The 177503-nt window shown below is 59.3% G+C and carries 153 protein-coding genes, 1 tRNA gene, 1 rRNA gene and 5 pseudogenes (1 of these 160 cut by a window edge); 103 read left to right on the top strand and 57 right to left on the bottom strand.

Annotated elements, in window-relative coordinates; translation table 11 throughout:
* Positions 1-78 precede the first annotated feature (78 nt).
* The 7 genes from rrf to TX23_RS21980 all read left to right on the top strand — a co-directional run bounded on the left by rrf (position 79) and on the right by TX23_RS21980 (position 12007).
* Positions 79-194, top strand: a 5S ribosomal RNA gene (rrf, locus tag TX23_RS22010).
* A gap of 161 nt (positions 195-355) precedes the next feature.
* On the top strand, positions 356-3808 hold the full coding sequence (gene recC, locus TX23_RS22005; protein ID WP_057704002.1) for an exodeoxyribonuclease V subunit gamma: 3453 nt from the start codon (positions 356-358) through the stop codon (positions 3806-3808).
* Positions 3805-7476, top strand: coding sequence for an exodeoxyribonuclease V subunit beta (gene recB, locus TX23_RS22000; RefSeq protein ID WP_057704001.1), 3672 nt, complete (start codon positions 3805-3807; stop codon positions 7474-7476). Before recC ends, recB begins: the two co-directional genes overlap by 4 nt.
* Entirely contained in the window at positions 7473-9542 is a 2070-nt protein-coding gene (gene recD, locus TX23_RS21995) for an exodeoxyribonuclease V subunit alpha (RefSeq protein WP_057704000.1), read from the top strand. Before recB ends, recD begins: the two co-directional genes overlap by 4 nt.
* 142 nt (positions 9543-9684) lie before the next feature.
* Complete coding sequence (locus tag TX23_RS21990) at positions 9685-10251, top strand: YfiR family protein (protein WP_057703999.1); 567 nt, start codon at positions 9685-9687, stop codon at positions 10249-10251.
* Positions 10248-11510 carry a diguanylate cyclase domain-containing protein gene (locus tag TX23_RS21985; protein ID WP_057703998.1) on the top strand — a complete coding sequence of 421 codons (1263 nt, stop codon included), beginning with the start codon at positions 10248-10250 and terminating at the stop codon, positions 11508-11510. The genes TX23_RS21990 and TX23_RS21985 overlap by 4 nt, the downstream gene beginning before the upstream one ends.
* A gap of 5 nt (positions 11511-11515) precedes the next feature.
* Complete coding sequence (locus tag TX23_RS21980) at positions 11516-12007, top strand: OmpA family protein (protein WP_057703997.1); 492 nt, start codon at positions 11516-11518, stop codon at positions 12005-12007.
* Between the two features lie 127 nt (positions 12008-12134).
* Here TX23_RS21980 and TX23_RS21975 read toward each other — a convergent pair whose 3' ends face one another.
* The gene (locus TX23_RS21975; RefSeq protein WP_057703996.1) at positions 12135-13082 is read right to left on the bottom strand and encodes a LysR family transcriptional regulator; all 948 of its coding nucleotides are present in this window, start codon (positions 13080-13082) and stop codon (positions 12135-12137) included.
* A gap of 133 nt (positions 13083-13215) precedes the next feature.
* Here TX23_RS21975 and TX23_RS21970 point away from each other — a divergent pair, with 133 nt between their 5' ends.
* The gene (locus tag TX23_RS21970) at positions 13216-14733 is read left to right on the top strand and encodes a CoA-acylating methylmalonate-semialdehyde dehydrogenase (RefSeq protein WP_057703995.1); all 1518 of its coding nucleotides are present in this window, start codon (positions 13216-13218) and stop codon (positions 14731-14733) included.
* Between the two features lie 15 nt (positions 14734-14748).
* Complete coding sequence (mmsB, locus tag TX23_RS21965; RefSeq protein WP_057703994.1) at positions 14749-15633, top strand: 3-hydroxyisobutyrate dehydrogenase; 885 nt, start codon at positions 14749-14751, stop codon at positions 15631-15633.
* Positions 15634-15742: 109 nt separating this feature from the next.
* Here mmsB and TX23_RS21960 read toward each other — a convergent pair whose 3' ends face one another.
* On the bottom strand, positions 15743-16087 hold the full coding sequence (locus TX23_RS21960; RefSeq protein ID WP_003230905.1) for a cupin domain-containing protein: 345 nt from the start codon (positions 16085-16087) through the stop codon (positions 15743-15745).
* A 365-nt stretch (positions 16088-16452) separates the two neighbouring features.
* Between TX23_RS21960 and kynB the strand changes: the two genes are divergently transcribed.
* Both kynB and kynA read left to right on the top strand, forming a co-directional pair.
* Positions 16453-17103: an arylformamidase gene (kynB, locus tag TX23_RS21955; RefSeq protein ID WP_057703993.1), complete on the top strand. Its 651-nt coding sequence runs from the start codon at positions 16453-16455 to the stop codon at positions 17101-17103.
* Entirely contained in the window at positions 17100-17957 is an 858-nt protein-coding gene (kynA, locus tag TX23_RS21950) for a tryptophan 2,3-dioxygenase (RefSeq protein WP_054896994.1), read from the top strand. The genes kynB and kynA overlap by 4 nt, the downstream gene beginning before the upstream one ends.
* Positions 17958-18104: 147 nt before the next feature.
* On the opposite strand, the gene TX23_RS21945 is transcribed toward kynA, so the two are convergent.
* The 4 genes from TX23_RS21945 to antA all read right to left on the bottom strand — a co-directional run bounded on the left by TX23_RS21945 (position 18105) and on the right by antA (position 22616).
* A complete protein-coding gene (locus TX23_RS21945; protein ID WP_005791366.1) occupies positions 18105-19505 on the bottom strand; it encodes an amino acid permease in 1401 nt (466 codons plus the stop codon).
* A 71-nt stretch (positions 19506-19576) separates the two neighbouring features.
* Entirely contained in the window at positions 19577-20584 is a 1008-nt protein-coding gene (gene antC / locus TX23_RS21940; RefSeq protein ID WP_057703992.1) for an anthranilate 1,2-dioxygenase electron transfer component AntC, read from the bottom strand.
* Between the two features lie 149 nt (positions 20585-20733).
* On the bottom strand, positions 20734-21225 hold the full coding sequence (gene antB / locus TX23_RS21935; protein WP_057703991.1) for an anthranilate 1,2-dioxygenase small subunit: 492 nt from the start codon (positions 21223-21225) through the stop codon (positions 20734-20736).
* Positions 21225-22616, bottom strand: coding sequence for an anthranilate 1,2-dioxygenase large subunit (gene antA, locus TX23_RS21930; RefSeq protein ID WP_057703990.1), 1392 nt, complete (start codon positions 22614-22616; stop codon positions 21225-21227). The genes antB and antA overlap by 1 nt, the downstream gene beginning before the upstream one ends.
* A 312-nt stretch (positions 22617-22928) precedes the next feature.
* On the opposite strand from antA, the gene TX23_RS21925 reads away from it, so the two are divergent.
* Entirely contained in the window at positions 22929-23921 is a 993-nt protein-coding gene (locus TX23_RS21925; protein WP_057703989.1) for an AraC family transcriptional regulator, read from the top strand.
* 133 nt (positions 23922-24054) lie between these two features.
* On the opposite strand, the gene TX23_RS21920 is transcribed toward TX23_RS21925, so the two are convergent.
* Positions 24055-24930 carry a LysR family transcriptional regulator gene (locus TX23_RS21920; protein ID WP_057703988.1) on the bottom strand — a complete coding sequence of 292 codons (876 nt, stop codon included), beginning with the start codon at positions 24928-24930 and terminating at the stop codon, positions 24055-24057.
* A 114-nt stretch (positions 24931-25044) separates the two neighbouring features.
* Between TX23_RS21920 and TX23_RS21915 the strand changes: the two genes are divergently transcribed.
* From TX23_RS21915 to catA, 3 genes are read left to right on the top strand one after another with little or no spacing between them, the layout of a single operon-like run.
* Positions 25045-26172 carry a muconate cycloisomerase family protein gene (locus TX23_RS21915; protein WP_057703987.1) on the top strand — a complete coding sequence of 376 codons (1128 nt, stop codon included), beginning with the start codon at positions 25045-25047 and terminating at the stop codon, positions 26170-26172.
* Between the two features lie 12 nt (positions 26173-26184).
* Positions 26185-26475: a muconolactone Delta-isomerase gene (gene catC / locus TX23_RS21910; protein WP_014719906.1), complete on the top strand. Its 291-nt coding sequence runs from the start codon at positions 26185-26187 to the stop codon at positions 26473-26475.
* Positions 26476-26515: 40 nt separating this feature from the next.
* The gene (gene catA / locus TX23_RS21905) at positions 26516-27445 is read left to right on the top strand and encodes a catechol 1,2-dioxygenase (RefSeq protein ID WP_057703986.1); all 930 of its coding nucleotides are present in this window, start codon (positions 26516-26518) and stop codon (positions 27443-27445) included.
* Positions 27446-27551: 106 nt separating this feature from the next.
* Here the strand turns inward: catA and TX23_RS21900 are convergent, their stop codons facing one another.
* On the bottom strand, positions 27552-28025 hold the full coding sequence (locus tag TX23_RS21900) for an Lrp/AsnC family transcriptional regulator (RefSeq protein WP_005791350.1): 474 nt from the start codon (positions 28023-28025) through the stop codon (positions 27552-27554).
* Between the two features lie 144 nt (positions 28026-28169).
* Between TX23_RS21900 and kynU the strand changes: the two genes are divergently transcribed.
* The gene (gene kynU / locus TX23_RS21895; protein ID WP_057703985.1) at positions 28170-29420 is read left to right on the top strand and encodes a kynureninase; all 1251 of its coding nucleotides are present in this window, start codon (positions 28170-28172) and stop codon (positions 29418-29420) included.
* A gap of 132 nt (positions 29421-29552) precedes the next feature.
* Positions 29553-30980 carry an amino acid permease gene (locus TX23_RS21890; protein ID WP_057703984.1) on the top strand — a complete coding sequence of 476 codons (1428 nt, stop codon included), beginning with the start codon at positions 29553-29555 and terminating at the stop codon, positions 30978-30980.
* A gap of 15 nt (positions 30981-30995) precedes the next feature.
* Here TX23_RS21890 and TX23_RS21885 read toward each other — a convergent pair whose 3' ends face one another.
* On the bottom strand, positions 30996-31907 hold the full coding sequence (locus TX23_RS21885; RefSeq protein ID WP_057703983.1) for a LysR substrate-binding domain-containing protein: 912 nt from the start codon (positions 31905-31907) through the stop codon (positions 30996-30998).
* A gap of 185 nt (positions 31908-32092) precedes the next feature.
* On the opposite strand from TX23_RS21885, the gene TX23_RS21880 reads away from it, so the two are divergent.
* The 4 genes from TX23_RS21880 (at position 32093) to TX23_RS21865 (ending at position 36438) form a co-directional block, all read left to right on the top strand.
* A complete protein-coding gene (locus TX23_RS21880; protein WP_057703982.1) occupies positions 32093-32857 on the top strand; it encodes a sulfite exporter TauE/SafE family protein in 765 nt (254 codons plus the stop codon).
* 42 nt (positions 32858-32899) lie between these two features.
* Positions 32900-33796: a LysR family transcriptional regulator gene (locus TX23_RS21875; protein ID WP_057703981.1), complete on the top strand. Its 897-nt coding sequence runs from the start codon at positions 32900-32902 to the stop codon at positions 33794-33796.
* A gap of 103 nt (positions 33797-33899) precedes the next feature.
* On the top strand, positions 33900-34793 hold the full coding sequence (locus TX23_RS21870; RefSeq protein ID WP_057703980.1) for an NAD-dependent epimerase/dehydratase family protein: 894 nt from the start codon (positions 33900-33902) through the stop codon (positions 34791-34793).
* A 199-nt stretch (positions 34794-34992) separates the two neighbouring features.
* On the top strand, positions 34993-36438 hold the full coding sequence (locus TX23_RS21865) for a SulP family inorganic anion transporter (RefSeq protein ID WP_057703979.1): 1446 nt from the start codon (positions 34993-34995) through the stop codon (positions 36436-36438).
* Between the two features lie 113 nt (positions 36439-36551).
* On the opposite strand, the gene TX23_RS21860 is transcribed toward TX23_RS21865, so the two are convergent.
* Entirely contained in the window at positions 36552-36932 is a 381-nt protein-coding gene (locus tag TX23_RS21860; RefSeq protein ID WP_057703978.1) for a lysozyme inhibitor LprI family protein, read from the bottom strand.
* Positions 36933-37179: 247 nt separating this feature from the next.
* Between TX23_RS21860 and TX23_RS21855 the strand changes: the two genes are divergently transcribed.
* The 4 genes from TX23_RS21855 to TX23_RS21840 are packed head-to-tail and all read left to right on the top strand — an operon-like array spanning position 37180 to position 41278.
* A complete protein-coding gene (locus tag TX23_RS21855; RefSeq protein ID WP_167346947.1) occupies positions 37180-38529 on the top strand; it encodes a GntT/GntP/DsdX family permease in 1350 nt (449 codons plus the stop codon).
* Positions 38530-38554: 25 nt separating this feature from the next.
* The gene (locus TX23_RS21850; RefSeq protein WP_057703976.1) at positions 38555-39415 is read left to right on the top strand and encodes a MurR/RpiR family transcriptional regulator; all 861 of its coding nucleotides are present in this window, start codon (positions 38555-38557) and stop codon (positions 39413-39415) included.
* 1 nt (position 39416) lies between these two features.
* The gene (locus TX23_RS21845; protein ID WP_057703975.1) at positions 39417-40880 is read left to right on the top strand and encodes an N-acyl-D-amino-acid deacylase family protein; all 1464 of its coding nucleotides are present in this window, start codon (positions 39417-39419) and stop codon (positions 40878-40880) included.
* Positions 40881-40909: 29 nt separating this feature from the next.
* Entirely contained in the window at positions 40910-41278 is a 369-nt protein-coding gene (locus tag TX23_RS21840) for a glyoxalase superfamily protein (RefSeq protein ID WP_057703974.1), read from the top strand.
* A gap of 291 nt (positions 41279-41569) precedes the next feature.
* Here the strand turns inward: TX23_RS21840 and TX23_RS28840 are convergent.
* A pseudogene (locus TX23_RS28840) lies at positions 41570-42166 on the bottom strand (methyl-accepting chemotaxis protein); the annotation flags it as partial.
* Between the two features lie 258 nt (positions 42167-42424).
* Positions 42425-43489, bottom strand: a pseudogene (locus tag TX23_RS28835) (methyl-accepting chemotaxis protein); the annotation flags it as partial.
* 255 nt (positions 43490-43744) lie between these two features.
* On the opposite strand from TX23_RS28835, the gene TX23_RS21830 reads away from it, so the two are divergent.
* Positions 43745-44362, top strand: a complete 618-nt coding sequence (locus TX23_RS21830) for an FKBP-type peptidyl-prolyl cis-trans isomerase (RefSeq protein WP_014719893.1) — start codon at positions 43745-43747, stop codon at positions 44360-44362.
* 60 nt (positions 44363-44422) lie between these two features.
* Here TX23_RS21830 and TX23_RS21825 read toward each other — a convergent pair whose 3' ends face one another.
* From TX23_RS21825 to TX23_RS21815, 3 genes are all read right to left on the bottom strand, one after another.
* Positions 44423-44680 (bottom strand): PA4570 family protein, encoded by a 258-nt coding sequence (locus tag TX23_RS21825; RefSeq protein ID WP_005791321.1) that lies wholly within the window; start codon positions 44678-44680, stop codon positions 44423-44425.
* Positions 44681-44840: 160 nt separating this feature from the next.
* A complete protein-coding gene (locus TX23_RS21820; RefSeq protein WP_057703972.1) occupies positions 44841-45182 on the bottom strand; it encodes a zinc ribbon domain-containing protein YjdM in 342 nt (113 codons plus the stop codon).
* Positions 45183-45352: 170 nt separating this feature from the next.
* Entirely contained in the window at positions 45353-46321 is a 969-nt protein-coding gene (locus TX23_RS21815; RefSeq protein ID WP_057703971.1) for a polyprenyl synthetase family protein, read from the bottom strand.
* 239 nt (positions 46322-46560) lie between these two features.
* Here TX23_RS21815 and rplU point away from each other — a divergent pair, with 239 nt between their 5' ends.
* The 7 genes from rplU to TX23_RS21780 all read left to right on the top strand — a co-directional run bounded on the left by rplU (position 46561) and on the right by TX23_RS21780 (position 52199).
* Positions 46561-46875: a 50S ribosomal protein L21 gene (gene rplU, locus TX23_RS21810; protein WP_003176051.1), complete on the top strand. Its 315-nt coding sequence runs from the start codon at positions 46561-46563 to the stop codon at positions 46873-46875.
* A gap of 34 nt (positions 46876-46909) precedes the next feature.
* Positions 46910-47167: a 50S ribosomal protein L27 gene (rpmA, locus tag TX23_RS21805; protein WP_003176049.1), complete on the top strand. Its 258-nt coding sequence runs from the start codon at positions 46910-46912 to the stop codon at positions 47165-47167.
* A 192-nt stretch (positions 47168-47359) separates the two neighbouring features.
* Positions 47360-48583, top strand: coding sequence for an Obg family GTPase CgtA (gene cgtA / locus TX23_RS21800; RefSeq protein ID WP_005791308.1), 1224 nt, complete (start codon positions 47360-47362; stop codon positions 48581-48583).
* Positions 48584-48692: 109 nt separating this feature from the next.
* The gene (gene proB / locus TX23_RS21795; protein WP_057013120.1) at positions 48693-49811 is read left to right on the top strand and encodes a glutamate 5-kinase; all 1119 of its coding nucleotides are present in this window, start codon (positions 48693-48695) and stop codon (positions 49809-49811) included.
* A gap of 16 nt (positions 49812-49827) precedes the next feature.
* A complete protein-coding gene (locus tag TX23_RS21790; RefSeq protein WP_003194082.1) occupies positions 49828-50292 on the top strand; it encodes a CreA family protein in 465 nt (154 codons plus the stop codon).
* A gap of 101 nt (positions 50293-50393) precedes the next feature.
* Positions 50394-50876: a glutathione peroxidase gene (locus TX23_RS21785; protein WP_057703970.1), complete on the top strand. Its 483-nt coding sequence runs from the start codon at positions 50394-50396 to the stop codon at positions 50874-50876.
* Between the two features lie 219 nt (positions 50877-51095).
* On the top strand, positions 51096-52199 hold the full coding sequence (locus tag TX23_RS21780) for an NADH:flavin oxidoreductase (RefSeq protein WP_057703969.1): 1104 nt from the start codon (positions 51096-51098) through the stop codon (positions 52197-52199).
* Here TX23_RS21780 and TX23_RS21775 read toward each other — a convergent pair.
* Entirely contained in the window at positions 52168-53370 is a 1203-nt protein-coding gene (locus TX23_RS21775; protein WP_057703968.1) for a glycosyltransferase family 4 protein, read from the bottom strand. The two genes, TX23_RS21780 and TX23_RS21775, sit on opposite strands and share 32 nt — an antisense overlap.
* A gap of 54 nt (positions 53371-53424) precedes the next feature.
* Positions 53425-54189 (bottom strand): sulfate transporter CysZ, encoded by a 765-nt coding sequence (cysZ, locus tag TX23_RS21770; RefSeq protein WP_057703967.1) that lies wholly within the window; start codon positions 54187-54189, stop codon positions 53425-53427.
* A gap of 294 nt (positions 54190-54483) precedes the next feature.
* On the opposite strand from cysZ, the gene trxB reads away from it, so the two are divergent.
* Positions 54484-55446, top strand: a complete 963-nt coding sequence (gene trxB / locus TX23_RS21765; protein ID WP_003194076.1) for a thioredoxin-disulfide reductase — start codon at positions 54484-54486, stop codon at positions 55444-55446.
* A gap of 170 nt (positions 55447-55616) precedes the next feature.
* Here the strand turns inward: trxB and TX23_RS21760 are convergent, their stop codons facing one another.
* From TX23_RS21760 to TX23_RS21735, 6 genes are read right to left on the bottom strand one after another with little or no spacing between them, the layout of a single operon-like run.
* The gene (locus TX23_RS21760) at positions 55617-55955 is read right to left on the bottom strand and encodes a HopJ type III effector protein (RefSeq protein WP_057703966.1); all 339 of its coding nucleotides are present in this window, start codon (positions 55953-55955) and stop codon (positions 55617-55619) included.
* On the bottom strand, positions 55948-56244 hold the full coding sequence (locus TX23_RS21755; protein WP_057703965.1) for a DUF1244 domain-containing protein: 297 nt from the start codon (positions 56242-56244) through the stop codon (positions 55948-55950). The genes TX23_RS21760 and TX23_RS21755 overlap by 8 nt, the downstream gene beginning before the upstream one ends.
* 15 nt (positions 56245-56259) lie before the next feature.
* Positions 56260-56631: a dihydroneopterin triphosphate 2'-epimerase gene (gene folX, locus TX23_RS21750; RefSeq protein ID WP_057703964.1), complete on the bottom strand. Its 372-nt coding sequence runs from the start codon at positions 56629-56631 to the stop codon at positions 56260-56262.
* A gap of 2 nt (positions 56632-56633) precedes the next feature.
* Complete coding sequence (gene folE, locus TX23_RS21745) at positions 56634-57194, bottom strand: GTP cyclohydrolase I FolE (RefSeq protein ID WP_057703963.1); 561 nt, start codon at positions 57192-57194, stop codon at positions 56634-56636.
* Positions 57195-57214: 20 nt separating this feature from the next.
* The gene (folM, locus tag TX23_RS21740) at positions 57215-57925 is read right to left on the bottom strand and encodes a dihydromonapterin reductase (RefSeq protein WP_057703962.1); all 711 of its coding nucleotides are present in this window, start codon (positions 57923-57925) and stop codon (positions 57215-57217) included.
* A gap of 55 nt (positions 57926-57980) precedes the next feature.
* Positions 57981-58538 carry a hypothetical protein gene (locus TX23_RS21735; RefSeq protein WP_057703961.1) on the bottom strand — a complete coding sequence of 186 codons (558 nt, stop codon included), beginning with the start codon at positions 58536-58538 and terminating at the stop codon, positions 57981-57983.
* Positions 58539-58751: 213 nt separating this feature from the next.
* Between TX23_RS21735 and TX23_RS21730 the strand changes: the two genes are divergently transcribed.
* The gene (locus TX23_RS21730; protein WP_057703960.1) at positions 58752-59708 is read left to right on the top strand and encodes a MerR family transcriptional regulator; all 957 of its coding nucleotides are present in this window, start codon (positions 58752-58754) and stop codon (positions 59706-59708) included.
* A 2-nt stretch (positions 59709-59710) separates the two neighbouring features.
* On the opposite strand, the gene TX23_RS21725 is transcribed toward TX23_RS21730, so the two are convergent.
* Positions 59711-60316, bottom strand: a complete 606-nt coding sequence (locus tag TX23_RS21725) for a hypothetical protein (protein WP_057703959.1) — start codon at positions 60314-60316, stop codon at positions 59711-59713.
* A gap of 58 nt (positions 60317-60374) precedes the next feature.
* Positions 60375-60842, bottom strand: coding sequence for a PAS domain-containing protein (locus tag TX23_RS21720; RefSeq protein WP_057703958.1), 468 nt, complete (start codon positions 60840-60842; stop codon positions 60375-60377).
* A 129-nt stretch (positions 60843-60971) separates the two neighbouring features.
* On the opposite strand from TX23_RS21720, the gene TX23_RS21715 reads away from it, so the two are divergent.
* From TX23_RS21715 to TX23_RS21685, 7 genes are all read left to right on the top strand, one after another.
* On the top strand, positions 60972-61427 hold the full coding sequence (locus TX23_RS21715) for a flavodoxin (protein WP_057703957.1): 456 nt from the start codon (positions 60972-60974) through the stop codon (positions 61425-61427).
* Between the two features lie 163 nt (positions 61428-61590).
* Positions 61591-62373, top strand: a complete 783-nt coding sequence (locus TX23_RS21710) for a class II aldolase/adducin family protein (protein WP_057703956.1) — start codon at positions 61591-61593, stop codon at positions 62371-62373.
* Positions 62373-63275: an alpha/beta fold hydrolase gene (locus TX23_RS21705; protein WP_057703955.1), complete on the top strand. Its 903-nt coding sequence runs from the start codon at positions 62373-62375 to the stop codon at positions 63273-63275. Before TX23_RS21710 ends, TX23_RS21705 begins: the two co-directional genes overlap by 1 nt.
* Positions 63276-63404: 129 nt before the next feature.
* Positions 63405-64316: an SDR family oxidoreductase gene (locus tag TX23_RS21700; RefSeq protein ID WP_057703954.1), complete on the top strand. Its 912-nt coding sequence runs from the start codon at positions 63405-63407 to the stop codon at positions 64314-64316.
* Between the two features lie 480 nt (positions 64317-64796).
* Entirely contained in the window at positions 64797-66587 is a 1791-nt protein-coding gene (locus TX23_RS21695) for a DUF1302 domain-containing protein (protein WP_057703953.1), read from the top strand.
* A gap of 25 nt (positions 66588-66612) precedes the next feature.
* Positions 66613-67971, top strand: a complete 1359-nt coding sequence (locus tag TX23_RS21690; RefSeq protein WP_057703952.1) for a DUF1329 domain-containing protein — start codon at positions 66613-66615, stop codon at positions 67969-67971.
* A gap of 711 nt (positions 67972-68682) precedes the next feature.
* Positions 68683-71178 carry a helix-turn-helix transcriptional regulator gene (locus TX23_RS21685; RefSeq protein WP_057703951.1) on the top strand — a complete coding sequence of 832 codons (2496 nt, stop codon included), beginning with the start codon at positions 68683-68685 and terminating at the stop codon, positions 71176-71178.
* Here TX23_RS21685 and TX23_RS21680 read toward each other — a convergent pair.
* The gene (locus TX23_RS21680) at positions 71175-72050 is read right to left on the bottom strand and encodes a helix-turn-helix domain-containing protein (protein WP_057703950.1); all 876 of its coding nucleotides are present in this window, start codon (positions 72048-72050) and stop codon (positions 71175-71177) included. The genes TX23_RS21685 and TX23_RS21680 overlap by 4 nt on opposite strands.
* 136 nt (positions 72051-72186) lie before the next feature.
* On the opposite strand from TX23_RS21680, the gene TX23_RS21675 reads away from it, so the two are divergent.
* Positions 72187-73089, top strand: coding sequence for a DMT family transporter (locus TX23_RS21675; RefSeq protein ID WP_057703949.1), 903 nt, complete (start codon positions 72187-72189; stop codon positions 73087-73089).
* A 156-nt stretch (positions 73090-73245) separates the two neighbouring features.
* On the opposite strand, the gene norR is transcribed toward TX23_RS21675, so the two are convergent.
* Entirely contained in the window at positions 73246-74790 is a 1545-nt protein-coding gene (gene norR / locus TX23_RS21670; RefSeq protein WP_057703948.1) for a nitric oxide reductase transcriptional regulator NorR, read from the bottom strand.
* 147 nt (positions 74791-74937) lie between these two features.
* Here norR and hmpA point away from each other — a divergent pair, with 147 nt between their 5' ends.
* The 8 genes from hmpA (at position 74938) to queC (ending at position 83313) form a co-directional block, all read left to right on the top strand.
* Positions 74938-76119 carry an NO-inducible flavohemoprotein gene (gene hmpA / locus TX23_RS21665; RefSeq protein WP_057703947.1) on the top strand — a complete coding sequence of 394 codons (1182 nt, stop codon included), beginning with the start codon at positions 74938-74940 and terminating at the stop codon, positions 76117-76119.
* Positions 76120-76339: 220 nt separating this feature from the next.
* Positions 76340-76846 carry a disulfide bond formation protein B gene (locus tag TX23_RS21660; RefSeq protein ID WP_057703946.1) on the top strand — a complete coding sequence of 169 codons (507 nt, stop codon included), beginning with the start codon at positions 76340-76342 and terminating at the stop codon, positions 76844-76846.
* A 792-nt stretch (positions 76847-77638) separates the two neighbouring features.
* Positions 77639-78580 (top strand): ubiquinol oxidase subunit II, encoded by a 942-nt coding sequence (cyoA, locus tag TX23_RS21655; RefSeq protein ID WP_005791256.1) that lies wholly within the window; start codon positions 77639-77641, stop codon positions 78578-78580.
* A 3-nt stretch (positions 78581-78583) separates the two neighbouring features.
* Positions 78584-80602, top strand: a complete 2019-nt coding sequence (gene cyoB, locus TX23_RS21650) for a cytochrome o ubiquinol oxidase subunit I (protein WP_003194053.1) — start codon at positions 78584-78586, stop codon at positions 80600-80602.
* A gap of 3 nt (positions 80603-80605) precedes the next feature.
* The gene (locus TX23_RS21645) at positions 80606-81232 is read left to right on the top strand and encodes a cytochrome o ubiquinol oxidase subunit III (RefSeq protein ID WP_034133624.1); all 627 of its coding nucleotides are present in this window, start codon (positions 80606-80608) and stop codon (positions 81230-81232) included.
* Positions 81232-81567 (top strand): cytochrome o ubiquinol oxidase subunit IV, encoded by a 336-nt coding sequence (gene cyoD / locus TX23_RS21640; RefSeq protein ID WP_003194051.1) that lies wholly within the window; start codon positions 81232-81234, stop codon positions 81565-81567. The genes TX23_RS21645 and cyoD overlap by 1 nt, the downstream gene beginning before the upstream one ends.
* 11 nt (positions 81568-81578) lie before the next feature.
* A complete protein-coding gene (cyoE, locus tag TX23_RS21635; protein WP_005791249.1) occupies positions 81579-82466 on the top strand; it encodes a heme o synthase in 888 nt (295 codons plus the stop codon).
* Positions 82467-82614: 148 nt separating this feature from the next.
* Positions 82615-83313 carry a 7-cyano-7-deazaguanine synthase QueC gene (gene queC, locus TX23_RS21630; RefSeq protein WP_057703945.1) on the top strand — a complete coding sequence of 233 codons (699 nt, stop codon included), beginning with the start codon at positions 82615-82617 and terminating at the stop codon, positions 83311-83313.
* 141 nt (positions 83314-83454) lie between these two features.
* Here the strand turns inward: queC and TX23_RS21625 are convergent, their stop codons facing one another.
* Positions 83455-84333 (bottom strand): queuosine precursor transporter, encoded by an 879-nt coding sequence (locus TX23_RS21625; protein ID WP_057703944.1) that lies wholly within the window; start codon positions 84331-84333, stop codon positions 83455-83457.
* Complete coding sequence (locus TX23_RS21620) at positions 84320-84925, bottom strand: helix-turn-helix transcriptional regulator (protein ID WP_082629676.1); 606 nt, start codon at positions 84923-84925, stop codon at positions 84320-84322. The genes TX23_RS21625 and TX23_RS21620 overlap by 14 nt, the downstream gene beginning before the upstream one ends.
* 211 nt (positions 84926-85136) lie before the next feature.
* On the opposite strand from TX23_RS21620, the gene ptaA reads away from it, so the two are divergent.
* A complete protein-coding gene (gene ptaA, locus TX23_RS21615; RefSeq protein ID WP_057703943.1) occupies positions 85137-86231 on the top strand; it encodes a pyoverdine biosynthesis transaminase PtaA in 1095 nt (364 codons plus the stop codon).
* A gap of 87 nt (positions 86232-86318) precedes the next feature.
* On the opposite strand, the gene TX23_RS21610 is transcribed toward ptaA, so the two are convergent.
* The 7 genes from TX23_RS21610 to TX23_RS21580 form a co-directional block, all read right to left on the bottom strand.
* A complete protein-coding gene (locus tag TX23_RS21610) occupies positions 86319-87035 on the bottom strand; it encodes a hypothetical protein (RefSeq protein ID WP_057703942.1) in 717 nt (238 codons plus the stop codon).
* A 97-nt stretch (positions 87036-87132) separates the two neighbouring features.
* Positions 87133-88383, bottom strand: coding sequence for a 2-aminoadipate transaminase (locus TX23_RS21605; RefSeq protein WP_057703941.1), 1251 nt, complete (start codon positions 88381-88383; stop codon positions 87133-87135).
* Positions 88384-88497: 114 nt separating this feature from the next.
* Positions 88498-89511 (bottom strand): diguanylate cyclase domain-containing protein, encoded by a 1014-nt coding sequence (locus TX23_RS21600; protein ID WP_057703940.1) that lies wholly within the window; start codon positions 89509-89511, stop codon positions 88498-88500.
* 137 nt (positions 89512-89648) lie between these two features.
* A complete protein-coding gene (locus TX23_RS21595) occupies positions 89649-91553 on the bottom strand; it encodes an alkaline phosphatase D family protein (RefSeq protein ID WP_057703939.1) in 1905 nt (634 codons plus the stop codon).
* 429 nt (positions 91554-91982) lie between these two features.
* Positions 91983-94211: an ATP-binding protein gene (locus TX23_RS21590; protein ID WP_057703938.1), complete on the bottom strand. Its 2229-nt coding sequence runs from the start codon at positions 94209-94211 to the stop codon at positions 91983-91985.
* Positions 94208-94822, bottom strand: a complete 615-nt coding sequence (locus tag TX23_RS21585; RefSeq protein ID WP_057703937.1) for a biliverdin-producing heme oxygenase — start codon at positions 94820-94822, stop codon at positions 94208-94210. The genes TX23_RS21590 and TX23_RS21585 overlap by 4 nt, the downstream gene beginning before the upstream one ends.
* Positions 94823-95016: 194 nt before the next feature.
* Positions 95017-95397: a response regulator gene (locus TX23_RS21580; protein ID WP_057703936.1), complete on the bottom strand. Its 381-nt coding sequence runs from the start codon at positions 95395-95397 to the stop codon at positions 95017-95019.
* Between the two features lie 180 nt (positions 95398-95577).
* Between TX23_RS21580 and TX23_RS21575 the strand changes: the two genes are divergently transcribed.
* Entirely contained in the window at positions 95578-96009 is a 432-nt protein-coding gene (locus TX23_RS21575) for a bleomycin resistance protein (protein ID WP_057703935.1), read from the top strand.
* A 29-nt stretch (positions 96010-96038) separates the two neighbouring features.
* A complete protein-coding gene (locus tag TX23_RS21570) occupies positions 96039-96413 on the top strand; it encodes a c-type cytochrome (protein WP_057703934.1) in 375 nt (124 codons plus the stop codon).
* 52 nt (positions 96414-96465) lie between these two features.
* Here the strand turns inward: TX23_RS21570 and TX23_RS21565 are convergent, their stop codons facing one another.
* Positions 96466-96837 (bottom strand): PH domain-containing protein, encoded by a 372-nt coding sequence (locus TX23_RS21565; RefSeq protein ID WP_057703933.1) that lies wholly within the window; start codon positions 96835-96837, stop codon positions 96466-96468.
* Positions 96838-96993: 156 nt separating this feature from the next.
* Between TX23_RS21565 and TX23_RS21560 the strand changes: the two genes are divergently transcribed.
* Positions 96994-97629 carry a LysE family translocator gene (locus TX23_RS21560; RefSeq protein WP_057703932.1) on the top strand — a complete coding sequence of 212 codons (636 nt, stop codon included), beginning with the start codon at positions 96994-96996 and terminating at the stop codon, positions 97627-97629.
* Between the two features lie 7 nt (positions 97630-97636).
* On the opposite strand, the gene TX23_RS21555 is transcribed toward TX23_RS21560, so the two are convergent.
* Positions 97637-97966, bottom strand: coding sequence for a hypothetical protein (locus TX23_RS21555; protein ID WP_057703931.1), 330 nt, complete (start codon positions 97964-97966; stop codon positions 97637-97639).
* A gap of 214 nt (positions 97967-98180) precedes the next feature.
* Entirely contained in the window at positions 98181-99188 is a 1008-nt protein-coding gene (locus tag TX23_RS21550) for a PIN domain-containing protein (protein ID WP_057703930.1), read from the bottom strand.
* Between the two features lie 1088 nt (positions 99189-100276).
* Between TX23_RS21550 and TX23_RS21545 the strand changes: the two are divergent.
* The 6 genes and pseudogenes from TX23_RS21545 to TX23_RS27470 all read left to right on the top strand — a co-directional run.
* Positions 100277-101040, top strand: a pseudogene (locus TX23_RS21545) (transposase); the annotation flags it as partial.
* A 353-nt stretch (positions 101041-101393) separates the two neighbouring features.
* Positions 101394-101573 (top strand): hypothetical protein, encoded by a 180-nt coding sequence (locus tag TX23_RS21540; protein WP_057703929.1) that lies wholly within the window; start codon positions 101394-101396, stop codon positions 101571-101573.
* 59 nt (positions 101574-101632) lie between these two features.
* Positions 101633-102508, top strand: coding sequence for a hypothetical protein (locus TX23_RS21535; RefSeq protein ID WP_157243932.1), 876 nt, complete (start codon positions 101633-101635; stop codon positions 102506-102508).
* Positions 102509-102510: 2 nt separating this feature from the next.
* Positions 102511-103230, top strand: coding sequence for a JmjC domain-containing protein (locus TX23_RS21530; protein WP_057703927.1), 720 nt, complete (start codon positions 102511-102513; stop codon positions 103228-103230).
* Positions 103220-104578, top strand: a complete 1359-nt coding sequence (locus TX23_RS21525) for an MATE family efflux transporter (protein WP_057703926.1) — start codon at positions 103220-103222, stop codon at positions 104576-104578. The genes TX23_RS21530 and TX23_RS21525 overlap by 11 nt, the downstream gene beginning before the upstream one ends.
* Before the next feature lie 3 nt (positions 104579-104581).
* Complete coding sequence (locus TX23_RS27470; protein ID WP_082629673.1) at positions 104582-105400, top strand: sulfotransferase family protein; 819 nt, start codon at positions 104582-104584, stop codon at positions 105398-105400.
* Positions 105401-105458: 58 nt separating this feature from the next.
* Here TX23_RS27470 and cysC read toward each other — a convergent pair whose 3' ends face one another.
* The gene (cysC, locus tag TX23_RS28830) at positions 105459-106013 is read right to left on the bottom strand and encodes an adenylyl-sulfate kinase (protein WP_157243931.1); all 555 of its coding nucleotides are present in this window, start codon (positions 106011-106013) and stop codon (positions 105459-105461) included.
* 139 nt (positions 106014-106152) lie between these two features.
* On the opposite strand from cysC, the pseudogene TX23_RS21520 reads away from it, so the two are divergent.
* Positions 106153-106652 (top strand): annotated as a pseudogene (locus TX23_RS21520) (IS3 family transposase); the annotation flags it as partial.
* A 6-nt stretch (positions 106653-106658) separates the two neighbouring features.
* Here the strand turns inward: TX23_RS21520 and TX23_RS21515 are convergent.
* Both TX23_RS21515 and TX23_RS21510 read right to left on the bottom strand, forming a co-directional pair.
* A pseudogene (locus tag TX23_RS21515) lies at positions 106659-107714 on the bottom strand (tyrosine-type recombinase/integrase); the annotation flags it as partial.
* 205 nt (positions 107715-107919) lie between these two features.
* Positions 107920-108004 (bottom strand) — tRNA-Leu (locus TX23_RS21510).
* Positions 108005-108112: 108 nt separating this feature from the next.
* Here TX23_RS21510 and queA point away from each other — a divergent pair.
* From queA to TX23_RS21480, 6 genes are all read left to right on the top strand, one after another.
* The gene (gene queA, locus TX23_RS21505; RefSeq protein WP_057703925.1) at positions 108113-109162 is read left to right on the top strand and encodes a tRNA preQ1(34) S-adenosylmethionine ribosyltransferase-isomerase QueA; all 1050 of its coding nucleotides are present in this window, start codon (positions 108113-108115) and stop codon (positions 109160-109162) included.
* A gap of 5 nt (positions 109163-109167) precedes the next feature.
* A complete protein-coding gene (gene tgt / locus TX23_RS21500) occupies positions 109168-110283 on the top strand; it encodes a tRNA guanosine(34) transglycosylase Tgt (RefSeq protein ID WP_032803964.1) in 1116 nt (371 codons plus the stop codon).
* 43 nt (positions 110284-110326) lie between these two features.
* On the top strand, positions 110327-110665 hold the full coding sequence (gene yajC / locus TX23_RS21495) for a preprotein translocase subunit YajC (RefSeq protein ID WP_003175975.1): 339 nt from the start codon (positions 110327-110329) through the stop codon (positions 110663-110665).
* Positions 110666-110727: 62 nt separating this feature from the next.
* On the top strand, positions 110728-112596 hold the full coding sequence (secD, locus tag TX23_RS21490) for a protein translocase subunit SecD (protein ID WP_057703924.1): 1869 nt from the start codon (positions 110728-110730) through the stop codon (positions 112594-112596).
* Positions 112597-112605: 9 nt separating this feature from the next.
* A complete protein-coding gene (secF, locus tag TX23_RS21485) occupies positions 112606-113520 on the top strand; it encodes a protein translocase subunit SecF (RefSeq protein WP_057703923.1) in 915 nt (304 codons plus the stop codon).
* Between the two features lie 124 nt (positions 113521-113644).
* Positions 113645-114187 (top strand): glycine zipper 2TM domain-containing protein, encoded by a 543-nt coding sequence (locus TX23_RS21480; protein ID WP_003194023.1) that lies wholly within the window; start codon positions 113645-113647, stop codon positions 114185-114187.
* 207 nt (positions 114188-114394) lie between these two features.
* Here TX23_RS21480 and suhB read toward each other — a convergent pair whose 3' ends face one another.
* Positions 114395-115210, bottom strand: a complete 816-nt coding sequence (gene suhB / locus TX23_RS21475) for a type III secretion system regulator SuhB (protein ID WP_005791195.1) — start codon at positions 115208-115210, stop codon at positions 114395-114397.
* Between the two features lie 145 nt (positions 115211-115355).
* Between suhB and trmJ the strand changes: the two genes are divergently transcribed.
* The 21 genes from trmJ (at position 115356) to TX23_RS21370 (ending at position 134303) form a co-directional block, all read left to right on the top strand.
* Positions 115356-116126, top strand: a complete 771-nt coding sequence (trmJ, locus tag TX23_RS21470) for a tRNA (cytosine(32)/uridine(32)-2'-O)-methyltransferase TrmJ (RefSeq protein WP_057703922.1) — start codon at positions 115356-115358, stop codon at positions 116124-116126.
* 2 nt (positions 116127-116128) lie between these two features.
* A complete protein-coding gene (cysE, locus tag TX23_RS21465; protein ID WP_057703921.1) occupies positions 116129-116914 on the top strand; it encodes a serine O-acetyltransferase in 786 nt (261 codons plus the stop codon).
* Positions 116915-117201: 287 nt separating this feature from the next.
* Positions 117202-117693 (top strand): Fe-S cluster assembly transcriptional regulator IscR, encoded by a 492-nt coding sequence (gene iscR / locus TX23_RS21460; RefSeq protein WP_003194020.1) that lies wholly within the window; start codon positions 117202-117204, stop codon positions 117691-117693.
* Between the two features lie 50 nt (positions 117694-117743).
* Positions 117744-118958: an IscS subfamily cysteine desulfurase gene (locus TX23_RS21455; RefSeq protein WP_003194019.1), complete on the top strand. Its 1215-nt coding sequence runs from the start codon at positions 117744-117746 to the stop codon at positions 118956-118958.
* 99 nt (positions 118959-119057) lie between these two features.
* Positions 119058-119444 carry a Fe-S cluster assembly scaffold IscU gene (iscU, locus tag TX23_RS21450; protein WP_003175965.1) on the top strand — a complete coding sequence of 129 codons (387 nt, stop codon included), beginning with the start codon at positions 119058-119060 and terminating at the stop codon, positions 119442-119444.
* Positions 119445-119472: 28 nt separating this feature from the next.
* The gene (gene iscA, locus TX23_RS21445; protein WP_003209680.1) at positions 119473-119796 is read left to right on the top strand and encodes an iron-sulfur cluster assembly protein IscA; all 324 of its coding nucleotides are present in this window, start codon (positions 119473-119475) and stop codon (positions 119794-119796) included.
* A gap of 8 nt (positions 119797-119804) precedes the next feature.
* A complete protein-coding gene (hscB, locus tag TX23_RS21440) occupies positions 119805-120326 on the top strand; it encodes a co-chaperone HscB (RefSeq protein WP_034128027.1) in 522 nt (173 codons plus the stop codon).
* Positions 120327-120377: 51 nt separating this feature from the next.
* Entirely contained in the window at positions 120378-122240 is a 1863-nt protein-coding gene (hscA, locus tag TX23_RS21435; RefSeq protein ID WP_057703920.1) for a Fe-S protein assembly chaperone HscA, read from the top strand.
* 3 nt (positions 122241-122243) lie between these two features.
* Positions 122244-122585 carry an ISC system 2Fe-2S type ferredoxin gene (gene fdx / locus TX23_RS21430; RefSeq protein ID WP_032895388.1) on the top strand — a complete coding sequence of 114 codons (342 nt, stop codon included), beginning with the start codon at positions 122244-122246 and terminating at the stop codon, positions 122583-122585.
* Positions 122586-122599: 14 nt separating this feature from the next.
* Positions 122600-122800 carry a Fe-S cluster assembly protein IscX gene (iscX, locus tag TX23_RS21425; RefSeq protein WP_003194015.1) on the top strand — a complete coding sequence of 67 codons (201 nt, stop codon included), beginning with the start codon at positions 122600-122602 and terminating at the stop codon, positions 122798-122800.
* Between the two features lie 91 nt (positions 122801-122891).
* Positions 122892-123317, top strand: a complete 426-nt coding sequence (ndk, locus tag TX23_RS21420; protein WP_003175956.1) for a nucleoside-diphosphate kinase — start codon at positions 122892-122894, stop codon at positions 123315-123317.
* 29 nt (positions 123318-123346) lie between these two features.
* On the top strand, positions 123347-124495 hold the full coding sequence (gene rlmN, locus TX23_RS21415) for a 23S rRNA (adenine(2503)-C(2))-methyltransferase RlmN (RefSeq protein ID WP_005791178.1): 1149 nt from the start codon (positions 123347-123349) through the stop codon (positions 124493-124495).
* A 12-nt stretch (positions 124496-124507) separates the two neighbouring features.
* On the top strand, positions 124508-125266 hold the full coding sequence (gene pilW, locus TX23_RS21410) for a type IV pilus biogenesis/stability protein PilW (RefSeq protein WP_057703919.1): 759 nt from the start codon (positions 124508-124510) through the stop codon (positions 125264-125266).
* Complete coding sequence (locus TX23_RS21405) at positions 125266-126255, top strand: RodZ domain-containing protein (RefSeq protein WP_057703918.1); 990 nt, start codon at positions 125266-125268, stop codon at positions 126253-126255. Before pilW ends, TX23_RS21405 begins: the two co-directional genes overlap by 1 nt.
* Before the next feature lie 2 nt (positions 126256-126257).
* Positions 126258-127367, top strand: coding sequence for a flavodoxin-dependent (E)-4-hydroxy-3-methylbut-2-enyl-diphosphate synthase (gene ispG, locus TX23_RS21400; RefSeq protein ID WP_003175952.1), 1110 nt, complete (start codon positions 126258-126260; stop codon positions 127365-127367).
* A 23-nt stretch (positions 127368-127390) separates the two neighbouring features.
* On the top strand, positions 127391-128680 hold the full coding sequence (gene hisS, locus TX23_RS21395; protein ID WP_057703917.1) for a histidine--tRNA ligase: 1290 nt from the start codon (positions 127391-127393) through the stop codon (positions 128678-128680).
* A gap of 41 nt (positions 128681-128721) precedes the next feature.
* Positions 128722-129363 carry a YfgM family protein gene (locus TX23_RS21390; RefSeq protein ID WP_003194010.1) on the top strand — a complete coding sequence of 214 codons (642 nt, stop codon included), beginning with the start codon at positions 128722-128724 and terminating at the stop codon, positions 129361-129363.
* Positions 129356-130507, top strand: coding sequence for an outer membrane protein assembly factor BamB (gene bamB / locus TX23_RS21385; protein ID WP_057703916.1), 1152 nt, complete (start codon positions 129356-129358; stop codon positions 130505-130507). Before TX23_RS21390 ends, bamB begins: the two co-directional genes overlap by 8 nt.
* 264 nt (positions 130508-130771) lie before the next feature.
* Positions 130772-132241, top strand: coding sequence for a ribosome biogenesis GTPase Der (gene der / locus TX23_RS21380; protein WP_057703915.1), 1470 nt, complete (start codon positions 130772-130774; stop codon positions 132239-132241).
* Between the two features lie 134 nt (positions 132242-132375).
* The gene (locus tag TX23_RS21375) at positions 132376-133524 is read left to right on the top strand and encodes a pyridoxal phosphate-dependent aminotransferase (RefSeq protein ID WP_057703914.1); all 1149 of its coding nucleotides are present in this window, start codon (positions 132376-132378) and stop codon (positions 133522-133524) included.
* The gene (locus TX23_RS21370; protein WP_057703913.1) at positions 133512-134303 is read left to right on the top strand and encodes an amidohydrolase; all 792 of its coding nucleotides are present in this window, start codon (positions 133512-133514) and stop codon (positions 134301-134303) included. Before TX23_RS21375 ends, TX23_RS21370 begins: the two co-directional genes overlap by 13 nt.
* A gap of 198 nt (positions 134304-134501) precedes the next feature.
* Here TX23_RS21370 and leuA read toward each other — a convergent pair whose 3' ends face one another.
* From leuA to TX23_RS21340, 6 genes are all read right to left on the bottom strand, one after another.
* Complete coding sequence (gene leuA / locus TX23_RS21365; RefSeq protein ID WP_057703912.1) at positions 134502-136181, bottom strand: 2-isopropylmalate synthase; 1680 nt, start codon at positions 136179-136181, stop codon at positions 134502-134504.
* A gap of 364 nt (positions 136182-136545) precedes the next feature.
* Positions 136546-140514 (bottom strand): membrane-targeted effector domain-containing toxin, encoded by a 3969-nt coding sequence (locus tag TX23_RS21360; protein ID WP_244885973.1) that lies wholly within the window; start codon positions 140512-140514, stop codon positions 136546-136548.
* 375 nt (positions 140515-140889) lie between these two features.
* The gene (locus tag TX23_RS21355) at positions 140890-144978 is read right to left on the bottom strand and encodes a membrane-targeted effector domain-containing toxin (RefSeq protein ID WP_057703910.1); all 4089 of its coding nucleotides are present in this window, start codon (positions 144976-144978) and stop codon (positions 140890-140892) included.
* 135 nt (positions 144979-145113) lie between these two features.
* On the bottom strand, positions 145114-145932 hold the full coding sequence (locus TX23_RS21350) for a M23 family metallopeptidase (RefSeq protein ID WP_057703909.1): 819 nt from the start codon (positions 145930-145932) through the stop codon (positions 145114-145116).
* A gap of 3 nt (positions 145933-145935) precedes the next feature.
* Positions 145936-147315, bottom strand: coding sequence for an exodeoxyribonuclease VII large subunit (xseA, locus tag TX23_RS21345; protein WP_057703908.1), 1380 nt, complete (start codon positions 147313-147315; stop codon positions 145936-145938).
* Between the two features lie 9 nt (positions 147316-147324).
* Positions 147325-148215 (bottom strand): LysR family transcriptional regulator, encoded by an 891-nt coding sequence (locus tag TX23_RS21340; RefSeq protein ID WP_057703907.1) that lies wholly within the window; start codon positions 148213-148215, stop codon positions 147325-147327.
* Positions 148216-148314: 99 nt separating this feature from the next.
* Between TX23_RS21340 and TX23_RS21335 the strand changes: the two genes are divergently transcribed.
* From TX23_RS21335 to guaA, 4 genes are all read left to right on the top strand, one after another.
* Entirely contained in the window at positions 148315-149082 is a 768-nt protein-coding gene (locus TX23_RS21335) for a sulfite exporter TauE/SafE family protein (RefSeq protein WP_057703906.1), read from the top strand.
* A gap of 137 nt (positions 149083-149219) precedes the next feature.
* A complete protein-coding gene (locus TX23_RS21330; RefSeq protein WP_057703905.1) occupies positions 149220-149768 on the top strand; it encodes a hypothetical protein in 549 nt (182 codons plus the stop codon).
* A gap of 118 nt (positions 149769-149886) precedes the next feature.
* Positions 149887-151356: an IMP dehydrogenase gene (guaB, locus tag TX23_RS21325; RefSeq protein ID WP_034128014.1), complete on the top strand. Its 1470-nt coding sequence runs from the start codon at positions 149887-149889 to the stop codon at positions 151354-151356.
* An 81-nt stretch (positions 151357-151437) separates the two neighbouring features.
* Positions 151438-153015 carry a glutamine-hydrolyzing GMP synthase gene (gene guaA / locus TX23_RS21320; RefSeq protein WP_005791155.1) on the top strand — a complete coding sequence of 526 codons (1578 nt, stop codon included), beginning with the start codon at positions 151438-151440 and terminating at the stop codon, positions 153013-153015.
* Between the two features lie 154 nt (positions 153016-153169).
* Here the strand turns inward: guaA and treR are convergent, their stop codons facing one another.
* Complete coding sequence (treR, locus tag TX23_RS21315) at positions 153170-153874, bottom strand: trehalose operon repressor (RefSeq protein ID WP_057703904.1); 705 nt, start codon at positions 153872-153874, stop codon at positions 153170-153172.
* A gap of 256 nt (positions 153875-154130) precedes the next feature.
* Between treR and treP the strand changes: the two genes are divergently transcribed.
* The 5 genes from treP (at position 154131) to TX23_RS21290 (ending at position 161630) form a co-directional block, all read left to right on the top strand.
* The gene (treP, locus tag TX23_RS21310) at positions 154131-155573 is read left to right on the top strand and encodes a PTS system trehalose-specific EIIBC component (RefSeq protein WP_057703903.1); all 1443 of its coding nucleotides are present in this window, start codon (positions 154131-154133) and stop codon (positions 155571-155573) included.
* Between the two features lie 122 nt (positions 155574-155695).
* Entirely contained in the window at positions 155696-157342 is a 1647-nt protein-coding gene (treC, locus tag TX23_RS21305) for an alpha,alpha-phosphotrehalase (protein ID WP_057703902.1), read from the top strand.
* A 166-nt stretch (positions 157343-157508) separates the two neighbouring features.
* Positions 157509-158729 carry a maltoporin gene (locus tag TX23_RS21300; RefSeq protein ID WP_057703901.1) on the top strand — a complete coding sequence of 407 codons (1221 nt, stop codon included), beginning with the start codon at positions 157509-157511 and terminating at the stop codon, positions 158727-158729.
* An 85-nt stretch (positions 158730-158814) separates the two neighbouring features.
* A complete protein-coding gene (gene ptsP, locus TX23_RS21295) occupies positions 158815-161349 on the top strand; it encodes a phosphoenolpyruvate--protein phosphotransferase (RefSeq protein ID WP_057703900.1) in 2535 nt (844 codons plus the stop codon).
* 2 nt (positions 161350-161351) lie between these two features.
* A complete protein-coding gene (locus TX23_RS21290) occupies positions 161352-161630 on the top strand; it encodes a PTS transporter subunit EIIB (protein ID WP_057703899.1) in 279 nt (92 codons plus the stop codon).
* Between the two features lie 136 nt (positions 161631-161766).
* On the opposite strand, the gene mltF is transcribed toward TX23_RS21290, so the two are convergent.
* On the bottom strand, positions 161767-163227 hold the full coding sequence (gene mltF / locus TX23_RS21285; protein ID WP_057703898.1) for a membrane-bound lytic murein transglycosylase MltF: 1461 nt from the start codon (positions 163225-163227) through the stop codon (positions 161767-161769).
* Between the two features lie 286 nt (positions 163228-163513).
* Between mltF and purL the strand changes: the two genes are divergently transcribed.
* The 5 genes from purL (at position 163514) to TX23_RS21260 (ending at position 169909) form a co-directional block, all read left to right on the top strand.
* Complete coding sequence (purL, locus tag TX23_RS21280) at positions 163514-167410, top strand: phosphoribosylformylglycinamidine synthase (protein ID WP_057703897.1); 3897 nt, start codon at positions 163514-163516, stop codon at positions 167408-167410.
* Between the two features lie 4 nt (positions 167411-167414).
* A complete protein-coding gene (locus TX23_RS21275; protein ID WP_003193986.1) occupies positions 167415-167726 on the top strand; it encodes an NIF3 1 in 312 nt (103 codons plus the stop codon).
* A gap of 313 nt (positions 167727-168039) precedes the next feature.
* Positions 168040-168678 (top strand): DUF6036 family nucleotidyltransferase, encoded by a 639-nt coding sequence (locus tag TX23_RS21270; protein WP_005791146.1) that lies wholly within the window; start codon positions 168040-168042, stop codon positions 168676-168678.
* Positions 168662-169108 carry a hypothetical protein gene (locus tag TX23_RS21265; protein ID WP_032900861.1) on the top strand — a complete coding sequence of 149 codons (447 nt, stop codon included), beginning with the start codon at positions 168662-168664 and terminating at the stop codon, positions 169106-169108. Before TX23_RS21270 ends, TX23_RS21265 begins: the two co-directional genes overlap by 17 nt.
* Positions 169109-169639: 531 nt before the next feature.
* Complete coding sequence (locus TX23_RS21260) at positions 169640-169909, top strand: DUF6124 family protein (protein WP_020301367.1); 270 nt, start codon at positions 169640-169642, stop codon at positions 169907-169909.
* Between the two features lie 115 nt (positions 169910-170024).
* Here TX23_RS21260 and nagE read toward each other — a convergent pair whose 3' ends face one another.
* From nagE to TX23_RS21230, 6 genes are all read right to left on the bottom strand, one after another.
* Complete coding sequence (nagE, locus tag TX23_RS21255; RefSeq protein WP_057703896.1) at positions 170025-171722, bottom strand: N-acetylglucosamine-specific PTS transporter subunit IIBC; 1698 nt, start codon at positions 171720-171722, stop codon at positions 170025-170027.
* Between the two features lie 26 nt (positions 171723-171748).
* Positions 171749-174259: a phosphoenolpyruvate--protein phosphotransferase gene (gene ptsP / locus TX23_RS21250; RefSeq protein WP_057703895.1), complete on the bottom strand. Its 2511-nt coding sequence runs from the start codon at positions 174257-174259 to the stop codon at positions 171749-171751.
* Between the two features lie 30 nt (positions 174260-174289).
* Positions 174290-175312, bottom strand: coding sequence for an SIS domain-containing protein (locus tag TX23_RS21245; RefSeq protein ID WP_087149512.1), 1023 nt, complete (start codon positions 175310-175312; stop codon positions 174290-174292).
* A complete protein-coding gene (nagA, locus tag TX23_RS21240) occupies positions 175293-176399 on the bottom strand; it encodes an N-acetylglucosamine-6-phosphate deacetylase (protein WP_057703893.1) in 1107 nt (368 codons plus the stop codon). The genes TX23_RS21245 and nagA overlap by 20 nt, the downstream gene beginning before the upstream one ends.
* A gap of 22 nt (positions 176400-176421) precedes the next feature.
* Positions 176422-177168, bottom strand: a complete 747-nt coding sequence (locus TX23_RS21235) for a GntR family transcriptional regulator (protein ID WP_032895423.1) — start codon at positions 177166-177168, stop codon at positions 176422-176424.
* A gap of 262 nt (positions 177169-177430) precedes the next feature.
* Positions 177431-177503: the end of a L,D-transpeptidase family protein gene (locus tag TX23_RS21230; RefSeq protein WP_057703892.1), read on the bottom strand. It continues 431 nt past the right edge of the window; 73 of the gene's 504 nt are visible here — the last part of the coding sequence; the start codon falls outside the window, past its right edge; it ends in the stop codon at positions 177431-177433.

Below are 177503 nucleotides of genomic sequence, written 5' to 3'. Positions count from 1 at the left end.
CTCACAAAACACCGAAAGCTATCACATACCCAATTTGCTGAAGCGAGGCCATCTGGTCACGACTCAGTACCCGAATTTCTTGACGACCATAGAGCATTGGAACCACCTGATCCCATCCCGAACTCAGTAGTGAAACGATGCATCGCCGATGGTAGTGTGGGGTTTCCCCATGTGAGAGTAGGTCATCGTCAAGATTAAATTCCGAAACCCCTGTTTGCTAACGCAAACAGGGGTTTTGTTTTGGGCGGTCGAAAAGCGTCCACCTTGTCCCCGCACGCCTGTCAGGCTGTGCCCGCCCCGTGCGCCACAGTGCTAAAGTCCACCCCTCGATTTTGCTTTTCCCAAGGAAGCCGTTATGCCGGACGCGACGTCCCTTAGCCCAGGATTCATGGTGGTTCACGGCAACCGCCTGGACGAACTGCGCAGCCTGGTGGTCAGCTGGATGCGCCGTTATCCACTGGCGCCTTTGGAAAATGAGATCGCCCTGGTACAAAGCAACGGCATCGCCCAGTGGCTCAAGCTGGCCTTGGCTGAAGATCCGCAAGAAGATGATATGGGCGGCTGTGGCATTGCCGCAGCCATCGACGTACAACTGCCTGGCAGCTTTATGTGGCAGCTCTATCGCATCGTCCTGGGCCGCGACGAAATTCCACCCAAGTCCCTGCTCGATAAAGCCCCGCTGACCTGGCGCCTTATGCGTCTGTTGCCCGAACTCATCGACCAGCCGCATTTCGAGCCCCTACAGCGCTTCCTGACTCAAGACACCGACCTGCGCAAACGCTACCAACTTGCCGAGCGCCTGGCTGACTTGTTCGACCAGTACCAGGTCTACCGAGCCGATTGGCTGGAAGACTGGGCCGCAGGCCGGCATCAACTGCGCAATGGTCGAGGCGAATCCAAGCCCCTCAATCCCGCCAACTGCTGGCAAGCTGAGCTATGGCGTGCGCTGCTGCTGGATGTCGGAGAGGAGGGCATGGCTGAAAGCCGCGCCGGCGTTCACCAGCGCTTCATCGAACGCATCAACACCCTTGAGCAAGCACCTCCCGGCTTGCCTTCGCGAGTGATTGTCTTCGGCATTTCATCGCTGCCGGCCCAAGCACTGGAAGCCCTGGCGGGCCTGGCCCGTTTCAGCCAGGTTTTGCTCTGTGTGCATAACCCTTGCCGCCATCATTGGTCCGACATCGTCGCCGACAAGGATTTACTGCGTAACGAATATAAGCGCCAGGCGCGCAAAGCTGGTATGCCGGTCACTATCGACCCACAGACGTTGCACCAGCACGCCCACCCGCTGCTCGCAGCCTGGGGCAAGCAGGGCCGTGATTACATCAGTCTGTTGGACAGCTACGATGATCCCAACAGCTACCGCGCCGCATTTCGTGATGGGCGCATCGACCTGTTCAGCGACAGCGAACCCACCACCCTGCTCAATCAACTCCAGGACGATATCCTCGAACTGCGCCCGCTGAATGAAACCCGTGAATTCTGGCCCGCAGTCGACCTGGAGCACGATACGTCCATCCGTTTCCACATTGCCCACAGCGCCCAGCGCGAAGTGGAAATCCTCCATGACCAATTGCTCCAACGCTTCAGCGCCGATCCAGCGTTGCGCCCTCGGGACATCATCGTCATGGTCCCCGATGTCGACAGCTACGCACCGCACATCCGTGCGGTCTTCGGTCAGCTTGAGCGAAATGACCCACGCTTCATTCCATTTACTCTGACAGACCAAGGCCAGCGCGGCCGCGATCCCCTACTGATCGCCGTCGAACATCTGCTTAAGCTTCCCGACAGTCGTTTCCCCGTCAGTGAGATCCTCGACCTGCTTGACGTTCCCGCTTTGCGCGAGCGTTTTGCCATCAAAGAGCGCGACCTGCCCACCCTGCATCGCTGGATCGAAGGCGCCGGTATTCGCTGGGGGCTGAACGCCGAGCAACGCGCCGGTTTGGGCCTACCCGAAGAGCTGGAACAAAACAGCTGGCGATTCGGTCTGCGCCGCATGTTGTTGGGCTATGCCGTGGGCACGGGGACGGCCTGTGAAGGTATCGAGCCCTACGACGAAATCGGCGGCCTCGATGCGGCATTGATCGGCCCGCTGGTCGCCCTGCTTGACGCTTTGAGTGATGCCCATCAAGCGTTATCACAGCCTGCCTCACCCCAGGTGTGGGGCGAGCGACTGCAGCGCTTGATGCAGCTGTTCTTCCTGCCCAGCAGCGAACACGACGACTACCTCTTGGGCCAGCTTGAGCACCTGAGAGAGACCTGGCTGGAAACCTGCGAGTCTGTCGGCTTGCAGGACGAGTTACCCCTTACGGTCGTCCGTGAGGCATGGCTGGCCGGATTGGATCAGGGGCGTCTGTCCCAACGCTTCCTCGCCGGAGCTGTCAATTTTTGTACCCTGATGCCCATGCGCGCGATCCCGTTCAAGCTGGTTTGCCTGCTCGGCATGAACGACGGTGACTACCCACGCGCACAGCCGCCGCTGGACTTCGACCTGATGGGCAGCGACTACCGCCCCGGTGACCGTTCGCGCCGTGAAGACGACCGTTACTTACTACTCGAAGCGCTGCTCTCGGCACGCGACCAGCTCTATATCAGCTGGGTAGGCCGCAGCATCCGCGACAACAGCGATCGTCCGGCCTCGGTACTGATCGGCCAATTGCGCGACCACCTCGCCAGCGGCTGGCAGCACGCCAGCAGCGATAAGCCGCTGATTGACGCAATGACCCAGGAACACCCGCTCCAACCGTTCAGTGCGCGCTACTTTCACGAGGGCGATGCGCTGTTCAGCTACGCCCGCGAATGGCAATTGCTGCATGAAGCCCAGGAGGCCATACCCCCAGCGACTCTACTGGTGCCACACCAACAGGAAGAGCCCTTGAGTCTCGGCCAGTTGCAGGACTTCCTGCGTAACCCGGTCAAACATTTCTTCAGCCAGCGTCTGAAAGTATTCTTCGAAGCCGCAGAGGTGCCGCTGGCGGATGAAGAACCCTTCGTCCTCGACGCGCTGCAACGCTATAGCCTCAGCGACAGCCTGCTAACTGCTGCACTGACCCACCCCGATCACCTCGATCAGGCCCTCAATGCCCAAGCCCAGCGTTTGCAAGGCAGCGGGCTCTTGCCGATGGTCGGTTTCGGTGAGTGCCTGCGTAACGAGTTGATCGAGCCGTTGCCAGACCTGGTGCAGCGCTATCAACAGCTCCTGGCGCTGTGGCCGACCCCACATATCGGCGCTGAACCGGTCAGTTTTGAGTATCAGGGCATTCAGTTGGAAGGCTGGATCAGCGGCTTGCACCGACGCAGCGACGGCGGCTTGTTAAGCGTTACCACCATCCCCAACAGCATTGGCTCGATCAAAACACGCAAGTGGCATCGCCTGATTCGTCCGTGGGTCAACCATGTGGTGGCCTGCGCCTGCGGCCTGCCCTTGAGTACCGGCCTGGTAGCAAGTGACGACACCTTACTGCTCGCGCCGCTGGATAAACCTGTTGCCCAGGAAACCCTCGGTAACCTGCTGCTGGCCTGGCATACCGGCATGAGCGCTCCGTTACCCGTGGCAGTAAAAACCGCTTTCGCCTGGCTCGGCCAAACCGATCCTGCCAAGGCCCAGGCTGCAGCGAGCAAAGCCTATGAAGGTGACGGTATAACCACCGACGGCGAACGCCGCGAATCCCCCGCACTGACACGGCAATTCCCGGACTACGCCGCCTTGGTCGCCAGTGAAGAGTTCGAAGGCTGGTGCGAAACCCTGTATCGCCCGCTCATCAACGCACCCTGGCGATCACTTTCCAGCACGGAGGCCAGCGCATGATCGGCAAACCCCTGGCCCTGGCGTTCCCGCTTAAAGGCAGTCAGTTGATTGAAGCCAGTGCCGGCACTGGCAAGACCTTCACCATCTCCGCGTTATACCTGCGCCTGGTGCTCGGCCATGGCGGTGATGAATCCGGCTTCGGCCGTGAACTGCTGCCGCCACAGATTCTCGTCGTCACCTTCACCGACGCGGCCACCAAGGAACTGCGTGAGCGCATCCGCATCCGCCTGGCCGAAGCCGCACGCTTCTTTCGCGACGAAATCGAGCAGCCCGATGGGTTGATCGCCGATCTGCGTGCTCAGTACGCACCGCAGCAATGGCCCGCCTGCGCCAACCGCCTGGACATCGCCGCCCAATGGATGGATGAAGCCGCCGTCTCGACGATCCACAGTTGGTGCCAGCGCATGCTGCGCGAACATGCGTTCGACAGCGGCAGCCTGTTCACCCAGACCCTGGAAACTGACCATAGCGACCTGCTGGGCGAAGTGCTGCGCGACTACTGGCGATTGTTCTGCTACCCAATGCACGACGATGCCCTCAACTGGGTGCGCAACCATTGGGGCGGCCCCGCGGCGCTGATGCCACGGGTGCGTGCGTTGTTCGGCAGCGAGCGGCCCACCGACGAAACCCGCGAGCCAGCCGAACTGATCACCGCCTGCCTGCAAGAACGTCGTGCCGCGCTGGTTGCTCTCAAGGCACCGTGGCAACAATGGGCCGCCGAGCTGCGGGATATCTGCCTGCAAGCCGTCGCCGCCAAAGCCGTCGATGGGCGCAAGATGCAAGCGCGCTACTTCGAGCCCTGGTTCGAAAAGATCAGCGCCTGGGCCGCTGACGAAACCCTGGAACAACTGGACATCGGCACCGGCTTCACCCGCCTGACGCCTGACGGCATGGCCGAAGCGTGGAAAGGCGAGCCGCCGCAGCACCCTGGCATCGAGGCCATGGCCAGCCTCAAAGCCAGCCTCGACGCCTTGCCAACGCCCGACGCGGCGGTGCTGCAACACGCTGCCGGCTGGGTCGGCAAACGCTTCGAGGAAGAGAAACGTCGCCGCGCCGAGATGGGTTTTGACGACATGCTGATCCGCCTCAACGCCGCCCTTCAGGCCGACGGTGGCGAGCGTCTGGCCAGTGTGATCCGTGAGCAGTTCCCGGTGGCGCTGATTGATGAGTTTCAAGACACCGACCCGGTGCAATACAGCATCTTCGACAGCATCTACCGCATCGATGAAAACCACGTGGATAGTGGCCTGTTCCTGATCGGCGATCCCAAACAAGCGATCTACGCCTTTCGCGGCGCCGATATCTATACCTACTTGCGCGCTCGGCAGTCCACCACCGGCCGTCATCACACCCTGGGCACCAACTTCCGCTCCAGCCATGCGATGGTCGAGGCGGTGAACCACGTGTTCCAGCGTGCGGAAACCGGTCGTGGTGCGTTCCTGTTCCGTGAGCCCAATGGGGATAACCCGGTGCCGTTTCACCCGGTGCTGTCCCAGGGCCGCAGCGAACACCTGCACGTCGACGGCCAACCAATGCCGGCCATGAACCTGTGGCACCTGCCGACCGACCAGCCGATTTCCACTGCGGTTTACCGTCAGCACCTTGCCGCAGCCTGCGCCACGCAGATCGTTGCGTTGCTCAATAGTGGGCAACAAGGCACAGCCAGTTTTGTAAAAGAGGGCAACCTCAAGGGTGTATTGCCGTCAGACATCGCCATCCTTGTGCGCGACGGCAAGGAAGCCCAGGCCGTGCGCGCCGAGTTGGCCAGCCGTGGCGTGCGCAGTGTGTACCTGTCGGATAAAGACTCGGTGTTCGCCGCCCAGGAAGCTCACGACCTGCTGGCCTGGCTCAAGGCCTGCGCCGAGCCGGATGTCGAACGCCCGCTGCGCGCCGCGCTGGCCTGCGTCACCCTGAACCTGTCCCTGACGGAACTGGAGCGTCTGAACCAGGACGAATTGGCGTGGGAATCGCGCGTGATGCAGTTCCGTGGCTACCGCGCAATCTGGCGCACCCAGGGCGTGTTGCCGATGCTGCGTCGCCTGCTCCACGACTTCAAGCTGCCGCAAACCCTTATCGCCCGCAGTGACGGTGAGCGGGTGCTGACCAACCTGTTGCACCTTAGTGAGTTGCTGCAACAAGCCGCGTCGGAACTCGATGGTGAACAGGCATTGATCCGCCACCTGGCCGAACACTTGGCGCTGTCGGGCCAGGCCGGTGAAGAACAGATCCTGCGTCTGGAAAGCGATGAGCAATTGGTCAAGGTGGTGACCATTCACAAATCCAAGGGCCTGGAATACGACCTGGTGTTCCTGCCCTTCATCTGTTCGGCCAAACCGGTGGATGGCAGTCGCTTGCCGCTGCATTACCACGATGAACACGGCAAGTCCCAAGTGAGCCTGCGGCCGACGGCCGAACTGATTGCCCTGGCCGATGACGAGCGCCTGGCCGAAGACCTGCGTTTGTTCTACGTGGCCTTGACCCGCGCCAAACACGCCTGCTGGCTGGGCATTGCCGACCTAAAGCGCGGCAATAACAGCAGCTCGGTCTTGCATCTGTCGGCATTCGGCTATTTGCTGGGAGGCGGCACGTCGTTGGGCGAGTCCACCGGGCTGGCGCGCTGGTTGTTGGATTTACAGGAAGGGTGCCCGGCTATCCGTTATGGCCTTGTGCCGGATATCCAGGACATCCTGTTCCAGCCACCGCGCAATGAAGCGACCTTGCTCGCGCCGCTGCTGCCCAAACGCAAGGCTGCGGAAAACTGGTGGATTGCCTCCTACAGTGCCTTGCGCATTGGCGACAGCATGAGCGCCGCCAGCCTCGAAGCACCGGAAAGCCCCCAGGCCCAGAAACTGTTCGATGACGAACGCCTAGACCCCGATGCGCCACGGGAAGTGGTGGCGCCTGGCGGCGATATTCATCGTTTCCCACGCGGTCCTAATCCAGGCACCTTCCTCCACGGCTTGTTGGAATGGGCCGGTGAAGAGGGGTTCAACGTGACACCCGAGGCCATCGAAAAAGCCGTGGGCGCACGCTGTAACCGCCGCAACTGGGAAGGCTGGATCGTCACCCTCAGCGGTTGGTTGGGTCATCTGTTGCAAACGCCGTTGCCGCTGTACAACGACCACGTGACCTTAAGCGGCCTTCAGCAGTACCAGATCGAAATGGAGTTCTGGTTCGCCAGTCACAAAGTCGATGTGCTGGCCCTCGACAAACTGGTGTGCCAGCACACCCACGGCGGTGTTTCCCGTGTGGCCGCTGAGCCGGTGCTGCTCAACGGCATGTTCAAGGGTTTTATCGACCTGACGTTCGAACACGATGGCCGCTACTACGTGGCGGACTACAAATCCAACTGGCTCGGCCCCGACGATTCGGCCTACACCCAGCAAGCCATGGAGCACTCGATTCTTGAGCATCGGTACGACCTGCAATACGTACTCTACCTGCTGGCCCTGCACCGCCAGCTCAAGGCGCGCCTGCCGGATTATGACTACGACCAGCACGTCGGCGGCGCTCTGTACCTGTTTCTGCGTGGCACCCAGTCGGTGAGCCAGGGGGCGTATTTTACCCGGCCGCCCCGCGAACTGATCGAAAGTCTGGATCTGCTGTTCCAGGGCAAGCCTATCCCGCCCAAGGTCGAGCCCGTCTGGGAACAAGGAGTGTTGCTATGAGCCTGTCGCCGTTACCGCTGGAGGAGCTGGCACCGCTGAGTCGCGCCATCGACCTGGTGCAGTTGCTTGAGCGTTGGGTCGAGCGTGGCTGGTTGCGGGCCTTGGACAAAGCCTTCGTCGGCTTCCTGCATGAGCTTGACGCCCAGGCCGATCCCTTGGTTTTGTTGGCGGCCGCCTTGACCAGCCATCAACTGGGCCATGGTCACGTCTGCCTTGACCTGTTCGAAACCCTCAAGGCGCCTGACTTCGCCCTGTCATTGCCGCCCGAAGGCGACCTGCACACGGGCGCCATGCTGCTGCCGTCGCAATTGCTGCACGGCCTGGACGGTGCCCATTGGTGCCATGCCCTGGCGAGCAGCCCATTGGTAGCGCTGGCGGTCGATGGCAGCGACGCGGCCCAGAGTCGTCCGTTGGTGTTGTCTGGCAAGCGCCTGTACCTGCGCCGCTACTGGACCTACGAGCGCCGTATCGATCGCGCCCTGCGCCTGCGCCTTGCGAACGTGGAGCCCGCAGCTGCCGATTTGCCACAACGCCTCAACCGCCTGTTCGACCAACCGGCGCCCGACGGTGTAATTGACTGGCAAAAACTTGCCTGTGCCCTGGCAACCCGCGGCGCCTTCAGTATCGTCACCGGCGGCCCCGGCACCGGCAAGACCACCACCGTGGTGCGCCTGCTCGCGCTGCTGCAGGCACCCGCTGTGGAGTCCGGCAGCCCGCTGCGCATTCGCCTGGCTGCCCCGACCGGTAAAGCGGCTGCGCGACTGACCGAATCCATCAGCCAGCAAGTGCTGTCGCTGACCGTGCCCGACAGCGTGCGGGAAAAAATCCCGACCCAGGTCACCACGGTTCACCGCCTGTTGGGCAGCCGTCCGGGCACCCGCCACTTCCGGCATCACCTGGGTAATCCATTGCCGCTGGACGTGCTGGTGGTGGATGAAGCCTCGATGATTGACCTGGAAATGATGGCCAACCTGCTCGACGCCTTGCCGCCCCATGCGCGTCTGGTATTGCTGGGCGACAAGGACCAGTTGGCGTCGGTGGAGGCCGGTGCGGTGCTCGGCGATTTGTGCCGTGACGCCGAAGCTGGCTGGTACAGCCCGCAGACTCGGCAATGGCTGCAAGCGGTCAGCGGCGAAGACCTCAGTGCCAGCGGCCTGCACGAAGACCTCGACGCCAGTCATCCCCTGGCCCAGCAGGTGGTGATGCTGCGCTATTCGCGTCGTTTCGGCGAAGGCAGCGGCATCGGCCAGTTAGCGCGCTGGGTCAACCAGCAAAATGCCGAAGAGGCACGTCAACTGCTGGCCGCGCGCCGTCATGACGATCTGTTTTGCCTAAGCCTCAAGGGCGAGCATGACCACGCCCTTGAGCGCTTGGTGCTGGACGGGCAGGGCGACGGCGCCCAGGGTTATCGCTACTACCTGAACCTGCTGCAATCGGCACGCCCACCTCTGGATACGCCGCGCGATGACCCGGCCTGGACCCATTGGGCGCAACAGTTGTTGCAAGCCTTTGATGCGTTCCAATTGCTCTGTGCCGTGCGCAAAGGGCCCTGGGGGGTTGAAGGGCTGAACCAGCGCATCACCGCGGCCCTGCGCAAAGTCCGCCTGATCGAAGGCGACGAGCAGTGGTACGAGGGCCGTCCGGTCTTGATGACCCGTAACGATTATGGCTTGGGCCTGATGAACGGAGACATCGGCATCGCGCTGAAACTGCCCGAAAGCGATGGCGGCCCCCACGTCCTACGCGTGGCCTTCCCACGTAACGATGGCCAGGGTGGCGTACGTTTCGTGCTGCCCAGCCGCTTGAATGATGTAGAAACCGTGTATGCGATGACCGTGCACAAATCCCAGGGCTCGGAGTTCACCCATACGGCGCTGATCCTGCCGGATGCTTTGAACCCGGTGCTGACTAAAGAATTGATCTATACCGGTATTACCCGCGCCAAGCGCTGGTTCAGCTTGATCGAGCCCCGGGGTGGTGTGTTTGAAGAGGCGGTACGGCGCAAGGTCAAGCGTTTGAGCGGGTTGATGCTGGAGTTGGACGCCGCACCGGAAAAAACTGACTGACAGGTCATGAAATATTTCTGATTCAGATGTCTGATTTTTCTGAAAAAATAGTAGGCCCCGTGCCAGCCGTGCTGCGCGGGGGTTCCCGCCGCTGTGCTATCGTTGCGGCATCACCCTGGAAAATACCTGAGAGAAGTGCTGCATGAACGTGGCTGTCTCGCCCACAGAGCGCAGTTTGAGCTGGAGACGCATGTTGCGGGTGGCGGTTCTGTGCCTGCTCGCGCCGCAGGTATGGGCGCAGACGCCCAGCCTCGCCGAGCAGCGCGCCCAGGCGGTCACCCAGGTCGTGCTGGGTATTCTCAGCTACGCGCGGTGGCCGGTGGAGCCTGCGCAATTGCGGCTGTGCATTGTCGGGCCGACTCAGTACACCGATGACCTGGTCAAAGGCACTACCCAGGCCACCGGTCGTCCGGTGCGGGTGCGGCGCCTGCTGGTCGATCATCCGGATATCGTCAATGCCTGCGACGCGATCTACATCGGCAAAATCACGCCTGAGGAACGCAGCCGCCTGTTTACTTCATTGATTGGCCACCCTGTGCTCAGCATCAGCGAAGGGGGCGACCAATGCACGGTGGGCAGCCTGTTCTGCCTGCGTGTCAGCGATGAGCAGGTGTCGTTCGAGGTCAACCTGGATTCCGTCGCCCGCAGCGGCGTGCGTATCCATCCCAGTGTGTTGCAGTTGTCTCGCCGTCGAGCGCCTGGCTCATGAGCCGCGATAAAGTGCGGCCGACCCTGCGTTCGGTGATTGCTCGCGGGCATATGATCCTGGCGCTGGTGGCGGTCACCCTGGCCAGTGTGTCCCTGACCCTGCTCGGCGTGCTTGCCCTGCGGGTTTACGCCGAGCACAACCTGCACCTGATCGCCCGCTCCATCAACTACACCGTGGAAGCGGCCGTGGTGTTCAACGACAGCGCGGCGGCCACCGAAGCCCTGAGCCTGATTGCCTCCACCGAAGAAGTGGCCCAGGCAGAAGTATTTGATATCAACGGCAAGCTGCTGGCGCGCTGGGTTCGCCCGGAAACCGGCATGTTGTCACGGGTCGAGCTGCAAATAGCGCACGCCCTGCTCGAACAGCCCATCAGCCAGCCGATTCTGCGCCAGGGGCAAACTGTGGGCAGCATCCATCTGGTCGGCCACGGTGGCAGCCTGTTGCGCTTTTTGCTCAGCGGCCTGGTCGGGATTCTGATCTGCACAGCGCTCAGCGCCTGGGTGGCATTGCACCTGTCGCGGCGTCTATTGAATGGTATCACCGTGCCATTGCAACGCCTGGCTGCCGTCGCCCACGCCGCCCGCAGCGAGCGAGACTTCGACCGCCGCGTACCCTCGGCGCAGATCGCCGAACTCGACAGCCTGGGCAGCGACTTCAACGCCCTGCTCGGTGAGATGGAGGCATGGCAAAGCCATCTGCAGAGTGAAAACGAAACCCTGGCCCACCAGGCCAGCCACGACAGCCTCACCGGCCTGCCCAACCGCGCGTTCTTCGAAGGCCGCCTGATCCGCGCCTTGCGCAGCGCCGCCAAGGTCAACGAGCGAGTGGCGGTGTTGTTCCTCGACAGCGACCGTTTCAAAGACATCAACGACAGCTTCGGTCACGCTGCCGGCGACGCCGTGCTGGTGGCCGTTGCCGACCGCGTGCGTGCGCAACTGCGCGAGGATGATCTGGTGGCGCGGTTGGGCGGGGATGAATTTGCGGTATTGCTGGCGCCGCTGCACAAGGCCGAAGACGCCCATCGCATCGCCGACAAAATCATTGCCAGCATGGACATGCCGATCCCCCTGCCAGGCGATACCCAAGTGTTGACCTCCCTCAGCATCGGTATTGCCATTTATCCCGATCATGGCGCCACTCCCGGCACCTTGCTCAACGCCGCCGATGCGGCGATGTACCAGGCCAAACGCCTGTCTTCAGGCGGCCAGCAAACGGCGGAGTCGGAGCATCCCGTCGTCAACGTTCAACACAGGAGTTGATTCCCTTGTTCGCTAACACACGCGTTTTATTTATTTCCTTACTCTTTGCCTTCCTGGCCCTCAGCGGCTGCCAGACGCCACCACCCAAGGGCCTCACCCCGGCGCAAGTCGCCGTGCTCAAGCAGCAAGGCTTCGAGCTGACCGACGAGGGCTGGGCCTTCGGCCTGTCCGGTAAAGTCTTGTTTGGCAGCGACGTCGAAACCCTCAATAAACCCAGTACCGACATCGTCGAACGCATCGGCCAGGCCCTGGTAGGTGCGGGTATCGAGCGTGTGCGTGTCGACGGCCACACCGACGCCTCCGGCAAAGAACCCTACAACGTGGCACTGTCCCTGCGCCGCGCCAAAAGCGTGGGCAAGGTGCTGACCCGCGTGGGGATGAAAGAAGAAAACATCCAACTGCGCGGCCTGGGCAGCAGCGAGCCGGTGGCGCCGAATACGACGACAGCGGGCCGCACCGAGAATCGCCGGGTGTCGATCGTAGTGATCGCAGACTAAGCGGGTTCTCCTTCCCCCAGCTGAAATGCATTCAATATGTGGGAGCTGGCTTGCCTGCGATGGCGGTTGATCGGGAGATATAGCTTTTGCTGATGCACCGCTATCGCAGGCAAGCCAGCTCCCACATTCAGTCCGCAAACCGCATCTCCCGCGTCTGCCCCATCAACAACCCCTGATTCTGTTCAGTCACTTCGCGGATGTAATCCCACAACAACGTAATCCGCTTCAACTTCCTCAAATCCTCCCGGCAATACATCCAGAACTGCCGCGTAATCGCAATCTGCTCTCCCAGCACCGGCAACAAGCGCGGGTCCTGCGCGGCCAGAAAGCACGGCAATATCGCCATCGACCGGCCTTGCTGCGCCGCCACGTACTGGGCGATCACGCTGGTACTGCGCAAACTCGCGCTGGCGCCGGGTACGACGTTGGCCAGGTACAGCAGCTCCGAGCTGAACGCCAGGTCATCCACGTAGCTGATAAACGGATGCTCAGCCAAATCCGCAGGCTTGCGGATCGGTGGGTGTTGGTCGAGGTAGTCCTGGGTGGCGTACAGCTGCAGTTTGTAGTCGCACAGTTTGCAGCACACATACGGCCCGTGTTCCGGGCGCTCCAGGGCGATGACGATGTCGGCTTCGCGCTTGGACAGGCTGATGAAGTGGGGCAGGGGCAGGATGTCCACCGAGATCGCGGGATAGGTGTCGACGAAATGGCTCAGTTGTGGGGTGATAAAGAAGCTGCCGAAACCTTCGGTACAGCCCATGCGCACATGCCCGGACAGTGCCACGCCCGAGCCGGAGACTTGCTCGCAGGCCATGTGCAGCGTGCTTTCGATGGATTCGGCGTAGCCGAGCAAACGCTGGCCTTCGGTAGTGAGCACGAAGCCGTTGGTCCGGGATTTTTCGAACAGCAGCGTACCAAGGGACACTTCCAGTGAACTGATGCGCCGCGACACGGTGGTGTAGTCCACCGCCAGGCGCTTGGCGGCCACGCTGGCCTTGCGGGTGCGGGCTACTTCGAGGAAAAACTTCAGGTCATCCCAGTTCAGGGCGCCCAGGGAGGTGATGTTTTTTTGCATATTGGACCGGCTTTTATGTGCGTTCTTATTAGAGATTTGCACATCTATACTCCAAAAACAGTCCGAACGCCTCATTCTTCAAGGCGATTCAACGCCTTGGTTCTCTGCATAACTACAAGATTCTGGAGACCACATGAACGCATCTGCCGATATTTCCGTGCAACAGGTCAAGTTGCTGATCAACGGCGAGTGGGTCGAGTCCAAAACCACCGAGTGGCAAGACATCGTCAACCCGGCCACCCAGCAAGTGCTGGCCAAAGTCCCGTTCGCCACTGCCGATGAAGTCAACGCTGCCATTGACGCTGCCCATCGCGCCTTCCAGACCTGGAAGCTGACGCCGATCGGTGCGCGGATGCGCATCATGCTCAAGCTGCAAGCCCTGATCCGTGAACATTCCAAGCGTATCGCCGTGGTCCTCAGCGCCGAGCAGGGCAAGACCATTGCCGATGCCGAGGGCGATATTTTCCGTGGCCTGGAAGTGGTCGAACACGCCTGTTCCATCGGCACCCTGCAAATGGGCGAATTCGCCGAAAACGTTGCCGGTGGCGTGGACACCTACACCCTGCGCCAGCCTATCGGCGTGTGCGCCGGCATCACCCCGTTCAACTTCCCGGCGATGATTCCGCTGTGGATGTTCCCGATGGCGATTGCCTGCGGTAATACCTTCGTACTCAAGCCTTCCGAGCAAGACCCGTTGTCGACCATGCTGCTGGTGGAACTGGCGCTGGAAGCCGGCGTACCGGCGGGCGTGCTCAACGTGGTGCACGGCGGCAAGAGCGTGGTGGATGCACTGTGCACCCACAAAGACATCAAGGCGGTGTCCTTCGTCGGCTCGACGGCTGTGGGCACCCATGTCTACGACCTGGCCGGCAAGCACGGCAAACGCGTGCAATCGATGATGGGCGCCAAGAACCACGCGGTGGTGCTGCCGGATGCCAATCGCGAGCACACCCTCAATGCCCTGGTCGGTGCCGGGTTCGGCGCGGCGGGCCAGCGTTGCATGGCCACTTCGGTGGTGGTGCTGGTGGGTGCGTCCAAGCAATGGCTGCCGGACCTCAAGGCCCTGGCGCAAAAACTTAAAGTCAATGCCGGCAGCGAAGCCGGCACGGACGTTGGCCCGGTGATTTCCAAGCGCGCCAAGGCACGTATCCTTGAGCTGATCGAAAGCGGCGTCAAAGAAGGCGCCAAGCTGGAGCTGGACGGCCGCGACATCAAGGTGCCGGGTTTTGAGCAAGGCAACTTTGTCGGCCCGACGCTGTTCTCGGGCGTAACCACTGACATGCGCATCTACACCGAAGAAATCTTCGGCCCGGTGCTGGTGGTGCTGGAAGTCGATACCCTCGATGAAGCCATCGCGCTGGTCAACGCCAACCCGTTCGGCAACGGCACGGGCCTGTTCACCCAGAGCGGTGCGGCGGCGCGTAAATTCCAGAGCGAAATCGATGTGGGCCAGGTCGGCATCAACATCCCGATTCCGGTGCCAGTGCCGTTCTTCAGTTTCACCGGCTCCCGTGGTTCCAAGCTCGGCGACCTCGGCCCGTACGGCAAGCAAGTGGTGCAGTTCTACACCCAGACCAAAACCGTCACCAGCCGCTGGTTTGATGACGACACGGTCAACGATGGCGTCAACACCACCATCAACCTGCGCTGAACCCGGGAGACGACCATGAAAATTGCATTTATCGGCCTGGGCAACATGGGCGCGCCCATGGCCCGCAACCTGATCAAGGCTGGGCACACGCTTAACCTGTTCGACCTGAACCAGGCGGTACTCAAGGAACTCGCCGGACTGGGCGGCACCATCAGCAGCTCGCCGCGTGATGCGGCCCAGGGCGCCGAACTGGTGATTACCATGCTGCCGGCCGCCGCCCACGTGCGCAGCGTGTGGCTCAATGACGACGGCGTGCTCGCGGGCATCGGCAAAGGCATCCCAGCGGTGGATTGCAGCACCATCGATCCGCAAACCATCCGTGATGTCGCGGCAGCGGCGGCGAAACAAGGTGTGGCCGTGGCCGATGCACCGGTCTCCGGTGGCACCGGCGGTGCCCAGGCCGGGACGCTGACCTTTATGGTCGGCGCCAACCCGGAACTGTTCGCCACCCTGCAACCGGTGCTGGCGCAGATGGGCCGCAACATCGTGCACTGCGGCGATGTCGGCACCGGCCAAATCGCCAAGATCTGCAACAACCTGCTGCTGGGTATCAGCATGGTCGGTGTCAGCGAAGCCATGGCCCTGGGCGATGCGCTCGGCATTGATACGCAAGTGCTGGCCGGGATCATCAACAGCTCCACCGGGCGCTGCTGGAGTTCCGATACCTACAACCCTTGGCCGGGTGTGATCGAAACCGCGCCATCATCGCGTGGCTATACCGGTGGTTTTGGTGCCGACCTGATGCTCAAGGATTTGGGCCTGGCCACCGAAGCCGCACGCCAGGTGCACCAGCCGGTGATCCTCGGCGCAGTGGCCCAGCAGCTGTATCAATCGATGAGCCAGCGTGGGGAAGGGGGCAAGGACTTCTCGGCGATCATCAACAGCTATCGCAAGCTGTAGGAGCGAGCTTGCTCGCGAAAAATGTGAGAGCAACGCGTTCATCCTGGATGAGCGCGTTTTCGTTGGCGATCTTCGCGAGCAAGCTCGCTCCTACAGGGACGGGGATGGGTCAGGCAAACACAAAATACTTACGCACTGTCTCGACCACTTCCCACGTCCCCTTCATCCCCGGCTCCACCACAAAGATATCCCCAGCGCGCAGATGGATCGGCTCCATACCTTCAGGCGTGATCACGCAGTAGCCTTCCTGGAAATGGCAGTATTCCCACTTCACGTATTCCACGTACCACTTGCCCGGCGTGCAGATCCAGGTGCCCATGATTTTGCTGCCGTCTTCGCTGGTGTAGGCGTTGAGGTTGACGGTGTGCGGGTCGCCTTCAAGCTTTTCCCATTTGCAGGCATCCAGGACCGGCAGTGGGTGGGTGTCGCGCAGTACGGTGATGGGCTTGGACATGATGACTCCGAGGCAAGGGAAGGGAAAGCTCAACCCTAAGGCCTCGGGCGTTGCGCCAGTGGTCTGAACTCGACATTGGGATGCCCAGAAGCGCAGTCACCTGAACACCGCAGTCCCCTGTGGGAGCCGGGCTTGCCCGCGATGACGCTGGCACAACAAGCATCTCCATTGCCTGACACTCCGCTATCGCGGGCAAGCCCGGCTCCCACAGGAGGTCTTGGTGTATCTGAGCGACAGATCTGTGCATCAAACCGCTGTTTCCTCGCAGTAACTGCGAAAGAATTCGCGCTTGGCGCCAGAATTCGCAAGAAAATTCAGAGCTGGCCCTCGTATCATTCACCCCAGTACCCAGTGAGAGCCTCGCAATGAACCCAATAAAAACGTGGTGGGATATCAGCCCGCCCTTGAGCACGGCGACCCCGACCTGGCCGGGCGATACGCCGTTTCAGGAGGAGCGCGTGTGGCAGTTCGGCCCGGAGTGCCCGGTGAATGTGGGGCGCGTCACCCTGTCGCCGCACACCGGTGCCCATGTGGATGCGCCGCTGCACTACAGCGCCGATGGCGCACCCATTGGCGAAGTTTCCCTGGATGTGTACATGGGCCCGTGCCGGGTATTGCATTGCCTGGGCAGCGGCGCATTGGTGCAGCCCCATCAGTTGCAAGGACGTGTGGATAACCTGCCGGAGCGCGTGCTGCTGCGCACTTATCCACAAGCGCCACTCACTCAATGGGATTCGAACTTCACCGCCATCGCCCCGCAAACCATTGAGCTGCTCGCCGGTCTCGGTGTGCGTCTGATCGGTATCGATACGCCGTCCCTGGACCCGCAACAATCCAAGACCATGGATTCCCACAACGCCGTGGCGCGCCATGGCATGGCGATCCTCGAAGGCATCGTGCTCGATGACGTGCCGGAGGGCGACTACGAACTGATCGCACTGCCGCTGCGTTTTGCCAACCTGGACGCGAGCCCGGTGCGCGCCATTCTCCGCCCGCTCAAGGAGCCCACGCGATGAGCCAATGTCCTTTCTCAGCTGATTACCAACCGCCGGAAGAATGGCATAACGCCGAGCTGAATTTTTCCGAGTCCATGAGCTATGGCGATTATCTGGACCTGGGCAAAGTCCTCAGCGCCCAGCACCCGCTGTCGCCGGACCACAACGAAATGCTCTTCATCATCCAGCACCAGACCTCTGAGCTGTGGATGAAACTGATGCTGCACGAACTCAAGGCCGCCCGCGAACATGTGCGCCTGGGTGAGCTGCCGCCGGCGTTCAAGATGCTGGCGCGGGTGTCGCGGATCTTCGATCAACTGGTGCACGCCTGGGCCGTGCTGGCGACCATGACGCCGTCGGAGTACAAGGCGATTCGCCCGTTCCTGGGGCAGTCGTCGGGGTTTCAGTCGTTCCAGTACCGCGAGATCGAATTCATCCTCGGCAACAAAAGCCCGGCGCTGCTGCGGCCCCATGCCCATCGCCCGGAGTTGCTGCAGCAATTGCAGGTAGCGATTGCCACGCCGTCGCTGTATGACGAGGCGGTGAACCTGATGATCAAGGCAGGGCTGGCGATTGACCCTCAGCGCGCCGAACGCGACCCGACGGCGGCCACGGTGCACGATGAATCGGTGGAAGCGGCGTGGCGCGAGGTGTATCGCGACCCGAATCGCTACTGGGACTTGTATCAATTGGCCGAGAAGTTTATCGACCTGGAAGATTCGTTCCGCCAGTGGCGCTTCCGGCATGTCACCACGGTGGAGCGCATCATCGGCTTCCAGCCGGGTACTGGCGGCACCGAGGGCGTGGGCTATTTGCGCAAGATGCTCGATACGGTGTTGTTCCCTGAACTCTGGCGAGTACGTTCCACCCTCTAAACAAAAAAGCCCCGGATCTCCGGGGCTTTTTTCTAGGTGAAATACAGTCAATTGTGGGAGCTGGCTTGCCTGCGATTACGGTGTATCAGTCGGCTCATCCATTGGCTGACACGCCGCAATCGCGGGCAAGCCCGGCTCCCACAGGGGTTACTGGGTTACGGCAACCTTCCCGTTTCTGATCCGAAACCGATAGGCGATGTAGATAATTCCCACCCACACCGGCATCGCATACACCGACTCGCGAATCCCCGGAATCGCCAGCATCACCCCGATGATCATCACCATGAACGCCAGGCACAGGTAGTTGCTGAACGGGAACCAGAAGGTCTTGAACGACGGCGTCACGCCTTGCTCGCCCATGGCCTTGCGGAACTTGATGTGGGTCAGGCTGATCAGCGCCCAGTTGATCATCAGCGACGCGACCACCAGGGCAAACAGCAACTCCAGTGCACTGTGCGGCGCGACGTAGTTGACCACCACGCACAGCATCGTCACCAACGCCGAAATCGCCAACGCCCGCAGCGGCACGCCTTGCTTGTTGAGCTTCATCAGTGCCTTGGGCGCGTCACCTTGCTCGGCCAGGCCGAACAACATGCGGCTGTTGCAGTACACCCCGCTGTTGTACACCGACAACGCCGCGGTCAGCACCACGAAGTTGAGAATGTGGGCGGCGGTGTCGTTGCCGATCAACGAGAAGATCTGCACAAACGGGCTGCCGCTGTAGGCATCGCCCGACGCGCCGAGGGTTTGCAGCAGTTGATCCCACGGGTACAGCGACAACAGCACGGTCAGCGCACCGACATAGAAAATCAGAATGCGGTACACCACCTGGTTGATCGCTTTGGGGATCACCTTGCGCGGTTCGCTGGCCTCGGCGGCGGTGATGCCGACCAGTTCCAGGCCGCCGAACGAGAACATGATGAAGGCCATCGACATCAACAGCCCCATGCCGCCATTGGGGAAGAACCCACCGTGGCTCCACAGGTTGCTGACCGAGGCTTGCGGGCCGCCGGTGCCGCTGAACAGCAGGTAGCAGCCGAGCACGATCATGCCGACAATCGCCACCACCTTGATGATCGCAAACCAGAACTCGGCTTCACCGAAGAACTTCACGTTCAGGGTGTTGATCAGGTTCACCGCAACAAAGAACACCAGCGCGCTGACCCAGGTTGGAATCTCCGGCCACCAGAACTGGATGTACTTGCCCACGGCCGTCAGTTCGGCCATGCCCACCAGCACGTAGAGCACCCAGTAGTTCCAGCCCGCCAGGAAGCCCGCGTAACCGCCCCAGTATTTATGTGCGAAGTGGCTGAAGGACCCGGCCACCGGCTCTTCGACGATCATCTCGCCGAGCTGGCGCATGATCAGGAACGCGATAAACCCGGCCACCGCATAGCCCAGGATCATTGACGGCCCCGCCGACTTGAGTACCCCGGCCGAGCCGAGGAACAAGCCTGTACCAATCGCACCTCCCAAGGCGATCAGCTGAATGTGCCGGTTCTTCAGGCCTCGCTTGAGGCCCACCGGGTTAACCATGTCATCCGCCATTAACATTCCCTTCTACTTGTTTTTCTCAAGGGTGATTGCACGCCGCATCGGCCCCTCAGAACTGCTGAGGGTCAGATATTACTCTGCGTAAACTTTTCGTAATACAGCTGAACGCCATCAAGTGCCTGATCCGCCAGCCATTGTTGGATGGATTCGACCATCGGAGGGGGGCCGCACACGTACATATCCGCCGATCTGTCCCGCAATTCGGCCAGGTCGAAATGTTCGGTCAGGTAGCCGCGTTTGCCAGCCCACTCGGTTGAGGCGTCGCTCAGTACTTCGGTGTAGCGAAAGTTAGGGATTTTCGCCGCGTAGGCGTGGATACGCGCCGCTTCACATAAATCTTCGGCGCCGCGCACGCCGTAATACAGATGCACAGGTTGCGTGCAGCCGTTGACGGCCAGCTCATCAAGCATACCCAGCAGCGCCGACAACCCGGTGCCGCCCGCCACCAGTACCAGCGGTTGGGTGACGTGCCGCAGATAAAACGCCCCCAAGGGCGCCTCCATCAACATTTCATCACCTGCCTGGCAGCGTTCACGCAGGTAGTTGCTCATGACTCCATCGGGCAGCAGGCGGACCAGAAACTGCAATTGACTGCCCGGCCGGTTGGCGAAGGAATAGGAGCGCCAACTATCGGTGCCGGGCACCGACAGACGTGCGTATTGGCCCGGCAAAAAATCCAGTGGCTGCTCCAGTTGCAGCTGCAAAATGGCGGTGCTGGTCGACACCTGCTGCACCGCGCTCACCGTGCCGCGTACCTGTGCGGGTCCTGGGGCGTTGCACAGGCTCGAATCAAAGTCGAAATAAAAGGTGGCGTCGGACTTCACCCGGGTCTGGCAACTGAGCATCTTGCGCTGTTGCAGGTCGAGGCTGGAGAGCGCTTCCTCGTCGACATAGTCCTGGGTGTAATCACCGGATTCGCAGCGCCCCTGGCAAGTGCCGCACACGCCTTCGCGGCAATCGAGCGGGATCTTGATGCCGTTGCGCAGGGCTGCATCCAACAGGATTTCATGGGCGCCCACCGGGAAGAATAGGGTCTTGCCATCGGCAAAACTGAAGGCCACTTTGTGATTCATTCACATAACTCCGTGAATAGGTATGAACCCCTTGTAGGAGCGAGCTTGCTCGCGAAGAACGTCAACGATGACGCGGGACATCCTGAATGAACGCGGCGTACTTACGTTTTTCGCGAGCAAGCTCGCTCCTACAGGGGAATGCGGCACCATTACAGGTGATAGAAATCCAGCACCGAGTTGATGGTGTCGTTGAGCAGCAGGGCGTGCTTGCGCGTGATCAGCCAGCTGTCGCCCTCGGGCTTGAGGCGATAGGTTGCGTGCCCATAGAACTGCTCGGAAGTAGCCAGCCGATAAAACAGCGTGTGCCAGTTCAAACGCACCTCCAGCGTGCCGTCGGCCTGCTCGGCAATGCGCACGTTGTTGATCAGGTGCAAGGTGCGCGGCATCGGCGTGGCAGAGGCGGCTTTGCCGGTGCGCAGGCGGAACACACGGTCTTCCAGGCCCGAACGGTTGGCGTAGTAGATCAACGACATCTCGCGCTTGGGGTCTTGGGTGTAGACGTGTTCCGAGTCCCATTGCGGCAGGTGGAATTCACTCTGCGGGTCAAATAGCTCCACGTAGGAGTCCCAGTCCTGGGCGTCGCACAGCTCGGATTTGCGGTAGAAGAACTGCTCGACCCGGTACTGCAATTGCGCATTCATCACTTCACCTCCCGCAGGCTCAGGGCCCGCTGGTCCAAACCCTTGAGCAGAAACCGTTGCCAATTGCGGTGCTGGTTGACGTACAAGCCTTCGTGGGTGAACTCAGTGCCGGTCATGGCTGGTTGAATGCCGATGGCTTCGCTGTTGGGCGTCGGCCCGGTCTCCCAGCGATGGCTGCCGCGAGAAATATCGCTCCAGCGCTCCAGACGGCCCTGGAAACCGCGCTGGGCTTCGCGAAATTCCACCAGGTCATCCGGCGTGCCCATGCCCGAAACGTTGAAGAAGTCTTCGAACTGGCGAATCCGGTTTTCGCGATCGGCGTCGGATTCACCCTTGACCCCCAGGCATTGGCTGATGATCTCGGTCTTGTTCCAGGCCACCGGGCGGATGATGCGCAACTGCGAGCTGATCTGGTCGAGGAAAAACAGGCTGGGGTAGATGTTCAGGTTGCGCAGGCGGTGCATCATCCACTCGGCCTTCTGCTGGCCATGTTCGGCCACCAGGCGCGGCATGATGGTGGCGTAGCCGGAGCGCACGCTGGGGTTGGGCATGTCGCTGAACAACACACTGTGGCCGTTATTGAAGGCGAACCAGCCGTCATCGGTATTCGCGTCGCCGGCGCCGAGCTTGCTGTAGTCCAGCGTCGTGCTGGAACCCGCGCCGTTCTCGGTATTGACCTGCTGGCGGTGCTGCACGGTGGCCACATAGTTGTAGTGCACGGTGCTGACGTGATATCCGTCCAGGCCGTTTTCGTTTTGCAGCTTCCAGTTGCCGTCGTAGGTATAGGCCGACTTGCCCGGCAGCACTTCCAGCTCACCGGTGGCCGATTGCGCCACCATCATGTCGAAGAACACTTTGGCATCGCCCAGGAAATCTTCCAGGCTGTTGGTGCCGTTCACGTCCAGGCTGATAAACACAAAGCCCTTGTAGCTTTCGATGCGGGCCTTTTTCAGGCCGCGGGTGGCCTTGTCGAAACTCTCCGGGTATTCCCCCGGCGCCTTGACCTTCACCAGCCGACCATCGCTTTTGTAGCACCAGGCGTGGAACGGGCAGGTGAAGGTGGACTGGTTGCCCTTGCCCACGCGGGTGAGGGTAGTGCCGCGGTGCTGGCAGGCATTGATCAGCGCGTTGAGCCGACCTTCGCCGTCGCGGGTGATGATCATCGGCTGGCGCCCGGCGCGCATCGTCACGAAGTCGTGGTTATTGGCCAGTTCGCTTTCATGGCAAGCATAGATCCAGTTTTTCTCGAAGATCAGCTCCATCTCCAGGTCGAACAGTTCGGGCTCGGTGAACATGTCGCGGGCAATGCGGAACACTTCATCTGCCGGGCGAAAGTCCAGGCAGCTTTCGACAAAGGTTTTCCACTGCTCGACGGTTCTTGCACCACTCATGGGAGGCACCTTTTGATAATGGCTAAACGGGTAAACCATTAAGGCGCTGCGAAGGGGCGGTGGGCTATCCGATTAATGGGGCAAGATGGGCCGCAAAGTTGGGCAGCAAATACCCAACCCGGTGCGGCGCGGTGACGCAATGGGCTACTGTCATTGCAGGTGATGGTCGCAAAAAACCTGAATTTATCCACATAGTCGACGGTTGCTATCCACACGGTTGCGACTGCGCCGACGTGGCTTGGAACTTGCTGTCGATGTTCAACGACGCGCCGCCAGAGCGCGCAAACGCCTAACCGCCGTGGGTGCAGCCCGATGAGTAGCCAGACACGCGATATTCATATTCAACGCTTCGACCTCGAAGGCGCCCGCAGCTGGATGTCGGGCATCTGCGGTCCCCATCGCCTGGCGACGGCCACCCCCGAGCGCCTGCGATTTCATCACAGCGCCAATGTGTTCAAATCCCGCGCCACCACCCTGGGCGTGATCGAATACGGTACCGACGTGACCATCGACATCGAAGACGCCGAGCACTTCAGCAGCTACAGCTTGAGCCTGCCGCTGGTGGGCGAGCAGGAGCTGAGCAAGAACGGTGAGCGCTTGAGTTCCAACCGCGACCAGGGCGTGATCATTTCGCCCAACGAGCACCAGGTGCTGGCGATTTCCGGTGACTGCCGCAAGTTGCAGGTGGTGATCACACGGGCGGCGATGAGCGAGTCATTGGAAGGTTTGCTGCAACGGCCCATCGATGCGCCGCTGCGCTTCGAATCGGTGATGGATGCTGTGGACGGCGCCCCGGCTTCGTGGTGGCGCATGGCGCGATACTTCATCGCCGAACTGGAATGCAGCAGCGAGTTGTACGAGCAGGCGGCGTTTACCCGTGACCTGGAAAGCTCGCTGATCAAGGGGCTGATCCTGGCCCAGCCGAATAACTACTCCGAAGAATTGCGCGAAGTGTTGGGGGTGAAACTGCCGCACTACTTGATTCGTGCGCGGCAATATATTCATGACAACGCCCGTGAAGCCGTGCACCTGGAAGACCTGGAAGTGGCAGCCGGGGTGTCGCGGTTCAAGTTGTTCGATGCCTTTCGCAAGTACTTCGCGCTGTCGCCCATGGCGTATCTGAAGAAGCATCGGTTGGGGGCGGTGCGCCAGGAGATTCTGGAGCAGGGCTCGATCCGTACCATCTCTGAAATCGCCCTGGGTTGGGGTTTTACACACTTGGGGCGGTTTTCGGCGGAGTACCGCAAGCTGTTCGATGAGTCGCCCAGCCAGACATTGCAACGCAAGCGCCTGCGCAGCCTTTGAAAACAATGAAGACCCAAATGTGGGAGGGGGCTTGCCCCCGATAGCGGTGTATCAGTCAATGGATGTGCTGTCTGACACCCTGAAATCGGGGGCAAGCCCCCTCCCACATGGAAATCACAGTGTTTGGGGAATCTCAGATCAACTCTTCAACCAGTTGCAGGCAATGAGTCAGCCCCGGCGACTGGTCATTCACCCGCCGGCTCAGAATGATCGGCGAAGTCGCAGTGGCCTCCACCACCGGCGTATAGCCAATATCCGCCCGATGCAGCACCTGCACCGACGCCGGCACCAGCGTCACGCCCATACCGGCGCCCACCAGGCCGATAGCGGTCTGCAACTCGTTGGTCCACTGCGCCACTTTCAGGCTCAAACCGTGGGCGTCAAACAGCGCAATTACATGGTCGGCATAACTGGGGCGCGGGTTGCCGGGGTAGAGCACGAAGGGCTCGGCGGCCAACTGGGCGAGGGTGGCCGGGGCGCCCAGCAGGCGGTGGCCGCTGGGCAGCACGGCCACCAGGCGATCCTCCACCAATACGCGTTGGGCGATGGCCGGGTCATCGATGCGAATACGCCCGAAGCCTACATCGATGCGCCCGGCCTTGAGCGCTTCGACCTGTTGCAACGTGGTCATTTCCGACAAGCCCAACTCCAGCTCCAGGGCCTCGTGATTGCGCAGCCGGCGAATCAATTCCGGCAGCACGCCGTACAAGGTCGAAGGCGCAAAGCCGATGCCCAGCCACGTCTTCTCACCCAGGCCGATGCGCCGAGTGTTGTCGCACACCTTGCCCAACTGTTCGAGCAGCACATTGGCGTGCTCATAGAAAAAACGCCCGGCTTCTGTCAGGCGCAAAGGCCGACTGCGCTCCAGCAGCACAACCCCCAGTTCATCCTCCAACTGCTGGATCTGCCGGCTCAAGGGCGGCTGGGCGATGTGCAGGCGTTCGGCCGCCCGGGTGAAGTTAAGGGTTTCGCCCAGCACCTGGAAATAGCGCAAGTGACGCAGTTCCATATCGACTCCTTTGATACCTTGAGGGTATCGCATCAGACCAATTCTATATTGGAACCCCAAAAAAATGCGGCACAGAATCGACGCAAATCTATAAATAACCCAACGGGTATTGCCATGCCGATTTGCGCCATCGAATCGATCGACACGCTTATTGTTGATCTGCCCACCCTTCGCCCGCACAAGCTGGCGATGCACACCATGCAAAACCAGACCCTGGTGATCATCCGCCTGCGTTGCGCCGACGGCATTGAAGGCATCGGCGAAGCCACCACCATCGGCGGCCTGAGCTACGGCAATGAAAGCCCCGACAGCATCAAGATCAATATCGACCGCCACTTTGCGCCGCTATTGATCGGCCAGGACGCGAGCAACATCAATGCGGCCATGTTGCGCCTGGAACGCAGTATTCGTGGCAACACCTTTGCCAAATCCGGCATCGAAAGCGCCTTGCTCGACGCCCTCGGCAAACGCCTGGGCCTGCCGGTCAGTGAGTTGCTGGGCGGGCGTGTGCGGGACGCGTTGCCGGTGGCCTGGACCCTGGCCAGCGGTAATACCGAACAGGACATCAACGAGGCCGAGAAAATGCTCGACCTGCGCCGTCACCGCCTCTTCAAGCTGAAGATCGGCGCCGGTGAAGTCAGCCGCGATCTGGCCCATGTGATCGCAATCAAGAAAGCCCTGGGCGAGCGCGCCAGTGTGCGCGTCGACGTCAACCAGGCCTGGGATGAAGCCGTGGCCCTGCGGGCGTGCAAGGTGCTCGGCGACCACGGTATCGACCTGATCGAACAACCGATCTCGCGCAACAACCGTGGTGGTATGACTCGGCTCAACCTGTCGAGCCCGGTGCCGATCATGGCCGACGAGTCCATCGAGTGTGTCGAGGATGCATTCAACCTGGCCCGTGAAGGTGCGGCCACGGTGTTCGCCCTGAAGATCGCCAAGAATGGCGGCCCGCGCGCCGTGTTGCGTACGGCGGCAATCGGCGAGGCGGCCGGCATCGGCTTGTACGGCGGCACCATGCTCGAAGGCGGCATCGGCACCCTGGCGTCGGCCCATGCTTTCCTCACGCTAAACAATCTGGCGTGGGGCACCGAATTGTTTGGCCCGTTGTTGCTCACCGAAGACATCCTCACCGAGCCACCGGTGTACCGCGATTTCCAGCTGCACGTTTCCAGCGCGCCGGGCCTGGGCCTGGCGCTCGATGAAGAGCGCCTGGCGTTCTTTCGCCGCGACAAACACTAAGAGGCGCCTGCCATGTTGTTCCACGTAAAAATGACTGTGAACCTGCCCCTCGACATGCACCCCGAGCGCGCCGCCAGCCTCAAGGCCGAAGAGAAAGCCCTGGCGCAACGTCTGCAACAAGAGGGCAAGTGGCGCCACCTGTGGCGCATCGCCGGGCACTACGCCAACTACAGCGTGTTCGATGTCGACAGCGTGCAAGACCTGCACGACCTGTTGATGCAACTGCCGTTGTTTCCCTACATGGCCATCGAAGTGAATGCGTTGTGCCGACACCCGTCGTCGATCCATGCGGACGACCGCTAAGTCGGTTTCTACCTGATAATTACAAGATGAGGAGTGCACCATGTCCATCCGCCTGTCCCAGACTGCCCACGCTCAACGCTTTCTCGAAGAAGCCAGCGGCAACCTCAATGACGCGGGCAACCCGCGCGCCAAGGCGCTGATCTACCGAATCCTGCGCGACACCGTGAACATCATCGAAGACCTGGAAGTGACCCCGGAAGAATTCTGGAAGGCGGTCAACTACCTCAATGAGCTGGGCAAAAACCAGGAGGCCGGTCTGCTCGCTGCCGGCCTCGGCCTGGAGCATTATCTGGACCTGTTGATGGACGCCGCCGATGAGCAGGCAGGCAAATCCGGCGGCACGCCGCGCACCATCGAAGGCCCGTTGTATGTGGCCGGCGCGCCGTTGTCCAAATACGAAGCACGGCTGGATGACGGCAAGGACGACGCGGTGCCGTTGTTCATGCGCGGGCAAGTGCGCGATACCGAAGGCAAGCCATTGGCGGGGGCGATTGTCGATGTGTGGCAGGCCAATACCGGCGGCACTTATTCGTGGTTCGACCCGAATCAGTCCGAATTCAATCTGCGTCGCCGTATCGAGACTGACGCCCAGGGCAACTACCGTTTTCGCAGCATCGTACCTTCGGGCTACGGCTGCCCGCCGACCGGGCCGACGCAACAGCTGCTCGACCAACTGGGGCGTCACGGGCAGCGGCCGGCGCATATCCACTTCTTCATCTCGGCGCCCGGCCACCGGCACCTGACCACCCAGATCAACCTGTCGGATGACCCGTACCTGCATGATGACTTTGCCTATGCCACCCGCGATGAACTGATTGCCGAGATCCGCTTCAGCGAAGATCCGCAACTGGCGCAGGAATTTGGCGTGCAGGGGCGGTTTGCGCAGATTGATTTTGACTTTGAGTTGCAGGTAGCGGATGCGCCAATAGAGCAGCAGCGCATGCAACGCGTCCGTGCTCTGGAAGACTGATCAACTCGGTCAACTGTGGGAGCTGGCTTGCCTGCGATAGCGGTGGTGAATGTTCCACCGCTATCGCAGGCAAGCCAGCTCCCACATTGGTTTTGGGATGTTTGTGTTATTTGCGCACGACCAGGTCCAATACCTCATCCCGGTCCTTGATCTTCTGCAGCACAATTTCAGAGCGAATATCCATCACCCCCGCCGTGCGGTTCAGGTGGTTCACAATAAAGTCCGAAAAGTGCTTGAGGTTGCGCGCCTGCACCCGCAGCACATAATTGCTGGCGCCGGTGATCACATAGGCGCTCGCCACCTCCGGCCAACCTTGCACCTTCTTGATGAACGTCTCATGCCAGTCCTCGATATCCTGGCGCAGCGACAGGTGCACGATGGCTTCAAGCTCGATTCCCAGCTGCTCGGCATTCAATACCGCGCGGTAGCCGCTGATGATTCCTTCGCTCTCCAACAAGCGCAAACGGCGCAGGCACGCCGAGGGTGACAGGGCGACTTTTTCCGCCAGTTCCTGGTTGCTGATACGGCCATCCTGTTGCAGAAAATGCAGGAGGCGCAGGTCGGTGGCGTCGAGAATCATGCTTGGAAGATATCCGCGTATTTTGAGATTAAATTCGAATTTCCTACAGCTTAAATAGCCGTTTACCCACCACTTTGCACGAAAATTCTCTAAAAGTTCGTTCATTATTTGGTCCATCCTCACCTATAAAAACCAGGACGACCCATGACCACTCGCAGCCATTGCCAAGCCCTCGACGCCCAGGATCCGTTGGCGTCACTGCGCCAACAGTTCGCCTTGCCCGAAGGCGTGATCTACCTCGACGGCAACTCCCTCGGCGCCCGCCCGGTGGCAGCGCTGGAGCGGGCACAACAGGTGATCGCCCAAGAGTGGGGCAATGGCTTGATTCGCAGCTGGAACAGCGCGGGCTGGGCGGATTTGTCCCAGCGCTTGGGCAACCGCCTGGCGCCGTTGATCGGTGCGCGTGACGGCGAAGTGGTGGTCACCGATACCACCTCGATCAACCTGTTCAAGGTGCTCAGCGCCGCATTGAGCGTGCAGCGCCAGCGCTCGCCAGCGCGCAAGGTCATCGTCAGCGAAGCAAGTAACTTCCCCACCGATTTGTATATCGCAGAAGGCTTGGCTGAACTGCTGCAGCAAGGCTATTCCCTGCGCCTGGTCAACAGCCCGGCCGAGCTGCCCCAGGCCATCGACGCCGACGTGGCGGTGGTGATGCTTACCCACGTCAACTACAAGACGGGCTACATGTACGACATGGCGGCGCTGACCGCGCTGAGCCACGAGTGTGGCGCGCTGAGCATCTGGGACCTGGCGCACTCAGCGGGCGCGGTGCCTGTGGACCTGCACCAGGCCGGTGCTGATTATGCGATTGGCTGCACTTACAAATACCTCAACGGCGGCCCGGGCTCCCAGGCCTTTGTGTGGGTCAACCCGGCGTTGGTGGATGTAGTGCGCCAGCCGTTGTCGGGTTGGTTCGGGCATACCCGCCAGTTCGCCATGGAATCGAGTTACGCCCCCAGCGCCGGTATCGCGCGCTACCTGTGCGGCACCCAGCCGATCACGTCGTTGGCCATGGTGGAATGCGGTCTGGATATTTTTGCCCAGACCGACATGGCCAGCCTGCGCAGCAAATCCCTGGCATTGACCGACCTGTTTATCGCCTTGGTCGAAAGCCGCTGCGCCGCCCATGGGCTGGAGCTGATCACCCCGCGTGAACACGCCCGGCGCGGCAGCCATGTGAGCTTCGAACACCCTGAAGGCTATGCAGTGATCCAGGCCCTGATCGCCCGAGGCGTGATCGGCGATTACCGTGAGCCGCGGATCATGCGCTTTGGTTTCACGCCGTTGTACACCAGCTTTACCGAGGTGTGGGACGCGGTGGAAATCCTCGGTGAAATTCTCGACAACGCCACTTGGGACCAACCGCAATTCAAAGTGCGCAACAGCGTTACTTAAGGGCAACACAGATCAAATGTGGGAGCTGGCTTGCCTGCGATAGCGTCGGTGCATTCACTACCGTTATCGCAGGCAAGCCAGCTCCCATAGGTTCAGCGTCAGCCACCATCACAATAATAAAGGGGCACACCCGTGACCACGCCAGACAACGGCTTTGCAGAAATCACTCACCGCGAACTGGGCCTCAGGCGCCAGCTCACTTCCGGCCAGATGAGCATGATCGCCATCGGTGGCGCCATCGGCACCGGGCTGTTCATGGGCAGCGCCTACGCCATTGGTTATGCCGGGCCCAGCGTGCTGGTGAGCTACGCCATCGGCGCCTTGATCACCTTGCTGCTGATGGGCTGCCTGGCGGAGATGACGGTGGCTCACTCCACCTCCGGCTCCTTCGGCGCTTATGCCGAGTTCTACATCAGCCCGTTGGCCGGGTTCCTGGTGCGGTATGCCTACTGGGCGGCGATTGTGCTGGCGGTAGGCGCCGAGGTCACGGCGGTAGCGATGTACATGAAGTACTGGTTCGCCAACGTGCCGGAGTGGGTGTGGATCGTGTCGTTTTCCAGTGTGCTGATTGTGCTCAATGCGATCAGCGTAAAGACCTTCGGCAACTTCGAATACTGGTTCTCGACCATCAAGATCAGCGCCATCGTCGGCTTCATCATCCTGGCGGTGTACGTGGTGTTCGGTTCCGGCAACCCTGACTATGGCGTGCAGAACTACACCGCCCACGACGGCTTTTTCCCCCATGGCTTGAGTGGCATGTGGATCGCCGTCATTGTGTCGATCTTCAGCTACCTCAGCGTCGAGATGATCGCCGTGGCCGCTGGTGAGGCCGCCGACCCGGAGCAGGCGGTGAAGAAAGCCTTCCGCGCTACCATCGTGCGGCTGGTGGTGTTCTACCTGCTGACCCTGGCGCTGATGCTCGCCATCGTGCCGTGGAACCAGGCCGGCCAGGCCCAGAGCCCGTTCGTCACGGTGATGCAGACCATCGGTATTCCGGGTGCCACCGGGGTGATGAATTTCGTGATCCTCATCGCAGCGCTGTCGGCCATGAACAGCCAGCTCTACATCACCACGCGCATGATGTTCAGCCTGTCCCGTGCAGGCTTTGCGCCCAAATCCATGGGCGCCTTGAGCAAGAACGGCATCCCGCTGAACGCCTTGTTGCTGTCCAGTTCGGGCATCGCCCTGGCGACCCTGCTGAATGTGGTGTACCCGGAAAGCTCATTCACCCTGATGATGGCGATCTCGATGTTTGGCGCGATCTTCACCTGGTTCATGATCTTCCTCACGCACCTGTTCTTTCGTCGCTATCGCAAGCGCCATGGCGGGGCGAAATTGTCGTTCCAGCTGCGGTTTTTTCCATACAGCACGCTGCTGGGGTTGGTGCTGATGGGGGCGGTGATGATCACCACCTATTTCACCGACGCTTTCAAGATGACGCTGGTGTTTGGCGTGCCATTCTTGGTGATCTTGTCGGCGGTTTACTACACCTTCTTCCACAAACGCGCATCATCTGTAGGAGCGAGCTTGCTCGCGAAAAGCCCGAGAGCTCCGCGTTAAACCAGATAGCTCGCGTTATCGTTGACGATCTTCGCGAGCAAGCTCGCTCCTACAGGGGGCCTTGAGCGCAGCGAGTAAGGTGCTGGCGTAACCGGGCAATTGCTCGAACGAGCGTGCGCATAACAGCAGTTTGCGACAGGCCCATTCTTCTCGCAGGGGATGGGCCTTGAAGCGACGCGCAGTTGGCCAACGCTCCAAGGCGGCCTGAGGCACGATGCCCAGGCCCGCGCCGCCGGCGACCATGCGAATCACCCCGTCAAAACCGTCGGCGCGAATGCGTGTCTGCAAGCGAAAGCCTGCGTGCAATGCCTGTTCTTCCAGGTAAACCGCCAGCGCGCTGTTGGCCGCCAGGCCCACGTAATCGTATTGCAAGCTGTCGATAAAACTCGGGTTGGTCAACGGGTGGTCCAGGGGCATGATCAGCACCAGCGGGTCATCGCGAAACGCCCGGGTCTGCAAGCCGTGGGTGTCTACCGCATCGGAAATAATCCCCAGGTCGGCGGTACCCTGACGCAAGGCGTGGGTGATGCGCAGGCTGGGCAACTCTTGCAGGTCGATATCGAGGTTGGGATGCTCGCGCAGAAAGTGTGCGAGCAGTTCAGGCAGGTACTCGCTAAGGGCGGTGGTGTTGCACAGCAGGCGTACCTGGCCTTTGACGCCATTGGCGTATTCGGCCAGATCCTGTTGCAGGTGGTCGGCCTGTTGCACCAGCAGGCGAGCGTGCCGGGCCAGGGCTTTACCGGCAGGTGTGGGGGTGACGCCACGGCGACCGCGCTCAAGAAACGCAATGCCCAATGAAGACTCCATAGCTCGGATGCGTGCGCTGGCGGCAGCCAGGGACAGGTGGCTGCGGGCCGCGCCGGCGGTGATATTGCCGGTGTCCAGGATGTGCAGGTAGAGGCGCAGGTCGATGAGGTCAAAGTGCATGAAGTTTCCCAGTGACTGGAAGGGCCTCATCGCAGGCAAGCCAGCTCCCACACTTTGAATTGTGAATACATTCAAATGTGGGAGCTGGCTTGCCTGCGATAGCGTCATCAGCCTCACACAAAACAAGAGGCTGGCTCAGTATATGGCGAATTTTCAGCCACTCTCCAGCCCTGCACAATCGGTGCATGAATACCTTCCTCTCGTTCTACCAAAACCTCGGCCCCGCCCTGACAGCGCTGGTCATCACCACCTTCCTGCTGGCCGGTACGGTGAAGGGCGTCATCGGCCTTGGCTTGCCCACTGTAGCCATGGGCATGCTTGGCCTGGCTATGCTGCCGGCGCAGGCTGCGGTATTGCTGATCATTCCTTCGACGGTAACCAACCTCTGGCAACTGTCCTTTGGCGGGCACTTGGGTGCCTTGCTCAAACGCCTGTGGCCGATGCTGTTGCTGATTTTCCTCGGCACTGGGCTGGGCACCTTGTGGCTGGGCATGGGGAGCGGGCCTTGGGTGGTGCGTGCCCTGGGCGCGGCTTTACTGGTGTATGCGTTGAGCGGCTTATTCCTTCCGACCTTTAAGATCGCGCCCCGAACCGAGCGCTGGTTGGGCCCTTTATGCGGGGTGATCACCGGCATCATTACCTCGGCCACCGGTGTCTTCGTGATCCCTGCGGTGCCGTATCTGCAAGCGCTGGGCTTGAGCCGTGACCAGTTGGTGCAGGCGCTGGGGCTGTCGTTCACCGTATCGACGTTGGCACTTGCCGCCGGGCTGGCCTGGCGCGGGGCACTGGGCGGCGGTGAAATGGGGGCGTCATTGCTGGCGCTGGTACCGGCGTTGCTGGGGATGTGGTTGGGCCAGGTGGTGCGCCAGCGCATCAGTGCGCTGTGGTTCAAACGTGGATTTTTCACCGGCATGGCGTTGTTGGGAGGCCATTTGTTGTTGGCTGGTTAATAATGGCCGTGCCTGTGTCAGCCGACAAATCAAGGACCGCCCGTGAAAGCCCGTTCCGATGAGCTACAGATCTTCGTCAGCGTGATTGAATGCGGCTCGATCTCGGCCGCCGCCGAAAAGGTCGGGCAAACGCCGTCTGCGGTGAGCCGCACCTTGTCGCGCCTGGAAGCCAAGCTCGACACCACGCTGATCAACCGCACCACGCGGCGCATGAACCTGACCGAGGAGGGCAAGTACTTCTTCGAGCAGGCCAAGGTGATTCTGGCGCAGATGGAGGAGCTGGAAGAGCGCCTGTCGTCGCGCCAGAAAAAACCGGCCGGCCGCCTGCGTATCAATGCCGCGGTGCCGTTCATGCTGCATGGGATCGTGCCGTACATCGCCGAATTTCGCCGCTTGTACCCGGATATCCAGTTGGAGCTCAACAGCGACGACTTGATCATTGACCTGCTTGAGCAAAGCACCGACATCGCCATTCGCATCGGTACCCTGGCTGACTCGACCCTTCACGCGCGTTCCCTGGGCAGTACGCCGCTGCATATCCTGGCCAGCCCCGACTACCTCAAGCAGTACGGCACGCCGACGACCGTTGCCGAGTTGGCTGATCACACCTTGCTGGGCTTCACCCACACCGAGACCCTCAACCACTGGCCGCTGCGTCACGGCGAAGGTGACCGCTGGCTGATCCAGCCCGGCGTCAGCGCGTCCAGTGGCGAAACCCTGCGTCAGTTGGCGCTGCAGGGGCAGGGCATTTGTTGCCTGTCGAATTTCATGACCGTCGACGACATCGACGCCGGCCGCCTGGTGCCCATGCTGGAGGCGTTCAATAGCGGTTATCGTCAGCCGATTCACGCGGTGTTCTATCGCAACTCGCAATTGGCACTGCGCATTCAATGCTTCCTGGACTTTATTCAGGTCAAGCTGGCACGGTATGCGCGCTGATTCGTGACTTACACGCAAGAGTGAATTGGGCCGTACGGGCTTATTCGGCAGCAGCGGGGGCTGGATACTGGGCGCATCACTTACCCAGTCAGGAGCAACCTCCATGAATGTATTCGTTACCGGTGCAGCAGGGTTTATCGGCGGTTCGATCGCCACCGGCCTGGTCAACGCCGGCCATCACGTCACCGGCCTGGTGCGCAGCGCCGAACAAGCCGCTGAACTGACCGCGCTGGGCATCACGCCGGTGATCGGCACCCTCGACGACGCAGCCGTGTTGACGGCGCAGGCGCAGAAGGCCGATGCGGTGATCAACGCCGCCAGCAGCGACCATCGCGCTGCCGTAGAAACCTTGCTGGCCGCCTTGAAAGGCTCAAACAAGCCGTTCCTGCACACCAGCGGTTCGAGCATCGTCGGCGATGCGTCGGGCGGCAAGGCCAGTGAAGTCATCTACTTCGAAGACAATCTACCTGAGCCGACCGTCGACAAGGCCGCACGCGTGGCGATCGACAACCTGATCCTCGCGGCGGCCAATGACGGTGTGAATTCGGCGGTGATCTGCAACACCCTGATCTACGGCCACAGCCTGGGCGTAAAGCGTGACAGCGTGCAATTGCCACGCTTGCTCAAGCAGGCGCGCAAGAGCGGTGTAGTGCGCCATGTGGGCAGCGGGCAGAACATCTGGTCCAACGTGCATATTGAAGACGTGGTCGCCCTGTATCTGCTGGCGCTGACCAAAAACGTTCCGGGTACATTCTACTTTGTGGAAAGCAGCGAAGCGGCGTTTATCGACATGACCACGGCGATTGCCCAAGCGCTGAACCTGGGCAAACCACAGGATTGGCCATTGGTCGAGGCTGAGGCCGAGTGGGGCTATGAAATGGCCAACTATGGGCTGGGCTCCAACAGCCGAGTGCGCGGTAAAAACGCTCGTGAACTGTTGGGCTGGGCGCCGAAGCGTACGTCGGTGGTGGAGTGGATTCGCAACGAGATGATTTGATGTTCGCTTAGCACCGCGGCGTGGCCATCGCGGGCAAGCCCGGCTCCCACATTTTTAAGGTGTGACCCCTATCAAATGTGGGAGCTGGCTTGCCTGCGAAAGAGGCGACTCGGTACCTCGGAGCTGACACTTCACTAGCCCCACCCGCCGTAATTCCGTACCATTCCCTGCCTTATCCCCCGCAATTCCCTGGTACTCCATGAACCTCACCCGTCTGCGCGCCGACGCCCTGGCCGGCCTCACCACGTCTTTCGCCTTGCTGCCCGAATGCATCGCCTTTGCCCTGGTGGCCCACCTCAACCCGCTGATGGGCCTCTACGGTGCTTTCATCATTTGCACCCTCACCGCTTTGTTCGGTGGCCGTCCCGGCATGGTTTCGGGCGCCGCCGGTTCGATGGCAGTGGTGATAGTCGCGCTGGTGGTGCAACACGGCGTGGAGTATCTGCTGGCGACGGTACTGCTGGGCGGGTTGATCATGGTCGCTTTCGGCCTGCTGCGCCTGGGCAAGCTGGTGCGCATGGTGCCGCACTCGGTGATGCTCGGTTTCGTCAACGGGCTGGCGATCATTATTGCGCTGGCACAACTGGAGCATTTCAAGAGCGGCGAACAGTGGCTCAGCGGCACGCCTCTGTATGTGATGGCGGGGCTGGTGGCGGTGACCATGGCGATTGTCTACCTGCTGCCACGTCTGACCCGCGCCGTGCCGCCCGCATTGGTGGCGATCCTTGGCGTTGGTCTGGCGGTGTACCTGCTGGGCCTGCCGACCCGCACGTTGGGCGATATGGCACATATCGCCGGTGGCTTGCCGACCTTCGCCCTGCCGCAGATTCCCTGGACCCTGGACACCCTGAGCATCATTGCGCCCTACGCGTTCCTGATGGCGATGGTCGGCCTGCTGGAAACCCTGCTGACCCTCAACCTCACCGACGAAATCACCGAGACCCGTGGCTACCCCGACCGTGAAAGCGTGGCCCTGGGCGCAGCGAATATGGTCTCGGGCCTGTTCGGCGGCATGGGCGGTTGCGCGATGATCGGGCAAACCGTGATCAACCTCAGCTCCGGCGGGCGCGGACGTTTCTCCGGGGTGTTTGCCGGGGTGATGATCCTGCTGTTCATTCTGTTTCTGTCACCGCTGATCGAGCGGATTCCGCTGGCGGCGTTGGTGGGCGTGATGTTTGTGGTGTCGCAACAGACCTTCGCCTGGGCTTCGCTGCGGGTGATCAACAAGGTGCCGCTCAACGACGTGCTGGTGATCATGGCGGTGACGATCATTACGGTGTTTACCGACCTGGCCACCGCTGTGCTGTGCGGTATCGTTATCGCCGCGCTGAACTTCGCCTGGCAGCAGGCGCGCGAGCTATACGCCGATGCACATCTGGAGGCCGATGGCAGCAAGCTCTATCGGCTGCATGGCACGTTGTTCTTTGCCTCAACCACGCCGTTTTTGAATCAGTTCGATCCGGCCAATGACCCGGCTCAGGTCACGCTCGATTGCCGTCACCTGAGCTTTGTCGACTATTCGGCGATTGCTGCGTTGATGACCTTGCGCGAGCGCTATGCCAAGGCCGGCAAGCATTTGCGTGTGCTGCATTTATCCGAGCGCTGCAAAAAACTGCTCAAGCGCGCCAAGGTTCACCACGACTGAGCGAGCGAGCTTGCTCGCGAAAATCGACAACGATAACGCGGGGATTCTGATGCTGCGCGGCGTTCTCGGGTTTTTCGCGAGCAAGCTCGCTCCTACAGGATGCGAGGTCGCGATTATGGCCCTACCAGGTCTTCCAGTTCCTGGGCGCGGGTTTGGGTCATGTCCAGTACGCAGCCGGAGCCGTTGACCTGATCAAGGGTGCCGCCGGTGGCGCTGCCGGCGAAGGCGCAGTTGGCGTCGCGGTATTTGATCCACAGGCGCTGCACGTCCTGCAGTTGCTGCTTGCGCGCGCCGTCCTGGGCGGCGAGGGCGGTCTTGTAGGCGCGGTTCAGGCGCTCGTCCTGCACCTTGGTTTGCCGGGCGTTGCAGTTGACCATGTCCGCCGTGGTATTGGCGCTGTCCATGCATTTTTTCAACGCGGCATTGTCGGCCGCATAGGCGGTGCCGCCCAGGCACAGAAGCAGGGCGCTGGCGGCGAGTGTGGTGCGAATCATGGGCGGTTTCCTGAGCATGAGTGGATGCGCATTCTATGACTCAAGGGCGGCGCGTGAGTTTCAGGCATCCTCTGATCTTCATGTAAGAACATCCCCCGGATTTTCATGGGTTGGCGCTGGACATATCTCCACGCGACAGCGCTTGTCCGTGGGCGAAAATTACTTTCATGAAAATTGAAATTGCTCCTCGGTAATGATTTATGAGTTTCACAACCAATTCGACGTGACCCTTTCCGAGGAGTACCGCATGGCCGCATCACCGGGCTTCGGGCTATTGGCATACGCTGCCATCGCCATCATTGCATTGATCGTGCTGATTGCACGTTACCGACTCAACCCGTTTATCGTCATCACGCTGGTGTCCATCGGCCTTGCGCTGATGGCCGGGATGCCGGCCGACACCATCATGGGGTCGTATGAGGCGGGCGTCGGTAAAACCCTGGGCCATATCGCCCTGGTGGTGGCGTTGGGCACCATGCTCGGCAAGATGATGGCCGAGTCCGGTGGCGCCGAGCAGGTGGCGCGTACGCTGATCAACCGCTTCGGTGAACGCAATGCCCACTGGGCAATGGTGTGCATTGCGTTCCTGGTGGGGCTGCCGCTGTTTTTCGAGGTGGGTTTTGTATTGCTGGTGCCGATTGCCTTTACCGTGGCGCGGCGCGTGGGTGTGTCAATCCTGATGGTGGGCCTGCCGATGGTCGCCGGCTTGTCGGTGGTGCACGCGCTGGTGCCACCGCATCCGGCGGCGATGATGGCGGTGCTGGCCTACAACGCCTCGGTCGGGCAGACGGTGCTGTATGCGATTTTGATCGGTATCCCCACGGCGATCATCGCCGGCCCCGTCTACGCCAAATTCATCGTGCCGCATATTCACCTGCCGGCGGAGAACCCGCTGGAGCGCCAGTTTATCGAGCGCGAACCGCGTACTCGCCTGCCCAGTTTTGCGCTGACCATGGGCACTATTCTGCTGCCTGTGGTGCTGATGATGATCGGCGGCTGGGCCAATGTGATTTCCACGCCGGGCAGCGGTTTCAACCAGTTCCTGTTGTTTATCGGCAACTCGGTGATCGCCCTGTTGGTGGCGACCCTGGTGAGCTTCTGGACCTTGGGCCTGGCCCAGGGCTTTAACCGGGAGTCGATACTCAAATTCACCAACGAATGCCTGGCGCCGACCGCCAGTATCACCTTGCTGGTGGGCGCGGGCGGTGGTTTGAATCGCATCCTGGTGGACGCCGGTGTGACCCATGAAATCCTCGGCCTGGCCCATGCGTTCCACTTGTCGCCGCTGGTAATGGGCTGGCTGTTTGCGGCGTTGATGCGTATCGCCACGGGCTCGGCCACGGTTGCCATGACCACTGCGTCCGGGGTGGTTGCGCCTGTCGCTTTGGGCCTGGGTTATCCACACCCTGAATTGCTGGTGCTGGCGACCGGGGCTGGTTCGGTGATTTTTTCCCACGTTAACGACGGCGGCTTCTGGCTGATCAAGGAATACTTCAATATGACGGTGATCCAGACTTTCAAAACCTGGACCGTACTGGAGACCCTGATTTCGCTGGTCGCCTTCGGTCTGACCTACGGCTTGTCGCTGGTGTTATGAGCTTGATTCTATAACCGGAGCCTGCATGGACATCCTCTACCAGATCCGCGCCCGCCAGGACTCGTTCAGCGCCGGCGAAGGGCGTATCGCCAAGTTGATGCTTGATGATGTGGGCTTTGCCGCCTCGGCCAGCCTGGAGGCGTTGTCCCAGCGGGCCGAGGTTAGCACCGCGACCTTGTCGCGTTTTGCCCGCAGCGTCGGCTGCCGTGACTTGCGCGATTTGCGCCTGCAACTGGCCCAGGCCAGTGGTGTGGGCAGCCGCTTCCTGGACCCGACGGGGTTGCCGGAACAGTCGGCCTTTCATCGGCAAATTCTGGGCGATATCGAAGCGACGCTGCGCCAGCATTTGTCAGGTTTTAACCAGCACAGCTTTGTCGATGCGGTCACTTTGCTGGGCAAGGCGCGGATGATTCACGCGTTCGGCATGGGCGGCCCCTCCAGCCTGTGCAGCGATGAGTTGCAGGTGCGCCTGGTGCGTCTGGGCTACCCGATTGCGGCCTGCCATGACCCGGTGATGATGCGTGTCACGGCCGCGACCCTGGGCCCGCAACATGCCTTGATTGTCTGTTCCCTCACCGGCCGCACACCTGAATTACTGGATGTGGTGAAACTGGCGCGCAACTACGACGCACGGACCATTGCCATCACCCTCGCGGACTCTCCCCTGGCCGAACTGGCGGATGTCCTGCTGCCGCTGCAACCGGCGGAAACCAGTTTTATCTACAAACCCACCGCCGCCCGCTACGGCATGTTACTGGCCATCGACCTGCTTGCCACCGAGCTGGCGCTGGCCTTGCCGGACGACAACCAGGAACGCCTGCGCCGGATCAAACTGGCCCTGGATGATTACCGCGGCGGCCCTGACAGCCTGCCGCTTGGAGACTGATATGACGTACGACACGCTGATTCGCCAGGCGCTGATCATCGATGGCAGTAACACCCCAGGGTATGTCGCCGATGTGGGCGTGCACGCAGGGCGCATCCGCACGATTGGCGACTTGTCCACAGCCCGGGCCGAGCAAGTCATCGACGCCCATGGCCGCGTATTGGCGCCAGGTTTTATCGACGTGCACACCCACGATGACACGGTGGTGATCCGCCAGCCGCAGATGTTGCCCAAGCTCAGTCAGGGTGTGACCACGGTGATTGTCGGCAATTGTGGCATCAGCGCCTCGCCGGTGAGTTTGCGCAGCGACCCGCCGGACCCAATGAACTTATTGGGCAAGCGTGAGCAGTTCTGTTATCCGCGGTTCAGCGATTATCGCCACGCAGTGCAAGGCGCCGATCCGGCAGTGAACGTCGCCGCCTTGATCGGCCACACGGCATTGCGCAGCAACCATATGGATGACCTGCATCGCACCGCCACGCCTTATGAAATCGCGGCCATGCGCGTGCAGTTGCAAGAGAGCCTGGAGGCCGGTGCCCTTGGGTTATCCACAGGCCTGGCCTACGCCAGCGCATTCAACGCCGAGACTGATGAGGTGTTGCAACTCGTCGAGGAACTGACGGCCTACGGTGCGGTGTACACCACGCATTTGCGCAGCGAGTTCGAGCCGGTGCTGGAGGCGATGGATGAGGCGTTTCTGATCGGTCGACATGCCAGGGTGCCGGTGATTATTTCCCACCTTAAATGCGCGGGTGCCGGTAATTGGGGGCGCAGTCCGCAGCTGTTGGCGGCTCTGGAGGCCGCAGCGGAAAATCATCCGGTGGGCTGTGATTGCTATCCCTATGCTGCCAGTTCCTCGACCCTGGACCTCAAGCAGGTCACCGACGCGTTTCGCATCACCATCACCTGGTCGACACCGCACCCGCACATGGGCGGGCGCGATTTGCAGGACATCGCTGGCGAGTGGAACGTTTCGCTGTTGGAGGCCGCTCGCCGTTTACAGCCGGCAGGGGCGGTGTATTACGGGATGGATGAGGGCGACGTTCGGCGCATCCTCGCGCATCCGCTGTCGATGGTGGGCTCGGACGGCTTGCCTGAAGACCCGTTTCCTCATCCACGCTTGTGGGGGGCCTTCCCACGGGTACTCGGGCATTTCAGTCGGGATGTCGGCTTGTTCCCTTTGCACACGGCGGTGCACAAGATGACCGGCTTGTCGGCGGCGCGCTTTGGGCTGGCCGAGCGTGGCGAGATCCGTAAAGGCTACTGGGCCGACCTGGTGTTGTTCGACCCCCTGCGGGTGCGGGATGTGGCGGATTTCACCGCACCGCAGCGCGCAGCTGAAGGGATTGATGGCGTGTGGGTCAATGGCGTATTGAGCTATCGCGATGGGCAGGCGAACGGCGCGAGAGCAGGCCGGTTCCTGGCGCGTAACGGGGATTTGCGTGGTGGGTTTACAGCTTTATAGTGGGGCTTCTTTTATACGGAGCTGTCGCCATGCACTTAGGAAAAGTCGTCCCCATTCTGCGGATTTTTGACGAGGTCAAAGCCTTGGAATTCTACGTCGACTTCCTGGGGTTCAAGGTCGATTGGCAGCATCGTTTCGAGGCGAATTTCCCGTTGTACCTTCAGGTCTCGCTGGGGGAATGCGTGCTGCATTTGTCCGAGCATCATGGTGATGCTTCGCCGGGGGCGGCGGTGCGAATTCAGGCCCAAGGGGTCGATGCGTATCAGCAGCAGTTGTTGGGCAAAGAGTACCGATATGCCAAGCCTGGGGTTGAGGACACGCCCTGGGGCTCGCGGGAGATGAGCATCCGTGACCCGTTTGGGAATCGGCTGGTGTTTGTCGAGGACAGCGAGGGGTGAGCGGTAAATTGCAGGCAATAAAAAACCGCCTTAGTAGGGCGGTTTTTTATTGCAAACCCAGTGAGTGGCTGGGGTTTGCTATCTCAAAGGACGCATTGACCCGCGTCCAAAGGCTCACGTGTTCCGGTAAGTGCGCTGGAGGTAAGGCCCAACTCTAGGAGGGCCGAGTATGTCTAAGTTTGCACCTGTGGCGAGGGAGCTTGCTCCCGCTGGGGTGCGAAGCGCCCCTAAAAAACGGGACTGCTACGCAGTCCAACGGGAGCAAGCTCCCTCGCCACAGTGGTTGTGGTGCTACACCCGGAAATGACTGACCATCTGCTGCAACTGGCTACCCAAGCGAGCCAGTTCCACGCTCGACTTGGCCGTCTCATCACTGGCCGTAGCGGTCTGCTCGGACACATCCCGCACATTCACGATACTGCGGCTGATCTCTTCGGCCACAGCGCTTTGCTGTTCGGCGGCCGCTGCGATCTGCTGGTTCATCGACTGGATATTCGACACGGTGCGGGTGATGTTTTCCAGGGATACCCCGGCCTTGCGCGTCAGTTCGACGCTGCTGTCGGTCAGGCTGCGGCTGTTGTTCATCACGCTGGCGACTTGTTGGGTGCCGTTCTGCAAGCCGGCCACCAGGCCTTCGATTTCCTCGGTGGATTTCTGTGTACGCTGGGCCAGGCCGCGTACTTCGTCGGCGACCACCGCGAAGCCACGCCCGGCCTCACCGGCACGCGCAGCTTCAATGGCGGCGTTAAGCGCCAGCAGGTTGGTCTGTTCGGCCACCGCCTTGATCACGTCCATCACGCTGCCGATCTTGTTGCTCTCTTGTTGCAGGTGCGTCATGGCGTCGGTAGAGCGGGCGACTTCGGCCGCCAGGCGTTCGATCTGGGCGATGGCTTCGGCCACCACCTTGTCGCCTTCGCGGGCCTGGCCGTCGGCGTCGGAGGCGGCTTGGGACGCCTGCTCGGCATTGCGCGCAACTTCCTGCACGGTGGCGGTCATTTCATGCATGGCGGTGGCGACCTGATCGGTCTCGATCTTCTGGCTGTTCACGCCGGCGCTGGTTTGCTCGGTTACGGCCGATAGCTCTTCAGCGGCGCTGGCGATCTGAGTCACGCCATCGCGGATGCCGCTGATCAACTCGCGCAGGGTCGTGCCCATGCGCTGGATGCCTTGTTGCAGCACGCCCAGCTCATCACGGCGGGTTACCTGGATGTTGTGGCTCAAGTCGCCCGAAGCGATGCGCTCTACCACCGCCAGGGTGTCCTGGATCGGGCGGGTGATCTGACGGGTGATGACCCAGGCGGCAATTACGCCAACCAGCAAAGCCAGCAAGGTGCTGATCAATTGCAGGCTGCGGGCCTGGGTGCTTTCAGCGTCGCGACGTTCCAGTTGAATGTCGTACAGCTTGTCGCTGATGGTCACGATATCGGCGCCCTGGGTGGTCATTTCGGCGCGGGCGGTGACGATGTTGGCGTTGGCTGCCTTGTAGCTCTGCACCGCGCTGCGGTAGGCACCGAGGGCGGTTTCCAGGGCCGACAACGCGCTTTGCTGACCGGTACCGAACGCCGCGCTGAGGTCCTTCAAACCGGCGACGGCTTTTTCCAGTTGCGCCGCAGCGCGGGCTTCGGTTTCTGCGTTGGGGCTATTGGTATAGCCGCGCACTTCGTAGCGAGCTTGCTGGAACTCATTCTTGGCTTGGGTTACGGCCAGAAATTGCGTGAAGCGTTCCGGACTATCCGACGCCTGCTGCACACTGGTTTGCAGCGCATTGATTTGCGCGTTGGCGACATCGGCCTTGGCGCCCATGACGTCGCGCGCAGCGTTGCCATTGCGGTAGGCCTCGCGCATTTTGTTCAGGGACTGGCGGTAAGCGGTAATGACGGCTTTCTGGTCATTGAGCAGCTTGAGGTTTTCCGGGCTCTTGAAGCTGTCCAGCAATTTCTGTTGTTGAGCGGCGAAGGCATCCAGGCTGGTCTGCACATTCTGCGCCACGGCTTCGTCGCCATTGGCCAGCATGTATTGCAAGCGCACGATGCGCAGCTTGGTCAGCGAGGCGTTGAGCTGGGTGATGTCACTCATCCAGTTGCTGCGGTCAATCAGGCCACCCAGGCTGGTCCAGCCGGTGAGTGCCAGGATCGAGGTGAGGACCAGCACCAGGCCAAAGCCCAGGCCGAGTTTGAGATTGACGCTGATGTTACCGAACCAGCTGTTCATCGAAAGCTCCTTGAAGAGTGATGTCTGTCTGCTGGACGGTGTGTTGTTGTTTGAGCCAGCCAAGATGTGTAGGGCTGTATCGGCGGCAAGGGACAATTCTGAAATACTTTTATTGCCGGGCGACGAAGGGTCGTCGGCACGCTAAGGCGATGCCGGGGTGGGGCTGATCATGGGCCGCTCTTGTGTGCTAGTCTGCGGGCCCTTTTAGTTCTGGGCGGCACGGGAAACCGTGGCGTCCTACAGCGGAGCCTCTTCATGTCCGAAGTTAATCTGTCCACCGACGAAACCCGCGTCAGCTACGGTATCGGCCGTCAGTTGGGCGACCAACTGCGCGACAACCCGCCACCGGGCGTGAGCCTGGACGCAATCCTGGCCGGTCTGACCGACGCATTCGCAGGCCAGCCAAGCCGCGTTGACCAGGAGCAGATGGCTGCCAGTTTCAAAGTGATCCGTGAAATCATGCAAGCCGAAGCCGCTGCCAAGGCTGAAGCCGCCGCAGGCGCTGGCCTGGCCTTCCTGGCGGAAAACGCCAAGCGTGATGGCATCACCACCCTGGCTTCCGGCCTGCAATTTGAAGTGCTGACTGCCGGTACCGGCGCCAAGCCGACCCGTGAAGACCAAGTGCGTACTCACTACCACGGCACTCTGATCGACGGCACTGTGTTCGACAGCTCCTACGAGCGCGGCCAGCCTGCGGAATTCCCGGTTGGCGGCGTGATCGCCGGCTGGACCGAAGCCCTGCAACTGATGAATGCCGGCAGCAAATGGCGCCTGTACGTGCCGAGCGAACTGGCTTACGGCGCTCAAGGCGTTGGCAGCATCCCGCCGCACAGCGTTCTGGTATTCGACGTCGAGCTGCTCGACGTTCTGTAAGACCTGCAGGTTACCTGTTGGGACGAATGCGTTCGCCCCAACAGGCATTTGCCAGTTTCGTCATGGATGGAACTTGCCATTCAAATCGGTCGCCGGGCGCAATGCTCGGGCGTAGCAGAACAGAAACAAATTCCTCACCACTTCCTTCAGTACCCCAGGCTCACTGGAACTCAGGCCATTTACGTCCAGATCACCCTGGTCCTGTAGTTCGTTCAGCGCTTCTTCCTCAAGCACCGCACAGACTTCGCCGGTTTCCCGATGCAGGATTCGCAGGTAAGGGTGTGGGCGATCCAGCCAGGCATCTATCAAATAAGTCATGGTCGTTCTCCTTGATGGGTTTCAATGAGAATAATTCTTATTCGTAGAATAGCAAGGGTCTATTGGCTATTTCTGGTTTTTTCTGTGTGGATATTGCGTTCGATCAACGGGGAGGGCGAAACGCCATCCCGCGGCGGGCGCGGGATGGAATGCAGCAGGATCAGACTTTGCGCACGAATTCGGACTTGAGCTTCATCGGGCCGATACCGTCGATCTTGCAGTCGATATCATGGTCGCCGTCGCACAGGCGGATGTTCTTGACCTTGGTGCCGACCTTGACCACCAGGGAGGTGCCCTTGACCTTGAGGTCCTTGATCACGGTGATGGTGTCGCCGTCCTGCAGGACATTGCCCACAGAGTCCTTCTTCACGGTTTCATCGCCAGCCACTTCGGCCTCGCCAGTGGCGGACCATTCATGGGCGCATTCCGGGCAGACCAGCTGGGCGCCGTCTTCATAGGTGTATTCGGAATTGCATTTTGGGCAGGGAGGCAACGTGCTCACTAAAGCTCCTAGAAAGTCAGGGATGGCTAAAAGTCGCACATTATATAGGGTTTTAAACGCGGGTGGGGTTGGACTCGTCCTAATGTGGGAGCTGGCTTGCCTGCGGTAGCGGCAGTGAGTTCACTACAGTCATCGCAGGCAAGCCAGCTCCCACATTAAACAGCGCGAAATCAGTGAGTACGAGCGACCGCAAACTCACTCAGCTCAACCAGGGCATCCCGGTACTCACTGGCTGGCAGCGCTTCCAGGCATGTGATCGCCCGCGCCACGTAGTCACGCGCCAATTGGGCGGTGTACTCCAGGGAGCCCGAGGCTTCTACGGCGGCGCGGATGGCCTCCAGGTCTTCGATCCCGCCTTTCTGGATCGCCTTGCGCACCAGGGCGGCCTGTTCCGGCGTACCTTCGCGCATGGTGTAGATCAGCGGCAAGGTCGGCTTGCCCTCGGCCAGGTCGTCACCGACGTTCTTGCCCAGGGTTTCGGCATCGCCCTTGTAGTCGAGCAGGTCATCCACCAGTTGGAACGCCACGCCCAGGTGATCACCAAAGGTACGCAGGGCTTCGGCCTGTTCGGCGGTGGCGCCACACAGCGCGGCAGCACTGTGGGTAGAGGCTTCGAAGAGCATCGCGGTTTTGCCGCGAATTACTTCCATATAGGTTTCTTCGGTGGTGCTGGCGTCGCGGACCTTGGACAGCTGCAACACTTCGCCTTCGGCGATGATGCGCGTGGCCTGTGAAAGAATCTTCATCACCGGCATCGAGCCCAGTTCGACCATCATTTCGAACGAGCGCGAGTACAGGAAGTCGCCCACCAACACGCTGGGCGCGTTGCCCCACATGGCATTGGCGGTCTCGCGGCCACGGCGCATGCCGGACATGTCGACCACGTCGTCATGCAGCAGGGTGGCGGTGTGCAGGAACTCGATGGTCGCGGCCAGCAAACGCAGATCGTCGCCTTCGCGGCCCAGCGCCTTGCCACACAGCAGCACTAATAAAGGACGCAGGCGTTTACCGCCCGCCGACGTAATATAGTCGCCAATTTTGGAGACCAGCGGCACTTTAGACGTCAGCTGCTGCTTGATGATGCCGTCGACGGCGCTAAAATCGTCCGCGACCGCGCGGTAGAAAGCTTGGGGTTGCATCAGCGACAGTCGCTCCAGAAGGGTTGCGCGGCATGCTAGGACCCTCACCCCCGGGTGTCAAGGCGCGATAGACGGCCCCTTGCAACACCCATTTACCTTGCGTACAATCGCGCACCCTGAACTTCCTGGGCAGCACCTGCCTTACGCAATTGCATTCGGGACGTCCATCCCATGCAGCCATGCCAGCCAATACCTCTTCTTATAAAGCGCTGGGTGAGCAGGATTATCGGAGAAATACCATGTCGTACGCAGTAATTGTTACTGGTGGCAAGCAATACAAAGTCGCCCCAGGTGAATACCTGAAGATCGAAAAACTGGAAATCGCTACTGGCGAATCCGTTACTTTTGATCGCGTTCTGTTGGTCGCCAATGGCGATGACGTGAACATCGGCGCTCCAGTTGTTGCTGGCGCTACCGTTGTGGCTGAAGTGATCTCCCAAGGTCGTCACGATAAAGTCCGCATCATCAAGTTCCGTCGTCGTAAGCACCACATGAAGCGTATGGGCCACCGCCAGTGGTACACCGAGATCAAAATCACCGGTATTCAGGCTTAATTTCAGCCTAATTCCTCACTAGGAGAATTGACTCATGGCACACAAAAAAGCTGGTGGTAGTACCCGTAACGGTCGCGACTCAGAAGCCAAACGCCTTGGCGTGAAGATGTATGGCGGCCAGAAAATCATTCCGGGCAACATCATCGTGCGTCAGCGCGGCACCCAATTCCACGCCGGTTACGGTGTTGGCATGGGTAAAGATCACACCCTCTTCGCTAAAATCGAAGGCGTGATCAAGTTCGAAGTAAAGGGCGCGTTCAACCGCCGTTACGTGAGCGTTGTCGCAGCTTAATTGCGAGATCGCTGGAAAAGCCCTGTCTTGCGACGGGGCTTTTTCGTTTGTGGAGTGAGTCTCTTGCAAAGCTGTTTGTGATGAGCTCAGGCGCAGGTTTGCGGTCGCTGATTGAGGTCGCTGCGCTCATTTTTGCAAGAGTCTTATGTCTTGGTTTCTTAAGCTCGTCCATGCGGCGAGAGGCGTTTTGTTATGAAGTTCGTTGATGAAGTTTCCATCCGAGTAAAAGCAGGCGACGGCGGTAACGGTTGCATGAGTTTCCGTCGCGAAAAATTCATCGAAAACGGTGGTCCAAACGGCGGTGACGGCGGTGACGGCGGTTCCATCTACATGATGGCCGACGAAAACCTCAACACCCTGGTCGACTACCGTTACACCCGGCACTTCGATGCCGAGCGTGGCTCCAACGGCGGCAGCACCGACTGCACCGGCAAAAAAGGTGAAGACCTGGTACTGCGCGTACCGGTCGGCACCACGATCATCGACTCCGCGACCCAGGAAGTGATTGGCGACCTGACCAAGGCCGGCCAGAAACTGATGGTTGTGCAGGGCGGCTGGCACGGTCTGGGTAACACCCGATTCAAGTCCAGTACCAACCGTGCACCACGCCAGACCACGCCGGGCAAGCCGGGCGAACAGCGTGACCTGAAGCTGGAAATGAAAGTCCTCGCCGACGTGGGCCTGTTGGGCCTGCCGAACGCCGGTAAAAGTACCTTCATCCGCTCGGTATCGGCCGCCAAGCCGAAAGTCGCCGACTACCCGTTCACCACCCTGGTGCCAAACCTGGGCGTGGTCAGCGTCGACCGCTGGAAAAGCTTCGTGGTGGCCGATATTCCTGGCCTGATCGAAGGCGCTTCCGACGGCGCCGGCCTGGGGATTCGCTTCCTCAAGCACTTGTCCCGCACCCGTTTGCTGCTGCACCTCGTCGACATGGCGCCGCTGGATGACACCAGTGCCGCCGATGCCGCCGAAGTGATCGTCAGCGAGCTGACCAAGTTCAGCCCGGCCCTGGCCGAGCGTGATCGCTGGTTGGTCCTGAACAAGTGCGACCAGATTCTGGAAGAAGAGCACGAAGAGCGCGTCAAGGAAATTGTCGACCGCCTGGAGTGGGAAGGCCCGGTCTACGTGATCTCGGCCATCGCCAAAGAAGGCACCGAACGCCTGACCCGCGACATCATGCGTTATCTGGAAGACCGTGCCGACCGCCTGGCGGCCGACCCGGTCTTCAAGGCCGAGCTCGCCGAGCTTGACCAGCAGATCGAAGACGAAGCCCGTGCCCAGTTGCAGGCTCTGGACGACCAGCGTGCACTGCGCCGCAGCGGCGTGAAGTCGGTCCATGACATCGGCGACGATGATTGGGACGAAGAAGACGTGGATGATGAAGACGGCCCGGAAATCATTTACGTGCGCGATTGATTCGTTGCGATAAACTTGAACGCCGCTCCCTGGAGCGGCGTTTTGGTATCCGGGTATAACGTTATGGGCGGCGCTGGGTCGCGCGGCCCTCACTTTAAGGTTGAAGATGATGCGGAGCAAAGTGACAGGTGCGCAGCGCTGGGTCGTGAAGATCGGCAGTGCGTTGCTGACGGCCGATGGCAAGGGGCTGGATCGTGCAGCCATGAGCGTCTGGGTCGAGCAGATGGTGGCCTTGCATGAGGCCGGTGTCGAACTGGTGCTGGTGTCGTCCGGGGCGGTTGCCGCCGGGATGAGCCGCCTCGGCTGGACCGCGCGACCCAGCGCGATGCACGAACTGCAAGCCGCCGCCGCCATCGGCCAGATGGGCCTGGTGCAAGCCTGGGAGTCCAGCTTTGCCGAGCACGGCCGCCACACGGCGCAGATCCTGCTGACCCACGACGACCTGTCCGACCGCAAGCGCTACCTTAACGCCCGCAGCACCTTGCGCGCCCTGGTGGAACTCAAGGTCATCCCTGTCATCAACGAAAACGACACCGTGGTCACCGACGAAATCCGTTTCGGCGACAACGACACCCTGGCTGCGCTGGTGGCCAACCTGGTGGAAGCCGACCTGTTGGTGATACTCACCGACCGCGACGGGATGTTCGACGCCGACCCGCGCAACAACCCCGATGCTCAATTGATCTACGAAGCCCGTGCCGATGACCCGGCACTGGATGCGGTCGCCGGCAGCGTCGGCGGCGCTCTGGGCCGTGGCGGTATGCAGACCAAACTGCGCGCCGCGCGCCTGGCTGCGCGTTCCGGTGCCCATACCATCATCGTCGGCGGGCGCCTGGAGCGCGTGCTGGATCGCCTCAAGGCCGGTGAGCGCATTGGTACGCTGCTGTCGCCGGAACGCGGCATGTTGGCAGCGCGCAAGCAGTGGCTGGCCGGGCATCTGCAAACCCGGGGTACATTGGTGCTGGATGCGGGTGCGGTGTCGGCGTTGTCCCAGGGCAACAAGAGCCTGTTGCCGGTGGGTGTCAAGTTGGTACAGGGCAGCTTCCGCCGTGGCGAAATGGTGGTGTGCGTCGCGCCGGACGGCCGCGAGATTGCCCGTGGCCTGGCCAACTACAGCGCCCTAGAGGCACAGAAGATTATTGGACAATCGTCTGACGCGATTGTCGGACTCTTGGGGTATATGGCGGAACCTGAACTGGTGCACCGCGATAACCTCATCCTGGTTTAAACGAAGGGAATACCCGATGCGCGTAATGAAGGGATTGCTTGGCCTGTTGCTGGCCATGCCACTGCTGGCCTCGGCCGAGGAAGTCGGCCAGGTGTCGACGGTGTTCAAGTTTGTCGGCCCCAATGACCGCATCGTGGTCGAGGCATTCGATGACCCCAAGGTCGATGGCGTGACGTGCTACCTGTCCCGTGCCAAGACCGGCGGCGTCAAAGGCGGCCTGGGCCTGGCCGAAGATCGCGCTGAAGCCTCGATTGCCTGCCGCCAGGTGGGCCCGATCCACTTCAAGGGCGAACTCAAGGACGGGGACGAAGTCTTCAAGGAACGTACCTCTCTGGTGTTCAAGACCATGCAGGTGGTGCGTTTCCTCGACAAGAAACGCAATACCCTGGTGTATCTGGTCTACAGCGACCGCCTGATCGAAGGCAGCCCGCAGAATGCGGTGACGGCTATTCCGATTTTGCCCTGGCCGACCGCTCAGTAACCTGCGGGCGGGTTTTGTCATCGGCGTCTATGATTGCAGCCTCGCCGGTTGTAAGCTCCGAGAGCTGCAATGCAAAGAATATGGGATATCTGGAGTTCGTCATGAGTGCTTTCCACGATCTGAAACTCAAAGCCCTGGACGGACAAGAGCTACCGCTGGCGCCCTTCAAGGGCCAGGTTGTGCTGGTGGTCAATGTGGCGTCCAAATGTGGTTTGACCCCGCAATACGCGGCGTTGGAAAACCTCTACCAGCAATACAAGGACCAGGGATTCACGGTGCTTGGCTTGCCGTGCAACCAGTTTGCAGGCCAGGAACCGGGGACCGAGCAAGAGATCCGCGAGTTCTGCAGCCTGAATTACGGGGTGAGCTTTCCCCTGGGCAGCAAGCTTGAGGTCAACGGCCCTGATCGTCACCAGCTGTACCGCTTGTTGGCGGGTGAGGGCGCCGAGTTTCCAGGGGATATCACCTGGAACTTCGAGAAATTCCTGTTGGGTAAAGATGGCCGGGTACTCGCGCGCTTCTCGCCGCGTACGTCCCCGGACGACCCGACTATCATCCAGTCCATCGAAAAAGCCCTGAGCTGAAACACACCCCCTGTAGGCGCGAGCTTGCTCGCGAAGATCGCCAACGATAACGCGTATATCCTGACTTAACGCGTGTTCCCGGATTTTTCGCGAGCAAGCTCGCTCCTACAGGTATTCGGCGACTTTTACCCCTTTAATCACCCAGATCAATAGTGCTACTAAGCGCTGCACACTCCCCATATTATCTGTGTCATAAATCCCTTCCCGGCGGAGTGCCCCATGCCTGTCCAAGCCTTGTTCAAACCCTTCCAGCTCGGTGCACTGCAACTGACGACCCGTGTGGTCATGGCGCCCATGACCCGTTCGTTCTCTCCGGGTGGCGTACCCAATTCCAAAGTCATCGAGTACTACCGTCGTCGTGCGGCTGCCGGTGTGGGCCTGATCATCACGGAAGGCACTGTGGTCGATCACCCGGCGTCCAACGGCTACCCCAACGTCCCGCACTTCTACGGTGAAGCCGCACTGGCCGGCTGGAAGAAAGTGGTCGACGCGGTACATGCCGAAGGCGGCAAGATTGTTCCGCAGTTGTGGCATGTGGGTAGTGTGCGCCGTATCGGCACCGAGCCTGACGCCAGCGTGCCTGCTTATGGCCCGATGGAAAAGCTCAAGGACGGCAACGTGGTTGTCCACGGTATGACGCAACAGGACATCAAGGACGTGATCAACGCATTCGCCCAAGCCGCCAGGGACGCCCAGGCGATCGGCATGGACGGTGTGGAAATCCATGGCGCCCACGGCTATCTGGTGGATCAGTTCTTCTGGGAAGGCAGCAACCAACGCACCGACGAATACGGCGGTAGTCTGGCCAAGCGTTCGCGCTTTGCCATTGAACTGATCGAGGCCACCCGTGCCGCGGTCGGCCCGGACTTTCCGATTATCCTGCGTTTCTCGCAGTGGAAGCAGCAAGACTACACCGCCCGCCTGGTGCAAACCCCCGAGGCGCTGGGTGAGTTCCTCAAGCCATTGGCTGACGCCGGCGTGGATATTTTCCACTGCTCCACGCGCCGTTTCTGGGAGCCGGAGTTTGAAGGCTCCGACCTCAACCTGGCGGGCTGGACGCGTCAGCTTACGGGTAAGCCGACCATCACCGTGGGCAGTGTTGGCCTGGATGGAGAGTTCCTGCAATTTATGGTCAACACCGACAAGGTCGCGCAACCTGCCAGCCTGGAAAAGCTGCTGGAGCGCCTGAACAACGATGAGTTCGACCTGGTGGCCGTAGGGCGTGCGTTGCTGGTGGACCCGGATTGGGCCGTGAAGGTGCGCGAAGGGCGAGAGGGCGACATCTTGCCCTTCAGTCGTGAGGCGTTGATGACTCTGGTGTGAGCGGTGAGAGGGCAGGCACCGGTTGACCGTCCTCGCATACCCCACGCAGCTGGCGCTCGAATTGCTCGATAATCGCCGGCCAGCCCTGACGGCTGGCATGTTGTCGGGCATTCAAGCGCGCTCTGCGTAGCGTTTCACGCTCCTCCAGCAGCCAGATGGCCGCATCGCAAAATGCGTCTTCATCCCCAGGCATTGCCAGCGCGCCGCTATAGCCATGACGTAGATGCTGGCTGGCGGCGGCCTGGTCGTAAGCCACCACTCCCAGGCCAGACGCCATCGCTTCGAGCACCACATTGCCGAAGGTTTCGGTCAGGCTGGGGAACAGGAACAAATCCCCTGAGGCGTAATGCCTTGCCAGCTCTTCGCCGCGTTGAGTGCCGCAGAACACCGCATCGGGCAGGTCGCGTTCCAGCGACGCACGCTGGGGGCCATCACCGACGACAATCAGCTTCATCCTCCGTAGTGGGTAGGTATCCTGCAATGCATCAAAGCAACGTTTGAGCAGCCCCAGATTCTTCTCTTGGGCCAGGCGTCCGACATGCAGCACGGCGACATCGCTGCTCTCCAAACCCCAATTCTCACGCAAGGCGTTATCGCGTTTGGCAGGATGGAACAGTTGGCTGTCCACACCCCGCGACAACATGCCCAGGCGTTCGAAATGTCGGCGCTCCAGTTCCAGGCGCTGACTGGCGCTGGGTACCAGTGTCAAGGTTGAACGGTTATGAAACCAGCGCAGGTAATGGGTGACCATGCGACTTAACAGGCTCAAGCCGTATTGGTTGGAGTACTGCTGAAAGTTGGTGTGAAAACCGCTGACCACGCTGATGCCCAGGCGCCGAGCTGCACGTAATGCAGACAGCCCTAACGGCCCTTCGGTTGCGATATAGAGCACATCCGGGCGCTGGCGCGTCCAACGGCGCAGCAACTTGTGCATCGACGACTGACCCCATTGCAGGCCTGGATAGCCAGGCAGTGGCCAGCCGCGGCACAGCAGCAGTTCATCGTCGCTGGTGCGGCTTTGGTCGGCACTCTGGCGTGGGCGCACCAGTTCGACCTGATGGCCACGCGAGCGCAAACCTTCGCAGAGGCGGCCAAGGGTATTGGCCACCCCGTTGATTTCCGGCGGGAAGGTTTCGGTAATGAGGGTGATGTGAAGCGAGGCTGTCGTCATGACCCACAGTGTCGGCGTGGGCCATGTCGCCATTGTGTCAGTGTGATGATGGATTTATGACCGGGTCACGGCTTGCTGCGCCATCGCCTCGGCACCTTGCTCACGCACCCAGAACAACGTCGCCCCGGCGACCGCCGCCGGCATCATCAGCAGGTTGACCACCGGCACCAGCAGCACCAGGTAAACAATGCCGCCGAAGCTCATGCTCTGCCAGCGCTTCTGGCGCAGCCAGGCGAGCATCTCGTTCCAGCCCAGTTTGTGGTTGTCGGCCGGGTAGTCGATGTACTGGATTGCCATCATCCACACCCCAAACAGCAACCACAGCGGCGCGGCGATCAGGTTCACCACGGGAATGAACGACAGGATAAACAGGCCAATGGCCCGTGGCAGGAAGTAACCCAGCTTGCGCATCTCCCGGGCCAGGGTGCGGGGCACCATGGCGATCAGCTCGCTCCAACTGAACGGCGGGAAGTCATCGGTGCCACGTACCACCACCTCGACTTTCTCCGCGAGAAAACCGTTGAATGGCGCGGCGATAATATTGGCGAGCATGGTAAATGTGAAAAACACCATCAGCGCCACCAGCACGACAAACAGCGGCCACAGCAGGTAATTCAAAAAGCCTAGCCAGCTGGGTAGGGTCGGTATCAAGCTATCGACCCACAGGCTGAACTGATGGCCGGCGAAATAGATCAACCCGACGAACAGCGCCAGGTTGATGACCAGCGGCAGCAGTACAAACAGGCGCAGGCCGGGGCTCAACACCAGTTTGAGGCCTTCACGCAGGTATTGCGGGCCGGAAAGAGCAGGGGCAGGCATGGAGAACTCCGAGCAAGGTGACGAACGCGCCGACCTTACCGGCTTTGCACGCGATGTGAAAGCATGGGCCTCCAGGCGACATCCGGGGTTACAAAGGCATCGATTAACCTGACCAGGCGCATAGAGCGTCGCTATGAGCTGGATTGTTAATGCGTATTTCCTTAATCTTGCCCCCCTCGATACGCTGCACCCATTATTTTTCAGGACCTGGCGAGTTAAAGCCTTCCCCAAGTGCTTCGCCGTCCTTTTTTATTCCAGCCGCTCTGTGGTCCGGGCGGTCGATAGGAGTGAGTCATGTCTGATACCCGTCATTCCCGAGTGATTATTCTCGGTTCCGGCCCTGCCGGTTACAGCGCTGCCGTCTACGCTGCCCGAGCCAATCTCAAGCCGCTGCTGATCACCGGTATGCAGGCGGGTGGCCAGTTGACCACCACCACTGAAGTCGACAACTGGCCGGGCGATGTCCACGGCCTGACCGGCCCGGTGCTGATGGAGCGTATGAAAGAGCACGCCGAGCGCTTTGAAACCGAGATCGTCTTCGACCATATCAACAAGGTCGACTTCTCGAAGAAGCCTTACAGCCTGACCGGTGACAGCGGTGTGTACACCTGCGACGCGCTGATCATCGCCACCGGCGCCAGCGCGCGTTACCTGGGCCTGCCGTCCGAAGAAGCGTTCATGGGCAAGGGTGTTTCCGCCTGCGCCACCTGCGACGGTTTTTTCTATCGCAACAAGCCGGTTGCCGTGGTCGGCGGTGGCAACACCGCCGTCGAAGAGGCGCTGTACCTGGCCAACATCGCCAGCACCGTGACCCTGGTTCATCGCCGCGAAACTTTCCGCGCCGAGAAAATCCTGATCGACAAGCTGCACGCCCGTGTTGCCGAAGGCAAGATCATCCTCAAGCTCAATGCCACCCTGGATGAAGTCCTGGGCGACAACATGGGCGTGACCGGTGCTCGCCTGAAAAACAACGACGGCAGCTTCGACGAGCTCAAAGTTGACGGCGTATTCATCGCCATCGGCCACACCCCGAACACTTCGCTGTTCGAAGGCGTGCTGGAGGCCAAAGACGGTTACCTGGTAGTGCAGGGCGGCCGTGAAGGCAATGCGACCGCGACCAACATCGAAGGTATCTTCGCTGCCGGTGACGTAGCTGACCATGTCTACCGCCAGGCCATTACCTCGGCCGGCGCCGGTTGCATGGCGGCCCTGGATGCCGAGCGTTACCTCGATGGTTTGAAGGACGCTTCGTTCTAAACCCGTTGAATTGAAAAAACCGGCTGCGAGGCCGGTTTTTTTATGTCCGCGATCTAGCCGACACCGCAAAACAAATGTGGGAGCTGGCTTGCCTGCGAGAGCGGTTTGATCGTCACCACCGCCATCGCGGGCAAGCCCGGCTCCCACATTGAGCGGGGTTGATTATTAAATCAGCGGGGAGTCAGAGGCTGTTCAGCAAACTTCACGCCGGCCAGCCCATGGGCAATCAACGCCCGAATATTGCCATGGTCACTGCCCTCAGGCGTCGCCACCACCGAGCGGTAATGCTCACCAAACGCCAGCAACGCTTCCTGATCATTCAAACCTTCCAGCAGTGCCAAACCCAGAGTCTTGCACGAACCTTCGTTTTGTCCGGCGGCGTTTTCCACATCACCATTGGTGAACGCTTGTGGCTGGTAGTCGTAACCGGCTGCGACGAACGCCAGGGTATCGGCAAAGAGGTGATCGCCACTGTTGAGGCTGGCGCGCAGGGTGTTCAAATCAGTCATGGGGCTTTCCTTGGGCAAACGCGGCCTGTTGGTCGGCGTTGGCTTCTTGCTGGTATTGGGCTTTCCACTCGGCGTACGGCATTCCGTACACCACTTCACGGGCGTCATCGAGGCTGAGCTCAATCTGGCGCTCGTCGGCTTCGGCCTTGTACCACTTGGACAGGCAGTTGCGGCAGAAGCCGGCGAGGTTCATCAGGTCGATATTCTGCACATCCTTGCGGCTGTCCAGGTGGGCCACCAATCGGCGAAAGGCGGCGGCTTCGAGTTCGAGGCGTTGTTGGTCGTTCATAGGGCTCACTTGCTATCAGCGGCTGGCGGCCAGAGTGATCGAAACCGACTCGGCAAAGCGCAGCGCGTGGGGTTTATCCACTTCGACTTCGGCGTACAGCACCGATTCGTTGCTCATCACCAGGTCCAGCAATTCCTGGGTCAGGCGCTCCAGCAGGGCGAAGCGATTGCCTTCCACATGGGCGATGATCGCCTTGGTGATGGTGCGGTAATTCAAGGCGTGGTCGATATCGTTGTCGCGCACAGCGTCCTGGGCGGCATACAGGATGGTCAGGTTGATCAGCACATCCTGCTTGTTGAGGATTTCGTCCTCGTTGATGCCAATAAAAGTGCGCAGGCGCAGGTCTTTGACCCGGATGCGCGCCATGCCTGGTTGAAGTTGTGGCATTGCTACTTGCTCCGTCCAATCAATTGCAGGAACTCCATGCGCGTGGTGTTCGATTCGCGGAAGGCACCGAGCATCACTGAGGTGTTCATGGTTGAGTTCTGTTTCTCCACGCCGCGCATCATCATGCACATATGCTTGGCTTCGATCACCACCGCCACGCCGGCGGCCTGAGTCACGTCCTGGATGGCGTCGGCGATTTGCCGCGTGAGGTTTTCCTGAATCTGCAGGCGCCGGGCGAACATGTCGACGATGCGTGCCAGTTTCGACAGACCCAGCACCTTGCCGGTCGGAATATAGGCCACATGTGCCTTGCCGATAAAGGGCAGCAGGTGATGCTCGCACAACGAGTACAACTCGATGTCCTTGAGGATCACCATCTCGTCATTGTCCGACGCGAAGAGCGCGCCGTTGACGATTTCTTCCAGGTTTTGCTCGTAGCCATGACACAGGTACTGCATGGCCTTGGCGGCGCGCTTGGGTGTATCGAGCAGGCCCTCGCGCTCCGGGTCTTCGCCCAGGCCCTTGAGGATTTCGCGATAGTGGTGGGGCAGGGAAAAGGTCATACAACATCCTCGAAAACGGCTTACTTGATATGCCGCCCACCGTTGACGGTCAGGGTGGTACCGGTGACATAGGGATTGTCCAGCAGGTAACGCACGCTCTGGTAGATCACTTCAGGCCCGGGCTCAATGCCCAGGGCCGACTTGGCCAGGACCCTGGCGCGATAGGCCGCGTCGTCGCCATCATTGAACATCACCATGGCCGGCGCGATACCGTTGACTTTGATCAGCGGCGCGAACTGCGCGGCAAACGATAGCGTGAGGCTGTCGAGGCCGGCCTTGGTGGCGCAATAGGCGATGTGCTGACGGCTGCCCTTGCGCACTACGTCATCGCTGATATGCACGATATCGGCAGGTGTGGAGCGTTGCAGCAAGGGTGAACAATGCAGGTTGATCAGGTACGGCGCAAGCATGTGCACGCTGAACATATCGATAAACGCGTGGCTTTCGTCGCCCGGTGTTTCCGCGACCCAGGCCGACGCATTGTGAATGATCGCACGCAGGCTCTGGGTATGGGTTTGCAACTGCGCGATGAAGGCAAGAATCCCGGCTTCGCTGGAAAAGTCGGCAAATACGCCGATGGCCCCTCGTTCACGTAGCGCCTGCACCCCCGGGCGTTCGCTGCGATAGCTGAAAATGACCGAATAACCTTCAGCCAACAGGCGTTCGGCACAATGCAGGCCGACGCGCTGGCCGGCACCGGTGATCAGGATCGGTGCGTGGGTTGCAATCATGGGAGGCTCAAGTCGCTGGCAGACACAAACTATACCAGCGACCCGGCCTCTATGCTCATGCGGCGGCTTCGGTGACCTTGCGCGGTGGCGAGGGGTGCAGCCAGTTCGCCAGCACGTGTGTCGAGAGCGGAATAAAGAGGTAAACCATCAGCGGCGTCAGGGCGGCGGTGCTGACCAGTACACGGCTGAACAGGTCCAGCTCGCCAAGCAGCGGGCCCAGGCCGAAGTTGAACAACAGTGACACCGGGAAGAACGCCAGCCAAATCGCGACCGCCTGTTTCCAGCGCGGCGGGCGGGCCCCTGCGGCGCCGAACCAGCCGTCGATACCGCTGACACGATGCTCGGAAGGGTCGGCAAACAGCTCGCTGCCGCGACCGAGCCAGGCGCTGCGCGAGGCGGAAAACTCCCAGGCGTGCAGGGTTTTTTCATCGGCGAAGCGGAAGATGATCTGGAACTCATCATCGTGGGGTGGCGGGGCGAGTACGCCGGAACCCAGGTAACCCGGGAAGTCAGTGGCCAATTGCTCGCCTTCGCGCAGCCAAGCCATCAATTCTTCGTAGCGACCTTTGGCGACGCGGCGCGCAACCATCAAGGTGACGGGTGAGGTAGACATTGTGTATCTCCAGATAATCGAGTGCGCTGGGCCGGGTAAGCGGCGCACGAACGAAGCTGCGGGGGTGTTGCAGCGACGTAGAAAAAACAGGCAAGGATTATTCCTGTTTTGCCCAAATACACCAGAAACTTCGGATGGATCGCCGTAGATCTTGAATCATGCGCTTCAATCGGCGTTAAATAGCATCCAAATTCATACAAGTTTTCATCGCTGATGTCCCAAATCATTGCTCCCTCTCGTGAAGCGACGCCTGACAGTCACCCTGACTGCGAGGGGCTGTTCCCGATTCGTGAAGTGGCAAGACTCACAGGCGTAAACCCGGTAACGCTGCGTGCCTGGGAGCGTCGCTATGGCTTGATTCAGCCCGTTCGCACCGAAAGCGGGCATCGGCTGTACTCAAGCGCCGATATCGACACCGTGCATCGCATTCTCGACTGGATCGAACGCGGCGTGTCGGTGAGCAAAGTGGGCAAGATCCTGGCGCGCGATCAACTGTCCGGCGCGCCGGTTGCGACATCACGCAGCGATACCGAACTGGAATGGCAGCAGTGGCAGGCACAACTGCGGCTGGCCATCAGCGCTTTTGATGACCGTGAACTGGGGCAGTTGTACGGCCAGATCTTCAGCGCTTATTCAACGACTGTCGTATTTCAGGACATCCTGATGCCCCTCTGGCAACAACTGCTGCGTCACCAGGGGCGTTTTGGCCAAGCCAGCGAATGGCTGTTTTTCGATAACTTCCTGCGTTCGCGCACTGCTCAACGCCTGCAGTTGGCCTGTGCGTCACCGGCGCCCAGGGTGTTGCTCTCCGCAATCGCCGGTGGATGTCGTGAACTGGAACTACTGGTCGCGGGCTTATTGATGTCCAGCGACAAGCTCGCGGTAAAAGTTCTGGGTGTCGGCCAACCGCTCGATGAGTTGACGCTGATCTGCGAGAGAACTCGGCCACAAGCCCTGGTGCTGTTTTCCAACCATTCTCCCGGCGTCGAGCTGCCCTCGCGGCTCAATCGTCTGGCGTTGACGCTCAATTGCCCGTTGCTGTTGGCGGGTGATGCCTCCGACCTCGCCGAGCACATCCTGGCCGGCTCATCGGTTGGGTGCCTGGGCAATGACGGACGTTTGATGCAGCGCCGCCTGCAGCAGTTTCTCAGCGGCCGCCTGGAGACCTGAACTCAGGCGTGCACGTGAGGATGAACGAGGCGGTGCTGGTGCAGAATGAACTGGCGCAGGCGCTCGATCTCATCGGCATCACTCTGGCTCAGGCGGTAAGCGAACAGGCCGCGGGCGGTTTCCCGCTCCAGGGTGCCGCGAAGCGCGATACGTTCATAGCCGGAAGGGCTGAACCACAGGGAAAAAGTCTTGGGCGGTTTGGCCCGGCCACGCACCTCTACCAGCACCCCTTTGAATGACACTTCGTGCACCCATAGTGCACTGGGGTAGCCCTTGACGTTTTCCAGTGCCACGGGCTCTTCCAGGGCCAGGCGCCACGGGCGGATCATCGGCCCGTCTTCGAAGATGCTCGGCACGCCGAGGCGCAGATGCACTGCATGAAACTCATCCTCCACCAAGCGCAAGGGGAAGGTGAGCTGCTGGTTGTCGAACTGGGCCTGGATGGTGACCTGGTTGTGAGCGGCCAGCCGCGTGAGCAAATCACGAATCTGCGCACCGCCATTAACCGTCAGGCTCGACCACGCATCCCGCAGATTAAGCTGCGGGTTATGCTGCATGTCCTGGATAAAATCCAGTTCGTCCTGCGTCAAAAGCGTGTCGCGGTGCATTGATGTAGCTCAAGGCTGAGGCATTAAAAAGCCATTATCGCTCTAAAGACCGCATTTTTTACAGTTTGTTAATTCCACTCGTCGCCTTGAGCGCCGCGAGCTCGTTTTTCAGCTCGGCCAACTGCGCTTCCAGCTGGGCCACGCGCTGCTGGGCCTTGACTTGAGTGGTGACATCTTTTTGCACGCCGACGAAATACGTTTGCCTGTCCGCCTCGTTGTACACCGTCGAAAGTGACAGCTCATTCCAGAAATGAGTGCCGTCCTTGCGGTAGTTGCGCAGGATCTCTCGGCACGCGCCGCCATTGTCGAGGGCATCACGAATAGCCATCAGCGCCGGCTGGTCACGGTCACCGGACTGGAGGAAGCGGCAGTCCTGATAAAGGATCTCATCCAGGGTGTAGCCGGTCAGGCGTTCAAACGCAGGGTTGACGTAGATCAGCGGTTTGTCATGGCCCTCACGCTCGGCAACGACGATCCCGTCGTTGGACGCATTGACAACCATTTGCAGCAGCTTGGCGTTAATCATTGAGCGGTCCATGGCATGTGTGTGACGGTGCAAGTTTATGGCAAGTCTTGATTCTCGCACGGTGCGCACTGAATTATCGGCACAGACTGCTAATATCCCAGGCTTTGACTCAACTACAGGATCAGATTGATGAAAGTCGCCATCCTTTCCGGCTCGGTCTACGGTACGGCTGAAGAAGTCGCTCGCCACGCGGAAAAAATCCTCAAGGACGCCGGTTTTGAAGCCTGGCACAACCCTCGCGCCAGTCTGGGCGAGATTCAGGCGTTTGCTCCCGATGCGTTGCTTGCGGTGACCTCGACCACCGGCATGGGCGAATTGCCCGACAACCTGCAACCTCTGTACTCAAGTATTCGCGACCAACTTCCCGCCGCCTGGCGCGGCCTGCCGGGTGCGGTTATCGGCCTGGGCGACGCCAGTTATGGCGATACGTTCTGTGGCGGCGGCGAACAAATGCGCGAACTGTTCGGCGAGCTGGGCGTACGTGAAGTACTGCCGATGCTGCGCCTGGACGCCAGCGAAAGCGTGACCCCCGAAGCCGACGCCGAGCCTTGGCTGGCTGAACTGATTATCGCGCTGCGCGGCTGAGCGCAGGAAGGCGCCGTTATTGACGGCGCTTTTTGTACTATTCTCATGACTGACTCGCTCGGTCATCAAGCTGGCTGCGAAGGCAACTCCTTGCGCCTCGGCGTCTGACTAGACTGGCTCTCACTGTAGACGCAATAACCAGTGCGCCAAGGAGGACGTTGCCGTGAGCCTAGCCCCTGCTTCATCGCCGCAAAACATCAAAGCCCAGGTCAGTGCTGCCGAATGGCAAACCCGCGTTGACCTGGCGGCCTGTTATCGCCTGGTGGCGATGCATGGGTGGGATGACCTGATCTTCACGCATATTTCCGCCAAGGTGCCGGGCACGGAAGATTTCCTGATCAACCCTTACGGGCTGATGTTCCACGAAATCACCGCCTCAAGCCTGGTCAAGGTCGACCAGGCCGGCAACAAGCAAATGGACAGCCCCTACGAGATCAACCCAGCGGGCTATACCATCCACAGCGCCATCCACGAAGTGCGCCATGATGTGACCTGCGTGCTGCACACCCACACCGCTGCGGGCGTGGCGGTTTGCGCACAAAAGCAGGGTGTATTGCCCATCAGCCAGCAATCATTGTTTGTGCTGTCCAGCCTGGGCTATCACGCCTATGAAGGCGTGGCGCTGAACCACGAGGAAAAAGCCCGTTTGCAGGCGGACCTGGGACAAAACAATTTCCTCATGCTGCATAACCACGGCCTGCTGACCTGCGCCAGCACCATCGCCGATACCTTCCTGATGATGTTCACCTTCCAGCGCGCCTGCGAGATCCAGGTGCTGGCGCAAAACGGTGCAGCGCAGTTGATCACCATTGAGCCGCAAATTCTGGCAGGCGCCAAGGCGATGGTGGCAGCTGTCACAAAAAGCGCCCAAGGTATGGGCGGTGCGCTGGCCTGGCCGGCGCTGCTGCGCAAATTGGACCAACAGGACCCTGGGTATAAAAGCTGATGCCACTCGCCGAGATACCGCTCAGAGCCTGGCGCAAGCGCGGCCAGAACTTCGTCTTTCGTGGGCGTACCCTGCGTTATTGGGTGGCCGGGCAGGGCACACCGCTGCTGCTGATCCATGGCTTCCCCACCGCCAGTTGGGATTGGCACTACCTGTGGCAGCCCCTGGCCCAGCGCAACCTGGTGATTGCCTGCGACATGCTCGGTTTTGGTGACTCGGCCAAGCCCCTGAATCACGACTATTGCCTGCTGGAGCAAGCCGACTTGCAACAGGCGTTGCTTGAGCATTTGGGCGTGGAACAGCCGGTGCATGTATTGGCCCATGACTACGGCGACAGCGTCGCCCAGGAGTTGCTGGCCCGGCATTACGAAGGCCGGTTCCAGATGGCCAGTTGCGTATTTCTCAATGGAGGACTGTTCCCGGAAACCCACCGCCCCACGCTGGTGCAAAAATTATTGCTCAGCCCGTTGGGCTGGATGATCGGCCGGGCTTTTGGGCGCAATGCCCTGGCCAGCAGTTTCAGCCAGATCTTCGGCCCGCGGACGCGGCCCAGTGAAAGCGCGCTGGACGACTTTTGGAGTTTGATCAGTTGCAATGACGGGCCGCGTATCCTGCACAAACTGATTGCCTACATTCCCCAGCGTCGACGCCTGCGTGATCGCTGGGTGGCCGCCATGCAGCGCGGCGCCGTGCCGTTGCGGGTGATCGACGGCGGGGTGGACCCGATTTCCGGTGCTCATATGGTCGAGCGCTTCGAGCAACTGGTGCCCCACGCCGACACGGTATTGCTGGCCGATATCGGCCATTACCCGCAGATCGAGGCGCCGGTGCAGGTGCTCAGGCATTACCAGGCATTTCGGGATCGCATCAGCCAGGCGTCGCCGCAGTCGGTCTACTCCTGAGCCGGGTTTCTACCGCGGCATCATCCTGATGCCTTATCGAGCACCATTCAGCCTCGGCCGTTTTTATTGTGACCAAAGGCCTCGTGCGTGACACTCTGCCTATTCCCATTGTCGCCAGCGGAGTTCGGTATGAGTCAGTCAGTGCAGTTGCAGGATAAGGTCGTGATCGTCACCGGAGCCGGCGGTGGCCTGGGCCGTGCCCATGCGCTGCTGTTCGCCAGGCACGGGGCCAAAGTGCTGGTCAATGACCTGGGTGGGTCCACCCAGGGCGAGGGCGCCAATGCCTCGGCAGCCGACCGTGTGGTGGCCGAGATTCGTGCAGCAGGCGGCATTGCCGAGGCCAACCATGACTCGGTCACCGACGGTGACAAGATCGTACAGAACGCTCTGGACGCGTTCGGCCGGATCGACGTGGTAGTCAACAACGCCGGGATCCTGCGCGACAAGACTTTCCACAAGATGGACGACGGCGACTGGGACCTGGTTTACCGGGTGCATGTCGAAGGCGCCTACAAGGTCACGCGTGCCGCCTGGCCCCATCTGCGCGAGCAGGGTTATGGGCGCGTGATCTTCACCGCCTCCACGTCAGGCATCTACGGCAACTTCGGCCAGTCCAACTATGGCATGGCCAAGTTGGGCCTGTATGGGTTGACCCGCACCCTGGCACTGGAAGGTCGCAAGAACAACATCCTGGTCAACGCCATCGCCCCCACCGGCGGTACGCGCATGACCGAAGGGCTGATCCCGCCCCAGGTATTCGAGCGCCTCAAACCGGAACTGGTCAGCCCGTTGGTGGTGTACCTGGGCAGCGAAGCCTGCCAGGAAACGTCAGGGTTGTTCGAAGTGGGTGGCGGCTGGATCGGCAAGACCCGTTGGGAGCGCAGCCTGGGAGTGGGTTTTGATCCTGAAGCGGGCTTCTCGCCGGACGACGTGGCGGCGCACTGGCAACAGATCTGCGATTTTGAAGGCGCCGCACATCCCAAGGACAACATTGAGGCATTGAAGGAGATGATGGCCAACTTGCAGAAGTTCAGCCTCTGATCATTGCCGGAACCTCACTGAATCTTGCGGGGCGTCGATGACGCCCCGTTTTATTTCAGGCATAAAAAAGGCCGCTGCATAAGCAGCGGCCGAAGTCAGACGTTGGATCAAGGAGCGACAAATCAACGTCAGTGAACACCGGTAACAGACTGAATACGCGATCAATCCGTTGTAAATCTGCTGTTCTCCCCAAGGCGGGAGCGGGCCATTTGCCCTGAAAGCCAGGCAAGAATAGTCGCTTGTAACAAAATGAGTAATAGCAGTTCAGGACAAGGACTGTTACCAATTTCGCAACAGTACACGGGGTTCATCGATTCTTCTGATAACGCCCCATCCACCCCATTCATACCCCGGCCCCAACCCCGGCCAGTGCGCCCGTTCATCCTTTCGAGCGACAACACGAATACCTCCTTGGTGCGCTTATCGCTCCTGATGCACGGCAGTAGGGTGGAGCCTTCTGTCACTCACCGGGGAAGACGCATGACAAAAACAATAATGCGCGCCATCTTCACGCCACAGGCGCTGGCCATTGCGGTTGCGCTGGGTTGCTGTGCCCAGGCGCAGGCTGTTTCGTTCACTATCGGCGAGATCGAAGGGCAATTCGATTCCTCGCTGTCGGTCGGTGCCAGTTGGGGCATGCGCGATGCCGACAAAAGCCTGGTCGGCACTGTCAACGGTGGTTCAGGCCAGGCGTCTACCGGGGATGACGGGCGCCTCAATTTCAAGAAGGGCGAGACCTTCTCCAAGATCTTCAAGGGGCTGCACGACCTTGAACTGAAGTACGGCGACACCGGTGTGTTTGTTCGCGGCAAGTATTGGTATGACTTCGAGCTCAAGGACGAAGACCGCGAGTTCAAGCCGATCAGCGACCACAACCGCAAGGAAGGCGCCAAATCCAGCGGCGCGCAGATCCTTGATGCCTTCGTCTACCACAACTACTCCCTGGGCGACCTGCCCGGCACGGTGCGCGCCGGCAAGCAGGTGGTCAGTTGGGGCGAAAGCACCTTCATCGGCAACTCCATCAACAGTATCAACCCGATCGACGTGTCGGCGTTCCGGCGTCCGGGTGCCGAGATCAAGGAAGGCTTGATCCCGGTGAACATGCTGTTTGCGTCCCAGAGCCTGACCAATCAACTGACTGTGGAGGGCTTCTACCAACTGGAATGGGACCAGACGGTGCTCGACAACTGCGGCACCTTCTTCGGCGGCGATGTGGCGGCGGACGGCTGCACCAATAACTACACCGTGGGCAGCCCGGCGATCCGACCGCTGCAACCGGTGGCCGCTGCCTTTGGCCAAGGGTTTGGTGTGACCAATGAAGGCGTGATTGTGCGGCGTGCCGGTGACCGCGATGCGCGTGACTCCGGCCAATTCGGCGCGGCCCTGCGTTGGCTGGGCGATGACACCGAATACGGCCTGTACTTCATGAACTACCATAGCCGCACACCGACTGTCGGCACCCTGACCGCCAATACCAACCTGGCCACCATCGGACGCATCATCAACACCGCCAACGCGCTGGCACCCGGTTCCGGGGGCGGTTTGGCCCAAAGCACCATGCTCGGCCGCGGCCAGTACTACCTGGATTACCCGGAAGACATCCGCCTGTTCGGCGCCAGTTTCTCCACCACCTTGCCCACGGGCACGGCGTGGACCGGCGAAATCAGCTATCGGCCCAATGCGCCGGTGCAACTCAACACCACTGACCTGACCCTGGCCCTGGTCAACCCGATTGCGGGCCAACTCGCCTCACCCATCCGCAGCAACTTCGGCGATGACAACAAAGGCTACCGCCGCAAGGAAATCACCCAGATCCAAAGCACCATGACCCAGTTCTTCGACCAGGTCCTGGGCGCCGAGCGCCTGACGCTGGTGGGCGAAGCGGCGGTCGTGCACGTTGCTGGCCTGGAAGACAAAACCAAACTGCGCTACGGCCGTGATTCGGTGTACGGCGCCTACGGTTTTGAAGGTGACACCGACGGTTTTGTCACCTCCACCTCCTGGGGCTACCGCGCACGGGCGATTCTTGACTACAACAACGCCATTGCCGGCGTGAACCTCAAGCCCAACCTGTCCTGGTCCCATGACGTGGCCGGTTACGGCCCCAACGGCCTGTTCAACAAGGGCGCCAAGGCTATCAGCGTCGGTGTGGATGCGGACTACCGCAGCACCTACACCGCGAGCCTGAGCTACACCGACTTTTTTGGCGGTGACTACAACACCCTGACCGACCGTGACTTCCTCGCCCTCAGCTTCGGCGTGAACTTCTGATCTGTTTCAAAGAAGGACAAGACCTATGCGTAAGATGATTGCAGTGATGGCCCTGAGTGTATTGGCCGCCAACGTGATGGCGGCGGTATCGCCCGAAGAAGCCGCCAGGCTCGGCACCAGCCTGACCCCGGTCGGCGCGGAAAAAGCCGGCAACGCCGATGGCTCGATTCCGGCCTGGACCGGCGGCATCCCCAAGAATGCAGGCGCGGTGGACAGCAAGGGGTTTCTCGCCGACCCCTTCGCCAGTGAAAAACCCCTGTTCGTGATCACCGCTGCCACGGTGGACAAGTACAAGGACAAGCTCTCCGACGGCCAGGTGGCGATGTTCAAGCGCTATCCCGAGACCTACAAGATCCCGGTGTACCCCAGCCATCGCACGGTCAATTTGCCGGCGGACATCTATGAGTCGATCAAGCGCAGCGCCGTGAATGTGAAGGCGATCAACGATGGCAACGGTCTGGAGAACTTTACCGGCAACCGTTACTACGCGTTCCCGATCCCGAAAAATGGCGTTGAGGTACTTTGGAACCACATCACTCGTTACCACGGCGGCAACCTGCGCCGCATCATTACCCAGGCTACGCCGCAGACCAACGGCAGCTACACACCGATCCGCTTCGAGGAAGAAGTGGCGGTGCCGCAAGCCATTGCGGACATCGACCCGGCCAAGGCAGCCAACGTGCTGAGTTTCTTCAAGCAATCGGTGACCGCCCCGGCACGTCTGGCGGGTAACGTGCTGTTGGTGCACGAAACCCTCGACCAGGTGAAAGAGCCGCGCCTGGCCTGGATCTACAATGCCGGCCAGCGCCGTGTACGGCGCGCGCCGCAGGTGTCCTACGACGGGCCAGGCACCGCCTCGGACGGCTTGCGCACCACCGATAACTTCGACATGTTCTCCGGTGCCCCCGATCGCTATGACTGGAAACTGGTGGGCAAGAAGGAGATGTACATCCCCTATAACAGCTACAAGCTCGATTCCCCGAGCCTCAAGTACGACGACATCATCAAGGCCGGGCATATCAACCAGGACCTGACCCGCTATGAGCTGCACCGCGTGTGGGAAGTGGTCGGTACCGTTAAACCCAGCGAGCGGCACATCTACGCCAAGCGCCATATGTATATTGATGAAGACAGCTGGCAGGTTGCGCTGGTAGACCATTACGACGGCCGCGGCCAACTGTGGCGCGTTGCCGAAGGCCATTCGCAGTTCTATTACGACCACCAGGTGCCGGCCTACACCGTGGAAACCCTGTACGACCTGATTGCAGGGCGCTACATCGCGCTGGGCATGAAGAACGAGGAGAAGAGCAGCTTCGTGTTTGGCTTCGCGGCCAAGGCGGCGGACTACACCCCGGCGGCGCTGAGATCGGCGGGCGTTCGCTGATTCCACACTGAAATGAGGTTGAAAATGGGGGAGCTGGCTTGCCTGCGATAGCGGTGGGCCAGGCTGCTCATCGATTGCTGTTGCACCGCCCATCGCAGCATGGGTATCTACACAACTCTTTGGTGCGACGCCGGACCTGTGGGAGGGGGCTTGCCCCCGATGGCGGCCTGGCAGCCGGTCAGGATGTTGGATCAGATAGAGTACATATCCGTTGTTTGGGTAACGGCCGCTATTGGTTCCGCTTTTACAGCGGGTCACTTTGGAAAAGAGCCCCAAAGTAACCAAAGGGCTCTTGCCCCACCACTCGGCACCTCGCTTAGGCTCGGGGGGTGCCCGTAATCCGCCAGTGATTTGTGGGGCCGCCGCCACGCGCCATCCATGGCGCGGGGCGGCTAAACCGGCATCCCTGCCGGTTTACCCCCCAAATCCCTGTCGAATTCCGGCCAGCGTGGTTTTACGGGGCGCCTAAAATCAAAAGCAGATCAAAAGCAGAGCAAGAGCAAGAGCGGCTCGCTTCGCATCGTGGTTACGGTTGGCAGTGGCTACAAAAGTTGTGTAGATACCTATGCCCATCGCAGGCAAGCCAGCTCCCACACTGAAGGGCGTATACCTTGGTTTTTATGGTCTTCAATCAACCCGCTGAATACTTCTTCAACAACCGCCAACCACAGGTCTAGGGTGACGCAACAATAAAAACAGCAGGATGCAGCAATGACCGCCATGACTCGCTGCCTGGACCGTCCTGGATTTATGCCACGGCTGTCCGCCCACCACGTGTTGCGTGCGCGGCTGACTGTGCCTCTGCTGACGGCGCAGGCGCGGGTAAGGTTGCTGTGCGCACCGGGAGGCAGTGGCAAGAGCGCGTTGCTCGCCGAGTGTGCGTTGCAGGCACCGAAGGGGTGTCAGGTGGTGTGGATGCCACTCAACGGTGCCGCGCTCAGCCCCCTGGAATTCTGCGCACGGCTGGCGCAGCAGCTTGGCTTGCCGTTTGTGGATGAAGCCACGTTATTGCTCGACTTGGGCCGTTGGCCCCACACGACGTGGTTATTTCTGGATGATTTCTGTCGCTCGCCTGCGCCTGAGCTGGATGCGCTGCTGGACCGTTTGCTCGCCGCCGGCTGCCCGCAGTTGACCTGGTGGCTGGGCGCGCGACGGCGCCCGTTGTGCAATTGGCCACGCCTGTTGCTCGACGATGAGTTGCTGGAGTGCAGCGAGTTGTTTTTCAGCGCTGAGGAAGTCGAGCAACTGCTCGCCCCGGGGCATACCGTCGACAGCGTGATGCAGTTCAGCGGCGGTTGGTGCGCCGGTGTGCGTATCGCCTTGTTGGGCGACGGTCACCCCGACAAGACCCTGCTCGATTACCTGCAGCATGAGCTGTTCAATACCTTGTCGGCGCCATTGGCCGAGGCCTGGCGCGTGTTGGCCCATCTGCCGCGCTTCAACCTTAACCTGTGTGAGTACTTGTTCGGTGGTGGTGACGGCGCTGAGCATTTGCACGAGTTGCAGGCACTGGGTGCGTTTATCCAGCCCTGGGAAGACACCAGCGACTGGCTCCACGTTTTCCCACCGTTGGCGCGACTGCTGCGCGATGAGCCCTGGCCGGCCAAACGCTCCTGGCACCGACGCGCGTGCCAATGGTTCAGCGCCGAGGGTGACTGGCAGGCCGCGTTCGAGCAGGCGTTGCTGGCGCAGGAGTACGAAGTGGCGGTGAGCCTGTTGCAGCATTTCAGTTTCGAGGATCTGTTTCGCCAGCAAAATGCCGTGCTGTTGTTGCGCCTGCATGAACAGCATGGCGATGAGTTGATGTTGGGTTCGGCGCAGTTGGTGGGGCTGCTTACGGCCGCGTTGTTGTTTGCCGGGCGCTTCGAACAGGCCGCCTTGTGCATCGACCAACTGGCCCGTTTCGCCCCGCAACCGACGGCCGCCGCGCAGCGCTACCTGCTGGCGCGTTGGCAGGCGCAGTGGGGTTGGTTGCTGCATTTGAGCGGTGATGCCGAGCGTTCCCGCGAACACTTGCTCGAAGCGCTGCAAGCCTTGCCTGACAGCGCCTGGACCTCACGCCTGATGTGCCTGTCGGGCCTGACCCAACAAGCCCTGCTGCGCGGTGAGTTGGACGTCGCCCAGCGCTTGAGCCGCGAAGCATTGTGCCTGGCACGTGCTCACGGTTCGCTGGTGCTTGAAGCGCTGCTGGAATTGGATCACGCCCAGTTGCTGGAGCAGCGCGGCGCGCCGTATCGGGCGCAGAGCCTGCTGGAAACGGTGCAGGCGATGCTGGCTCGCCAGCGGCTCAGGGCCGGGCCATTGGTGGGGCGCATCGTCCTGCGTCGTGGGCACCTGGCCTTGCGGCAAGGCCAGGACGCCCTGGCGTGTGAATGCTTTGAGACCGGCTTGACGCTGTGCCTGCAAAGCCAGGACAAGCGCGTGTTATATGGCTATCTCGGTCTGGCGCTGCTGGCGGCCAACCGTGGCGACTACGCCCAAGCCTTTATTCAATTGCGTGACGCCGAGCGCCTGATGCAGCAGCGCCATGTCCCGGAGACGGTGTATCGCGCGGTGTTGTTGTTAGTCAGCGGGCACCTGTGGCTACAACAGGGCCGGGCTGAATTAACGGTACAAGCGGTGCGCCGGGTGTTGCGCCATTTCCGTGGGCCCTGTGCCAAGCAGGCACCGCCGGCGACTCTGGAACTGATCCCGCGTCTGGAGTATTTGCTGGTGCTGGCCGAGGTCAGGCTGGGCTGTGCCGAGCAACCTATCGCACGGCTCAATGCCTTGCTCGAAACCTCCCGGCAGCGCGGGATGCTGTGTCTGGAAACCGAACTGCACCTGGTGTTGGGTGAGGTGACCTGGCAACTCGGTGACCCGGCGTTGGCCCGTCGTGCATTGCAGGCCGGGCTGGCGCTGGCGGCACGTTGCCAGGTACAGCAGGCGATTCGCGAGCTGCGCTTGCGTGCACCTGGGCTATTGAGTGAGCTGAGCCTGGAGCCGCAGGTCACGCCTGCCGGTGCGATGCAAAATCCTCTGAGCCAGCGCGAACTCGAAGTGTTGCAATTGATCGCCCTGGGCAACTCCAATCTGGAAATCGCCGACCGCCTGTATATCTCCTTGCACACCGTCAAGACCCATGCACGGCGCATCCACAGCAAACTCGGGGTGGAACGACGCACCCAGGCGGTGGCCAAGGCGAAAACGCTGGGCTTGATGGCCTAGGCGCGCAATGCCTGGCGGTATTCGCCCGGGGTGGCGCCCATGGCTTGGCGAAAGCGCTGGTTGAAATGGCTGGCGCTGGAAAAACCGCACCTCAAGGCGACCTCGCCCAAGGGCAACGGGCTGCTGCGCAGCAAAGTTTGCGCGCGTGCCAGGCGGCGTGCCAGCAGGTATTGATGGGGCGGCACGCCGAAGCTCTGACGGAACATCCGGGCGAAATGGTATTCCGACAGCGCGCACATCGACGCCAACTGGCCGAGGCTGATGGGGTCTTCAACATGGTGGTCGATGTATTCCACCAAACGCCGCCGTTGGTGCGCCGCCAGCCCGCCTTTGAGGCGCAGGCCGTCGCGCACGCCGACCTGATTGAGCAGGGTGTGGCTGAGCAGTTCATGGGCCAGGCTGCTGGTCAGCAGGCGCTCGCCGGGTTCGAGCCAGTTGAGGCTGATCAGCTGGTGAAAGCGTCGGGCCTGGCGGGCGTCCTCAAGGAAGGTCGTCTCACGCAACTGCAACTCCCGCGGCTCGCGGTCCAGCAGGGTGACGCAGCCGAGGGCAAATTGCTCCGGGCTGAAATACACATGGGCCAGGCGTATCTCACCATTGATCACCCAGGCCGACTGGTGCTCGGCCGGCAGGATGCACAATTTGTCGGGACCGCCCTTGGTGCCTGGCTGATCACGCCGAAAGGTGCCCGTGCCGCCGCCGATATAACAGGACAAAGTGTGATGGCTGGGCGCCTGGTAGTCCTGGGCATCGTGGTGGTTGCTCCACACGGCCGCAGACAAACCGTCACCGAGCTCGGCGCAGGCTTCCAGGCGTGCGTGAGGCGAGCGGTTGAGGGATTGAAAGACGTGCAGCGATTCCAGCTCTGGCATGGTGTGTTCTCCGACGTCTTGCATCCTACTCCCGGCGGCGGGCGCTGTGAGCCCATCGCCCGACAAAAGCGCAAGAATGTGCAAGAACCTCAGGGTGGTTGAAGGCAACACTGTGGCTCAATCGACGGAGCCTGCTATGAACCTCTTCTTGTATTTACTCACGGTGCTGATTTGGGGCACCACCTGGATTGCGCTCAAGTGGCAGCTGGGCGTGGTGGCGATTCCCGTGTCGATTGTCTATCGCTTCGGCCTGGCGGCGCTGGTGCTGTTTGCGCTGTTGCTGCTCAGTCGCAAATTGCAGGTGATGAACCGGCGCGGGCACCTGATCTGCCTGGCCCAAGGGCTGTGCCTGTTCTGCGTTAACTTCATGTGCTTTCTCACTGCCAGCCAGTGGATCCCCAGTGGCCTGGTGGCCGTGGTGTTCTCCACGGCGACCTTGTGGAATGCGCTGAATGCCCGGGTGTTCTTTGGCCAGCGAGTGGCACGTAACGTATTGATGGGCGGCGCGCTTGGGTTGCTGGGCCTGGGCTTTTTGTTCTGGCCGGAACTGGCCGGGCATACCGCCAGCCCGCAGACCTTGCTGGGCCTGGGTTTGGCGCTGCTGGGGACGCTGTGTTTTTCGGCGGGCAATATGCTTTCGAGCCTGCAACAAAAGGCCGGGCTCAAACCCTTGACCACCAATGCCTGGGGCATGGCGTACGGGGCGGCAATGTTGGCCAGCTATTGCGCAGTGCGTGGCATACCCTTCGAGATGGACTGGAGCGCGCGGTATATCGGTGCGCTGTGGTACCTGGTGATCCCGGGCTCGGTGATTGGGTTTACCGCCTACCTCACCCTGGTCGGCCGCATGGGGCCGGAAAAAGCGGCGTATTGCACTGTGCTGTTTCCGGTGGTGGCGTTGAACGTGTCGGCATTCGCCGAGGGCTATCAGTGGACGGCGCCGGCGCTGATGGGGCTGGTGCTGGTGATGTTGGGGAATGTGTTGGTGTTTCGTAAGCCTCGGGCCATCGTGCCGGACCTCAAGGCTAGCCAAGCCTGAATGTGGGAGCCGGCTTGCCCATAGAATCAGCGCCTGCCACGAATCCTCTGTGGGAGCTGGCTTGCCCGCGAAGGCGGTGTGCCAGTCAATGTACCTTTAACTGACCCACCGCCTTCGCAGGCAAGCCAGCTCCCACATTTGACGCAGGTGCCTGCTTTATTTGAGGCCCAGGCGCTTGGCCATGCGCCCAAGGTTGGCGCGGTCCAGGCCCAGTTCGCGGGCGGCGCCGGCCCAGTTGTGCTGATGGCGTTCAAGGCAGGCGCTGATGACCTGGCGCTGATAGTGCTCGGTGGCCTGGCGCAGGTCGCCAGTGGCGATGGGCGCAGCTTCGACCGGTGCTTCAAGCACCGCTGCACTGACGTCGGGCAAGTCCAGGTCCTGGGCGCTCAGGCTGAGAATCTTCGGGCGCTCGCGACAGTTGCCCAGGGCTTTGAGCGCGCTACGTCCGATCAGGTGTTCCAATTCGCGCACATTGCCGGGCCAGTTGTAGGCCAGCAGTGCCGCTTGAGCGTCACTGGTCAGGCGCAAGCTGCCCAGGCCCATGCGCGACCGGTTCTGTTCGAGGAAGAAGCCTGCCAATAACAGCACATCCCGTCCGCGCTCACGCAGGGCCGGCACTTGCAGTGGGTACACGCTCAGGCGGTGGTAAAAATCGGCACGGTAGCGACCATTGCGAACTTCTTCGGCAAGGTCGCGGTTGGTGGCGGCAATCAGGCGCACGTCCACCTGGTGTTCCTTGTCCGAACCCAGGCGCTGCAACTGGCCGCTTTGCAGCACGCGCAGCAGCTTGGCCTGCACGCTCAATGACAGTTCACCCACTTCGTCCAGGAACAACGTGCCGCCGTTGGCCAGTTCAAACTTGCCTCGGCGCTCATTCAGCGCGCCGGTGAAAGCGCCGCGCACATGGCCGAACAGCTCGCTTTCTACCAGGGTTTCCGGCAGTGCGGCGCAATTGAGGCTGATCATCGGCTTGTCGGCACGCGATGACGCGGCATGGATCGCCTGGGCCACCAGCTCCTTGCCGACCCCGGTTTCGCCGGTGATCAGCACGGTCAGGTCGCTGCCGCCTACCAGCTTGATTTCCTCGACCAGCCGTTTATGCGCCTTGCTCTGGCCGATCATTTCCTTGTACTGCTGGCCGCTGGCCTGGCGATAGATTTCGGCGCGCTGGTGCTCGTCTTCGGCCCGCAGCGCCAGGCGCTCAATGCGTTCAGCCACATTGACCGTGGCCGCGGCCAGGCTGGCGAAGGCCTGCAGCGCGTCCAGTTCGACCCGTTCAAAGCGCTCGTTGTCGAGAGCGTCAAGGGTCAGCAGGCCCCACGGCTGGTCGTCGATAAACAGCGGGCAGCCCATGCAGTCGTGGACTTCAAGGTGGCCGTGCAAACCGGCGACCAGGCCGTCATAGGGGTCGGGCAATTGGCTGTCGCTGTCGAAGCGGGTAGGGCCGGGGCTGCTCAGCAGTATTTCAAAGCGCGGGTGTTCGCTGATCTTGAAACGTCGGCCCAATGTGTCAGGGCTCAAGCCATCCACCGCCAGCGGCACCAGCCACTCGCCATCCAGCCGCAGCAGCGCGGCGGCATCGCAGGGCAACAGGGCGCGCATGGTTTGCAGCAGGCGGCGGTAGCGCTCGCCTTCGGGCAGTTCCCGGGACAGGTCGGCGACCAGCGGCAGCAGGGCGGTGAGCAGCGGTTTTGCAGTCATAATGACTCCTTGTAGTCCTTATGACTATAAGGTGTAGGAGGTCATACTGACTACATAATGTTTAAGTAGCTGAAAATAAAGGATTTATAAGTTGGCATGATTACTGAGTATCTAAAGGCAATCAGTAAGAAGACCCAGGAGTCTCCCATGCTTAGTGCCCAAGACCGTGCAATCGTTAAATCCACTGTGCCCCTGCTGGAAAGCGGCGGTGAAGCACTGATCACCCATTTTTACCGCATGATGCTGTCCGAGTATCCCGAGGTCCGCCCGCTGTTCAATCAGGCCCACCAGGCCAGTGGCGACCAGCCCCGGGCCCTGGCCAATGGCGTGCTGATGTATGCGCGGCATATCGACCAGTTGGACCAGTTGGGCGACCTGGTGGCCAAGATCATCAATAAACATGTGGCCTTGCAGATCCTGCCGGAGCATTACCCCATTGTTGGCGCCTGCCTGCTGCGGGCTATTTCCGAAGTGCTAGGCAGCGAGATTGCCACCCCCGAGGTCATGAGTGCCTGGGGCGCGGCCTATGGCCAGTTGGCGGACATTCTGATCGGCGCCGAAGCGGCCATCTACGACGAAAAAGAACAGGCGCCCGGCGGCTGGAGAGGGGCGCGGCCATTCCTGTTGGTCAAGCGCGTGGAGGAGAGTGACGAGATCATCTCTTTCTATTTTGCCCCGGTGGACAACGGCCCGATCCTGGCTGCAGCGCCGGGCCAGTACATCGGCCTGAAACTGGTGCTCGATGGCGAAGAAGTGCGCCGCAACTATTCCCTGTCGGCCCTCACCGACACCGGGCTGTACCGCATCAGCGTCAAGCGCGAAGCGGGTGGGCGGGTCTCCAATTACCTGCACGACCAGATGCTCGTCGGCGCGACCATTGAGCTATTCCCGCCGTCGGGCGAGTTCACCCTGGCCGACAGTGATAAACCGCTGGTGCTGATCAGCGGCGGGGTAGGCATTACGCCCACACTGCCGATGCTCGAAGCCGCCCTGGCGACCCAGCGCCCGGTGCACTTCATCCATTGCGCCCGTAACGGCGGAGTGCATGCCTTCCGTGACTGGGTAGACGCCCTGGCAGCCAAGCATCCGCAGCTCAAGCGTTTCTACTGCTACGCCGAGGATGACGGTATCAGCCCGGCGGCGGACAAGGTCGGCATGCTCAACCAGGAGCAACTGGCGGCCTGGTTGCCTGAGCAGCGCGACATTGATGCCTACTTCCTGGGGCCCAAGGGTTTCATGGCGGCGGTCAAGCGTCATCTCAAGGCGCTGGGTGTGCCGGAGAAGCAGGCGCGCTATGAGTTTTTTGGCCCGGCGGCGGCGTTGGAATAGAGTTTGGGCCATTGACCGCATCGGCATCATCGCGGGCAAGCCCGGCTCCCACAGAGGATTGCATTCCAATGTGGGAGCCGGGCTTGCCCGCGATGGCGTCCGCACAATCACTACATTTACCACGATTAATCCGCTGTTAACCCCTCTCTGTTTTAACCGTTGCCTGTGTGTAAACTTGTTGCCATCAGGCACAACCATAATCAGGTAAAGGGAAACGGGGATGATTGACGACATGCGTTTGGGCAGGGAGCGGCGCTTTCTGGTGTTGCTGGGCATTATCTGCCTGGCGCTGATTGGCGGCGCGCTGTACATGCAGGTGGTGCTGGGCGAAGCGCCTTGCCCGCTGTGTATCCTGCAACGCTATGCCTTGCTGCTGATTGCGGTCTTCGCGTTCATCGGTGCCGCCATGCGCACCAAAGGCGCGGTCACGTTCTTCGAAGGGCTGGTGGTGCTAAGCGCCTTGGGTGGCGTGGCCGCCGCCGGCCACCATGTGTACACCCAGTTCTTTCCTCAGGTCAGCTGCGGCATCGATGTGTTGCAACCGATCGTCGATGATCTGCCCCTGGCCAAGGTGTTTCCCCTCGGGTTCCAGGTCGATGGTTTCTGCAGCACTCCCTACCCGCCGATCCTCGGCCTGTCCCTGGCCCAATGGGCGCTGGTGGCGTTCGTGCTGACGGTGATCCTGGTGCCCCTGTGCATCTACCGCAATCGTCATCCCAAAGCCTGACCCCTCGTTGTGACAAAACGCTCCGCCCTTCTTGTGAAGGCCGGAGCGTTTTGGTTTGTAGGGATTTGTGAAAGCGCTGTGACGAGGGGCAACTTAAGCTGCGCGCAGCGTGCGACATGTTGTCACACGGACGCTGTCGCAGGACGTTTCTGATGCCCCGAATCGGCCCTTAAATTTGCATCCTGCGCACAAGTTGTGCTGTCAATTCAGGCTTCGAGCGGTGCCGCGACGGGCGTGAGCCCGGAGTGCTTGAGGGATCAGTGAATCCCTTGGTTTATGGGCACTTGCATCCCTTCGCCATGCCCTTACAGGCTGTAAGGGAAGTGGCAATCTGCCCAATAACACGGCAATTTTTGTGGTTTTTGTTGAGAATCGAACGCGATAAGATCGCGAATCTTTGCAACTTTGGTGAAGGATTGTTGCTGGAATCGATAAAAATTATTTCTTTATAAGACATGGTTTATACATCGCTAGCTAACTACAATCGCCCGCACTGAATGTCCGGTGCTGTTCAATATTTGAGCATTGGAGCGGTCGAGGAGCAGATGGAAGGCTCAATGCGACCCCAGGTTCCGGCAGCCTTTCAACTATCCGCACCAAATGGAATTGGTCTGTAACAAGGCCTTTAGCCACGAAATCGAATAAGAACTCACTGCAGGTCCGTGAAACGTACAGTTATGACGTGTCGGGCAGGCTCTTATTCAATCGAAGAGAAATGCCAACCCTTGGCAGGGTGAAGTGTTGGCGATCAAAACCCAACTGCATTGCGCAAGCTGCTTTAGAGGTCGTGAGATGAGTAAAAACAGGTACCCCCGATTACTAGGCTTTTTGCCGCTGCTTGGCATGTTTTTAATGCTGGGAGGCTGCAAGTGGACCTTGCTCGACCCAAAAGGACAGGTCGGTCTGGATGAACGCAACCTGATCATCACCGCCACCCTGCTGATGTTGCTGGTTGTGGTTCCTGTGATCGTGATGACCTTCGCCTTCGCCTGGAAATACCGCGCGTCCAACACCAGCGCCACCTACGCGCCGAAGTGGTCGCACTCCACCAAGATCGAAATCGCGGTGTGGCTGGTCCCGATCCTCATCATCATCGCCCTGGGTTACATCACCTATAAGTCGACCCACGCGCTGGACCCGTACCGTCCGCTGGAGTCCGACGTCAAGCCTGTGAACATCCAGGTGGTCGCGCTGGATTGGAAGTGGCTGTTCATCTACCCGGACCTGGGTATCGCCACCGTCAACGAGATCCGCTTCCCGGAGCACACCCCGCTTAACTTCCGGATCACCTCCGACGCCGTGATGAACTCGTTCTTCATCCCTGCACTGGGCGGCCAGATCTACGCGATGGCAGGCATGCAGACCCGCCTGCACCTGATCGCCAACCAGAAAGCCGAAATGGAAGGCATCTCCGCCAACTACAGCGGCGCTGGCTTCACCGGCATGAAATTCAAAGCGATCTCGACAAGCCAGGAAGATTTCGACGCCTGGGTAGCTGCAGTCAAGGCCGCACCTAAACAGCTTGATCAAGCTGAATACGACGCTCTGACCAAACCGAGCCAGAACAACCCTGTCGCCTTGTACTCCGCGTATGAGCCGGACCTGTTTCAGAAAATCGTCGACAAGTACGAAGGTATGAAGCCAGGCAAGCCGGTCAAGCACGAGAAGAAAGAAGTGGCCGCGGTTGAAGGTTCTGATACAGGCGCGCATTCAACTGCTGGGGCAGAGGAGTAAACGATGTTTGGTAAATTAAGTTGGGACGCGGTCCCATTCCACGAGCCGATCGTGATGGTGACCATCGCCATGATCGCGCTGGGTGGTCTGGCACTGGTTGCAGGTATTACGTACTTCAAGAAGTGGTCCTACCTGTGGACCGAGTGGTTGACCTCGGTCGACCACAAGAAAATCGGCGTCATGTACGTCATCGTTGCCATGGTCATGCTGCTGCGTGGTTTTGCCGACGCCATCATGATGCGTACCCAGTTGGCCATGGCCACCGAGGGTTCGCCTGGCTACCTGCCACCTGAACACTATGACCAGATCTTCACCGCTCACGGTGTGATCATGATCATCTTCATGGCGATGCCATTCTTCACCGGCTTGATGAACCTTGCCTTGCCGCTGCAGATTGGTGCGCGTGACGTTGCCTACCCGTTCCTGAACTCCCTGAGCTTCTGGCTGCTGGTTTCCGGCGTGGTGCTGATCAACGTTTCCCTGGGCGTCGGCGAATTCGCCAAGACCGGTTGGGTTGCCTATCCGCCATTGTCGGGGCTGCAATACAGTCCGGGCGTGGGTGTGGACTACTACATCTGGGCGCTACAGTTATCAGGACTAGGGACGACATTGACGGGGGTCAACTTCCTGGCCACCGTCCTGAAAATGCGCGCCCCTGGCATGAAACTGATGGACATGCCGATCTTCACCTGGACCTGCACCTGGGCAAACGTGCTGATCGTGGCTTCGTTCCCGATCCTGGCCGCTACCATGGCGCTGCTGTCGCTTGACCGTTACCTGGATTTCCACATTTTCACCAATGAACTTGGTGGCAATCCAATGATGTACGTGAACCTGTTCTGGGCATGGGGTCACCCTGAGGTGTACATCCTGATCCTGCCGGCGTTCGGTATCTTCTCCGAAGTGATCTCGACCTTTACCGGCAAGCGCCTGTTCGGTCACCACTCGATGGTCTACGCATCGGGCGCAATCTCCGTACTGGGCTTCATGGTATGGCTGCACCACTTCTTCACCATGGGTTCGGGGGCAAGCGTCAACGCCTTCTTCGGCCTGGCGACGATGCTGATTTCCATCCCGACGGGGGTGAAGCTATTCAACTGGCTGTTCACCATCTACCACGGTCGTCTGCGCATGACCAGCCAGGTCCTGTGGACCCTGGGCTTTATGGTGACCTTCGCCATCGGCGGCATGACCGGCGTACTGCTGGCCATCCCGGGTGCTGACTTCGTGCTGCACAACAGCCTGTTCGTGATCGCCCACTTCCACAACGTGATCATCGGTGGTGCAGTATTCGGCTACATCGCTGGTTTCAGCTTCTACTTCCCGAAAGCGTTCGGCTTCAAGCTGCACGAAGGTTGGGGCAAGGCTGCGTTCTGGTTCTGGATCTCGGGCTTCTTCGTCGCGTTCATGCCGCTCTATGCACTGGGCTTCATGGGCATGACCCGTCGTCTGAACGCCACCACCAACCCTGAGTGGGTACCGTACCTGTACGTTGCCATGTTCGGTGCGGTGATGATCGCTGTGGGCATCGCCTGCCAGCTGATCCAGCTGTATGTCAGCGTGCGTGATCGCAAGCAGAACATGTGCGAGTCCGGCGACCCTTGGAACGGCCACACCCTGGAATGGTCGACCTCGTCGCCACCACCGTTCTACAACTTCGCCGTGATCCCTACTGCGAACACCATTGATGCGTTCACCGAAGCCAAGGAAGACGGTACTGCGTACCAGAAGCCCAAGCACTACGAGCCGATCCACATGCCAAACAACACCGCCACTGGCGTGGTGATGGGTGCGCTGTTGACCGTGTTCGGTTTCGCGATGATCTGGCACATCTGGTGGCTGGCAATCGCGAGCCTGGTGGGCACTATCGGTTACTTCATCATTCACGCTGCCCGTGATGATCAAGGCTACATGGTGCCGGTCGAAACGATCGAACGCATCGAAGCCGAGCAGCACGCTCGCCTGGTAGCCGAGAAGAAGATTCCGGCCAACCGTGTAGAAACCTCGTTGGAACAGGCTTAAACCATGTCGAACTTAGTGACCAATGCTGGACACGCCCATGTCGATGACCATGGGCACGATGACCATCACCACGACTCGGGGCCGATAACCGTCTACGGTTTCTGGCTCTACCTGATGACCGACTGCATCTTGTTTGCGTCGATCTTCGCGGTGTACGCGGTGCTGGTAAACAACGTAGCGGGTGGCCCGTCGGGCCACGACATCTTTGAACTGCCTTACGTGCTCGGCGAAACCGCCTTGCTGTTGTTCAGTTCGATCACCTACGGCTTCGCCATGTTGGCCTTCTACAAGGGCAACAAGAAGGGTGTACTGACCTGGCTGGGCCTGACCTTCCTGTTCGGCCTGGGCTTCATCGGCATGGAGATCAACGAGTTCCACCTGCTGATCTCCGAAGGCTATGGCCCGCACCGTTCCGGTTTCCTGTCGGCGTTCTTCACGCTGGTCGGCACCCACGGTCTGCACGTAACCGCAGGTTTGCTGTGGATGGCGGTGATGATCTATCAGGTCAATAAGCACGGCCTGACCAACACCAACAAGACCCGCCTGAGCTGCCTGAGCCTGTTCTGGCACTTCCTGGACGTGGTCTGGATCTGCGTATTCACCGTCGTTTACTTGATGGGGACTCTGTAATGGCTAATGCACACTCCCATGACAGCCACGATTCGAGCCACGGCAGCGTAAAGTCGTACGCCATCGGCTTCATCCTGTCGGTCATCCTGACTTTGATCCCGTTCGGCCTGGTGATGTACCCAACCTTGCCGAAGTCGATCACCTTGATGATCGTCCTGGCGTTCGCGGTGATTCAGGTTCTGGTTCACCTGGTGTACTTCCTGCACCTGGACCGCTCCAAAGAGCAGCGCGAGAACGTGATCGCGTTTGTGTTCGCAGGCCTGGTGATCGTTCTGCTGGTTGGTCTGTCGCTGTGGATCATGTTCAGCATCCACACCTACATGATGGCGAAGTGAGGTAAGACCCGATGTCGCTTAAGCACTTTATCCAAATCACCAAACCGGGGATCATTTTCGGTAACGTGCTTTCTGTGGCGGGCGGTTTCTTCCTGGCCTCCAAGGGACATGTCGATCTGGCCATCTTCCTGGCTGCGATGATCGGTACGTCCCTGGTGGTTGCTTCCGGATGCGTGTTCAACAATTGCATCGACCGTGACATCGACATCAAGATGGAGCGCACCAAGAATCGCGTGCTGGTGCAGGGGCTTATTTCCCTGAAACTGGCACTGATCTTCGCGACCATCCTGGGTGTTGCGGGCGTGGTGTTGTTGTACAAGGTGGCCAACCCGTTGGCGGCGCTGTTTGCCGTGATCGGTTTTGTCATCTACGTCGGCCTCTACAGCCTGTACCTCAAGCGCAAGTCGGTTCACGGCACGCTGGTGGGCAGCCTGTCGGGGGCGATGCCGCCGGTGATTGGTTATGTGGCTGTAACCAATAGCTTCGACATGGCCGCGCTGGTGCTGCTGGTGATGTTCAGCCTGTGGCAGATGCCGCACTCCTACGCCATCGCGATTTTCCGCTTCAATGACTACCTGGCTGCGTCGATTCCGGTATTGCCGGTCAAGCGTGGCATCCAGGTGGCCAAGAAACACATCCTGCTCTACATCCTGGCCTTCCTCGTGGCGACCTTGATGTTGACCTTCAGTGGCTACGCCGGCATGAGCTACCTTGCCGTCGCCGCCGCCATGGGCATGTACTGGTTGTACATGGCCTGGACCGGCTACAAGGCGGTGGACGACACCGTCTGGGCGCGCAAGCTGTTCGTGTTCTCGATCTTCACCATCACCGCGCTCAGCGTGATGATGTCCCTGGATTTCCAGGTACCGAAAGAGCTGTTGCTGACCTACGCACACTGAGTGGTCTTGCAGTAAAAAAGCCCCGCCTTCGAAAGTCGCGCGGGGTTTTTTATTGAGCGCTGCGTTATCGTTGACGTTTTTCGCGAGCAAGGGCTAGCCGCCCGCCTCGCTCCTACCTCCCAATTCTACAAATGCAGGAAGCAATGCAATGAGTAAAAAAGCCGTGATGGTCTTCAGTGGCGGGCAGGATTCGACCACCTGCCTGATCCAGGCACTCAAGCACTATGACGAAGTGCACTGCATCACCTTCGATTATGGCCAGCGGCATGTGGCGGAAATCGAAGTGGCTCGCAAGTTGGCCAAGCAGTTGGGCGCCACCGTACACAAAGTGATGGATGTGTCGCTGCTCAACGAGCTGGCGATCAGCAGCCTTACGCGTGACAACATTCCCGTGCCGACCGTGAACAGCTCAGGCGAAAGCCTGCCGAGCACCTTCGTGCCGGGCCGCAATATCCTGTTTCTGACCCTGGCAGCGATCTACGCCTACCAGGTCAAGGCCGAGGCCGTGATTACCGGCGTGTGCGAAACCGACTTCTCGGGCTACCCCGATTGCCGTGACGAGTTCGTCAAGGCACTGAACCAGGCCCTCAAGCTGGGCATGGAATACGACGTACGCCTCGACACCCCGTTGATGTGGCTGAACAAGGCCGAAACCTGGGCCCTGGCCGACTACCACGACCAACTGGAGTTGGTACGCGAGCAGACGTTGACCTGCTACAACGGCGTGATTGGTACCGGCTGCGGCAATTGCGATGCGTGCAACCTGCGCGCCCGTGGCTTGAATGACTACCTGCAGAACAAGACCCATGTCATGCAGAGCCTCAAGCACAAGTTGCAACTGAAGTAACCGCATCCAAGGCCCGCCAGGCTCTACCTGATGTATGAAGTCCAAATGTGGGAGGGGGCTTGCTCCCGATAGCGGTGTCGAGGCAAATACATTCTTAGCTGACCCACCACCATCGGGAGCAAGCCCCCTCCCACATAGGTTTCATGCGTTGGCAGTGGTCAGGTAGCGCTTGAACAACGACCGCGCCCCGTATGCGGGCAGGATATTGAAGAACGCAAAAGCGACTTTGATCGCGATTTGCACATAGATCATGTTCAGAATATCGCTGGTCTGCATGGCACCGTAGAAGGCGATAAAGCAGAACAGAAAGCTGTCGATGATTACCGCAAAGAAGGTGCTGAAGAAAATTCGCAGGTACAGGTACCTGGAGTTGGTCAGTTCCTTGATCTTGCACAGCAGATAAGAATTTATATTCTCCGAGACCAGGAACGACACCGAGGAGGCCACCAGCACCGACGACACTTGCAGAATCACGTCGTTATACGGCCCATCGAGTTTCCAGCCCGGCAGCCCCGGCAGGAACGTCGAGCCATACAACAGGATGATGATCATCGCGTTGCTGGCAAACGCAAACAGAATGGCTCGCCTGGCCAGGCGCAGGCCGAAGTTCTCGTTCAGCAGGTCCACAATCAAAAAGGTCAGCGGGTACAAAAAAGTGCCCGGCGTCACAATGATGCCTATCGATTCCAGGTAGATCGGTTTGGTCGCGGCGACGCTCGTAAAGATGTAAAACGTGAACAGCAACAGGTTCAGGATGATGTAAATCATCCACGAGTTTTCATTGCGGTCATTAATATCGTAGGCGGTGACTGTTCCTGCCTGTGAATAGAACTTCTTGTAGAGGTTCTTGATTTCAAGCTTATTGAAGTTGTCCATCATTTCACTGTTGAGCACCTCACTGAGCTTGATTTTGACCACCTTGCCCGTGGCGATCACCATGATCACCGCCAGGCGCTTGTCATTTTCAAAGCCCAGCAACTTGTACTTGCTGTTTTCCACGGCGCCTTCACAGGTTGTCATTGAAGCGCTCCTCAAGAATATCGCCGATGACGCACAAGCGGTCCGAGTTGCCGCAGGGCTCAAGGGTGATAAACAGCTTTTTGGTGGCGCGGTCGTACACCAGCTTTTCTTTATCGTCGCTCGATGAGCCTTTCTGCACGATCAGCAAGTCCCCTGGCTCATTGATGCCGGGAATTGCGTGCTCCAGTCGAACGCCGATCAAGTTGCAGGAAGTGCCGAAGTAGTAAGTCAGTGGGTAAAGCGTGGCCAGTTCGCCGATGCGCTTGCCCAGGTTCTGCATCAGCAGGCTTTCCTTGAGCACAGGCACTGCCGACGGGTTCTTGTTGCCCAGGGGGGAAACGTTGCTTTCGATGACTTCCTTGGCTTCAAAGTTGACGGTTTCGATTTCTTCGTACGAGACACCGAAGAAATCGGAGATCTTGCGAATGGTCGACTGCTGCACTTTGACGACCTTGCCTTCCAGGATGTTGTAGATGGTCGTCCTGGTCAGGCCGGCGGCATTGCTTAACGAAAGCTGGGTTTCGCCACGACTTTTGATCAAGTACTTGATATTGCTCTTCAAGTGCTCGGTTTTTTCTCGTCTGTGTATCAAGTGCTCACCACTTCCATTTAGTCATCAGTCCAGGCCCGGCAGAATGTCTATTCCAGGCCTGCGGCAGCGCAAGTGTTGCATGGGCTCGCGTTGACAATAAAGTACTGAGTGCAGGGATACGTCGCGCGGCTAAATCAGGCAACTGCTTTCTCGTCATACCGTTATATCCGACCGGTGCGAATCCCTCGCACTTCGACAAGGAGTAGTCACCATGGTCAGTGTCAGCCGTAGGTCCCTTCTCGCTCTCGGGGCGGCGTTACCTGTACTTGGGCCGTTGGATTGGGCGGTCGCCAGCCCGCTGCCGGCTGAGTCCGACAAGGTGCGGCTCAACTACAACGAGAGTCCTTACGGCCCATCAGACGCCGCCCGTGAGGCGATGCAGCGAGCGATTGCAGCGTCTGGTCGCTACCCCTACCCGGACATGTACGCCTTGGCTGCACTGTTTGCTCAACAGCAGGGGATTGGCGAAGAAAACGTCGCGGTGTTTGCCGGTTCGATGGCGGCCCTGCGTTTTGCGGTGTTGGCGTTTACCAGCCAAACCCGCGGCGTGGTCATGGCGACACCGTCCTATGAACTTGTGCGCCAGGCAGCCGAGTCGATCAAGGCGCCGGTGCGTGAAGTGAACCTCGACGCCCGTCATGCCCATGATGTGCCGGCCATGCTCGCGGCAGACCCACAGGCCGGGATGCTGTACCTGTGTAACCCCAACAACCCCACCGGCACACTGACCCCCACCGAGGCCATCCGTCAGGCGCTGGCGAACAAACCCAAAGGCAGCGTGCTGGTGGTGGACGAGGCGTATATCGACTTCTGCGATGCACCCAGCTGTGTAAGCTGGGTCAACGACCATGACGACCTGTTGGTACTGCGCACGTTCTCGAAAATCTACGGCATGGCCGGAGCGCGCCTGGGGCTGGCAATCGGGCATCCGGCGCTGTTGGAGCGGCTGGCGGTGTTCGGCGGTGACAACGTCCCGGCCGCTGCCAGCCTGTTGGGCGCACGTGCCAGCCTGGAGGACGCTATGTTGGTGGGCCAACGCAAGGCGCTCAATGCCAGGTTGCGTGATGAGACCGTTATCTGGCTCAAAGGCCGGGGCTTTAGCTGCACGGCTTCCCAGAGCAATTGCTTCATGATCGATGTGAAGCAGCCGGCCGAGCAGGTGATTGAGCGGCTGGCCGCACACAATGTGCTGGTGGGGCGGGTATGGCAGAACTGGCCGCAGTGGGTACGGGTGACCGTGGGCAACCCGCAGGAGATGGAACGCTTTCGCGAGGTGTTTGCCGCGCAGATCGCGCGCGTGGGCTGACACATTACTGACAGCTAGCCAAGACGGTGGCGAGGGAGCTTGCTCCCTCGCCACAGTGCGCTATCTTAATCCAGCAGTGTTGCCGCGTTACTGCTGGGCAATGCTGTAGCCGTCAAACGCCGTCTGCTGCTGCAGAGCAGTAATCACACTCTTGCGGCTCAACGGCTGTTCATTACCGGCGTTATCCACAAAGCTTTCCACTTCCAGTTCGGCCTCATCGCCCTCACCGACGAAGTTGAACCCCAGGAACTCGAAGGCTTCGCGGTCCACGCTGAGCCTGGAGCGTGGTGTGCGCAGCGGCAGGGTAACGCTGATGCCATCTTTGCTGATCACAAATACTTCAGCTTCTTTCTTGGCCCGTGCTGCCTTGCCCTTGCCGGCACTCGGGTTGCTGATAGCCTGATGCGACTGGTTCAGGACCTTGAGGGCCAGGCCATAGACCAGTTCCTGAAACTGCGGGTCGTCCTTGAAGCTGGACAGGATGCGGCTGATCGAGAACTTGCTGCTCAGGTCTTCGAGGGCGGCGTTATCGGCGGCTTCGGCGTCCTTCAGCTGCTTGAGCTGGCCCATCAGGTCGTAGGCTTTGTCATCGTCAAAGGCGTCATGGGCCTGACGGATGGCGATGCGCAACTCGCGGATCTGGTCGCTTTCCTTGGAGGTATGAAATGCGTCCAGCACCATCTCGCTGATGATCTTGGCCGCTGGCACATGCTGTGAAAGATTGATGGCGTTTTCGTATTCGGCTTTGGCGTGCAAGACGGTTACGGATTCTTCGGCGGATTCTGCGGTGTAGGAATCAGGCATTAAAATTTCACTACGTAGTAAACGGGAGACAAAAAACGTCGGGCATTTTCGGCGGCGAGGGAGATCAGGTCAAGGCAGGTTCGGGTGGGGGACGTGATTAGTCCAGTTGCGCGAGGCACGCCTGGAGAATATCCAGGCCTTCCTCCAGCACCGCAGGTTCAATGGTCAACGGTGCCAGCAAGCGCACGATGTGTCGTGACTTGCCGCTGGGCATCAGCAGCAAGCCGGCGTCTCGCGCCAGGCCGAGCAACTGCGTGAGTTGTCTGGAGGCCGGTGTGCCATCGGCATTCACCAGTTCAATGCCACGCATGGCGCCGACGCCGGTGAGGCGGCCCAGGTAGGGCGATAGTTGTTGTGAGCGCCAGGCTTCATAGCGGCTGACAATCGCCGCCTCCTGGTGTGCCCCCCACGTGTGCAGGTGTTCATCGGTCATCGCCTCAAGGATCGCCAGTGCCGCCGCGCAGGCGATGGGGTTGCCGGAGTAGGTGCCTCCCAGGCCGCCTTTGGGCAGGTTGTCCATCAGCGCCTTGCGCCCCACCACCGCACCCAGCGGCACACCACCGGCGATGCTTTTGCCGAGCAGCAACAGATCCGGTTCGATGCCCAGGCGCGAGAAGGCAAAGCGCTGCCCCGTGCGACCAAAGCCGGACTGGATCTCATCGATAATCAGCAGGATGTTGTGCGCGTCGCAAAAGCGCCGCAGGGCTTGGGCGAACTCAATATCGAGGGCGAGGAAACCGGCTTCGCCCTGCACCGGCTCAATGATGAAACAGGCCACATCGTTTACGTCGATTTCCACGCTGAACAGACGGTCCATCGCCTTCAGCGCTTCGGCGCAGGTTACGCCGTTATCGGCACTGGGGTACGGCAGGTGATACACCGGGCCAGGCAGTACGCCGACCTTTTGCTTGTAGGGCGCCACCTTGCCATTGAGGTTGAGGGTCGCCAGGGTCCGGCCGTGAAAGGCTCCGTCAAAAGCGATCACCGCTGATCGTCCGGTAGCGCCGCGGACGATCTTCAACGCATTTTCCGCCGCTTCCGCACCGCTGTTGGTGAGCATACCGCTGACCGGATAATGCACCGGGACAAACGCCGTCAGGCGTTGCATCAACTCGATGTAGGGCGTGTGCGGTGCGGCGTTGAATGCATAGTGGGTGAGCCTGGTCGCCTGCTCGCGAATCGCCGCCACCACGCCCGGATGGCAATGGCCCAGGTTGAGTACGCCGATGCCGCCGACGAAGTCGATGTAGCGTTTGCCCGCGGTGTCCCACACCTCAGTGTTTTTACCATGGCTGAGGCTGATGGGATGAACAATGGAAATCGATTGGCTGATGCTGGCGTGGCTCATGAATCGGGTACTCGACAAGGCTGGGCGTGGTTTATCTAAGCCGCGCACCGGGCCTTGCCGCAAACGAAATAAAGTCGCCGGGTCATTCCAAATCGGAAGGAGCGATGGTCTGCGTTAATCAGACACCCCATCCTTGCCCGCTGCCTTGGATCGATACAGCGCTCGATCCGCCCTTGCCACCAGCGCGGCAGGGGACTCACCCGCGCGCCGTTCCACAATCCCCAGGCTCAGGGTGACGTTGAGGTCGTTGACGATAGGCGACTGCCTGATCGCACGGCGAATCCTTTCGGCCAATTCCTTCGCCGTGTCCAGGTTGCTGGCGGGCAGCACCACCATGAACTCATCGCCGCCCCAACGAGCCAGCAGGTCAGTGGTGCGTACGCAACTTTCCAGACGCTCCGCCACGCCTATCAACATCTGATCACCGACGCCGTGACCGTACCGGTCATTGATCGGTTTGAAGTCGTCGATGTCCATTGCCACCAGCGCCAGGGGCACATGAAAGCGTTCGGCGCGGTCGCATTCTTGCAGCAGGCATTTTTCCAGGCGATAGCGGTTGGCGATGCGCGTCAGCGCGTCGCGCTCGGCCAGGAAACGGTTTTCGTCCAACTGCAACTGCAATTGTTGATTGACCCGTGATAACTCAAGGGTACGTTCCGCCACCAGCGCTTCAAGGGATTGGTTGCGCTTTTGCAAGCGTTCAATGGAGCATTTGCGCGTATGAATGTCGCGGTGCGCGCCCACCATGCGCGCCACTGAACCGTCGGGGTTACGGGCAATGATGTAGCCACGGTCCTCAATCCACAGGTACGTGCCGTCTTCTTTGCGGCAGCGGTATTCGGCACGGTAAAGGGGCGAGCGCTGACTGATGTAATCATCAAACAACGCCATCACGCGCGGGTAATCCTCGCTATGGATCACGCTCTCCCAGGTGAACACGTTGTTTGCCAGTGAATCTCGGGAGTAACCGAGCATTTCGTACCAGCCGGGGTTGCGGTAGACATAGCCAGTCTTGGCGTTCCAGTCCCAGATGCCGTCACTGACCAGTTCCATGATGGCGTGCAGCAGGTCGACATTGAGTTCGGAAACGTCATTGCGTAGTGGCTCGTTGCCGGGTGTATCGTCCATCCGCGTGCTCCCTGCGAGGGCTGGCTTCTAGGGCCAGTTATTGTTGACGCCGGTACTCCGTGGCTGGCGCTACTCTACCTCGCTGCTTGCACGGTTTGAATAGGGCGGATGTGCTGCTTTCGGATAGTGGCGTTTGGCTATTGTTCGGGCGCCAGCATCTTTGTTCGAGGCTTTCCATCCGCGTTATGTTGGTAAATCTCGTCTGGCTGGCCCTGTTCATTGAAAAACACCTGGCCAATTCCCGCGCTATTCCACAGCCGCTCACCCGCCTCGGCATGGTCCGGAATATACGGCACTACCTGCATGGTGCGCCGGCGGGTAAACCAGTTGAGTAGCGAGCGGGGTGAATACAGCCAACGGTTGAGACGGTCGAACCATTCCAGCAGGCGCGGTGGGAACTCGTTCTTGATGCCGCTGCTGGTGATTTGCCAGATTTTCGGGCCGCCGTTGCGGTGGCGAATCAGCACCTGGTACACGAACGAATAATGCACATCGCCGGAGAGAATCACGTAGTTACCGGGCGTACGCGAATGGCGGAAGATATTCAGGATCACTTGGGCGGCGCCGCGATGAGCCATCCAGTTTTCGGCGTCTACCAGCAATGGGAAGCCGCACCAACTGAAGACCTTCTGCACCGTTTCAATCAGCTTGACCCCGAAAATCGGCGCAGGCGAGACAATTATGGCCGACGGATGGTCGAGCAGCTCCTGTTGCAGTTCGCTCAACGCTTCCCAGTCCAGCAGGCCGGAGGGTTGCTTGAGGGTAAATTCGCTGCGCCAGCGCCGGGTACGGGTATCGAGTACCACCAGGGCAGGGGTGGTGGGCAAAACGTAATGCCATTGCTGGAATTTCAGCAGCGCCTCCAGCAGATCATCCTGGGCAGCAGCGTTCAGATGATTGCCCTGCGCCTGGCCAGTCAGTGCCTGGGTCTGGCTCAGCAGTTCGTCAAACGCCTGGGGTTGGTTGCCCCAGCCTTGGCATAACAGGTACGCCAGCAAGGCATTGCCGATGATGCGTTTGGAGAACGGGTGGCCGTAGGCGGTTTGCTCCCACTGGGCGCTGAGGTTCCAATCGTCGGTAATATCGTGATCATCGAAGATCATCAGCGTCGACAGGTGGGCGAACACCCGGGCTACCCCTGGCAGGCCGGTGCGGAATTGATCGATCTGCACCTGTTCACGGGCATAGCGCTGCTGTTCTTGCGCGCTCAGTTGCGGCGGTTGTGGTGTGATCAAAGTCCACGGGGTGGGCGACCAGACCAGCAGGTACATCGCGATCACTTCGGCAAAGGTCACCAAGTGATTGTCAGCGGTGCTGCTGGTGAAGATCGGCTTCTTCACGCCGCCGAAAAAGCGCTCGCGCAGGGTCTCGTTGCTGTCCAGCGCCGGAAGCAGGTCGGCGCGGTGGTAATAGCTGGCGCGATGGCCATAGAGGCTGACGCTGTCGTCCACCACGGCGCCCTCCAGAAACTCGTCGAACAGGCCGAGGCGCGCGATCAACGCATGGATGGCCCGCAGCGTGGGCCCGGCGACATCGTCGGCGTAGACCTGGTCGCCGCTCATCATCAGTAAGGCTGGACGTTCAAGCGGTGTACGCGCGTCAGCCAGCAGGCGGTCGACGCACAACAAACCGTCGTCTGCACGGTGGTGGGGCTTGCGGCAGGAGCCATGCACCAAGTGGTTGATGCGGCCAGGCAGTACAAAGGTCGGCGTGGTCGCGTCGGCATACAGCAAGTGCGGTGCCCATTGGGCAATGCCGACGCCGTCAATCAGCAGGTCGTAGCCGATGAGCTCGTCCTGGGGCAGCGCATGGCTCAGTGATACATCCATAAGATGGATAAAGGCGTCACGTCCAACGCGAACCTCTTGGCAGTGCTGCTCATCGAGGACGATATCCAGCGTTTCGCCTTGAGGTAAATACAGCTTCAAGGTCGGCGTCAGGGCGCGCGTTCCCACCAGCCAGATAACCAGGCGTTGCGGCTCCAGGCGCCGTAGCAGGGGCCCCGCAATGACGGCGGGCAGGATATCGTCAGTTTGATGCATCAAGAGTGCAGCTCACACCAAGTGAAACCGGAGAGGGTAACGCAGGGGATGTCAGTGTTTTGTTAACAGAGTGCAACGCTGGGCGCTGCACGTCTTGCCGGTGTTCCCTGACCGTTTAAAGCACCCTGCCCTGTCCAAGGCTATCCAGGTTAGAGTCATTGCGCTTTTTGCGTGTGTGTTGCCCCGGTTCGTTGCTGTCTACCGGTGAAGATGTTTGTGCGGGATTGGCGGGGGGCTGGGTAGTTTTTACCGATTGCTGGATGCTGTAGCTGAAGTTGTTAAACGAATTACCGATGAACATTGGAAACCTCTTACGTAATTGGAGGATGACTTTTCGCACCAAAACTTCTTTCGAGTGCGCCCTGATCAGTGGCATAGGCCGGGCAAGCGTTCCCGGCCAGCGGTGTGGGAAAGTGTGACAGGGCGTATTCAGTTCGGCTTGGGCACCGTAAACCTGAACTCACTGCCCCGGCCCAGCTCACTCTGCGCCTCGATCCGGCCGCCGTGGGCCTGGACAATTCCTTGTGTGATATACAGCCCCAAGCCACTGCCGGTGGGGTTGTTTTCAGTCTGGGTCCAATACCGCTCGAACACATGAGGCAACTGGTCAGGCGCAATGCCTTCACCGGAATCGCGTACCGAGAACACGATCTCTTCGCCGTTGCTCATGGCGCTGATACCGATGTTGCCCTGGCGCGGCGTGAACTTGATGGCGTTGCCGATCAGGTTCGACAGCACCTGGAACAAACGCTCCGGGTCGGCGTTGATCTGCAGGCCGGGTTCGGCGTTGAACGACAGGTCGATACCTTTTTCCGAGGCCAGTGGCGACAGCAGCGAGTAAGCCTCTTCAAAAATCTGGGCGACATCCAGGGCCACGGGCTTGACCACATAGCGTCCGGCTTCGATTTTCGAGGTGTCGAGCAAGTCCTCCAGCAATACATTCATGCGCCCGGCGGCCTGTTGCATGGTGTCGATGGCCGAAGAAATCCGCCGTGAGGTGTGTGGGCCGTCGGAGCTGAACGCTTGTTGCATCATGCCGCAGAGCATGGAAATGACCGTCATCGGGTTACGCAGGTCATGGGAAACCACCGCCACCAATTCGTCCCGAGCCCGCACCGCTTGCTGTTCGCGCAGCACTTGGCGGGACAGGTCATTTTCCAGGGCCGAGCGCCGCAGGTCGTTGGCGGCAAACAGGTCGCCATGGGTCCACTTGGTGGAGATGCCAGCCATTTCCACTTTCCAGATTTCAAATGACGTGCGTGGGCGAAGGCGCAGGCCAGTGTCAGAGGTTTCCAGATTCAACGGCTTGCTCGGGTCACCGCTCCAATTGATGTTCTCTTTGACTTCCGGGCGGAACCACATCACTGCGTTGTCCACAGGCTTGGGCAGGCTCATGGCGAGCACGCCACTGGCCACGGTCTGGAACTCGGCGGCGGGTGGGTACAGCGAAGCCAGGTTGTGGCTGGAAAACACTGGCAGGTCTCGCTCTTGCAGCCACTTGTGCAGTGCACGGATCTGCGCCGGCTCCGGGCAATTGCCGTAGCGGTGCAGTTGCTTGTCTTCGATGATCGCCACGCCGCCGGACAAGGTCAGGTCCATCAGTTTTTTGCCGTGGTGGGCCAGGCTGTCGAACACATTGTCGTCGCTGGCTTTCATCGCTCGATCGAGCAACGCCAGGGTTTCGACTTTGTCCTCGCGCTGGCGGCTCAACTCCAGGGCTTCCATGGCACTGATCTGCAGCGACAACACCTGGCCGATGGTCTGGCAGGTCATGCGCAGATCGTTCGGCACCAGCAGCGGCTCGCGGTTACCGCAGCTGATCAGGCCCCAGAGCTTGTCGCCCTTCATCAGTGAAATACTCATGGACGACAACACGCCCATGTTCTGCATGTACTGGCAGTGAATCGGCGACACGCTGCGCAGGGTGGCGAAGCTCAGGTCCAGGGGCTGGCCGGTGTCCGGGCGTAATTTGGGCAACAGCGGCACTGGTTCGTAGGATGCATTTGGGATGATCCGTAGCCAGTTGGTGCGATACAGCTCACGGGCTTGTTCGGGGATGTCGGACGCGGGGAAGAACAGGCCGTTGAACAACTCCATCGACGGCGCCGACGCCTCAGCGATTACCTGGCCATGGCCTTCGTCTTCGAAGCGATAGATCAGCACCCGGTCATAACCGGTCATGGCCTGGATCTCATCCACGCTGATGGCGTACAGCGCTTGCAAGGTCTTCGCCGATTGCAGGCGTTGCAGCATTTTGCTCAGGTTGCTGGTGCGACCATTGCGCACCTGGGGTTTGAAATCCGCCAGTCGGGGTTCGAATTCCAATACCAGCACGTTCTGATGACGATGCAGCAAACCTTCGAACTGAGCGCCATTGAGCGTGACATGCAGGGGTGGGGCGTCGATAAAGGTATTGTGCTCGGCCATTGATTGCACAAGTTGGGCGTATTCACTGCCAATCAACGTATGCAGCGGTTGATTCAACAAGGCCTCGGGCGCGTGGCCGAACAAGGTGCCGACGTTGGCACTGACCTGGATGATGTTCAGGCCAGGTTCCGAAAGGGTCAGCAATACGCCGTGAGGCTGGATTGCCCCCGGGAAACGAATGGGCTCGTCGGCACAGTTGGCAAGCAGCTCTTCAAAATCTTCGGGTTTCATAGCAGTACCTCCTGGCGTTCGAGCCATTGCTCAAAGCCGCTGAAAGTGGAACGGGCAGCCATCACTGCGCGCGCTTGAGCGTTCGCATCCAGCGGCTGGCGAGCCAGGTAGTCGAGAAAGTCTTTCCAGCGCCGACCGGTCTCGGCGCCGTAAACATCGAGAAACGCACCGCCGTTGTCGGCTTCGATCGCCAGGCGCGACGCCATTTCCCGGCGCAGTACCTGGCCGCCGAGCGTTGCACCTTCCAGTACATACAGGGCACCAAGGCAAGCGGCGGGAGTATCCAGCGTGGGGAGTTGGGTGCAGCGGGGGAGGGCGTCAATGGTTTGATCATGCAAGCCCATGGCGCGCAGATCGCTAACCAGCGTCGGCGTTTTTACGCGCGATGCAATGTCAATTCCACCCGGAATCAAGCCGCTGTCATACAGCACCGCTTCCATGGGTTGATAAAAACCGTAGTACGCCTGCAGCAAGCGCCGATACCACTGGGCATCCAGGCGTGCAGAAAAAAACGGCAGGCGCTTTTCCAACGCGACATGCAACAGGCCCGTGCCCGCGCGCAACGTTTCCAGCAAGGATGGCGCACCAACGTCATGGGCCTGTGAATGCATTCAATGAGCTCGAACTGTGGGCCTGTCGGCCAGGAATGACGCATGAAAATGGGCGACAATTCTACACAACTCGTTGTCGTCAGCTGAACGCAAGAAGCGAAAAGGCTGACCAGTGGATCAGAAAAGTCGCTCCCTGTATTTCAAATGACCCCGTGGCACGCCACGAGTTCGGTCTGGATGATGTCGCGACGCTATCAATGCATGGGCATTCCCTGCTGGGTCAATGCTGTTTGCACGCACTCAAGCAAACGTTCGGTGCTCCACGGTTTGGGCAGAAACCGCACCGAACTGCCCAATTGAGTGGCGATCGTCGTATTGCCGGAAGTCAGCACCACCTGCACTTCAGGCCAGCGATGAGCCACCACGCGGCTCAAGTCGTAGCCATTGAGCAGACCGGGCATTTGAATATCACTGACAATCAGATCCACAGGGTCATCGCCGCGCTCCAGATAAATCATGCCTTCATCCGCTGAAGGAAACGATGTCACCACTGCACCGAAATCCTCCAGCACATCCACCATCAACGCCCGAATGATCTCGTCGTCTTCCAATACTAAAATCGATGGCTGAGCCATGATCCTTACTCCACCATCAGGGGTTCAGTAAGGTGGAGTGGGGGTTGGGTAGATAGGTTCGATTGGATGTTTTTTAAACGATGGGTGGTCATTTGGCTGTTTGCCAACAGCCGCCTGGGACCAAGCCGTCAGCACGATAATCCGTTAAGGTAAGCGCCACTGCGTCGTCCAAGGAATGACATGTTCACCCGTAACCCACTCGTGCCTGAACTCATCGTTACCCACCTTGGTGCCAGCCTGGCATTCTGGGTTGACCAGTTGGGTTTCGACATCGCTTACCAGCGCCCCGAGCACGGCTTTGCCTACCTCGACCTGCACGGTGCGCAAATCATGCTGGAGCAATACGCTCCGGAAGCCGGTCAGTGGCTGACCGCGCCGTTGCAACAACCGTTCGGGCGCGGCATCAACTTGCAGATCGACGTACCTGCCGTAGCGCCCATCTTGCAGCGCCTGTCGCAAATCCGCCTCCCGCTGTTCCGTAATGTCGAGGATGCCTGGTACCGCGCCGGCGACGTAGAGGCCGGGCAGCGCCAATTCATCGTGCAAGACCCGGACGGTTATCTGGTACGCCTGGTGGAACGGCTGGGGGAGCGGCCATTCAAGCAGGCATAATCGACGGCAATACGCCTAGGGAGACCCTCATGAAGTACGTGTTATTGACCCTCGCCCTGACCTTTATCGCCGCCCCCGCGTTTGCTGCTGGCGACGCCGAAGCAGGCGGCAAGCTCTTCACCAAGACCTGCGGCGGCTGCCACAGCATCGGCGAAGGTGCGCGGGGTGGGTTTGGGCCGCAGCTGAACGGCATAATTGGCCGGCCTGCCGGTACGACCACGGATTATCAGTATTCGGAGGCGATGAAGAATTCGGGGGTGGTTTGGACGCAGGAAAAACTGGCGGCCTACATTGAAGACCCGAAATCGGTGGTAAGTGGGACGCGGATGATCTTTTGGGGCATCAGTGATTCGCAAAAGATTGAAAATATCCTGGCGTACCTGGAGACATTCCAGCCCAAGTGAGCCAACGCGATCAAAGTGTGGGAGGGAGTCGTCGCGCCGGTCTCCCCCCAGTTCAGGCCAGCAGATGCTTTGAAATCAACCGCGAAATCTCCACAATCGAGGTCTTGCCAGTGAACTCAAACTTCACCTTGCCCAACGACGAAAAGTAAATCTCCAGCTCCGAATCCAGATCAAACGTCCCTGACGTTTCCACTGAGTACGCCACGATGTTTTTGTACGGCAGCGAGGTGAAGTCCTTCTTGCTGCCGGTGATGCCCTGCACGTTCACCGCGATGATGCGCTGGGTGGTGAAGACCACGCCGTCGCGCATGGCCTTGTACGCGTCGACCACTTCTTCACCGTCCAGCAGCAAGGCCGATACGCGCTCGGCGTACTCGTTGTTTTGTTTGAGTTTGAAGAAGCCTTTGTTGTTGAAATCGATCATGTGTCTGTCCTGGATGAGTGGTGCCGACGGTGTATGACGTTTTGCTCGCGGATCTGTATCTAACGGCCGAGCCTGCAAGGCTCTAGCATGGCGCTTAACACTACAGCGCCGGCGAAGGATTTTACGCCGGCGGCATAAAAATTCAGGAGCTAAACAATGCCCGATATATCCAGCTTGCTTGCCTACGGCCTGATTTCACTCGGCATGGTACTTACGCCCGGGCCGAATATGATTTACCTGATTTCCCGCTCGATCTGCCAGGGGCGCACGGCAGGGCTGATCTCTCTTGGCGGGGTGGCGCTGGGCTTTGTGATCTATATGGTGTGCGCGGCGCTGGGTATCACCGCGCTGGTGATGGCGGTGCCGCTTGCCTACGACGTGCTGCGGTTCGGTGGAGCGCTGTATCTGGTGTACCTGGCGTGGCAGGCAGTCAAGCCGGGAGGGCGTTCACCGTTTCAGGTGCGGGACTTGCCCAAGGACAGCCCGCGCAAGTTATTCACCATGGGCGTGGTGACCAACCTGCTCAATCCCAAGGTGGCGGTGATGTATCTGTCGTTGCTGCCTCAGTTCATTGATCCGAACGGCCATGGCAGCGTGCTGGTGCAATCGTTGGTGTTGGGCTCTCTGCAGATTTTCATCAGCGTCAGCGTCAACGCGGTGATTGCTTGTATGGCGGGCTCCATCGCGGTGTTCTTCGTGACCCGGCCGGGGTGGCAGGTGGTGCAGCGCTGGGTGATGGGGTCGGTGCTGATGGGGCTGGCGGTGCGGATGGCGGTGGAAGGGCGTCGATAGTCGCGGTTCACAGGATGGCTTGCAGGTAGTCCTTGAGTGCGTGGAGCGGAGCATGGAGTGCTTGCAGGCTTGCGGCTTGCTGCGTGTCCCTTGCAAGCCGTTGCAGTTCGCGCCCCAGCACGGTATGGGCGCCGCCCAAGTATTCGAGCGCCAGCGTCAGGCACTCATTGAGCTTTAACTGGATCCCGGCCAAATCATCCTGGCGCACCAACAACCCAAATACTTCGCGCTCATAGCCATCCATTGCAGGATCATCGCGCAGCAGCGGGCTGCCGTTTTCGGTTTCATGAACCAGCTTCAAGACAAACAACGCAACCGCTTCAAGCATCAATTCCATGGTCTCGCTACCTCCACTGCCACGCCCGGCACTTTTTTACAGGCGAAAAAAAAGACCTTGAATTTCAAGGTCTTTCTTTAAGATGGTGCCCCGAGGGAGACTCGAGAGTTCCATATATTCCGCGCCTTGTAGACGGAATTCTAATGTTGGGATACACGCAGGGATACACGGAGAAGTTTGCTAGGGCATATCACCGCGACCCCGAACCCGAGTATCAGGTGTCGAGATTATCCCATTCATCACCCAGAACCCAGCGGAGTGCAGAAAGCTTTCCGCTCAGCATGCCCCATTCAAAATCGTCCCATGGACCTAGATCAGCGTGCCTACGTTCGACTTCTTGAGCAGCCTTCAGGGCGCCCGACCAAATATGTTCATGAATTTCGTTACCGCTAGATCGCTCTGAGCCTTCAGGAATTAGCGTTATTTGCCCTGACTGAATTCTTTCTGCTCTCACACAATGCCGGCTGTACCAAATCTTGTCTGTGAGTTCGTCCATAGTCTCCAGTATTTCAAATAGGCCTCGGGTTTCTTCCTCCCATCCGTTCTCGATCTCGTATTCCAAGTCGTCAGGTGGTATCAGATCCGCTAAGGCTGCATTGGGTGTGATGAAAAACTGGGAGGATGGCTCAGCAAAAATCGCTGAGAAATCCGGATGAGGTTTGCGGTGGTCGCTATCAGAAAAGTCGGTGTGGTTGGCTGTGATGAATCGATAGGAGTCGAAGGCCCCAAGATGAGCCGTACGAAATTCGTCGAACACTTCCATTAGAACAGCGTCCGCCATGCTGTTTTTGCTTTTATGGAAAGGGGCCTGTTTGAGAATCGCCCGATTGGCTGCTTTCAGCTTTGCTGAATCCGATACTGCCAGGGTGATTGCTTTTGAGAACAGGTGCTCCACCCGGTGGACCGTCATGTAATTGGCTTCCGCCAGGATAGGCAATCTGTGCTTTACATCGTCAATCGTATTTATTGCTTGCAGCTTATCCGCCCCTCCAAATGCTTCTACGATTTCCTTCACCAGCTTGCACTCCTGAGTGAGTCGCTGGCGTGTTTGGTTTGCTACGCGATCTTTGTTTCGTTCGTATTCTTCTCTGACCAAGTCAGGTACAAGCAGCGTAACGACCCCACGGTCCACCAAGTACTCTATGGCGGTGAGGATCGGGATCTCGCTTTTCTTAGATGACATCTCCAGCCATACGCAGGTGTCGATCATCAGCAGATGCATTTCGGTACTCCGTCGCTAGGGAAAGTCGTCGTTCGGTTACGTTTGCATGATCGAATCCTAGCCCAGAATCGCCAGGGCCCCTGAGGGTTTCATCGCGGTACGGGGCATGAAACCCGCGGGATCGTGGTAGCGGCAGGCGCACCAGCTTACTGAAATTTCAACGTTGAAATTGAAAGGATCTTGAAGAGAAAAGGGCATCCTTACCGGATCTGTAACGGTCATGGGTTTCGTTCAGGATAGTGAACGATTGGTCCAGTCAACTCGGTCAACCAGTCAACTAACTTTGGAGCCCTGCCACTAACGAGATCCGACGGGTTCTATGCCCCGTATCTTCAAGAATACGCCAGGATCCCCTCTATCGAACCACAGCCAAGAGCATGATCGACCTCGCTTCGCTGGAGGAGCAAAACTAATGGGGCTAGGGGGATACCCTAATAAACCGTGTTACGGGTGTTACGCTATTAATTAGTGTATGATTTTAAAAAATTAATATTGCGTTACACAGCTTCAACTGGTTTGCCGATATACGTGTTACATCGCAAATAGGTGTTACATCAATGATGCTCTTGAGCAGCGGTTTGTGATGATTGAGGTGGGAGGTCATCGCTCTAGAGGCTTTCACCTATAGGGGCAGCAACCGGCCCAGAGTGTGTAAATACTTACCAAGAACGTGCGCACTAAGGTAAAGCTAGTCTGTAGATCTCAAACCGAAGGGATGCCATCGAATGACGGGATCTTCTAGAACCAGTGTTCGTGCATTTTCGAAAGAAATTCAGGGGTAATCGGCAGACTGGATGCTGAACCGATGACCGAGTCGATCCCGCACTTCGGACACAGAGCGGTGCTATCTAGATCAACCCACTCAGTGATTTCTGAGGGCGAAAACACACCCAAGCAGTAAAAACAGCCACAGTGATCGCTTGCTTCAATTTGAGTACGGTGATTTGTAGAAAATAGGTGCGCTGAAATCACATCCATGGGCAAGTCCTTAAACTCCAAATTTACTAAAATTTCTTTCTTGCATCAGAGTACATCAAGAGCCGTCCAACGTTATTACGATTGCCCAAAGTGATAACGCAGAATTGCCTATGAAAAGTTTCATCCAAGGTGACCATCGCGGACAAAGCGCTCTGCTTCCCGAAAGCCTTGACGACTACGTCAGTGATACCAATCCGGTGCGCGTAGTCGACGTCTTTGTCGACGAACTCGACTTAGTCAATTTGGGGTTTGATAGCGCTATTCCTGCTGATACAGGCCGACCTGGTTATCACCCTGCGATCCTGCTGAAGATCTACATCTACGGCTATCTCAACCGAATTCAGTCGAGCCGGCGCCTGGAGCGAGAAGCCCAGCGTAACGTCGAATTGATATGGATGACCGGGCGTTTGATGCCGGACCTCAAGATCATTGCCAACTTCCGAAAAGACAACAGTAAGGCCATCCGATGCATCTGTCGCCAGTTCGCTATGCTGTGTCAGCAGTTGGGATTGTTTGGAGAAAATCTGGTAGCCATCGACGGCAGTAAATTCAAGGCCCTCAATAACCGCGACCGCAATTTCACCAGCACCAAGCTGAAACGGCGGATGGAAGAAATTGAATCGAGTATCAATCGGTACCTGACTGCGCTCGACGAAACCGATCGACAAGAACCCTCGGTCCTCAGCCCAAGGCTGCTCGTCTGCAAGAGAAAATCGACAAGCTCAAAGCTCAGATGAAAGAGTTGCAGGTCATTGAAGCTCAGCTCAACGAATCACCTGATAAACAGGTCTCACTGACCGATCCAGACGCCCGTTCCATGATGATGTGTGGCACTGGAATCGTCGGTTACAACGTGCTGACAGCGGTGGATAGCCCCTTGCAGGTACCGAAATGATTCTGCTGCTCGGAAAGCGAGCAGAAGCAGTTGCACACCTGGGGCAGTTTTCAGTCGGCTGAACAGTCTTTACTGGGGCAGTTTTCGGTCAGCGGCAACACAACTGGGTTCGGCCTTACCAACTCAACGGTAGATGGGCCCCAGCTCGGACCGAGGAAAAATTTCAGATCGTGTCCGGAATTATTTGAACATTACATAAGGAGTGCCCATCTCCACACTCGGTTTCACAACCGCCCCTTCGGCATGAACCTGCGTCATAAAATCGTCATGCCGCACTGTTAAATTTGGCTGGCTGGCTCAAAGGGAATAACTTACTTTATGAGGGAATATAGATGACTACTAAAGCAAGCGTGATCAACCAACAAGCATTTGAAAACCTGGCTGCAAAAATCAATAAAGGTCACAGCGGTAGTGTGAAAGCTGAGACCCTTAATGGTGATCTGCTGAAAATCAAAGGTGTTTTCAAAAATGGCATGTCTGGCCGTATGGATGGTGAAACCCCGGTTGCTTGATCGGTTTTTCTAATCTCGAATTTACGCAGCTAAATAGTTCCCCGAGAGCCAGCATCCCCATGAATGATTTTCATGTAATTGCAGAGGTTAACGCACCTCGGCATAGAGCAGCACTGATTCCATTTTCTATAAAAAATCTATCGCAGCAATTTCAAGATAATTTGTCAGATACTTCATTTTCTTACTCGTGCTCAGCACGGCCTAATGCCCAATTATTTATAACCAAAATATTGAGTAATGAGCTACATGCGCAGTGTGAAGCTATATTTATTGGTGGCTCAACAATAAAGGGAAGCTCGGATGCGTTGTCAGATACGGATCTAACCCTCATTGTTAAGAAGGGCAACCTCAAAAGCTTCATAGATTTATTTGGAGCTGACAATAGGTTTCAAAAAGACTTTGATTTTCCTGATGGTAATAGAATTGATCTTCGTGCAGTCACGCTAGAGGATGTGCAGGAACGAATTCGAACATTCAACTGTTTTGATGACTACAGCTTTGCGAATCAGGATGTTCTTTACAATCTTCAAAACGGATATTACCTTAAACACTGCCAAGCACTCGAAAAACTGTTAAGCGAAATAAGATACTCCATCACGCACACAAAAAAAATTTTTAATGATCAAAGTGCATATGTAAAAAATTATGATCTAAAGAAATACATTTTACGAGACGATTGGTTTACTTTTTACGAAGTGTTGGGTATGTTATATGCCGCGGCTTGCCATATTGTATATGCGATTAATGGTGTGCTGTTCCGCGGATATAAAAATATTGAAATATATGAATATGAACTCAAAGTGTTCCCTGTAGATCTGTTCGGCTTCTTCAAGCTTTGCTATCGCTCACCTAACTTTGACAGTGTGGACAGCTTGTACGAGGAATTGCTTCCCTTCATGTCCAAGATTGGTGCGGCACTGGGAGACGAAGAGTAAAAATGTCATCCTATTTTGAACAGATTTTTGGTTTAGAAAAATCAGTATTCTTTTCAAAATACTGGGAAACCTCACTATTGCAAGCGAAAAGCAAAAATTTAAAAACGCTCGTCGGGTCGCTGGGCTTAGATTTTCTTCTAAGTATAAATTCAAAGGGCGTCGAGTGTGGTGACTTTATGGTTATCCGGAACGGATTTTATTGTCGTAAGTCTGTGTATATGGAGTCGGGCCGGGCTTCATTAGCGCTTCTACGTCAGCTCTATGAAGAAGAACAGGCCACTTTATACCTAAGGCAGGTAGAAAAATATGACCCTGGCTTGAGGGCCATTTGCAGAGCCCTGGACGATGAGCTGTACCCTGCCACGGTAAATGCATGCCTGTTTTTGTCGAACTCGCAACAGCGTGCCTTCGGCGCACACTTTGATACCCATGACGCGCTTATCGTACAGGTAGAGGGCAGTAAGCGTTGGCAAATTTGGCCTTCTATCGTGAATGAAGTAGCCTCAATGGAAGCGCCTAAGCACTACACCAACCGTGTGGAAAAAATCGTGGCACATACACCGCCTGTCTATGACAAGGTTCTTCACGAAGGTGATGTTTTGTACATGCCGCGCTGTACCATTCACCGAGTACTGTCGGTAGGGACGCACTCCTCTCATCTAAACTTCTGGCTTAAACCCAAGCCATTGACGAACTTCTTAGGTGCGAAAAATGAGCACTGATATTTTGTATGGAGAGCCAGGAGGCACCAACTTTCTCAAAGACTATCTTAAATCTGCAACACCATTGGTGTTTGCTAACGTGATTAACTCGTTACATAGCCTGATGGCCGTATTGCTGGCCTCGTCCATTAGCGTAAATGCGGTTTCTGCTATTGGCTTTATCAACAGAATATACTTTGTCTATGGAGCCTTGGTCATAGCCTTGGGCGCGGCAGCCAGCATAAAAATGAACAAAATGCAGCCTGGTAAGGGGCTTTTTTTTCAGATCAGACCAGTGTTTGTTTCTAGCATGATATTCTCGCTATTATGCTCATTGATCTGTTTTTTTGTATTTTTTATATTGGCAGATGTGATTGCCGAGCTCGCCGACCCTGAAGATAAAGTAGTCGGGATGACCAGCTATTTAAGGTGGATCGCAGTATCGTATATGCTGAGTACTATGGTTAATCCCTTGTATACGCTTCTTATATCTAGAAAGAAAGGCCATTTAATATTTAAATCGGCGCTCTTTTCCGTAAGTGCTGGTTTGGTTTTTTCCTGCGTTAGTATATACATCTTTCGTGAAGGTATACATAGTTTGGGGGAGGGGTTGTTTTTAACCGAAAGTGTATTTGCAATATGCATTGCCTATTTCTATTTAAAAGAAATATCGATACGGCAAAGAAAATACATATTCATGTTCAGGCATAGTGAACTTAAAGAGAATCTGTTGTCCATGGGCACGGACGTGAAAAACGTCTTCATCTCATTGGTGATTGTTCATTGTGTTGACTTAACAATATTTGCGCTGTTCTCAGGAGATCCAGGTGTAGGCTCGGTGATGAGTTACTACTTTTCGACTAATGGAATGGTGCAGTCTATCTGCCTAGGATTCGCCACAGCTGCCAGCGTAGAGGTGGCCCGATCATTGAAAGGCAGCGTGGTGCGGTACGAGTTTGTGAACCGCCAGATAATGCGTTTGGGGTTGACCATTCCAGGAGTAATGGCTGCGCTCGCATATATTTATCTTACAGTCGGCATGAGACAATTTTTGCAAGCTGATTTACCTGAGAACATTAATTATGCACTAGGTGTAATTATACTAGTTAATGCGATTGGTGCATTTCTTCAGCGTAGCATATTGCGCTCAAATGGAGATACTGGTTTTATGAAACGCATCAGCCTGATCTCGTCCCTTGGTGGACGGCTGCCTTATGCTGCGATGTTATGTTTTTTATTGCCGTTGTCTCCTGATAGAGTGTTTTTTTTGTATTTTGGGTTCGCTTGTTTGAGTCTAGTAGTTTGCTTCTTCGTATGGCGTCGCGCCAACTATTTGATAGCTATTAATACTCCGATAGGAGCAATATAACTGATGTTCGACCCAATATTTGTCTGTGGTTGCCCTCGCTCCGGAAACTCTTTAGTGGGTGAGTTACTAGGGACTTCGAGTGATATTGTTTACGCTGGAGAACTGGGGGTTTTCTATTTTGCACTTCAAGTCGCTCCGCAAGCCTATCTTAGAACACCTACACCATTTAAGGACGCTTATCATGCAGCAATAGTCACGCATGCTATGAGCTTTGCAGAACAAATAAAACACCAAAATAACGCAGGCGTGCTTTGCGAGTCCACTCCGTGGAACGTGCGGATCATGGACAAGTTGCGTGTTTTATACCCTAATGCGGTATTCGTTTTTATGCTTCGACATTTCACAGGGGTAATACAGAGCCTCAGACGTTCATGGGCTGATGGTTACCCTTGGGCGGGGCCTACGGATAGTGCGCGTGCCGAATTATGGTGTGAGATGAACGACTATATACTGGAGTTTCAAGGTGATGGTGTTATTGCGATCAGCTATGACGCGTTGTGCGAGGAACCGGCGAATTGCCTAACCAAAGTCCGCAAACAACTCATGCGATACGGGATTCTGGCAGATTTCGATCTTTCGGTGCTGGGCGTAAGTCATGCCAGCACAGCAGAAAGGCCAACTATTTTTGACGCCACCTCAGCAGGTAAAGAAAACACACTCCGAGCGATTCGCTCATTTGACCCTGATGACTGGTGCGACAGCTGCGTCGGCGATTTATCCGGTCGACTGCTTCGTACACATGCTTTGCTGTGCGAGAGATTTCCAGATGACTACAAGATACCGCGGGGCTACGAAATGCGACACAAGTACTCAATATCTTAAACACACCGAGTGACTACGTTGTTTACTACGGTCGTAGTGCACGCCCCATATCCACAGATTAGCTACACTTACTCGTCAACTTAGAGGTGAAGTGGTCTGTCAGGGACGCAAGGATTTCATCCAGTGACAGGATCTCAGTGTTGAAATTTAGGTCTGGACACTCCGGTTCCTCATATGGCGCATCAATACCTGTGAGGCCTTTCAGTTCGCCCGATCTAGCTCTAGCATAGAGCCCTTTAGTATCTCGGGCAGCGCAGGTTGTTATAGGTGTGCTCACGAATACTTCAAAAAAATCGAATCCATCCAATATGTTTTTTGCGCAAGTACGATCTTTTTGTAATGGAGAAATACTTGCGCATATTACGTGCATCCCTTGACTATTTAATAGGCGGGCGACCTCTGCAATACGTCGCGTGTTTTCCGAACGATCTGCTTCGGTAAAGCCAAGATCGCGACAAAGCCCCTGACGCATCTTATCACCGTCCAAAATCATAAGTGGGATGGCAGACTTCGCAAGAATTGCGCTAAAGCGTCGTGCAATTGTCGTTTTTCCGGCACCGCTTAGGCCGGTAAGCCAATAGGTCCGAGGACGAGGAGGGGGTGATAAATTCAAGCTTCTATCCCTAATATACTGTTTAATAAAATTTAACCCTGCTTTGTGACAAAATTAAAAATGTATAATTTTAGTTGAGTTAAACTCCGAGTATTTGAACAACCCCGGGTTCTCTAGATACCTTGCAAACTCAATGGACTGCCCCCTGTATCGTGTACCAAGGCTGATGCGCCTTGAAGGTCTGTGCTCTCGGGTACCGACGACGCTTTGGAAAGTACGGCGGTAAGCCAGCGGTTGCCTCACCCAACTTGTTGAAGCGCCAGTTCAATGTCGTAGAACCCAACAAGATCTGGGTTACAGGCATCACCCTACATTCGTACGCATGAGGGTTGGCTGTATTTGGCTGTGGTGCTGGTTCTGTTTTCTCGTCAGATCGTTGGGTGGTCAATGAAGTCTCAGATGACCAGTGATTTGGCCACTAATGCGTTATTGATGGCGGTTTGGAGGCACAAACCGAAACAGGAGATGATGGTTCACTCCGACCAAGGCGGCCAATAAAGTGGCATCTATTGGTTCGGTTTTTTGAAGACGAACAATTTAGTTGTCAGCATGAGCCGCTGAGAAAGCCATCATGACAATGCTGTGGCTAAGAGCTTTTTCCAGCTTCTAAAGCAGGAACGGATCAAACGGAAAATCCACACCATGCTGCGCTTCAACATGTTCCTTCGGCCAGCCGTGTCTTACTAGATAGACGCCCTTTGTAGCCGATGGTAGCGAAGACTTTGTTGATTGTGTTTTCGCTGATGGTTGGGTTCTTTGCTCCGACGCCGGGGAAAACCCAGCGACTCCGTCCCGTTAAACAGTGCAGGTCCCTCAGTGCTGTAACGGCTTGGTGGGGAAGGGAGCATACAAAATCCCGGCGCATCTTCATCTTGGCAGCAGGCGTCGTCCAAATGGCCTTCTCAAGGTCGAACTCTTTCCATTCAGCCAAGCGGACCATGCCTGGGCGGGATGCCGTCCAGATACAAAGCCATGCGGCGGTACGTGCCGTCAGTCTGCTCGGAGTGTTTTTGAGTGCTTGGAGGAACTCAGCGAGTTCAGGCTCCAGCAAGTGTGGATGCTGCTGAGTCTTGGGCGCCTGGGCGGCAATGTCGCGAAGGCGGCTGCCCGGATCGTTTTCGGTGAGTCCTAAACCAATCGCTCGGCCGAATATTTGGTTGATCCAGGTGCGGCACTTTTCCGCCACGTTGTGAGCGTCTCTAGCTTCGAGGGATGCCTGGAGATCTGCACAGTCTGTGCGGGTGATTTCGTCGAGGGGCTTATCTCCCAATGCCGGGAGTATGTCCTTGTCGAGGTAGGTGCGGATTTTGTGAAGGGTGGAGGTTGCGAGGCCCTTTTCTTCTTTGGCCTTGAGCCAAGCTTCAGCAGCAGCTCGAAACGTTCGAGCCTTGGCCGCATCGATTGCAGCTTTAGCGGATCGTTTCTGCTCAAGGGGATCGGCGTCGCTACTCACCACTTTGCGTAGATCGGCAGCTTTCTCTCTTGCCAGCGCACCACTGACCTCTGGGTAACCCCCGAGCCCCATCCAAGCCCAATTGCCCGCCGGACGTTTGTAGCGTAGCTGCCAGGATTTACCACCATCAATTTGACCCTGAAGTAGAGGCCGTTTCCGTCTAGCTCCCGGTATTCCTTTGACTCCGGCTCCAGCCCTGCAAGCGTCGTGTCTGCGAGAGGGCGGCGCTTGATATCTGCGCGCTTCATCCTTGTATCCCAAAGTTCGGTATTTTTCTCAGGATACAAGCAGGGATACAGGGATACAGGGATACAGGGATACAGGGATACAGGGATACAGGGATACAACGGATAAGGGAATACAGAGGTAGAAAGCCAGACACAAAAAAACCGGCTCAAGTGGCCGGTTTCTCTGGGTCTGAGAGTCTGGTAGAGACTTTCAGATACTGCTATATGGTGCCCCGAGGGAGAATCGAACTCCCACTTCTTTCGAAAACGGATTTTGAATCCGCCGCGTCTACCAATTCCGCCATCAGGGCTCAATGGCGGCGAAGTATAGAGATGAGATTACCGTTGGTCAATCACGTTTCATGGTCTATTTTCACTATTTCCGCTAGACTTCCCGGCCCTGCTAGACGAACCCCATCATGCGCGTTGCTGACTTTACTTTTGAGCTCCCTGATTCGCTGATCGCTCGCCACCCTTTGGCCGAGCGTCGCGCCAGTCGACTGCTGACCCTGGACGGGCCCAGCGGTGCCCTCGCACACCGTCAATTCACTGATTTGCTTGAGCATTTGCGCCCAGGCGATCTGATGGTTTTCAACAACACCCGGGTGATTCCGGCGCGGCTGTTTGGCCAGAAAGCTTCCGGCGGCAAGCTGGAAATTCTGGTGGAGCGGGTGCTGGACAGCCATCGCGTGCTGGCCCATGTGCGCTCCAGCAAGTCGCCCAAACCGGGTTCGAACATCCTGATTGATGGCGGCGGCGAAGCCCGGATGGTGGCGCGTCACGACGCCTTGTTCGAGCTTGAGTTTGCCGAAGAAGTGCTGCCGTTGCTCGATCGCGTCGGCCACATGCCGTTGCCTCCTTATATAGACCGCCCCGACGAAGACGCGGACCGCGAGCGCTATCAGACGGTGTACTCACAGCGCCTCGGCGCCGTTGCCGCGCCGACTGCCGGGCTGCATTTCGACCAGCCGCTGCTGGATGCGATTGCCGCCAAGGGCGTCGAGACGGCCTATGTGACCCTGCACGTGGGGGCCGGCACGTTTCAGCCGGTGCGTGTAGAGAACATCGAAGACCACCATATGCACAGCGAATGGCTGGAAGTCAGCCAGGACGTCGTGGACGCGGTTAATGCGTGCAAGGCGCGTGGCGGTCGAGTGGTTGCGGTGGGCACTACCAGCGTGCGTTCGCTGGAGAGTGCAGCACGTGATGGCGTGCTCAAGCCGTTCAGTGGCGACACCGATATCTTTATTTTCCCAGGGCGGCCATTTCATGTGGTCGACTGCCTGGTCACCAATTTCCATTTGCCCGAATCCACGCTGTTGATGCTGGTGTCGGCCTTTGCCGGTTACCCGCAAACCATGGCTGCCTACCAGGCCGCCATCGCTAACGAGTACCGTTTTTTCAGCTACGGTGATGCGATGTTTATCACCCGTAACCCGGCGCCGCGCGGCCCTGAGGACAACTTATGAGTCGTATGTCGTTTGAATTGCTCGCCACGGACGGCAAAGCCCGTCGTGGTCGCCTGACCTTTCCGCGTGGCACCGTGGAGACCCCGGCCTTCATGCCGGTCGGCACCTACGGCACCGTCAAAGGCATGTTGCCCCGCGACATCGTCGCCACTGGTGCCGAGATCATCCTCGGCAACACCTTCCACCTGTGGCTGCGCCCGGGCACGGAAGTGATCAAGAAGCACGGCGACCTGCATGACTTCATGAAGTGGCAAGGCCCGATCCTCACCGACTCCGGTGGTTTCCAGGTGTTCAGCCTGGGCGCCATGCGCAAGATCAAGGAGGAGGGCGTGACCTTCGCCTCACCGGTAGACGGTGCCAAGGTGTTCATGGGCCCGGAAGAGTCGATGCAGGTCCAGCGCGACCTGGGTTCCGACATCGTGATGATTTTTGACGAGTGCACACCGTACCCGGCCGATGAAGACGTGGCGCGTATTTCCATGGAGTTGTCGCTGCGCTGGGCCCAGCGTTCGAAGAACGCCCATGGCGACAACACTGCGGCGCTGTTCGGGATTGTCCAGGGCGGTATGCATGAAAGCCTGCGCAAACGCTCGCTGGAAGGCCTCGACAAGATCGGCTTCGACGGCCTGGCCATCGGCGGTTTGTCGGTCGGCGAGCCCAAGCACGAAATGATCAAGGTGCTCGATTACCTGCCGGGTCTGATGCCGGCTGACAAACCTCGTTACCTTATGGGCGTTGGCAAACCGGAGGATCTCGTAGAGGGTGTGCGCCGCGGTGTGGACATGTTCGATTGCGTGATGCCAACCCGTAATGCCCGCAATGGGCATCTGTTCATCGATACAGGCGTGCTCAAGATCCGTAACGCGTTCCATCGCCATGATGATTCGCCGCTGGATCCTACCTGTGACTGCTACACCTGCCAGAACTTCTCCCGTGCTTATCTGCACCATCTGGACAAGTGCGGGGAAATGCTGGGTAGCATGTTGAATACCATCCACAATTTGCGTCACTACCAAGTCCTGATGGCTGGTTTGCGCGAGGCTATTCAACAGGGTACATTGGCCGCCTTCGTCGATGCCTTCTATGCCAAGCGTGGCCTCCCTGTGCCGCCCTTGGACTGAGTTTTCCGACCCTAAGATTCACTATTTGCAACTGGAGTGCTAAATGAGCTTTTTTATCTCTAACGCCATGGCTGACGCCGCTGCGCCTGCTGCTGCCGGCCCTATGGGCGGTGGTTTCGAGTGGATTTTCCTGGTCGGCTTCCTGGTCATCTTCTACCTGATGATCTGGCGTCCACAGGCCAAGCGCGCCAAAGAGCAGAAAAACCTGCTGGGCAGCCTGCAAAAAGGCGACGAAGTCGTGACCACTGGCGGTATCGCCGGCAAGATCACCAAGGTTTCCGATGCTTTCGTGGTACTGGAAGTCTCCGACACCGTGGAAATGAAGTTCCAGAAGGGCGCCATCGCCGCCACGCTGCCTAAAGGCACGCTCAAAGCGATCTAAGTAACAACCTTTACCAATCGACGGGGCGCGCAAGGCGCCCCGCGTTATAAGCGGGCGGCGTGATGCTGAACAAATACCCTCTGTGGAAATACGTACTGATCCTGGCGGTGCTGGCGATCGGCTTTATTTATTCCGCTCCCAATCTCTATCCTGATGACCCGGCGATCCAGATCTCTGGTGCCAGCACTTCGCTGCAGGTCAATCAGGCTGATCTGGACCGTGCGAGCAAAGCGCTCAATGACGCGGGCATCCAGGTTAAAGCGGCAACCTTGGCAGCTGGTTCCAAAGGCGGCTTGTTGCGCCTGACCAAGCAAGAAGACCAATTGCCGGCCAAAGACGTCGTGCGCAAGGTCATGGGTGACGACTACGTCGTTGCATTGAACCTGGCACAGACCACGCCTCAATGGCTGCGCAGCATTGGCGCGCACCCGATGAAGCTGGGTCTGGACTTGTCCGGTGGTGTGCACTTCCTGCTGGAAGTCGACATGGACAAGGCTCTGGACGCACGTCTGAAGGTCTACGAAGGCGACGTGAAGAGCCTGCTGCGCAAAGAGAAACTGCGTTATCGCAGCCTGCCGCAGCTCAATGGTGCCATTCAGCTGGGTTTTGCTGACGAAGCTTCCCGCGAACAGGCCCGTGCGCTGATCCGCAAGAACTTCAATGACTTCGACATCCTGCCGGCTGACCTCAATGGTCAGGCTGTGCTGCGTCTGGCGATGAGCCCGGCCAAGATTGCCGAGATCCGCGAATACTCCATCAAGCAGAACTTGACCACGGTACGTAACCGCGTCAACGAGCTGGGTGTAGCCGAGCCGATCGTGCAGCGCCAGGGCGCCAACCGTATCGTGGTTGAGTTGCCGGGCGTACAGGACACGGCTGAAGCCAAGCGTATCCTGGGTAAAACCGCCAACCTGGAATTCCGCCTTGCGGCTGAGCCGGGTGCTACCCGCGCAACCTCCGAAGAGTTCGAGTTCCGCGAAGGCAATCGTCCTCCTGCGTTGATCGAGCGTGGCTTGATCATTACCGGTGACCAGGTGACCGACGCCAAGGCCGGTTTCGGCGAGCACGGCACACCTGAAGTGAACATCCGCCTGGATGGCCACGGCGGCGAACTGATGAGCCGCGCCACGCGCAGCAACGTCGGTCGCAGCATGGCGGTGATCTTCATCGAGCAGCGCCCGGTGACCACCTACACCAAGCAGATGGTCAACGGCGTCGAGAAAGACGTGCCGGTGCAGACCTTCAAGGAAGAGAAGAAGATCATCAGCCTGGCGACCATCCAGTCGCCGCTGGGTGCGCAGTTCCGCATCACCGGCCTGAACGGCCAGGGTGAGTCCTCCGAGCTGGCGCTGTTGCTGCGTGCCGGTGGCCTGGCCGCGCCGATGTACTTCGCTGAAGAACGTACCATCGGCCCGAGCCTGGGTGCCGACAACATCACCAAGGGTGTGGATGCGGCGCTGTGGGGCATGTTGTTCGTGTCGCTGTTCATCATCGCCATCTACCGCTTCTTTGGTGTGATCGCCACCGTTGCCCTGGCGGGCAACATGGTGATGTTGCTGGCTCTGATGTCGTTGCTGGGTGCCACACTGACCCTGCCAGGTATTGCCGGTATCGTACTCACCATGGGTATGGCGGTGGATGCCAACGTGCTGATCTTCTCGCGGATTCGTGAAGAGATCGCCGCCGGCATGACCGTACAGCGTGCAATCAACGAAGGCTTCGGCCGGGCATTTACCGCGATTCTCGACTCCAACCTGACCACGTTGCTGGTCGGCGGGATTCTCTTCGCCATGGGCACAGGCCCGGTGAAAGGCTTTGCGGTGACCATGTCCCTGGGTATCTTTACCTCGATGTTCACGGCCATCATGGTGACCCGCGCAATGGTCAACCTGATCTTTGGCGGGCGTGACTTCAAGAAGTTGTGGATTTAAGGGGCTGCCATGTTACGTACAATCAACTTCATGGGCGTTCGCAACATTGCGTTCGGCGTCACCGTGCTCCTTACCGTTCTGGCGTTGTTCAGCTGGTTCCATAAGGGCCTGAACTACGGTCTGGACTTCACTGGCGGTACGCTCATCGAGCTGACCTACGAGAAGCCGGCCGATGTCACCCTGGTGCGCAGCGAGCTGGTCAAGGCCGGCTATCACGAAGCCGTGGTGCAGAGCTTCGGCGCCACCACTGACCTGCTGGTGCGTATGCCTGGCGAAGACCCGCAACTGGGTCACCAGGTAGCCGAGGCCTTGCAAAAGGTCGGCGGCGACAACCCGGCTTCGGTCAAGCGCGTCGAGTTCGTCGGCCCACAAGTGGGTGAAGAGCTGCGCGATCAGGGCGGCCTCGGCATGCTGATGGCGCTGGTCGGCATCATGATCTACCTGGCGTTCCGCTTTCAGTGGAAGTTCGGTGTCGGCGCCATTGTGTCGCTGATCCACGACGTGATCGTGACCGTGGGTATCCTGGCCTACTTCCAGATCACCTTCGACCTGACCGTACTGGCGGCTGTGCTGGCGATCATTGGTTACTCGCTCAACGACACCATCGTGGTATTCGACCGGGTTCGTGAGAACTTCCGGGTCCTGCGCAAGGCGACGTTGATCGAGAATATCAACATCTCCACTACCCAGACCCTGCTGCGGACCATGGCAACATCGATCTCCACTTTGCTGGCGATCGCTGCGCTGATGATCTTCGGCGGCGACAACCTGTGGGGTTTCTCTCTGGCACTGTTCATCGGTGTTCTGGCGGGTACCTACTCGTCGATCTACATCGCCAACGTGGTGCTGATCTGGCTGAACCTCAACAGCGAAGACTTGATCCCTCCTGCCGCTACCGGCAAGGAGGTCGACGACCGCCCTTGATGGGTGTTAGTTGATCGGCTGTTACAAGAAGGGCGCGAGTATTGAACTCGCGCCTTTTTTTTTGCTCCAAGGCTGGGTATAGCGCGGATCTTTCGATCCGTTTGTGATGGTCAGGAGGTTCAACGTGAACAAGTCGTTGCTGGTTGGTGCGGTATTGGGTGCTGTCGGTGTAACTGCCGGGGGTGCTGTTGCCACCTACAGCCTGGTAAAAAGCGGCCCTGAGTATGCGCAAGTACTGGCGGTACAGCCGGTTAAAACCCAGATCAAAACCCCGCGTGAGGTCTGCAAGGACGTCACTGTGACCCGGCAGCGTCCGGTGCAGGACCAACATCAAATCGCCGGTACCGTGGTCGGCGCCCTGGCAGGCGGCCTGTTGGGTAACCAGATCGGTGGCGGTAATGGCAAGAAGCTGGCCACCGTGGCCGGTGCGGTCGGTGGTGGCTACGCCGGTAACAAGGTTCAGGAAGGTATGCAGAACCGTGATACCTACACCACGACTCAGACTCGCTGTAACACCGTTAACGACATCAGCGACAAGGTGGTCGGTTATGACGTGCGTTACAACCTGGATGGGAAGGAGGGTACCGTGCGTATGGAGCGCGACCCTGGCAGCCAGATTCCGGTCGATAAGGAAGGTCGTCTGATCCTCGGTCAGAACCAGCAGTAATCCCCGGGTCTGGTTTCGATCCAAATGTGGGAGCTGGCTTGCCTGCGATAGCGGTGGGTCAGTAACTAATCAGTTGGTTGGCAGCCCGCCATCGCAGGCAAGCCAGCTCCCACATTGGATTGTATTGAGTCAGTTGGAATTGGTTTTTTGCTAAATCCCACGCATAAAAAAAAGCACCCCGAGGGGTGCTTTTTTGTGCTCGCTCGCTTAACGCTTCAGCGAAGCCGGCAGGTGCGGCTGAATCGCCGTCAGTACTGCCTTGAAGCATTTGGTGTTGCCGGCAACTACGTGGCCTTTCTCCAGGAAGTCGTGACCACCGGTGAAATCGCTCACCAGGCCGCCCGCTTCCTGAATCAGCAGGGCGCCTGCAGCCATGTCCCACTCGGACAGGCCCGACTCCCAGAACGCATCAAAACGACCGGCGGCAACATAGGCCAGGTCCAGGCTGGCTGCACCGGCGCGGCGGATGCCGGCGGTCTGGCCAACCAGGGCGCGGAACATGCCCAGGTAGTTTTCCAGGTTGTCCATCTGGTCGTCACGGAACGGGAAGCCGGTACCCAGCAGAGCGCCTTCCAGGCTGGTGCGACCGCTGACACGCAGGCGGCGACCGTTCAGTTGGGCGCCACGGCCACGGCTGGCGGTGAATTCTTCCTGGCGCACCGGATCCAGCACAACGGCGTGTTCCAGGCGGCCACGGTATTTGCAGGCGATGCTCACGGCAAAGTGCGGGATGCCGCGCAGGAAGTTGGTGGTGCCATCCAGTGGGTCGATGATCCACAGGTAGTCTTCGCCTTCGCCGCTGCCTTTGTGCAGGCCGGTTTCTTCGCCGAGGATGCCGTGAGTAGGGTAGGCCTTGCGCAGGGCGTCGATGATTTTCTGTTCGGCGGCGCGATCCACCTCGGATACATAATCCTTGGCGTCTTTTTCGTCGACCTTGATGGTATCCAGGCGCTCGATGGAGCGGAAGATCAATTCACTGGCGCTGCGGGCGGCGCGCAGCGCGATATTCAGCATGGGCTGCATGGATGTGTCACCTAAGGTTGTTAAAGAAAGCCGGGCATTCTAGCAGAAACTTTCTCAAGGTGAAGGACGACGTTAGCTTTCATGGCATAACCTTAGGCTGTTCTGTAAGATTTGCTCCCCTTTCCCGTGTCCGAGAGCGCCTCCCTTGCTGCAAAACATTCGTGTCGTCTTGGTCAATACCAGTCATCCCGGCAATATCGGCGGGGTGGCGCGAGCCATGAAAAACATGGGGCTGACGCGCCTGGTGCTGGTCGAACCGCGGGTGTTCCCGCATCACGAGGCCGACGCCCGTGCGTCCGGCGCCAATGACCTGCTGGCAAACGCCCAGGTTGTCGCCACCCTGGAAGATGCTCTGGTCGGCTGCAATTTGGTGCTCGGCACCAGCGCTCGCGATCGGCGTATCCCCTGGCCGCTGCTGGATCCGCGTGAGTGCGGCACCAAGGTGGTGGAAGAAGCCGTCGGCGGTGCTGAAATTGCCCTGGTATTCGGCCGTGAAGATTCCGGCCTTACCAACGAAGAGCTGCAGCGATGTCATTATCACGTGCATATCCCCTCAGACCCTGAGTTCAGTTCGCTGAACCTCGGGGCGGCGGTGCAGGTGCTGACTTATGAAGTGCGCATGGCCTGGCTGGCTGCTGCCGGCCAGCCGAGCAAAGTGGAAAAGGAAGAGGTTGCCTCAACCAAAAGTGGCGAGTTGGCCACCATGGACGAGCTGGAACGGTTCTATGAGCACCTGGAGCAAACCCTGGTCGCCATCGAATTCCTCGACCCTGAAAAGCCACGGCACTTGATGGCGCGCCTGCGTCGTTTGTACGGTCGCAGCTCGGTGAGTCGGGCGGAAATGAACATATTGCGTGGCATCCTCACGGAAACCCAGAAAGCGGCCCGTGGTGAGCTTCTTAAGCGGAAGGATTAAAAATGTTCGAGCGTTTGCGAGAAGATATCCAGAGTGTTTTCCATCGTGACCCGGCGGCGCGCAACGCCTTTGAAGTGCTGACCTGCTACCCGGGCATGCACGCGATCTGGATCCATCGCCTGTCTGGCGCCCTGTGGGGCATAGGCTGGAAATGGCTGGCGCGGCTGGTATCGAACTTCGGGCGCTGGTTGACCGGTATCGAGATCCACCCGGGCGCCAAAGTAGGCCGTCGGTTCTTTATCGACCACGGCATGGGCATCGTGATTGGCGAGACGGCCGAGATCGGCGATGACGTCACCCTCTATCAAGGCGTCACCCTGGGCGGTACCACCTGGAATAAGGGTAAGCGCCACCCAACGCTGGGCGATGGCGTGGTAGTAGGGGCGGGCGCCAAGGTGCTCGGGCCGTTTACCGTGGGGGCTGGTGCCAAGGTTGGCTCCAACGCGGTAGTGACCAAGGCTGTGCCGCCGGGTGCCACGGTTGTGGGTATTCCAGGCCGCATCATCGTCAAGCCGCAAGTCGGTGATGAGCAAGAGGCCAAGCGCAAGGCAATGGCCGAGAAGATTGGTTTCGATGCCTATGGCGTCAGTGAAGACATGCCCGACCCGGTGGCTCGCGCGATTGGTCAATTGCTTGATCATTTGCAGGCGGTGGACGGCAAGCTGGAGGGTATGTGCGGGGCGCTGAAGGAGTTGGGCAGCCCGTACTGTGCCAAAGACTTGCCTGAACTGCGCGAAGAAGATTTTGCTGAAATCAAGGACGAGGCCGCTACCACCAAGGCAGGCTGAATGCGGTCTCTTGTGGGAGCTGGCTTGCCTGCGATAGCTGTCTATCAGCTTGCTTGTAGGTTGCTGGCCCACCGCAATCGCAGGCAAGCCAGCTCCCACATTTGATCTCCATTGGCTCGGTGGTCTTGCAGCAGGCCTGGTTGCGCTGTTCGATCCCACCCCATGCTGCTATGATTCGCGCGCCCTTTTTACGGGTATTCCTGACTAAAGTACTAGGTCTTATAGTTGACTTAAATACTCGGGAATCGCATACTTGCTCCCATTCTGAAACACCTTGGTACTTGTCCATGAGACTGACTACAAAAGGCCGATACGCGGTGACCGCCATGCTTGACCTGGCCCTGCACGCGCAAACTGGGCCGGTGTCCCTGGCCGATATCTCCGAGCGCCAAGGCATTTCCCTGTCGTATCTCGAGCAGTTGTTCGCCAAATTGCGCCGTAGCAATCTGGTTTCCAGCGTTCGCGGTCCGGGCGGTGGCTACCAATTGTCCCGCGACATGCAGGGCATTCAAGTGGCCCAGGTGATCGACGCGGTCAACGAGTCCGTCGATGCCACCAAATGCCAGGGTTTGGGTGATTGCCACGCCGGTGACACCTGCCTGACACATCACTTGTGGTGTGACTTGAGCCTGCAGATCCATGAGTTTTTGAGTGGTATCAGCTTGGCTGATCTTGTGACTCGCCGTGAGGTGCAAGAAGTAGCCCAGCGTCAGGACCAGCGCCGTTGCAACACCAAGGCGCCGCGTCTGGACAAGATCGAAGCGTCCGCCGTCGAGTGACAGCCGAAGAGCTAACGGCACGCCAGCCAGCCTGATTTAGGAGAAAGTCCATGAAATTGCCGATTTACCTTGATTACTCAGCGACCACCCCGGTTGATCCGCGTGTCGCGCAAAAAATGAGCGAATGCCTGCTGGTTGACGGAAACTTCGGCAACCCGGCCTCCCGTTCCCACGTATTCGGCTGGAAGGCCGAGGAAGCGGTCGAGAACGCTCGTCGCCAGGTTGCTGACCTGGTCAATGCCGACCCGCGCGAAATCGTCTGGACCTCGGGTGCCACCGAGTCCGACAACCTGGCTATCAAGGGCGCGGCGCATTTCTACGCGACCAAAGGCAAACACCTGATCACCACCAAGATTGAGCACAAGGCTGTCCTCGACACCATGCGCCAACTGGAGCGTGAAGGTTTCGAGGTCACCTACCTCGAGCCGACCACCGACGGTATCGTCACCCCGGCCATGATCGAAGCTGCGATGCGTGAAGACACCATCCTGGTTTCGGTGATCCACGTGAACAACGAAATCGGCACGATCAACGACATCGCCGCCATCGGCGAGCTGACACGCTCCAAGGGTGTGTTGCTGCATGTCGACGCCGCTCAGTCTACCGGCAAGGTCGATATCGACCTGTCCAAGCTGAAAGTCGACCTGATGTCGTTCTCTGCCCACAAGACTTACGGCCCTAAAGGCATCGGCGCGCTGTACGTGAGCCGCAAGCCTCGCGTGCGCATCGAAGCCACCATGCACGGCGGCGGTCACGAGCGCGGCATGCGTTCGGGCACCCTGGCGACCCACCAGATCGTCGGCATGGGCGAAGCTTTCCGTGTGGCCAAGGAAGACATGGCTGCCGAAAACGTGCGCATCAAGGCCCTCAGCGATCGCTTCTACAAGCAGGTCGAAAACCTTGAAGAGCTGTACATCAACGGCAGCATGACCGCCCGTGTACCGCACAACCTGAATTTGAGCTTCAACTACGTCGAAGGCGAGTCGCTGATCATGGCGCTCAAGGACCTGGCGGTTTCGTCCGGTTCGGCTTGCACCTCGGCGTCCCTTGAGCCTTCGTATGTATTGCGCGCCCTGGGCCGCAACGACGAACTGGCACACAGCTCGATCCGCTTTACGTTCGGCCGCTTCACCACTGAAGAGCAAGTCGACTACGCCGCGCAGAAGGTCTGCGAAGCCGTCAACAAGCTGCGCGTTCTGTCGCCGCTGTGGGACATGTACAAAGACGGTGTCGATATCTCCAAGATCGAGTGGGCGGCACACTAAATATAGAAGCCGCCACCCAAGCTCTGTAGGAACGTGGCGGAAAACGCAGGCGTGACTACAGGGTTCCAGAGCGGCCCTGATGAGTGAGGATTCAGTACCATGGCTTACAGCGAAAAGGTCATTGACCACTACGAAAACCCGCGCAACGTCGGCAAGATGAACGCGGAAGATCCTGATGTCGGCACTGGCATGGTCGGCGCTCCGGCGTGCGGCGATGTAATGCGCCTGCAGATCAAGGTCAACGATGCTGGCGTTATCGAAGACGCCAAATTCAAGACTTACGGCTGCGGTTCGGCCATCGCCTCCAGCTCCCTGGCGACCGAATGGATGAAAGGCAAGACCCTGGATGAGGCTGTCACCATCAGCAACACCCAGCTGGCCGAAGAACTGGCATTGCCGCCGGTGAAAATCCACTGCTCCGTACTCGCTGAAGACGCCATCAAGGCGGCGGTTCGCGACTACAAGCAGAAGAAAGGCTTGATCTAAGCATTTGGCGACGAGTAAGGAGTCAACGATGGCTATCAGCATGACAGAAGCGGCTGCGCAGCACATTCGCCGCTCCCTGAATGGGCGCGGTAAAGGTGAGGGGATTCGTCTGGGTGTACGCACCACGGGCTGTTCCGGCCTTGCCTACGTGCTGGAGTTTGTCGACGAGGTGGTTGAAGAGGATCAGGTGTTCGAAAGTCACGGCGAGAAAGTGATCATCGACCCCAAGAGCCTGACCTACCTGGACGGCACCGAACTCGATTTCGTCAAGGAAGGGTTGAACGAAGGCTTCAAGTTCAACAACCCTAACGTGCGCGGTGAGTGTGGCTGCGGCGAAAGCTTCAACATCTGAGGCTACTTGTGGGTACTCCTTGTCATTTCGCTTTATTCGAGCTGCAGCCGAGCTTTCGGCTGGACCTTGAGCAGCTTGCCACGCGCTATCGAGAACTGGCGCGTGGGGTGCATCCGGACCGCTTTGCCGACGCTTCCGAGCGTGAGCAACGCTTGGCCCTGGAGCAATCGGCCAGCCTCAACGAAGCCTATCAGACGCTCAAAAGCCCCGCGAAACGCGCGCGTTACCTGCTCGCGCTGAACGGTGGCGAGTTGCCGTTGGAAGTTACGGTGCACGATCCGGACTTCCTTATGCAGCAGATGCAGTGGCGCGAAGAGCTCGAAGACTTGCAGGACGAAGCCGATATAGCCGGTGTTGCAGTCTTCAAGCGTCGTCTGAAAACCGCCCAGGATGAGCTCAACGAAAGCTTCGCAGCCTGTTGGGATGATGCTGCGCAACGTGAACAGGCCGAACGCCTGATGCGGCGCATGCAGTTCCTCGACAAGCTCACCTACGAAGTGCGCCAGCTAGAAGAGCGCCTCGACGATTAACCCAGTGCTGCCCGTGATGCACGCCTGATAGACAGATAAGACCTGATTACCATGGCCCTACTGCAAATCGCCGAACCCGGCCAAAGCCCTCAACCGCACCAGCGTCGCCTGGCGGTCGGGATTGACCTGGGCACCACCAATTCCCTGGTTGCTGCCTTGCGCAGCGGCCTGTCCGAGCCGCTGCCCGACGCCGATGGGCAGGTGATCCTGCCGTCCGCCGTGCGTTATCACGCCGATCGCACTGAAGTGGGTGAGTCGGCCAAGCTGGCCGCGTCTGCCGACCCGTTGAACACTGTGCTGTCGGTCAAGCGCTTGATGGGGCGTGGTTTGTCCGACGTCAAGCAATTGGGCGACCAATTGCCTTACCGCTTTGTCGGCGGCGAATCCCACATGCCCTTCATCGACACCATCCAGGGCCCGAAAAGCCCCGTAGAAGTGTCGGCCGATATCCTCAAGGTGCTGCGCCAGCGTGCGGAAAACACCCTGGGCGGTGAGCTGGTCGGGGCGGTGATCACGGTTCCGGCGTATTTCGATGACGCCCAGCGTCAAGCCACCAAGGACGCGGCGAAGCTGGCCGGCCTGAATGTGCTGCGCCTGCTCAACGAACCGACCGCTGCGGCTGTGGCCTATGGCCTGGATCAGCACGCTGAAGGCCTGGTCGCCATTTATGACCTGGGTGGCGGCACCTTCGATATCTCTATCCTGCGCCTGACCGGCGGCGTTTTCGAAGTGCTGGCCACCGGTGGCGACAGTGCCCTGGGCGGCGATGACTTCGACCACGCCATTGCCGGCTGGATCATCACCAGCGCAGGTTTGTCTGCCGACCTGGATCCGGGCGCGCAGCGTAACTTGCTGCAAACTGCCTGTGCGGCCAAAGAAGCGCTGACTAATGCTGCATCTGTTGACGTGACTTACGCTGATTGGTCGGCACAACTGACCCGCGAAGCCTTTGACGCGCTGATCGAGCCAATGGTCGCCCGCAGCCTCAAGGCTTGCCGTCGTGCTGTGCGTGACTCCGGCATTGAGCTGGAAGATGTCGGCGCAGTGGTCATGGTCGGTGGTTCCACCCGCGTGCCGCGCGTGCGTGAAGCGGTAGCCGAAGCCTTTGGGCGCCAACCATTGACCGAAATCGACCCGGATCAAGTCGTCGCCATCGGCGCCGCCATCCAGGCCGATACCCTGGCTGGTAACAAGCGCGACGGCGGCGAACTGCTGTTGCTCGACGTGATCCCGTTGTCCCTGGGCCTTGAAACCATGGGCGGCCTGATGGAGAAGGTGATCCCGCGCAACACCACCATCCCCGTTGCTCGCGCCCAGGATTTCACTACCTACAAAGACGGCCAGACGGCCATGATGATTCATGTGCTGCAAGGTGAGCGCGAGCTGATCAGCGACTGCCGCTCCCTGGCGCGCTTTGAATTGCGTGGCATCCCGGCCATGGTGGCGGGCGCGGCGAAGATTCGCGTGACCTTTCAGGTTGATGCCGATGGCCTGCTCAACGTGGCCGCCCGCGAACTGGGTTCGGGCGTTGAGGCCAGCATCCAGGTCAAGCCGTCCTACGGCCTGACCGACGGCGAAATCGCCAAGATGCTCAAGGATTCGTTCCAGTATGCCGGTGACGACAAGGTCGCCCGCGTATTGCGCGAGCAGCAAGTGGATGCTCAGCGCCTGCTTGAAGCGGTGCAGGGTGCCCTTGAAGCCGACGGCGAGCGCCTGCTGGATGCCGAAGAACGCATGGTCATCGACCTGCAAATGCAGGAACTGGCCGAACTGATGAAAGGCAACGATGGCTACGCCATCGAGCAACAGACCAAGCGCCTGTCGCAAGTGACTGATGCCTTTGCTGCCCGCCGTATGGATCAGACGGTTAAAGCCGCGCTGGCGGGCCGCAACCTGAATGAAATTGAGGAATAACTGATGCCGCAGGTCACTTTTCTACCGCACGCCGAACATTGCCCTGAGGGCATGGTCGTGGAGGCCGAGACCGGCAAGTCCCTGCTCGACGTCGCCCATGACAACCATATCGAGATCGAAAGTGCCTGTGGCGGCGTCAATGCCTGCACCACTTGCCACTGCATCATTCGTAAAGGTTTCGACAGCCTCAATGAGGCTGATGACCTGGAAGAAGACTATCTTGATAGGGCGTGGGGGCTGGAGCCGACGTCGCGCCTGAGTTGCCAGGCGAAAGTGGGGACTGAAGACCTCACCGTCGAAATTCCGAAATATTCGCTTAACCATGCGGCTGAAGCGCCGCATTGATTCAAGGAAGTGTCATGAGTCTTAAATGGGTTGATGTGCAAGAGATCGCTATCCTGTTGGCCGATGGCAACCCGGATCTGGATCCTTACTCCCTGAACTTTGTAGCTTTGCGTGACATGGTCATGGCATTGCCCGGGTTCGAAGATGAGCGTGATCGCGGCGGCGAAAAGGTTCTGGAAGCTATCCAGACTGCCTGGAAAGAAGAACAGGACTGACGCCTCCTTTACGCAGTTAGGCAATACCCAATAACCCGCGTATAATTCGCGGGTTTAATTTTTCGTAAATTACCGTTTCTGGAGTTACACCATGGCTGTTCAACGTACTTTCTCCATCATCAAGCCTGACGCTGTTGCAAAAAACGTCATCGGCGAGATCACCACTCGTTTCGAAAAAGCCGGCCTGAAGGTTGTAGCTTCGAAACTCAAGCAACTGTCCAAGGCTGAAGCTGAAGGCTTCTACGCTGAGCACAGCGCTCGTGGCTTCTTCGGCGACCTGGTTGCCTTCATGATCTCCGGTCCTGTTGTTGTTCAGGTTCTGGAAGGCGAAAACGCTATCGCTCTGAACCGTGAGCTGATGGGCGCTACCAACCCTAAAGAAGCTGCTGCCGGCACCATCCGTGCTGACTTCGCTGAATCCATCGACGCCAACGCTGTTCACGGCTCGGACTCCGAAGCCGCTGCTGCTCGCGAAATCTCGTACTTTTTCGCTGCTACTGAAGTAACCGCTCGCTAAGCATCGGCTTAAAGAGTGAGGGTGAATCCATGACTACATCGACTGTTAAAACCAACCTGCTGGGTCTGACTCAGCCGGAAATGGAGAAATTCTTCGACTCAATCGGGGAGAAGCGTTTCCGTGCCGGTCAGGTAATGAAGTGGATTCACCACTTTGGCGTCGACGATTTCGACGCCATGACGAACGTCAGTAAGGCCCTGCGCGACAAGCTCAAGGCCATTGCCGAGGTGCGTGGTCCCGAAGTGGTCAGCGAGGACATCTCCAGCGATGGCACCCGTAAATGGGTGGTGCGCGTGGCGTCCGGCAGCTGCGTCGAGACCGTATACATTCCCCAGGGCAAACGTGGCACCTTGTGCGTTTCGTCCCAGGCAGGCTGTGCCCTGGACTGCAGTTTCTGCTCCACCGGCAAGCAAGGCTTCAATAGCAACCTCACCGCCGCCGAAGTCATCGGCCAGGTGTGGATTGCCAACAAATCCTTTGGCAGCGTCCCGGCGACCGTCGACCGTGCCATCACCAACGTGGTGATGATGGGCATGGGTGAGCCGCTGCTGAACTTCGACAACGTAATCGCGGCCATGCACCTGATGATGGACGACCTGGGCTACGGCATTTCCAAGCGCCGTGTGACCCTGTCGACCTCCGGCGTGGTACCGATGATCGATGAGCTGGCCAAGCACATCGACGTCTCCCTCGCGTTGTCGCTGCATGCACCCAATGACGCATTGCGTAACCAATTGGTGCCGATCAACAAGAAGTATCCGCTTAAGATGCTGCTTGAATCTTGCCAGCGTTACATGGCGACCTTGGGCGAAAAACGTGTACTGACCATTGAGTACACCATGCTCAAGGACATCAACGACAAGGTCGAGCACGCAGTCGAGATGATCGAGTTGCTCAAGAACACCCCGTGCAAGATCAACCTGATCCCGTTCAACCCGTTCCCGCATTCTGGTTACGAGCGGCCGAGCAACAACGCCATTCGCCGTTTCCAGGATCAACTGCACCAGGCCGGCTACAACGTCACTGTGCGCACCACCCGTGGTGAAGACATCGACGCCGCCTGTGGCCAATTGGTAGGGCAGGTGATGGACCGCACCCGCCGCAGCGAACGTTATATCGCCGTGCGCGAACTTAACGCCGCCGAAGATTTGCCGCAAATTGCTGTGAATCGAATCTGAGAGAGGATCTCTATGCCCTTGCGCCTTGCGCTGCTTTTACTGCTTGCCGGCCTCGTTGCCGGCTGTGTTTCATCGGGCCATGACAGCCCTTTGCACACCACTAAAGGCCGTGATGAGGCGCGGGTTGCCTATGTGCAATTGGGCTTGGGGTATCTGCGTCAAGGTATGAGCGAGCAGGCCAAGGTGCCGCTGAAAAAGGCCCTTGAGCTGGACAGCGATGATGCCGACGCCAACGCTGCACTGGCCCTTGTCTTTCAGGCTCAGGCCGAGCCGGAGCTGGCCGACCGCTATTTCAACAAGGCCCTGGCTTCCCGTCCTGGCGACCCCCGTTTGCTGAACAACTACGGCAGTTTCCTGTTCGAGCAGAAACGCTACGCCCAAGCGTCGCGTTATTTCCAGCAAGCCAGCGCCGATACCCTTTATCCTGAGCGTTCGCGGGTGTTCGAGAACCTCGGGGTGACCTCGATGCGCCTCGGTCAGCGCGAAAGCGCGCGCCAGCAGCTGGAAAAAGCCCTGCATCTGAACAGTCGCCAGCCACGAGCATTGCTTGAAATGGCTGAGTTGTCTTACGAAGACAGGCATTATGTGCCGGCACGAGACTATTACGAGCGTTTTAGCCTGCTCAGTGGGCAAAATGCACGTAGTCTATTGCTCGGTGTGCGCCTGGCGACGGTTCATGAAGAACACGACACGGCCGCACGTTTTGGCCAGCAACTCGAACGACTCTATCCCGGTACGCCGGAATATCAGCAATACCTGTCGGAGCAATGATGAAAGCCGCGCACCCGGAAGATGTAGCAGCTAATCGCGTAAACCCAGGCGAAACCTTGCGTCAGGCCCGCGAAAGCAATGGTTGGTCGCTGGCGGAAGTGGCCCTCAAGCTCAATTTGACCAGCACGTCCCTGGCCAACCTGGAAGCTGGCGCGTTCGACAAGCTGCCTGGGCACACCTTCGCCCGCGGCTATATCCGCGCCTACGCCAAACTGTTGGGGATCGACCAGGCCGTGCTGGTGCAGGAGTTCGACCAGTTCACCGGTACCGATGCCCAGGGCAGTAATGTCCATGGTCTTGGTCGTATCGAGGAGCCAACGCGGGTTTCCCACACGATTTTGCGGATTGTCAGCCTGTTGCTGCTGGTTGCTGTGGTCGGCGGCGGTTTCGTCTGGTGGCAAGACCAGGCTTCTCAGCGCAGCAAAGACCTGACCAGCAATGCGATGGAGCACGTCGAAGTCGAAAGCGCCGATGGCACCACCCAGATTCATCCGCTGGACGAGCCCGAAGACCAGGCGGTGGCCGAAGGGCAGGCCGCACCAGAAGTGCCGGCTACAACTGAGCAGCCAGCGCCGCAAACGGGCACCGCTCCTGCTGCGACTGCGGCCGTAGAGGCCCCGGTTACCCCGGCAGCACCGGTGGTTCAAGCCCCAGCGGCACCCGCACCTGCGACGCCTGCGCCAGTTGCGCCAGCCGCACCCGCAGCGCCAGCCATGTCGCCTCCGACCACCCCGGCGTTGATCGCCGGTGATGGGCGCGTACAAATTACCTTCATCGCTGACTGCTGGACGCAGCTCACCGATGGCAACGGCAAAGTGCTGTTCAGCGGTTTGAAGCGTAAGGGAGATACGCTTGACCAGGGCGGCAAGCCTCCTTTGACGCTGCGTCTGGGCTTCGCCCGTGGCGCGCAAGTGGCCTACAACGGCCAGCCTGTAGACGTGGCGCCGTTCACCAGTGGCGAGACCGCTCGCCTCAAGTTGGGACAATAGTCATGCACGGCGAATCTCCAATCAAACGTCGCGTATCGCGCAAGATCTGGGTCGGCTCGGTGCCGGTGGGTGGCGATGCCCCTATCGCAGTGCAGAGCATGACCAACAGCGACACCAACGATGTGGCGGCCACCGTGGCCCAGATCAACCGTCTGGAAGCGGCCGGTGTGGACATCGTGCGAGTTTCCGTACCAGACATGGACGCAGCCGAGGCCTTTGGTCGTATCAAACAGTTGGTCAAGGTGCCGCTGGTTGCCGACATTCACTTCGACTACAAGATCGCGTTGCGCGTGGCCGAGCTGGGTGTGGACTGCCTGCGTATCAACCCCGGCAATATCGGGCGTGAAGACCGCGTGCGTGCCGTGGTGGACGCAGCCCGTGATCGCGGTATTCCAATCCGCATCGGCGTCAACGCCGGCTCCCTGGAAAAAGACCTGCAAAAGAAATACGGCGAGCCAACTCCGGCAGCGCTGGTTGAGTCGGCATTGCGCCACGTTGAACACCTTGAACGCCTGAATTTCCAGGACTTCAAGGTCAGCGTAAAGGCCTCCGATGTGTTCATGGCGGTAGAAGCCTACCGCTTGCTGGCCAAGGAAATCGTGCAGCCGCTGCACTTGGGTATCACCGAAGCGGGCGGTTTGCGCTCAGGCACAGTGAAATCTGCGGTGGGTCTCGGTATGCTGCTCGCCGAAGGGATTGGCGATACTATCCGCATCTCCCTGGCGGCAGACCCCGTTGAGGAAGTGAAAGTCGGTTACGACATTCTAAAATCCCTGCGTTTGCGTTCCCGTGGTATCAACTTCATTGCCTGCCCGAGCTGCTCGCGGCAGAACTTCGACGTGGTGAAAACCATGAACGACCTGGAGTTGCGCCTGGAAGACCTGCTGGTGCCGCTGGATGTCGCAGTGATTGGTTGTGTGGTCAACGGGCCGGGTGAGGCCAAAGAGGCCCATGTGGGCCTGACCGGCGGTACACCGAACCTGATTTACATCGACGGCAAGCCGTCGCAGAAGCTAACGAATGACAATCTGGTGGATGAGCTGGAAAAGCTGATCCGCGAGAAAGCGGCCGAGAAGGTCGCCGCTGACGCAGCGCTGATCGCTCGCGGCTGATTGAACGAATTTAAGGATTTGATGTGAGCAAGTCTCTGCAAGCCATTCGTGGCATGAACGACATCCTGCCGGAGCAGACGCCACTGTGGCGCTACTTCGAAAGCACTGTCGCGCGCCTGCTGGATAACTACGGTTACAAGCAGATCCGCATGCCGATCGTCGAGTTCACCGAGCTGTTCAAGCGCTCCATCGGTGAAGTGACCGACATCGTCGAAAAAGAGATGTACACCTTCGAAGACCGCAACGGCGACTCCCTGACCCTGCGTCCGGAAGGCACTGCCGCCTGCGTGCGTGCCGTACTGGAACATGGCATCACCGGTGGTGGCCAAACCCAGAAACTCTGGTACATCGGCCCGATGTTCCGCCACGAGCGGCCGCAGAAAGGCCGCTATCGCCAGTTCCACCAGATCGGTTGCGAAGTTTTCAACCTGGACGGCCCGGACATCGACGCCGAGCTGATCGTGCTGACCTGGCGCCTGTGGGGCCAGTTGGGCATCCGTGATGCGGTCAAGCTTGAACTCAACAGCCTGGGCACCAGCGAGTCCCGCGGGCGTTATCGCGAAGCCCTGGTCGAGTACCTGTCGGCCCACCTGGACAAACTGGACGAAGACAGCCAGCGCCGTCTGAAGACCAACCCGTTGCGCGTCCTGGATACCAAGAACGCCGACACCCAGGCCGTGCTGGTCGATGCGCCGAAAATGGCCGATTACCTGGACGACGAGTCCCGGGTGCATTTCGAGGGCCTGAAGGCTCGCCTGGATGCAGCGGGTATTCCCTACGTGATCAACCCCAAACTGGTGCGTGGCCTCGACTACTACAGCAAGACCGTATTCGAGTGGGTCACCGACAAGCTCGGCGCTCAGGGCACCGTGTGTGCCGGTGGCCGCTACGACGGCCTGGTCGAACAGATGGGCGGCAAGCCGACCCCGGGCGTAGGCTTTGCCATGGGCATCGAGCGGCTGATCCTGCTGCTGGAAACCCTGGAGCAGGTTCCCGAAGAAATTTCCCGTCAAGTAGACGTGTACCTCTGTGCCTTTGGCGAGGCTGCCGAACTGGCCGCCCTGGCCTTGAGCGAGAAAGTACGCGACCAATTGCCGAACCTGCGCTTGCAGATCAATGCCGGCGCCGGCAGCTTCAAGAGCCAGTTCAAGAAAGCCGACAAGAGCGGTGCGCTGTATGCACTGATCCTTGGCGATGACGAATTGGCCCAGCAAGTGATAGGTTTCAAACCCCTGCGTGGCCAGGGTGAACAACAGAACATTGCCTTTGATGCGCTCGCTGCGCACTTGGCCACCTGCGTCGTGCAGGGTTGAAGCTGTCGAACAGCCGAATTTAGCGATTAAGGAGTATTGGGGTGTCGAGTACTGATGATGAGCAACTGGCCGAGTTCAAGGACTGGTGGCAGCGTAACGGCAAGCCCCTGGTCACTGGCGGCCTGCTGGCTTTAGTGGTGGTGTTCGGCTGGCAAGCCTGGACCAAGTATCAGGCCAACCAATCCCAGGGTGCCTCGATCGTTTATCAGCAATTGCTGGAAACTACCCTGACGCCGGACGGCAAGCCTGACCCTGCGCAGGTGGCAGACCTGGCCGGCAAGCTGAAAAACGAATTCGGCGGTAGCACCTATGCCCAGTACGGCAGCCTGTTCGTCGCTAAAGTCGCGGTCGATACCGGCAAGCTGGATGACGCCGCCACCGAACTGAAGGCCATTGCCGACAAACCGACCAACCCGACCCTGGGTGAAATCGCACGTCAGCGCCTGGCACAGGTATTGGCGGCACAGAACAAGGCTGACGAAGCACTCAAACTGCTCGACGGCGATGCTGACAAGGCATTCGTGGCCACTCGCGAAGAGCTCAAGGGCGACCTGTTGGTCCAATTGGGTCGTACCGACGAAGCCCATGCTGCGTACCAAAAAGCCAAGGCGGCGCTGTCTGATGAAGCGGCGGTCGGTGGCTTACAAATCAAGCTCGACGACTTGGCCAAAGGGGATGCGTGACGTGATCCGTTGGAAACATGCAGCATTGCTGGCTCTGGCCGTTTTGGCCGCGGGTTGCAGCAGCAACAGCAAAAAAGAACTGCCTCCTGCCGAGCTGACCAGCTTCAAGGAAGAAGTAGTCCTGCAAAAACAATGGAGCCAATCCATTGGTGATGGGCAGGGCGACCTCTACAACCTGTTGCAGCCGGCGATCGACGGCGACAACATCGTGGCCACTGATTCCACTGGCGTCGTGGTTGCCATGGATCGCATGAGCGGCGACGTCAAGTGGAAGAAAGACCTCGAACTGCCGGTTTCCGGCGGTGTGGGTGTCGGCTACGGCATGGTGTTGATCGGCACGCTCAAAGGTGATGTGGTCGCACTCGACTCCAGCACCGGCGAAGAGAAATGGCGCGCTCGCGTGACCAGTGAAGTGCTCTCGGCACCGGCGACCAACGGCGATATCGTTGTGGTGCAAACCCAGGACGACCGCGTGATCGGCCTGGATGCCTCCACTGGCGACCAGCGCTGGTTGTACGACAGCACCCCGGCGGTGTTGACGCTGCGTGGTACCAGTGGTCCGATTGTGACCAACAACCTCGCCGTGGCTGGCCTGTCGACCGGTAAAGTGGTTGCCTTGAATACCCAGAACGGCGTGCCGGCCTGGGAAACCCGTGTGGCTATTCCGCAAGGCCGTTCCGAACTGGATCGTGTCGTGGACATCGACGGCGGCTTGCTGCTGTCGGGTGAAACGATCTACGTCGCCACCTACCAGGGCCGTGTTGCTGCGCTGGACCTGCAAAGCGGTCGCATCAACTGGCAGCGTGATGCTTCCAGTTATGCGGGTGTCGCCCAAGGGTTTGGCAGCGTCTATGTGAGCCTGGCATCCGGCACCGTTGAAAGTGTCGATGAGCGTTCCACCACTGCACTGTGGAGCAACGACTCGCTGGCTCGCCGTCAACTGTCGGCACCGGAAGTCTTTTCCAGCTACGTAGCGGTCGGTGACTTTGAAGGTTACCTGCACCTGCTGAGCCAGGTGGATGGTCGCTTTGTTGGTCGCCAGCGTATCGACAGCGACGGCCTGCGTGCGCGTCCGCTGGTGGTGGGTAACATGCTTTATGTGTATGGCAACGGCGGCAAGCTGGAAGCCCTGACCATCAAGTAAAGGTTTGACTATGCTTGGGGTAACCCCCAGGCGGCCCTGTTTCAAGGCCTGTTGCTGTAGGAGCGAGCTTGCTCGCGAAGGACGTCAACGATAACGCGGGTTTTCTGGATAAACGCGTCGTTCTCGGTTTTTTCGCGAGCAAGCTCGCTCCTACAGTGGCGGGGGCAGAAGCAGGGCATGTGGCATGTTAAATGCCGCCCCGAGCACCAGCCGCTGCCCTGCAGCGGCTTTTGTATTTTCTGAAATAACGAAGTGGAGAGCCGCATGGTTCCCGTAATCGCCCTGGTGGGCCGACCTAACGTCGGCAAGTCCACCTTGTTCAACCGCCTGACCAGGACTCGCGACGCCATTGTCGGCGACTTGTCCGGTCTGACCCGTGATCGCCAATACGGTGAGGCAAAGTGGCAAGGGCGCTCCTACATTATTGTCGACACCGGTGGTATCTCCGGTGACGAGCATGGCATGGACGAAAAAATGGCCGAGCAGTCGCTGCTGGCCATTGAAGAAGCCGATGTCGTGTTGTTCCTGGTGGACGCCCGCGCGGGCTATACCGCCGCTGACCAGATGATTGGCGAGCACCTGCGCAAGCGCAACAAGCGTTCCTATCTGGTCGCCAACAAGATCGACAACATCGATCCTGAGGCGGCCCGTGCCGAATTCAGCCCGATGGGTCTGGGCGACGCGATCCCTGTCGCCGGTGCCCACGGTCGCGGTATCACCCAGATGCTGGAAATCGCCCTGCGCGACTTCCCCAAGGATGATGTCGACGAAGAAGAAGGCGAGGAAGAGATCGTCGCTGAAGGTGAGGAAGCCAAGCGCATTCCTGGCCCGAGCGAAAAAGACGGTATCAAGATCGCTATCATCGGCCGCCCGAACGTCGGCAAGTCGACCCTGGTCAACCGTATGCTCGGTGAAGACCGCGTTATCGTCTACGACCAGCCCGGCACCACGCGCGACAGTATTTACATCCCGTTCGAGCGTAACGACGAGAAGTACACGCTGATCGACACCGCTGGTGTGCGCAAGCGCGGCAAGATCCACGAAGAAGTTGAAAAGTTCTCCGTGGTCAAAACCCTGCAAGCGATCAAAGACGCCAACGTGGTGATCTTCGTGATGGACGCCCGCGAAGGCGTGGTGGACCACGACCTCAACTTGCTGGGCTTTGCCCTGGAAGCCGGTCGCGCCCTGGTGATCGCGATCAACAAGTGGGACGGCATGACGCCGAGCGAGCGTGATTTCGTCAAGATCGAGCTGCAACGTCGCTTGTTCTTCGTCGAGTTCGCCGATATCCACTTTATCTCGGCACTGCACGGCACTGGCGTGGGCAACCTGTACGCGTCCGTCCAGAACTCGTTCAAGTCTGCGGTCACCCGCTGGCCGACCAACCGCCTCACCCAGATCCTGGAAGACGCAGTGGGCGAGCACGCACCGCCGATGGTCAACAACCGTCGGATCAAGCTGCGTTACGCCCACTTGGGTGGTGCCAACCCGCCGATTATCGTGATCCACGGTAACCAGATCGAGAAGGTGCCCAAGTCCTACGTCCGTTACCTGGAAAACACCTACCGCCGTGTCTTGAAACTGGTCGGTACGCCGATCCGTATCGAGTTCAAGGGTGGCGAGAACCCATACGAAGGCAACAAGAACACACTGACCGACCGTCAGGTGAACAAGAAGCGTCGTTTGATGACTCACCACAAGAAGGCCGACAAGAAGCGCCGTGACAAGAAATAACGGCAGCTTTGCGTTGTAAGCGACACGCTGCAAGAGAGGGCTCCTTTGGAGCCCTTTTTTGTGCGCGACCGTTTGTGCCTTGACCCGATGCAATTGGCGGCTTAAAACTTGGGGCTCACCTGCAGGGGCCTCCGATGATCACCAGTAAGCTGCCAAACGTCGGCACGACCATTTTCACCACCATGTCGCAACTCGCCGCTGAAACCGGCGCGCTCAACCTGTCGCAGGGTTTCCCGGACTTCAATGGCCCGCAAGGTTTGCTCGACGCAGTAGGCAAGCATATTGCCCTGGGCCACAACCAATACGCGCCCATGACCGGCTTGCCCGTGCTGCGCCAGCAGGTGGCCGCCAAGATCGCTCGCAGTTATGGCGCTACGGTCAATGCGGACAGCGAGGTGACCATCACCCCTGGTGCCACGGAGGCGATCTTCTGCGCGATTCAGGCGGTGATTCGTCATGGCGATGAAGTCATCGTGTTCGACCCCAGCTACGACAGCTATGAGCCCTCGGTGGAGCTGGCCGGTGGTCGTTGTGTGCATGTGCAACTGAGCCTGGACGGCTTTGCCCTCGACTTCGAGAAGATCAAGGCGGCGCTGTCACCGCGTACCCGCATGATTATCATCAACTCGCCACATAACCCGACTGGCGCGCTGATCAGCCGCGCCGAGCTGGACCAGTTGGCCGAACTGATCCGCGACCGTGATATTTACCTGATCAGCGATGAGGTTTACGAACACCTGGTATTCGATGGTGTGGCCCATGTCAGCGTATTGGCCCATCAGGAGCTGTATCAGCGCGCCTTCGTGGTCAGTTCCTTCGGCAAGACCTATCACGTGACCGGCTGGAAAACCGGTTACGCGGTCGCGCCGCCGGCCCTGACGGCTGAACTGCGCAAGGTGCATCAATATGTCAACTTTTGCGGCGTAACCCCTTTGCAGTACGCTTTGGCTGACTTCATGGCCGAACACCCGGAGCATGTGGAAGAACTGCCGGCCTTTTATCAGGCCAAGCGCGACCTGTTTTGCGACCTGCTGGCGCCGTCCCGCTTCAGTTTTACCCGGGTGAGCGGCACTTACTTCCAACTGGTGGATTACTCGCAGATACGCCCAGACCTGGATGACGTCGCCATGTCCCTGTGGATGACCCGCGAACATGGCGTGGCGACCATTCCGGTCTCGGTGTTCTACCAGCACCCACCCCAAGGCCAGCGCCTGGTGCGTCTGTGCTTTGCCAAACGCGAGGAGACGTTGCGACAAGCGGCGGAAAAACTATGCGTGATCTGAGTGCACTGCCCAACCTGAATATCGCCCTGATCCAGACCAGCCTGGTGTGGCATGACCGTCAGGCTAATCTTGAACATTTTGAGCTGCTGCTTGAGCAGGCCACCGGCGCCGACCTGATTGTGCTGCCGGAAATGTTCACCACCGGTTTCTCCATGGAATCGGCCGCCCTTGCCGAGCCGGAACACGGCCCGACCCATCACTGGCTCCAGGCGCAGGCAGCCAAATACAACGCGGTGATCACCGGCAGCGTGATTATCCAGGCCGCCGACGGCAGCCACCGCAACCGCCTGTTGTGGGCGAGGCCGGATGGCGAGGTGCTGCATTACGACAAGCGTCACCTGTTCCGCATGGCCGGTGAGCACGATCACTACACCCCCGGCGAGCGCCAGGTGTTGTTTGAGTTGAAAGGTTGGCGCGTCCGCCCGCTGATTTGCTACGACCTGCGCTTCCCGGTATGGAGCCGTGATGCCCAGGACACCGACTTGCTGCTGTACACCGCCAACTGGCCAGGTGCGCGGCGTCAGCATTGGAACCGCCTGTTGCCGGCGCGGGCCATTGAGAATCTGTGTTACGTGGCGGCGGTGAATCGCGTCGGCACGGATGGGAAGGGCTTTGCCTATACAGGTGACAGCCAAGTGCTGGATTTCCAGGGTGAAACCTTGCTCAGTGCGGGGGAGGCGGATGGGGTGTTCCAGGTGATCCTGGATGCGGCGGAGCTGGCGGCTTACCGTACACGATTCCCGGCGAACCTGGATGCCGATAGCTTTCAGTTTGTCTGAGGCTTATCTGTCGCCTGCAAGGGCGTCATCGCGGGCAAGCCCGCTCCCACAGTTGATTGGAGTTACCTGAAAAACTGCAGTCCAAATGTGGGAGCCGGGCTTGCCCGCGATGAAGGCCCCACAAACACTATAACTCTGACGCCAAACAAAAAGGCCCCTGGATTCACACCCAGGGGCCTTTTGCATTTCAGCAGCCGGTTACGCCGCTTTGGCTTCCAACTGGCTCAGCGAGCGGTTCAGTGCACTGAACAGCGCCTTGAAGCTGGCGGTGGTGATGTTTTCATCGATACCCACGCCATGCACCGGACGCTCGCCGTTCACGCGCAGTTCAATGTAGGCTGCGGCCTTGGCATTGGTACCCGCGCCGATGGCGTGTTCGTTGTAGTCCATGATCTCCACGCCAATCGGCAGGCCGGCCACCAAGGCTTCCAGCGCGCCGTTGCCTTTGCCTTTCCAGTGCAGGTTGGTTTCGCCCTGACCCTTGCCGGAAACTTCGACCTCGACAAAGCTGTTGCCGTTTTCTTCCTGCAAGCGATGGCTGACCAGCGCGTACGGGGTGTTGGCTTGCAGGTATTCACGCTGCAGCAAGGCGTAGATCTGCGGCGCAGTCATTTCCAGGCCCACGCGGTCGGTTTCGGCCTGTACCACCTGGCTGAACTCGATCTGCATACGACGCGGCAAGCTGATGTCGTATTCCTGTTCCAGCAGGTAGGCGATACCGCCTTTGCCTGACTGGCTGTTCACACGAATCACCGCCTCGTAGCTGCGGCCAATGTCGGCCGGGTCGATCGGCAAGTACGGCACTTCCCACAACGCATCGTCTTTCTGCTGGGAGAAGCCTTTGCGGATCGCGTCCTGGTGGGAACCGGAGAACGCGGTGTGCACCAGATCGCCCACATAGGGGTGACGCGGATGCACCTGGATCTGGTTGCACTCTTCGACGACTTTGCGCACGCCGTCGATATCGGAGAAGTCCAGTTGCGGGTCCAGGCCCTGGGTGTACATGTTCAGTGCCACGGTCACCAGGTCGACGTTGCCGGTACGCTCGCCATTGCCGAACAGGCAGCCTTCGACACGGTCGGCGCCGGCCATCAGGCCCAGCTCGGTAGCGGCTACGCCGGTGCCACGGTCGTTGTGGGTGTGCAGGCTGATGATCACGCTGTCACGACGGTTGATATGGCGACCGAACCACTCGATCTGGTCGGCATAGATGTTCGGCGTGGCGCATTCAACGGTGGCCGGGAGGTTGAGGATCATCTTGTGCTCGGGCGTCGGGTTCCAGACCTCGATCACGGCGTCGCAGACTTCCTTGGCGAACTCCAGCTCAGTGGCGCTGAACGTCTCCGGGGAGTATTCGAAAGTCCACTGGGTTTCTGGCTGTTGGGCGGCGTATTTGACGAACAGCTTGGCCGCGTTGACGGCGATCGCCTTGATGCCGTCCTTGTCTTGGTTGAACACAATGCGGCGGAACGACGGCGACGTGGCGTTGTACAAGTGCACGATGGCTTTCTTGGCGCCGCGCAGGGATTCAAAGGTGCGCGCAATCAAGTCTTCACGGCCCTGGGTCAGCACCTGGATGGTGGTGTCCTCGGGGATGTGGTTGTCTTCGATCAGGGTGCGCACGAAATCGAAGTCGGTTTGCGACGCGGCTGGGAACGACGCTTCGATTTCCTTCACGCCGACGGCGACCAGGGTCTTCCAGAAACGCAGCTTTTTCGCGGCGTCCATCGGTTCGATCAGCGACTGGTTGCCATCACGCAAGTCGGAGCTGCACCAGATCGGCGCCTGAGTGATGGTCTTCGATGGCCAGGTGCGGTCCGGGATATCGATGGTCGGGAACGCACGGTACTTCGAAGACGGGTCTTTGAGCATGCTCATCGGGAAATCCTTTGTTGTAGGGGCCGAGAAAAGGCGGCCTGCCGTAGAACTGTTATTGGGGATAAAGCTTAGAGACGAGGCAGATCGATTCAGCCTGGCAGTCGTGCGCTGACGAGGCACAGGCTGCGGTGCTGGCGGAGCTGAATGAGGGTGTGTGAGGTTTTCATGCATTCAACCCTAACCGCGGGGCGGGAGGATGGCAAGTAATCAGAAAAAATTGAGAGGATTTCTATTTTTTTGCGCTTTTGAGATTTGTTATTGCGTTAATTTAGTGTTTTTTGTTTTTTTGTGCTTGATGTGTTTTCTATTGCGCAATGGTCGGCTATGCAGCGGCTGGCTGCATAGCGTTCCTCTCACGAGGCGATCAAACGGTCAGTGAGTCGATGTTGTAGGCAATACTAATGTCTCCCGGAGTGTCATATATGTTCGTGCCATGCATGAATTTCAACGGCGGAGGTGGAGTATTAGGCGGTTGACTGACGAGGCTTGAGCCGCCTTTCAGGGTCGGGGTTACGGACATCCCGACCCCGCCGGTTAATTCAGCAATACCTGGGACCCCCCCGTAAGTATTCATGTGCGCGTTTCCTACTAACGCAACGTATTTTTCTCCCGCTGGGAGTTTTTCAATGATACGGGTTGCGAAGTAGTTAAGTTCTCTCAGTCGTTCGAAAAATTTAGTCGGTCTACGTTGCCAGTCTGCATAATTATCCGCATGGGAAGTCAATAGCGGGTGTTCGATGCCTACCACATTTATTCCATGCTTGTTTGCTTCGCTGATGACGTCCGCCATGGTCGGGCCGCCACTGAATTCCTGGCGATAGGCGCGATCGATCAGATAGTGCGCTTCGGAAGGTAGTACGTCCGCATGGTTTACGCCTGTAAAGCTTGGCGGATAAATGGCGCCCTCAAGGTAAAGGGTCGTGACACCGCAATCTGCCAAGCTTTTCATCTGATCGATAACCAATTGAAAAGCGGCTGGTTCGTCATGCAATTCTCCAACCACTAAACCACGTACACCTGGTTGAGAGAGGGTGTTTCGAATGGCCTCTTCAGGTGCGCTGTTGATCGTCATTATTGGCATGGTTGGCCGTGCAGGTAACCCGTTAGTTGCCAGGTCGTTGTAGTAGTTATTCACATCGCGTGTGAACCACCGCCTTAGTGGTCTGCTGACTGTCGGTCCCCCGGTAATGTCTTCAGTTGCCGTCCCCGAGAGCATGCGGTCCACATACTCATCGGAAGGTGGTGCAGTTCTGCCCCTTTTTCCCCTTCCTCCAGGTAATTCACTCAACCGCCACTCCCCGTTCCCAGCCGATTGCAGGGACGCCACGATTCTACTGCCGCGTGGCGCCGTCGGTGGGGCATTGGGATCGATGATATTGACCTGCCCGTTGCGCGCATGAAATACCGAGTCGATCTGATAAACCCGGTTCGTACCAGTACTGTCGGTATAGCGCACATACCAATTGTCCCCCACGTTATAAGTGCCGTCGGGCCTCAGGCGCTGCTCGCTGATGACCTCGTTCGGCACGGTGTAGGCACTCAGGTCGCGGTTTGGCAGCGCGGCGGTGGTCGAAGGGCGCGTAGCGATGGTGCTGATACCGCTGCTGGTGGACGCACCTGCCAAAGGTGGGTTGGGGGGCGACGGCAACGCTCTGGGACCCGAGCGCGGTGCAAGCGGGCCGGACAGACCGGTGGATCGCAATACCGGCCGCATTGGTGCGGCGCGAAGATTGGTAATGCCTGAGGCCGCCAGGGTGAAATCACTGTAGATCGCTCGTGCCAAGCCCGGCTTTTTGATCAGGTGCGGCAATATTCTGCTATTGGCGCGCAGCGCAGTCACACCGGCTTTGCCCAGGCGAACACCTGTGGACACACCTTTGCCGACCACAGGTATCAGGTCCGCAAAGATCAAAGCCACTTCAATGCCGAACTCGATTTTGTTGAGGGTGGATTGCTTTGCCACTTCCGCACTGCTGACGGATTGATGATCAGCTCGGTCGATCACCATCTGTACGTGTTGTTTGTACAGATGATCTTGAACGTCGCCATCGATGGCTTTCAGGCTTATCGCACTGCCCAATAGCTTGACCGATGAAATTATCAGTTCGGGGGAGATCAGGTTCGAGGGGTTGTACGCCGTGCTTTTAAGCGCGTCCATAAATTGCGCGATGTCATCTTTACTGACGGGTGATTTCCTTTTCGCGATATAGGACGCCCATTCGCCTTTAGCCAGAAGGGTGTCCAGGGCGTTATGGTCCGCCACTTCACGAAAGGTGATGCCGTCGGGAGCCTTGGGGGTGTAAAGCACCAGCGACGAGTCCGTCTGATTGCCGATCACCATCACGCCTTGCACCGCCAACCCTCGGTGGACAAGGCTGTTGGCGACAATGTTTTTTCCATCGACCTGGGGGCGTGTGGCGGGATCGGGGTGCTCCATTACCGCGTCAACCCACTGCGCCGCGCGCTTGGTGGTGGTGTTTTCGTGGGCTTGTTCCTTGTAAGCGTCGGGATTGAGCTCGGCCAAAAACGCCTCTTTGAACATGGCGCCTTCCAGGCTGGCTTTCCACGCTGTACGCAATTGCGCAGCGCTGCCCGACTCGGTGTCCGTGGCCATTTCCCGTTTAAGCAGTTTGGTGTACTCGCCGCCGACATCGGTGTCATTGACCAGTTTTTTAAGGTCGTCGGTGTCCAGGGTAACCGGCTTGCCGGCCAAGTCCAGGACGGGCTCGCCTTGGGTGTCCAGCAGCCGCAAGGTCATTTTTATATCGGAAAACTTGCCTCTCTCTATGGCTGGAAAGCCACTGGGATTGTTCAACGCCAAGTCGGTCAGAGAGACGGAGTCCTGTTTGGAATAGAGGGGCTCGCCAGTGCCCCGACCCCCGTGGATGCCGGTACGAGTGTGTACCTGCACCTTTAACTGATCCGCATCGACTTTCGCGTTCGGGTACTGCTGGTTGATGGCCGCATTCAGTCTGTCGCGGGAGAAGGCTCCCAGGGACGGGATTTTTTCGAGCAGCGGCGCCAGCGTATCCAGACTTTTGTCTTGCACGCGTTCCAAATGCGAAAACACGGTTTCCTGCACCGGGGTCAGGTTCTTCAGCCACTCGGGTTGGTTTTTGTCAGCCAGTTTCGCATCTCGGGCCAGCATCGCATTGCTGCCATCGAGCAGATACGACCAGTCAGCGGCATTATCTATGGCTTGCAGTGATGTGCTGTCGAGCAAAGGGTTGAGGGTATTGCCTGGCGCCAAGGCTTTGCCCAAACCCGCATTGATTTCTGCTTGCTGGCGCCTGAGCATCCAGGGCACAGCTTCTGCCAACACATCCCCGGACGACGGCAAGACGCTGCGCATCAGGTCATCGCCGGAAAAACCATCGGCTCTGTTTTGCAGGGAGGGTGCCAGGGTTTGTAACAGCAGCTCGGCCTGAGTGCCGCCTTGGTCCAGCCGGTCGGCCAACGCCTGGCGTGCCTGCGCGGGTGTTGCAAACTCTTCGAATCCTTCGCCGGGTGTGTACAACACGACGGGGCCATTGGTGTCGTTGAGCTCAAGGGCGCGCCCATTTGGCCATGTAGGCGATGTGGCATGTGAGCCGTCGCTTTTGGTGATGAGAAACGCACCCGCCAGCATCGCTCCGCGCTCGGTTTGGTCATCGATTGTGATGGGGTACACGCCCAGGCGATCACCATGGGCGAATTTTTTTTCACGGGCATCCAGGGTGGGGTATCGCAGCGCGTCGTCGATCAGGGCTTTGCTCTCTGCACTCAGGGTTTGATCACTGAAGCGCAGGGCGGCCAGGCTCGACAATTGGCGTTTGTGCAACGTCAGCAGTTGATTCAGGGGCGACTCGTGCTTGCGCGGGTCTTCATGAACCGGGCTGGGGGTGTTCCAGTACTGTTCAATTGCCTGCGGGTATTGCGTGGCGATGCTGCGGGCGATGCTTTGCAATGTGCCTGCGGTGGCGGCTGGCATTGCCAGGTCGGCCAGGCTTGTGCGATGAGTGAATTCGACCTTTATGTCGCGTTCAGGACGCATCAGCTTGTTGGGATTGGCCAGGATATCTTGAACCGTCTTGGCCAGGGCGGTCATCAACGGTTCGGACGACGCCAGTGATTCCCGATCGCCGTCAACGCGGTAACGATTGACGCTCATTGTCTCGGCATTCAGAGGCCTGACGTCGGGAAATGCGTGTTCAAGTTGCGCCTGTATGAAGGTTTTGAAGCTCGGCTGTTGGTTGTGCAGGCGCTGCATGTCCTGCGTCAACAGGCCGTGTTCAACGGTGTAGGCTAACTGCTTGCTGGGTTTGAAGTGCTTCTCCAGCTTGGGGTAACGCATTTGCGCTCTGGCGATGCCGGGTGAAGTGGGGACAGGGGGCGTGTCGGGAGCGTAGGTGGGGGCGGGCGTTAGCTCGGGTGTCGTACCAGAATACGTGGGTGATGAGGAGGAAGCGGTAACTGCAGAAGTGCTCAGGGTTTGTTGTTGGGATCGTGCTGCCAACGCTTGGGCAGGAGAGAACATAGAGTGAGTCTCACAGGTATTAAATTTCTACTGGTCAGGTCGTGCTCATTACGCTCCGTGTAAGTTATGAGATAGGTGAGTGCTGGATGTCGGATGGTTCCTGGCGAAATTGTAAGAGGTGCGCAACAACCTGCTCCAAAGTCGTGTTCGGCGAGGCGCGCTGCTCGTGTCAGCGCGCCGTTATCAGGGCGTTCAAAGCGTTTTAAGGTAGGGGTCAACGTTTTGGTGGACTTGGTAGTCTCCCACCGTTGCATCGGCGGCGAACCGTTTTTCAGGCGCCGGACGCGGGCCGGTATGCTTGACGGCGACACTGCTGGCGCCGGGCGTTGCGTCGTATACACCCACGCTGATGGCCCCGGTTTGTTCGGCAATGCCGGGCACGCCCTGGGTGGTGTTCATATGCCTTCTACCCACCACGGCAATCCACTTTTCCCCTGGCGGGGTGCGCTGAATAACCTTGCTGGCGAAGTAGTTGAACTCTCGCAACCGGTCAGTGGTATGCCGAAGGTTGGCAACGTCATCGTCATAGGGGCGAGTTGAGTGCATCGTCAGATGTTCATGTTCGATACCTACGATTTTGATGCCGTGTTGCTGCGCGGCGACCAGCACATCCTCGCGCGTAGGCACCTCGGGTTTATAAATACGATTGCCGGGCTGCGGGGGGATGCGTGAAATTTCATCGGCTGTGTAACCTGTAAACCCATTCCATTCAGCGCCTTCCAGATAAAGGGTTGTGACACCTTCATCTGCATAGGCCTGCATGTTCTTGATCAGCATGACGTTGGTAGCAATCTGATTGTGCATCTCTCCAAATACAATGCCGTTTGAGGTGCTTAGCAGCTCACGCGCCAGTTCGCCCGGTGATGCGTTTGGCGTTATGGCAGGCATGTTCGGACGAGGTGTAGGCGCTAAGGCCTGATTGGCATAGCTTTCATTCGCCCCTTCTCTGAACCAGCGTGTCGCAAAGCGTCTGTTAACGCCTGCAGCGGTTATATCAAGTCCTCCCGAGAGCAAATAATCGGTGTAACTCATCGGCCACTCATGCAATTGCCTGCGTTCTCTGCCGCGCCTGCCGCCGGGCAGTTGGTTGATGCGCCATTCCCCGTTGCCTGCCGATTGCAGGGAGGCCACTGTCCTGGTGCTTCTAGACGCCGTCGCCGGCGCATTGGGATCAATGATATTGACCTGTCCACTGCGAGCGTGAAATGCCGAGTCGATCTGATAAACCCTGTTCGTACCGGTACTGTCGGTAAAGCGTACGTACCAGTTATCTCCCACATTGTAAGTGCCGTCGGGGCGCAAGTGGCGGCCGCTGATAACCTCATTGGGCACGGTGTAGGCGCTCAGGTCGCGGTTTGGAGTGGCAGCGTTGGTCGAGGGGCGCGTGGCGACGGTGGTTACGCCGCTGCTGGTGGAGGCGCTCGCTGATGATGGCGCGCGCGCCGTTGTCGACGATCTGAAAACGGGGCGTAGTGGCGCGGCACGCACACCCTTGATACCTGCTGTAGTCAGTGCGAAATCAACATAGATCGTCTGTGCCAGGCCGGGTTTGCTTATGAGCTTGGGCAAAAGTTTACGGTTGGCGCGCAAAGCAACCAAGGCGGCTTTACTCAGATGAGCACCGGTTCTCGCGGCCTTGCCGACGCCTGGCAAAAAATCCAGAAACAACATGCCCACTTCGGCGCCAAACGTGACTTTATTGATGAACGATTGCCTGGCCACTTCCGCGCTGCTGACGGATTGATGGTCTGCCTTGTCGACTATCATCTGAACGTTTTGCTGATACAGATGATCCTGAACATTACCTTGTATGGGTTTGAGTTCCGAGCCACCGAACGCGACCTTTATCTCTTTGATGGCTATATCCAGGACTTTGTCAGGCGCCATGGCAGTTAATGGATTGTTGGAGATATCCCTGATGGCCTCGTCGCGTTTAGCCACATCATCTTTATTGACCGGTGATTTTCTGTCCGCGATATAGGCTTTCCATTCGTCTTGTTTCAGTAAGGCGTCCATTGCTTTCTGGTCCGCTACTTCGCGAAACGCGATGCCGTCGGGCGCCTTGGGTGTGTACAGCACCAATGATGAATCGACGTTGTTGCCAATCACCATCACCCCATGAATCGGTTGCCCATAGTCGAGCAGGGCATTGGCGATAATGCTGTGGCCATCGACTTTGGGGCGGTCGGCGGGGTCGGGGTGGTCCAGAATTGCCGCAACCCATTGCGCTGCGCGTTTGCTGCTCTTGTCTTCGGCGGCCTGCTCTTTATAGGCCGTAGGGCTCAGTTGCGCGAGAAACGCCTCTTTGTCCATGGCATCACTGAGGTTGGATTTCCATGCCTCGCGCAGATCCGAAGGGGCATCAGGTGCCAGTTCTTTTTTTAGCAGCTTGTCGTATTGGCCTCCCACATCCGCAGTGTTGATCAAGGCTTTAAGCTGTTCATCATTGAGTATGATCGGCTTGCCATTGCTATCGGTAATCGGATTGCCCTTTGGGTCAACCAACGGCAGGGTCATTGTGAGGGTGGTTTTTTTCTGGACACTTCTGGGCAAAAAGCCGGTGGGGTTTTTCAGCGCCAGATCGGTCAGTGAAAGATGTTTTTGTTCTGACGAGGTAGTGATGCGTTTACCCAGTATTGAGAGGGTCAGGTCGACAACCACCAAGTCGGTCGAGTTGTCCTGGGTTGTGGTTTCGTCTACCTGTACCTTTAGTTGATCGGCATCAATCTGCGCAGTCGGATACAGCTGCTTGATCGCCTCGTTCATCCTGTCGCGGGCGAAGTCTGAAAGAGACGGGATTTTTTGAAGCCGTGGAAGTAGCGCGTCAGTACTTTTTTTCTCCGCCTGTTCCAGGTTGAGAAAGATGGCTTCTTGAGCCGGGGTCAGATTTTTCAACCACTCTGGTTGTTGTTTCTCGATCAGCCTGGCGTGGTAGGCCAGCAGTGCATGGCTGCTATCCAGTTGGTACGACCAGTCAGCGGCGTCGTCAATGGCTTGGATTGACGTCGGGTCTGTCAGTGGGTTACCCGGCGTAGTGGCCGTCAGTGTCTCGGTGAGCTGCTTATTGATTTCCTCTTGCTGGCGCTTGAGCATCCACGGGATACCCTCTGCCAGAACATCTGCGGTCACGGGCTCGACGCGCAGGGTCAGGTCATCTCCCGAAGGCTGCTCCGCCCGGTTTTGCAGCGCCAGCGGTAGCGTTTGCAGCAATAACTCGGCGTCCGCCCCACCTTGATCAAGACGCTTGGCCACTGCTTCGCGGGCTTGGGCGGGCGTGGCGAATTCCTCGAACCCTTCGCCGGGGGTATACAGAACCACCGGCCCGTGGCTGTCGTCGAGGGCCAGGGACCGACCTTTAGGCCATGTGGGTTCAGTCGCGAAGGAACCGTCGGTTTGGGTGATGAGGAAGGCGCCCGCCAACAGTGCCCCACATTCAGTGCCGTCATCCACGGTGAGCGGGTACACCCCAGGGCGTGCACCGTCAGCAAAGGCACTTTCTCGTTCGACCAGGGTGGGGTATTGCAGCGCTGTGTCGATCAGCTGCTTGCTCGCCGGGCTCAAGGTGCCATCGTTGGCGCGAGCGGCGGCCAGTGTTGCCAGCTGCCGCTTGTGCAGGGCCAATAGCTCGTTCTGTGGCGTGGTTCGCACCTGGGGGTTTTGCGGGCTTTGACGAGGTGTGGTCCAGAACGTCTGTTGCGCTGTCGCGTATTGGATGATGCGCTGGGCAAGCGTGTGCAATGAGTGTGCTGAGTTGACCAGGGTGGGCGGCACACCGGCGCTGCCCTGGGTGAAAAAGCCCGTGTGGACGTTGTTGTCTTCGCCTGCTTTATCCCCGGGGTTACGTAACTGCTCCTGGATGTCTTTATTCAGTGCATCAAGAAGGGGTTCTACGGACAGCGTTTTTAGACTGCCATCGTTTTGCTTGTGCCAACGCTTGAAGGTGAGGTCGGCGGCATTGAGGTGGGGGTGGTCAGGAAACAGTGTGGCCAGTTGTTGCTGCAGGAAGGTTTTGAAGTTCGGTTGCTCTTTGTAGAGCTGCTGTATCGAACGGGTAGCTTCGTTGTGTTGTTCTATGAGGCTGATAGTGCCTGAGGGGGGGACTGTGGCAGGTGGCGTCCTTGGCGAGTCGGGTAAAGGCAGATCGGCGGGTGCGTAGGTCGAAGGCGCTGCGCGGGGGCCGGTCTGGCTTTTTTCTTGCGGGGGAGGTGTTTCGGCGGGAGGGGCAAAGGCGTGATGTTGATCCAATGGGCGTTGGACTGTAGAGCTGGCTGGCGCAAACATAAAACAACCTCATCACTTAATCGAAATGTTGTCGTTACGGTCCTTGTAAGTCGCCAGTTAAGTGAGAGGGAACGGTGGGTTGGTTCCGGTTGCAAATGTAGCGATATGTCCGGCGCTCAGGGCATTGGACAGTGCTCAGGGTTGAAAGGCGCCGATAAAGATTGCCGGGTCGACCCGCGCATCGTTCAGGCTGACATTCCAGTGCATATGCGGCCCGGTCGCACGGCCCGTCGAGCCGACCTTGCCCACGACTGCGCCGCGCACCAACTGCTGGCCCACCTTCACGTCGATCTTCGACATATGGCAGAATATGCTGATAAAGCCTTGGCCATGGTCAACGAACACGGTGTTGCCGTTGAAGAAGTAATTGCCAACCAGAATCACCTTGCCGTTCGCGGGCGTCTTGATCGGTGTACCGGCCGGCACTGCGAAATCCAGGCCCGAATGGGGGTTGCGCTCTTCGCCGTTGAAGAAGCGCCGCACGCCGAACTTGCTCGACAACGGGCCGTTCACCGGTTTATCCAGCACCAGGTTGCTCGGCAGGTTGGGGCTGAAACTGCGGTAAGCCTTGAGCTGCACTGCCAACTCGCCCTCGATGCGCTTGAGCTGGGCCGGGTCAGGGTTGACCTGGCTTTTGTTCTTCAGCGTGATGCGCTGTTCCGGGTACTTCTTGTAACCGACAATAAACGGCAAATTGCGCCCGCCGCTGCTGATGCGCTCGTTACCAGGCTTGACCGTCAACGGGATGCCGACGATCGCCAGCCAGTTGTCCTGCTCCTTGACCACCAGCACCGGTTTACCTTGGTAAGTGGCTTTGGGCGCCGTGGCGGACGGCCCCAGTTCGACCACGGCCACACCGCCGGGTACCGGTTTGTTCAAGGTGCGGGTGATATAGCTGTCCGCGTAGGCATTCATGGACAGGCACAGCAGCAACAAAGTCAGTAGACGTGGCATCAATCAATCCAGTAGCGAAAGGGTGACGGGGGTCAGGTGATTGTCTTCCACCCGCACTTGCAGTTGGCCTTCACCCAGGCGCGCGGTCAGGCGCTGGCCGGTGTGGGTTTGTGCGGCATTGCGAATCGCCTGGCCGCGCTCGTCCAGGAGGATGCTGTAGCCACGGCCCAGGGTCGCCAGCGGGCTGACCACCTGCAACGTCTGCACCTGGCTTTGCAGTTGCAGGCGTCGTGCCTTCAGGCCCTCGCGCATGGCACGGGGCAGACGTTCGGCGAGGCTGTCCAGGCGCTGGCGCAGCAGCGCCAATTGGCGACCGGGATGCTGGCCGGCCAGGCGCGTTTCCAGGCGGATCAGGCGCTCACGGCGGGTATTGAGGCTGCGCTCGAAGGCGCGACGCATCCGCATGTCCAGGTCATCCAGGCGCTGGGCCTGTTGGCGCAAGCGCTCGCCCGGGTGACGCAGGCGCCGGGCCATGCCTTCAAGGCGCAGGCGGCTGTGGCTCAGGCGGTTGCGCATCAGCATCACCAGGCGCCGATGCAGGTTGTCTACCTGGCGCACCAGATGGCTGGCGTCCGGTGCCAGCAGTTCGGCGGCGGCGGAGGGCGTCGGGGCGCGCACGTCCGCCACGAAGTCGCTGATCGACACATCGGTTTCATGGCCGACGGCGCTGACGATGGGCGTGACGCAGGCGTCCACCGCTCGCGCCACGGCTTCTTCGTTGAAGCACCAGAGATCTTCCAGTGAGCCGCCGCCACGGGCCAGGATCAGCGCATCGAAGCCGCGTGCATCCGCGAGTTTAAGCGCCCGCACGATCTGCGGGATCGCCTCGCGGCCCTGCACGGCGGTCGGGATCAGGGTCAGTTCAATGTTCGGCGCTCGGCGGCGGAACACACTGATGATGTCGCGAATCACCGCGCCGGTCGGCGAACTGATGATGCCGACACGCCGAGGGTGCGCGGGCAGCGGCACCTTGCGCTCGGCGCTGAACAGGCCCTCGGCGCTGAGCTTCTCTTTCAATGCATCGAAGGCCAGGCGCAGCGCGCCATCGCCGGCAGGTTCCACGGTATCGAGGATCAACTGGTAGTCGCCACGCCCCTCGAACAACGAAACCTTGCCACGCACTTTCACCGCCAGGCCGTCCTTCAACGCCTGGCGTACGCGCGCAGCGTTGTTACGAAACAGCGCACAACGCACCTGAGCCCCGCTGTCCTTGAGGGTGAAATACACATGGCCGGAAGCCGGGCGGGCAAGGTTGGAGATCTCGCCTTCAACCCAGATATTGGTGAACACGTCTTCCAGCAACACCCGCGCGCGGCCGTTGAGTTGGCTGACAGTCAGGACTTCGCGGTCCAGGCCCAGTCGGGCAAAAGGATCTTTAATCATGGCGGCAGTTTATAGGCATTCGTGCAGGGTTTGACAGAATTGCTCCACCAACGGGCTTGGCGCTTGCGCACAGGCCAGGGCCACGGTGCTGTGGCAGTCCGGGTCGGCCAGGGGCAAAAAGTGCAGGTTGGCGGGGGCGATGTCCTGCATGGATTTTGGTAACAAGGCAATACCGAAACCGGCCTGGATCAATTGCAACTGTGTGGTCTTGCGCGACATCACCCGCGCGGCCTTGGGGAAAAATCCTGCACGCATGCACAATTCGGCCGACAGATAACTCAGCCCGCCACGTTGAGGGTGGGGGATCGAGATAAACGCCTGGTCCTGGAGCCGCGCCAACTCCACCGGTGCGTCGCTGCGTGCCAATGGATGATTCGGCGGCACCGCCAGCACCAACGGCTCCGTGTACAACGGCAGCACACGCACGCCGTCGCGCTGGTGCAGCACGGGCAAGCGCAGCAGGCCGACGTCCAGGCGACCCTCGGCGATGTCCTCCAACTGGGCTTCGGAGGAGAGCTTGGCGATATCCACCGACACGCCCGGGCAGCGCTCCAGCCAGGTGCTGATGCCGTGCAATAACGCGCCGCTCATCGGCACGGTGCTCGAATGACTCAGGCGCAGCGTGCCAAGCTGGCCATTGCCCACTTGGGTCGCCACTTCGCTGGCCTTGAGCAACTCACTCAGCAAATTGCGCGCCCGTGGATAGAACGCTTCACCGGCCGCTGTGAGCCGCGGTTGGCGTGCGGTGCGTTCGAACAATGAGGTTTGCAGCTGGTTTTCCAGTTCCTTGATCTGCCGGCTCAAGGCCGACTGCGCCACAAACAGGCGTTCGGCGGCGGCGCTGAAGCTGCCGCTGTCGGCGATTTCGACGAAGTAACGCAGTTGCCGCGTGGAGATCACGAGTCATGCCTTTTTGAGATGAGTGGCCAACTTTGAAGATATTAGTCGCAACAGTCGGCAATGGCTAAAGTGAAGGCCATGTCCAACAAGGAATAACCCATGAGCCTGGTTGAGTTGATGAGTCAGTGGTCGTTCGGGGCTGTGGATTGGCTGGTGATCGGCCTGGGTGTGGTGCTGGCCTATGTGGTGTTTGGCATTGCCGGGTTCGGGACGGCCTTGGTCGCCGGGCCGATCCTGATCGTGTTTATGCCGCTGTCGAAGATTATCCCGCTGTTGGTGCTGCTGGATTTTGTCGCGGCGTTTGGCGGGCTGCTGCAAACGCGACGGGATGTGAGCAGGCCGGAGTTGCTGCGATTGCTGCCCTGCATGGCCATCGGCTGCACCCTGGGCGTGGTGTTTTTGCTCAACCTGCATTCGGACCTGTTGCTGTTATTGATGGGGCTGTTTATCAGTGCCTACGCCGTTTATAGCCTGGTAGTGAAGGCCCGGCCGACGCAGCTGGCAGCGGGATGGTCGATTCCCATGGGCGCCGTCGGCGGCTTGTTTGGCGCGTTGTTTGGCAGTGGCGGCTTTTTATATGCCATCTATCTTAATAGCCGATTATCCAAGGACGCGGCGCGGGCCACGCAAAGCGCGCTGATCAGTTGCAGCACGGTCGTGCGTTTGAGTCTGTTCCTGATTGCCGGGGTGTATGCAGATTTGCCGTTATTGATGTTGGCGGTTTGTCTGTTGCCGGTGATGGCCCTGGGGCTGTGGTGTGGGCGCAGGCTGACGATGCGGCTGTCCCGTGAGGCGTTCGTGCGGTTGGTGACCTGGTTGGTATTGGCCAGTGGTATTGCGTTGATCGGACGGTATGTGAGTACTTGACCTGATTTTTTCAGGGATTAAGCTGCCGTCCTCCCGGGCGTCATCGCGGGCAAGCCCGGCTCCCACATTGGAATGCGATCAACTGTGGGAGCCGGGCTTGCCCGCGATGGCGCCAATAGCCACACCGCAGGACTCCCATGAACTCCCAAAGCATCCTTGTCCCGAAAATCTCCACCTTGCCCGTCCACGAACCCCGCGCCCGGGCGATTGTGCGTTGGCTGGTGCGCAAGAACATCATCAAGGAAGAACTCACCACTTGTGGGCGTACCGGCAACCGCATGGGCTACGCCCTGGCCGATGGTGCCCGCGCCGTGGTGCTGCATCCCGAGGCGCTGCCGTTCAACGAGCCGGTCAATGGCCTGGAGATCATCTACAAGCGCTGCATCTACACGCCGGCCAAGGGGTTCCTTGAAGAAGCCGGCTGCCCGGAATGTCTCAAAGAGGTCGGCGAGGCGCTGTTCGAAAGCCTGGAAGACTGGATGCCCGGCCACACCGATAACTTCACCTGCCCGCTGTGTGGGCATGAAGACGACATCAACGGCTTTCTATTCCTGCAGGAATGCGGCTTTTCCAACCTGGGGTTCATCTTCAACAACTGGGCGGAGGCGGGCTTCAAGCAAAGCTTTATCGACGAGTTTGCCGATTGGCTGGACCAGAAGATCAGTTGGGTCAAAGTCGAGCTATAACCCTGATCAAATTACCCATCTATCAGTATTACCAAGTTTGTCAGAGTTTTACATTGAGCCCGGCAGGGTGCATGTATATAATGGCGCGCTTCCATTTTCCCGCTCGGGAGCCCCCGCGATGCTGCGTATCAGCCAAGAAGCTCTGACATTCGACGACATTCTCCTAGTGCCCGGTTATTCCGAGGTGCTTCCTAACGAAGTCAGTCTCAAGACCCGCCTAACCCGTGGCATCGAGCTGAATATTCCCCTGGTTTCCGCTGCCATGGACACCGTCACCGAAGCCCGTCTGGCCATTGCCATGGCTCAGGAAGGCGGCATCGGCATCATCCACAAGAACATGACCATCGAGCAGCAAGCTGCCGAAGTGCGCAAGGTCAAGCGTTACGAAGCCGGCGTGGTGAAAGATCCGATCACCATCGAAGCTGACGCCACCGTGCGTGATCTGTTCGAACTCACTCGCATGCACAACATCTCCGGCGTTCCGGTGCTGCACGATGGCGACCTGGTCGGCATCGTCACTTCCCGTGACGTGCGTTTCGAGAACCGTCTTGAAGTCACCGTCCGTGAAGTGATGACGCCTAAAGAGCGCCTCGTCACCGTCAAGGAAGGCGCCGACAAGAACGATGTGCGCGAACTGCTGCACAAGCACCGCATCGAGCGCGTGCTGATCGTCGACGACAAATTCGCCCTCAAAGGCATGATGACCGTCAACGACATCGAAAAAGCCAAGGCTTACCCGCTGGCCAGCAAGGATGACCAGGGTCGTCTGCGCGTTGGCGCTGCGGTCGGTACCGGTAAAGACACGGGCGACCGCGTTTCGGCGCTGGTTGCTGCCGGTGTTGACGTGGTGGTGGTTGACACCGCTCACGGCCACTCCAAAGGCGTGATCGACCGCGTGCGTTGGGTCAAGCAGAACTTCCCAGAAGTGCAGGTGATCGGCGGCAACATCGCCACTGGCGCTGCCGCCAAGGCCCTGGCCGAAGCCGGCGCCGATGCGGTCAAGGTCGGTATCGGCCCTGGTTCTATCTGCACCACGCGTATCGTTGCCGGTGTGGGCGTGCCGCAGATCAGCGCCATCGCCAACGTCGCCGCTGCCCTTGAAGGCACCGGCGTACCGTTGATCGCCGACGGCGGCATCCGTTTCTCCGGTGACCTGTCCAAGGCCATTGTAGCCGGTGCCTCCTGCGTGATGATGGGCTCGATGTTTGCCGGTACCGAAGAGGCGCCAGGCGAGATCGAACTGTTCCAGGGCCGTTCGTACAAGGCTTACCGTGGCATGGGTTCGCTGGGCGCCATGTCCCAGGCGCAAGGCTCTTCCGACCGTTACTTCCAGGACTCTTCGGCAGGCGCCGAGAAGCTCGTACCGGAAGGCATCGAAGGCCGTGTGCCGTACAAAGGCACCCTGAGCGCGATCATCCACCAACTGATGGGCGGCCTGCGTTCCTCGATGGGTTACACCGGCAGCGCCAACATCGAAGAAATGCGCACCAAGCCAGAGTTCGTGCGGATCACCGGCGCCGGCATGGCTGAATCCCATGTCCACGACGTGCAGATCACCAAGGAAGCGCCAAACTACCGTGTAGGTTGAGCCTTCCAGCAAAACGTTAAGTAACCGGGGCTGTTCTTTCAGCCCCGAGTTGTTTCTGATTCATTAGACGAGACTGACTTCATGGCCCTCGACATTCACGCCCATCGCATCCTGATCCTCGATTTCGGTTCCCAGTACACCCAACTGATCGCCCGCCGCGTGCGTGAAATCGGCGTGTACTGCGAACTGCACCCGTTCGACATGGACGACGCAGCGATTCGCGAATTCGCCCCTAAAGGCGTCATCCTCGCCGGTGGCCCCGAGTCCGTACACGAAGCCAACAGCCCGCGCTGCCCGCAAGCGGTATTCGACCTGGGCGTGCCGGTGTTCGGCATCTGCTACGGCATGCAGACCATGGCCGAGCAACTGGGCGGCAAGGTTGAAGGTTCCGAGCTGCGTGAATTCGGTTATGCCCGTGTCGACGTGGTCGGCAAGAGCCGCCTGCTGGACGGCATCGAAGACCACATCGACGCCGACGGCCTGTTCGGCCTCGACGTGTGGATGAGCCATGGTGACAAGGTCACCAAGATGCCGGAAGACTTCCACATCCTGGCCAGCACCCCGAGCTGCCCGATCGCCGGCATGTTCAGCGACGAGCGTCGTTACTACGGTGTGCAGTTCCACCCGGAAGTGACCCACACCAAGCAAGGCGGGCGCATCCTGTCGCGCTTCATCCTCGACATCTGCGAGTGTGAAGCCCTGTGGACCCCGTCGAAAATCGCTGAAGACGCCATCGCTCAAGTGCGCGCCCAGGTCGGTACCGACAACGTGTTGCTCGGCCTGTCCGGCGGCGTGGACTCCTCGGTTGTGGCTGCCTTGCTGCACAAGGCCATCGGCGACCAGCTGACCTGCGTGTTTGTCGACAACGGCCTGCTGCGCCTGCACGAAGGTGAGCAAGTGATGGCCATGTTCGCCGAGAACATGGGCGTCAAGGTGATCCGCGCCAACGCTGAGGAGCAGTTCCTCAACAACCTGGCCGGCGAGTCCGACCCGGAGAAGAAACGCAAGATCATCGGCCGCACCTTCATCGACGTGTTCGATGCCCAGTCCAACAAACTGGACAACATCAAATACCTCGCCCAGGGCACCATCTACCCCGACGTGATCGAGTCGGCCGGCGCCAAGAGCGGCAAGGCCCACGTGATCAAGTCCCACCACAACGTGGGTGGCCTGCCTGAGGAAATGAACCTCAAGCTGGTAGAACCACTGCGCGAACTGTTCAAGGACGAAGTCCGCCGTCTGGGCCTGGAACTGGGCCTGCCGTACGACATGGTCTACCGCCACCCATTCCCAGGCCCGGGCCTGGGCGTGCGTATCCTCGGTGAAGTGAAAAAGGAATACGCCGACCTGCTGCGTCGCGCCGACCACATCTTCATCGAAGAACTGCGCAAGGCCGACTGGTACCACAAGGTCAGCCAGGCGTTCGTGGTGTTCCAGCCGGTGAAATCGGTTGGCGTTGTAGGCGATGGTCGTCGTTACGCATGGGTTGTTGCACTGCGTGCCGTAGAAACGATCGACTTCATGACAGCGCGTTGGGCACACCTGCCTTACGAACTGCTGGAGACGGTCAGCGGCCGTATCATCAATGAAATCGAAGGCATTTCGCGCGTGACGTATGACGTGTCGAGCAAGCCGCCGGCGACGATTGAGTGGGAATGATCCTGCAATAGCAGGTGAGTGCTGAATGACAAAACCCCGGCCACGTGCCGGGGTTTTGCTTTCTGTGTCGCCCGTTGAGCCCGGTGCATGGGGAGCCGCTATTGAGGGGCGTGGGCGCTTTTCAAACCGTCAGACCCAAGCCCGCGCGTAGAATTCACCGCCGCGCAATATCCGAAAAGTAAAACTTATCCAGCGTATGCCGCGACTCGGTGTACTCGAACTGCCTCCCGTCCTGCAAAAACGTCTGGTTACTCACCACGATCACATGGCTTTGCCCATCAAGGTCCAGGTGCGCCTGGTCGTCTTTGCTGCGCGGCAGGGCTTCGATGGTGCGCTGTGCATAGCTGATCTGCAGCTCCAGCGTTTGCTCGATAAACGCGTAGATCGACTGCTCGGCAATCGAGCGGTCCAGGCCGGGGATCAGGTCGGCGACGAAGTGGTTGATGTCGAGAATCACGCGTTTGCCACCGATGCGCCGTACACGTTTTACACGGGTGATGAGCGTGCCGGGCTCGGCTTCGATGTGTTGCAGCAGGGAACCTTCCAGAGGGATCTGGGTGAATTCGACGACGTCAGTGTGTACGTCATCGCCCAGGTCGGCGTGGGTCTCGTGGAAGCTGACGATGCCGCCCAACTGAAACTCGATCGGGTTGGGCGATAGCACGAAGGTGCCCTTGCCATGGATTTTTTGCGCAAAGCCACGCTCCTGCAACTGCTCGATGGCGCGGCGCACGGTGCCACGGCTGGCCTGGTAGGCGTCCATCAGTTCAGTTTCGGAGGGAAGGCGCGTGCCGCGTTGCAGGCGCTCGGTGGTGATGCTGGCAAGCAGATCCGTATAGATCTGGTTGTATTTGCTCATGGCGATGGCTCTATGCCCGACTTTTATGCAGGAGGACTGCGGGTTCAAGGCAGGAACCTTAGTGGCAGAGGTGGGGTTTGTCCATTGGACAGCCGTACAGGTGTGGGAAAAATCTGACAGCAGGCTCCCACGCATAAACAAAAGTGTAACTCGTACAGACGAGTTGTTGATTTAACTCGTACAGACGAGTACTTTTCTTCCTCGGCGTGCTGCCAATGACTGCCACCCATAAAAACAATCACAGTGGAAAACGAGCATGAGCCACGACTATTCGTCTACTGCCCGCGAGATTCTCGAGCATCTCGGGGGCCGCGATAACCTTGAACAAGCGGCCCATTGCGTGACCCGCCTGCGCCTGGCGCTCAAGGACCCCAGCCTGGTCAACGGCAATGCGTTGAACCAGGTCGATCTGGTCAAGGGCTCGTTCTTTACCGGCGGCCTGTTCCAGGTTGTGATCGGCCCCGGCGAAGTAGAAAAGGTCTACGCCGCCCTGCGCGAACTGACCGGCCTGGCTGCTTCAACCATTGCCGACGTGAAGAAAGCCGGCGGCGACAAGACCAACCCCATGCAGCGCCTGGTGCGGGTGTTCTCCGATGTGTTCATGCCGATCCTGCCCGCGCTGATCATCGCTGGCCTGTTGATGGGCGTGAACAACCTGATGGGCGCCAAGGGCATGTTCATCGAAGGCCAGACACTACTGGAGGCTTACCCGAACCTGGATGGCCTGTGGAGCCTGATCAACCTGATGGCCAACACCTCGTTCGTGTTCCTGCCGGCGCTGGTGGGCTGGTCAGCGGCCAAGCGGTTCGGCGGCAGTGAAATCCTCGGCATTGTGCTGGGGCTGATGCTGGTGCACCCGGACCTGCTCAACGCCTGGAACTACGGCAAGGCGGTCGCCGGCCTCGACGGCCAAAGCCTGCCGTACTTCGATATCTTCGGCTGGTTCCAGATCGAGAAGGTGGGTTACCAGGGGCAAATCCTGCCGATCCTGATGGCTGCCTTTGTCATGAGCGTGATCGAGAAGTGGCTAAGGGCGCGGGTGCCGAATGCCATTCAATTGCTGGTGGTGCCGATCACCACCATCGTCGTCACCGGCGTGCTGGCCCTGGCGATCATTGGCCCGGTGACGCGCCACCTCGGCATCCTGATTACCGAAGGCCTGGTCACCCTGTTCGAGATTGCACCCATGATCGGCGGGGCAATTTTCGGCCTGCTTTACGCTCCGCTGGTGATCACCGGCATGCACCACATGTTCCTCGCCGTCGACCTGCAGTTGATCTCCACCCAGGGCGGCACCTTTATCTGGCCAATGATCGTCATGTCCAACCTGGCCCAAGGCAGCGCTGCATTGGGTGTGTTCTACATGACCCGCAATGCGCGGGACAAAAGCATGGCCTCCACCTCGGCGATTTCGGCTTATTTCGGCATCACCGAGCCGGCGATGTTCGGGGTCAACCTGCGCTTCAAGTTTCCGTTCTACGCCGCGCTGCTGGGCTCGGCGCTGGGCAGTATTTTCCTGTCGCTGAACAAGGTCACGGCCTCGGCCATCGGCGTCGGTGGGTTGCCCGGGTTTATCTCGATCGTGCCGAGTGCGATTCCGATGTTTGTGATCGGCATGGTCGTGGCGATGGTCGTGCCGTTTGCGCTGACGTGCATGTTGAGCATGAAGATCATTCGGCCTGGTTACCGCGTCGCCTGAAGATCGCTATCGCAGGCAAGCCAGTTCCCACAGTGATGTGTGAACACATTCAAGTGTGGGAGCTGGCTTGCCTGCGATGAGGCCGGAAGGGCCAGCACCCAACTCTACTGAAGGAACCCACCATGCAAACCTGGCAACACTCGGTGATCTACCAGATCTACCCAAAAAGCTTCCACAGCCACGCGGGTAACGCCACCGGTGACCTGCTGGGCATCGTCGACAAGCTCGACTACCTGCACTGGCTGGGCATCGATTGCCTGTGGGTCACCCCCTTCCTGCGTTCGCCTCAGCGTGACAACGGCTACGACATCAGCGACTACTACGCCATCGACCCCAGCTACGGGACCATGGCCGACTGCGACCTGCTGATCAGCGAAGCCGCCAAGCGTGGTATCAAGCTGATGCTCGACATCGTGGTCAACCACACCTCTATCGAACACGAATGGTTCCAGCAGGCACGCAGCAGCCTCGACAACCCTTACCGTGACTTCTACATCTGGCGCGACCAGCCGAACAACTGGGAGTCCAAGTTCGGCGGCTCGGCCTGGGAATACGAAGCGCAGACTGGCCAGTATTACCTGCACCTGTTTGACCATACCCAGGCCGACCTCAATTGGGACAACCCCAGGGTGCGCGCCGAAGTGTTCAAGATGATGCGTTTCTGGCGAGACAAAGGCGTGGGTGGTTTTCGCCTGGATGTGATCAACCTGATCTCCAAGCCCGCCGATTTCCCTGAAGACACCAGCGACGGCCGCCGCTTCTATACCGACGGCCCGCATGTGCATGAGTACCTGCAGCAAATGCACCGCGAAGTCTTCGAAGGCCATGACCTGATTAACGTGGGCGAGATGTCGTCCACTCGCCTGGAACACTGCATTCGCTACTCGAATCCGGCCTCGAAAGAGCTGTCGATGACCTTCAACTTCCACCACCTGAAAGTCGATTACCCCAACCTGCAAAAGTGGGTGAAGGCTGATTTTGATTTCCTGCAACTCAAGCAGATCCTCTCCGATTGGCAGACAGGTATGCAGGCCGGTGGTGGTTGGAACGCGTTGTTCTGGTGTAACCACGATCAGCCACGGGTGGTCTCGCGCTTTGGTGATGACGGCGAATATCGCGTGGTCTCGGCCAAGATGCTTGCCACCGCGCTGCACTTCCTCCAGGGCACACCCTATGTGTATCAGGGCGAAGAACTGGGTATGACCAATCCGGGCTTTGACAGCATCGAACAATATCGCGATGTGGAAACCCTGAATATCTTCCGACTCAAGCGCGATGCAGGAGAGTCCGAGGCGTCGAGCATGGCGGCAATCATGCAGAAGTCTCGCGACAACGGGCGTACGCCCATGCAGTGGAGCGACCAGGCCAATGCCGGCTTCAGCCTTGGCGAGCCATGGATTGGCATCCCGGCCAACGCTGCGCACATCAATGTCGAAAACCAGCTGGATGACCCGGACTCGGTGCTGCATCACTACCGTGCATTGATCGCCCTGCGGCGCCATGAGCCCCTGATCCAGCAAGGCGTTTATCGCCCACTGCTGCAAGACCATCCCAAGGTTTGGGCCTACCTGCGTGAAGGCCAGGGCGAGCGCCTGTTGGTGCTCAACAACTTCTACGGCACGCCGTGCGAAATCCAATTGCCCGATGGCGTCATCAACGCGGCGTGCGAACAACGCTTGCTGATCAGCAACTACCCCGACTGCCCGGTGCGCACGAGCACGGTGGTGCTACGCCCCTATGAGTCCTTCGTGCTGCACCTGACGGGTTGAGATACCCCCTGTAGGAGCGAGCTTGCTCGCGAAGATCGCCAACGATAACGCGCCCCTCCAGGGTGTGCGTGGAGGCTGCAAGTTCTTCCCGAGCAAGCTCGCTCCTACAGGTGATCGCGTCACGCAAGACAGTAAGAAAAAACAATAAAAAGAAAAGGAGCGCTTCATGAAAACAACAATAAAGCTGGGCCTTATCGCCTCGTGCCTCGCTGCGCCGTTTGGCGCCCAGGCTCTGGAATTCGCCGGTTACTTGCGCAGCGGCGCAGGCACATCGACCGGCAGTGGCAAGCAGCAATGCTTCCAACTGCCGGGGGCGCAAACCAAGTACCGCTTGGGCAACGAATGCGAGCAGTACGCGGAGCTGGAGCTGCGTCAGGATTTGCTGACCCTAGATGACGGGTCGGTGTTCAGCGTCGATGCCATGGCTTCCCTCTACAACAAGTACGACCGCGCCCTGAAGTTCCAGGGCGAAAACAACGGTTCGGCGCGTATGCCGCAGATGTATGCGCAATGGTCCAATCTGCCCAGCCTCAATGGTGGTTCGCTGTGGGCCGGGCGGCGTTACTACAAGCGTAACGACATCCATATCTCGGATTTCTACTACTGGAACCAGAGCGCCACCGGCGGGGGAATCGAGGATGTGCTGATCGGCGGCTTGAAATACAGCTACGCCCTGTCGCGCAAGGACAACCTGTACCAGAAGGAATACGCCACCCGTCACGACTTCAACGTCGCAGGTTTCAAGACCAACCCCGGTGGCGAACTGGAGCTTGGCTTGAGCTACATCGCCAAGGCCGGTGGGCGTGACACCAACAGCGGCTGGGCGCTGACGGCGCAGCATGTACAAGCGGCCTTCCTGGGTGGCAAGAACAAGTTTGCCCTGCAGTACGGCGAAGGCCCTGGCACCGGCCTGGGTTACACCGGCAATACCAGGCTGGACAAAAGCAGCAAAAGTTACCGCGCCGTGGAGTTCTTTGATTGGCAGGTGACACCGCGTTTCGGTGGACAAGTTGAAGCTGTGTACCAGAAAGATGTGCGCCCTGGGCGTCAGGATCAGAACTGGATGTCCCTCGGTGTGCGTCCGGCGTATGCGCTCAGCGAGCAATTCAAACTGGTCACTGAGCTGGGGCACGATCAGGTCGAGGCCACCGGAGGTACGCGCAAACTGAGCAAATTTACCTTCGCCCCGACCTGGTCGCCCAAAGGCCCGGAGTTCTGGGCTCGGCCAGAAGTGCGGTTGTATTACACCTATGCGTCCTGGAACCAGGCGGCCAAGCGTGCGGCCAATGAGCTGGCGGCGGGCTCGGCGTTATCCGATACCGGCGCCTATGGCACCGCGCGGCATGGTTCGAACGTCGGTGTGCAGGTCGAATATTGGTGGAAGTAATCCGGGCTCCCACCTTTGATCTTCGTCATCCTCAACCTTGCATCGACTCAATGATTTTTAAAGAACAACACAAACAGGTGAAGTCATGACCACATCTCAACCCCTGGAACTGCTGGCACCCTTGTCCGGGGTTTTGCTGGCGCTGGATCAGGTGCCCGACCCGGTATTTTCCGGCCGCGTGATTGGCGATGGCCTGTGCATCGACCCCACCTCGCAGACCCTCTGCGCGCCAGTGGCCGGGGTGATCAGCAACATTCAGGACAGCGGCCACGCGGTCAGTGTCACCGCCGATAACGGTGTGCAGGTGCTGCTGCATATTGGCCTGGACACCGTGAACCTGGCAGGCCAGGGCTTCACCCGCCTGGTCGAGGAAGGCCAACGGGTGGAGGCCGGGCAGCCGCTGATCGAGTTCGATGCAGACTATGTGGCGCTCCATGCACGCAGCCTGTTGACCTTGATGCTCATTGTGAGCGGCGAGCCGTTTGTGCCGTTGGTGGCCGATCAGGCGCTGGTCGAGTCCGGCCAGCCACTGTTGCAGGTTTCACCGGGGCAGATGGCCGCTGAGGTGGACGAGGAGGAGGGCAATGCGCTGTTCTCCAAGCCAGTAACCCTTCCCAATGCCAACGGCTTGCACGCCCGACCTGCGGCAGTGTTTGCCCAGGCGGCAAAGGGGTTCAGTTCCAGCATCTTTCTGCACAAGCAAACCTTGAGCGCGAATGCCAAGTCGCTTGTGGCGATCATGGCGCTGCAGACCTCCCAGGGCGATAGCCTGCAGGTGAGCGCGGCGGGCGAGGATGCCGAGGCGGCGATCCAGGCGCTGGTGGCGTTGTTGCTCGACGGCTGTGGCGAGACCTTGCCGGTAGCGGTCGAGAAGATCAGCAGGCCCGCTGCGCCGGCGTCTTCGGCGACCGTGCTGCGGGGCGTCTGCGCATCACCGGGCTCGGCGTTTGGCCAGGTTGTCCAAGTGGCGGAGCCGGCGCTCGATATTCCCGAAGCTGGCGCCGGAGAAACCTTTGAACGGGCCGCATTGGCGCGTGGCCTGCGGGCGGCAACCGAGGCGCTGCAAGGCTTGCAAGCCAAGGCGGCCGGCAGTGCCCAGGCTGAAATCTTTCGCGCCCATCAAGAATTGCTCGAAGACCCCACCCTGCTGGAACAAGCCTATAGCCTGCTGGCCGAGGGCAAGAGTGCCGCCTTTGCCTGGAACCGCGCCACAGTGGCGACCGCCCAACTCTTCGAGGGCCTGGGTAAAGCACTGCTCGCTGAGCGTGCGGCGGACTTGGCCGATGTTGGCCAGCGCGTGCTCAAGTTGATCCTGGGCGTGCCCGAGCGATCAATGGAGCTGCCGGAGTGCGCCATCCTGGTCGCCGAACAGCTGACGCCTTCACAAACCGCCGGCCTGGATGCCAGTAAAGTTTTAGGCTTCGTCACGGTCGCCGGTGGCGCGACCAGCCATGTGGCAATCCTCGCCCGGGCGCTCGGCCTGCCGTCGATTTGCGGGGTGCCTAGCCAGGTATTGGCCCTGGCCAACGGCAAGCGGGTGCTGCTCAATGCTGACAAAGGCGAGCTGCACCTGGAGCCGGACCTGGCTGAAATCGAACAATTGCAGGCAGTTCGCCAACAGCAAAAACTGCGGCTGCAACGTGAAGTGGCGCAGGCCTCACGGGCGGCGGTCACCCGCGATGGGCATCATGTCGAAGTCACGGCCAACGTGGCTTCGTTGCAGGAAGTAAAGCAATCCCTGACCCTGGGCGGGGAAGGCGTGGGCCTGCTGCGTTCGGAGTTCCTCTACCTGGACCGCAACCGTGCCCCTGGCGCCGAAGAGCAGGCTGGCACCTACAGCGCCATCGCCCGCGCCCTGGGTACCGAGCGCAACCTGGTAGTGCGCACTTTGGATGTGGGTGGCGATAAGCCCTTGGCCTATGTGCCGATGGAAAGCGAGACCAACCCGTTCCTTGGCCTGCGCGGTATTCGCCTGTGCCTGGAGCGCCCCGAGTTGCTGCGTGAACAGCTGCGCGCGATTCTTGCCAGCGCAGGCCTGGCGCGGCTGCATATCATGTTGCCGATGGTCAGCCTGCTGTCGGAGCTGCACCTGGCGCGCAAGATGCTCGAAGAAGAGGCGTTGGCGCTCGGGCTGACCGAGTTACCGAAGCTGGGCATCATGATCGAAGTCCCCAGCGCGGCGCTGATGGCGGATGTGTTTGCGCCCCATGTGGATTTCTTCTCCATCGGCACCAACGACCTGACCCAATACACCCTCGCCATGGACCGTGACCACCCGCGCCTGGCCAGCCAGGCCGACAGTTTTCACCCGGCGGTACTGCGCTTGATCGACATCACCGTCAAGGCGGCCCATGCCCACGGCAAGTGGGTGGGGGTATGTGGTGCGCTGGCCTCTGAAACCGTGGCGGTGCCGGTATTGATCGGGCTCGGCGTGGATGAGCTGTCGGTCAGCGTGCCGCTGATCCCGACCATCAAGGCCACCGTGCGTGAGCTGGACCTGCTCGACTGCCAGATCATCGCCCGCCAAGTGCTGGGCCTGGAAGAAGCCGGCCAAGTGCGTGAGGCCCTGCGCCTGTACCACGCCGCCACCGTTGAAACCTCACCTGTCGTGGAGCACTGAGCATGTTCGAGAAATTGCAGCGGGCGTTCTGGAAAGCCCTGACGCCTGATTTGGTGGCGGATTCGGTTGCCGTACCGACACCGAGCCTGTTGTCGGCCGAGGTGCTGAGTGCATTGGGTGGGGAGGGGAACGTCACGTCACAGCAGCGCGTGGCACTGACGCGGGTGAGGGTGCAATTAAAGGAGGTGGGTGGGTTGGATGAGTCGGCGTTGAAGGCAGCGGGCATACCCGCCGTGATGGTACTGCCGGGCGGCGTGCTCCACCTGCTCACCGGCCTATAAGGCTACGATGATCAAATGTGGGAGCCGGGCTTGCCCGCGATAGCAGTGTGTCAGGCGCCGAATACCTTGACTGTCAGGCCGCCATCGCGGGCAAGCCCGGCTCCCACAGGGATTTGCAGTGTGCGGGCTGTCGTGATCAGAGTTGAGGGGTGTCTTGCGCAGGCTTGGTCTTGTCCACGCCCGGCACATGCAGGTTGCCTTCCACCACCTGGTTGCCTTCCAGTTGCGGCTGGGTCACCCAGGTAAGAATGTCGTAGTAACGCCGGATGTTCGCCACAAAATGCACCGGCTCGCCGCCACGTGCATAACCATAGCGGGTCTTGCTGTACCACTGCTTCTGCGACAGGCGTGGCAGCATTTTCTTCACGTCCAGCCACTTGTTCGGGTTCAGGCCTTCTTTCTTCGCCAGGATGCGCGCGTCGTCCAGGTGGCCGGTGCCTACGTTGTAAGCGGCGAGGGCGAACCAGGTGCGGTCGGGCTCGGCGATCTTGTCGTCCAGCTCATCCTTGATCCTGGCCAGGTACTTGGCGCCGCCCATGATGCTCTGCTTGGGGTCCAGGCGGTTGGACACGCCCATGGCTTGCGCGGTGTTCTGGGTCAGCATCATCAGGCCGCGCACGCCGGTCTTGGAGGTGACCGTGGGTTGCCACAGCGATTCCTGGTAGCCGATGGCTGCCAGCAGCCGCCAATCGACCTTTTCTGCCTTGGCATACGCACGAAAGTGTTTCTCGTACTTGGGCAGGCGTTGTTGCAGATGCTGGGCAAAGGTATAGGCGCCCACATAACCGAGCACGTCGACGTGCCCGTAATAACGGTCTTTCAGACGCTGCAAGGTGCCGTTCTTCTCCACCTTGTCCAGGTAACTGTTGATCTCGTTGAGCAGGCTGTTGTCGTCGCCTGCCGCCACGGCCCAGCTTTGATTGCTGGCATTGCCGAGGTCGAAGGCCACGCGCACATTGGGGAAGTACACCTGGTTCATGGCGACTTCGTTGGAGTCCACCAGGGTCAGGTCGATCTGCCCCTCGTCGACCATGCGCAGCAGGTCGACCACTTCAACCGCGTCGGACTCTTCGTATTCAATTGCGGGGTTCTGCTTCTTCAGCGCCGCCAGTTGCTCGGCGTGGGTGCTGCCCTTGAGCACCATGATCTTCTTGCCCACCAGGTCGGTGGCGTTGGTGGGGCGCGATTGGCCGTTGCGGTAGATGATCTGCGGGGTCACTTCCAGGTACGGGTGGGAAAAACGCACCTGTTGCCGGCGCTGCTCGCTGCTGACCAAGCCGGCGGCGGCCAGAACCGGACCGTTGGGTTTGCCCAACTGACCGAACAGGTCATCAAGGTTGTCGGCGGTCTCGATTTCCAGCTTCACGCCCAACTCGTCGGCAAAACGCTTGACCAGTTCATATTCGAAACCGGTCTGACCGTTACGGTCCTGGAAATACGTGGCCGGACTGTTGCGGGTGACCACCCGCAATACGCCATCCTCCTTGATTCGCTCCAGTGTGCTGGGTTTATCAACACAGGCACTGAGCATCAGGAAGAGCAGGGTGGCGATGAGCCATTTGACCCATCGCAGGCGCGAAACAGTTGGGAAGAACATCTGCGCAGTATACGCAAACGGCTCACGGCGCCATATCTCGACAGCGGCGCACTTGTCTGCTAGCCAGCGTAAAACTGTGCTGCAGCCCGCAGAAACGGGGCTTGGCGAGCGTTTGTGACGGTTAAAATAACTGCGCCCAATGCCCTGGATAACGCCCTGATCCCAGGCAAAGCGTGCCAACTGACGTTCGGCGGCGGCCACCGGTAGCGTTTCGGGTGCCGTTGGCGAAGGTTTACGCTAGAATGCACGGCCTCAAAGCACACCCCTTCCCGAGGCTGTCCCGAAGATGTTGATCCTGCGCGGCGCTCCTGCCCTTTCTGCCTTTCGCCACAGCAAACTCCTTGAGCAACTGAGCCAGAAGGTTTCAGCTGTTACAGGCCTGTACGCTGAATTTGCTCACTTCGCCGACGTAACCGGCGTCTTGACCGCCGACGAACAGCAAGTGCTGGCACGCCTTCTGAAGTACGGCCCAAGCGTTCCCGTTCAAGAGCCGACTGGCCGCTTGTTCCTGGTTCTGCCACGGTTCGGCACCATCTCGCCCTGGTCGAGCAAGGCCAGCGACATCGCCCGCAACTGCGGCCTGGACAAAATCCAGCGCCTGGAGCGTGGGATCGCCTTCTACGTCGCCGGCCAGTTCAGCGACGCCGAGGCGGAGCTGATCGCCAGCAGCCTGCACGACCGCATGACCCAGATCATCGTCAGCCAGCTGGAACAGGCTGCCGGCCTGTTCAGCCACGCCGAGCCGAAGCCGCTCACCGCCATTGACGTGCTGGGCGGTGGCCGCGCCGCCCTCGAGAAGGCCAACACCGAGCTGGGCCTGGCCCTGGCCGAAGACGAGATCGACTACCTGGTCAACGCCTTCAACGGCTTGAAGCGCAACCCCCACGACATCGAACTGATGATGTTCGCCCAGGCCAACTCCGAGCACTGCCGTCACAAGATCTTCAACGCCAGTTGGGACATCGACGGCCAAAGCCAAGAGAAAAGCCTGTTCGGCATGATCAAGAACACCTACGTGATGCACAGCGAAGGCGTTCTGTCGGCTTATAAGGACAACGCCTCGGTGATCGTCGGCTCCGTCGCCGGCCGTTTCTTCCCGGACCCGGAAACCCGCCAGTACGGCGCGGTGCAGGAGCCGGTGCACATCCTGATGAAGGTTGAAACCCACAACCACCCGACCGCGATTGCCCCGTTCCCGGGCGCAGCTACCGGTTCGGGCGGTGAAATCCGCGATGAAGGTGCTACCGGCCGTGGCGCCAAGCCCAAGGCGGGCCTCACCGGTTTCACCGTATCCAACTTGCAGATCCCGGGCTTTGAACAGCCGTGGGAAGTGCCGTACGGCAAGCCTGAGCGCATCGTCACCGCGCTGGACATCATGATCGAAGGCCCGCTGGGCGGCGCCGCGTTCAACAACGAATTTGGGCGCCCGGCGCTCACCGGTTACTTCCGGACCTTCGAGCAGTCCATCACCACCCCGCGTGGCGATGAAGTGCGCGGTTACCACAAGCCAATCATGTTGGCTGGCGGCATGGGCAACATCCGTGAAGAACACGTCAAGAAAGGCGAGATTCTGGTTGGCTCCAAGCTGATCGTGCTCGGCGGCCCGGCGATGCTGATCGGCCTGGGCGGCGGCGCGGCTTCTTCCATGGCCACCGGCACCAGCTCGGCAGACCTGGACTTCGCTTCCGTACAGCGCGAAAACCCTGAGATGGAGCGCCGCTGCCAGGAAGTCATCGACCGTTGCTGGCAGTTGGGTGACAAGAACCCGATCAGCTTCATCCACGACGTCGGTGCCGGTGGTTTGTCCAACGCCTTCCCGGAACTGGTCAACGACGGCGACCGTGGTGGCCGTTTCGAACTGCGCAACATTCCAAACGACGAGCCGGGCATGGCCCCGCACGAAATCTGGAGTAACGAATCCCAGGAACGCTACGTACTGGCCGTCGGTCCTGAAGACTTCGCACGCTTCCAGGCCATCTGCGAACGCGAGCGTTGCCCGTTTGCCGTGGTCGGCGAAGCCACTGCCGAGCCGCAACTGACCGTCACCGACAGCCACTTCGGCAACAGCCCGGTGGACATGCCGTTGGAAGTGCTGCTGGGCAAAGCCCCGCGCATGCACCGTTCGGCGGTACGTGAAAGCGAGCTGGGCGATGATTTCGACCCAAGCACGCTGGACCTGGCCAACAGCATCGAACGCGTGCTGCACCACCCGGCCGTGGCGAGCAAAAGCTTTTTGATCACCATCGGCGACCGCACCATCACTGGTCTGGTGGCCCGTGACCAAATGGTCGGCCCATGGCAGGTGCCGGTGGCTGACGTTGCCGTCACCGCCACCAGCTTCGACGTGTACACCGGTGAAGCTATGGCCATGGGTGAGCGCACGCCGCTGGCCCTGCTGGACGCTCCGGCGTCGGGCCGCATGGCCATTGGTGAAACCCTCACCAACATCGCGGCCTCGCGTATCGGCAAGCTGTCCGACATCAAATTGTCGGCCAACTGGATGTCCGCTGCCGGCCACCCGGGTGAAGATGCGCGCCTGTACGACACGGTCAAAGCCGTCGGCATGGAGCTGTGCCCGGAACTGGGTATCACCATTCCGGTGGGCAAGGACTCCATGTCCATGGCCACCCGCTGGAACGAAGACGGCACCGACAAGAGCGTCACTTCGCCGCTGTCGCTGATCGTCACCGGCTTTGCGCCGGTCACCGACATCCGCCAGACCCTGACCCCGCAACTGCGCATGGACAAGGGCACCACCGACCTGATCCTGATCGACCTGGGCCGTGGCCAGAACCGCATGGGCGCCTCGATCCTGGCGCAGACCCACGGCAAGCTCGGCAAGCAGGCCCCAGACGTCGATGACGCCGAAGACCTCAAAGCCTTCTTCGCCGTGATCCAGGGTCTGAACGCCGACGGCCACCTGCTGGCTTACCACGACCGTTCCGACGGTGGTTTGCTGACCAGCGTTGTCGAAATGGCCTTCGCCGGTCACTGCGGCTTGAACATCGTGCTCGACAGCGTTGCCGAGGATGCTGCCGAAATCAACGGCATCCTGTTCAACGAAGAGTTGGGTGCAGTGATCCAGGTACGCCAGGACGCGACCCCAGACGTGCTCGCCCAGTTCAGCGCCGCTGGCCTGGCCGAGTGCGTGGCGGTAATTGGCCAGCCGATCAACAACGGCGAAGTCAATATCTCCTTCAACGGCGACACGGTCTTTACCGGTCAGCGTCGTTTGCTGCAACGCCAGTGGGCCGAGACCAGCTACCAGATCCAGCGTCTGCGCGACAACGCCGACTGCGCCGAGCAGGAATTCGACGTGATCCTGGAAGAAGACAACCCGGGCCTGAGCACCATGCTCAGCTTCGACGTCAACCAGGACATCGCCGCGCCTTACATCAAGAAGGGCATTCGTCCTCAGGTTGCCGTACTGCGTGAGCAGGGCGTCAACGGCCAGGTGGAAATGGCGGCGGCGTTCGACCGCGCCGGCTTCAATGCGATTGACGTGCACATGAGCGACATCCTCGCCGGTCGCGTTGACCTCAACGAGTTCAAGGGCCTGGTGGCCTGCGGTGGTTTCTCCTACGGCGACGTGCTGGGTGCCGGTGAAGGCTGGGCCAAGTCGGCCCTGTTCAACAGCCGTGCCCGCGATGCGTTCCAGGGCTTCTTCGAACGCAACGACAGCTTCACCCTGGGTGTGTGCAACGGTTGCCAGATGATGTCCAACCTCAGCGAACTGATCCCGGGCAGCGAGTTCTGGCCGCACTTTGTGCGCAACCGTTCCGAGCAGTTCGAAGCCCGCGTCGCCATGGTGCAGGTGCAGGAGTCCAACTCGATCTTCCTGCAGGGCATGGCCGGTTCGCGTATGCCGATCGCCATCGCACACGGCGAAGGCCATGCTGAATTCGCCAGCGAAGAAGCGCTGCTCGAAGCCGACCTGTCCGGCACCGTAGCCCTGCGTTTCGTCGACAACCACGGCAAGGTCACCGAAAGCTACCCGGCCAACCCGAACGGCTCGCCGCGCGGGATCACCGGCCTCACCAGCCGCGACGGCCGCGTGACCATCATGATGCCGCACCCGGAGCGCGTATTCCGCGCCGTGCAGAACTCGTGGCGCCCGGAAGAGTGGAACGAAGACGGTGCCTGGATGCGCATGTTCCGCAACGCTCGCGTGTGGGTGAACTAAGGCCGTGTACAAGCTCGCCTTCTTCGTGCCCGACAGCCATGTGGAGACGGTAAAAACCGCCGTCTTCGCAGCCGGCGGCGGGCGCATCGGCGACTACGACAGCTGCGCCTGGCAAGTGCTGGGCCAGGGCCAATTCCGCGCGTTGGACGGCAGCCAGCCGTTTATCGGGCAGGTGGGCCAGGTTGAAGTGGTTGAAGAGTGGAAGGTTGAGTTGGTGGTGGCGGATGAATTGATCGTGGCTGTCGTGGCTGCTTTGAAACTCAGTCACCCGTATGAGACACCGGCGTATGAGGTGTGGCAGTTGGCGGATTTTTGATCTGTTGGCTGCATAAACAAGAAACCCGCTGGGCCAGTTTGGTCGGCGGGTTTTTTGTTGGCTGTAAGTGCCAATCGCAGGCAAGCCAGCTCCCACATTTGACCCCGTTGTCAGACCGTACATCAATCCCATGTGGGAGCTGGCTTGCCTGCGATGGCGTCGGTGCAAGCGCCTCAGAACTTTCCGACAAGCCTTTCAGGTTGTCCGTCGGAATCTGTCTCCCTAGCCTCAATCGGTCGCTGATAACTCAGTGATCGGGGCTTGAATTCAAGACCCGTCCAGCAATGATCTTGCGTACGGTTTGAAATTCTATATGCAAATTCCAGATTTCGTTGTTCCTCGCCTCAATACCAGCTCTGCGCTAGGGCAAGCTCTGATTTCAATGTTCAGAGCCATTGAAATGGAATTGACGCTCGAAGGCGCCAGTCCGGGCGCGGTCCAGGTCATTGTATTCGGTGGTTGTGCTGTTCATTTATATACCCACCACCGTGTGTCCACGGACGTGGATGCGGAGATTTATTGCGCAAATACTCAAGACACGCTGCGCCTACGAACATTGCTTGCAGAGTTTCCAGAACAGTTTTTCGATGAGCAGTCTGGCCGTGTCATGGAGTTGAACTATGACCTCCAATACAACACTAGCTTTGGTCCGCTCCACGAAGACTACTGGGAGCGAAGTCTTCCCCTGGAAGAGTTTCCTCTTGAGTCTGCGTTGCATCTTCATGTAGCTGCGCCTATCGACATTGCAATCTCCAAATTGGGCAGAGCCACTGATCAGGATGTAGATGACATCATGGCGTTGCTCAGGGCTGGCTTCATAGTGACCGCTGAGCTCCGTCAGCTGGCATTGCAGGCGATTGATATGTATGTTGGCAACAAAGAGCCACCCAGATCCATACTGACCAATATCTTGCACGATTATCTGGAGACTGCAGATGGCGAAGCCCTTTAACGGTCCGGTCCTCTCTTCCGCCTTGGACACACTGGTCAAAAGCCCCTTGAATCAGGCTGATGATGCTGCCTTGGTCAGTGCAGCGAAAGCTGTGTGGTATTCGGATACCAATCTTGTGGGCGAGGTGAGGGCGTTCATTCAGGAGCACTCCAGTGAGGTAGAGCTTCGTCGCGCAGGCTATTTGCTTGAGCGCTTCACACGCTTTTCGTGTGCGACCGATAGTCGGGTAAAGGAAGCGTTGAAGGCGCTTGAACTGTTCTCAGCCTCAAGGCAATACGTGAAATCCCAAGGCGCTGTTGCGTTGCGCAGTCGTCGTGACGAACTGGCAATGTCCTGGGGATTAAGTGAGGGTCTGGGTTTGAAGGTTCAGACCTTGATGCCTTTTCAGACCCGCCACTATGAAGCCGACCAGCGTGCGAAGTCTGCCTAGGTATAGATAGCTATCAAAGAACTCGGCTTAGGCCTAATGCCGTTCAGTTAAGCGTATATCGCCCTCTGTAGGAGCGAGCTTGCTCGCGAAAAGCGTCAACGATAACGCGTGCTTCCTGAATGAACGCGGCGCCTGTGAGTTTTTCGCGAGCAAGCTCGCTCCTACAAAATGCCTTAACTGAACGGCATTACGGCTTAGGCCGAGTTTTTGCTGTCTGCGATATCTTCAGCTCTCGGAGATTTCCGACAAGCCTTTCAGGTTGTCCGTCGGAACTCGCACAACTAACCTTCGCCAGTCGCTGCCAATTCAGTGACCGGGACTGCAAGCCCGCCGAAACCTCACCAGTTAGTCACAAGCGCCTTTATAATTGCGGCGCTTTTTCATGGTCGCCATTTATGGCGGCTGTGTGCGGGAGACCTTCGGGTCTACCGAGACTTGCTGGTGACTCTCGGTCTTGCAGGCCCGCACACAGCTGCCACCCATCATCTGCAAGTGATGCTGGTAGTTCTTACTTCACACCAGAGGTTTACCATGATCAAAGACAGCCCAAATCCCCCATCTGATTCCCAGCCCACCGACCAAATCTTCACCATCCTAACCAACCTGAACAGCGAAACCCTGCTCGCCAACGCCTCCCAAGACCTGGCATCCGTGCAGGCACTGGCGGGTCAACTGGCTTTTGATGTCGACGGCCCCCTGCGTGATGCAGTGCTGGGGATTCATCGGATGGTGGAAGGGATCCAGTTGATGGTGGATCGGGTGCTGGATCTTCACGAAGTGTCAGCAGCCACCGCTAACTGATCGTTCCCACGCTCCGCGTGGGAATGCATCCTGTGACGCTCTGCGTCACCCTTGCGCAGGGCGGGACGCAGAGCGTCCGGGGCGGCATTCCCACGCAGAGCGTGGGAACGATCGGTCAGGCGTTGATAGGGCGGGTAACCAACCGCTCCAAAGCCTCACCCAAACCTAAAGCCTTGTCACCAATCAACAAGTGCCAAACCCCGCTATCCAGCTGGCTCACACCCTTGCAACCCAGCGCAGTGAGGTCCGCTTCAGACAGCACCGAATCATCCCCCAACTCCACCCGCAACCGGGTCATCGCTACCGCTTCCAGTTGGCGCACATTCTCTCGGCCACCCAGGGCATTCAGCCACTTTTCGGCCTCGTGTACATTCACCGCCACCGGCTTATCCACAGGCGCAACCGCTACAGGCGTTGCGGCAACAAACCCCGGCATCGCCAAGCGAATCTCATCAGCAATGCTATCGGCCATTGGCCCAACCACTACCTGCAAACTGCCGCCGTTCCCCGGCCGCACCACAGCCATGGCGCCCAGCGCTTTCAACGCTGCATCCACCGCCTTGTTGCGATCCACCATGTCCAAGCGCAGCCGCGTGGTGCAAGCACCCACACTCAGCAAGTTCTCAGCCCCACCCAACGCCTGGATATAAGCCGTCGCACGCTGGTTATCGCTCATCGCTTCAGCCTGCACCACCTGGATGTCTTCACGGCCCGGCGTCTTCAGGTTGAAGCGGCGGATGCAGTAGCTGAACACCGTGTAGTAGATCACCGAGTAGGCCAGGCCCACCGGTACCACCAGCCAGCCATTGGTGGACTTGCCCCAGCCCAGCACCATGTCGATAAAACCACCGGAGAAGGTAAAGCCGAGGTGGATATTCAGCATATTGGTCACGGCCATCGACAGGCCGGTCAGCAGTGCATGCAGCAAGTAGAGGAACGGCGCCAGGAACATGAAGGCAAATTCAATCGGTTCGGTCACCCCGGTGAGGAACGAGGTCAGCGCCATCGACAGGAAAATCCCGCCCATCACTTTGCGCCGCTCTGGCAACGCATTGCGGTACATCGCCAGGCACGCGGCGGGCAGGCCGAACAGCATCACCGGGAACATGCCGGTCATGAACTGGCCGCCTTTGGGGTCGCCAGCAAAGTAGCGGGTCAGGTCACCGGTGACCACCGCGCCGGTCACCGGGTCGGTAAAGCTGCCGAACACGAACCAGGCCATGTTGTTAAGGATGTGGTGCAAGCCGGTGACGATCAGCAGGCGGTTGAACACGCCAAACACGAACGCGCCCAGGCTGCCGCTTTCCATCAGCAGCACGCCGAAGCTGTTGATGCCGTGCTGGATCGGCGGCCAGATCAGGCCAAAGATTACGCCCAGGCCCACCGCCGAAAAACCGGTGACAATCGGTACAAAGCGTCGCCCGCCAAAGAACGCCAGGTACTCCGGCAGCTTGATGTCTTTGAAGCGGTTATACAGCGCGCCCGCCATCAGGCCGCTGGCGATACCGGCGAGCATGCCCATGTTGATGGACGTGTCCATCACCTTGAGTGTGGAGATCATCACCAGGTAGCCAATCGCCCCGGCAAGGCCTGCGGTGCCGTTGTTGTCGCGAGCAAAACCCACGGCAATGCCGATGGCGAAGATCAGCGCCAGGTTGGCGAAGATCGCCTGCCCGGCGTCGTGCATCACCGCGATATTGAGCAAGTCTGTGTCGCCCAGGCGCAGCAGCAAGCCGGCGATCGGCAGGATCGCGATCGGCAGCATCAGTGCGCGGCCCAGGCGTTGCAGGCCTTCGATAAAGTGTTGGTACATGGCGTGTCTCCCTATTCTTGTTGTTTTCAGCTCAGCGGCCAGTGGTGTTGACAGGCTTGGCGAACGGCTTTAGCGCTGCTCAGGTCGAGCAGTGCCTGGCTCAGTTGCCGGCATTGCGCCGCGTCCAGATGACGAACGCGGTCCTTGATCTCTCCGATCTGCGGCGGGCTTACCGACAGCTCGGTGACGCCCAGGCCGACCAGTACCGGCGTGGCCAGCGGGTCGGAGGCCAGCGCGCCGCACACGCCAACCCAACGGCCATGCTTGGCTGCGCCGGCGCAGGTTTGGGCGATCAGCCGCAACAACGCCGGGTGCAGCGCGTCGACACGGGCGGCCAGGCCTGCGTGGTCGCGGTCCATGGCGAGGGTGTACTGGGACAGGTCATTGGTGCCGATGGACAAAAAGTCCGCATGCTCGGCGAGCTTTTCGGCCATCAGCGCGGCGGCGGGCACTTCGATCATCACCCCCAGTTCGGGGCGCTGGCTCAAACCCAACTCGGCGCACAGTTCATCCAGGCGCTGGCGAATCTGCAGCAGTTCATCCACCTCGCTGACCATCGGCAGCAGGATGCGGCAACGCCCCAGCGGCGCGACTTGCAGCAGGGCACGCAGTTGCTGGTCGAGCAGTTCCGGGCGTACCTGGGCCATGCGAATGCCGCGCAGGCCCAGCACCGGGTTGGCCTCGACGGGCAGCGGCAGGTAGTCGAGTTGCTTGTCGCCGCCCACATCGATGGTGCGGATGATCACCGACTTGTCACCCATGGCGTCTAGCACAGCCTGATAAGCCTGGCGTTGTTCCTGCTCATCCGGCGCGGTGCGACGGTCGACAAACAGGAATTCGGTGCGCAGCAGGCCGACGCCATCGGCGCCGTTTGCGAACGCCAGTTGGGCTTCGCTGCTGGAGGCGACATTGGCGGCGATTTCGATGGTCACGCCATCGCGGGTACTCGCCGCTTGCTGGGCTTGGGCCTGCTGCTCTTTACGACGCAGTTTTTGTGTTTCGCGAATCTGGTGGACTTCGGCATGGCGCGCTTCGCTGGGGGCCAGTTCCAGGCGGCCATTGGCGGCGTCGAGCACCACCCGTTGGCCTTGGGGCACGTCGAGCACTTCATCGCCCAACGCCACCACACAGGGCAAGCCTTTGCCTCGGGCCAAAATGGCCACATGGGAGGTCGCGCCGCCTTCGGCCATGCAGATGCCTGCGGCCTGTTGCGTGCTCAGTTGCAGCAGGTCTGAGGGCGTCAGTTCATGGGCGCTGACAATCGCACCGGCCGGCAATTCGAAATGCCAGGCTTCACCCAGCAACGCACGCAATACCCGCTGTTGCAGGTCGCGCAGGTCGTTGGCGCGCTCGGCGAACAGCGGCTTGCCCAACGCCAACAGCACGGCGCATTGGGCCTGGATCGCATCGCGCCAGGCGTGGGTGGCGGCGCTGCCTTTTTCGACGGCGGCGGTGGCTGCGTCGAGTAACGCCGGGTCTTCCAGCAGGGCGAGGTGGGCGGCGAAGATTTCTTCTTCCTCGACGTTCTTGCGTTGGCGAGCGTGGTCCAGGGTGCTGCGGATTTCACCGCGCACTTGCTCAAGGGCCGCATTCAGCTGTTGCTGTTGCTCCTCGACGTTATGGCTGCCGGTGTCTTGCGGCAGCTCGATGCCCGTCAGGCGGAACAACGGCCCGCACACCAGGCCCGGTGCCGCGCACACGCCTTGCAGTACATTGGCTTGGGTATTCACGCGGCGGGGCGTGGCCACGACCGGCGCCTGATGTTCTTCGTGCACCACCACAGACAGCGCGGCGACCAGCGCCTGCAACGCGGCTTCGCAATCGGTGCCACGGCAGGTCACCCGCACCTCGTCGCCTTCGCCAATACCCAGCCCCATCAGGCCGATCAGGCTGTCGCACGCCGCTGATTTATCACCGATGTGCAGCTGCGATTGACTGCTGAAACCTTGCGCCGTCTTGCGCACCAGTGCGGCAGGGCGCGCATGCAAGCCGCCACGGTGAGTGATGTGCACGCTGGCGCTGGCTTCGGCGCTGGAGTTATCCACAGCTGCCTGCACGGCGGTGCCCGAACGCGGGGCAAATTGCATCAGCGGTTCACCGGCCTTGACGCTTTTCACTGCCAGAGGCGTCAGCGCAAAACGGTCGCTGTTGGTGAGGATGATCAGGCTCACCAAGCTCTTGCACTGGCGCGCAATACGATCCAGATCAAACTGCACCAACGGCTGGCCCTCGCTCACTCGTGCGCCTTCCTTCACCAGCAAGGCAAAGCCTTCGCCATTGAGCTCAACAGTGTCGATGCCGATATGCATCAACACTTCGGCACCGTTGTCGGCGCGAAGCGTTAGCGCATGCCCGGTGCGGGCGACATGGATGATCACGCCGTCGCAGGGCGCCTGCAGGCAATCGTTCAGCGGGTCGATAGCGAGACCGTCGCCCATGGCGCCGCTGGCGAACACTTCGTCGGGGACGCGGTTCAGGGCCAGCACCGGCCCACTCAAGGGGGCGCTAAGGGTCAATGGATTATTGTTGTTGGGCATGGGCACGGTACTCATCAGGAAAACGCCGCTTTAGTGCGTGCGGGTGACTTTGCTCAGGTGACGCGGCTGGTCCGGGTCCATGCCCCGTGCCTCAGCAAGGCCTGCGGCCATCACGTAGAAGCTCTGGATCGCCAGGATCGGGTCCAGGCTCGGGTGTTCGGCGCGGCTGAGCGTCAGGTCGCGTTCGGCGATATCGTCCGGTGCGGCCAGCAGCACGCGTGCGCCGCGTTGGCGCATATCGGCGGCCAGGCTCAACAGGCCGGCCTGCTCGGCACCACGTGGGGCGAATACCAGCAGGGGGTAGTTCTCGTCAATCAGCGCCATCGGGCCATGGCGCACTTCGGCGCTGCTAAAGGCTTCGGCCTGGATCGCCGAGGTTTCCTTGAGCTTGAGCGCGGCTTCCTGAGCGATGGCAAACCCGGCGCCACGACCGATCACCATCAAGCGCTGGCTGCCTTTGAGGGCGTCGACGGCCAGGCGCCAATCCTGTCTGGCGGCGTCACGCAGGCCATCGGGCAGAGCCTGGCAGGCTTGCAATAGGTCGGTTTCCTGGTTCCAGTGGGCGATCAACTGTGCACTGGCGCTGAGGGTGGCGATAAAACTCTTGGTGGCGGCCACGCTGAGTTCCGGCCCGGCGCACAGCGGCACGTGGAACTCGCAGGCGGCTTCCAGCGGCGAGTCTTCGGCATTGACCATTGAGATGCTCAAGGCACCCCGCTTGCGCAACAGGCGCAGGCTGTTGACCAGATCCGGGCTCTGCCCCGATTGGGAGAACCCGAATGCCACTTGGCCGCTGACCTTCATCGGCGCCTGCAACAGGGTCACTACCGACATCGGCAACGACGCCACCGGGATGCCCACATGCTGCATGGCCAGATAGGCGAAGTAGCTGGCGGCATGGTCCGAGCTGCCGCGGGCGATGGTCATCGCCACTTGCGGCGGCTGGCGGCGCAGGCGCCCGGCGATTTCTTCCAGCATCGGGTCCAGGCGTTGCAGTTGGGCCGCGACGGCGTCGCAGGAGGCCAGGGCCTCTTCAAGCATTTTTGAAGTCAATGGTGTCTCCTTCGACCATTACGTCGGTGAGTGTCAGGGAGCGGTCCAGGCGCACGCAGTCGGCAAAGCTGCCGGGTTGCAGGCGGCCGCGTTCTTCCAGGCCCAGGTAGTCCGCAGGAAATTGCGACAGGCGTTGTGAGGCTTCGCTGAGCGGCAGGCCGATTTTCACCAGGTTGCGCAGCGCCTGGTCCATGGTCAGCGTGCTGCCGGCCAGGGTGCCGTCGGCCAGGCGCACGCCGCCCAGGCATTTGGTCACGGTGTGGCTGCCCAGCTTGTATTCGCCGTCGGGCATACCGGCGGCGGCGGTGGAATCGGTCACGCAGTACAGGCACGGGATCGAGCGCAACGCCACGCGCATGGCGCCGGGGTGCACATGCAGCAAGTCCGGGATCAACTCGGCGTACTGGGCGTGGGCCAATGCGGCGCCGACGATGCCGGGTTCGCGGTGATGCAGCGGGCTCATGGCGTTGTACAAGTGGGTGAAACTGGTGGCGCCAGCGGCCAGGGCAGCAACGCCTTCTTCATAGCTGCCCAGGGTGTGGCCGATCTGCATGCGCACGCCGCGTTGGCTGAGGGCGCGGATCAGGCCGTCGTGGCCGGCGATTTCCGGGGCGATGGTGATCACCCGGATCGGCGCCAGGCGCAGGTAGGCTTCCACTTCCTGCATCAACGCGGTGTGGGCGAAGTTGGGTTGGGCGCCGAGTTTTCCCGGATTGATGTAGGGGCCTTCCAGGTGCACGCCGAGTACGCGGGCGCTGCCGGCTGGCCGCTGTTCGCAGAACGTGCCGAGCTCACCGAGTACCCGGGAGATTTCTTCCACCGGCGCCGTCATGGTGGTGGCCAGCAGCGAGGTGGTGCCAAAACGCACGTGGGTACGGGTAATGGTCTCGAAGGCGCCCGCACCTTCCATGATGTCCGCGCCGCCACCGCCATGCACATGCAGGTCGATAAAGCCCGGCAACAGGTAGGGCAGGTCGTTGTCGGCCGGGTCGCACGGCGTGCCGTCAATGGCGACCACCTTGCCGTGCTCGTGCACCAGGCGACCGCGCATCCAGCCGCTGGGCGTGAGGATATTGTCTTCAGTCATGGGCAGTTCTCTAAGTTCGCCTTCAGGCGGAGTAGTCATGGCGGCGCAGCTCTGCGACGAAGTCGTAGTAGTCGTTGCGGCAATAGGTGTCGGTGATCTCAATCGGCGTGTTGTCGGCGGTGTAGCCCACGCGGGTCATCAGTAGCATGGCGGTGCCGGGGGCGATGCCGACCAGCGCGGCGAACTCGTCCGAGGCATTGATCGCCTGGATATGCTGCAAGGCGCGCACGATGGGCTTGCCGATGCTCTCCAGGTATTCGTACAACGAATTGCCGATGGCCTGGGGATGAGGCAACACCGAGGCCGGCATGGCGGTCATTTCAATCGCCATCACCGTGTCATCGGCTTTGCGCAGGCGCTTGAGGCGCGCCACTTTGTCGGTGGGCGACAGGCCCAGGCGGATCAGCTCTTCGTGGGTTGGCGGGGTGATGTCGCGCTCCAGCCACTGGGACGTGGGCACAAACCCCTTGAGCCGCAGCATTTCGCTGAACCCCGACAGGCGCGACAAAGGTTGTTCCAGACGCGGCGTGATAAAGGTGCCGGAGCCTTGGCTGCGACGGATCAGGCCTTGGGCCAGCAACACTTCCAGCGCTTTACGGGCGGTGACCCGCGAGATGCTCAACTGCTCGCTGAGGGCGCGTTCCGAAGGCAAGGCTTGTTCGGACTTCCACTGGCCGGCATGGATCGCGGCTTCAAGGCTGCGAGCCAGTTGCAGGTACAGCGGCGTGGACTGCTTATCGTCGGGGCGCAGGGCCAGGATGGGATTCATCTGTCAGGTTTCCGATGCGTTATTGGAATGTTGTCGCCCGGTAATGGCCGAAAACTAATACCACTTAAATACCATGTCAATGCTACTAAAACGGTGCGAATCCCGGTTTCAGGGCGCTTTAATGGGGCTTTGTATTAAGTGGTATTAGAGAGGTCTTTATTGCGCGCACAAGTGCAGGGTCCCGCGCGGTGAACTGGTATTCACCGGCAGGCGCTGCCTGGGGCAGGAATTATTTTCGAATTATTTTACGAACGGCGCGTGATTACGGCCGAATCTCGATCAGGGTGCCGTCTTTGACCAGACTCCACACTTCGCGCATGTCCACGTTACGCATG

Origin of the sequence: Pseudomonas paralactis (assembly GCF_001439735.1) — a bacterium.
GTDB classification, from domain to species: Bacteria; Pseudomonadota; Gammaproteobacteria; order Pseudomonadales; family Pseudomonadaceae; genus Aquipseudomonas; species Aquipseudomonas paralactis.
The sequence above is the reverse complement of the archived record's forward strand: the minus strand, read 5'-3'. Positions and strand labels throughout refer to the sequence as shown.

Excerpts from the sequence above, each read along its gene's own strand:
- TX23_RS21850 (WP_057703976.1), top strand. The coding sequence starts at position 38,555 with ATGGACATCCTCTACCAGATCCGCGCCCGCCAGGACTCGTTCAGCGCC.
- TX23_RS21610 (WP_057703942.1), bottom strand. The coding sequence starts at position 87,035 with ATGCCTGATTCCTACACCGCAGAATCCGCCGAAGAATCCGTAACCGTC.
- ispG (WP_003175952.1), top strand. The coding sequence starts at position 126,258 with ATGCACGGCGAATCTCCAATCAAACGTCGCGTATCGCGCAAGATCTGG.
- TX23_RS21780 (WP_057703969.1), top strand. The coding sequence starts at position 51,096 with ATGCCTGTCCAAGCCTTGTTCAAACCCTTCCAGCTCGGTGCACTGCAA.
- iscX (WP_003194015.1), top strand. The coding sequence starts at position 122,600 with ATGAGTCTTAAATGGGTTGATGTGCAAGAGATCGCTATCCTGTTGGCC.
- norR (WP_057703948.1), bottom strand. The coding sequence starts at position 74,790 with ATGACTGCAAAACCGCTGCTCACCGCCCTGCTGCCGCTGGTCGCCGAC.
- cyoD (WP_003194051.1), top strand. The coding sequence starts at position 81,232 with ATGGCTAATGCACACTCCCATGACAGCCACGATTCGAGCCACGGCAGC.
- TX23_RS21570 (WP_057703934.1), top strand. The coding sequence starts at position 96,039 with ATGAAGTACGTGTTATTGACCCTCGCCCTGACCTTTATCGCCGCCCCC.
- TX23_RS21790 (WP_003194082.1), top strand. The coding sequence starts at position 49,828 with ATGCGCGTAATGAAGGGATTGCTTGGCCTGTTGCTGGCCATGCCACTG.
- TX23_RS21265 (WP_032900861.1), top strand. The coding sequence starts at position 168,662 with ATGGCGAAGCCCTTTAACGGTCCGGTCCTCTCTTCCGCCTTGGACACA.
- antB (WP_057703991.1), bottom strand. The coding sequence starts at position 21,225 with ATGAATGCGCAATTGCAGTACCGGGTCGAGCAGTTCTTCTACCGCAAA.
- TX23_RS21290 (WP_057703899.1), top strand. The coding sequence starts at position 161,352 with ATGTTCGAGAAATTGCAGCGGGCGTTCTGGAAAGCCCTGACGCCTGAT.
- TX23_RS21730 (WP_057703960.1), top strand. The coding sequence starts at position 58,752 with ATGTCCCAAATCATTGCTCCCTCTCGTGAAGCGACGCCTGACAGTCAC.
- TX23_RS21775 (WP_057703968.1), bottom strand. The coding sequence starts at position 53,370 with ATGACGACAGCCTCGCTTCACATCACCCTCATTACCGAAACCTTCCCG.
- kynA (WP_054896994.1), top strand. The coding sequence starts at position 17,100 with ATGAGCCAATGTCCTTTCTCAGCTGATTACCAACCGCCGGAAGAATGG.
- TX23_RS21335 (WP_057703906.1), top strand. The coding sequence starts at position 148,315 with ATGAGCCTGGTTGAGTTGATGAGTCAGTGGTCGTTCGGGGCTGTGGAT.
- TX23_RS21840 (WP_057703974.1), top strand. The coding sequence starts at position 40,910 with ATGCACTTAGGAAAAGTCGTCCCCATTCTGCGGATTTTTGACGAGGTC.
- der (WP_057703915.1), top strand. The coding sequence starts at position 130,772 with ATGGTTCCCGTAATCGCCCTGGTGGGCCGACCTAACGTCGGCAAGTCC.
- xseA (WP_057703908.1), bottom strand. The coding sequence starts at position 147,315 with ATGATTAAAGATCCTTTTGCCCGACTGGGCCTGGACCGCGAAGTCCTG.
- ptsP (WP_057703900.1), top strand. The coding sequence starts at position 158,815 with ATGACCACATCTCAACCCCTGGAACTGCTGGCACCCTTGTCCGGGGTT.
- TX23_RS21235 (WP_032895423.1), bottom strand. The coding sequence starts at position 177,168 with ATGAATCCCATCCTGGCCCTGCGCCCCGACGATAAGCAGTCCACGCCG.
- antA (WP_057703990.1), bottom strand. The coding sequence starts at position 22,616 with ATGAGTGGTGCAAGAACCGTCGAGCAGTGGAAAACCTTTGTCGAAAGC.
- recD (WP_057704000.1), top strand. The coding sequence starts at position 7,473 with ATGAGCCTGTCGCCGTTACCGCTGGAGGAGCTGGCACCGCTGAGTCGC.
- TX23_RS21595 (WP_057703939.1), bottom strand. The coding sequence starts at position 91,553 with ATGCATCAAACTGACGATATCCTGCCCGCCGTCATTGCGGGGCCCCTG.
- TX23_RS21405 (WP_057703918.1), top strand. The coding sequence starts at position 125,266 with ATGAAAGCCGCGCACCCGGAAGATGTAGCAGCTAATCGCGTAAACCCA.
- TX23_RS21725 (WP_057703959.1), bottom strand. The coding sequence starts at position 60,316 with ATGCACCGCGACACGCTTTTGACGCAGGACGAACTGGATTTTATCCAG.
- TX23_RS21690 (WP_057703952.1), top strand. The coding sequence starts at position 66,613 with ATGCGTAAGATGATTGCAGTGATGGCCCTGAGTGTATTGGCCGCCAAC.
- TX23_RS21270 (WP_005791146.1), top strand. The coding sequence starts at position 168,040 with ATGCAAATTCCAGATTTCGTTGTTCCTCGCCTCAATACCAGCTCTGCG.
- suhB (WP_005791195.1), bottom strand. The coding sequence starts at position 115,210 with ATGCAGCCCATGCTGAATATCGCGCTGCGCGCCGCCCGCAGCGCCAGT.
- TX23_RS21880 (WP_057703982.1), top strand. The coding sequence starts at position 32,093 with ATGAATACCTTCCTCTCGTTCTACCAAAACCTCGGCCCCGCCCTGACA.
- TX23_RS21330 (WP_057703905.1), top strand. The coding sequence starts at position 149,220 with ATGAACTCCCAAAGCATCCTTGTCCCGAAAATCTCCACCTTGCCCGTC.
- cgtA (WP_005791308.1), top strand. The coding sequence starts at position 47,360 with ATGAAGTTCGTTGATGAAGTTTCCATCCGAGTAAAAGCAGGCGACGGC.
- fdx (WP_032895388.1), top strand. The coding sequence starts at position 122,244 with ATGCCGCAGGTCACTTTTCTACCGCACGCCGAACATTGCCCTGAGGGC.
- tgt (WP_032803964.1), top strand. The coding sequence starts at position 109,168 with ATGTCGTTTGAATTGCTCGCCACGGACGGCAAAGCCCGTCGTGGTCGC.
- TX23_RS21580 (WP_057703936.1), bottom strand. The coding sequence starts at position 95,397 with ATGGCTCAGCCATCGATTTTAGTATTGGAAGACGACGAGATCATTCGG.
- TX23_RS21945 (WP_005791366.1), bottom strand. The coding sequence starts at position 19,505 with ATGGCGGATGACATGGTTAACCCGGTGGGCCTCAAGCGAGGCCTGAAG.
- TX23_RS21530 (WP_057703927.1), top strand. The coding sequence starts at position 102,511 with ATGTCATCCTATTTTGAACAGATTTTTGGTTTAGAAAAATCAGTATTC.
- TX23_RS21760 (WP_057703966.1), bottom strand. The coding sequence starts at position 55,955 with ATGACTGATTTGAACACCCTGCGCGCCAGCCTCAACAGTGGCGATCAC.
- yajC (WP_003175975.1), top strand. The coding sequence starts at position 110,327 with ATGAGCTTTTTTATCTCTAACGCCATGGCTGACGCCGCTGCGCCTGCT.
- cysZ (WP_057703967.1), bottom strand. The coding sequence starts at position 54,189 with ATGCCTGCCCCTGCTCTTTCCGGCCCGCAATACCTGCGTGAAGGCCTC.
- TX23_RS21685 (WP_057703951.1), top strand. The coding sequence starts at position 68,683 with ATGACCGCCATGACTCGCTGCCTGGACCGTCCTGGATTTATGCCACGG.
- TX23_RS21660 (WP_057703946.1), top strand. The coding sequence starts at position 76,340 with ATGATTGACGACATGCGTTTGGGCAGGGAGCGGCGCTTTCTGGTGTTG.
- TX23_RS21720 (WP_057703958.1), bottom strand. The coding sequence starts at position 60,842 with ATGATTAACGCCAAGCTGCTGCAAATGGTTGTCAATGCGTCCAACGAC.
- TX23_RS21605 (WP_057703941.1), bottom strand. The coding sequence starts at position 88,383 with ATGAGCCACGCCAGCATCAGCCAATCGATTTCCATTGTTCATCCCATC.
- TX23_RS21985 (WP_057703998.1), top strand. The coding sequence starts at position 10,248 with ATGAGCCGCGATAAAGTGCGGCCGACCCTGCGTTCGGTGATTGCTCGC.
- ndk (WP_003175956.1), top strand. The coding sequence starts at position 122,892 with ATGGCTGTTCAACGTACTTTCTCCATCATCAAGCCTGACGCTGTTGCA.
- rlmN (WP_005791178.1), top strand. The coding sequence starts at position 123,347 with ATGACTACATCGACTGTTAAAACCAACCTGCTGGGTCTGACTCAGCCG.
- hscA (WP_057703920.1), top strand. The coding sequence starts at position 120,378 with ATGGCCCTACTGCAAATCGCCGAACCCGGCCAAAGCCCTCAACCGCAC.
- TX23_RS21565 (WP_057703933.1), bottom strand. The coding sequence starts at position 96,837 with ATGATCGATTTCAACAACAAAGGCTTCTTCAAACTCAAACAAAACAAC.
- TX23_RS21705 (WP_057703955.1), top strand. The coding sequence starts at position 62,373 with ATGCCACTCGCCGAGATACCGCTCAGAGCCTGGCGCAAGCGCGGCCAG.
- TX23_RS21825 (WP_005791321.1), bottom strand. The coding sequence starts at position 44,680 with ATGACTTATTTGATAGATGCCTGGCTGGATCGCCCACACCCTTACCTG.
- guaA (WP_005791155.1), top strand. The coding sequence starts at position 151,438 with ATGGCCCTCGACATTCACGCCCATCGCATCCTGATCCTCGATTTCGGT.
- iscU (WP_003175965.1), top strand. The coding sequence starts at position 119,058 with ATGGCTTACAGCGAAAAGGTCATTGACCACTACGAAAACCCGCGCAAC.
- TX23_RS21535 (WP_157243932.1), top strand. The coding sequence starts at position 101,633 with ATGAATGATTTTCATGTAATTGCAGAGGTTAACGCACCTCGGCATAGA.
- TX23_RS21700 (WP_057703954.1), top strand. The coding sequence starts at position 63,405 with ATGAGTCAGTCAGTGCAGTTGCAGGATAAGGTCGTGATCGTCACCGGA.
- TX23_RS21815 (WP_057703971.1), bottom strand. The coding sequence starts at position 46,321 with ATGCAACCCCAAGCTTTCTACCGCGCGGTCGCGGACGATTTTAGCGCC.
- pilW (WP_057703919.1), top strand. The coding sequence starts at position 124,508 with ATGCCCTTGCGCCTTGCGCTGCTTTTACTGCTTGCCGGCCTCGTTGCC.
- TX23_RS21960 (WP_003230905.1), bottom strand. The coding sequence starts at position 16,087 with ATGTCCAAGCCCATCACCGTACTGCGCGACACCCACCCACTGCCGGTC.
- TX23_RS21920 (WP_057703988.1), bottom strand. The coding sequence starts at position 24,930 with ATGGAACTGCGTCACTTGCGCTATTTCCAGGTGCTGGGCGAAACCCTT.
- mmsB (WP_057703994.1), top strand. The coding sequence starts at position 14,749 with ATGAAAATTGCATTTATCGGCCTGGGCAACATGGGCGCGCCCATGGCC.
- TX23_RS21540 (WP_057703929.1), top strand. The coding sequence starts at position 101,394 with ATGACTACTAAAGCAAGCGTGATCAACCAACAAGCATTTGAAAACCTG.
- TX23_RS21865 (WP_057703979.1), top strand. The coding sequence starts at position 34,993 with ATGAACCTCACCCGTCTGCGCGCCGACGCCCTGGCCGGCCTCACCACG.
- TX23_RS21455 (WP_003194019.1), top strand. The coding sequence starts at position 117,744 with ATGAAATTGCCGATTTACCTTGATTACTCAGCGACCACCCCGGTTGAT.
- TX23_RS21990 (WP_057703999.1), top strand. The coding sequence starts at position 9,685 with ATGAACGTGGCTGTCTCGCCCACAGAGCGCAGTTTGAGCTGGAGACGC.
- TX23_RS21885 (WP_057703983.1), bottom strand. The coding sequence starts at position 31,907 with ATGCACTTTGACCTCATCGACCTGCGCCTCTACCTGCACATCCTGGAC.
- TX23_RS21680 (WP_057703950.1), bottom strand. The coding sequence starts at position 72,050 with ATGCCAGAGCTGGAATCGCTGCACGTCTTTCAATCCCTCAACCGCTCG.
- TX23_RS21360 (WP_244885973.1), bottom strand. The coding sequence starts at position 140,514 with ATGCGTTACCCCAAGCTGGAGAAGCACTTCAAACCCAGCAAGCAGTTA.
- TX23_RS21860 (WP_057703978.1), bottom strand. The coding sequence starts at position 36,932 with ATGATTCGCACCACACTCGCCGCCAGCGCCCTGCTTCTGTGCCTGGGC.
- recC (WP_057704002.1), top strand. The coding sequence starts at position 356 with ATGCCGGACGCGACGTCCCTTAGCCCAGGATTCATGGTGGTTCACGGC.
- kynB (WP_057703993.1), top strand. The coding sequence starts at position 16,453 with ATGAACCCAATAAAAACGTGGTGGGATATCAGCCCGCCCTTGAGCACG.
- cyoE (WP_005791249.1), top strand. The coding sequence starts at position 81,579 with ATGTCGCTTAAGCACTTTATCCAAATCACCAAACCGGGGATCATTTTC.
- nagE (WP_057703896.1), bottom strand. The coding sequence starts at position 171,722 with ATGTACCAACACTTTATCGAAGGCCTGCAACGCCTGGGCCGCGCACTG.
- TX23_RS21375 (WP_057703914.1), top strand. The coding sequence starts at position 132,376 with ATGATCACCAGTAAGCTGCCAAACGTCGGCACGACCATTTTCACCACC.
- kynU (WP_057703985.1), top strand. The coding sequence starts at position 28,170 with ATGACCACTCGCAGCCATTGCCAAGCCCTCGACGCCCAGGATCCGTTG.
- TX23_RS21260 (WP_020301367.1), top strand. The coding sequence starts at position 169,640 with ATGATCAAAGACAGCCCAAATCCCCCATCTGATTCCCAGCCCACCGAC.
- cysE (WP_057703921.1), top strand. The coding sequence starts at position 116,129 with ATGTTCGAGCGTTTGCGAGAAGATATCCAGAGTGTTTTCCATCGTGAC.
- secD (WP_057703924.1), top strand. The coding sequence starts at position 110,728 with ATGCTGAACAAATACCCTCTGTGGAAATACGTACTGATCCTGGCGGTG.
- antC (WP_057703992.1), bottom strand. The coding sequence starts at position 20,584 with ATGAATCACAAAGTGGCCTTCAGTTTTGCCGATGGCAAGACCCTATTC.
- TX23_RS21785 (WP_057703970.1), top strand. The coding sequence starts at position 50,394 with ATGAGTGCTTTCCACGATCTGAAACTCAAAGCCCTGGACGGACAAGAG.
- rplU (WP_003176051.1), top strand. The coding sequence starts at position 46,561 with ATGTCGTACGCAGTAATTGTTACTGGTGGCAAGCAATACAAAGTCGCC.
- hmpA (WP_057703947.1), top strand. The coding sequence starts at position 74,938 with ATGCTTAGTGCCCAAGACCGTGCAATCGTTAAATCCACTGTGCCCCTG.
- TX23_RS21715 (WP_057703957.1), top strand. The coding sequence starts at position 60,972 with ATGAAAGTCGCCATCCTTTCCGGCTCGGTCTACGGTACGGCTGAAGAA.
- TX23_RS21600 (WP_057703940.1), bottom strand. The coding sequence starts at position 89,511 with ATGGACGATACACCCGGCAACGAGCCACTACGCAATGACGTTTCCGAA.
- purL (WP_057703897.1), top strand. The coding sequence starts at position 163,514 with ATGTTGATCCTGCGCGGCGCTCCTGCCCTTTCTGCCTTTCGCCACAGC.
- TX23_RS21350 (WP_057703909.1), bottom strand. The coding sequence starts at position 145,932 with ATGCCACGTCTACTGACTTTGTTGCTGCTGTGCCTGTCCATGAATGCC.
- catC (WP_014719906.1), top strand. The coding sequence starts at position 26,185 with ATGTTGTTCCACGTAAAAATGACTGTGAACCTGCCCCTCGACATGCAC.
- TX23_RS21370 (WP_057703913.1), top strand. The coding sequence starts at position 133,512 with ATGCGTGATCTGAGTGCACTGCCCAACCTGAATATCGCCCTGATCCAG.
- TX23_RS21915 (WP_057703987.1), top strand. The coding sequence starts at position 25,045 with ATGCCGATTTGCGCCATCGAATCGATCGACACGCTTATTGTTGATCTG.
- TX23_RS21845 (WP_057703975.1), top strand. The coding sequence starts at position 39,417 with ATGACGTACGACACGCTGATTCGCCAGGCGCTGATCATCGATGGCAGT.
- rpmA (WP_003176049.1), top strand. The coding sequence starts at position 46,910 with ATGGCACACAAAAAAGCTGGTGGTAGTACCCGTAACGGTCGCGACTCA.
- proB (WP_057013120.1), top strand. The coding sequence starts at position 48,693 with ATGCGGAGCAAAGTGACAGGTGCGCAGCGCTGGGTCGTGAAGATCGGC.
- treC (WP_057703902.1), top strand. The coding sequence starts at position 155,696 with ATGCAAACCTGGCAACACTCGGTGATCTACCAGATCTACCCAAAAAGC.
- catA (WP_057703986.1), top strand. The coding sequence starts at position 26,516 with ATGTCCATCCGCCTGTCCCAGACTGCCCACGCTCAACGCTTTCTCGAA.
- trxB (WP_003194076.1), top strand. The coding sequence starts at position 54,484 with ATGTCTGATACCCGTCATTCCCGAGTGATTATTCTCGGTTCCGGCCCT.
- TX23_RS21755 (WP_057703965.1), bottom strand. The coding sequence starts at position 56,244 with ATGAACGACCAACAACGCCTCGAACTCGAAGCCGCCGCCTTTCGCCGA.
- TX23_RS21870 (WP_057703980.1), top strand. The coding sequence starts at position 33,900 with ATGAATGTATTCGTTACCGGTGCAGCAGGGTTTATCGGCGGTTCGATC.
- TX23_RS21695 (WP_057703953.1), top strand. The coding sequence starts at position 64,797 with ATGACAAAAACAATAATGCGCGCCATCTTCACGCCACAGGCGCTGGCC.
- treR (WP_057703904.1), bottom strand. The coding sequence starts at position 153,874 with ATGAGCAAATACAACCAGATCTATACGGATCTGCTTGCCAGCATCACC.
- TX23_RS21560 (WP_057703932.1), top strand. The coding sequence starts at position 96,994 with ATGCCCGATATATCCAGCTTGCTTGCCTACGGCCTGATTTCACTCGGC.
- iscR (WP_003194020.1), top strand. The coding sequence starts at position 117,202 with ATGAGACTGACTACAAAAGGCCGATACGCGGTGACCGCCATGCTTGAC.
- queA (WP_057703925.1), top strand. The coding sequence starts at position 108,113 with ATGCGCGTTGCTGACTTTACTTTTGAGCTCCCTGATTCGCTGATCGCT.
- TX23_RS21590 (WP_057703938.1), bottom strand. The coding sequence starts at position 94,211 with ATGAAACCCGAAGATTTTGAAGAGCTGCTTGCCAACTGTGCCGACGAG.
- bamB (WP_057703916.1), top strand. The coding sequence starts at position 129,356 with ATGCGTGACGTGATCCGTTGGAAACATGCAGCATTGCTGGCTCTGGCC.
- guaB (WP_034128014.1), top strand. The coding sequence starts at position 149,887 with ATGCTGCGTATCAGCCAAGAAGCTCTGACATTCGACGACATTCTCCTA.
- cyoA (WP_005791256.1), top strand. The coding sequence starts at position 77,639 with ATGAGTAAAAACAGGTACCCCCGATTACTAGGCTTTTTGCCGCTGCTT.
- folX (WP_057703964.1), bottom strand. The coding sequence starts at position 56,631 with ATGCCACAACTTCAACCAGGCATGGCGCGCATCCGGGTCAAAGACCTG.
- TX23_RS21975 (WP_057703996.1), bottom strand. The coding sequence starts at position 13,082 with ATGCAAAAAAACATCACCTCCCTGGGCGCCCTGAACTGGGATGACCTG.
- TX23_RS27470 (WP_082629673.1), top strand. The coding sequence starts at position 104,582 with ATGTTCGACCCAATATTTGTCTGTGGTTGCCCTCGCTCCGGAAACTCT.
- TX23_RS21625 (WP_057703944.1), bottom strand. The coding sequence starts at position 84,333 with ATGACAACCTGTGAAGGCGCCGTGGAAAACAGCAAGTACAAGTTGCTG.
- ptaA (WP_057703943.1), top strand. The coding sequence starts at position 85,137 with ATGGTCAGTGTCAGCCGTAGGTCCCTTCTCGCTCTCGGGGCGGCGTTA.
- folE (WP_057703963.1), bottom strand. The coding sequence starts at position 57,194 with ATGACCTTTTCCCTGCCCCACCACTATCGCGAAATCCTCAAGGGCCTG.
- iscA (WP_003209680.1), top strand. The coding sequence starts at position 119,473 with ATGGCTATCAGCATGACAGAAGCGGCTGCGCAGCACATTCGCCGCTCC.
- treP (WP_057703903.1), top strand. The coding sequence starts at position 154,131 with ATGAGCCACGACTATTCGTCTACTGCCCGCGAGATTCTCGAGCATCTC.
- TX23_RS21550 (WP_057703930.1), bottom strand. The coding sequence starts at position 99,188 with ATGCATCTGCTGATGATCGACACCTGCGTATGGCTGGAGATGTCATCT.
- TX23_RS21585 (WP_057703937.1), bottom strand. The coding sequence starts at position 94,822 with ATGCATTCACAGGCCCATGACGTTGGTGCGCCATCCTTGCTGGAAACG.
- TX23_RS21900 (WP_005791350.1), bottom strand. The coding sequence starts at position 28,025 with ATGATTCTCGACGCCACCGACCTGCGCCTCCTGCATTTTCTGCAACAG.
- TX23_RS21855 (WP_167346947.1), top strand. The coding sequence starts at position 37,180 with ATGGCCGCATCACCGGGCTTCGGGCTATTGGCATACGCTGCCATCGCC.
- TX23_RS21645 (WP_034133624.1), top strand. The coding sequence starts at position 80,606 with ATGTCGAACTTAGTGACCAATGCTGGACACGCCCATGTCGATGACCAT.
- recB (WP_057704001.1), top strand. The coding sequence starts at position 3,805 with ATGATCGGCAAACCCCTGGCCCTGGCGTTCCCGCTTAAAGGCAGTCAG.
- queC (WP_057703945.1), top strand. The coding sequence starts at position 82,615 with ATGAGTAAAAAAGCCGTGATGGTCTTCAGTGGCGGGCAGGATTCGACC.
- mltF (WP_057703898.1), bottom strand. The coding sequence starts at position 163,227 with ATGTTCTTCCCAACTGTTTCGCGCCTGCGATGGGTCAAATGGCTCATC.
- TX23_RS21675 (WP_057703949.1), top strand. The coding sequence starts at position 72,187 with ATGAACCTCTTCTTGTATTTACTCACGGTGCTGATTTGGGGCACCACC.
- TX23_RS21355 (WP_057703910.1), bottom strand. The coding sequence starts at position 144,978 with ATGTTTGCGCCAGCCAGCTCTACAGTCCAACGCCCATTGGATCAACAT.
- folM (WP_057703962.1), bottom strand. The coding sequence starts at position 57,925 with ATGATTGCAACCCACGCACCGATCCTGATCACCGGTGCCGGCCAGCGC.
- nagA (WP_057703893.1), bottom strand. The coding sequence starts at position 176,399 with ATGACTGAAGACAATATCCTCACGCCCAGCGGCTGGATGCGCGGTCGC.
- cyoB (WP_003194053.1), top strand. The coding sequence starts at position 78,584 with ATGTTTGGTAAATTAAGTTGGGACGCGGTCCCATTCCACGAGCCGATC.
- TX23_RS21970 (WP_057703995.1), top strand. The coding sequence starts at position 13,216 with ATGAACGCATCTGCCGATATTTCCGTGCAACAGGTCAAGTTGCTGATC.
- TX23_RS21735 (WP_057703961.1), bottom strand. The coding sequence starts at position 58,538 with ATGTCTACCTCACCCGTCACCTTGATGGTTGCGCGCCGCGTCGCCAAA.
- leuA (WP_057703912.1), bottom strand. The coding sequence starts at position 136,181 with ATGAGCATGCTCAAAGACCCGTCTTCGAAGTACCGTGCGTTCCCGACC.
- TX23_RS21925 (WP_057703989.1), top strand. The coding sequence starts at position 22,929 with ATGAGTAGCCAGACACGCGATATTCATATTCAACGCTTCGACCTCGAA.
- TX23_RS21830 (WP_014719893.1), top strand. The coding sequence starts at position 43,745 with ATGTCCGAAGTTAATCTGTCCACCGACGAAACCCGCGTCAGCTACGGT.
- TX23_RS21575 (WP_057703935.1), top strand. The coding sequence starts at position 95,578 with ATGTTCACCCGTAACCCACTCGTGCCTGAACTCATCGTTACCCACCTT.
- TX23_RS21555 (WP_057703931.1), bottom strand. The coding sequence starts at position 97,966 with ATGGAATTGATGCTTGAAGCGGTTGCGTTGTTTGTCTTGAAGCTGGTT.
- ptsP (WP_057703895.1), bottom strand. The coding sequence starts at position 174,259 with ATGCCCAACAACAATAATCCATTGACCCTTAGCGCCCCCTTGAGTGGG.
- TX23_RS21300 (WP_057703901.1), top strand. The coding sequence starts at position 157,509 with ATGAAAACAACAATAAAGCTGGGCCTTATCGCCTCGTGCCTCGCTGCG.
- TX23_RS21525 (WP_057703926.1), top strand. The coding sequence starts at position 103,220 with ATGAGCACTGATATTTTGTATGGAGAGCCAGGAGGCACCAACTTTCTC.
- secF (WP_057703923.1), top strand. The coding sequence starts at position 112,606 with ATGTTACGTACAATCAACTTCATGGGCGTTCGCAACATTGCGTTCGGC.